Source organism: Paenibacillus cellulositrophicus, from assembly GCF_009363095.1.
Lineage (GTDB): Bacteria > Bacillota > Bacilli > Paenibacillales > Paenibacillaceae > Paenibacillus_AQ > Paenibacillus_AQ favisporus.
On sequence record NZ_CP045295.1, the window covers coordinates 2,591,626 to 2,822,311 of the forward strand.

General features: G+C 47.7%; 208 protein-coding genes, 2 pseudogenes and 1 riboswitch (1 of these 211 cut by a window edge). Of the genes and pseudogenes, 31 read left to right on the forward strand and 179 right to left on the reverse strand.

Annotation, left to right across the window (positions count from 1 at the left end; genetic code table 11):
• Nucleotides 1-76: 76 nt before the first annotated feature.
• The 4 genes from GCU45_RS11685 to GCU45_RS11700 form a co-directional block, all read right to left on the reverse strand.
• Entirely contained in the window at nucleotides 77-910 is an 834-nt protein-coding gene (locus GCU45_RS11685; RefSeq protein ID WP_152399058.1) for a carbohydrate ABC transporter permease, read from the reverse strand.
• 3 nt (nucleotides 911-913) lie between these two features.
• A complete protein-coding gene (locus tag GCU45_RS11690) occupies nucleotides 914-1,864 on the reverse strand; it encodes a carbohydrate ABC transporter permease (RefSeq protein ID WP_152399059.1) in 951 nt (316 codons plus the stop codon).
• 76 nt (nucleotides 1,865-1,940) lie between these two features.
• Nucleotides 1,941-3,254: an ABC transporter substrate-binding protein gene (locus GCU45_RS11695; protein ID WP_152399060.1), complete on the reverse strand. Its 1,314-nt coding sequence runs from the start codon at nucleotides 3,252-3,254 to the stop codon at nucleotides 1,941-1,943.
• Between the two features lie 134 nt (nucleotides 3,255-3,388).
• Nucleotides 3,389-4,315, reverse strand: a complete 927-nt coding sequence (locus GCU45_RS11700) for a helix-turn-helix transcriptional regulator (RefSeq protein WP_152399061.1) — start codon at nucleotides 4,313-4,315, stop codon at nucleotides 3,389-3,391.
• A gap of 96 nt (nucleotides 4,316-4,411) precedes the next feature.
• Here GCU45_RS11700 and GCU45_RS11705 point away from each other — a divergent pair, with 96 nt between their 5' ends.
• Nucleotides 4,412-5,608, forward strand: a complete 1,197-nt coding sequence (locus GCU45_RS11705; RefSeq protein ID WP_152399062.1) for an acyltransferase family protein — start codon at nucleotides 4,412-4,414, stop codon at nucleotides 5,606-5,608.
• A gap of 455 nt (nucleotides 5,609-6,063) precedes the next feature.
• Here the strand turns inward: GCU45_RS11705 and GCU45_RS11710 are convergent, their stop codons facing one another.
• From GCU45_RS11710 to GCU45_RS11730, 5 genes are all read right to left on the reverse strand, one after another.
• Complete coding sequence (locus GCU45_RS11710; protein ID WP_152399063.1) at nucleotides 6,064-6,909, reverse strand: Gfo/Idh/MocA family oxidoreductase; 846 nt, start codon at nucleotides 6,907-6,909, stop codon at nucleotides 6,064-6,066.
• Complete coding sequence (locus GCU45_RS11715) at nucleotides 6,906-7,988, reverse strand: Gfo/Idh/MocA family protein (protein ID WP_152399064.1); 1,083 nt, start codon at nucleotides 7,986-7,988, stop codon at nucleotides 6,906-6,908. The genes GCU45_RS11710 and GCU45_RS11715 overlap by 4 nt, the downstream gene beginning before the upstream one ends.
• Nucleotides 7,989-8,204: 216 nt before the next feature.
• Nucleotides 8,205-8,588, reverse strand: coding sequence for a DUF302 domain-containing protein (locus GCU45_RS11720; protein WP_152399065.1), 384 nt, complete (start codon nucleotides 8,586-8,588; stop codon nucleotides 8,205-8,207).
• Nucleotides 8,589-8,652: 64 nt separating this feature from the next.
• The gene (locus tag GCU45_RS11725) at nucleotides 8,653-9,051 is read right to left on the reverse strand and encodes a rhodanese-like domain-containing protein (protein WP_341874557.1); all 399 of its coding nucleotides are present in this window, start codon (nucleotides 9,049-9,051) and stop codon (nucleotides 8,653-8,655) included.
• Between the two features lie 109 nt (nucleotides 9,052-9,160).
• On the reverse strand, nucleotides 9,161-9,472 hold the full coding sequence (locus tag GCU45_RS11730; RefSeq protein ID WP_152399066.1) for a rhodanese-like domain-containing protein: 312 nt from the start codon (nucleotides 9,470-9,472) through the stop codon (nucleotides 9,161-9,163).
• A gap of 282 nt (nucleotides 9,473-9,754) precedes the next feature.
• Between GCU45_RS11730 and GCU45_RS11735 the strand changes: the two genes are divergently transcribed.
• Nucleotides 9,755-10,600 carry an alpha/beta fold hydrolase gene (locus GCU45_RS11735; protein WP_152399067.1) on the forward strand — a complete coding sequence of 282 codons (846 nt, stop codon included), beginning with the start codon at nucleotides 9,755-9,757 and terminating at the stop codon, nucleotides 10,598-10,600.
• A gap of 160 nt (nucleotides 10,601-10,760) precedes the next feature.
• Here the strand turns inward: GCU45_RS11735 and GCU45_RS11740 are convergent, their stop codons facing one another.
• Entirely contained in the window at nucleotides 10,761-11,306 is a 546-nt protein-coding gene (locus tag GCU45_RS11740; RefSeq protein WP_152399068.1) for an HAD-IIIA family hydrolase, read from the reverse strand.
• 55 nt (nucleotides 11,307-11,361) lie between these two features.
• Nucleotides 11,362-12,348: an AraC family transcriptional regulator gene (locus tag GCU45_RS11745; protein WP_244364613.1), complete on the reverse strand. Its 987-nt coding sequence runs from the start codon at nucleotides 12,346-12,348 to the stop codon at nucleotides 11,362-11,364.
• A 197-nt stretch (nucleotides 12,349-12,545) separates the two neighbouring features.
• Between GCU45_RS11745 and GCU45_RS11750 the strand changes: the two genes are divergently transcribed.
• Nucleotides 12,546-13,499 (forward strand): SDR family NAD(P)-dependent oxidoreductase, encoded by a 954-nt coding sequence (locus GCU45_RS11750; RefSeq protein ID WP_152399069.1) that lies wholly within the window; start codon nucleotides 12,546-12,548, stop codon nucleotides 13,497-13,499.
• Nucleotides 13,500-13,571: 72 nt separating this feature from the next.
• Here the strand turns inward: GCU45_RS11750 and GCU45_RS11755 are convergent, their stop codons facing one another.
• The 5 genes from GCU45_RS11755 to GCU45_RS11775 form a co-directional block, all read right to left on the reverse strand.
• The gene (locus GCU45_RS11755; protein WP_152399070.1) at nucleotides 13,572-14,474 is read right to left on the reverse strand and encodes an AraC family transcriptional regulator; all 903 of its coding nucleotides are present in this window, start codon (nucleotides 14,472-14,474) and stop codon (nucleotides 13,572-13,574) included.
• A gap of 218 nt (nucleotides 14,475-14,692) precedes the next feature.
• Nucleotides 14,693-15,913: a multidrug effflux MFS transporter gene (locus GCU45_RS11760; RefSeq protein ID WP_152399071.1), complete on the reverse strand. Its 1,221-nt coding sequence runs from the start codon at nucleotides 15,911-15,913 to the stop codon at nucleotides 14,693-14,695.
• A gap of 198 nt (nucleotides 15,914-16,111) precedes the next feature.
• Entirely contained in the window at nucleotides 16,112-16,486 is a 375-nt protein-coding gene (locus tag GCU45_RS11765) for a chromosome partitioning protein ParB (protein ID WP_152399072.1), read from the reverse strand.
• A gap of 73 nt (nucleotides 16,487-16,559) precedes the next feature.
• Complete coding sequence (locus tag GCU45_RS11770) at nucleotides 16,560-17,480, reverse strand: GNAT family N-acetyltransferase (protein ID WP_152399073.1); 921 nt, start codon at nucleotides 17,478-17,480, stop codon at nucleotides 16,560-16,562.
• Between the two features lie 86 nt (nucleotides 17,481-17,566).
• The gene (locus GCU45_RS11775; protein WP_105444161.1) at nucleotides 17,567-17,911 is read right to left on the reverse strand and encodes a winged helix-turn-helix transcriptional regulator; all 345 of its coding nucleotides are present in this window, start codon (nucleotides 17,909-17,911) and stop codon (nucleotides 17,567-17,569) included.
• Between the two features lie 105 nt (nucleotides 17,912-18,016).
• On the opposite strand from GCU45_RS11775, the gene GCU45_RS11780 reads away from it, so the two are divergent.
• Nucleotides 18,017-18,400, forward strand: coding sequence for a RidA family protein (locus tag GCU45_RS11780; RefSeq protein WP_152399074.1), 384 nt, complete (start codon nucleotides 18,017-18,019; stop codon nucleotides 18,398-18,400).
• A gap of 266 nt (nucleotides 18,401-18,666) precedes the next feature.
• On the opposite strand, the gene GCU45_RS11785 is transcribed toward GCU45_RS11780, so the two are convergent.
• The 17 genes from GCU45_RS11785 to GCU45_RS11865 all read right to left on the reverse strand — a co-directional run bounded on the left by GCU45_RS11785 (nucleotide 18,667) and on the right by GCU45_RS11865 (nucleotide 42,290).
• On the reverse strand, nucleotides 18,667-19,713 hold the full coding sequence (locus GCU45_RS11785) for an N-acetylglucosamine kinase (RefSeq protein ID WP_152399075.1): 1,047 nt from the start codon (nucleotides 19,711-19,713) through the stop codon (nucleotides 18,667-18,669).
• Nucleotides 19,710-21,221, reverse strand: coding sequence for an argininosuccinate lyase (argH, locus tag GCU45_RS11790; RefSeq protein WP_152399076.1), 1,512 nt, complete (start codon nucleotides 21,219-21,221; stop codon nucleotides 19,710-19,712). The genes GCU45_RS11785 and argH overlap by 4 nt, the downstream gene beginning before the upstream one ends.
• A gap of 159 nt (nucleotides 21,222-21,380) precedes the next feature.
• Entirely contained in the window at nucleotides 21,381-23,960 is a 2,580-nt protein-coding gene (locus tag GCU45_RS11795; RefSeq protein WP_425281291.1) for an NEW3 domain-containing protein, read from the reverse strand.
• Nucleotides 23,961-24,129: 169 nt separating this feature from the next.
• Nucleotides 24,130-25,872, reverse strand: a complete 1,743-nt coding sequence (locus tag GCU45_RS11800) for an ABC transporter permease (RefSeq protein ID WP_152399077.1) — start codon at nucleotides 25,870-25,872, stop codon at nucleotides 24,130-24,132.
• A gap of 16 nt (nucleotides 25,873-25,888) precedes the next feature.
• A complete protein-coding gene (locus GCU45_RS11805; protein WP_152402998.1) occupies nucleotides 25,889-26,971 on the reverse strand; it encodes an ABC transporter ATP-binding protein in 1,083 nt (360 codons plus the stop codon).
• Between the two features lie 420 nt (nucleotides 26,972-27,391).
• On the reverse strand, nucleotides 27,392-28,471 hold the full coding sequence (locus GCU45_RS11810; protein ID WP_152399078.1) for an extracellular solute-binding protein: 1,080 nt from the start codon (nucleotides 28,469-28,471) through the stop codon (nucleotides 27,392-27,394).
• 256 nt (nucleotides 28,472-28,727) lie between these two features.
• Nucleotides 28,728-29,897 carry an ROK family transcriptional regulator gene (locus GCU45_RS11815; protein WP_152399079.1) on the reverse strand — a complete coding sequence of 390 codons (1,170 nt, stop codon included), beginning with the start codon at nucleotides 29,895-29,897 and terminating at the stop codon, nucleotides 28,728-28,730.
• A gap of 528 nt (nucleotides 29,898-30,425) precedes the next feature.
• Nucleotides 30,426-33,197, reverse strand: coding sequence for an Ig-like domain-containing protein (locus GCU45_RS11820; RefSeq protein WP_152399080.1), 2,772 nt, complete (start codon nucleotides 33,195-33,197; stop codon nucleotides 30,426-30,428).
• A 334-nt stretch (nucleotides 33,198-33,531) separates the two neighbouring features.
• The gene (locus GCU45_RS11825; RefSeq protein ID WP_152399081.1) at nucleotides 33,532-33,963 is read right to left on the reverse strand and encodes a universal stress protein; all 432 of its coding nucleotides are present in this window, start codon (nucleotides 33,961-33,963) and stop codon (nucleotides 33,532-33,534) included.
• Between the two features lie 5 nt (nucleotides 33,964-33,968).
• On the reverse strand, nucleotides 33,969-35,198 hold the full coding sequence (locus GCU45_RS11830) for a CynX/NimT family MFS transporter (protein WP_152399082.1): 1,230 nt from the start codon (nucleotides 35,196-35,198) through the stop codon (nucleotides 33,969-33,971).
• A gap of 228 nt (nucleotides 35,199-35,426) precedes the next feature.
• Entirely contained in the window at nucleotides 35,427-35,987 is a 561-nt protein-coding gene (locus tag GCU45_RS11835) for a helix-turn-helix domain-containing protein (protein WP_152399083.1), read from the reverse strand.
• Nucleotides 35,988-36,202: 215 nt separating this feature from the next.
• The gene (locus GCU45_RS11840) at nucleotides 36,203-37,366 is read right to left on the reverse strand and encodes an epoxide hydrolase family protein (RefSeq protein WP_152399084.1); all 1,164 of its coding nucleotides are present in this window, start codon (nucleotides 37,364-37,366) and stop codon (nucleotides 36,203-36,205) included.
• Between the two features lie 177 nt (nucleotides 37,367-37,543).
• Nucleotides 37,544-39,475, reverse strand: a complete 1,932-nt coding sequence (locus tag GCU45_RS11845; protein ID WP_152399085.1) for a fructose-1,6-bisphosphatase — start codon at nucleotides 39,473-39,475, stop codon at nucleotides 37,544-37,546.
• A 288-nt stretch (nucleotides 39,476-39,763) separates the two neighbouring features.
• Nucleotides 39,764-40,654 (reverse strand): alpha/beta fold hydrolase, encoded by an 891-nt coding sequence (locus tag GCU45_RS11850; RefSeq protein WP_152399086.1) that lies wholly within the window; start codon nucleotides 40,652-40,654, stop codon nucleotides 39,764-39,766.
• A 32-nt stretch (nucleotides 40,655-40,686) separates the two neighbouring features.
• Entirely contained in the window at nucleotides 40,687-41,301 is a 615-nt protein-coding gene (locus tag GCU45_RS11855) for a DUF2239 family protein (RefSeq protein WP_152399087.1), read from the reverse strand.
• A 169-nt stretch (nucleotides 41,302-41,470) separates the two neighbouring features.
• The gene (locus GCU45_RS11860; RefSeq protein WP_152399088.1) at nucleotides 41,471-41,746 is read right to left on the reverse strand and encodes a hypothetical protein; all 276 of its coding nucleotides are present in this window, start codon (nucleotides 41,744-41,746) and stop codon (nucleotides 41,471-41,473) included.
• Between the two features lie 94 nt (nucleotides 41,747-41,840).
• Entirely contained in the window at nucleotides 41,841-42,290 is a 450-nt protein-coding gene (locus GCU45_RS11865; protein ID WP_076173961.1) for a MerR family transcriptional regulator, read from the reverse strand.
• Nucleotides 42,291-42,463: 173 nt separating this feature from the next.
• Between GCU45_RS11865 and GCU45_RS11870 the strand changes: the two genes are divergently transcribed.
• On the forward strand, nucleotides 42,464-43,315 hold the full coding sequence (locus tag GCU45_RS11870) for an aldo/keto reductase (protein WP_152399089.1): 852 nt from the start codon (nucleotides 42,464-42,466) through the stop codon (nucleotides 43,313-43,315).
• 172 nt (nucleotides 43,316-43,487) lie between these two features.
• Here GCU45_RS11870 and GCU45_RS11875 read toward each other — a convergent pair whose 3' ends face one another.
• Both GCU45_RS11875 and GCU45_RS11880 read right to left on the reverse strand, forming a co-directional pair.
• On the reverse strand, nucleotides 43,488-44,024 hold the full coding sequence (locus GCU45_RS11875; protein ID WP_152399090.1) for a dihydrofolate reductase family protein: 537 nt from the start codon (nucleotides 44,022-44,024) through the stop codon (nucleotides 43,488-43,490).
• Between the two features lie 452 nt (nucleotides 44,025-44,476).
• Entirely contained in the window at nucleotides 44,477-45,055 is a 579-nt protein-coding gene (locus tag GCU45_RS11880; RefSeq protein ID WP_152399091.1) for a TetR/AcrR family transcriptional regulator, read from the reverse strand.
• A 115-nt stretch (nucleotides 45,056-45,170) separates the two neighbouring features.
• On the opposite strand from GCU45_RS11880, the gene GCU45_RS11885 reads away from it, so the two are divergent.
• The 3 genes from GCU45_RS11885 to GCU45_RS11895 all read left to right on the forward strand — a co-directional run bounded on the left by GCU45_RS11885 (nucleotide 45,171) and on the right by GCU45_RS11895 (nucleotide 47,091).
• Nucleotides 45,171-46,184 (forward strand): NADP-dependent oxidoreductase, encoded by a 1,014-nt coding sequence (locus GCU45_RS11885; protein ID WP_208837116.1) that lies wholly within the window; start codon nucleotides 45,171-45,173, stop codon nucleotides 46,182-46,184.
• A gap of 14 nt (nucleotides 46,185-46,198) precedes the next feature.
• Complete coding sequence (locus tag GCU45_RS34545) at nucleotides 46,199-46,486, forward strand: putative quinol monooxygenase (protein ID WP_425281292.1); 288 nt, start codon at nucleotides 46,199-46,201, stop codon at nucleotides 46,484-46,486.
• A gap of 200 nt (nucleotides 46,487-46,686) precedes the next feature.
• Nucleotides 46,687-47,091, forward strand: a complete 405-nt coding sequence (locus tag GCU45_RS11895; RefSeq protein ID WP_152399093.1) for a VOC family protein — start codon at nucleotides 46,687-46,689, stop codon at nucleotides 47,089-47,091.
• Between the two features lie 75 nt (nucleotides 47,092-47,166).
• Here GCU45_RS11895 and GCU45_RS11900 read toward each other — a convergent pair whose 3' ends face one another.
• The 12 genes from GCU45_RS11900 to GCU45_RS11955 all read right to left on the reverse strand — a co-directional run bounded on the left by GCU45_RS11900 (nucleotide 47,167) and on the right by GCU45_RS11955 (nucleotide 59,788).
• A complete protein-coding gene (locus GCU45_RS11900) occupies nucleotides 47,167-49,407 on the reverse strand; it encodes a helix-turn-helix transcriptional regulator (RefSeq protein ID WP_152399094.1) in 2,241 nt (746 codons plus the stop codon).
• Nucleotides 49,408-49,510: 103 nt separating this feature from the next.
• Nucleotides 49,511-51,145: an extracellular solute-binding protein gene (locus tag GCU45_RS11905; RefSeq protein ID WP_152399095.1), complete on the reverse strand. Its 1,635-nt coding sequence runs from the start codon at nucleotides 51,143-51,145 to the stop codon at nucleotides 49,511-49,513.
• 29 nt (nucleotides 51,146-51,174) lie between these two features.
• A complete protein-coding gene (locus tag GCU45_RS11910) occupies nucleotides 51,175-52,086 on the reverse strand; it encodes a carbohydrate ABC transporter permease (RefSeq protein WP_152399096.1) in 912 nt (303 codons plus the stop codon).
• 11 nt (nucleotides 52,087-52,097) lie between these two features.
• Nucleotides 52,098-53,030, reverse strand: coding sequence for an ABC transporter permease (locus GCU45_RS11915; protein ID WP_076176627.1), 933 nt, complete (start codon nucleotides 53,028-53,030; stop codon nucleotides 52,098-52,100).
• A gap of 1,220 nt (nucleotides 53,031-54,250) precedes the next feature.
• The gene (locus tag GCU45_RS11920) at nucleotides 54,251-54,739 is read right to left on the reverse strand and encodes a stalk domain-containing protein (RefSeq protein ID WP_152399097.1); all 489 of its coding nucleotides are present in this window, start codon (nucleotides 54,737-54,739) and stop codon (nucleotides 54,251-54,253) included.
• A gap of 185 nt (nucleotides 54,740-54,924) precedes the next feature.
• Nucleotides 54,925-55,212 carry a hypothetical protein gene (locus GCU45_RS11925; RefSeq protein ID WP_152399098.1) on the reverse strand — a complete coding sequence of 96 codons (288 nt, stop codon included), beginning with the start codon at nucleotides 55,210-55,212 and terminating at the stop codon, nucleotides 54,925-54,927.
• A 297-nt stretch (nucleotides 55,213-55,509) separates the two neighbouring features.
• The gene (locus GCU45_RS11930; protein ID WP_152399099.1) at nucleotides 55,510-55,836 is read right to left on the reverse strand and encodes a hypothetical protein; all 327 of its coding nucleotides are present in this window, start codon (nucleotides 55,834-55,836) and stop codon (nucleotides 55,510-55,512) included.
• 347 nt (nucleotides 55,837-56,183) lie between these two features.
• Nucleotides 56,184-56,645: an MEKHLA domain-containing protein gene (locus tag GCU45_RS11935; protein WP_152399100.1), complete on the reverse strand. Its 462-nt coding sequence runs from the start codon at nucleotides 56,643-56,645 to the stop codon at nucleotides 56,184-56,186.
• 57 nt (nucleotides 56,646-56,702) lie between these two features.
• Nucleotides 56,703-57,485: an SDR family NAD(P)-dependent oxidoreductase gene (locus GCU45_RS11940; RefSeq protein ID WP_152399101.1), complete on the reverse strand. Its 783-nt coding sequence runs from the start codon at nucleotides 57,483-57,485 to the stop codon at nucleotides 56,703-56,705.
• 68 nt (nucleotides 57,486-57,553) lie between these two features.
• Complete coding sequence (locus tag GCU45_RS11945) at nucleotides 57,554-57,877, reverse strand: cupin domain-containing protein (RefSeq protein WP_152399102.1); 324 nt, start codon at nucleotides 57,875-57,877, stop codon at nucleotides 57,554-57,556.
• A complete protein-coding gene (dmpG, locus tag GCU45_RS11950; RefSeq protein ID WP_244364616.1) occupies nucleotides 57,871-58,887 on the reverse strand; it encodes a 4-hydroxy-2-oxovalerate aldolase in 1,017 nt (338 codons plus the stop codon). Before dmpG ends, GCU45_RS11945 begins: the two co-directional genes overlap by 7 nt.
• A 13-nt stretch (nucleotides 58,888-58,900) precedes the next feature.
• Entirely contained in the window at nucleotides 58,901-59,788 is an 888-nt protein-coding gene (locus tag GCU45_RS11955) for an acetaldehyde dehydrogenase (acetylating) (RefSeq protein WP_152399104.1), read from the reverse strand.
• A 414-nt stretch (nucleotides 59,789-60,202) separates the two neighbouring features.
• Nucleotides 60,203-60,302, reverse strand: a riboswitch (cyclic di-GMP riboswitch).
• Between the two features lie 292 nt (nucleotides 60,303-60,594).
• Between GCU45_RS11955 and GCU45_RS11960 the strand changes: the two genes are divergently transcribed.
• Nucleotides 60,595-60,813 (forward strand): helix-turn-helix domain-containing protein, encoded by a 219-nt coding sequence (locus GCU45_RS11960; protein WP_152399105.1) that lies wholly within the window; start codon nucleotides 60,595-60,597, stop codon nucleotides 60,811-60,813.
• A 24-nt stretch (nucleotides 60,814-60,837) separates the two neighbouring features.
• Here GCU45_RS11960 and GCU45_RS11965 read toward each other — a convergent pair whose 3' ends face one another.
• Together GCU45_RS11965 and GCU45_RS11970 are read right to left on the reverse strand one after the other, a co-directional pair.
• Nucleotides 60,838-61,521, reverse strand: coding sequence for a hypothetical protein (locus GCU45_RS11965; protein WP_152399106.1), 684 nt, complete (start codon nucleotides 61,519-61,521; stop codon nucleotides 60,838-60,840).
• A gap of 29 nt (nucleotides 61,522-61,550) precedes the next feature.
• Nucleotides 61,551-62,630: an endonuclease NucS domain-containing protein gene (locus tag GCU45_RS11970; protein WP_152399107.1), complete on the reverse strand. Its 1,080-nt coding sequence runs from the start codon at nucleotides 62,628-62,630 to the stop codon at nucleotides 61,551-61,553.
• 162 nt (nucleotides 62,631-62,792) lie between these two features.
• On the opposite strand from GCU45_RS11970, the gene GCU45_RS11975 reads away from it, so the two are divergent.
• The gene (locus GCU45_RS11975) at nucleotides 62,793-63,581 is read left to right on the forward strand and encodes a hypothetical protein (RefSeq protein WP_152399108.1); all 789 of its coding nucleotides are present in this window, start codon (nucleotides 62,793-62,795) and stop codon (nucleotides 63,579-63,581) included.
• A gap of 140 nt (nucleotides 63,582-63,721) precedes the next feature.
• Here the strand turns inward: GCU45_RS11975 and GCU45_RS11980 are convergent, their stop codons facing one another.
• From GCU45_RS11980 to GCU45_RS11995, 4 genes are all read right to left on the reverse strand, one after another.
• Nucleotides 63,722-66,601 (reverse strand): S-layer homology domain-containing protein, encoded by a 2,880-nt coding sequence (locus GCU45_RS11980; protein ID WP_152399109.1) that lies wholly within the window; start codon nucleotides 66,599-66,601, stop codon nucleotides 63,722-63,724.
• Between the two features lie 275 nt (nucleotides 66,602-66,876).
• Nucleotides 66,877-67,674: a hypothetical protein gene (locus GCU45_RS11985; protein ID WP_152399110.1), complete on the reverse strand. Its 798-nt coding sequence runs from the start codon at nucleotides 67,672-67,674 to the stop codon at nucleotides 66,877-66,879.
• 54 nt (nucleotides 67,675-67,728) lie between these two features.
• The gene (locus GCU45_RS34380; protein WP_152399111.1) at nucleotides 67,729-69,630 is read right to left on the reverse strand and encodes a flagellin N-terminal helical domain-containing protein; all 1,902 of its coding nucleotides are present in this window, start codon (nucleotides 69,628-69,630) and stop codon (nucleotides 67,729-67,731) included.
• A 299-nt stretch (nucleotides 69,631-69,929) separates the two neighbouring features.
• Complete coding sequence (locus tag GCU45_RS11995; protein ID WP_152399112.1) at nucleotides 69,930-70,421, reverse strand: hypothetical protein; 492 nt, start codon at nucleotides 70,419-70,421, stop codon at nucleotides 69,930-69,932.
• A 202-nt stretch (nucleotides 70,422-70,623) separates the two neighbouring features.
• On the opposite strand from GCU45_RS11995, the gene GCU45_RS12000 reads away from it, so the two are divergent.
• Nucleotides 70,624-70,965, forward strand: a complete 342-nt coding sequence (locus GCU45_RS12000) for a helix-turn-helix domain-containing protein (protein WP_152403002.1) — start codon at nucleotides 70,624-70,626, stop codon at nucleotides 70,963-70,965.
• Between the two features lie 76 nt (nucleotides 70,966-71,041).
• On the opposite strand, the gene GCU45_RS12005 is transcribed toward GCU45_RS12000, so the two are convergent.
• From GCU45_RS12005 to GCU45_RS12020, 4 genes and pseudogenes are all read right to left on the reverse strand, one after another.
• Entirely contained in the window at nucleotides 71,042-73,459 is a 2,418-nt protein-coding gene (locus tag GCU45_RS12005) for a restriction endonuclease-like protein (protein ID WP_152399113.1), read from the reverse strand.
• On the reverse strand, nucleotides 73,431-75,653 hold the full coding sequence (locus GCU45_RS12010; RefSeq protein ID WP_152399114.1) for an MrcB family domain-containing protein: 2,223 nt from the start codon (nucleotides 75,651-75,653) through the stop codon (nucleotides 73,431-73,433). Before GCU45_RS12010 ends, GCU45_RS12005 begins: the two co-directional genes overlap by 29 nt.
• Nucleotides 75,654-75,707: 54 nt before the next feature.
• On the reverse strand, nucleotides 75,708-75,941 hold the full coding sequence (locus tag GCU45_RS12015) for a hypothetical protein (RefSeq protein WP_152399115.1): 234 nt from the start codon (nucleotides 75,939-75,941) through the stop codon (nucleotides 75,708-75,710).
• A gap of 314 nt (nucleotides 75,942-76,255) precedes the next feature.
• Nucleotides 76,256-76,586, reverse strand: a pseudogene (locus GCU45_RS12020) (nucleotide pyrophosphohydrolase).
• Between the two features lie 831 nt (nucleotides 76,587-77,417).
• On the opposite strand from GCU45_RS12020, the pseudogene GCU45_RS34550 reads away from it, so the two are divergent.
• Nucleotides 77,418-78,589, forward strand: a pseudogene (locus GCU45_RS34550) (DUF2075 domain-containing protein).
• Between the two features lie 759 nt (nucleotides 78,590-79,348).
• On the opposite strand, the gene GCU45_RS12030 reads toward GCU45_RS34550, so the two are convergent.
• From GCU45_RS12030 to GCU45_RS12060, 7 genes are all read right to left on the reverse strand, one after another.
• Nucleotides 79,349-79,882: a hypothetical protein gene (locus GCU45_RS12030; protein WP_152399116.1), complete on the reverse strand. Its 534-nt coding sequence runs from the start codon at nucleotides 79,880-79,882 to the stop codon at nucleotides 79,349-79,351.
• A gap of 70 nt (nucleotides 79,883-79,952) precedes the next feature.
• On the reverse strand, nucleotides 79,953-80,705 hold the full coding sequence (locus GCU45_RS12035) for a hypothetical protein (protein WP_152399117.1): 753 nt from the start codon (nucleotides 80,703-80,705) through the stop codon (nucleotides 79,953-79,955).
• A gap of 437 nt (nucleotides 80,706-81,142) precedes the next feature.
• Nucleotides 81,143-82,039: a tyrosine-type recombinase/integrase gene (locus tag GCU45_RS12040; protein WP_152399118.1), complete on the reverse strand. Its 897-nt coding sequence runs from the start codon at nucleotides 82,037-82,039 to the stop codon at nucleotides 81,143-81,145.
• 615 nt (nucleotides 82,040-82,654) lie between these two features.
• The gene (locus GCU45_RS12045) at nucleotides 82,655-83,839 is read right to left on the reverse strand and encodes a GIY-YIG nuclease family protein (RefSeq protein WP_152399119.1); all 1,185 of its coding nucleotides are present in this window, start codon (nucleotides 83,837-83,839) and stop codon (nucleotides 82,655-82,657) included.
• Nucleotide 83,840: 1 nt separating this feature from the next.
• A complete protein-coding gene (locus GCU45_RS12050) occupies nucleotides 83,841-85,910 on the reverse strand; it encodes a DEAD/DEAH box helicase (RefSeq protein WP_152399120.1) in 2,070 nt (689 codons plus the stop codon).
• A complete protein-coding gene (locus tag GCU45_RS12055; RefSeq protein ID WP_152399121.1) occupies nucleotides 85,907-88,669 on the reverse strand; it encodes a class I SAM-dependent DNA methyltransferase in 2,763 nt (920 codons plus the stop codon). The genes GCU45_RS12050 and GCU45_RS12055 overlap by 4 nt, the downstream gene beginning before the upstream one ends.
• Nucleotides 88,670-88,903: 234 nt before the next feature.
• Nucleotides 88,904-89,524, reverse strand: coding sequence for a recombinase family protein (locus GCU45_RS12060; protein ID WP_152399122.1), 621 nt, complete (start codon nucleotides 89,522-89,524; stop codon nucleotides 88,904-88,906).
• A gap of 458 nt (nucleotides 89,525-89,982) precedes the next feature.
• On the opposite strand from GCU45_RS12060, the gene GCU45_RS12065 reads away from it, so the two are divergent.
• The gene (locus GCU45_RS12065; RefSeq protein ID WP_152399123.1) at nucleotides 89,983-90,423 is read left to right on the forward strand and encodes a hypothetical protein; all 441 of its coding nucleotides are present in this window, start codon (nucleotides 89,983-89,985) and stop codon (nucleotides 90,421-90,423) included.
• Nucleotides 90,424-90,476: 53 nt separating this feature from the next.
• Here the strand turns inward: GCU45_RS12065 and GCU45_RS12070 are convergent, their stop codons facing one another.
• Complete coding sequence (locus GCU45_RS12070) at nucleotides 90,477-91,580, reverse strand: WG repeat-containing protein (RefSeq protein WP_244364532.1); 1,104 nt, start codon at nucleotides 91,578-91,580, stop codon at nucleotides 90,477-90,479.
• A gap of 1,077 nt (nucleotides 91,581-92,657) precedes the next feature.
• Between GCU45_RS12070 and GCU45_RS34015 the strand changes: the two genes are divergently transcribed.
• Together GCU45_RS34015 and GCU45_RS12080 are read left to right on the forward strand one after the other, a co-directional pair.
• Nucleotides 92,658-93,470, forward strand: a complete 813-nt coding sequence (locus GCU45_RS34015; protein WP_208837118.1) for a hypothetical protein — start codon at nucleotides 92,658-92,660, stop codon at nucleotides 93,468-93,470.
• 74 nt (nucleotides 93,471-93,544) lie between these two features.
• The gene (locus GCU45_RS12080) at nucleotides 93,545-94,612 is read left to right on the forward strand and encodes a hypothetical protein (protein ID WP_152399124.1); all 1,068 of its coding nucleotides are present in this window, start codon (nucleotides 93,545-93,547) and stop codon (nucleotides 94,610-94,612) included.
• Between the two features lie 164 nt (nucleotides 94,613-94,776).
• On the opposite strand, the gene GCU45_RS12085 is transcribed toward GCU45_RS12080, so the two are convergent.
• Genes GCU45_RS12085 through GCU45_RS12095 form a run of 3 tightly spaced genes read right to left on the reverse strand, consistent with a single transcriptional unit; the run spans nucleotide 94,777 to nucleotide 95,808 of the window.
• A complete protein-coding gene (locus GCU45_RS12085; protein ID WP_167527124.1) occupies nucleotides 94,777-95,031 on the reverse strand; it encodes a helix-turn-helix domain-containing protein in 255 nt (84 codons plus the stop codon).
• Nucleotides 95,021-95,212 carry a YvrJ family protein gene (locus tag GCU45_RS12090; RefSeq protein WP_425281277.1) on the reverse strand — a complete coding sequence of 64 codons (192 nt, stop codon included), beginning with the start codon at nucleotides 95,210-95,212 and terminating at the stop codon, nucleotides 95,021-95,023. The genes GCU45_RS12085 and GCU45_RS12090 overlap by 11 nt, the downstream gene beginning before the upstream one ends.
• Nucleotides 95,209-95,808, reverse strand: a complete 600-nt coding sequence (locus tag GCU45_RS12095) for a sigma-70 RNA polymerase sigma factor region 4 domain-containing protein (RefSeq protein ID WP_152399127.1) — start codon at nucleotides 95,806-95,808, stop codon at nucleotides 95,209-95,211. Before GCU45_RS12095 ends, GCU45_RS12090 begins: the two co-directional genes overlap by 4 nt.
• Nucleotides 95,809-96,129: 321 nt before the next feature.
• Here GCU45_RS12095 and GCU45_RS12100 point away from each other — a divergent pair, with 321 nt between their 5' ends.
• The gene (locus GCU45_RS12100) at nucleotides 96,130-96,615 is read left to right on the forward strand and encodes a L,D-transpeptidase family protein (protein ID WP_152399128.1); all 486 of its coding nucleotides are present in this window, start codon (nucleotides 96,130-96,132) and stop codon (nucleotides 96,613-96,615) included.
• Nucleotides 96,616-96,672: 57 nt separating this feature from the next.
• Here the strand turns inward: GCU45_RS12100 and GCU45_RS12105 are convergent, their stop codons facing one another.
• A complete protein-coding gene (locus GCU45_RS12105) occupies nucleotides 96,673-97,572 on the reverse strand; it encodes a hypothetical protein (RefSeq protein WP_152399129.1) in 900 nt (299 codons plus the stop codon).
• 750 nt (nucleotides 97,573-98,322) lie between these two features.
• On the opposite strand from GCU45_RS12105, the gene GCU45_RS12115 reads away from it, so the two are divergent.
• Nucleotides 98,323-99,141, forward strand: a complete 819-nt coding sequence (locus GCU45_RS12115) for a PDDEXK family nuclease (RefSeq protein ID WP_208837119.1) — start codon at nucleotides 98,323-98,325, stop codon at nucleotides 99,139-99,141.
• 198 nt (nucleotides 99,142-99,339) lie between these two features.
• Here GCU45_RS12115 and GCU45_RS12120 read toward each other — a convergent pair whose 3' ends face one another.
• The 21 genes from GCU45_RS12120 to GCU45_RS12220 form a co-directional block, all read right to left on the reverse strand.
• The gene (locus GCU45_RS12120; protein ID WP_152399131.1) at nucleotides 99,340-100,668 is read right to left on the reverse strand and encodes a DUF4365 domain-containing protein; all 1,329 of its coding nucleotides are present in this window, start codon (nucleotides 100,666-100,668) and stop codon (nucleotides 99,340-99,342) included.
• Nucleotides 100,669-100,707: 39 nt separating this feature from the next.
• Entirely contained in the window at nucleotides 100,708-100,944 is a 237-nt protein-coding gene (locus tag GCU45_RS34555; protein WP_152399132.1) for an HNH endonuclease, read from the reverse strand.
• A complete protein-coding gene (locus GCU45_RS12130; RefSeq protein WP_152399133.1) occupies nucleotides 100,854-101,477 on the reverse strand; it encodes a hypothetical protein in 624 nt (207 codons plus the stop codon). Before GCU45_RS12130 ends, GCU45_RS34555 begins: the two co-directional genes overlap by 91 nt.
• A gap of 1,002 nt (nucleotides 101,478-102,479) precedes the next feature.
• Entirely contained in the window at nucleotides 102,480-104,135 is a 1,656-nt protein-coding gene (locus GCU45_RS12135; protein ID WP_152399134.1) for an ADP-ribosylglycohydrolase family protein, read from the reverse strand.
• A gap of 4 nt (nucleotides 104,136-104,139) precedes the next feature.
• The gene (locus tag GCU45_RS12140; protein ID WP_152399135.1) at nucleotides 104,140-104,826 is read right to left on the reverse strand and encodes a DarT ssDNA thymidine ADP-ribosyltransferase family protein; all 687 of its coding nucleotides are present in this window, start codon (nucleotides 104,824-104,826) and stop codon (nucleotides 104,140-104,142) included.
• Nucleotides 104,819-106,243: a 3'-5' exonuclease gene (locus GCU45_RS12145; protein WP_152399136.1), complete on the reverse strand. Its 1,425-nt coding sequence runs from the start codon at nucleotides 106,241-106,243 to the stop codon at nucleotides 104,819-104,821. The genes GCU45_RS12140 and GCU45_RS12145 overlap by 8 nt, the downstream gene beginning before the upstream one ends.
• A gap of 484 nt (nucleotides 106,244-106,727) precedes the next feature.
• Nucleotides 106,728-108,002 carry an alpha-L-fucosidase gene (locus tag GCU45_RS12150; protein WP_167527125.1) on the reverse strand — a complete coding sequence of 425 codons (1,275 nt, stop codon included), beginning with the start codon at nucleotides 108,000-108,002 and terminating at the stop codon, nucleotides 106,728-106,730.
• Nucleotides 108,003-108,047: 45 nt separating this feature from the next.
• On the reverse strand, nucleotides 108,048-109,145 hold the full coding sequence (locus tag GCU45_RS12155) for a mandelate racemase/muconate lactonizing enzyme family protein (RefSeq protein WP_152399138.1): 1,098 nt from the start codon (nucleotides 109,143-109,145) through the stop codon (nucleotides 108,048-108,050).
• Between the two features lie 31 nt (nucleotides 109,146-109,176).
• The gene (locus GCU45_RS12160) at nucleotides 109,177-109,938 is read right to left on the reverse strand and encodes an SDR family NAD(P)-dependent oxidoreductase (RefSeq protein ID WP_152399139.1); all 762 of its coding nucleotides are present in this window, start codon (nucleotides 109,936-109,938) and stop codon (nucleotides 109,177-109,179) included.
• A gap of 45 nt (nucleotides 109,939-109,983) precedes the next feature.
• Nucleotides 109,984-111,153 carry an ABC transporter substrate-binding protein gene (locus GCU45_RS12165; RefSeq protein WP_152399140.1) on the reverse strand — a complete coding sequence of 390 codons (1,170 nt, stop codon included), beginning with the start codon at nucleotides 111,151-111,153 and terminating at the stop codon, nucleotides 109,984-109,986.
• A 22-nt stretch (nucleotides 111,154-111,175) separates the two neighbouring features.
• Nucleotides 111,176-112,846 carry a type 2 periplasmic-binding domain-containing protein gene (locus GCU45_RS12170; protein WP_152399141.1) on the reverse strand — a complete coding sequence of 557 codons (1,671 nt, stop codon included), beginning with the start codon at nucleotides 112,844-112,846 and terminating at the stop codon, nucleotides 111,176-111,178.
• A 51-nt stretch (nucleotides 112,847-112,897) separates the two neighbouring features.
• Entirely contained in the window at nucleotides 112,898-113,800 is a 903-nt protein-coding gene (locus GCU45_RS12175; protein ID WP_152399142.1) for a carbohydrate ABC transporter permease, read from the reverse strand.
• A gap of 14 nt (nucleotides 113,801-113,814) precedes the next feature.
• A complete protein-coding gene (locus tag GCU45_RS12180) occupies nucleotides 113,815-114,738 on the reverse strand; it encodes an ABC transporter permease (protein ID WP_152399143.1) in 924 nt (307 codons plus the stop codon).
• A 107-nt stretch (nucleotides 114,739-114,845) separates the two neighbouring features.
• Complete coding sequence (locus GCU45_RS12185; protein WP_244364534.1) at nucleotides 114,846-115,499, reverse strand: GntR family transcriptional regulator; 654 nt, start codon at nucleotides 115,497-115,499, stop codon at nucleotides 114,846-114,848.
• An 82-nt stretch (nucleotides 115,500-115,581) separates the two neighbouring features.
• Entirely contained in the window at nucleotides 115,582-116,487 is a 906-nt protein-coding gene (locus GCU45_RS12190; protein WP_152399144.1) for a fumarylacetoacetate hydrolase family protein, read from the reverse strand.
• Between the two features lie 23 nt (nucleotides 116,488-116,510).
• A complete protein-coding gene (locus GCU45_RS12195) occupies nucleotides 116,511-117,284 on the reverse strand; it encodes an SDR family NAD(P)-dependent oxidoreductase (RefSeq protein ID WP_152399145.1) in 774 nt (257 codons plus the stop codon).
• Nucleotides 117,285-117,705: 421 nt separating this feature from the next.
• Entirely contained in the window at nucleotides 117,706-118,887 is a 1,182-nt protein-coding gene (locus tag GCU45_RS12200; protein ID WP_152399146.1) for a DUF4317 domain-containing protein, read from the reverse strand.
• Nucleotides 118,888-119,081: 194 nt separating this feature from the next.
• Complete coding sequence (locus tag GCU45_RS12205) at nucleotides 119,082-119,651, reverse strand: SF0329 family protein (protein WP_152399147.1); 570 nt, start codon at nucleotides 119,649-119,651, stop codon at nucleotides 119,082-119,084.
• A 364-nt stretch (nucleotides 119,652-120,015) separates the two neighbouring features.
• Nucleotides 120,016-122,052 carry a DUF5054 domain-containing protein gene (locus tag GCU45_RS12210; RefSeq protein ID WP_152399148.1) on the reverse strand — a complete coding sequence of 679 codons (2,037 nt, stop codon included), beginning with the start codon at nucleotides 122,050-122,052 and terminating at the stop codon, nucleotides 120,016-120,018.
• A gap of 434 nt (nucleotides 122,053-122,486) precedes the next feature.
• Nucleotides 122,487-123,173, reverse strand: a complete 687-nt coding sequence (locus GCU45_RS12215; protein WP_152399149.1) for a DUF6199 family natural product biosynthesis protein — start codon at nucleotides 123,171-123,173, stop codon at nucleotides 122,487-122,489.
• A gap of 440 nt (nucleotides 123,174-123,613) precedes the next feature.
• A complete protein-coding gene (locus tag GCU45_RS12220; protein ID WP_145019101.1) occupies nucleotides 123,614-124,600 on the reverse strand; it encodes a phosphotransferase in 987 nt (328 codons plus the stop codon).
• A gap of 462 nt (nucleotides 124,601-125,062) precedes the next feature.
• Between GCU45_RS12220 and GCU45_RS12225 the strand changes: the two genes are divergently transcribed.
• Nucleotides 125,063-125,806: a TrmH family RNA methyltransferase gene (locus tag GCU45_RS12225; protein ID WP_152399150.1), complete on the forward strand. Its 744-nt coding sequence runs from the start codon at nucleotides 125,063-125,065 to the stop codon at nucleotides 125,804-125,806.
• Between the two features lie 306 nt (nucleotides 125,807-126,112).
• On the opposite strand, the gene GCU45_RS12230 is transcribed toward GCU45_RS12225, so the two are convergent.
• The 16 genes from GCU45_RS12230 to GCU45_RS12305 all read right to left on the reverse strand — a co-directional run bounded on the left by GCU45_RS12230 (nucleotide 126,113) and on the right by GCU45_RS12305 (nucleotide 139,902).
• Complete coding sequence (locus GCU45_RS12230; protein WP_152399151.1) at nucleotides 126,113-126,976, reverse strand: GNAT family N-acetyltransferase; 864 nt, start codon at nucleotides 126,974-126,976, stop codon at nucleotides 126,113-126,115.
• Nucleotides 126,977-127,090: 114 nt separating this feature from the next.
• Nucleotides 127,091-127,600, reverse strand: coding sequence for a GNAT family N-acetyltransferase (locus GCU45_RS12235; protein WP_152399152.1), 510 nt, complete (start codon nucleotides 127,598-127,600; stop codon nucleotides 127,091-127,093).
• 319 nt (nucleotides 127,601-127,919) lie between these two features.
• Nucleotides 127,920-128,459 (reverse strand): GNAT family N-acetyltransferase, encoded by a 540-nt coding sequence (locus tag GCU45_RS12240; RefSeq protein ID WP_152399153.1) that lies wholly within the window; start codon nucleotides 128,457-128,459, stop codon nucleotides 127,920-127,922.
• Between the two features lie 384 nt (nucleotides 128,460-128,843).
• On the reverse strand, nucleotides 128,844-129,944 hold the full coding sequence (locus GCU45_RS12245) for a WG repeat-containing protein (RefSeq protein WP_167527126.1): 1,101 nt from the start codon (nucleotides 129,942-129,944) through the stop codon (nucleotides 128,844-128,846).
• A gap of 342 nt (nucleotides 129,945-130,286) precedes the next feature.
• A complete protein-coding gene (locus GCU45_RS12250; protein ID WP_152399155.1) occupies nucleotides 130,287-130,955 on the reverse strand; it encodes a Type 1 glutamine amidotransferase-like domain-containing protein in 669 nt (222 codons plus the stop codon).
• Nucleotides 130,956-130,979: 24 nt separating this feature from the next.
• Nucleotides 130,980-131,585 carry a dihydrofolate reductase family protein gene (locus GCU45_RS12255; protein ID WP_152399156.1) on the reverse strand — a complete coding sequence of 202 codons (606 nt, stop codon included), beginning with the start codon at nucleotides 131,583-131,585 and terminating at the stop codon, nucleotides 130,980-130,982.
• Nucleotides 131,586-132,002: 417 nt separating this feature from the next.
• A complete protein-coding gene (locus tag GCU45_RS12260; RefSeq protein WP_244364535.1) occupies nucleotides 132,003-132,368 on the reverse strand; it encodes a YdcF family protein in 366 nt (121 codons plus the stop codon).
• 133 nt (nucleotides 132,369-132,501) lie between these two features.
• On the reverse strand, nucleotides 132,502-132,930 hold the full coding sequence (locus tag GCU45_RS12265) for a hypothetical protein (protein ID WP_152399157.1): 429 nt from the start codon (nucleotides 132,928-132,930) through the stop codon (nucleotides 132,502-132,504).
• Between the two features lie 57 nt (nucleotides 132,931-132,987).
• Complete coding sequence (locus GCU45_RS12270) at nucleotides 132,988-133,176, reverse strand: hypothetical protein (RefSeq protein ID WP_152399158.1); 189 nt, start codon at nucleotides 133,174-133,176, stop codon at nucleotides 132,988-132,990.
• 141 nt (nucleotides 133,177-133,317) lie between these two features.
• Nucleotides 133,318-133,674: a hypothetical protein gene (locus GCU45_RS12275; RefSeq protein WP_152399159.1), complete on the reverse strand. Its 357-nt coding sequence runs from the start codon at nucleotides 133,672-133,674 to the stop codon at nucleotides 133,318-133,320.
• Nucleotides 133,675-133,851: 177 nt separating this feature from the next.
• Entirely contained in the window at nucleotides 133,852-135,408 is a 1,557-nt protein-coding gene (locus tag GCU45_RS12280) for a copper amine oxidase N-terminal domain-containing protein (protein ID WP_152399160.1), read from the reverse strand.
• A gap of 248 nt (nucleotides 135,409-135,656) precedes the next feature.
• Entirely contained in the window at nucleotides 135,657-136,121 is a 465-nt protein-coding gene (locus tag GCU45_RS12285) for a ParB N-terminal domain-containing protein (RefSeq protein WP_152399161.1), read from the reverse strand.
• Between the two features lie 106 nt (nucleotides 136,122-136,227).
• Nucleotides 136,228-136,725: an AAA family ATPase gene (locus tag GCU45_RS12290; protein ID WP_152399162.1), complete on the reverse strand. Its 498-nt coding sequence runs from the start codon at nucleotides 136,723-136,725 to the stop codon at nucleotides 136,228-136,230.
• Between the two features lie 393 nt (nucleotides 136,726-137,118).
• Entirely contained in the window at nucleotides 137,119-138,111 is a 993-nt protein-coding gene (locus GCU45_RS12295) for an NADP-dependent oxidoreductase (RefSeq protein WP_244364536.1), read from the reverse strand.
• 39 nt (nucleotides 138,112-138,150) lie between these two features.
• On the reverse strand, nucleotides 138,151-139,050 hold the full coding sequence (locus GCU45_RS12300) for an oxidoreductase (protein ID WP_152399163.1): 900 nt from the start codon (nucleotides 139,048-139,050) through the stop codon (nucleotides 138,151-138,153).
• Nucleotides 139,051-139,143: 93 nt separating this feature from the next.
• A complete protein-coding gene (locus tag GCU45_RS12305) occupies nucleotides 139,144-139,902 on the reverse strand; it encodes an SDR family oxidoreductase (protein ID WP_152399164.1) in 759 nt (252 codons plus the stop codon).
• A gap of 258 nt (nucleotides 139,903-140,160) precedes the next feature.
• Between GCU45_RS12305 and GCU45_RS12310 the strand changes: the two genes are divergently transcribed.
• On the forward strand, nucleotides 140,161-140,745 hold the full coding sequence (locus tag GCU45_RS12310; protein WP_076176557.1) for a TetR/AcrR family transcriptional regulator: 585 nt from the start codon (nucleotides 140,161-140,163) through the stop codon (nucleotides 140,743-140,745).
• 560 nt (nucleotides 140,746-141,305) lie between these two features.
• On the opposite strand, the gene GCU45_RS12320 is transcribed toward GCU45_RS12310, so the two are convergent.
• The 21 genes from GCU45_RS12320 to GCU45_RS12420 all read right to left on the reverse strand — a co-directional run bounded on the left by GCU45_RS12320 (nucleotide 141,306) and on the right by GCU45_RS12420 (nucleotide 162,610).
• Entirely contained in the window at nucleotides 141,306-141,860 is a 555-nt protein-coding gene (locus tag GCU45_RS12320) for a nucleoside/nucleotide kinase family protein (protein WP_152399165.1), read from the reverse strand.
• Between the two features lie 189 nt (nucleotides 141,861-142,049).
• Entirely contained in the window at nucleotides 142,050-142,850 is an 801-nt protein-coding gene (locus GCU45_RS12325) for an SDR family NAD(P)-dependent oxidoreductase (protein ID WP_152399166.1), read from the reverse strand.
• Nucleotides 142,851-142,944: 94 nt separating this feature from the next.
• Entirely contained in the window at nucleotides 142,945-143,277 is a 333-nt protein-coding gene (gene csaA / locus GCU45_RS12330; protein ID WP_076176553.1) for a chaperone CsaA, read from the reverse strand.
• Between the two features lie 45 nt (nucleotides 143,278-143,322).
• A complete protein-coding gene (locus tag GCU45_RS12335) occupies nucleotides 143,323-143,646 on the reverse strand; it encodes a putative quinol monooxygenase (protein WP_076176551.1) in 324 nt (107 codons plus the stop codon).
• Between the two features lie 117 nt (nucleotides 143,647-143,763).
• Nucleotides 143,764-144,858 carry an FAD-dependent monooxygenase gene (locus GCU45_RS12340; protein WP_152399167.1) on the reverse strand — a complete coding sequence of 365 codons (1,095 nt, stop codon included), beginning with the start codon at nucleotides 144,856-144,858 and terminating at the stop codon, nucleotides 143,764-143,766.
• Nucleotides 144,859-144,900: 42 nt separating this feature from the next.
• Nucleotides 144,901-145,752 carry an SDR family NAD(P)-dependent oxidoreductase gene (locus GCU45_RS12345; protein ID WP_152399168.1) on the reverse strand — a complete coding sequence of 284 codons (852 nt, stop codon included), beginning with the start codon at nucleotides 145,750-145,752 and terminating at the stop codon, nucleotides 144,901-144,903.
• A 267-nt stretch (nucleotides 145,753-146,019) separates the two neighbouring features.
• Nucleotides 146,020-146,595, reverse strand: coding sequence for a TetR/AcrR family transcriptional regulator (locus GCU45_RS12350; RefSeq protein ID WP_152399169.1), 576 nt, complete (start codon nucleotides 146,593-146,595; stop codon nucleotides 146,020-146,022).
• A gap of 191 nt (nucleotides 146,596-146,786) precedes the next feature.
• Nucleotides 146,787-147,356 carry a dihydrofolate reductase family protein gene (locus GCU45_RS12355; protein ID WP_076177072.1) on the reverse strand — a complete coding sequence of 190 codons (570 nt, stop codon included), beginning with the start codon at nucleotides 147,354-147,356 and terminating at the stop codon, nucleotides 146,787-146,789.
• A gap of 243 nt (nucleotides 147,357-147,599) precedes the next feature.
• On the reverse strand, nucleotides 147,600-148,301 hold the full coding sequence (locus GCU45_RS12360; protein WP_152399170.1) for an SDR family NAD(P)-dependent oxidoreductase: 702 nt from the start codon (nucleotides 148,299-148,301) through the stop codon (nucleotides 147,600-147,602).
• A gap of 329 nt (nucleotides 148,302-148,630) precedes the next feature.
• Complete coding sequence (locus GCU45_RS34560; RefSeq protein ID WP_167527127.1) at nucleotides 148,631-148,963, reverse strand: phosphotransferase; 333 nt, start codon at nucleotides 148,961-148,963, stop codon at nucleotides 148,631-148,633.
• Between the two features lie 69 nt (nucleotides 148,964-149,032).
• Nucleotides 149,033-149,410, reverse strand: a complete 378-nt coding sequence (locus GCU45_RS12370; protein ID WP_152399171.1) for an aminoglycoside phosphotransferase/kinase family protein — start codon at nucleotides 149,408-149,410, stop codon at nucleotides 149,033-149,035.
• Between the two features lie 161 nt (nucleotides 149,411-149,571).
• The gene (locus tag GCU45_RS12375; protein WP_152399172.1) at nucleotides 149,572-149,925 is read right to left on the reverse strand and encodes a hypothetical protein; all 354 of its coding nucleotides are present in this window, start codon (nucleotides 149,923-149,925) and stop codon (nucleotides 149,572-149,574) included.
• Between the two features lie 383 nt (nucleotides 149,926-150,308).
• Entirely contained in the window at nucleotides 150,309-150,671 is a 363-nt protein-coding gene (locus GCU45_RS12380) for a Rieske (2Fe-2S) protein (RefSeq protein WP_152399173.1), read from the reverse strand.
• Nucleotides 150,668-151,762: an amidohydrolase family protein gene (locus tag GCU45_RS12385; RefSeq protein WP_152399174.1), complete on the reverse strand. Its 1,095-nt coding sequence runs from the start codon at nucleotides 151,760-151,762 to the stop codon at nucleotides 150,668-150,670. Before GCU45_RS12385 ends, GCU45_RS12380 begins: the two co-directional genes overlap by 4 nt.
• Before the next feature lie 32 nt (nucleotides 151,763-151,794).
• The gene (locus GCU45_RS12390; protein ID WP_152399175.1) at nucleotides 151,795-153,357 is read right to left on the reverse strand and encodes an extracellular solute-binding protein; all 1,563 of its coding nucleotides are present in this window, start codon (nucleotides 153,355-153,357) and stop codon (nucleotides 151,795-151,797) included.
• Between the two features lie 63 nt (nucleotides 153,358-153,420).
• Nucleotides 153,421-154,281 (reverse strand): carbohydrate ABC transporter permease, encoded by an 861-nt coding sequence (locus tag GCU45_RS12395; protein WP_152399176.1) that lies wholly within the window; start codon nucleotides 154,279-154,281, stop codon nucleotides 153,421-153,423.
• A 13-nt stretch (nucleotides 154,282-154,294) separates the two neighbouring features.
• Entirely contained in the window at nucleotides 154,295-155,152 is an 858-nt protein-coding gene (locus GCU45_RS12400; protein WP_152403012.1) for an ABC transporter permease, read from the reverse strand.
• Between the two features lie 295 nt (nucleotides 155,153-155,447).
• Nucleotides 155,448-157,769 (reverse strand): helix-turn-helix domain-containing protein, encoded by a 2,322-nt coding sequence (locus tag GCU45_RS12405; RefSeq protein ID WP_244364538.1) that lies wholly within the window; start codon nucleotides 157,767-157,769, stop codon nucleotides 155,448-155,450.
• A 318-nt stretch (nucleotides 157,770-158,087) separates the two neighbouring features.
• Nucleotides 158,088-159,917 (reverse strand): ABC transporter ATP-binding protein, encoded by a 1,830-nt coding sequence (locus tag GCU45_RS12410; RefSeq protein ID WP_152399178.1) that lies wholly within the window; start codon nucleotides 159,915-159,917, stop codon nucleotides 158,088-158,090.
• Nucleotides 159,892-161,739 carry an ABC transporter ATP-binding protein gene (locus GCU45_RS12415; protein ID WP_152399179.1) on the reverse strand — a complete coding sequence of 616 codons (1,848 nt, stop codon included), beginning with the start codon at nucleotides 161,737-161,739 and terminating at the stop codon, nucleotides 159,892-159,894. Before GCU45_RS12415 ends, GCU45_RS12410 begins: the two co-directional genes overlap by 26 nt.
• A 367-nt stretch (nucleotides 161,740-162,106) precedes the next feature.
• On the reverse strand, nucleotides 162,107-162,610 hold the full coding sequence (locus GCU45_RS12420) for a GNAT family N-acetyltransferase (protein ID WP_152399180.1): 504 nt from the start codon (nucleotides 162,608-162,610) through the stop codon (nucleotides 162,107-162,109).
• A gap of 197 nt (nucleotides 162,611-162,807) precedes the next feature.
• Here GCU45_RS12420 and GCU45_RS12425 point away from each other — a divergent pair, with 197 nt between their 5' ends.
• Nucleotides 162,808-163,650 carry an oxidoreductase gene (locus GCU45_RS12425; protein ID WP_152399181.1) on the forward strand — a complete coding sequence of 281 codons (843 nt, stop codon included), beginning with the start codon at nucleotides 162,808-162,810 and terminating at the stop codon, nucleotides 163,648-163,650.
• A 252-nt stretch (nucleotides 163,651-163,902) separates the two neighbouring features.
• On the opposite strand, the gene GCU45_RS12430 is transcribed toward GCU45_RS12425, so the two are convergent.
• Nucleotides 163,903-164,754 carry a helix-turn-helix transcriptional regulator gene (locus tag GCU45_RS12430; protein ID WP_116233617.1) on the reverse strand — a complete coding sequence of 284 codons (852 nt, stop codon included), beginning with the start codon at nucleotides 164,752-164,754 and terminating at the stop codon, nucleotides 163,903-163,905.
• A 148-nt stretch (nucleotides 164,755-164,902) separates the two neighbouring features.
• Between GCU45_RS12430 and GCU45_RS12435 the strand changes: the two genes are divergently transcribed.
• Nucleotides 164,903-165,697, forward strand: a complete 795-nt coding sequence (locus tag GCU45_RS12435; RefSeq protein WP_152399182.1) for an SDR family NAD(P)-dependent oxidoreductase — start codon at nucleotides 164,903-164,905, stop codon at nucleotides 165,695-165,697.
• Between the two features lie 283 nt (nucleotides 165,698-165,980).
• On the opposite strand, the gene GCU45_RS12440 is transcribed toward GCU45_RS12435, so the two are convergent.
• The 4 genes from GCU45_RS12440 to GCU45_RS12455 all read right to left on the reverse strand — a co-directional run bounded on the left by GCU45_RS12440 (nucleotide 165,981) and on the right by GCU45_RS12455 (nucleotide 171,219).
• Nucleotides 165,981-167,771, reverse strand: a complete 1,791-nt coding sequence (locus tag GCU45_RS12440) for a response regulator (RefSeq protein ID WP_167527272.1) — start codon at nucleotides 167,769-167,771, stop codon at nucleotides 165,981-165,983.
• Nucleotides 167,772-167,891: 120 nt separating this feature from the next.
• Complete coding sequence (locus tag GCU45_RS12445; protein ID WP_152399183.1) at nucleotides 167,892-168,479, reverse strand: sensor domain-containing protein; 588 nt, start codon at nucleotides 168,477-168,479, stop codon at nucleotides 167,892-167,894.
• A 451-nt stretch (nucleotides 168,480-168,930) separates the two neighbouring features.
• Nucleotides 168,931-170,271, reverse strand: a complete 1,341-nt coding sequence (locus GCU45_RS12450; protein ID WP_152399184.1) for an erythromycin esterase family protein — start codon at nucleotides 170,269-170,271, stop codon at nucleotides 168,931-168,933.
• Between the two features lie 444 nt (nucleotides 170,272-170,715).
• Nucleotides 170,716-171,219, reverse strand: coding sequence for a hypothetical protein (locus GCU45_RS12455; RefSeq protein ID WP_152399185.1), 504 nt, complete (start codon nucleotides 171,217-171,219; stop codon nucleotides 170,716-170,718).
• 394 nt (nucleotides 171,220-171,613) lie between these two features.
• Here GCU45_RS12455 and GCU45_RS12460 point away from each other — a divergent pair, with 394 nt between their 5' ends.
• A complete protein-coding gene (locus GCU45_RS12460; protein WP_152399186.1) occupies nucleotides 171,614-172,816 on the forward strand; it encodes an IS110 family RNA-guided transposase in 1,203 nt (400 codons plus the stop codon).
• Between the two features lie 247 nt (nucleotides 172,817-173,063).
• Here GCU45_RS12460 and GCU45_RS12465 read toward each other — a convergent pair whose 3' ends face one another.
• From GCU45_RS12465 to GCU45_RS12475, 3 genes are all read right to left on the reverse strand, one after another.
• A complete protein-coding gene (locus GCU45_RS12465) occupies nucleotides 173,064-173,516 on the reverse strand; it encodes an NUDIX domain-containing protein (RefSeq protein WP_152399187.1) in 453 nt (150 codons plus the stop codon).
• 169 nt (nucleotides 173,517-173,685) lie between these two features.
• On the reverse strand, nucleotides 173,686-174,261 hold the full coding sequence (locus tag GCU45_RS12470; protein WP_152399188.1) for a GNAT family N-acetyltransferase: 576 nt from the start codon (nucleotides 174,259-174,261) through the stop codon (nucleotides 173,686-173,688).
• A gap of 271 nt (nucleotides 174,262-174,532) precedes the next feature.
• Entirely contained in the window at nucleotides 174,533-174,832 is a 300-nt protein-coding gene (locus GCU45_RS12475; protein WP_152399189.1) for a hypothetical protein, read from the reverse strand.
• Between the two features lie 526 nt (nucleotides 174,833-175,358).
• Between GCU45_RS12475 and GCU45_RS12480 the strand changes: the two genes are divergently transcribed.
• Nucleotides 175,359-176,306: a helix-turn-helix domain-containing protein gene (locus GCU45_RS12480; protein ID WP_244364539.1), complete on the forward strand. Its 948-nt coding sequence runs from the start codon at nucleotides 175,359-175,361 to the stop codon at nucleotides 176,304-176,306.
• A gap of 209 nt (nucleotides 176,307-176,515) precedes the next feature.
• Nucleotides 176,516-177,466 (forward strand): aldo/keto reductase, encoded by a 951-nt coding sequence (locus GCU45_RS12485; protein WP_152399190.1) that lies wholly within the window; start codon nucleotides 176,516-176,518, stop codon nucleotides 177,464-177,466.
• A gap of 58 nt (nucleotides 177,467-177,524) precedes the next feature.
• Here GCU45_RS12485 and GCU45_RS12490 read toward each other — a convergent pair whose 3' ends face one another.
• The 4 genes from GCU45_RS12490 to GCU45_RS12505 all read right to left on the reverse strand — a co-directional run bounded on the left by GCU45_RS12490 (nucleotide 177,525) and on the right by GCU45_RS12505 (nucleotide 181,226).
• Nucleotides 177,525-178,166, reverse strand: a complete 642-nt coding sequence (locus GCU45_RS12490; protein WP_152399191.1) for an HAD family hydrolase — start codon at nucleotides 178,164-178,166, stop codon at nucleotides 177,525-177,527.
• A 207-nt stretch (nucleotides 178,167-178,373) separates the two neighbouring features.
• Nucleotides 178,374-179,558 (reverse strand): serine hydrolase domain-containing protein, encoded by a 1,185-nt coding sequence (locus GCU45_RS12495; protein WP_208837121.1) that lies wholly within the window; start codon nucleotides 179,556-179,558, stop codon nucleotides 178,374-178,376.
• 210 nt (nucleotides 179,559-179,768) lie between these two features.
• On the reverse strand, nucleotides 179,769-180,446 hold the full coding sequence (locus GCU45_RS12500; protein WP_244364541.1) for a pentapeptide repeat-containing protein: 678 nt from the start codon (nucleotides 180,444-180,446) through the stop codon (nucleotides 179,769-179,771).
• A 114-nt stretch (nucleotides 180,447-180,560) separates the two neighbouring features.
• The gene (locus GCU45_RS12505; protein WP_094596983.1) at nucleotides 180,561-181,226 is read right to left on the reverse strand and encodes a TetR/AcrR family transcriptional regulator; all 666 of its coding nucleotides are present in this window, start codon (nucleotides 181,224-181,226) and stop codon (nucleotides 180,561-180,563) included.
• Nucleotides 181,227-181,579: 353 nt separating this feature from the next.
• On the opposite strand from GCU45_RS12505, the gene GCU45_RS12510 reads away from it, so the two are divergent.
• A complete protein-coding gene (locus GCU45_RS12510) occupies nucleotides 181,580-182,941 on the forward strand; it encodes a DJ-1/PfpI family protein (RefSeq protein ID WP_152399193.1) in 1,362 nt (453 codons plus the stop codon).
• Nucleotides 182,942-183,160: 219 nt separating this feature from the next.
• Here the strand turns inward: GCU45_RS12510 and GCU45_RS12515 are convergent, their stop codons facing one another.
• From GCU45_RS12515 to GCU45_RS12575, 13 genes are all read right to left on the reverse strand, one after another.
• Nucleotides 183,161-183,757, reverse strand: a complete 597-nt coding sequence (locus GCU45_RS12515) for a chloramphenicol phosphotransferase CPT family protein (protein ID WP_152399194.1) — start codon at nucleotides 183,755-183,757, stop codon at nucleotides 183,161-183,163.
• Between the two features lie 179 nt (nucleotides 183,758-183,936).
• Nucleotides 183,937-184,470: a GNAT family N-acetyltransferase gene (locus tag GCU45_RS12520; protein ID WP_152399195.1), complete on the reverse strand. Its 534-nt coding sequence runs from the start codon at nucleotides 184,468-184,470 to the stop codon at nucleotides 183,937-183,939.
• 123 nt (nucleotides 184,471-184,593) lie between these two features.
• The gene (locus tag GCU45_RS12525; RefSeq protein WP_152399196.1) at nucleotides 184,594-185,316 is read right to left on the reverse strand and encodes a nucleotidyltransferase domain-containing protein; all 723 of its coding nucleotides are present in this window, start codon (nucleotides 185,314-185,316) and stop codon (nucleotides 184,594-184,596) included.
• Nucleotides 185,317-185,385: 69 nt separating this feature from the next.
• Entirely contained in the window at nucleotides 185,386-185,661 is a 276-nt protein-coding gene (locus tag GCU45_RS12530) for a hypothetical protein (protein ID WP_094596977.1), read from the reverse strand.
• Nucleotides 185,662-185,815: 154 nt separating this feature from the next.
• On the reverse strand, nucleotides 185,816-186,745 hold the full coding sequence (locus tag GCU45_RS12535) for a tRNA dihydrouridine synthase (RefSeq protein ID WP_425281293.1): 930 nt from the start codon (nucleotides 186,743-186,745) through the stop codon (nucleotides 185,816-185,818).
• A gap of 685 nt (nucleotides 186,746-187,430) precedes the next feature.
• Nucleotides 187,431-188,072 carry a peroxiredoxin-like family protein gene (locus GCU45_RS12540; protein ID WP_152399198.1) on the reverse strand — a complete coding sequence of 214 codons (642 nt, stop codon included), beginning with the start codon at nucleotides 188,070-188,072 and terminating at the stop codon, nucleotides 187,431-187,433.
• 100 nt (nucleotides 188,073-188,172) lie between these two features.
• Nucleotides 188,173-188,688 carry a hypothetical protein gene (locus tag GCU45_RS12545; protein ID WP_152399199.1) on the reverse strand — a complete coding sequence of 172 codons (516 nt, stop codon included), beginning with the start codon at nucleotides 188,686-188,688 and terminating at the stop codon, nucleotides 188,173-188,175.
• Between the two features lie 517 nt (nucleotides 188,689-189,205).
• A complete protein-coding gene (locus GCU45_RS12550; protein WP_152399200.1) occupies nucleotides 189,206-189,784 on the reverse strand; it encodes a TetR/AcrR family transcriptional regulator in 579 nt (192 codons plus the stop codon).
• Between the two features lie 326 nt (nucleotides 189,785-190,110).
• Nucleotides 190,111-191,643, reverse strand: coding sequence for a 23S rRNA (uracil(1939)-C(5))-methyltransferase RlmD (rlmD, locus tag GCU45_RS12555; protein WP_152403018.1), 1,533 nt, complete (start codon nucleotides 191,641-191,643; stop codon nucleotides 190,111-190,113).
• Between the two features lie 466 nt (nucleotides 191,644-192,109).
• On the reverse strand, nucleotides 192,110-192,991 hold the full coding sequence (locus tag GCU45_RS12560; RefSeq protein WP_152399201.1) for a diacylglycerol kinase: 882 nt from the start codon (nucleotides 192,989-192,991) through the stop codon (nucleotides 192,110-192,112).
• 48 nt (nucleotides 192,992-193,039) lie between these two features.
• Complete coding sequence (locus tag GCU45_RS12565; RefSeq protein ID WP_152399202.1) at nucleotides 193,040-193,819, reverse strand: sirohydrochlorin chelatase; 780 nt, start codon at nucleotides 193,817-193,819, stop codon at nucleotides 193,040-193,042.
• Between the two features lies 1 nt (nucleotide 193,820).
• Nucleotides 193,821-194,111, reverse strand: a complete 291-nt coding sequence (locus tag GCU45_RS12570; RefSeq protein ID WP_076176780.1) for a YerC/YecD family TrpR-related protein — start codon at nucleotides 194,109-194,111, stop codon at nucleotides 193,821-193,823.
• Between the two features lie 648 nt (nucleotides 194,112-194,759).
• Nucleotides 194,760-194,996 carry a hypothetical protein gene (locus GCU45_RS12575; RefSeq protein ID WP_152399203.1) on the reverse strand — a complete coding sequence of 79 codons (237 nt, stop codon included), beginning with the start codon at nucleotides 194,994-194,996 and terminating at the stop codon, nucleotides 194,760-194,762.
• Nucleotides 194,997-195,233: 237 nt separating this feature from the next.
• On the opposite strand from GCU45_RS12575, the gene GCU45_RS12580 reads away from it, so the two are divergent.
• Nucleotides 195,234-195,827, forward strand: coding sequence for a hypothetical protein (locus GCU45_RS12580; protein WP_105442490.1), 594 nt, complete (start codon nucleotides 195,234-195,236; stop codon nucleotides 195,825-195,827).
• A gap of 383 nt (nucleotides 195,828-196,210) precedes the next feature.
• Here the strand turns inward: GCU45_RS12580 and corA are convergent, their stop codons facing one another.
• From corA to GCU45_RS12600, 4 genes are all read right to left on the reverse strand, one after another.
• A complete protein-coding gene (gene corA / locus GCU45_RS12585; protein WP_076176783.1) occupies nucleotides 196,211-197,170 on the reverse strand; it encodes a magnesium/cobalt transporter CorA in 960 nt (319 codons plus the stop codon).
• Between the two features lie 219 nt (nucleotides 197,171-197,389).
• The gene (locus tag GCU45_RS12590; RefSeq protein WP_076176784.1) at nucleotides 197,390-198,379 is read right to left on the reverse strand and encodes an inorganic phosphate transporter; all 990 of its coding nucleotides are present in this window, start codon (nucleotides 198,377-198,379) and stop codon (nucleotides 197,390-197,392) included.
• 16 nt (nucleotides 198,380-198,395) lie between these two features.
• A complete protein-coding gene (locus GCU45_RS12595; RefSeq protein WP_076176785.1) occupies nucleotides 198,396-199,010 on the reverse strand; it encodes a DUF47 domain-containing protein in 615 nt (204 codons plus the stop codon).
• 229 nt (nucleotides 199,011-199,239) lie between these two features.
• The gene (locus GCU45_RS12600; protein WP_152399204.1) at nucleotides 199,240-200,352 is read right to left on the reverse strand and encodes a DUF3048 domain-containing protein; all 1,113 of its coding nucleotides are present in this window, start codon (nucleotides 200,350-200,352) and stop codon (nucleotides 199,240-199,242) included.
• A gap of 482 nt (nucleotides 200,353-200,834) precedes the next feature.
• On the opposite strand from GCU45_RS12600, the gene GCU45_RS12605 reads away from it, so the two are divergent.
• Entirely contained in the window at nucleotides 200,835-201,380 is a 546-nt protein-coding gene (locus GCU45_RS12605) for a DoxX family protein (RefSeq protein WP_105442486.1), read from the forward strand.
• A 242-nt stretch (nucleotides 201,381-201,622) separates the two neighbouring features.
• Here GCU45_RS12605 and GCU45_RS12610 read toward each other — a convergent pair whose 3' ends face one another.
• From GCU45_RS12610 to GCU45_RS12620, 3 genes are all read right to left on the reverse strand, one after another.
• Nucleotides 201,623-202,405 (reverse strand): DODA-type extradiol aromatic ring-opening family dioxygenase, encoded by a 783-nt coding sequence (locus GCU45_RS12610; protein WP_076176788.1) that lies wholly within the window; start codon nucleotides 202,403-202,405, stop codon nucleotides 201,623-201,625.
• Nucleotides 202,406-202,585: 180 nt separating this feature from the next.
• Complete coding sequence (locus GCU45_RS12615; protein WP_076176789.1) at nucleotides 202,586-203,416, reverse strand: alpha/beta hydrolase; 831 nt, start codon at nucleotides 203,414-203,416, stop codon at nucleotides 202,586-202,588.
• 121 nt (nucleotides 203,417-203,537) lie between these two features.
• Nucleotides 203,538-204,014, reverse strand: coding sequence for a hypothetical protein (locus GCU45_RS12620; protein WP_152399205.1), 477 nt, complete (start codon nucleotides 204,012-204,014; stop codon nucleotides 203,538-203,540).
• Nucleotides 204,015-204,273: 259 nt separating this feature from the next.
• Here GCU45_RS12620 and GCU45_RS34385 point away from each other — a divergent pair, with 259 nt between their 5' ends.
• Nucleotides 204,274-204,396: a hypothetical protein gene (locus GCU45_RS34385; protein ID WP_256992987.1), complete on the forward strand. Its 123-nt coding sequence runs from the start codon at nucleotides 204,274-204,276 to the stop codon at nucleotides 204,394-204,396.
• A gap of 80 nt (nucleotides 204,397-204,476) precedes the next feature.
• Nucleotides 204,477-205,142: a DUF1129 family protein gene (locus tag GCU45_RS12625; RefSeq protein WP_152399206.1), complete on the forward strand. Its 666-nt coding sequence runs from the start codon at nucleotides 204,477-204,479 to the stop codon at nucleotides 205,140-205,142.
• A 168-nt stretch (nucleotides 205,143-205,310) separates the two neighbouring features.
• Here GCU45_RS12625 and GCU45_RS12630 read toward each other — a convergent pair whose 3' ends face one another.
• Nucleotides 205,311-206,522, reverse strand: a complete 1,212-nt coding sequence (locus GCU45_RS12630; RefSeq protein WP_152399207.1) for a chromate transporter — start codon at nucleotides 206,520-206,522, stop codon at nucleotides 205,311-205,313.
• Nucleotides 206,523-206,802: 280 nt separating this feature from the next.
• Here GCU45_RS12630 and GCU45_RS12635 point away from each other — a divergent pair, with 280 nt between their 5' ends.
• On the forward strand, nucleotides 206,803-207,744 hold the full coding sequence (locus GCU45_RS12635) for a hypothetical protein (protein WP_152399208.1): 942 nt from the start codon (nucleotides 206,803-206,805) through the stop codon (nucleotides 207,742-207,744).
• Nucleotides 207,745-207,992: 248 nt separating this feature from the next.
• Here the strand turns inward: GCU45_RS12635 and ilvA are convergent, their stop codons facing one another.
• From ilvA to GCU45_RS12675, 8 genes are all read right to left on the reverse strand, one after another.
• Entirely contained in the window at nucleotides 207,993-209,273 is a 1,281-nt protein-coding gene (gene ilvA / locus GCU45_RS12640) for a threonine ammonia-lyase IlvA (RefSeq protein ID WP_152403020.1), read from the reverse strand.
• 385 nt (nucleotides 209,274-209,658) lie between these two features.
• Nucleotides 209,659-211,146 carry a PH domain-containing protein gene (locus GCU45_RS12645; RefSeq protein ID WP_167527128.1) on the reverse strand — a complete coding sequence of 496 codons (1,488 nt, stop codon included), beginning with the start codon at nucleotides 211,144-211,146 and terminating at the stop codon, nucleotides 209,659-209,661.
• On the reverse strand, nucleotides 211,136-211,600 hold the full coding sequence (locus GCU45_RS12650) for a PH domain-containing protein (RefSeq protein ID WP_152399210.1): 465 nt from the start codon (nucleotides 211,598-211,600) through the stop codon (nucleotides 211,136-211,138). Before GCU45_RS12650 ends, GCU45_RS12645 begins: the two co-directional genes overlap by 11 nt.
• Nucleotides 211,597-212,229, reverse strand: coding sequence for a TetR/AcrR family transcriptional regulator (locus tag GCU45_RS12655; protein ID WP_152399211.1), 633 nt, complete (start codon nucleotides 212,227-212,229; stop codon nucleotides 211,597-211,599). Before GCU45_RS12655 ends, GCU45_RS12650 begins: the two co-directional genes overlap by 4 nt.
• 567 nt (nucleotides 212,230-212,796) lie before the next feature.
• Nucleotides 212,797-213,354 carry a flavodoxin family protein gene (locus tag GCU45_RS12660; RefSeq protein ID WP_152399212.1) on the reverse strand — a complete coding sequence of 186 codons (558 nt, stop codon included), beginning with the start codon at nucleotides 213,352-213,354 and terminating at the stop codon, nucleotides 212,797-212,799.
• A gap of 41 nt (nucleotides 213,355-213,395) precedes the next feature.
• Nucleotides 213,396-214,499 (reverse strand): GerAB/ArcD/ProY family transporter, encoded by a 1,104-nt coding sequence (locus GCU45_RS12665; RefSeq protein ID WP_152399213.1) that lies wholly within the window; start codon nucleotides 214,497-214,499, stop codon nucleotides 213,396-213,398.
• 18 nt (nucleotides 214,500-214,517) lie between these two features.
• The gene (locus GCU45_RS12670; protein WP_152399214.1) at nucleotides 214,518-215,672 is read right to left on the reverse strand and encodes a Ger(x)C family spore germination protein; all 1,155 of its coding nucleotides are present in this window, start codon (nucleotides 215,670-215,672) and stop codon (nucleotides 214,518-214,520) included.
• Between the two features lie 9 nt (nucleotides 215,673-215,681).
• Complete coding sequence (locus tag GCU45_RS12675) at nucleotides 215,682-217,112, reverse strand: spore germination protein (protein ID WP_152399215.1); 1,431 nt, start codon at nucleotides 217,110-217,112, stop codon at nucleotides 215,682-215,684.
• A gap of 167 nt (nucleotides 217,113-217,279) precedes the next feature.
• Here GCU45_RS12675 and GCU45_RS12680 point away from each other — a divergent pair, with 167 nt between their 5' ends.
• Nucleotides 217,280-217,705 carry a VOC family protein gene (locus GCU45_RS12680; RefSeq protein ID WP_105442477.1) on the forward strand — a complete coding sequence of 142 codons (426 nt, stop codon included), beginning with the start codon at nucleotides 217,280-217,282 and terminating at the stop codon, nucleotides 217,703-217,705.
• Between the two features lie 79 nt (nucleotides 217,706-217,784).
• Here GCU45_RS12680 and GCU45_RS12685 read toward each other — a convergent pair whose 3' ends face one another.
• The 11 genes from GCU45_RS12685 to GCU45_RS12735 form a co-directional block, all read right to left on the reverse strand.
• Nucleotides 217,785-218,408: an alpha/beta hydrolase gene (locus tag GCU45_RS12685; protein ID WP_152403022.1), complete on the reverse strand. Its 624-nt coding sequence runs from the start codon at nucleotides 218,406-218,408 to the stop codon at nucleotides 217,785-217,787.
• Nucleotides 218,408-219,352, reverse strand: coding sequence for a ring-cleaving dioxygenase (locus GCU45_RS12690; RefSeq protein WP_152399216.1), 945 nt, complete (start codon nucleotides 219,350-219,352; stop codon nucleotides 218,408-218,410). Before GCU45_RS12690 ends, GCU45_RS12685 begins: the two co-directional genes overlap by 1 nt.
• A gap of 284 nt (nucleotides 219,353-219,636) precedes the next feature.
• Nucleotides 219,637-220,920: a phosphoribosylamine--glycine ligase gene (gene purD, locus GCU45_RS12695; RefSeq protein ID WP_152399217.1), complete on the reverse strand. Its 1,284-nt coding sequence runs from the start codon at nucleotides 220,918-220,920 to the stop codon at nucleotides 219,637-219,639.
• A 319-nt stretch (nucleotides 220,921-221,239) separates the two neighbouring features.
• The gene (purH, locus tag GCU45_RS12700) at nucleotides 221,240-222,787 is read right to left on the reverse strand and encodes a bifunctional phosphoribosylaminoimidazolecarboxamide formyltransferase/IMP cyclohydrolase (protein ID WP_152399218.1); all 1,548 of its coding nucleotides are present in this window, start codon (nucleotides 222,785-222,787) and stop codon (nucleotides 221,240-221,242) included.
• 554 nt (nucleotides 222,788-223,341) lie between these two features.
• Nucleotides 223,342-223,959 (reverse strand): phosphoribosylglycinamide formyltransferase, encoded by a 618-nt coding sequence (purN, locus tag GCU45_RS12705; RefSeq protein WP_152399219.1) that lies wholly within the window; start codon nucleotides 223,957-223,959, stop codon nucleotides 223,342-223,344.
• Nucleotides 223,959-224,999, reverse strand: a complete 1,041-nt coding sequence (gene purM, locus GCU45_RS12710; protein ID WP_152399220.1) for a phosphoribosylformylglycinamidine cyclo-ligase — start codon at nucleotides 224,997-224,999, stop codon at nucleotides 223,959-223,961. Before purM ends, purN begins: the two co-directional genes overlap by 1 nt.
• A 143-nt stretch (nucleotides 225,000-225,142) precedes the next feature.
• The gene (purF, locus tag GCU45_RS12715; protein ID WP_105442469.1) at nucleotides 225,143-226,624 is read right to left on the reverse strand and encodes an amidophosphoribosyltransferase; all 1,482 of its coding nucleotides are present in this window, start codon (nucleotides 226,622-226,624) and stop codon (nucleotides 225,143-225,145) included.
• On the reverse strand, nucleotides 226,609-228,852 hold the full coding sequence (gene purL / locus GCU45_RS12720; protein WP_152399221.1) for a phosphoribosylformylglycinamidine synthase subunit PurL: 2,244 nt from the start codon (nucleotides 228,850-228,852) through the stop codon (nucleotides 226,609-226,611). Before purL ends, purF begins: the two co-directional genes overlap by 16 nt.
• Nucleotides 228,830-229,519, reverse strand: coding sequence for a phosphoribosylformylglycinamidine synthase subunit PurQ (purQ, locus tag GCU45_RS12725; RefSeq protein ID WP_076176811.1), 690 nt, complete (start codon nucleotides 229,517-229,519; stop codon nucleotides 228,830-228,832). The genes purL and purQ overlap by 23 nt, the downstream gene beginning before the upstream one ends.
• Before the next feature lie 5 nt (nucleotides 229,520-229,524).
• On the reverse strand, nucleotides 229,525-229,770 hold the full coding sequence (gene purS, locus GCU45_RS12730; RefSeq protein ID WP_076176812.1) for a phosphoribosylformylglycinamidine synthase subunit PurS: 246 nt from the start codon (nucleotides 229,768-229,770) through the stop codon (nucleotides 229,525-229,527).
• A gap of 115 nt (nucleotides 229,771-229,885) precedes the next feature.
• Nucleotides 229,886-230,686, reverse strand: partial view of a phosphoribosylaminoimidazolesuccinocarboxamide synthase gene (locus GCU45_RS12735; RefSeq protein ID WP_152399222.1) — the 3' portion only. The gene runs 87 nt beyond the window's last position; only the last 801 of its 888 coding nucleotides appear in the window; its start codon lies beyond the right edge, outside the window — the gene reads right to left on this strand; it ends in the stop codon at nucleotides 229,886-229,888.

Here is a 230,686-nt window from a genome sequence, read left to right on the forward strand (position 1 = left end):
ATTGGGGTTTCCAACCAGCCTTTGTATATGGGGTACAAACTTGCCTTCCTTTTGAGATAGCTGTGAGGTGCATGATTCATTTGAAACCCGTAAAAGCAGATCCGGATTGCATATAGTACTTTTGCCCGAAAAAATAAAGCAAAATCATCGGAATCGCCATGATCGTCGACGCGGCCATCAGCTTTTCCCATTGCGCCCCGTGATCCTGCTGGAATCCCTGCAGACCGAGCGTCAGCGTCCACTTGGCGGCATCGTTCAAGTAAATGAGCGGTCCCATAAAGTCCGTATAAGCACCCACGAAGGTAAACAACGCCACCGTCGCAAGCGCCGGCTTCAAGGTCGGCATAATAATTTGCGAGTAGATGCGGAATTCTGAGGCCCCATCCATTTTCGCGGCTTCGGATAGCTCCTTGGGGATGCCTAACAGAAATTGCCTCAATAAAAAAATGTAGAACGGTGCGCCGAAAAAGGCCCCGATCGTCAGCGGCAGGATGGTGTTGACCCAGCCCAGCTTGGCGAAAATGATGTACTGCGGAATCAGCTGCACCTGCGACGGCAGGATCATCGTTGCCAGGACGATCGCGAAGATAATCTTGCTCCCCACCCACGGAATCCGGGAGATCGAATAGGCCACCAGCGGGGAGGCAAACAATTGCCCGATAATGCAAACGACGCAGATAACCAGGGTGTTCAGCATATAGTGCCCGAAAGGCACCGTTTCGAACGCGGCCTTGTAATTCGACCATTGAAACGATTCCGGCAGGATGCGCGGCGGCAGTTCAAAAATTTCGTTCGACGACTTGAGCGAAGTGAACACGAGCCAAACGAACGGAAAGAGAAAAAAGAATGCGAACAAAATCAGCATCGTATGCGGAAAAATTTTCGTGCGAAGCAGCTTGCCAGCGCTCATCCGCTATTCACCTCCGTAGTAGACCCAGCGTTTGGACGTTTTCAGGACCAGCAGCGTAATCAGCATGACGATCACGAACAGGATCCAGGCCAGCGCCGAGGCGTATCCCATTTTCAGATTGATAAAGGCTTCCTGGTACAAATTGACGGCATAGAACAATAACGACTGCCCCGGCCCGCCGAGAGCGCCGCCGCTTGACTTGCCACCCGCCAGAATGTAGGATTCCGTGAAAATTTGAAAAGCCCCGATGAGTCCCATGATCAGCTGGAACAAAATGATCGGCGACAGCGCCGGTACCGTGATTCTCCAGAAACGGTGCCACCAGTTGGCGCCATCGACCTGGGCCGCTTCGTAGTAGGTTTGCGGAACCCCTTGCAGCGCCGCAAGAAAAATGAGCGCCCCCGCGCCGGAGCCCCACAGTCCCATCAGGATCAGGGAAGGCTTGGTGAACCGGGGATCAAGCAGCCAGGCCGGATCGGGAAGATGCACCCAGCGTAAAAAAATGTTGACCAGGCCGAAGTCCGGATTCAGCATCCAGGTCCAAAGCAGGGCGCTCGCCACGCCTGGAATAACGGCCGGAAGATAAAAGATCGTGCGGTAGTATCGGATGCCCTTCACCTTGAAGTTCAGCAGCAGCGCAATAAGCAGCGAGCTGAACAGCGTGACCGGGACGGATATGAACGCCATGAACAGCGTGTTGCTGATCGATTTATAGAAGCTCCGGTCTTTCATGATCGCCGCGTAATTATCCATACCCACCCATTTTGGCGGATTGAACAGATCGTATTCCGTCAGGCTGAAGTAGAGGGAGCTGAAGAAAGGATACACGGTAAAAATCAGAAACCCGGTGATCCATGGGGAAGCGAAAATCAGCCCCAGCCAAAAATAATGCCACTCCTTCCTCGTCCAGCCCCTTCTCCGCCTAGGTGCCGCTGAGGATATCGTCTCAATCATCTGCACGTCCTCCTCGTGATTGTTGGAATGCGGGCCCGGCCCAGGAGCGGACCGAGCCCGGATGTAAAGAACCGGATTATTTGACTAAGGGCTGGATCTTGTCCTTCACCCGTTTCAATCCTTCGTCCAAGCCGACTTCCCCGCGCAGGATCGCGTTATACTGGTTCGAGAATTCGGTCATGTACTCCGTCGAAAAGGACGTAGCCGGGAAGGAATGCAGGTTCGGGCTGGAGGAATACTGTAAAAACTCCTGGAAGCCCGGTACTTCCTTGTAAATTTCATGTGTCTGCAGTGAGGTTCGGGTCGGCAAATTGCCGATGGCCGCTGTGAACTCCGCCATCTGCTCCGGCTCGGTCATCCATTTCAGGAACTGCCACGATTCTTCCGGATGCTTCACGCCTTTCGGGATGTAAAATACGCTGGTCGAGACGTTGCCCGGGTCCTTCAGGCTCGGGTTGCTCTCATCGTACGGAATGGGCGCAATGCCGTATTTCAGGTTCGGGGCGTACTGCTTAATGAACGTCGGCAGCCATTCGCCGTCGATCGTCATCGCGTATTTGCCTGTAAAGAATGGATTCTGCGGCGACATGTACTGCCCCAAGCCGGACGCGAAGCGATCGAGCTCCTTCGATCCGAATTGGTCCCAGATTCCTTTTCCGAATTCTACGGCCTTCTTGACCCCCGCATCGTCGGGCGTGACCTGCTTCTTGTCCGCATCGTAATAGGATCCGCCGTAAGCGTAGCTGAACGTATAGGCATCGACGCCGGGCCATAGGCCCAGCTGCTGGAGCTTGCCTCCATCCTCCTTGACGCTCAGCTTCGCGATGTACTCCTTGAGCTGGCCCATCGTCTCCGGCGGCCCGCTAAAGCCCGCCTTTTCCAGCAGCTCCTTGTTATAGAAAAGCATCGAGACGTGCATCGCGATCGGTAAAGCGTACGTTTTTCCATTCGATTGGGAAGAGCTCAGTGCCGCAGGCACGAAGTCGCCAAGGTCGACGTTATCCTTCTTGATAAAATCGTCCAGCGGCATCATGGCCCCGCGTTCGCCCCACGGCACGACATCCTGACCGAAGTTGGACGCGACGTCGGGCGGATTGCCACCGGTAATCGCCGTCAGCTGCTTCTGGTAATCGCTCTGGGACAGCCCCTTTACCTGAATGTCCGGATTGGCGTCATTCCATTTCTTAATCAATTTCTCGAGGGCTTCCGCCTCCATGCCGGTCCAGCCGTACCAGAAGCTCAGCTGCACCTTTTCTTTCGGGGTATCGCCGCCCTTCGCCTCGCCGCCTTCCTGGCTACCCGTCGCCGCATCTTTGCCGCCGCAGCCCGACAGGACGGCGACCAGCAGGAAAACCATCATGAGCCCCCATGTACTCCCTTTTCGCATCATGTCTCTTCCCTCCTTAATCTTGGGGCGGCAGCGCCGCCAATGCGCGCTTGCCGCCGTCAACTACCCACATGTTATCATGTAAGCGTTTTAGTTAATTTCACTATTGTCTCTAGTAATTGGATTATCGTTAAAACTTAAAATGGCTTGCCCATCACTTGTTTTCGGAACTGGTTCGGGGAAATGCCCGTGTATTTTTTGAAAATCCGGCAAAAATACGCGAGCTCGTTGAACCCCGTGGCATAGCATACGTCCGTGATGGACATGGACGGCCGCTGCAGCAGGACGAGCGCGTTGGATATCCGTAAATCGACGAGATAGCGGTTAAAAGTCTTGCCTGTCCACTCCTTGAACAGCCGGCAAATCGTCGGCTTTGACATGCTGGATATGGCGCAGATATGCTCCAGCTTGATGTCCTCATGCGCATTCCGGTCGATGTATTCCACGACCTTGTTCATCGTGTCGCGATACCTTTCGATTTTTTGAAACCCGGCCTTCACCAGCTCCCCGTTCACCTGCCGGATGATGATCGACAGCAGCTGCAGGAGGCTGGCCTTCAGCACGATTTCAAAAAAGGGCGTCCGCTCCTCGTATTCCCCGAGCATATCCTGAAGCAGGCCGCGGATTCTGCCGTCCGTGACGCCGTCGAAGGCGATCTGCGAATGCGGTGTGCAGTCCGACAGTGAGAAATGCTTCAAATACTCAGCGTCGAAAAATCTCCGCTCTCCTGAAGGATCCGCGAATCGCTCGTTGATGAAGGACGGCATAAATTCGCAGCCGAGGATCTCCCCTTCTGTCTCGAAGGCCTGCACGCGGTGCAGCGTAAAGGGGGGAACAAGGAACAAATCGCCTTGCCGGATCCGGTACTGCCGATTGGAGATCGTGTGCACGAACTCGCCTTTCGATACGTACCAGATCTGATAATAGTCATGGAAATGGGTGGACAAGCTGACGAGGGTGTTCATCCGGTACATCTTGCAGTGCAGATTTTCCAGCATCTCGAGCTTCGAGTTGAAATAGATGACTCCGGCGCGGGTCAATCGATCGATATCGAGCTTTTTCATTCGGCACGGCTCCTCTCATTTGATACGGAAGTACAATCTTTCCCCTCGCGAATCGCCTAGAATGGGATTCAAAAATCGAGGGAGGCTTGCAATTGCATGAAGACTAAAATCGCTTATTTGGATGGTTTAAGAGGACTGGCGGCCTGCGTAGTCGTGGTGTCCCATTTTTTTCAGGTCTTCGCGCCGTCTGTCTTCGAAGGAAAACCGGAGATCGCCCACTTTCCCTTTGAAGGCTTGGCCGCGCAAACGCCGCTGAACCTGATGTTCAACGGCAACTTCTCGGTTTGTGTCTTTTTCGTGCTGAGCGGATACGTGCTGAGCTGGCGCTATTTTCTCACAAAGGACAAGATGCATATTTACGCGTCCGCGCTGCGCAGGTTTTTCCGGCTCGCCATTCCGGCTTCGCTGTCCGTTTGCCTCGCTTTCGCGGTTATGCGGCTGGGCTGGGGATTTTATGACGACATCCGCCAAACGACCCAATCGTCGATGCCCGATCCCTTCACGGCCAGCCCCCGTGTACTCGACATGATCCGGGAGGCGCTGTACCACACCTTCTTCACTTATGGATCCGCTTACAATCCCGTGCTATGGACCATGACCTACGAGCTGCTGGGTTCCTTCCTCATCTTCGGGTTTCTGTTGACCCTCGGCCGCTTCAGGCTGCGGATCATCGGTTACTCCGCCCTTGCGGTACTTCTCGCCGATTCCTATTACCTCGGGTTCGTGCTCGGCATGGCACTCAGCGACTTGACGTACAGCGGCCGCAACCGGCTGACCGCCGTTCTTCCGCCTTGGAGCGCTCCCCTGTTACTGGGGGCCGGACTGTATCTCGGCTCTTTCCCTTACGTGGGAACCCAGAACACCATCTACTCCATTCTGGTATGGAAAGGCTCGTCCACCTTTGCGTTCTTCGTGTTCTACCATACGCTGGGCGCTTGCCTAACCTTAACGGCCCTGCTCATCTCGCCCCGCCTCAAGTCGCTGTTCGGCCGGCAGCCCTTCCTCTACCTCGGCACGATATCCTTCTCTTTATACCTGGTTCACTTCACCATCATTTGCTCGCTGGGTTCCTATCTGTTCTATCAGTTCCACCTCCTGTTCTCTTACGGCCTTAGCACAGTCCTCACCGTTATCCTAACAACTCCTTTTATCTTTGCATTAGCCCATCTTTTCTGCCGGTTCGTCGATGCTCCCACGTTGGCAACGCTCGGTCCCTGGAGCAGGCGGGTCATGGATCGGCTGGTGCGCAAAAAGTCCGGCGGCATGCCGGTTGAAAAATCGAAGGGGATTTAGCATTAGCTTCTGGCGTTTACGCGACGGAAAAAGGGAACAAAATTCTTAACATTGTGCAAAGTGGCCGCTTCGGTTACGAATCGTTCTTCCGATCGCTGTTGTCTCCAAATTTCTTGATTTTATATCACCAAAAGGTAGAAATTCGCAGACAAAGGCGATGCTTTCGAAGCGAGCTTTCCTGCGGAAAGCTTGTAGGCGAACGCTACCGCTTCTACAGATCGATTCCGTCCCCTCCACTGCTTTTGCTTACCAAGACGGCCAAAGCCCGTGATCGTTCGCTGGCCAACCCGTTCCAATGCAAAAAAATCTCCGGAGACTCGTTGTCAACGCGCCGCTTTGTGCTAACAACGAGTCTCTATGGAGATTGCATACTGCGCCTATATGAATTCAGGCGCAACGCAAAGCAGCCCTTCCCGTTCTCCGCGAAAATGGCTGCTTTGTTCTGTTCCTGCCGCCTACAGGCTCTCCGGCAGATCGATCCATTGATACGGCTGTTTGGCGGCGATCCGGCCGTTCTCGATGATCGACATAATGGCGACCGTCTCGGCAGGCGGCACGTTCACTTGTCCGGTCTCGAAAAACGCCACCAAATCCTGAATGAAGCGCTGAAAATAATCCGAGGCCGGCTGCACGACGCGGCAGGTACCCGAATCGTAGTTGACGGCCATCATAAACGGGCAGCCCTGACCCGGCTGCTGAATCGTGGCCTGCCGGCCGCCCGCGAACTCGATCAGCAGTGCCGGCACAGCCTCTGTGCCGACGAACATGACGCGCTTCGCGTCTGTACCCATAAGCGCAACAATCGGCTCGATCTGGTGGATCGAGTAGTTCTCGAACGAGCCCGGACCAAGGCTCGAAATCACCCGAATCCCCGCGCGCTCGATCTCCCCGTATTCGTCGGCATAACGCAGCGCGGAAGAGGAATACAGCGGTGTGTGATGCTGCGCGGCCCGCTCGAACAGGCGCATGGCGGCTGTCCGGTCCGGGGCAAACGTCTTGTCCACGTACGTCGGTTTCCCCGAGGCGAGTGGCAGCTCCGCCAGCGCCTCATGCTGCTCCGGGTTGTCAGGCGACAGCACGATCAAGTAGTCGCTTTGGGCGATCACCTCTTCCATCGTGTCGCACCACATCACGCCATGCTTTGCACACCATTCCCGATTGGTGAGCCCATGCTCCACGTCCTTGACCGCATACGCAAAGGCGACCTCCATCTCCCCGCGCGAGGCGTCCTTGATCCATCCGGGATATTGGTTGGCATGCCATTCGTCCAGATAATAGTCGATAAAGCCGATTTTCTTCATGCCGGTGCCACTCCAGCTTCCGTTAAGGAAATCTCACGGCTTTCTTCGGAGGATTGGTAAATGGCCTCGATCATTTGCGCAGTCAAAATCACTGTGTCAATGTGCGACGGCAGCTTTTCACCGGAATGGATACCCGCGATAAAGCCGTCGATCTCCTCCTGGAACGCATTGGTCTTCGGATAGTTCGGCGTGCTTTCGATTAATGCGCCGTGCTTCGCCGAATACAGCTTAAACTCTTGACCGTACTGGAGGCGAATACCCGCCTTGTCGCCGAGGAAATCGATGTACGTTTCTTCCACGCCGATGTTTTGCGCCCAGGCGCCGTTGACCGAAATCGACGGGCCTTCGGTCCGAATCATGGCCGTCACGAAGTCGTCGACGTCATAGCTGCCCTCATAGTTTGGAGGACCCGCCCACATGTTCAGGTAAGCGTAATTTTGCATGTCTTTGCCCAGCTTGGAGTACGCCTGCCCCGTCACCGTCTTCGGCCGCGGATCGCCCGCGCAGTACATGACGATATCTAGGTAATGAACACCCCAGTCAATCAGAGCACCGCCACCGGCCACCGCCTTGGTCGTAAAATCACCGCCGAGCCCGGGAATAGAGCGATGGGCGCGGAAGCTGACCACGACGTGGTACAGCTCGCCGAGCTCACCGCTTTCAATCATCTGCTTGATAATGTTGACGCCTTTATTGAAGCGGTTGACGACGCCGATGTTCAGCGTCATACCGGTTTCGTGCTGTACCTTCTGCATCTCCAATGCCTCCCGGTACGTCCGCGCCGCCGGCTTTTCGCACAGCACATGCTTGCCTGCGCGCATGCAGTCGATCGCGATTTGAGCATGAACGTTGTTCGGCGTGCAGATCGATACCGCCACCACGTCCGGGTCCTCTAAAATGACCTGATAATCCTCCACCGCCGTGCCGCAACCGTACTGCTCGACGGCTTTCTCAGCCCGTTCCTTGCGAATGTCGCAAAAATACTTGATCTCGGCATCCTTGTTCGCCATGTACGCCGGGATGTGCGCATTGTTGGCAATGGTCCCGCAGCCGATCACGGCTACACTCGTTTTTGACATAATCTGTTCCCTCCGATGGTCCTGAACCCGGTTAGGCAGATCCGGATTGCAGAGAATAGTTTGACCGATATACGATTCATAAAAAAATGCCATCAGCCTTCTCAGCTGACAGCATTTCATTTGTCTATCGTTCACGGCCAACTTACCGACATGTTATCATGTAAGCGGTTTAGTTGATTTTACTATCGTATGGGAAAATAGGATTATCGTATCCGTTTATATACTCTTATCCACACATGCCGTCAGGCGCTTTTCGATATCGGATGCAATGCTCATCAAGGCATCGTTCTCTGCCAACCCGATCAATGCCGTTGGTTTCGGCATGCCAATCTTGGTTGTTCCGTTCTCTACGTATACGGCCAGCTTGCACGGCAGGAAATATCCGACCAACGCATCTTCAGACAATACCCGTTTAGCTTCAACCGGATTACAAACCTCCAGAATCTCATACGGCATATCGAACTCAACACCCTTTTCGTGAAGCTTCTCCTTCATGTCCAACCGCCAAAGGACGCCGAACTTTTCCGCCTTCAGGTTTTCCGTCAGTGCTTCGATCGCTTGTTCAATCGTTATGGTCGTTTCAACCGTGTAATGAAACATCGCATGTCAGCCTCCCGTTTTTATCTCACCATTAGGTTAACTTAACCAAACATCATCATGGATATTACTTACGCGTCAGTTTACCGTTCCAGGCGCTCAAACCACCCTTTAGATGTCCCAGCTCCTTGTGCCCATTTTTAAGCAGCATCTTCGCCGCGCTTTTGCTGCGCATACCGCTGCGGCAGTAAAGGAGCACCGGTTGATCCTTCGGGATTTCAGTGAGCAATCCGGGCAGTTGGGACAGTGGCATGTTTCGCGCCCCGGCAATAAATCCTCCCTTAAATTCACCCGGTTCACGGACATCCATCAGCAGGGGTTTAACCGGCTTTTTCATTTCGTTGCTAAACTCCTGCGCGTTTAAGTTCCGAAGTCCTTTAACCGGTTTTAACCTCGAAAATACAAACCAGCCAAACAGTACGATGATAACGAAATTGATGATTGTTCCCGTTTGCAAAGTTTCCACATCCTTTAGCTTTCACTTGTTTCAGAAAAGTATGAGCTTGTACCGTTAACAGTCTGCCGGAACCCACACTTATGCTGAACACGGGCTATTTATATGGTTTTGCCGGAGATCAGCGGACAACATCATTCCAGTTGTTCATGCCTCCCGTCATATTCACCACGTCGAATCCTTTTTCACTCAGCAATTCACAGGCAAGGCCGCTGCGATTGCCGCTGCGGCAAATCACGATAATCTCCTTCGACTTATCAAGCTCATGCAGACGCCCGGATAGCTGCCCGAGCGGAATATGCTTGGCGCCTTCTAGATGACCCGCAGCCCATTCCTCAGGCTCGCGAACATCCAGCATATACAACTTCTCACCACGATTGAGTCTTAATGCCACTTCCTGCGGTGTCGTTGCTTTGGGAAATTTGAATGCCATGCTGTTTCACTCCTTATAGATGTTATACATATACCCCTATAGGTATATTAATTGCGTTTTTCCCCTTTGTCAACTTTGGTAAGTGCCTATGAAGGAATTACCAGTGCTTAGAAAGCAAAATCAAGGCCAGCTCATCAACTGAGCTGGCCTTTTTAAGGGGAACCATACGTTTATCGGTAAGGTGTTATCAAGTCCTATACTTAGGACCAATTCATCCATTGGGTTGGATTCATATTCAGTTCATAAAGCTGCTTTATGATCTTCCTACAAGGAGGAGATGAAATGAGTAGGATAAAGACGGATATGTTATCTGTGCCTGGAGCAAACATCCACTATGAGGTGCGCGGGGAAGGGCCTATACTTCTGATGATTCACGGGGGATGCGGTGACGCCGATGTATTTCAGGAGGTCGCGGACCATCTCGCCGATCAGTACACCGTCGTCACTTACGACCGCCGGGGCCACTCCCGCAGCAAACTCACCAATCCGGCTGAAGATTACCGGATCGAGACGCACAGTGACGATGCTCACCGACTCTTGGCTGCTTTAACCGATGAGCCAGCATACGTTTTCGGAAGCAGTTCCGGGGCAGTCATTGGACTTGATCTGACGATGCGCTATCCCGGACAAGTGCGTGTGTTGATTCCGCATGAACCGCCTTTGCTGGATCTTTTACACGGCGATGAACGATTACAGGCCAAGATGATCATGGAAGACTTGATCGCAGATCACCGCAAGTTAGGCTTATTTCCCGCTTTTATCAAGTTCACTTCAGCCATTGGACTTCGAGATGATGACGGCCCCAGCCCTTCTTCGCCGCCGAGCGATGAGCAAAAGGAGCGCATGATTGCAAATATGGAATACTTCATGGCGAAGGAAGCTCCGGGCGTGCTCGGATATGCTTTCAAGCTGGAGCAGCTCCAAACTGCGCTATTTCTTTCTACGGCACAAGTCCGCCCCGCTGTAGGCAGAACCTCCAGACAGTACTTTCCCGCCCGCTCCGCTGAAGGATTGGCAGAACGTTTGGAGGTAGACATTGCCGAGTTCCCGGAGAATCACATTGGCTACCAAGTGCAGCCAAAACCGTTTGCCGAGCGGCTGAAAGACGTTTTGAGTTCACTAAGATAGTGTACACGCATTTATTTTTAAACCCTTTTCTCTGGCACTATACAGGAAAAGCCAAGAAGGCGATGTTCTCCCTCTTGGCTTTTTCCCTATCTCGTAATGACAGAGGAATGTCAGCGACAATAACGTTGGTAGCTGCGCCAACGTTGGACTAACTGAATAGCTATTTTAAGAGCCAGTTAACAGCCTCTAGTACATTTTCAGCTACAAAATCTGGAGCAGCTTCAAGCCATTCTCCAAAAAATTGATTATTGCGATATTTGGCCAAATCCTTCTCGCCAGAACCTGTTTTTACTAACACCTTGATACACCCTGCTCTTTGGGCAGCAATCATATCGGTCCACCTATCTCCAATAACAGCACAATGCTTCAACTCCAGATCGTTATCTACTGCTGCCTGAATGAGCAAAGCCGACGAGGGTTTGCGGCAGGTACAGCCCTCCTCATGTTGGTGCGGGCATATGTATACATGATCAAAACCAAAGGAAGTTAGTTCGTCCTGAAAGTCGCCAATCGTTGCATCTCCACGAGATATACCGGGTTGATTTGTAAAAGCGTAAATTGGTATCCCAGCACTCACAAGGACTTCAAACGATTGTTTGGCGAAAGGAAATAATTTAAAAGTACCGGGGTATATAACCTCTTCAGAACCACCAATAGTCCCATCCCTGTCAATAAATACAGCCTGAATTTTCCTCGAAGTTGACATGTGATCACCACCAAATTGTCCTTATTAGTTCTCTTCTCGGTTATTATTTTATAGCTCAGTTGTGAGTTTTTTGACTATGTTTTTCCTCTACTCCGGGGCTATTTCTGAAAGCTTTGATATCTTTAGATGGTGAAGATCCAAAAAGCCTGCGATATTCCCGGCTAAACTGCGATACATTTTCATAACCAACTTCCATAGCTGCTGCAGTCACATGAATTGCGCCACCCAGCATAAGACGCCTGGCTTCATAGAGCCGAAGCTGCTTTTGATATTGTATAGGTCCTAATGTTGTTACGGTCTTAAATTTATGATGCAGCCCGGATACGCTCATGTTCGATAATTTTGCTAGTTCCTTTATGGTAATCGATTGAGCATAATTCTCTTTGATCCATGCGATGGCTTTGCCGATCCCCTCGTCTTGCTGATCCATCATGACTTGTTGAAAAAAAATATGCCCTGAATCCCCAGAGAGCAGCCGAAAGATCATCTCGCGTTTCATCAGAGAATACAAATAACGATTCGCATCGGGTTTCTCGATTAGCTTGAGAAGACGGTAAAAAGTTTCCACCAAACCTTCGTCGGCTGTCCCGACGTATGCTCCGGTATTCAACTTTTTATTTCTTGGTTTAAAATCAAGGCCAGCCTCCATAACCACAGAAGCGATCTCTTCCATCGTAAATTCAACGCGCAGACCGAAATAGGGTGATTGCTTGGTAGCCCCAATAATTTCTGCGGATGCCGGAATATCAATAACAGATACCAAGTAATCCCCAGCATGATAATCGATGACCTCATGGCCAAGATGAAGTTTCTTGGCACCCTGTAGAATCAGACAAATCGAAGGAGTCAAAACACCAGAAATTTCCGAAGTCTGCCGACTATACCGCATCGTCGTTAGAAACGGAATTATCGTCTTGGTACGACCCTCGACAAGGGTAATCCGTTTTGTAATCTCCAGCATTTGATCCAAATACATTTTGGATTGGGGGCTTTCCGTATATAAATGGTAGTACTTGATTTGCCGCTCTCCCACAATATTCACCAACTTTACTTTGATAGATCCTCAGATGCTCGTTGAAACCTTTCTTGTAATCGTAACTTAATTTTGGATAAAGGCAAAGAACGGTTCCTGTCATTTGCAGTTTTGAGCAAGTTTTAAGCAGAAACTAACTATCTCCATATATCCATTCAAGTCATAATGACCTTGAGATTAGAAAATCAAGAAAGAAGGAAATCACAATGCCGGAGTCCTCATTGATTACAACCCCGTTTCATTCCGAATCGACAGCAAGCGATGTCGTTGCAGGGATCAATCTTGCGGGTCGCAGAGCTGTCGTGACGGGAGCCACATCCGGAATCGGCCTTGAAACAGCCCGAGCTTTGGCTGAAACGGGCGCCGAAGTGACACTAGCTGTTCGCAATCTCAATGCGGGAAAGCTCGCAGCCGAAGATATTGCTGTAACCACGAGTAATCCACTCGTTAAGGTAATGCCATTAAATCTTACCGATCGATCCTCGATAGCCTCATTCGTTGCTTCATGGAGTGGGCCGCTGCACATCTTGATCAACAACGCGGGTATCATGGCAACGCCCGAGACGCGAACTCCTGAAGGATGGGAGCTTCAATTCGCTACTAATCATTTGGGACATTTCGCTCTAGCCACCGGACTTCACGATGCTCTAGCTGCAGCAGACGGCGCTCGCGTGGTCTCAGTTAGTTCTGCAGGGCATCTCCGCTCGCCGGTTGTGTTCGATGATATTCACTTCCTGCGCCGTCCCTATGACCCGTTTCTTGCCTACGGACAATCCAAAACAGCTAACATACTATTCGCCGTGGAAGCTTCAAAACGTTGGATCAATGAGGGTATCACAGCAAATGCTTTGATGCCTGGCGGTGTGCGAACTCCGGGAGTTGACCGTATACAGATCACTCCCGAGCAGATCGAAAAGCTAAACAAGACTAGAACAGGCTATCCGGAAATCATCTGGAAGACCCCTCAACAGGGAGCCGCTACTTCCGCGCTATTGGCAACGTCTCCCTTGTTAAACGGTATCGGCGGCCGATATTTTGAAAACTGCAACGAGGTCGGACCACGTGTTGGAGAGACTCAGTCGGGGCTCGCCTCTTACGCAATGGATCCCGACGCGGCTGATGAATTGTGGAATGTGTCTATGGAATTAATGAACAGCTAATGAGTCACTAACCTATTTCATACAAAAAGACCCCTTTACGAGGGGTCTTACGTTACGTTATTACATAATCGGCTATACCTTTTTTACCGGCCGCAGCACAGCATAACCATATCCTTCAGGGAAATGCCGTTGGTAGTCTTGTTTGATCCCTTCATCCCATTCGTAGCCCATACCTGTGAGGTCGAAGTTCCACGCCACTTCTTCAACGGTTCTCATCACAGCGCCATTATCCTTCAAATAGTCGAAAGGCGGGTGAAAAAAGACCAAATACTCCGATTCCGGAATTTCCCTGCACTCCATCCCTTCCGGAATGGGCCCCTCGTACTCCAATGAAACAGGGATTCCATATAGGTACCCCTTTTGACCATTTTGGTAAAACCATCCCGCCGTCTGACCCAGTTGTCCAGGGAGGGTGTGATTGGACATACTCTCCAGCGTACCGCTGATCTCGTCACAAGAATGTCCCTTTTCCCAGAAGTCCCCATAGTTTGCTGCGGAAAGGTCCCAGATCCCGATAAATTTATGCGCCGGAATGAACTCGACTTTGATCTCCGCTGGTTGCAAATGCACCTTGCTCATCTTATCCCGCTCCTTGATCAAATAATGGTAAGGCGAGAATACCTCCTGACGAATAGCCAGCTTAATAGGGCGGGGAGCTTTTTGGTAGGCTGCGGGGGTGAGTTGAAAAGCTTTGTTGAACGCACGTGTGAACGCCTCTTGGGATGAGAACCCGTACTTTAAAGCAATATCCAGAACCCGCTGGTCCGTGTCACGGAGCTCCAGGGCGGCTCGACTGATTCTTCGAGTCCAGACGTAATCCCGTAATGTTGTCCCGGTCAATTGGTTGAACTGCCTGGAACAATAATAAGGGGAATAGCCTAACTGCTCCGACATCTTCAATAAAGACGAACTCTCCGTTATATTGGCTTCGATCCAATCCACCATAAGCTGGACCATCTCGTTCCATTCGTACATGGAAGTCCTCCCTCCTTTCCCTTCGATCATAGCACCGGCAATTTTCGCATATTTGATTCGAGTTGCACAATAAAAACCGGGTGTTACTTGTGATACGGTTCTCCACGTTGATCATAAAATACAGATACAGCAGCCGACTAATTGCCGGCTGCTGTTGGTTGTTTTTGAGCTATTGTTCTCGTTTAACTTAGCTTTACTTCCTCAATCTGATCTAAAAATCAGGCTCGAATTTGCGCCTGTTGTGATGCACTCGGAGCTTTTCTTACCAGTCCGAAATAAGCAAGCATGGCTGCGGTGCTCGTCGCTAAAATAATCAGGCCTAGCGGAACGGCTGTATTTTCACCGGCAATCCCAACCATAGGAGCAACCACCGCACCTAGCAGAAAAGGGATGACCCCCAGGAGTGCGGCAGCACTTCCCGCCATATTGGCCTGTCTCTCCATGGCAAGCGGAAACGCCGCAGTGGATGTAATGCCTATGGAGCAAACAAAGAAAAACAGCGGGATGACCAAGGCGAACAGCGGACCATGGAATACAGCGACCACTAGAACAACGATGCTTGCCGATAAGGCTACCCATAGGCCAAACAACAGGAAAGCCTGTTCAGATATGCGATGCGCCATCCGCCCGACCAATTGCGAGCCTATAATCAAGCTGATGCCATTTGATCCGAATAGCAAGGCGAAAACGGCCGGTGTGACGCCATAAATATTTTGATAAATAAAAGGTGTTCCTGAAACATAAGCAAACACACCCGCGATCATAATCCCCTGTGCAAGCATGTAGCCGACGAACTGACGGTCACGCAAGAGCATTCCGTAGCTGCGGAGCTGGTTCGCAAAGTTGGGTTTCTCGCGTCTTTCCGTTGGGAGCGTCTCTTTCAAGCGCCACTTGGTCATCGCCCACAAGTAAATCCCCAGCAGAGACAGCGCGATAAACACGCCAATCCACGTTGTGAACGAAAGAATACCGCTGCCTGCAATCGGTGCAGCAAGTGGACCCAAATTACCGACAAGCAGCAGCAAAGAGAAAAATTTAGTGAGTTCGTGGCCGCTGTACAGATCGCGGGCTATGGCTCGCGAGATGACGATTCCCGCGGAAGCGGAAAACCCTTGGGCGAATCGGAACAGGATCAGCAAGCCAATATTGGGTGCGAATGCGCAAGCCAACGAGGAGATGATATACACGGCCATGGAAATCAGCAGCGGATTCCGCCGGCCATACACATCACTTAGCGAGCCCATAACGAGCTGACCTATACCTAATCCAAGCAAACAAGCCGTCAGGCTAAACTGGACGAGTGATGCGCTCGTATTGAAATTATGTGCGATTTCAGGAAATGCCGGTAAATACATATCAATCGTAAACGGGCCTAACGTCGAAAATAAACCCAGCAACAAAGCCAGGCCGAAAACACTCCCTGCATTATTTTTGCTCATTATGAGTTGAATCTCCAATTCTAGTATGGTTTCTATTTTCTAAGATCATTTTCAGACATGCCGATGATGCAGCTCACATCTTTTTCTCCAGTCTCCTTTCCTAGTCTTCGTTAGATCTTCTGCGCTTCTTCCATGTTTAGTTGAAGTATAAGGCCTAGAGTTAACTGTAGGTCAAGGATTTTCGCTTATAGAATTTCTTCATTGAATCACGTCCGCCGCCGGCAATGTAATATACACGGCATCAATTTCACTTTTCTCATCCATTAATGCTTTTGCAATTCGATGTCCCCCATCAATTAATTGTCCGTCTGAACATAATAATATGGGGTACTCCATGTTGGCGTTGATAATCCGCTGACAATGAAGCGCAACATTGCGTATCGTTGGAATTGGGGTCCTCCTGCTATCTTTAAACCAACAATCCTGATCCAGTTCCTTTATTGAATCAATCTTGATTGTATGAACGGGTAAGTTCTTAGATAACTCCCATAGTTTCTCTACGTCCCAGAAATGATGCCTTCCGTCAATCACCCTTCCATGAATATGCTTCATTCGTGAAAGTAGCTCTTCCACAACAATCACCTCCGTTTTTCATATTAATCGATGGCATAGCGTCCTCCACTCCTTGACCGTGACGGGTAATCTGCTACGGTGAGAAGATCGCTTCATAATGAATTCTTTGATACTCCTCCTGAAAACCAAATTTTTTATAGAGCCCTTTAGCCGCATCATTTTTACTGTCTACGCTTAACCGAACATCAACTGCACCTGAATGCTGAAGCCTTTGCAGTATTTCGGATAGCAGCGCTTCCCCAATGCCCCGTCTGTGCCATTCACGCTTTACTGCAATAGTCGGTATTCTGGCATGAATTCCTCGAAATGTAGCACAAAGGAGGCCAACTGCTGTCCCCGTTTTATTTTCACATAGCATATACAGGTTTTGCGAAAAACCAGTTCCCTGAAATTCGTGAATGACACTCTCAACCGTTTTGTTACCACCGAATGCATTGTTATAAATCTCTGCCCAAATCGGAGCATCTTCTAGCGTAGGGGGACGGAATTCAAATTCTGATGGAGGGCTCGAAACGTTGATGTGGTTTAGGTCGTTTAAGCACAAAATATTCAGGCTGTTTTGCAACTGCATTCCAAAATTGGCACCAAGAGCGGTTTCTCCAGAAATACTCGTGAGCGCACGATGAATAAAGTGAATTTGTTTCGCCTCTTGTTGTGCGATTTCAGCCAGTCGTGTAAAAATAAACTTAAACATTGCCGTACCAATGCCTCGCCTGCGCCAATCCACGTCCACCGTCCCGTAACAATACACGGAAACGTGTGTAGTCCGTTCAACGAAACATAATGAAAAATAACCGACGGTTGTCTGTCCAAGCTCAACAACGAACGTGTTATCCCGAATTCGTTCGCCGGGTTCATCTAAATCCTGCTCAAACGCTTCGGCCGTTAGCCCGTTCAACATATGAAATGGGTCGCGATTGATCATGGATACAATATTTGCTGTATCTGACCGTTTATGCAGGCGAATTACCAAGTCATCATCCGAAAGCTTCATTCCGTATTTTTCCTCCAATACATATTTACCAATTTATAACAATACTGCCGGCTTTGAACTAACGTTTCCCGTTAATTGAAAGCCGCTCATGTTTTCGGTTGGTTTTTTACTCCCCACTCGCATAACCCTTCCAATACGGGTAAGAGTGTCTCCGCTTTCTCTGTAAGACTGTACTCGACTTTTGGAGGAACTTGAGGATACTCTTTCCGTTTCACCATCCCATCCGCTTCTAATTCTTTAAGTTGTGAACTCAATGTTTTAAAAGTAATAGCCCCGATCTGTCTCTTCAAATCATTAAAGCGAACCGTTTGATTTTCTGCCAGGAGGTAGATAATCACCATTTTCCATTTACCGCCAATAACGGATAATGTGTATCCAAAAGGTGTATCCTGAACATTTTTAACTTTGCCTTTATACTCAGCCATGCTCATATTTGCACTACCCTTTCTGATAGTACCTATCAATAAAGTGCGTACTATATTTTTATTTTTTCTCATCTTATACTTGCCTTACTTTGAAGTAAAGGAGAGAAAAAAATGACTACAGTGAAAACCTACAATCACGATCTTTGGGATCACGGCATCACCCAGGGCTATAGCGTCAACGGCACGATTTACATCTCGGGGCAATTTTCCCACGATACAGAGGGAGCGTTTGTTGGCGAGGGAGATATCGAGGCACAGACCCGGCAGACGCTGGAAAATCTGGATCGAGTACTGGCGGGATTTGGTGTCACCAAGTCGAACCTGGCTTATGTTGAGATCTATCTGACAAAAGCGCAAGAGCACTTCGAGCATTGCATTCGGCTGTTCAAGGAATACATCGGACAACACAGGCCAGCCGGCAGCTGCATCGGCGTAACATATCTGGCGTCTCCCGAGCAGCTGATCGAGATCAGTGCCGTCGCACACACGGACTAACCCGGCTAACGTGGTTGGCCGGACTGCAAGGGCGCAGCATTTACGAAAAAAGACTGAACGCTCTATTCTGGGCTTCAGTCTTTTATTGACGATCGACAAAGTATTGATTTCAGTAAGAGTTATTAGAGAGGCCAGCGGGGCGTCGGTGAACTAGAGAACGGGAAAAAAGCGCCTTCTATGCTAACAGTTACTGCATTAGCAAAGGCGCTTCAAGCTATGCCATTGGTTTTTATTAAAGGGTAGGGGACAGATCGTTCCCCGGCTGCCTAGAGCATCCGCATCCCCTGCGCAATCACCCCGTAAATCGGCTCCATCTTTGCCTCGTCAACGCTGGCCAGAGGCGAGATGGAACGGATTCGTTCCGCCAATCGGCTTCGCACAAGCGGAATATTCTGCAGCACGCCTCCCTGCAAAATCAGGGCAAATGGCTCTTCCGCTTCAGCCAATCCGATTCTTTCGATCACGGCCTGGGCCCCTAGAAACAACTCGTCGGCAGCAGCCTCGAGAATCATGCGTGCAGACGTGTCTCCCTCCTGCTCCGCTTCACTCACGAGCTTGCTGAGCCCGGCTGTTTTCTCCACGCTGTATGCCGCGGAGTAGGCCCAGTTGAACAGTTCCTCTTCCGTGCGCAGCTTCAGATGATGCAGCAGCTTACCCGTTAACGCCGTGGCACCGCTCCTTCCGTCATATCCACGCAGTGCGGCAATGATGGCCTGCTTACCGATCCAATAGCCGCTGCCTTCATCGCCGACACGGTGGCCCCAGCCGCCGGCACGAGCGCTTTCACCGCTCGCGTTGATCCCGTACACGATCGAGCCGGTACCGGCGATGACCAGAATGCCGGGGGCGCCGCCTGTGGCACCGAGTAGAGCGGCCACGCCGTCATTCTCCACGATGATGCGGTCGGCCTGCACTTGCGTGTTTCGAAGCGCTTCATGGACAAGCTCCTCAATCACCTGACGGTCGTAATCGGTATCCAGGCCGGCGAGGCCGAACACCGCACAGGTCACATGCAGCGGTGACTCTACTGTTACGGCAGGTGAAGGATCTTCGGCCTGAGAAGGGAGAGGAGCAGCATCTCCGTCAAACGCAGACCGCGTATTCCCTTGAACATCCAGATCCGCCAGCTGCCTCTTGGCTTCCTCGATCGCACGCGTAAGCTCAAGCGCCGCGGCTTCGCGCCCTACTCCCTGGTAGTTGCATGATCCCGCACGCCCGCTCGCCAGCACCCGGCCCTCGGCATCCGCAAACACGGCCAGACACTTCGTCCCCCCGCCGTCTACGGCCAGCAGAGGAATGGTTGCGATGTTCATCGGCTGCCGCTCCAGCCGGCCAAGATGTCATCCAGGTTCTTCAAGGCTCCCTCCGCCTGTTTGCGGGCTGCGTCCAGCCATTGCTCCTGAGTCTGCTGGGCCCCTTTCCGCTTCGCGATCACGCTTTGAATTTCCGAAGGAGCCGGCCCGCCGGGGAGCGTACGGATATTCACAAAATGAACCGGATCCAGCGCCATTCGCAGCTGCTCCTCCGTCAGCGAGAGCTTGCGGCCGATGACCTCCAGTGCGATCTCATTGACAAGCTCCAGCGTAATTTGGTTAGCGGCAAGTCCATCGGCGACGGCACGCTTCACGAGACGGCTTACGATATGATGGGAGCTGCGGAACGACAATCGGTCGGAGCGCACCAGCGTATCCGCAAGCTCGGTCACCGTGGCAAAGCTGCCCTCGGTCCGCTTCCGCAGCACCTCCTTATTAACGTCCACAGTTCCGATGACGCAGGAGAGCAGACGGTACATCCGTTCCAGCACCTTCAGCGCCTTCCAGGCGTAAGGCTGCATGTCGTCTTCAGTATCGACGATATCGCCGAATGGCGTGTTGTGCATCATGGTCAGCACGGTCTGGGTATTGCCGACGCAGCTGGAAAGAAGCGCACGCATATGCTCGAACGATACCGGATTTCTCTTCTGCGGCATGATCGAGCTGATCTGCACGTAAGGATCGGCCACGCGCAGCATGCCGAATTCCTGTGTGCACCACAGCAGGAAGTCCTGCGACGATCTGCCCAGGTTAATCGCGGCCAGCTGCACGGCCGTCATCATCTCGCCGACGTAATCGGCACCGCCAATCGCGTCGTAGGAGTTACAGATCAGCTCGTCGAAGCCCAGCAGATCCTTCACTCGCTCCCTGCTGATGCCGAAGCCGGATGTGGTCAGCGCCGCCGCCCCCATGCTGCTTCGGTTGCAGTTGGCATAAGCCGCCTGCAGCCGGCGGATGTCGCGATCCAGTGAATCGGCCATTGCCAGAATATAGTGGGCCAACGTCGTCGGCTGTGCCTGCTGTGTATGCGTGTATCCGATCATGATGGTGCCTTTATGCTCCTCTGCAAACGAAAGCAGCTGACTCTTGAGTGCAAGGGCTCCGCGAAGCGTTACGAGCAGCTTCTCCCGCAGCACGATCCGGTAAATCGCGATGCCCATATCATTGCGGCTGCGGGCCAGATGCAGATTGTCGGCAATGTCTCCGGCCGCTGCATGCAGCTCATGCTCAACCTGAAAGAACAGGTCTTCGAATTGTCCCGTATATTCCGCTTGGCGCAGCCCCTCCAGGTCAAGGCCGCGAATGGCGGACGCGATTTGAAGGGCTTCTTCCCCGCTTACAAGTCCCTGCTCCTTCAGCATGATCAAATGCGCTTTGTTGATCGCCATCATCGCCCCGAGCAAGCTGTTCTTCGCTTCATCGAAAGCAGGCTCGAGCACGGCTTCCGTATAAGTGCGCCCCGGAAAATGTCCGCCTTCCCGTTCCAAAATTTGTTCCCGATTCCTCATGTTGCCCCATTCCCCTCCATAGTTTGTTTTTATGTACGTAAGCCAAAGTCTTTATCCGTTTGAAAAATCCAGGGTCCGGCGCGAAGCCTATCGCTCCGCGCCATCCCCTTTCAAGCTAAATCCTCAACCATTCATCCTACATTCAAGCCCAATCCTCCATTACTTCTGGGGAGTGGTTCCGGTGGAAACCGTCCCTTCCTGCTTCAGGCTGATCATGTTCACGAACATGCGAATCGAGCCTGGAACAAGGCTTGGCATTTCGCGGTACCAGACAATGGAGCTGTACGTGTAATTCCCTTTGCCGTAAGGGGCTGTGAGGAACGTGCCCGTAAACTCTTTCTCGCCGGGATCTCCATTCGAGATCAGCTCCGTGTACTCCTTGCCCCATTCGGATGGGTTGTAAGCCGAACGGTCCTGAATCCAGTTCTCCCAGTCGGCCGATGTTATTTTATTCGGCGTGTTAAAGATCGGATGATCCGGCGCAAGCATCGTCACCTTGGAGTTTTCGTCCGTGACGCGCCATTCGATCAACGGCGCGCCGATTTTGATCGGATACGGAGCGAGGTCCGGCGACCATTTGTCTTCCGGTTTGTGATACTGGACCACCAGGTTGCCGCCATTTTTGGCGTAATCGAGCAGACGCTGATTGCTAGGAATCAGTTCCGGCCGGAACGCATAGGCCCGAATGCCGAGCACAATCGTATCGTACTGCGACAGATCGCCGAACTGAATCGTTTTGGCATCCAGATTCGTCACATTGATGCCCACCTGGCGCAGCACCTGATCGATGTTATCAAAGCCGCTGGACACATAGCCGACCTTCAATCCCTCCGGCACCTTCAGATCGAATGCTTGAATGGCCAGGTTGGCCGGCTTAACGTAATAGGTTTTGCCGATATGCGGATACTGAATGACCTGCACCGTTCTGCTGCTGTCCAGCGTTCCATCGCTCGATACAGCAGACAAGCTGTAGCTTCCCGCCTTCACGCCCTCCGGCGCCTTGACGGTAAACTCAGCCGTCTTGGTTTCGTATTTGGCCGCGAAGCTCAATTCCTGCACCGCGGGCTCCACTGTCCAGCCCTCCGGCGTTTTCAGCGAAACTTTCGTCTTCTCCGCGCCTGGCGCATAATTCGTCGCGGTCACCTTGACCGGTACAGTGTCTCCCGGTTTCAGCGTATTCAGAACCGCCGCTTCCGGACTTAGGGACAGCGCAACCGGCGGCAGCACGGCTACCGCATTATCCGGAACCGCATGCAGCGTTGCCGCCGTTCCGAACGCCTCATACCCGATATCCGCGGAAATCAACGGAAGCGCATAAGGATTGAAGTCCTCCACCTGTTTCGGCACGGTGACCTCAAATTCGGTTTGGACCGTCTTGTTTTTGTCCAGCTTGGCGAAGGTCGCCGCTCCTGACGCTTTCGCATTCCAGCCTTCGGGAACATTCAGCTTCAGGCTGACCTTGCCGACATTCACATCTCCGCCGTTAAAGGCTGTTACCGTCACCTTCGTCGTTTGCCCTGGAATAAGCTCTCCGGTCTCCGGCTTCACCTTGACGACGACGGAAGTCGCCTCCTGGCTGGCTTTATTGAGCTGTCTTTCCTTCACTTCCAAGCGGTGCAGCAGATCATTTTTCGCCGATGAATCTAAAGATGATGACTTCACAAGCTCCACGGCGGTTTGAACGTCCGCTTTCATTTCGTGAACTTCGCGGGCGACTTCCGCAAATGCGGGATAAGCCGCAATGACTTCGTTGGCGTCCTTTTGCAGCGTGTTCAGCTGCTTGGCGACTTTGTTGTCTTTTCCTTTGGCGTCTATTTCTTTGGCCAGATCGTCAAACGTAAAGGCGATCCCGCCGAACAACGACGTTCCCGGCTTATCGTCCGCCTTCTTGCCGTCCGCCGACGCCTGCAGTGTGTAATAGGCCGTTCCTTGGCCTTCGTCCACTTGCCGGCCCATGCCCTGGCTCTTATGCATATAGCGGGATTCTTCTCCGAGCTGGGCATAAGAAGCGCCGTACAGCTCATTATATTCGTTGACCGGCAAAGAGACATCGTATGCCTTCTCCGTTCCTGGTACATAGAGCTTCTTCGGCTGCCAAGGCTGCAGCCCTTCCTTCAGCTGCTCCGGGAAAATCTGCGGATTGCCCGCATCCTTGAAGGCACGTACGGTCAGCACGTTGATCGCGCGATGATGCCCGTGCGTCGAAGGTTCGTTCAGGAACGCCGGAATCAGCACATCCGGACATTTCTCCCGGATTTGGCGGATCAGCCGTTCATAAGCGACGTCCTCGCCCCATTTTTCCAACGTTTCGTCCGGACTTTTGGAGAATCCGAAGTCATAGATCGGATCGTCCAGCTTCTGGCTCAGGTTCGCCAGCGTCACATTCGTAATCTTCGATGCTTCCTGAAGCTCCCGTGTGCGGATGATTCCGAGGGCGTTGCCCAGCTCGCTGCCGATTTCGTTCTGCCCGCCTTCTCCGCGGTTGGCGATGACACTGTATGTATCCACGCCGAGTCCGAGCGAAAGATACGCGAGTGTCGCACTATGCTCATCATCCGGGTGAGCCCCCGTATTCATCGCGCTGGCAATGGTGGTGAGGGGCTTGATAGCTTTCCATAAATCGACCACCCCCCTGTCAGCAGATGCCTTTCCAGGACCGGCTTGAAAAGCCAGCGTTCCTGCCATCACCAGGCTCATCGATGCCGCCATCCATTGTTTCGCCCTGCGTTTCTTACTCAGTTCACGTTGACTCAAGTTACTTCTCCTCCTTCAAGCGTGAGTGTTGGCTTGCATCGGCAAATGCCGCTGCCTGCCTGTATCATTATCGCAATCGGCTTGTATTGGACAGGTCGCCGCGTAATGAAAAAAGGGTGTTCTTTTACCGCTTCAGGTTCAGGAAAATGGATCGTCAAATCGCGGAGCCGGCATTGCCGCCGGTCAGCCTCCGGGAAACGTAAAGCACGAGAATAATCATCACAATCTGCAGCACGCCGTACGCGCAGGCGGTTCCGAATTCAAAGGCGTACATCCGCTGAAAAATCTCGACCGAGATCGGTGTCGTCTTGTTGGTATACAGCAGAATCGAGGCGACGAACTCGCCGATGCCTTCCACAAGCGCAAGCAGCGTGCCAGCCAGGATGCCGCTCAGCGCCATCGGAAACACGACGCGGCGGAAGGTGTACCACCAGGACGCTCCCAAATTTCGCGCCGCTTCCTCCACCGAACGGTCGGTTTGCATCAGCGTGGACGAGGTCGAGCGGAAAATCAGCGGCAGATGCCGGACGAAATAAGCCAGCGGCAAAATCCAGAAGCTCCCGATCAATACCTGTCCGAAGGAAAACGCATTGGGCTCGCTGAACGCCGTAATGAGGTTCACGGCCACGACCGTGCCCGGAAGCGCCCAGGGCAGCATGATCAGAATGTCGAGCAGCGTTTTCCCTTTAAAGTTCATGCGCACGATGGCATAGGCAGCTGCGACGCCAAACAGCAAGTTGCCGATCGTCGCCGCGATGCTGATTTTGAAGCTGTTGGCGATGGGACGCCATGTTTTGCTGTCGGTGAAGAGATCCTTAAAATGGTCCAGCGTATAAGACGGCGGCAGCACTTGGGTCGTCCACTTTCCGTCTTCGGAGAAAGCAAGCAGCACGATCACGAGAATCGGCAGCATCAGCACGAGCACCCCCAGAAAAGAGAGCACCATCGCGGTGTTTCTGCCTGCTTTGCTTTTCACCTCGGTCCGGTGAACGCTGACGCCTTTGCTCATGTTCTGGTAGTTCCGCGCGCCTTGGTACCAACGCATCAGAATGAGAAACAGAATGGACACGACGGACAGCAGCGTCGATTGCGTCGCCGCCATATCCAAGTCGCCGTTGGTACGCGACAGATAAATCTGCATCGTCATCGTCCGTTCAATGCCGAAAATCAGCGGCGCGGTATACGACGCCATCGAGATCATAAAAACGAGCAGCGATGCCGCAACGATGGCCGGCGTCAGCATGGGCAGAATCACCCGCCGCCAGATGGTGAACCGGTTCGCCCCCAGATTTGCTGCGGCTTCCTCAAGTGACGGATCAAGCCCCTTGATTGCCGAAGACGCCGTCATATAAAAATAGGTGTACATCGTAAACGTATGGACCACCAGTACGCCCCAAATCCCTTTTAGGGTAAAAGGCGGCTTGTCCAGATGAAGCAGATGCTGCAGCCCCCGCGGAATAATCCCGCTGGAACCGTACAAAAATTCAAAAGATAACACCCCGATCAGTGGCGGCAGCGCCATCGGCACGAGGACAAGCACCGACAAGAGCTTGCGCCCAGGAAACTCGTACCTTTCGAGCAAGAATGCCATGGCCACCCCCACGATGCCGCAGGTGATCACGCTGAGTACCGAAATGTATACGCTCGTCCACAGGGCCTCCAGATTCGCCGTATGTTCCAGACTGAAGAAACGGGAGTAGTTTTGGAGCGAAAAGCCGCCGTCTAACTGCAGGCTCTGCCGGAACGTCTGGAAGAATGGATAGATGACATATGCCACAAGAATAAGAAATAACGGCGCAATCAGCACATATACAAAATGCGGCGATCTCGTCAGCGAATTCCAGCGGCTGCTTGGGCGAATAGACGGCGGTGCCAATTGAGGCTGAGGTTTGTTCATCGCTTCGGGTCACCCCCTATTCCAAAAAATAAATGCTGTCCGGCGCCACGTTAAACAACACTTCCTCGTCCCGCTCCCTCATCCGGTGCCCCTGCCCGACAAACATCGCCTTCACGGACAGCGGGCCGGCCTGAGCAATATAATTTACACTGATCCCGGTGAATTCCGATAGCAGCACCTTCACGGCCATCGTATTGGCCTCACCCCGTTCGGACGCGGCGGCCTCCCGGACCGCCTCCGGGCGTACCGACAATGTAACCTTCTGTCCCACCGCCAGCTTGCATTCGGGCGAGGCGTTTTTGGCGAGGCCGGTCAGCCGCAAATCCGGTGCAAGCCGAACGTCTACCATCCCGCCTTCCAGCCGCTCCACCGTGCCTTCCCACAGATTGGACTCCCCGATAAACGAAGCGACGAAACGGTTGACCGGGCGGTTGTAAATTTCATGCGGCGTACCGATCTGCTGCACGACGCCATCTTTCATGACCATGATCCGGTCCGACATGGACATCGCTTCCGATTGATCATGCGTAACGTAAATCGTAGTAATGCCCAGCTCCAGCTGAAGCCGTTTGATTTCCTGCCTTGTCTCTTCCCGCAGCTTGGCATCGAGGTTGGACAAGGGCTCATCGAGCAGGAGAATATTCGGCTCGATCACCAATGCACGAGCGAGCGCAACCCGCTGCTGCTGCCCGCCGGACAATTGATCGATGCGGCGCTGGCCATAGCCATCGAGATGCACCAGCTTTTGAGCGCGCGTGACCTTCTCGTTAATTTCAGCCTTTCCTTGTTTCCGGACTTGAAGACCGAAAGCAATATTCTCGAACACGGTCATGTGCGGAAATAAAGCGTAATTTTGAAATACCATGCCCGTGTTGCGCTTATTGGGCGGCATGTGGGTGACATTATGCTCACCGAACAAGATTCGTCCGTCGCTGGGGTAATAGAAACCGGCGATCATGCGCAAAGTGGTCGTTTTGCCGCAGCCGCTCGGACCCAGAAAGGTAAAAAACTCGCCTGGATTGATATGTACGTCAACTTCCTCCACACCCTTGGCCCCACCGAATGTTTTGCTGACGCGGTCCAGCGTGACTCCGATCATCATTCGTCCTCCTTCAAGTCATTCACGTTCAGATGTAAGTCTTGCTAGTAGCTAATAAGTTGAACTGCTGAAATGGATGATGAGGGCAAGTACGTAAACTGTTCCTATGATCGCTCTTGTTTTCGGATTTCTTGGTTGTATTGGGACCCTTAAGGTGGAAATCCGAAAGCCAAATGCGACCGCTCCGCTTCTTCGGAATCATTTTACTCCCTTGCCTGCATCGTATTTTTAAATTCAACTTATTTCGATACAGAAGTTTGCTCATCAAGCCGCACGTAGTCGGCATGAAGCACAGTATGACGACCTCAAGCGTCGATTGTTTCAGATTCTCGTTCTCCACCAATCCGAATACTGCGGGCAGGCCCGGGCGGGTGGTCTCCCATCCCAGCCCCCTTGTTCACCCTGAAAACTGCATTTCCGTTATTTGCCGCCCTTGCCTTTGATATTCTCATCCCAATACTGCATCCATTCCTTCTCTTTATCCGCAAGGACTGTCCAATCCAGGTCCAGCGGCTTGGTATCGAGGTTTTTGTACCAGTCCGGGAACTGGCTTTTATCGATATCGGTCCGGGTTGGAATCTGGAACAGCTTGTCCGCCTTTTCCTTAAGCTGGCCTTCATCAAAAATAAAATCAAAGAACTTCTTCGCCGCGTCCAGGTTTTTGGCACCCTTGATAATGCCGACACCATCCACCAAAATCGGTGCACCGCTGGTAGGATAGATGTAGTCAAAAGGCTGCTTCTGCAGCTCCTTCTGGATCAGAATGTCCTGCAGGTTCCACAGCGACAGCTTTCCTTCCTGACGGGCCAGCTTCAAATACAATTGGGTCGGGTCCTGCGTATACTCTTTCGTGTTGGCATCGAGCTTTTTCAGCCACTCGTAGCCTTTTTCCGGATTCGCGGGATCTTGGCGGTATATCATGGCATCATAGATCGTTCTCATCGTGCCTGACGCCATGACGCCGCGGATTAGAATTTGATCCTTCCATTTCGGATCGAGCAAATCATCCCAATCCTTCGGGGCATCCTCTTTCTTCACCGCCTCGGAGTTGTACATGATGACCTCGGGCAGCAGCATCTCCCCGTACCAGCGGTCCTGCTCGTCTTTGTATTCAGCCGGAATGCTGTCCGCATAGCTCGGCTTATACGATTCCAGCAGCCCTTCATTCGCCGCCGTGATAAAAGAGGACTGCGTGCCGCCCCACCAGAAGTCAGCCTGCGGGTTGGCCTTCTCGCCCCGCACCCGCTCCATAATCTGCTGGGCGCCCATCGTCATCACTTCGACGTCGATATCCGGGTTCAGCTCCTCAAACTTCGGCAGAATCTGCTCGACGACGTTTTTGTCGCGGGCGGTGTAGATGACGAGCTTCTGTGATCCCTTGTCCCCGCCCGCTTCACCGGAGGCAGCCTGTTGCTTGTCTCCGCCGCCGCAAGCGGTCAGACCGACCGTCATTGTCAGAGCGATGGACATCATGCTGAGCTTGAACCATTTCTTTGCCATTGTTAATCCCCCTAATTTTAGGCTCAACATTGAAATTAGTTCTTAGTATCGTGCAGGGTGGCCGCTGCGGTTCCGGATCGTTCTTCCGATCGCTGTTGTTCCCAAATTTCTTGATTCACCTTCCCAGCAAGGTAGAAATTCGGTCACAAAGGCGACCGCTGCCGCTTCTCCAGATCGATTCCGGCCCCTCCGCTACTCTGCTCATGATTAAGTACTAAATTAGGATGTTGAGCTAATTTATAATTCGAAATGTTAACTACCTGGATGCGTACGAATGCGCTTCAAGCACGCTGTGCACCGCACCCATGAGCCCCGCGCGCTCTCGCAGCGCCGCCAAACGGATTTCCGGCATCACCGGTACCCAATCCAGCAGCAGCTCGCGGATCCGGTTCAGTCCGTCCTCGTTCAAATGGACCATCTCGCCGCTCAAGACCAACATCTCGGGATCGAGCACGCTGACCGTATTGGCGATTCCCGAAGCCCATCCGTGATACACGTCATTCAGCAGTCCCTCCGCCTGTGAGCTGCCTTCCTCGCTCAGCTGGATTAACTGCCGGAGAATGCTCGTCTCCGCGTCGACCTCAAGCCCAAGTGCCTTCGCTTTACCGTGTATGCCGTTCACCGAGAAATTTTTCTCGAACACGCCGAATTCGCCTTTGCGTCTTCCCGGCGAGTCACCGATCCGCATATACCCGATTTCTCCGGAGGCCTCCTTGCTTCCGCGGTACAGTTGCTTGTCAAGGATAATGCCGGCGCCGATCCCGGTTCCGACGTACATATACACCAGGCTGGATACACCTGACCCGGCCCCGCCAAAAAATTCTCCCTGCGTCATCATGTTGACGTCATTATCGAGCACCACCGGCAGCTGAAGGCGCTCTTCAATCTCTCTGCCTACAGGGAGGTCCATCCAGCCCGTGCTTGGAGCATGGCTGACGGTGCCGCTTCGGCGCTGCGTAATGCCCGGAAGCCCAACGCCGATTCCGATCACCCGGCCCCGGTCCGTCCCGCTCATATCCAGCAGACGCGCCAGCGTCTCCTCGAGCGCCTGGAGCGCGGATTCCCCATCCACCGGCTGCTTCAAACGCGTATGCATTTGGGCGATCAGCTCGCCCTTCATATCGGCTACCGCCATTTCAAGCTCGCTGCCTTCAAACACGGCGCCTACGACCGCATACGCCTGCACATTGTATTCCAACAGGATCGGCCTGCGCCCCCCTCTGGATTCTCCTGTACCCACCTCACGAATGAGCCCTTCATGAATCATCTCTTCCACCAATGCCGAGACACAAGGACGGCTAAGCTTCGTTTTTACTGCCAGTTCGGCTCGTGACAAGCGGGGCTCCTGCCGGAGCTGATGCAATATACCTTCCCGGTTCATCTGCTTGACGAATTTGGCGTTCCCGGTTTTCCCCCTACCGATCACGATGTCATCCACCACCTTACTTTGTTAAAATAACTAACAAATCCAAATTTAGGCTCAAGTATATGAATGCGCTTTTAATCAGTCAATGCGGTTTCCCGAAAATGAGGAATCATGCCTAGTCGTCGAAAAAACTCGAAACTCATGCTCACCTACTCCTCTTTCCAAACGTACAAATTCTCGCCTGCCCCGAAATGATACGCTTTTTCCAGTCTCCACCATCTGTGGAATATCCCTTTTCTTAGGATCGAATCAGAGTTAAACCGTTTTTGTGGTATACGACTTTCTTCCCGCACCCTTTTTTCCTATGTTGAAATTAATTTCCCACTAAATAACGAGAAAAAGCCGGACGACAATCAGGCGTAAATACCTGGGTATCGACCGGCTCCTCTTCGGGTAACTTTTACAAACTTTTAGCATGATACCTTCTGATAGAAAGTCATTTTTCAAATCGTCACAAGAAAAGGCCCCCAGCGTTTATGCCGGAAGCCTTCTTCATGACATCAATCGTTCATAGGATTAAAATTTCATCTACCCTCGAAGTACGAACATATTCAGCAGGACCGTCACAGCCTCAGCTCTTGTAGCAGCTTCTTGGGGAGCGAACCGGTTGCGGTCTTTCCCAAGCATAATCCCGTTTTGTTTCAGAAACGCAGCGCTGCCCTTGGCCCAATCCGGAATTTCGCTGTCATCCGCGAAGCCTGCTTCCGGAGTGCCCTTGCTAATCTGACCCACAGCATTGGTAATGGTGACGGCTATCTCAGCGCGTGTGATTTCTTCGTTGGGACGGAAAGTACCGTTTTCGTATCCTTTCATCATACCTAGCTGCACCACTTGTGCGACCGCATTTTGTGCCCAAGCACCGATACTGGCTGAATCGATAAAGGTCAGCCCAGCTCCTGTCTTTTTGAGGCCCAGCGTTTTTACGAGCATTACCGCGAACTCTGCGCGGGTGACCGTCTTGCCCGGTTTAAACGTGCCGTCCGGATAACCGGTGACGATTCCGGTGCTTGCCGCCTGCTTGATGCTGGCTTCCGCCCAGTGTCCGGAGATATCGCCAAATTCCGCCGGGTTGCTGATGACGGTTAACCTAGTTACCTGATCTATGGCAAGTACTGCAAACTTTGTGAGGTGATCGACAGTGACAGCAATGCGGTTTTCCTGTACCCTGCCGGCCGGAACCATGATCCAAATTTTCTTCGCTTCATCATAATAAAAAACAGCCGCCGTTTGATTGCTTTTCAAGCTTGCCGGGTCAAATGCAAAAGTTAGTGTTACCGGTTTATCGAAGTATGCTGGTACATTTTTTGAAAGCTCAAATACCGGGCTAAGGAAAACTTCATGATGAGTTATAAATTGATGAGTGTCCGTTACTTTTTGGACCGCTAATTTCAGCTCTTGCTTTGTCGCACATGCTGGAACAGAAATCGTGATGGCATCTCCTAATCGAACCTCTCCGGCTTTACCTGGAGGAAGGGTTAATTGACCATCCGTAGAGATTATTTTGTTATCGCTCGGGATTACCGGTGTGGTTGAACAGCCGCTGCTTACACTTCCACCACTACTGACGCTGCTACTGCCACCATTGTCGCGGCTCCCGCCCTCATTTGTCTCGCGATTAGCACGTGTAACGGAGATCGTGTAGGTCTTAGTCGAATGATCCTCAGCTATTACAACCACCGTAATGGAGTTTACACCTACGTTTAATGAAATATCCTGACTTGGTTGCCCGCTGGCTACCGGACTTCCGTTCACGGTCATCGTGGCGCTGTTATCCTTCATTGTCGCGTTTACCTTTATGCTGGATACAGCATAAGGAACATTGGCGGTATAGCTTGTCGTTTCGGGTACAAAAGCAGGGCTTAATGTGCCGCTCGATATGGTTAAATGGCTCAATGCCGCAGATGGCAGCACCGTATCGACAGTATAGGGGTTTGATTTTGTCACTCCCTCCCCTACTGAATTTCCGGCCGCATTATGCACCCTGCTGTTGTCGAGCGTTATGAAATTGTCAGCCGTATTGACGTTGGCTTTAGGCGTCAGCGTAACGTTCCAAGTCGTTCCCCCGTCGATCGAAGTGAGATTACTTAGTGTCCCGTTACTCGCCGTAAGGCTGGATAAGTTAAAGTCTGACACCGCCTCCGAGAAAGTGATGGTCACAAGTGAAGTTTCGCCTGTCTTTAGCTCATTGTCGGCAACCACAATGGTGGCTGTTGGGCGTACAGTATCAATCTCGTAGTTGGCGGAATTGATCGTTCCTTCACCTACATTGCCGGCGAGATCCGCCACTCCTGTATAATCAAGCGTGATAATATTGGTGTTATCCTGTATACCCGAGGCCGGCGTCAGTGTCGCCGCCCACGTCTCGCCCCCGTTACTCAAACTGAGGTTACTTAATGTGCCGTTAGCCACCGTCAGGTCATATAGGTCGAAACCCGCTACCGCTTCCGAGAACGTAAACGTCACGGTTGTAGTCTGGCCGGCCATCAGTTTGGAATTGGCAATCGCAATCGTGGCTGTTGGCCGCTCTGAATCCAACTCATAGGGGTTGGAGGCGATTGTTCCCGTTCCAAGGTTGCCTGCGACATCTATTACACCCTCTAAGGCGAGCGTTATGACATTGCTTTTGACGTTGAGACCCGCTGTAGGCGTCAGGGTCGCCGTGTACGTGATGTTGTCTGAAGTGCTTAGGTCACTTAAAGTGCCGTTTTGCGGAGTCATGTCGGCTAGATCGAAACCGGTCACCGCTTCCGAGAATTTGATCGTTACCGTTGATGTCTGACCGATGCCCAGCTTATCCTTGTCCGTCATAACCACAGCCGTTGGGCGCTCTGGATCCAACTCATAGGGGTTGGAGGCGATTGTTCCCGTTCCCGGATTGCCTGCAGCATCTTTTACACCCGTTAAGTCGAGCGTTATGACATTATCCTTGGCTTGGCTGTTCGGAATCGGAACCAGCGTCGCCACCCAGGTGATGCCGTCATCTGAAGAGGTTAAGGGACCTAATGTGCCGTTACCCACCTTTAGATCAGCAATCGTGAATCCGGTCACCGCTCTCGAGAATTTGATCGTTACCGTTGTAGACTGTCCAATACCCAGCTTATCATCGTCCACCACAACGGTTGCCGTTAGCGGTGCCGTGTCAGATTCGATCGTTCCCTGAGAGGGGGATTCGGCCAAACTAACCGCTTCGTCGCTGGCTGGCGTGTTCACGCTCCCCGCCGACTGGACAGCGGCTGCTTCATCACTGGCGGACGCTTCATTGATTGTTGTTAAAGGAAGCGCCCCCGCTATAATGATCAAACACAGAAATAACCTCCATATTTTTTTCACATGGTACACATAGACCTCTCCTTGTTTTTCTATTCATCTATCCATCTGTTATTTTATTCCTTCTATGTCACTCTCCATTATAGGTTTAGGCAACGAATCTAACAATCTACTTGCCTGGAATCCAACCATAATATTTTTGATAGAATCGCCCGATCAGCCTCATGACGACACCAAAAAAGCCAAGAAGGTAATCTTCACCCTCTTGGCTTTTTCCCATATCCCCTGCTGACAGATGACATTAACCGTTGTTCCATATCCAATGGCTTCATAAAAGCTACGTTTCTTCCCTGCATCTTCAATTGAGCTAATGCATAATGAGAACTGGACAATTGGATAGCTGTGAAACCTTGTGGCTGACACTTCCAAGCATCATTTCTTTGATGCCCCTTAGACCACGGCTTCCGATAATAATAAGCTGCTGCTCGGTATCCCTTGCATAATTTAATATCTCATGTGCAGGATCACCTTTAAGATGAACGGTCTCCGCGTTAATCCCCGCAGATTTCAATTTAGATTTGGCTTGCTGCAGCTGTTCCAAACCCGCTTTCTCCATTTCGTTCAATATGTCTTCCAAGAAATTCTCTGGTACATAGGTCATGCCATTCGACACATATTCCTGGCTGACATGAACCAAGGTAACTTGCGTTTTTTTGTTTCGGGCTATTTCAACGGCTGCATCAAGGAGCTTGTTCGTTATTTCAGCTTGATCAATCGCCACCATAATTTTATCAAACATTCCAATCATCCTTTCCGTGGCAGCTCGTAACGATTTCGGCTACCGACATAACGGTTTTTGGCTGCGCCTAAACCGACTAGAAAGAGTAAGACCGAAGCGCCAAGCAGAATGAAAAGCGGCAGGTTCCAACTATTTGTCGCATCATGCAGGTATCCGATAAGGGCAGGACCGATTGCGGCAAGCAGATATCCGATCGATTGTGCCATGCCGGACAGTTCCGCTGCCTGATGCGCATTTTCAGTACGTAACCCGAAAAACATCATGGACAAACTAAAGGCGAAGCCTCCACCGATTCCGAGTAAGATGATCCACAACAGAATGATATCGGAGCTACCGTAAAGGATCCCAAGCGTTCCCGTCAAAAGCAAAATGGTTGTGATGACTACTAACAAACGTTGGCTAGACATGCGCCCAGCAATAACGGGGACAATAAAGGTAAATGGAAGCATAGCCAACTGCATGATCGAGAGGTACCATCCGGATTGGCTGGAGTCAATGCCTTGCTGCTTTAAAATTTCAGGCAACCATGCGATCAACACATAGAAAACCATGGACTGTATCCCCATAAACAAGGTTACTTGCCAGGCAAGCGGGGATCTCCAAACATTCACCTCGTTGCCGGCCAACTGTTGACTCGTCGTGGCCGTTTGCTTCGTTTGATTTCTTAATTGGGGTAACCAACAGAGGACCGAAACAAAGCTTAGCATCCCCCATATTCCCAAGGCTCCCTGCCATTTTAGACCTGCGTTCACGGCTACCGGTACACTGATTCCCGATGCGATTGCTCCACATAAACTCATTGAAATGGAGTAAACACCTGTCATGGAGCCAATTTTATTCGGGAAATCCCTTTTGATGATACTTGGCAATAATACATTACATACGGCAATGGCGAATCCAAGAATGGCTGTTCCAATAAACAGATCAACTGCGCCAGACAAAGAACGTATGACAATACCAACTGTCAGGAAGATGAGGGCCATCAAAATGATCCGTTCAACCCCATATTTTCGTCCTAATTTCGGTACTAGAGGAGATAATAAAGCAAACGCAAGCAAGGGTACCGTTGTGATCAGGCCCGCTAATGTATTTGAAATATGAACGTCATCCCTTATGAGACTCACTAAAGGACCGACAGAGGTTAAGGGAGTACGTAAATTAGCTGCAATAACAATAATGCCGAGAATGATCAGCCCTATAGAGGATGGTACGGCTTTTATATTTTGTTTCGGCATTCTTCAATTCTCCTTCCTGAATTCATGCCTATGATTTGTTTCCTATCAATTGAAAAAAATGAAAAAACGATGCAATAATATTCGCGCGAACAACAAAAGTATATTATAGTATACTATTTTTAACAAGAAGTATTTTATAGTAAACCATATCTCGTCTAAAAACAAAAATACAACTCTGAATCCCATCATGGAATTCGGAGTTGTATTTAATAAGTGGAATTTCGACTTTTAAAGACCATACTTTAAGGATATATGGAGTACGGTTTCACTATCCGTAGGATTCGTATAAGAATGAGCATAATCTGCACGAAAACTCATCGTATCGTATTGATTCAATGTGTAAATCTCTCCGTTGACTTGTATTTCAATGGAACCCGTCATGACTGTCGCAATTTCCGTTGTATTCACATGATGACCTTCAGGGTAATACGAGCTATTTGGCTGTAAGTATGCCCGACACATTTCAATATCGTTGCTTTTAAAGACAGGTTCAATGATCCAATTTTTTTGACCATTAGAAAATCGCAGTCCTTCCCCAGCTCGATACAAACTAACAGGTTCTTCTGATTTGAACAAAGCCAATAGCGGTAAAGATATGCCTTTTGAAATTTTCCATATCATCCCCAAAGTTGGATTTGTCTCGCCACGTTCGATATTCCCCAGAGTAAGTTTGCTGACGCCCGTTAACTCCGCTAAGTCGTCCAAGCTCATGTTTTTTTCTTTTCTGTACTTTTTCAAGGCACCGCCGATTTGTAATACAATTTGTTTGGAGTCATCGATTTCTTCCATTTGATATTCACCTCAATAAAAAACAGTTATAGGGATATAGATCTATGACATTCATTTCTTTAGTTCATCCTATACAGTATATTGTTTATCTGGATTCTTTTCCATACGGCTACCCGGAGCAGCCCAAAGCTGTTTGCCGAGCAGCTGAATGGCGTTTGATGAAAAAGCCAAGAAGGTGAATATCACCCTCTTGGCTTTTTCCCATATCCCTGATATCAGCGGTATCTGCTGAAGAATGACCGGATGTCAGGAATCAGAAGATCCGGCGCATCCATAGCGGCAAAGTGGGTGCCGCGCTCAAACTCCGACCACTGCACAATATTGGTATTGTCACGTTCGGCAAACCGTCTTATCGATTGGAAATCATCTCCGAACACCGCCACTCCTGTCGGAGTCGAATTCGGTCCTTGCGGCTCCTGCTGCTGATGCGCGTTCTCGTAATATAACCGGGCGGATGATTCCGCCGTATTGGTCAGCCAGTACAGCGTGACATTCGTCAGGAGTGCATCCCTGTCAATAAAATCCACATGATCGCCGAATCCGTTAAATAACTCGGCTATCCACGAGAGCTGACCTGCCGGCGAATCCGCAAGCCCATAGGATAGAGTCTGCGGCCGGGTGGATTGGATCGAATTGAAGCCCGCCCGTTCATGAAAATTCGCCAGAAATTGAAGCCGCTTCTGATCATCTTCCGATAAACCCTCCATCTCGGCAGGATCTCCAGAAGGGAAGGAAAATAACTGCAGCACATGGATGCCGCGCAGGCCTTCCGGCTTTTGTATACCAAGCTCTCTGGACACAAGTGCACCGCAGTCGCTGCCGTGTGATCCGTACTCTGTGTATCCCAAACGCTTCATTAACGTATCCCACGCCTTTGCAATGCGGGCAATATTCCAGCCGGAGCCGAGCGCCGGACCCGAGAAACCGAATCCTGGAACGGAAGGGATGACGAGATGGAATGCGTTCGCCGGATCGCCGCCGTGGCTGCGCGGATCGCTAAGCGGACCGATCAATTCCAGAAATTCGACAATCGAGCTGGGCCAGGCGTGAGTAAGCAGCAATGGGAATGCATCTGGTTCCGGCGAGCGAACATGCATGAAATGGATCTGGGCTCCGTCGATTGTCGTTGTAAATTGCGGATACTCGTTCAATTGCGCCTCGTATTTCCGCCAATCATACTCATTCTGCCAGTAGGACGCCAACTCTTTGATGTAGTCAAGTGAAATGCCGTATTTCCAGCCGGCCCCGTTCATCGCTTCAGGCCACCGCGTCCGGGACAGACGATACCGAAGATCATCAAGATCATCCTGTGGCACGGCGATATGGAAAGGATGGATCGCTTCACTTACCTCGGAACAATTCGGGTTAACTGTAGTCATTTCATTTTCCTCCTCAAATGGGTTGGCGTTTGTCTTGCTTACATTACTAATATTAGACCACCCACCTTGACAGCATTATGTCAGGGTACAGCAGGAGGCAAAACATTTTTAAAAATAAAAAAGCCGCCCTCGGGCGGCTCCTTTTACCTATAGCCATGGTTCCATTTCGCAGTTGCTTCATTTCATATAACGATATTCCAGGAGATTCTTCAAATTGGATATTTTCTGCTGCAGCTTCTCCCCGACATTGGTTTCCCTCACCAGCTTCCGCTCCAGTTCTTTGTCCACCAGTCTTTTTACAGACAATACGTCCGTCCCGTTACATAACACATCTTCTCTGGAATTGAATTTCTGATGGGCGACAAGCTGCATGCCAAAAGAATTATACAGCAAGGTATATCCCGCAATGCCGGTTGTAGACTGATAAGCTTTGGAAAAACCGCCGTCGATGACGACCATTTTCCCTCCCGCTTTAACCGGGTTCTCCCCACGAATTTCTCTAACCGGCGTGTGCCCGTTAATGATATGTCCATGATCCGGATTCAGTCCGAAATCCAGCAGGATTTTCCGGCAGATCTCCTCCTGTTCACGCAAATGGTAATAAGGGTTCTTTCTCTCCTTATGGGTTTCTTTATCTTGGATAAAGTAGCGTTCAAAGGTGGTCATTTCTCTTTTTCCAAAGAGCGAGGAACATTCCCCTGTCCAGATGTACCATACCATATCCGTAGCCAGATCGTCCGTCTCTTCCGGATGCGCAAAGGCGTGACGTAAATAATATTCAAAAACGTCGAGCAGCTGACGCCCCGAATACAGTTGGTCTTCAATCTGCATTTCTTCCATATTTCCTTCTTCGTCCAAAGGAATGCAGCCGTGGATTAACAAATTCCCGTTGTATTTTAAATAAAGGCTGCCCTTTTTCATCAGAAAATTCATATGTCTGGCCAGCTTTTCGGAATGCTGAACGGAGAACAGCAGCTTCTCCAGCACCTGCTGCTCTTCCTCTAACAATTGTTCAGGCTGCTCCGGGTTTACGGTTGCGAAACAGGTGTTTTCCAGCGGGTAAGTTTTTCCGCCAATGTTGATTTCATTGTTGTCGTAATCGATCTTCTCCAGCAAAAGCCTTTCAGACATATTAAAGTAAGGGCGTCTCTTGATAATCGGGATTTCAAGCTTAAACTGGATCATGGCAATGGCTTGATGAATTTTGGTAATCTGCACGATTTCCGGCTCCGATACGTTGTGGTCCGCTTGCAGCTTCGGTCTGAAGGCCGGATTGTCATCATAGTACTTCTCCGCCAAGTTCAGCAGTGGGCGAAGGTTGATTCCGTATACGTCTTCGATGATGTCCAGATTGTCGTATCTGGCGCAGATCCGGATAATATTCGCAAGGCAGACCAAGGAACCCGAATAGGCGCCGATCCACAGGGCATCATGGTTCCCCCACTGGATGTCTACGGAATGGTAGTTGATCAGGGTGTCCATAATTTTATCCGGTTCCGGCCCGCGGTCATAAATATCTCCGACCACATGAAGATGGTCAACCACCAGGCGCTGGGTCGTATAAGCAAGGCCGATAATGAGCTTGTCCGCCTGCCCCAAGGAGATAATTTGCCGGTATATTTCCTCATAATAAGGATCCTTATTGTGGGTCAAATCCGTTTTGTATAGAAGCTCTTCGACAATATATACAAACCGCTCCGGCAGAGCTTTACGCAATTTCGAACGCGTGTATTTGGAAGAAGCATAAGAAATGAGCTTAAGCATGTGTTCAATCGTTTGTCGATACCACCGGTTCAAGGCTTGTTTATTGCACAGGTCTCCTTTAACCAGCTGTATTTTTTCTTCCGGATAATAGACCAATGCCGCAAAATCACTGATTTCTTGATCCGTCCATTCCTCACGGAACAAATCTTTGATCTTCTCTTTGACGGTACCCGAACCGTTTCTGAGCACATGCTGAAAAGCCTGGAACTCTCCATGCAAATCACTGACAAAATGCTCGGTTCCCTTGGGGAGGTTGGAGATCGCTTCAAGGTTGATGATCTCGGTGATCACTTTTTCTTCGGTATCATATTGCTGTGCCAATAAATCTAGAAACTGCGCATCCAAAACAGAGGTCCCCCTTCAAGGAAAGATGGTGATGTATAGGATTTTTTAAGCTGGCGGCGTACCGTTATGCTTAGTGTAGACAATAAAAGGAAAAACATGACGTTTCCCTGTTCCCTTGATATTATGCTAACAGCTTTGCCTTTGGTGGATCAAATTTGCATGAAAAAGAAATAGACCGCCCTTTACAAAGGTTTACGGTCTATCTCTTGTGATCAGCATTGCGCCCCTGAGCCTGCTCAGCCCTCTGGGCATCGCGGACTCCGGTTGATTGCTCTTCAGAAACGCGTGTCAATTGCGGCGAGCCGTCCGCTCTATGCCATCAGCGATTGCTTCGTACTGTTGATGCGGCAAGTCGTGTCCCATGCCGTCAACCAACATGAGCTCGGCGCCCGGGATGGCAGAAGCTGTGTCCTCGCCACACGCTGGCACGAACATGGGATCGTCCGCCCCATGAATGACAAGTGCGGGTACTTTGATCGTTGCCAGCCGTGGACGACGGTCACCAGAGACAGCGATCGCAGCAATTTGTCGTCCGATACTGCCTGGATCGTAGGCTCGCTGGACTTCCTCCAGAATAAGCGCCCGATAAGCGTCCTCTTCAAACGGATAGCCAGTACCGGCAATGCGTTTGGCAAAAGAGAGGCTGTGCGCCAAAAATCCTGGTTCATCCTCGAAGGGGTTCGGCGCCGGCCTAGTCATCATCGCCATGACATCCGGGGAAGTTGGCGGAAGGGCAGGATTACCGGAACTGGACATGATGGAAGTGAGGGATAAAACCCGGTCAGGGTACTCACTGGCTGCAATCTGGGCAATCATTCCGCCCATCGACCTGCCAACGAAATGTGCCCGGTCAATGGAAAGGGCGTCGAGCAGTCCGATAGCATCGTTGGCCATGTCGTCGAGAGTGTAAGGGATGTCCGGCCGCTGTCCCGACATGAGAGCAGCCGCCAGCGCGTCAAAATCCAGCGTCTGGTAATGGCTAAAGTGTGTCGAGCAACCAACGTCGCGATTGTCAAAGCGGATCACGCGAAAGCCCCGCGCCGCTAATATCCGGCAAAACGGAACCGTCCATCGGATCATCTGGGTTCCAAGCCCGGCGATTAGGATGATCGCCTCGTCATTTTCGTTGCCAAAACTGTCATAGGCCAAATCAATGCCATTGACTTTCAAAGTGTTCATGATCATGTTCTCCTCCATCCGCATGCTTTCATTCAGAAGCTCTCTTCAGGGAATGCATTAGCGGATAATTTTTTGATATGGTCTCTGATATCAGGTGCCCAGTCATCGATAAAGTGGTAAAAACGATCCACATCACCAGCATACAGTGCCCGCAGCGCTTCCTCGTAATGATGAAAGTTACCGGCCATGGCTGTCATAAAGTGATAAGTCGCTTCTTGGGACTCTCGTCTTTTACTCTGTTCTCCTCCAGCATGGCGAGCTTCATCAATGAGTTTTCGTAATGTTACCGAAGCCCCTCCAGGTTGACTCTTGAGCCATTCCCAATGCCGTGGCAATAACGTAACCTCACCGGATACAACCCCCAGCTTGGGTCGGCCGACCCGCCGTGCAGGCTGATGATCCACTTCCGTATCGAGAGGCAAGTCACCGAACTGTTCTCCTAATCGATGGAGCACGTCGTCTGTCTTCCGGCGAAAATCAACATCGATTTGCTTCCCCGAGATATCGTCAAATATAAGCAGCTGTGTGAGGTCCCTGTCATCCAGAGTATCCTTTACCGTAGAAACAACGTGCTGCAGCAAACCACTGGCGACGACTCTCACACCCAAAAATGCCGTGCAGTAAAATCGCGTTAGGTCATTTCCCATGCCTGTATCTCCTTCTCTGATTTCTTCACTAATTATACCCGGGTAAAAATAGATAAGTCAATATTACCCGGGTATAATAAATTTTGTCGCTCGTCTTGGTCGTTTATCCAAACACGAAGAAGCCAAGAAAGGTCAAACTCCCTTCTTGGCTTTATCCATTTTTTAAGCATTATCTGGTTTCAGATTTCAACTTATCAATATATTCTTTTCCTTCTAGCAGGGAAAGGCCTAAAGTTTCTCTTGCTTTTTTAATGGCTTTTACGTCTTCACCCTCTTTTATCAACTGGCGAAGTTCATCATTTATTGGATGTTCAGGCAGTCCCGATTGATGGGTTAACTGATTTATCGTATATTGCATTCCTTTTATGCGACCTTCTAATTTACTCACCTTAGCCCATAAATTTATGATGATCAGGAGAGATATGATGATTAGAATGTATTCCATTTCCGAATTAAACCTCCAAACTTTATGGTTGATCTGTAGAACTACCCATTTTCTGCCCCTCGACTAACGCCTTTGACCAGCTCAAGAATATCTCTTACGCCTTCCGAACCGAAGGCGAGTAGAATACGTCGCCATGCATATGCTGAATGTTGTCCCAGTTGCCCGGATTGGTCGTGTCTGGAGAGCGGTGCTCCAGAATGGCCTGATAGAGTTCCGTTTTTTGTTCTAAATGGGCAATGTGCCGCTGGGCTTCTTCGAGCTTAACACGCGCGGCTTCTTTATGCTCCATGATGAGTTTGTACCGCTGCGGAATAGACGAGTCTCCTTCGAGACAGAGATCGATGTACGTTTTGATGACTTCAATCGGCATCCCGGATTGCTTAAGGCATTTGACGCCAAGCAGCCAGTTGATCGATTCTTCGTCGAACATCCGAATGTTGTTTTTATCGCGCTGTACGCTCGGCACCAGGCCTTTATCCGTATAAAAGCGCACGGCGTGCTCGGTAAGTCCCGTGATCAAGGCGGCTTCTTTGACCGTATGCATCGTAATCCCCCTCGGAAAATAAATTTTTGATAGAGGCTTGCCTTCGTGTTACACGAAGGTAGTAGGCTTATTGTAAAGCAAACCGGCCGTAAGCGGAAGCCCCGCTGAGGTGCCCGATTCCAGGGATTCGCGGCCGTTTGCCGTTTTATACTTAAACCATGGGAGGAATTACAATGCAAACTGTGACTTTAAATAACGGAGTACAAATGCCGATCATCGGCTTCGGTGTCTACCAAATTCCCGATGCAGAAGAATGCGAGAATGTGGTATATGAAGCGCTGATGGCCGGTTACCGCCTGATCGACACTGCCTCCGGTTATCTGAATGAGGAAGCCGTCGGACGCGCGATTAAGCGCAGCGGCATACCGCGTGAGGAGCTGTTCATCACGACCAAGCTTTGGGTTCAGGATGCCGGCTACGAGAGCGCCAAACTGTCTTTTGCCAAGTCCCTGAAGAAGCTCCAGCTTGACTATCTCGATCTGTACCTGATTCACCAGCCGTTTGGCGATTACTACGGCGCTTGGCGCGCGATGGAGGACCTGTACCGCGAAGGCAAAATCAAGGCGATTGGGGTCAGCAACTTCCTGCCCGACCGTCTGATGGACCTTATCGTGCATAACGAAATCGTGCCCGCCGTCAACCAGATTGAAACGCACCCGTTCTACCACCAGATCGAGAGCGCCGCTTTTATGAAAGAACAGGGAGTACAGCACCAGTCATGGTCACCGTTCGCTGAAGGACGCAACAATCTGTTTAGCAACGAAGTGCTGACCTCGATCGCGGAAAAATACAACAAGTCCGTCGCCCAGGTCGTGCTGCGCTGGCTTGTTCAGCGTGAAGTTGTTGTCATTCCCAAATCGGTGAAAAAAGAACGTATCGTCGAAAACTTCAACATTTTCGATTTTGAGTTAAGCGCGGACGATATCGAACAAATTTCCACCCTCGATACGAGAGAAAGTCTTTTCTTATCCTACCGCGATCCGGAAGTCGCCAAAATGATGGGCAACTGGAAAATCGATCTGTAACCCTTAGTTTAGAGTCCCCTCTACCGCCACTACACCACAAAAGCCAAGAAGGTGATGTCCACCCTCTTGGCTTTCTCCATTCCTCGAAATAAGGGATCCTCTGACTGCCGCTACAGCCGGAGAATCCCTATGAAAGTAACGTGCCCTTTAGGCCGCTGAGTCAACCACACAACTAAGCTGGAACGTAGGTCAACCTGATCACCTTCTCGCCAATTCGATCGCTCGCCACGAGGCGCAGCGGCGGCCGCGGACCAGCGAAGAACGACTTGCCGTGACCCAGCACGACTGGATGGAGATAGAGTCGATACTCATCAACGAGACCGAGCTCCGTTAGACTGTGGGCCAACTCCGGCCCGGCAACTTCAATCTCCCCTTCATGCTGAGCCTTCAGCCCACGTATGGCCGCTGCGAGGTCGCCCTCGATCAGAGAAGCGTTCGGACCGACGGACTTTAACGTCTTCGACACCACCCATTTCGGTTTGCTTTGCCACGCCGCTGCGTATTCCCGTTCCGGCGCATCCCATTCCAAATAGTCTTCGTCCCAATACCGCATGGTCTCGTACATGCGGCGCCCGTACAGGATGCCCGCCAGGCCGCGCACGTCGTCGATGAAATGACGGAATAGCACGGGGTCGGGCTGAAATGCCGGGTGGTCGTGGTCGACGAATCCGTCCAGAGACTGGTTCAATGCGAAAACGATCTTTGCCATGCGACTGACTCTCCTCCCTGGTTTTCTCGCACATTCATCATCAAGATTAAACGTTCCATATGCAGCCTCCTTTATGTCTGCATTTTATCATCCAACAGCATGTCCGGTTTCTCATGGATTGCTAATGTACACAGTCTTGGCCTGACCGAATACATATTTAATTTAACGAAGGATGGTAAATTAAACCATCCTGCCCGTTATCTTAATGGCAAGCTAATAGATCAAAACGGCAGGCCACCGCTCCGGCTTTCTTTTCCGGACTTCGGCGGCCTGCCGTCTTGCAGTTTAGTCTTTGGCAATATTGCGGTATTGGATCGCGTAGGTTAACGCAACGACGGCAGCCGATTGACCGGCTGCCGTCGTGTCATGATGGAGCTATTGTTTCCCGTGAGCTCCATCTTTTTTAAGCAAAGCACAAGAACATTGAGCTACAGTCCCCTATTAGGGTAGCACTAATTTAGCTGCGCCCGGAAGTTGCTGCTCGATCGATCCGTCAAGATCGCGCTCGCGATAATACGGAAGAGATGCTCAGCCCGTGGCGCTGACGAGGGCTGGTTGCTAAGCCACGCAAGCGCAGCAGCTAGCGAGAACAGGTCATCCCCATCCATGTCGGTACGCGCCAGACCCTCGGCCTGAGCACGAGCGAGAAGTCGCGTGCCTGCCGTGCGCATTGTGACACACGAAGCGTGGAGTGCGGACTCCGGGTCCTCCTTGGCTGCCATCATCACGTCCACAACACCTTGATAGTTGCCTGTAAATGTAACGACGTCGCGCAGCCACGATACGAGTGCCTCATCGGGTGAACTCGCAGTTTCGAGCTCACGTGCCTTTGTCGTAAACTCGTCGAAGCTTGAGCGGAGCAAAGCTTCGAGCAGCGCCTCTCTCGTCGGGAAATGACGATACAGTGTGCCTAGCCCAACACCAGCTCTGCGAGCGATGTCGCGCAGCGATGCATCGACACCGTGCTCGGTTACAACGACGTTCGCGACTTCGAGTATATGCTCATAGTTTTTCATTGCATCGGCTCGCATAGAATTCCTCCTTGACAATCGGAGCAGTGCTCCTTATAATCTAAACGGAACAGTGATCCGATTATACGGAGCACTGCTCTGGTAAGTATAACTCATCTACATGAAAGGAGAAAGCATGATGTCTATAGATACAATGAAGGCGATTCGTTTGCATGAATTCGGCGGCCCTGAGGTGCTGCGTTACGAGGAGGCGCCGCTTCCCGAGCTGAAGCCAGGTGAGGTGCTTGTGCGCGTTCACGCGGTTGGCATAAATCCCCCCGACTGGTACCTGCGTGACGGGTATAAGTCGCTTCCTCCTGAGTGGCGGCCGTCTGTGCCCTTTCCCATCATTCTGGGGTCGGACGTGTCGGGCGTTGTCGAGGCGGTAGCCACGGATGTGAAGGATTTCTCCGTCGGTGATGAAGTTTTCGGCATGGTTCGTTTTCCTAGCTTTGGGGAGAGCGCCGCTTATGCTGAGTACGTCGCCGCGCCAGCGTCGGACCTTGCACTCAAGCCGGCTGGCATCGATCACGTGCACGCTGCTGGGGCGCCGATGGCTGGCCTCACCGCGTGGCAGTTTCTGATCGATCTGGGGCACAATGAACCGAACCCGCTTCAACCGGAGATGCATCGCCCGGTGCCGCTGGGAGGCAAGACGGTGCTCGTCAATGGTGCTGCAGGCGGCGTGGGGCACTTCGCGGTACAACTGGCCAAATGGAAGGGTGCGCACGTCATCGCGGTGGCATCGGGGTCGCATGAGTCGTTCCTGCGTGAGCTCGGTGCCGACGAATTCATCGACTACACCAAGAGCCTTCCCGAGGACGTCGTGCATGACATGGATCTCGTCCTTGATACCCTCGGCGGTCCAACCACCGGTCGTTTCTTGCGTACGCTCAAGCGTGGCGGCGCTTTGTTCCCAGTGTTCCTAGGCTTCTCCGATGCCGAGGAGGCCGCGAAGCTGGGTGTAACGGTATCGATGACCCAAGTGCGCTCAAACGGCCCGCAGCTGGCGGAATTAGGGCGCTTGCTTGATGCCGGGACGGTTCGCGTCGCTATCGACAGCACGTTTCCACTTGCCGATTCTCGCAAGGCGCATGAACGTGCAGCCGGTGGGCACATTCAAGGCAAGATTGTGCTCACGGTCGTGTAACCATGATTATACTCATGGGTTACGTTCACCTAAATCCGTCTGATGTGAATGAGTTTACTGCAGACGTTCAGTCCGTCGTTTCCAGCACGAGAGCTGAAAAGGGATGTCTCTTTTATGCCTTTACTACGGAAGATGCGCGCGCCGGACGCATGCTGACGGTCCAGCGGTGGCAAGATCAAGAATCGCTGTCGGCCCATGTTGAAAGACATGAGTCAAAACCGTTTTTAAATAAATGGGGAAACAGAATGAAAATGGACATTCTAAAATACGATATCACGAACGAGCGCTCGTTCATGGAATAAAAGCCCCATCGGCTCAATGAACATAACTGCCCGTTAGTTCATAATCGAATGTTAAAACGCTACTGACATACTGTTGTCAGTAGCGTTTTTTTATACTCGGAGTATGTAACCGTAAGGAATGGGAGATCAATACGAAGTATTATGACCCAAAATGATATTATACGGTACTGTATCATTGATTATAGGAAGGATGGTTTTTCATGAATTTTGCTTCTGTACGCATCATTACCGACGACTTGGATCGTCTTGTCGAGTTTTATGAGAAAGTTATGGGTGTATCGGCGGAACGCCCCGCGCCCGTCTTCGCCGAAATCGTTGGGTCATCGTGCACCCTGGCGATCGGCCACTCCCAGACGGTGCAGCTGTTCGGTGCTGGTTCCGCAGTGGCTGCCGACAATCACACAGTCATCCTCGAGTTCCGTGTCGACGATGTCGACGCCGAATACGAGCGCTTGAAGCCGTTTGTCAGCGAGTGGGTCAAGGAACCAACCACAATGCCGTGGGGGAACCGTGCTGTGCTGTTTCGGGATCCCGACGGCAACCTGATTAACCTCTTCACGCCGGTGACGGAGGAAGCGATCAAACGGTTCAGCGGCAGGTCGTAAACGGACCGTTGAAGTGAGTGGAACGATAAAGAGACCAGAGACCATAATAATGAGCTATGGTCTCTTTATTTTAACTCACCGGCATTCCGCCGACTCCACATACTCGTCAGGCTTGATGCCTTCATACCGCGCAAAGGCGCGTTTGAAGGAATACACATTCTCGTAGCCCACCGTGCGCGCGACGTGATCGATGCCGCAGCTTCGCTCCCGCAGCAGCTCCTTCGCCTTCTCCATGCGCAGACGGCATACATAATCATAGAAGTTGATGCCGGTCACCTCTTTGAATATTTTAGACACCTTCGATAGGGACATATGGTACATCTCCGCCAACTGCTTTAACGAGATATCTGCGCTCGAATAGTTGTCGTTCACATATTGCAGCAGCTCGCTGCCGGCTGACACCGCCGAAGACGTGTTGGCATACCGTTTTCGCTCGCAAATGAGCGTACCGACTTCAAACATATAGCTCCACATTTCTTCGATGTTCGCCGCTTTGGCCCGGCTGCAAAACTGCTTCGTGTAGATATCCGTATCGAGGTTCAGCTCATGCAGCACCCGCAGCATCGTCTCCATCAGCAGGGAGAGCAGCCGGCTCACACTGGCCTCGGCCAGCTCACGCTTGTCGTTCTCGGCATGGATCTCATGCAGAATTTGCAGGGACGTATCCAGGTTCCCGATCTTGAGGTTATTGATCAACTGTACTTCCCAATCCGTCGGATAATAATAATCGACACCGGCCTGCATCGTCTCCTCCTGCAGCACCTGAAAATGCTCACGCGAGAATATGGTGTAGCGCAGTCTTTCATTGGCCGTGTAATACGATTTGCTGATGCCGACCAGCCCTTGCTCAACCCCTCCGTATAAAATATCCGGATGAAATCCGCTCAGCCGCTCGATTTCCCCGGCTATCTCAGCAGCAATCCGTTCCAGCATATCATCGTCTCCAAACGGCTGCCCGGAGGACACGATCATTGCCTTATCCGCATTCGTGACCTCGAACAGCGCATAGTCCAGCCCGTAACGGCTCATCGCTTTTTCCACGATCACCATCATCAGCATTTCGATCTTCCGGATTTTCTCAAAGTCGGAAAAATCGCGAATAGCGTGGAAGCTGACAAGCATCGTGCAGTAATACATGTCCTCGGTATAAGCGATCCCCAGTTTCCCCAGCTCGTTCTTCTGCTGATCGTCCATAAAATATCCCTTGAGCAGACGAAGATACAAATTCGACTTGGCGGCGTTTTCGTAATCCTGCATCGACTGCTGAAGCTTGCGGTTTTCATGCAGCAGACGGTCGAACGATTTTTCGATAAAATTGTATTCAGAACCCGTCACTTTGCCGTTTCGGACATCCTCGACCCGCGCCGCGGCGCTCAGCTTACTCAGTAGAGCTCCGAGAGGACGGTAACTGATTTTGGCCAGCAGATAAGCCATACACGCGCCAATAACGATGGAAATCAGGATGGCTGCCAGCGAGCTGAACAAATTGCCGATACCGATGACGCTGCTGTCCGTGTAGGAGATCGCATACTGCACATCACTGGCCTCTGAAGACAAATGAATGGGGTAGGAAGCCGCTCCGCTGCGGGCTGCCGGATCATTTCGGACTTGGCTGTAAATCAGCGCATCCCGGGACGTCATGACGATCTCCTGCGATTCAATCCCTCCAAACCGGTGCATATACTCTGAAAAGTAAGCGCTATCAACAAACAATACCAAAACCGCTCGCGGATGATTCACCACCTCCAGGCTTTGCAGCACGGGGATCACGCGCTTATCGCTGCCCCACAGCTTCATGCTGGCCGGCGGCAAGATGGTAAAATACTGCTGCTGCGCAAAGGAGCTCTGCAGCTGCTGCTCGGCAGCTTCGTCGAATGCGACAATCGACTGGAAAAATTCCTTCAGCGGGAACATCCCCCACGAAGTCATCGCCTTCTGCTGCTCCGGAAACACCACCATGCCAAAAGAGAGAATCCCCTGCGAACTCACGCTATTGCCGAGACTGGTGCGAATATCCAGCATCTTGGTGATATCGAATTCCTGATCGTAAACGTTCGTATCCTGCATCAGCTTCTTCACCCAGGATTCGTTGCTCAACGTTTTGCCCAAGGTTTTGAGCTCATTCAGTTTATTGTCGACCAGATCGGCGATCCGCTTGGCGTCCAAAGCATGTGCCTCATGCTGCCGGCGTTTCTCCTCGACGATGTTCCGTTGCACGTTTAATGCGCTGAACACGATAATCGGGATGATCAAAATCGCGGTATAAGACAACAAAATTTTACGAAACGTGCCGCTTCCGAAGCTGCCATTGCGCACAAATACCCCTCCCCCACTAGATAAGCAAAAACAGGAAAACAGCAGAGCCTCCAAAGCGAATTAGAGCCTGCCATTTTCCAAAGTCATACGGTTACAGTCAACGTTACTGGATGCTGTTGTATCTGTCGAGCAATTGCTGGTCGATTTCCAGCAGCTGGTCCAGCCCCAGCTTTTTCAGATCGGCCATATATTGATCCCAGTTGTCGAGCGATTTCTGCCCCAAAGCCAGCTTGGTCGCAAGCTCCGTGGAGTACGTGTTCAGATTGGTCAAAATCTTCGTTTTCGCTTCCAGCTGCTGATCGTCGGGAATCGCCAAATAGTTGTCATTCATATTGACGAAATACGGCTTGTATTTCAGAATATTGAGCTCGTTCTCGGCTTTGTATTTAGGTACGCCGGACAGCTCAAATTCGAGGTTGGCGAACTGAACCCGCGGGAACACCGTATCGCCGAACAGCCGGAGTCCGGGAACCTGGCCCGTTTTGGCCAGTTCTTCGTCCGAGGCGTTGTTGATGAATACATTCGCGCCGCTCTCATCCTTTTTATAGGTTTGTCCTTCGATGCCCCAATACAGAAGTTCGGCGTACTTATCCGAATAGATCGTGTCAAAATACTTGATCGCCGCTTCTACGTTTTTGCTGTCTTTCGTAATCGCGTATTTCTGCCACACCAGAAACGGCGGCTCAATTTGGGCTGCTGGGGCAATGCCGTCTACCGCTTGAAGCGGCATAAGTGGTAGATATTCCCCGCCCCCCTTGATCGTCGGCTCCAGATACGTCTCCAGGTTGTAATCCCCTGTGGAAGCAACCTGGTTTTCCGTCATCTTCTGCTGCTTCTGCTCCCCTGTCGCCCCGATCAGGCTTGTGTCGAGCACGCCTTCCTTCACCAGCTGCTGCAGGTAGCGGAAGTAATCCTTGATGCCGTCCTGGTACCACGGGGAGACGACCTTTTTGTTCTCCACATCCACGGAAGAAATGCTGGTCCCCAGCCCGAACCACTGCGCAATCGGTCCTGAGAAGGCACCCGGATCGTAGACGAGCACCTCATCCTTTTGCCCGTTGCCGTTGGCGTCCTTGTCGCGCATCGTTTTCAGCGTTTGCAAATATTCCTCCGCACTCGTTGGAACCGGAAGGCTCAGCTTATCAAGCCAGTCCTTGCGGAGCAGCATCGTTAAGGAGACCGGAGCCGGATCGGTGCCTTGATACGTTTTTTTGTGCAGATCGCTGAACCAGTACATTTTCCCGTCCGACGTCGTCGTCGTCTTTTTCGCATAGGGGAACTCCTGCTCATACATCTTCTTGATGTTGCCGTTGCTGTACTTCTCGATCAGCGGATTCAGGTCCAGCAGCACGCCCTGCTTCGCCAGATTGAGCACCGTCGTATTGTCCAGCGCCGAAATGTTGACGATATCCGGAAGATTGGAGCCGGACGCCATACGCGTTTTGATGACGACGTTGTACTGCTCGTTCGGAACGAGCTCGTAATCGAGCTGCAGGTTCGCATCCGTCAGCAGCTTGTCGACTTCCTTCCAGACCGGGTACTTCTCCCTGTCCTCGAATTTGATGAACTTGTTCGAACCGGTCGGCCCGAGAAGCCGCAGCTTGGCGGACTGCTGCCCGGCTGGGGCATTGCTATCGGCTTCCTCTGGTTTGCTGTCTCCCCCGCTGCAAGCGGTTACAGAAGCAATTAAAACAACGGCGATGATGGCAGACATAAGCGGTTTTTTCCTTTTTTTCATACAACTCTTCCCCCTTCGGATGGCCCAGCCTATTCCTTTAATGAACCCAGCAGCGCTCCCTTGATGAAATACTTCTGAAAGAACGGATATGTAAAAATGACGGGTAACGTCGTAAAGACGATAATGGCATATTTCAGCTGGATGTTTGAGAGCATGTTGGCGACCGCATTTTTCGCATCCTCCATCGACAGCATCTTTAAATCGACCGACTGCTGGACCACGACCCGGTACAGGTACATTTGCAGCGGGTGCAGCTTCTCATTCGGCAAATACACGAGCGCGTCGAACCAGCTGTTCCAGATGCCGACGACCGAATAAATGGCGATGACCGCCAGGATCGGCTTGGATATCGGGATAATGACCCGGAACAGCAGCTGCAAATGGGAAGCGCCGTCGATAAAAGCCGACTCCTTCAGCCCATCCGGAATGTTGGCAAAAAACGTTCGCACCAGGATAATATTCCAAATGCTGACCATCCCCGGAATGATGACCGCAAACATCGTGTTATACAATCCAAGCTTGTTCACCAGCAGGTAGGACGGAATGAGACCGCCTCCAAAATACATCGGGATCAGCAGGTACGACACGACCCACTTCCTGCCCATCAGATTGCGAACGGTGAGCGGATAGGCACCGAGCACGGCTGTCAGACAGTTTAAAATCGTACCCGCACTCACATAGATCAACGTGTTGGAATAAGCCCACCACATTTTCGTATCGCTGACGATCAGCTTGTACGAATCGAGGAACAATCCTTTCGGATACCAGAACACATTCATGGCCGCGACTTCCGTCGGATTGCTGATGGACATAATGATCACGAAATAAAAAGGATACAGCGTGATTAAGCAAAGGGCGAGCGCCAGCGCATACAACACGACGTCGACGACAACCGAGCCTTGCTTGATGGTGTTCGGATTTCTTTTGACCCTGGCGGCCATGGGACTCCCCCTTACCATAAGGCGTAATCGGAATATTTACGGCTGAGTGTATTGGCTGTGTACAGCAGCGTGAAATTGATGATCGAGATAAACAATCCTACGGCCGTTCCTGCGCTGAAATTGCCGCCCAGCAAACCGTCGCGGTATAAATACGTGCCGATGACGTCGGCCGTCTCGTACACCATTGGGTTATAAATGAGCAAGATAAACTCGCTATTGGCCGACAGTAAATTGCCGATCGCAAAAATCAACAGGATAAAAATCGTCGGCCGGATGGCCGGCAGCGTAATATGGAGCATTTGCTTGAAGCGGTTGGCCCCGTCCATCTTCGCCGCTTCGTACTGATGCGGGTCCACGGAGGACATAGCGGCCAAATATAAAATGCTGCTCCACCCAAACGACTTCCAGATGCTCGTAATCGTATAAATCGCCGGAAAATACCCCGGCTCCGTATTCAGCGCCACCGGCGTGCCGCCGAACAGCTTGACGATGGCGTTCACGATGCCGTCCGTATTGATAAAAGACAACACCATCCCCGCCACGACCACATTCGAAATAAAATGGGGCAAATAGCTTGCCGTCTGCACGTATTTTTTAAATACGCCGCTTTTGAGTTCATTCAGCAGCAGGGCAAACAGGATCGGCACCCAGAAGCCAAACACCAGAAAATAAAAGCTGAGCAAAAACGTGTTCCGCATCAATCTCCCGAAATACGGGCCGTTAAAAAAGTCGATGAAATGCTGAAAGCCGACCCAATCCGTTCCGTGCAGGGATAGAAAGGGTTTGCCCGGGTAGTAATTCTGAAACGCGATCAGAATCCCGTACATCGGAATGTAGCTGAAAATAAAAATGTGAACCAGAACGGGAAGCATTATTAAGTACAGCTGGAGGTTGTCACGCACTCGAAAAGATTTTCGCTGATTCGGCTGACGAATGGCTCTCATGATCTTCCCCTTCCCTGATGATCTCGACGGAACTTGCAGGCCCGCTTCCGCATGGACTCATGATATGCCGAGCCCCGGATTTCAGGCAAGCAACATTTTTTGATGGGGTGCGCAATATTTTCGGGGGTGGGGAAGATGAGTGGGGGAAGAGCGGGAAAGGGGGTTCAAGGAATGTAAAATAGGGTTGAGGCAAGCGTACAATATCGGATTACAGGCAAGTCTCATTTTTTGATTGGTTGCGCAATGTTTTCGGAGGGAATTGGGGGAGGGTCTAGGTTAAATCATGAATAGGTATTACTTCACTTGCAAATTCGAAGATGGTTTAGGGGGAATAGGAAGTAATTTCTCATACATACGATCTAATAATTGTTGGGGATGATGTCATTATAAAGAAGCAAAGGGGTACTGATATCTATTGAACAGCGTAAGTAGGCAGTATCTGAGGAGTTGTTCCAAAAGAACGTGATGCGAGGATCTATGATCTATACATAAAAAACCTAAAAAAGATCCTGCCAGCTCATAGCCAGCAGGATCTTTTAATCTGCAAATTAGAGATCGCTACTAATTGTAGCAGACATTCCCCAAGCTTCATCCCATGATGTGCAATTCCTCAAATGTAGCAGGTACGTGGATTTACTCACCAACGATTAAAACAGCCGGTAAATATTATGCTGAGAGTCTAGGCTCGTTTAAAACACCCACGAAGTATGAAAATTACGGTGGCTATAAGTCTGAGGTACAAACATTCCCTGTAAGCACGCTATCTAAAAGCTCAATTGAAACTTCAGAAGAAATAAAATATTTGATGAGCTTGACTACGTACCCTGTAATAGAAACGGTGAAACCTTCGGATCACGTTCATCCATAGAAGCCGTAGGTTACGAGCCCGATTTAGTATCAGCTATTGGAACCAACGGTGTTGAAGGTTATGTAAAGGCAGATGATCTAAAATGGTGATATTCGTACAACCAAATTGGATCTTATGTTGCTAACGAAGCAGAGATACAGACATATGTACAAAATCCTGATTTTGTATAAATATCAGTCGGACCAGGATTTTATTTATACGTATACGTTCCGGGGAAACTATCAATTATAGTGTCCCACTCTTAATAAATTCATCTTCATACAAGATACAAGATGATCACTTTATGAGTTAGAGTAAACAAGAATTATTCATTGAAAAGAGGCCTCCAACTATCCGTAGCCTCTTTCGTTTATTAAAACATTGATGTAATTGAACCGCTAAATTTATCAACATAATACCATCCCCAAGTTGCCGTATGTCCTCCGCTTCCATCCTCCTCCATTACCACCTCATATACATGAACAACATAAGAATTTCCTTCATAGTGGTCGACATCAACGTAAACCTTCGGATTATTAGGTACTTTGTATTTATCTCTAACGAGCTTGATTGCTTGGGTCTCTGTAACCTTAATCTGAGGCTGTTTTCCGATAAAAAGTCCATCGTTTACCAATCCAATATCTTTACCAATTGCTTTGCTTACCGAACGAGCCGGTACGTATGTAGTCCCCTTATATATAATTGCATCTGCTGAAGTCTTTTTAGTGCCATCAACATAAATACCTAGTGTTTGAATAGCAACTTTAATATTTGTGGTTCCACTTGCTGCAAAAGCTGTTGCTCCCGTCAACATTGACCCAATTACAATACCAATGACTAACCCCTTTAATTTGTCCTTCATCTCTCCAATACTCCTTTTTTGTGTGATAAATATCAATTCGACAATTTGATACAAATTCCCTCCTCAGCAGTAATTAAATACCTCTTGCATAGGGAACGTATGTTGATCTCACAAATTAAGACGGGTCATAAAATAAAAGGGCAACTGTTTCGAAATTTTCGAAACAACTGCCCTATATTTGTTCTCTAGAAAGAGGGGATACCGAAATAATTATTGAAGGCTCCGATAGCCCTTACCTTTTCTTCCTGTCCTAAATCTGTCCTGCACGTACTTAAAAATACGTAATTTTTACACGTTGATGTACTACCAAAAATCGAAGATCCAAGGAGATCAACACCCAGATTAACCAATTGATCATTATTCTGGTTTTTAACTTCTTCCTTTATCCACTCTGTGTACTGTTTCTTATCAGGTACAGTAATAGCCGCAATTACGAGAATGAAAAGAACGATAATTAATATGTATTTTTTCATATACCCACCTTCCCTTATTTCACTCTTAGATTATAAACAAATAACAAGGTTAGATGAAGAATAACTTTTGCAACTCCTTCTCTATTTTGAAGATGAATCACAAGTCCCCGTTTCACCAACCGTTCGCGTGCACCCTCGAGAAGTGGAATAATCCTTTATAAATACGTCATAACAGAATTTTACGTAATTAAAATTTCAGCGATCAGATATAAATAGCCTGCCTGGCATCATTTCGCAAAGTTATCGTTCCCTCTCAATTCGTTGCAAGCAGAATCTTCTTGTCGTTGTATTTATATGTTAATCTTTTCTGCATAATCCAATTAAACAAGTAATGGTACCTATCAAAATGACTATGAAGCTTAAGCTTGGAAATCTAAATTTAAAATCTACAATTAAATTAAAGACTAATCCAAGTAATATAAGTTCTCCACCTATTAGCATGATCTTTTTTCCATCTAGATTATGACGGAAAAATAAAACTGCAATAATAAATCCAACTATAATGGTCACAATCAATAAAATACTTATGAATTCAAATCCAGTTTCTGTTAATTGGAAAATACGATAAAAGGAATCCGTTTCCCACCCTGCTACTGACGATATTATCGTGGTTGCAGCGTTCATCGTTGCTTCGTTGACGTATATCGACAGAAAAAAGAAGTAACCCGCCACAGGTTGACGGCCTGACGGGTTACTTCTTGTTCAGTTACACCTGAGGAGATGATTCCACCACAAATGCTGTATTGGGGAGCAGTTGGCCGCTGCTCCTTATTTATTGTTATCTTAGCTTATGGAGAAATATACCTCAAGTTACTTCTGCAGCTTAGCCTCAAGATCAGCCTTTTGCTTGGCTTCTCCTAAAATCATGTGAAGCGTTTACGTATAATTACCCGTTTTTCCCAACTATGATTTCGAGAGGGGCGCTAGTTTAAAAGCATGTCTGTCTCGTATCCTTGGATCAAAACGCATCCTCAAACGTAACGAAACTCTCGGAATGCAGCGGCCTGCCCGTGAATCTTTCCGGTTTCGTCCGTCAAATTCCATACGGTTGCCTCCAAGATGTGAAACCTCCGGCCTGTGCTGGATATGCGGATTCCCGTGTAGTTATCGATATAACCTTGTTCGCCTACCGTTCTTAGAAAAACCGATCGCGCCTCCCGTTCCATCGGTTCCGCGGTGAGTCTTGACGGCGTGCTCGTGAACTTGTCCCAATCCATTGCCCATAGCTCCAGCGCCGCCCGATTGCCGAAGTTCAGGACCGGGTCGGTCTCTGTTCCGTGGGAAAGCACCACACAGGGTGCGTTAAATAATTGTTCGAACGGGTTGCTGTCTGAGGCTGGCTCACCCAGAAGCGATTTTCCGGTCAATCTTTGATAGCTCTCCATGATCAATCTTGCATGCTCGTTAGTGGCTCCTATCCCACTGTAACGCATAACTGCAAATCCCCCTTCTGGCCGTCTCATGATCATATTATCGGTATTTATTTCTCTTTACAAAGAAGGGGCCGAACCGCCATCGATATTAATCGATGTTCCGGTTACATAGGACGCCGCTTCGGATGCGAGGAATACGATGACTTTCGCCGCCTCGTCCGTGTTTCCGATCCGGCCGAGCGGGATGTCATGTTCCGGCTCCCGCGCGTACTCTTCCCACGTCAGATCCGGTTTGTCCCGTTTCCACCGGTCCTCCAGCTGCCCGCTTCGGATCAAACCGATGCATACGGTGTTTACCCGGATTTGATCGGGGGCCAGGTCGCGGCTCATTGCCTTGGTCAAAGCCTGTCCGGCGGCACGGCTTACGGAACTCGGCATGGACGAGGCGGGCGGCGTCTTGGCCCAGGAAGTGGTGACGTTAATGATCGAGCCGCCGCCCGCTTGACGCAGATGCGGAACGGCAGCCCGCGACACACGGATCGCAGCAAACAGCTTTAAATCCAAATCGGACGCCCACTGCCGGTCGTCGATCTGTTCGAATGGCTTAGCAGCGGCAGTTCCTGCGTTATTCACCAGAATGTCCAGCCGCCCGTAGTGCCGCACCACATCGGCAACTACTTTTTCGCAGTCCTCAGGTTTCGTCACGTCCACTTGGAACGTACACACTTCTGCGCCGCCATAACTCTTAATTCGAGCAGCCGCAGCCTCTAATTGTTTCTCGTTTCGTGCGCAAATCGCGACCTTGGCGCCTTCCGCCGCAAACGTAACTGCCGATTCAAGGCCGATCCCTTGACTCCCTCCGGTGACCAGCACAACTTTTCCTTTGAGTCCCAAATCCATCGTCTGATTGCTCCCTTGATTAATTTACAGGTCCTATTTTGGTTGAAGGCTCATTTCATTCGTTGTACTCAAGACATATATTCCTCACGGGCTGGAGTGAAGATGTCCAAAGAAACGGTATCTTCAAGCGCATAAACACTGTGCTCCAGCCCCCCCGCGATCACAAAACTACCGCCGGCCTTCACCTCATATTCCATACCGTCGCAAATAACCTTTACTTTCCCTTCCAAAATGTAAAAGATTTGTTCATGATCATGGCTGTGCAGTGGAAATGTGGATCCTTCCGATAACAGATGTTCTACAAGCATGAGCTTGTCATTATAAGCCAGCACTCTTCTTTCCACGCCTTCGAATGGATAGGTAACCACAATGTTCTCGCGTTCTGTCAACATATCTTATCAACCCTTTCTGCTTCGGATTCGGCGATTTCATGGACCACCTCAATGATGATATCTTCCTGCCCTGCAATCACTTTTCTTCTTCCTAACTCCATAAATACTTTATGGGGGTCTACATTATATTTTTTGGATAACTGCTCCACAGGCTTGGCAAAGCCGGAAAACACGCCGGCCAATCCGCTGACAACGCTTGTGGAATTGATCGTGGGCACTTTACCGATAATGGATTGCTCCGCAAGATTGGCTCCTTCCAAAAGCTTGGGCAAGTCGATATGGGTGGTATAGCCCATTTTGTTTAACACGGCGACCAATACTTCCAATTGGGTATTGCCGGCCCCGGCTCCGAATCCGCGAATCGTCGCATCCAATATGGTGGCCCCTGCCCGCAAAGCGGCAACCGAATTGGCTATCGCAAGGCCCAAGTTGTTGTGCGCATGGAACCCTACCGGAATATTTAATGCAGCGGTCAGGGCTTCAATCCGTTCCGTAACGTCGTTCGGCAAATAGACGCCGGCCGAATCCATAATGACAACTCCTTGTGCACCGTAGGATTGCATTTTTAATGCTTCCTGTGTCAGCAGTTCTACGGAAGCCATGTGGCTCATCATCAAGACGCCGTATGCTTCCCTTTGCCTGTCCAAAGCGTAGGCTATATGCCTCTCTGTGATATCCGCCTCGGTACAATGCGATGCAACCCTGACAACGTGCACACCCAAATCCAAAGCCGCTTTAAGGTCATTGATCGTGGCTACGCCCGGTATGACATGGATTCCTACCTTGGTATGGTGCAAGGTTTCCGACGCCAGCTTAAAAATTTCTTCATCCGGCACAAGGGATTCGCCCAGCTGCAGCGAAGACGCCCCGAGTCCGTTGCCGTGCCCGACTTCAATAATGGGAATGCCCGCTGCTTCGGCGATGAGCATATAGCTGTGCATTTGTTCTTTGGTTAACCGATGACGTACGGCGTGAGAACCGTCTCTTAACGTGGGATCGCTGATAAGCACCGTCGACAATGGTTTACGCCCCTTTCTCAATGCCTGCCGTCTTGTATGCGTACTCCTCTGCAGCAGCAATGGCTGCGCAGTTAATGATATCCAAATTTCCGGCATATTTAGGCAAGTAATCTCCAAGCCCTTGCACTTTAACCATGACTACGATTCTTCCATCTTCGATCGTGGGGGGAAGAACCAATTGATAGCCCGGAACGTAAGATTGCATGTTGGTAATCGTTCTGTTCAACGTTTTTGTAAGTGCCTCCAGATCGGGCTCTTGAACCTTGGCATAGATGGTGGTCTGCATGTCGATGCAGGGCTCAGCGGGGTTTAAATTGATAATAGCTTTGGCACGGAGACACCGGGAGAACTTACGGATCGCTTCTTCCGTCGTTTCAATATATTCGTCAAGATTGGATCTCGTGGCCGGGCCTGCGCTCTTGGAAGCAATGCTCGAGACGACCTCAATATATTCTACGCGCTGATGGGTTTGTCCAATCGCGTACGCAACCGGTAAGGAAGCTTGTCCACCGCAAGTAACCATATTGACGTTATCAAGCACCAGGCATTCGCTTAAGTTTACGGCAGGCACGCACATTTCCCCTATTTTGGACGGCGTCATATCGATGACAAACTTCCCCAGCCTTTTAAAAATTTCCGCATGCCTTGCATGGTCAGAGGCCGAGGTTGCATCGAAAACAATATCGTACATGTGAGCATTGTCGATCATGGCATCAATTTTCTTGTCCGAAACGTGAACTCCCAATTCTCTTGCTATCTTCATTCCGGGTGATTCCAGGTTTCTGCCGACAAACAGCGTACACTCCAGAATAGGCGATCTTACGGTTTTTTTTAGTAAATCGGTCCCTATATTGCCGCTGCCGATAATGGCAACCTTGATCTTACCGTTCATTTAGAGCCCTCCTCAGCAAGTAAAACCGAATATATAGAATGAACTAAAGAAATGAATGTTATATAGGCCATATTGGGCCGTTATAACATGAGATTCAATGCAAAACTTTAGTTCAATCTGTCTATACAGAATGAACTAAAGAAATGAATGTTATATAGGCCATATTGGGCCGTTATAACAGGAGGTTCAATGCAAAACTTTAGTTCAATCTGTCTAGAAGACTGAATATTTCGACATTTTATTGAAGAGTGATGCTAATATACTCCTGTCATTCTGACTTATTCGTCTGGTAACAGGCCCTTCGTTATAAAGAACGACCGGGCTCAACTTATTCAAGGCGGCTTTTTGGGCAGCACAAAGAACCTCCCATCTGAACATTATTAAATAATGAATAGACGGAGGCTCCCCGTCGTATTCGGCAACTGGCTGGCATAGCGGTTGATTGGTACTGCAATCCGCGTTAGCCCCTGTAGCTTTGCGTCGCCGCCTTTCGGCGGGTTTGCTATTATCGTACGAAAATATTCAATTTCCATATAATGCAAATCTACACGAACTTTGTCGATTGTGGAATAGGACCTTTTTACTAATTAAAGCGGTGTTGGGGTGGTCTTCTGAAGTGGTTCGGTCAGCGGCTATTGCTTAAACAAAAAAGAAGCCACCCTAATTGGTGACTTTGTGAGGAGATCCTATCGTTATTTCCGCTGCTTTCCATAGAAATAAACCATCATTGAAACCAGCGTGATGGTTACTAATACCTTGACTACATTAAAAATAGTGCTCACGCTCGAAAAATCAAAGACCGTTAATTGCTTGCCCTCGGCAGAGCTCTGCGTAAAATCCGCAAAGAAAAAAAGCTCACTCAAGATGAGTTGAGCGTCTATTCCCGCGTCGACCGGTCTTATATTAGTGAGTTGGAGAACGGAGAAAAAGCGCCCTCTTTGCTGACGATTACAGCATTAGCAAGGGCGCTTCAGGTTAAGGCTTCGGTATTGGTTGAGAGCTACGAGAGAGAATTGGAGAAATAGTCAAGCTGCTCTGTCTCTTCCGATTCAGAGAATCTTCTGAATTTCTTTCATCAGGTAGGTATAAGACATCGCTCTCGGAAAATAGGCGTTAGGGTGATGATAACGAATCAGGAAGGTCTGTGCGTCTTCCCACCAAATATAGTCCAGTCCGCCGGAAGTTTGCTTATGTTCGTATGTCCAAGAATTCGTATCTTTTAATACCTTTTGGACGCCATAGAAAATCACATCTCCACAGCATAGAACAATATGTGGATTCAAAATCCGGATTTGTTGAAGGAGGAGCGGCCCGGTCAACTGGATATGACGTTCAATATCCGTATGTACCGCCTGCGAACCACCCGCAATCTTCTTAACGTTGGCAAAATAGACCTGACGTAAGAACTGATCCGCCTCTCCCTTGATATCCGCATAACGATTTTCAACTTCGAAGAATTCAGGATACCCATGCAGAATCCCATACGTCCACCGAATGAGCGTTGGCCAGGTGCTGCTTTCCTTGAGATACCCCTCTTCTCTAACAAACTGCTGCAGATTCCAACCGGCATCTGAAGAGTTTACTTCTTTCAGCAATACCATCAGTTTGAGTTGAGAACCTGACCACGCTTCCTCGTCCACATGACCGTCTGGGATAAAAATTCCCTTTGCACACGCTTCGTGCATCTCCCACTGTTGAAATAGTTCGTCGAGCTGGCTGTTGATGTCCATCATTCATACTTCCCTCTATGTTTTCAAATCTATCATTCTTCTTCGAGTTGAAAATGTTCTGTGAGACGTTCAATCGTAAACTGGTTTCTCAACTTGCATGCAGAATTCTGGTTCGCAAACATGCCTTTCTCCCAAACTGCCTCCTGCTTAGAAACTGTCTTGATCCATTCCACGCGTACAACGTATTCGCACAAATCGGGATCATCGACATCCTTATCCATTTTGACATGTAAGTCCGTTTCCAGCAGCGGCACGCTTTCGCCATCGATCTCGACCTGAAAATCCTTGATCGGCACGACTTCATCTGTAACGATACCAACACCCACGTATCCCACTTTAGGAATACACACAAAAACTCTGGCACCTGGCTTCAGGAGGCTCAGCGTATTGCTGTACCACTTCCCTTGCCCTGCCGATATAAAGCCATATCTTCTACAATCCTCCCAGTTCCGGTGAATGCCATCTCCTAAGGAAACATAATAATCTTTGCCGTTCCATGGTGCCTTCCCCGTTTTCCGGCTGTTCACACTCGATGACTTAGCCTCCAATTTATGGGGATCAATGAGCCAATTTCTGGCCAGATATTCGTTATCTCCATCTTTAAAATAATGAAAAAAGACTGCATTTACCGGTACTGCAAAGCCCGTGAGATAGTCGATAATTCTTTCCGTTGCCGGATCGAGCTCAGCAGAAACGATGATCAATTGATGAGATTCATTTAAAGCTTCTGGAAAGTCGGTCTGAAAATGACTCACAAAATCCTGCTCCAGCTGCCTGCCCGGATTTTTTTCGCTATAGATTTCGATGATTTCCGTGTAAGTTAACTGTTGAATCCACGAAGCATAATCCAGCGTTTGGGCCACAACTTCCCGTGGGGTTTTGTTACGCTTGAGCTCGATCACGACCAAATTTCCTTCGGAGTTCATGGCTAGGATATCAATGAATTTGCCAAACGCCGTCGTGATCTGTCTCCCTATCAGCATTAATGACGGATCGATAATACTAATATCATGAGTAATTACATCTTCAAGCTTACGCTCGGTCTCTATACTGGAAAAATGAATTCTTTCAACCGTTCCGTTAATTTTCCAAACTCCTAGTTCGATGGGCATGGGAATGCTCCTTTCGTTTTGAATATTAGATAAAATTAGCTAGCATATTTTTCGTCTAACACTACACTAAGTATGAGTTTTTACATATAATAGGAGTTGCTGACTCAATAAACTTTTGGGCAATTATACCTATTATAATACCAGAGAGGAACAATCTAAAGAATGAAAAAGGTGGCCTTGTTAATTGCATTGATTAGCACCGTACTATTATCATCAGCTTGTAATACCTCACCAGTCCAATCAAATACATCCCAACCACTACATACTACAGATAAACAAGAAGGAGGGAAGGTAAGTAACGATGATGCGGCCAATTCACCTGATAAAGAGACCGATATGGCTGCATCACGAAACGATCAGCAAGAGATTGAGACGTCGGATAGTGAATCACAACCAGAGAATACCTCCATGGATATTTCCGCCACTGACTCATTAATCCGATCTCCTGAAGGGAAAAATTTATCTCAAGTAGAGTGGACTCCCGGTGCGCCCGATGTATCTTTGCCAATGAAATTTGGTAAAACGAAAGCGGAATTAGTGATTGGTTTGGATCACCCCAATGGAACTAAAGCCATTGTTTACTTCCCTTCATCTTCGGTAGGTTGGTCCCTTGATATGTCTGGTGCTGATAACTCTGAGGCATTCGAAGATTACGGTGATTTGCAGGAGGGTTACAAAATGCAGGCTACTCTCCATGACTTTGACCAAGATGGTATTAATGAGTTAATTGTTGCTGTCGGTAACTCCCTGATTGATGAATGTATTTGGGTGTATTCCTTTACTACCGTTGGAGATTTAAGGAAGATTAATCCTATAAACCAAGAGCTTTCAATTGCTGGGCAGGCTTATATAGTACTAAATGGTAAGGAACTCATGGCACCATATGGATCACAAGGGCTATTCGACTCTTATAAGTATGTGGATAAGCAGTTTATGCAGCCAGTATATTAATACCTTTTGTTCGAGGGAGTGCATATAGTTAAATGTATTAAGTCTTTATAGCGTGATAAATTTAATAGTTTTAATCTAACAAACAAAAAAGCTGCGTAAAAACGCAGCTTTTAATATTTATAAAAGCCTACCTGCCAAAATCACTGCAACATCTGTGTAAGTTTGTAGATGGCTGTTGCCGCTTCAGCTCTTGTAATTTCTCCCTTAGGCCCAAAGGACCCATCATCGTATCCTCTCATTACCCCGATTCCACTTATATTATCAACATCTTTCCGGGCCCAACTGCTAATTAAATCATTATCGGCATACAATGTAACCGAAGGTTTAAACGAAATTAACTTTTCTTTAGCAGTATTAGAAAAAACAACAGCAGCCTGTTCCCGGGTAATAAATTCATCGGGTTTGAAGCTATTTTTATTGTATCCTTGGATTATACCTTTGTTAAAAGCAGCATTCAGATCAGATGCATACCAGGCATTTGCTTCCACATCCAAAAAATTAAGATTATATTTTTCATTTGGATTATAATTCATTGCCCGGGTTAGCATAACAGTAAACTCAGCCCTAGTAACTTTTTTGTTGATACCGAAGGAATTGTCTGAATAGCCTTTAACAACTCCTTTTTTTGCAAGGGCCATTATTGCTTCATATCCAAAATGTGTTGTTGGTACATCAGTAAACTGAACAGTAGTTATCGATGGAACTTTATCGTCTTCTTCAGTCGAATTTTTATTAGAACCAGTTTCACCTGAATCAGTAAGAGCCTTTTCGGATAAATCCCCATCATATCCTCCGTGCCCATTTTGTGGAGAAGTAGAAGGTTCTGGATTTGTATCCTTACTTTCGTTTCCGGGATCCGTAGTTACTGGACCAGGATTTGGTGTGGTATTGACATTTATAGTAGCTCCACTTCCATCGGCCGGTGCTAAAATACTTACACTGTTTCGAGCAATAACTTCAGGCATTCCGTAGGCATTTATACTCAAAGCAGAAACAGTATAGTTATAGGTTTTACCAGGGGCGATCCCAAATTCTTTATAAGATAAATATCCGTTCTTATCAGGAACAATACTATCAATAGGTTGGTTTCTATCAGTTTCTGTATCATATCTTAAAACAAGAAACCTATTGGTACCGTCATTAATAGGTACAAAAGTCGTTTTGAATGGGCTATCTACCACATAATTTGCACTTGAATCGACTAATCTAAATTTAAATGTAACCGTGGCTGGCTCTAAATCAGCTGGAGAGACATTAATAGATAGCGGCAATCCAGAAGTGTGTACAAGTAATGGACCACTTGAGGTCTCACCTTCGCTGTTTATTCCAATTATTTCATATTGGTACATTCTGTTTGGAACAACTGTGTGATCTATAGCCTCAGTTATTTGTCCTTGATAAACTAATGTTTTACCGTCCCTAATTACTTTATATGAGGTTGCTGTTGATAATCTATCCCACTTAATTTCAACTGTGTCATTGGATACACTAGTTACTGAAATATTTGTTGGAGTGCTTGGGGCTTCGCCAGGATTAGCGTGTAACGGAACTGAAACTGATTTAATCGCCTTCTTACTTTTAATACCACTTTTGTTGGCGATCACACCATATACATACGTTAAACCTTCGCTAACACTATTATCTTTATACGTTGTTGATGTCACAGTAGTGACTTCTTCACCGTTACGGAGAATAGTATAATTTTCTACGTCACTAACTTCATCCCAAGCCATCGTTACGGTATTATAAGTTATATCAATAGGCTTTAGTCCCACGGGCGCAGAAACAACTTCTGTGTATGTTAGCTCATTCAACCTTCTCTCAATACTTTTGACTCCATTCTTTATTGCCACTACCGAATACTGATACATTCGTCCCGGAACAAGCCCTGTGTCGTTATACTCCATGTCTGTTCCCGTGTATACAATTTTATCCCCGTTTTTCAATTCATAACTAGTTGCCCCACGTACAGCTGTCCACCCCAACTTGAGGGATGTAGGTGTTCGTCCTAATAATTTTAATTCACTTGGTGCAGAAATGGTTTCGGGAAGTGGATCCGTCGAACTACTTGGAATATTTACATATACCTCAACAGGATCACTATAAATCGTTCCGTTTAAAGCACGGACTTTATAACTGACGGTAGAACCTTTTGCCACATTACTATCGTAATAAGGGCTGGATTTTGTCTCGACTACGAGGCCACCAGTCCTTTCTACCTGGATACCAATAGATGTATCGGGTTGTATCCAACTTATCACGACTTTACTCCCATCCCATTCTGCTTTAACATTCGTTGGAATCTCAGTTGGGAATGGTAAATTGTCAGGTGAAATCGTGAATACTTTAACAAGTTTTTCTTCGCTAGTTCGCTTAGCATCTTTTGCTATCAGTGTGTATGTGTATTCCTTTTCTGGGCTAAGACCTATATCCTCAAAAGAATTTTGAGGCCCAGTATAAATAACAGCCCCGTCACGTTTAAGTTCGTAATAAGTAGCATCATTTACGGGATCCCAATGCATCATAATTTCACTCGGAGATTGAGGGTAAACTCGAAAATCGGTTGGGGACAATAAAGGCTCCTCAACTAATGTTGTAACGGCAGTTCCATTGGTATCACTAGAAATATTACCGTTCAATGCCGATATTTCATATGTATAACGCGTATTGGGAATAAGTCCGATATCTTTAAAGCTTAGATCTGTTCCTTGATAAATTATAATTCCATCACGGGTTAGTACGTAAGAAGTTGCATTTATGACTGGTTTCCAAGAAAGTTCCACACTAGTGGTATGGGCTTGTATCTCACCAAACGGAACATAATTCGGTTTGTCTGGTATTTGAGTTAAAGAGTTCGCATTTGTAAGACTAGAATCCTCGTTTAATGAAATAGCTTGACTAGATGGCTCATTTTCAAACGTTACATCAGCACTAACTTTTGGGTTTCCAATCCCTAAAAAGGAACTTCCTAATACTATTAAAGATACTGATGTTGCAATAATTTTTTTTTGTCCTCTCAATGTTCTCCCTCATATTCCTAGAATTTATTTTTACTAACATCAAACTAGTTATATATACCCTCCTATTCAATAAAATACCAATAGGGAGTATAGCTCACTAGATCTTCACTGTAAATAATAACTTTCTAACTACATCGTTATTATTTCATCCCCCGAATCCCCAACACTCGCTTCGCCAAATCCACCTGCTTACGAACCAGCTCCACTTGCACCGAACCTGCACGTCTCTTCTCACGTCTATGCACTTCGATGTATACAACGCCATAATTGATGGATTAATCAAAGGTTAATATTCCCTTTTTCTTGCGATTCTTTAATCTTATGATGAGAAATAAGCTTGTTATTTGAATGAAGACCGGGCAAAGCGAAAGACCTATATAAAATACTGTAATTATAGGTGCTAGAATCAACACCCCGATTAAGATCCATCTATGTATTCCTTGCTTGGATAACCGGTTATTTAATTTCAAAGAAAAAATAGCGGACAATGAAACTATGCTGAGAAACCAAGAACATGCGGAAGCGATAACGTTCATTCTATTGAACCAATCTTGCTGTTCCGTAAAGTTTTCGTACGAGAATAAGAAAAATATGATTAGTAACCAAATTAATAGTATAGGTTTGAGTGGATCATATAATCTTAAAACGATATCCTCAACTTCCGTATTATCCTCGTATTTGGATACCCTCCTCTTTTCTTGTTCGAACTTACTGAAATCTACCTCCATCATTGCTAACATTGAATTCAAATATAACGAATCTCCGCATTTATAATAATCTTTAACGATACAACGAAGATCTTCATTTAGAAATGGACTATACTCACCCAATTTATTGATTAAACCTTGTTTTAAGGTACTATTATTCGGTTCATTAAGAACTACTGCAATACTCGCTTGCAGTTGACTATATATTTTGATTTTTTCATTAACTCTGCTAATTCTAGCTGAATTATTTCGGTTTATCATTTCTTTGAATTCTTTGTACATCCAAATGGATGACGTACCAATAATAGTAATGACTAAAGTCACGATAGGATTAGCTCCGATTAATTTTGATACTTCTGACCACATTTCAAACGCTCCTAGAGAAATATTAAAAATATATTTATTAGAAAATCCTATTAATTATTGTAACAACTTTAAAACACCTTCAGGTTGCAGATTGGTTTGAGCTAACATAGCTTGGGATGCTTGAAAAAGGATATTACTCTTTGTAAACTCCATCATCTCTTTTGCCATATCAATGTCTCTAATTCGGGATTCTGCTGCAGTTAAATTAACTTTGTAATTCGAAACATTGTTATATACGTGTTCTAAAGCATTTTGATAAACACCGAATTTTGCGCGCTTTGATGATACAATTGCCAATGCTTTATCGATAATGGAGATTGCTGATTCAGCACCTTGTCTAGTAGAAAGATTAATTTCCTGAATACCAAGTGCTGAAGTCGTAACATTAGTTAGTTGAATGGCAAAGGTCTCTCTTGAATTCGCACCTACTTGCAAATCCAATACATCATTTCTCTTTTCATTTGTTTTTTCATCAATGATTTTAAAGTTAGATATGGTATAACTACTACCATTCATTTCTCTTTCAAACTTTAGCTTTCCATTTTCATTTACAGCGATTATACCTGCACTAATTTTTTCGAAATCCTTATTTAATGAATCGATTAAGTCGTTAGACGAATATGTACCCGAATCTAGAGTAATCGTCTTTTTAATAAACTCATCAATAGTAAATTCCCACTCATTTTGACCATTTTCTATTGTCAATCCATTGGTAATATCAATATTAGTTTTAAGATAACTCGTTGTGGTCGGAGTCCATACATCACCGGGTTTAGCAGAACGCATGAACAGTGGATTAAGCGCATTTCCTGACACTAATTGAATTGCATTGTCTGAACCACTAAAGTTATGTTTTAGTGTTAGCATATAATGTTCATTGCCGGGACCAGAACTCACATTTACCCCAATTGGACCAGTAAACGATGCTGTAATGTTGGCACTCACCTTTGTAAATTGATTATTTAATTCTGCAACAAGCTCATCCCTACTATACGCACCCTCTGTTAGTACAATTGTTTTATAAACCCCATTCTCTTTAAAGTTAAGAGTATCATTTATACCTTTTTTCACTTCGTAACCTACAGAAAAATCAGCTTCCCTTCCCCAGACCTCATAAGTTCCAGAATAAGTGCCTTCCTGTGCAAATATTTCATTAAATGCCGTTCCTCCAACTTCTATTGTATGGTCTCCTGCAATTTGACTAGTGAGTAATGTTCTCATATGAGTATCGTCCCATTCACTATAAACATCAGATAATTTCACAGGGGCACCTTGAGCTGTGAGTTTCAAATTTATATCATCGTATAGAGCTGTAGAAGAGCCATAATAAAATCCCGCTGTAATATTAATGGAATAAGAAGTTCCATCGAACTTTATAGTCAACTCATCGTTGACACCAGAAATAATTTCTATGCCTTGAGCGTCATGAATATTGTGACTATTTCCAATTAAAGTTGAGCTAGAAAGGGAATTTTTATTTTCTCCTGTATATTTGGAAAAGCTTATTGAACCAGAGTTTGTATCCGGCGAGTCATCATGAACATTTAATAAATGAATTCCATTAAAATGAGTATTATTGGCAATATCATTTATCCCTTCCTGGATCTCTTCAACTTCCCTTTGAATCATGCTTCTATCTGCATCAGTTAGTGTACCGTTGGAAGCCTGCACAGCTAGTTCTCTTAACCTTTGAAGGTTATGATCTTGTATCGTGCCTAATGCACCTTCTGCTGTTTGAATTAATGAAATACCATCTTGTATATTTCGCTCCGCTTGTCCTAGTCCACGAATCTGTGCCCTCATTTTTTCTGAAATAGCTAAGCCAGCTGCATCATCTGCTGCCTTATTAATTCTTAAGCCAGTAGAAAGCTTTTCCAAGGAACTCGCCGAAGACTTATTATTTTTATTTAGCTTGTTTATTGTATTCACTGACGAAATATTGTGAGCTATTCTCATCTTGTCTTCACCCGTAATATACATCGGTATATTCCCATAATTTCATAAATTACAATTTATATCTAAATTTTTAGAAACTAAGTTCTTAGTTCACCACATACGTCTAAATAAAATCGATACTATATACCCAAATTCTACCACACCCCATCAAATAGGCCTATAGAATTATGAATATATCTTTTGATCTATAAGGAAAGCGGGCTTGCAAGAGAACAGTCCCGGAATGAGGTTCCTGCCAAATATGAAATGAACCTCGTGATGATCGCTTTATCAAGCAAATTGGGATACTAAAGGATGAATTAGGGGATGTGATGGTGCTCTTCCAAGCTATGGCTTGGAATTCTTCTAGATAAACGAGCTAATACAGCGTCCACTCTACTTAGCACTCTCTTAAGATGAGTCATTTGGATTTGTTGAAGGAGAACAGTATCTTTGAAACTTGCCAGAAAATGAATAGACTGAATAAACATCACAGTATCCAAATCAGGGCCAGTCTTTTCGTCTGTAAGCCGAGCTAAGTCCTCAAGGGATAGTGAATGAGGAAGAGAAGTCAAATTGTTTTCTTTTATATACAGCGCCATTAACATGGACTCCAATGCTCGATAACCTAACACAATGCAAATATGAGTTGAGGATTGGTGTATCAAACGAAATGCCGAATCCATATAAATCTGTGAGCGATCAACTAATTTATTTATAATTCTCGCCTGAACAGCCACGTTTTTCTGTAAGCTTGACGTCTTATTAATCGTATCCGTGCCATTATCCATGGAGGTTGAATGCTTATCCACATATTTCAGCTCCCACTTCGGTTATTGAACGACTCATATTGAAAACATTGCCTCGGATGTTATGAATTCGTGGATCGTGGAGATACTTATATTTACCATTATACACCAAATTAATATCTATAAGTATTATTTCCAATATTCAAACACTGGTGTATAGGTGTTGTAATTTTATCTACACTTTTTAGTAGTGAGGTGTGGAATGATGACGGATAAAGAGATCCTTCTTAGATTAGGTGCTCGTCTACGTGATTTGAGAAAAGAAAAGGGATTAACGCAAGAAGCTCTCGGGGAAAAAGGTGGGTTTCATTTCTCATATATCGGGCAAATCGAGCGCGGAGAAAAAAACGTGGCTCTGTTAAATCTTGCAAAGATTGCTGAGGCATTAGAGGTAGATATATCTCAACTCTTCACCTATACCAGTGTAGAGAGTAACGAAGAGTCGCAAGTTGATCTTCAAGAAATATTGCATATGCTCGAACAACAAAGTCCTCAGCAGATCGCTATGGCAAAGAATGTGCTAAAAGCGATCTTTAATCATAAGTAAACATCTTACATAGCAAAAAGGCTGATTGGAATTCCAATCAGCTCCTTGTGTAGAGATCAACTATTAGATCATGAAATTATTCCATCCCCTGAATCCTCACCACCCGCTTCGCCAAATCCACCTGCTCATGATCCAGCTCCACTTTCACCGAACCCACACGTCTCTGCTCACGCCACTGGATGATATCCTCTTCCGTCTCTAATTTCAGCTCTGCAATTTCCGCAGCTCGGTCAAAGATATACTTCGAAGTATACAACGCCGTATAGATCCCTCGTCCACCAGGAACGATCGGTTGATCCCGCTTAATCCATTGGTCGATCGTAAATTTGACATACAACTTCTCCTCCGCCCCTTTCCTCGCAGGACGCTCAGTGATTTCTTTGCGTCGTAGAACCTTCCAATCCACAATGCGCCCATACCAATGGATACCGGTCTCCCCAGTAGAAGCAAACTTCCCTTTCGATTGATAGAGCGCAATATATTCGATCTGCGTTAGGATCTTGTGATCCGTGATGTTTTCAAGCGGCATATGGTAGAACTTAAGCTCCAACGCCTGTTCCAACTGCGAAGGCTCTCGCAGTGAGCCTACTAACACATTTTTGCCGGACATTTTATTTTGGTAGTAACTCTTCGTGCCGCGTGGTCTTGTAGAGCGTTCGTAGGCTTTTTCCGGACTGTCCATAATGATCTCATCCAGGAAGGCTTCCATCAGACTCGTCGAGTTCGGTAGAAACGGAAAGGCCCCTACATTTACGAGCTCGATACTTTTATAAAAACGGTGCTCCCGAAATTGCTCCTCATCATGGTATGGAAAGAGCACATACGCTCCAAACATGCTCCGTTCATACTCTCGGTCTTGTCCTTCCCCATCCGCATACACAATCGCGTCCCGGTACCGATGCATGGTGTTGATATCGTCTTCCTCCGGACCGGGCTGACTGTATTTATCATAATAGGAAGTCCCCTTATATGCCGGGTTCAAACGATATTTCGCGTCAAAAATATACTTGTACTCCACCGCAGCTTCATTTTTATTTAACGTCAGCACATTATCCGGCCTCTGGCCGAGCGTCTCACTTTTATCGCCTTTCGGAAGGGCATTGTAATAAAGGGTGAATAGCTCTCCGTTCTTCGGGTTGCGGTACACCATCTTAGCTTTCGCAGACTTGTCCAATGTCACAAAAATCCCGTTCCGCTGGACCTTAATAATATCTTGCTTAAGAAGCTCGTACTTCTGGCTGAGAAGATCGTGAATTTTCAGGAAGCACCAATACTCATACAGCTGCGCCAAGTCTTTCATCGAGAGCCGAAACAGGTCGCTTTGGATCGATAGGCCCTTCATCAGCATTAAATAATTGCGATATACCTCCCGATACCCCGGAGCCATCTGCAACACTAAGGACACCGAGAGTTGCTTCATTCCGCCTACGTTGAGAAAATCGAGCCTCAGAAGCCGCTGCAATTGATTCTGCATCGAGTCGATTCGCTTCATCAGAAGAGGATCCTGCATCCGCGTTTTTCCCGAAAGTCTAGATTTCAGTTCCTTCAATTTGCTCGATATGCGTTCGAGAACCCACCGCACAAAACGATTCTCCATAGTATCATATTGAATCCGCCTTTTCGTCTCCAACGCATGGCTGGGATATAACGTTTGCCCGTTGATGGGAATAAATCCGATCTTGTCATTGGGTCTAAGAAACTGAGGATGCTTCGTCAGATAAGCGATGTTCTCCTTCCCGGTCTTCTTTACTCTAGCTGCCTCGACCCTTCTCATTTCTTTCTCTAACCTATAGTTAGGCGAAGTCTCTATTCGAGCCACGGCCTGGACAAGCTGGTCAAATACATGCTGCAAAATCGTAAAAAACTCCGTCAAACTCTGATGCTTCGTTTCTTTTAACCCGGTTAAATGGTACGTCTTCCGTAGAAAATCAAAGGACAAGTTATAGATCTGCCGATTCACATCGTTCAGAATCATTTGGTAATCTTGTTTGTAATCCATTTTGGAAGGGAAGATCTCGAGTTGTAGTTGAAAAATCGCCTCCCCACTCAGCCGAAGCTCCAGATCGGTTAGCCCTACCTCATTCTGAAAATTCAGGATCCCCGATAGGATCGTCTGACCCAGCGGCTTAATCGCCTGTCTGACGCTAGCATTATCGTGATGAAAGGTCATCGCCAACGTCTGCTTCTTCTCCACTACCAATTCATACGACTGCGTTTCGAAAAATAGCGGCCAACTTCGCTCTCCCACCTGCCATGGGATAAGCTCCCCTTGTTCCGGTGAGAATAGCGAAATTTGCCCGATCTGAAGTTTACTTGAGAAAGAGCTGACCAAAAGACTGGTATCGATCCACTCTCCATCCTGGCGGCGATGTAACTGCAAACACTCCACCGTGGGATGATAAGGCTTGCCTTGAATATACAGATTGAAGAGGTTGGTTTCGATGCGCAGCAATTCAACGCTCTGATTAAGAGAGCCAGTAAGATGTGAATCCATCTTCTTCTAACCTCCGCAACATAAAGGCGATTTTCCGGGCGCTAAGTGGATGTTTAGCCTTCTTCTCTTCTTGGTCGTCATTCCATTCTTGGTCGATGTTAGACGCATCTTCCATGAGGTCGGAGAACGAAGAGAGCTTTCTTCCTAGTGCCCCCTCTAGAAGCTTTAATAGGACCCGTTTCACGGATAAACTGCTCCCTTGTACGCGTGGTAGGATTTTCTGCTGCAGTTGCAGATCAAAAGCTTCGTCGGGAGTAAGTAATTCATAGCGTTGATTGTAAACCATATAAAAACAGATCGAATCCCGAATCCGGAATCCCACATGGGAATGGATCTCTTCTAAAATATGATTGATCTTGACTAACTTCTCTGTCGTAGTGTGGACTAAGTCCGTATAATCGGCGTATACATCAACCAGTTGCAAATACTCGCTTCGCAGAAATGAGTTATGCACGGGAAGCAGTGTCTCCTCCTCTTGCAATGCAAGGCTCGGATACTGCTGGAGATCAATATAGTTAAACTCGATCGTGTTCGCACGATCCAGTACTTTTTTGCTAAAAGGATGCGTCGTCTCGTCCATATTCACTGTACCAATCAAATACACGTTATCCGGTATGGACAAGTCCCCATACACCGATTGGTCCTCCGGTAGCAAGGACTCACGGTTGATAAGCTTGGACGTGACAATCCGATCTCGCTTCCACTCCTGCGTCTCAATCACGCTGAGTACATCGCTGAAGTAGTACTCCACCCGAGCCAAATTCATCTCGTCCAGACAGATAAAATATGGTTTATGCTGATTCGCCGGCTGAGAAGCTTCAACGAGTACCTCAGCTAAACGTCCGGGCCGAAATGCACCCGATAAGTCTTTGTATCCTAATAAATCCGAAGGATCGCTCCAATCCGGACGAATCGGGATCAATGTAAACTGGCGCTTATCCCCTGTGGCGCCTAGAGCTTCGGCAAATAGCTTCACGAGTTTGGTTTTGCCGGTACCCGACACCCCTGCTAAGATGACGAAAGGCTTGGTTTTCAGAGAGAGGTATAGGTTCTCGATAAGGCCGTGTGGGTAGTGGAAACCCTGGTTGGAGATGTAGGATTGGATTTGCTCAATTTGCTCCGGCACATTTAATGAACTCAAGGACGGACTCTCCTTCTCTTCTTTTGGTGGCATCTCTTCTTCTTCGCCTTTATTCTTCAAAACGTGGTCCACATACATTTTATAGTTAGTGACCACATTCTCTAGATCGGCCAGTAATTGATCGTCGTCCGGAAGAGCGTCTCGATCATAGCGGATATACGCCACGGTAGAGACTTGGTAGTCGCGACCGAGTCCGCTTCTCGAAGTGAGGTTAATGCCATCATCCTTCTGCATTCCTTCCAGTGGAAGGAGTTCACGGAGTTCATTGGCCTTCTGCTCAAGGTAGTGGTACCCTTCTTTCTTTCCGAGTTCATCTTTGGGTACAGTAACCCCTTGAGCTAATGTTAAGTAGACGGACTCCATATCCTCGGAAAACAAATAAACGATATATTCACCGTGCTGCGTCGTATCCGTAATCCGCTTGTCCATGACTGCAATCCAAGGAATGTTTGCCCAGTTGCCCATACCAACAGATCCCTGGATTTTGTAGTTGGGATCCACAAAAGAAAGTGATCGCAACTGATCAGGGATCGTCTGTCTGAACAATGTACCTAGTGGGTGTCCTGCAAAGGTTTGGTTTCTTGCTGTTATGTAACTGTTCATGATTTCGGACAGAGCGCTATGAAGGGAAATCGTAGGCTTCCCTAATTTTTCGTTATAGTTCTCCAACTCGTTCAAAGCATACTCCTTTAATTCCTGGATGACGTCATCATCCAATTTATTAGCTATATCGGGGCGAAAGGAAACAACCCTTTGATCATAGTCCACTTCAAGTATGGCTGATAGAGCATCTAAGGGTGTTTTAAGTAAGGTTAGAGTTTGGGATAAAGTAAACTCACTCCAGTGTGTTGCCATCCCTGATGGCGGAGAGTCTACTTTAATTCCTTGTCTGCTATTCTCCTGAAAGTACGCCAAAAACCGCTCAGCTATTGCGCTGAGCGGAAAAGAAAGAGAATGAGTTTGTTCGTATTGATTAATGAGACATTGGATTAAGACCATTTTGTAGGATTTTTGTTTCACACGAAAGATTGATGAAAGTTGTTCTGGCAACATAATATATTCCTCTCTTATTGAACATTAACTACATAGACTCAAATCAAGCTCTTCTTAGGTCACCCTCATCCGAACTGCATTCTCTTTGATCAAGTTCACCATATCCATAAGCTTTTTCTGCCTGGCTCCATTAAAAGGCTTTATGAAGCTTTGCTGCTTATCGAACGGCAGCTTCAGCAGTTCGCTGACATGGTTGATATATCCGGTCCCTAGATCTGTTTCTATACATGATGCAAATTTAATATCAGATCCATCTTCTTCAAGGCCTATACCCTCAAGCTTTTTCATACTTCTCGCACAATCTTATCAATCGCTCTTTCATCATTTCCCGAGAAGCCGGTGCCAGAATCTCAGGACCATATTAGCTTACCCAAGATAAATTCCGGATCATGGTTTACAGTTACCTCAAACAGTACTTCCGTCAGGAAGGTCAGTCAATCTAGGCCGCACAACAAACTATCTATAGTTCTCATTTATATAGTAGATCATAAAAAGACATTCATTTAAAATGATGTGTCAGCTAATAAATTCTTTCCAGTCTTTACATCCATAAAACTACTCAAGAATAAGAAGGATATTATTCCTATATCAAATGGACTTACTTACAACTCTGTATATTTTTTATTATTACCGTATGCTTTTTCAATCGGGTATTTCTTTTCATTCTTAATAAGTTTTGACTCAAGGGCCTCTTCTATATTGATCCCAAGATCGTGACTCATTAATAAAACAAAGTATAAAACATCGGCGAGTTCATCCTTTATATCATCAATATTATCCTTAATAACTTCATTTACTTTGCTTCCATTGAAAAATCTCGAATAATTCACTAGCTTCAAGTGATAACGAAATAGCTAGATCTTTAGCATCGTGGAATTGCTTCCAATTTCTTTGGTCCCTAAAACGAAGAACTTTTGAAGATAGTTCCTGCATTAATACTCCCTCCAAATATTGATGATATGAAACAACAAATTAAATATAAACTAAACATATAATAAAGGATAATTGCCAACTTTTGTCGAAGCAAGAACTAGTTCTAATATACTATTACCAATAAGCACTATGATTAAAATTCGAGCTGGCTCTAAAATGAAACTTTATTCTGGAACTTCTTACCAGTTTATCGATGACACGATTCAAAATCAAATAGCTGAAAAACTGAAGGCCAGCTTTTTTCTTCATTTCAGATATAATCCTTCTGATTCTGAAGTTAATTCCTGGAGAAATTCACTAAGGGCAATTTCACAGATCTTCCAATATTCTAACTTAGATCACGATAATGGAATTTTCCTTGAATACCAGCTACCAATTAATTCCCAACGGTTAGATTGTATGATTACGGGAAAAAATGCAACCGGACAAGAAAATGCGGTAATTATTGAGCTAAAACAATGGGACCGATGCGAAGAATCCAATGGACTGAATGAAGTTGTGACTTGGGTCGCTGGCTCAAAAAAGGATTTACTTCATCCGTCAATTCAAGTAGGCCAGTATCGATTGTACTTACAAGATTTACTTAAAGCTTTTTATGAGGATAATCCTATTGAACTCTCTGCCTGTGCGTATTTACACAATTACAATTACTATACTGATGATGTTATATTTGCTGATAAATTTAGCGAGTCACTAAGAAAGTATCCTTTGTTTACCGGTGACGATGTTCTTAAGCTAAAGGATTTCCTACAATCTAAGGTTGGTCTTGGTGATGGAATGGAAAATCTTAATAGAATAGAGCATAGTAAATATAGACCTAGCAAAAAATTAATGGATCATGTAGGTAACACAATTAAAGGAAAATCCGAATATATCTTTTTGGACAAACAACAGATTATTTACGATAAAATTTTCGCCTTTGCTAGAGATGGATTTCATGACAAACAAAAGCAAGTGGTAATTATTAAGGGAGGACCTGGTACCGGTAAGTCAGTTATTGCTCTTAACTTAATGGCAGATCTATTATTAAATGGTTACAATGCTCATTACGCTACAGGTTCAAAGGCTTTTACGGAAACATTACGTGAGATTATTGGGCGGCGAGGTGGAATTCAATTTAAATATTTCAATAGTTACACCAACGCTAAAGCCAATGAAATTGATGTACTAATTTGTGATGAGGCACACCGTATCAGAAAAAATAGTAATAGTAGATTTACAAAGAAAGAGTACCGATCTAATTTGCCTCAAATTGCAGAGATCATCAATGCCTCAAAAGTATCTGTTTTTTTCATAGATGATAATCAAGTCGTGCGGCCAGATGAAATTGGTTCTGTTTCCTACATAGCTAAATTTGCATTGGAAAACAATTGCAAAATATACTTTGAAGAACTCGATGCACAGTTCCGTTGTAATGGTTCCGATGGTTTTATCAATTGGATTAATAATACATTGTCCATTAAGAAAACTGCAAACATTCTTTGGGATTCAGACGATGATTTTGAATTTAAGATATTTAATTCACCTGTTGACTTAGATAACGCTATAAAGGAAAAAGTTGGAGAAGGACATAGTGCTAGATTAACAGCAGGTTTCTGTTGGAAATGGTCGGACCAACAGCAAGATGGTTCATTAGTAGAAGATGTAGTTGTTGGTGATTTTAAACGGCCGTGGAATGCTAAGCCTGGTGCAAGGCTATTAGATAGGAATATTCCGGCCTCATCCTTATGGGCTTATGATCCCCTAGGAATTAATCAAGTTGGATGTGTTTACACTGCTCAAGGGTTTGAATTCATTATGTAGGCATAATCTTCGGAAAAGATCTTACTTATAATCTTGATACACAGTCCTGGGAAGGTCATGTTGTAAAACGTTCGAAAGAGCATTTTGTTGATTTAGTAAAAAATACTTATCGGGTGCTCTTAACGCGTGGTATGAAGGGTTGCTATGTTTACTTTATGGATAAGGATACTGAGAGATTTTTTAAATCAAGAATTGAATAAAATAAAGTTAAAATGATTTACTTTGAATCTCCACTCAATCTTCGATGAATTGCGGTTACAACTTATTAATGAACTTCCAGAGCATCGTAGATTGTATGAATTGAAAAAAATTAATGAACCACCAGTAAGAGAGACAATCGAAGAAAGGCAAAAAAAATACAGCCTAAATTCAAGCAGATATTATTTCAGCTTTAAATTATTTAGAAGTATATAGATGTTAACGAACGAGAATTATTTGGGAGGTCCCCAAAAGCCTCCTGCGGCACCCTGATTCAGCATCGCGAGTAAATACGCATCCTCTCCGCATAAGTAGCACCCGATTAACTTTTTTGGACAAATGGGCATACGAAGACATATGTAAAAAATCCTGATTTTGTGTAATTGTATGCGAGTCATGGAGCTGCATTTCCTAGGAAAACTTTTAGGGAGATACTGATGATCAGAGAAATGTTAACCTAAAAATAACCCTTACATGAGTTATAGATAAACCCTTGTAAATAAACATGTCTCTTAGTAAGTATTAATTACCCAGTCATTCGATGACTGGGTACTAAAATTCTGAAGACTCATATAGAATCCTTCCAATTTGGAGCCTCAAATCAAAAACCCCAAACCATTAAAAGGCCAGGGGTTTTCAATGTATCAAAGATGATGTGGCTTAGTCAACTATTTGTATCAGTATTAAACTGAAAGATAAATGTTATTGGTTTATGTATTGATTAGTTTCTTTCAGTTACAAGAGTTTATTATTAAATTGTCTTAAAAAACAATTGAAAAACTCTTAATGGTAAATGGGTCTGATGAATTACTGTAAATTGATGCACGATAATAGTCACCGACGGGTGCTGTATATTTTCTTGAAAACCCAATTCCACCAAACTGATTTAAATCCAATTGTCCACTGCTCCAACCTGCAAACTCAAATTGATGCTGCGCACTACGATCTAAGGTATAACTAACGGTCATACTTGTACCTTTAAGGGCCCATAACCCTCTAGAATCAGTAGAAGGAACAAACAAAGCATGTTCACCGTTTTTTAAAGTTACCCCGCTCCAAGTATATCTTGGCTGAATTTTACCTGAATCATTTGGCACTTCACCTTGATTAATAACATTTCCATCCTTATCATAAACCGTATAATTCCAAGTGATAGACTCATTTCCTTGATTTGAAGTGATAGTCTGATTGTCGACTTCGTTTGTATTAACTGTTTTAACCTCTTCAGCATTAGCAGAAACAGCAATTGTTAGGGAAGCTATTAGGCCAACGAAAACACTGGATATTTTTTTCATTTAAAATTCTCCTCCAATTATTATCATCCCTGATATAATTTTTGCTACATCGGTTAAAGTTTATGTTTAGTCAGTGGTTGGAAATTAGTACGTGTCCATTTTTAAGTGTGATACTTTCAGAACTAGCATTTACAAAATAAATATAGTAGATGCCAGGCTCAGATACAGTAAATTCGTATTTACCTTCGATTTTGTCAAAAATATCACCGTTGTTTAATGTACCATTTTTTATCAAGCCTACTATCAGTTTTTGGCTATCTACCACCTTTGATTTATATTTTTCAAAACTGAAGCTTACTTTTTCATTTGGTTTTAGGTCCCACCCCTCTCCATTAATCTTCGTTAAAACACTTAGTGATCCATTTATCGTAATTATCTCAGGAGAATTAAATACACCATTACTTTCTTTTGTCTCAAATTCAACTATAGAAGATGGTACGAAATTCTCCATTTTTATTTGTTTTACTATTGGATTATTAGGAATAGTTTTCTGAATTTTATTACTCAATTCAGCCTCCGAATATTTGTTTCCATCAGAATCAACATATTTACCGTCTTGGTACTTTAAAATATAATTATCCTGGGTTTCTTCTCCTATCATGTCTCTATTTTGCTCATTTACTATTACTGGCTGATTCAGTTTATTTTGTTTATTCACTTTATCTGGTTGATTCAGTTTATTTTGTTCATTTACTATCCCTTGTCGATTCAATTTATTTTGTACTTCAGCCGTGACAGGAACTGAAATAATTAACAATATGCCTATAGTTAGAACAGTACCCGTGATAATTTTCCCCTTTTTACTATTCATAAATTTTTTCATCTTGGCCCTCCAGCTTAATTTTGCCTTGTCTTATCACCTTAATTAGATATAATTTTTCGAATAATTGAATTTCTTACTTATTATAACAAATTATTCTTAGAAAGGTTTTAAAAAAAAAAAAAAAATTGAAACTGACAACCTTTTATTGTAGTTAAATTTAGATGTGTGGAAAAAAGCCATCGGTATGTTCCTGATGGCTTTTCAATTAGACAGTGTTTACATATAACTATCCAGAACACCTTGGTACCCAGCGAAAATTATGCCACGTTTAGCAATCCAAATATTATTCTGAGTCAGCTATTCAGTTCTGAACCACGGTGCATGCTCATTTTCTGGCATTTGAATACACACTCCCTTATTCTTTTTGTGTCTATTGCGAATATGTTAGTAATGTACTTGTCCTTGAATAAGTACAAATATAGACTCTCCATTCATTTTCAAGTCCAGCTGATCGATTCCACCGCAGCCTCCAGATCATCGGAACCAGGAGTCGTATAGATCATCGTCATTTCAATATTCGGGGTTCCATCCTCTTTGTAGTGCCCCATCAGCATGGCCACCTTCTGCAGGTCGTTACCGGCAGCCAATAAATCATGCCCAAACGTATGTCTGAGGCAGTGGCAAGATAAATGTTTGATTTTTGTTCGATCCCGGTATTTTTCTATAATGTGCTGTATCCCTCGTTCAGAACATTTAGAAGATCGCTTTGAAACGAACACGAACGGACTGGTTGAATTCCTTTCGTTCAGATACCCTTGCAAGGCGGCGCGCAGCTCTGCGTTAACCGGCAGCTCTCGATCCTTATCCCCTTTTCCCCGGATATATGCTGTTCCCTTTCTTTCGCTCAACGTCAGATCTGTGAGCTGCAGATCGCAAAGCTCATGAACTCGCAACCCCAAGCGAAGAAATGTCAGAACGATCGCGTGATCCCTTTTACTCGCCTGGTTCCGAACCTCACGAAGCAAAGCATTCTGTTCATTCCGAGAGAGCCACTTTGGGAGACGACGAGCTCTAGGAGGCTTTTTAATTCGCCCTACGGGGTTATCTGGTAGGTATCCCAACTCTGCAAAAAATCTAAAAGTCGCGTTTAGGTGGACAAACGTTAACTGGTTGGTTGCTGGCGAAGCCGGTTTTTCATTCCTGCCGCCGGCGACAAGTAAGTATCTCTTGAAATCAGCAATATCCTTTTGGGTCGCGTATTCTGCGTGTACCTGTTCGCCTGGATGGATCGATTGAAGCCAGGCAACAAACCTCCTCCAACTCCCCTGATAACTAATGATGGTTTTTGGAGAGACGCCTCGATTCTCTAGATGCCGTATAAACTCTTCAAACATGGTTGACTCCTTTTAACCGAAATGTATAACACGACGAAATTTTCTGCTCTTACGAAACGGTGGAATGCACCTTCCATATTTTGATTATATCATTTTTCGTCGTGTTATGTATAGAGAAGACGACGAATCAAATCACATTTTAAAATGTCTCCATCGAAGTGGATACGTCCATCGTATTAGGAAGGTATATCTTTCGTTACACAATAAATTTCTGATCTGTGTGATTTGCTTCATTTGGAAGGAATCCATAGAAACACCAAGAGAATATCGGCTTAGCCAGCCCCGCGTGTGAAAGGCTGGTTTTGGCTTCAAAACAAAACGAGAATCCGTTTTTGGGATTCTCGTTTTCGTTTCCGTATGGGTTAAGCTTTGAGGCATGATGAAGAAATGGAGCGATAGCGGAATGGATTCATCATGCCTATCTTTGGCATCGCAGGCCATGATTGAAGCGCAGCCGCCAGGCATAGTGAAATGATGGCCGAAGCCTCCGCCCTCAAAAGCCTTTGCTTCCCCGCGAGTCCCGTGAAGATGTCCAATGAAACGGCCGGTGTTTTTCCGGACGGGAGTCGTTTGGTCTTTAGGGACGGTGAACCCGGGAATTCAAACGAGCTTTTATTACTCAGCAGGACTAACCAAGCTGGCTCTCTTCGGATCATAGACCACACGGGTAATTGATCCGTCCCGAATCAGTTGCATCGCTTCGTCAATAACGTGCAATGGCACAAGGAACCACTCCTTCGGCCTAACGGGGTGGCCAAAACGGTCATGGATGGTGAGATCGAGCTGAGCCGGTGCAAAGATACGATGAAAAATCGCTTCCAGCTTCGTTCGGTTAATGCCGGCCAGTTTGTAGGTTGCAACGATTTCAACATCCGCCAGCAGGTAGGTCGCATCGTGCGTAGCGTTTGCGATACGGGTTTCGACTTTGCCGCCCGTAACGCCAATCTTGTGAATCAGTTCGCGATGCTCCGCAACGAAGGGGTGATCGGACAAGCTACGCAGAACATAGATCGTGCCGCTTTCGACATCTCCCTCATCCCATGTTTCGCTGAACAATGGCTCGGTAAGCGGCACCGTCAAACGACGACCAGCTTCGTCTTTGTAAAGCGCACGCTGCAATGACCGGAGCAAGAGATTGCTTTCCGTACCATTGGAATAAATGACCCTCAGTCTTGCATCCGGATGGCCATTCGGTGCTTGAAACTCATCCCCCTTCTCGGCCACGTAGACAAGTTGACCTCCCAAAACAAAAAAGTCCCCCGGATCGACACTCGGGTTTCTGCCAAACCGCCGAGCTTGCCGAATGCCCGATTTGAGTTCGCCTTCGACCTCTTCAAATAGTGGCCGAAATCGTTCGAAATCCTCACACTTCTCGCGACTGGCGATTTCCTCGGCCGCTCGTATTTCGGCCTGGGAACGGACGTAACGCAGTTCTGTAATGCTAGATGGAGCATCTGCCTCTTCAAGTGCGGCAAACAGCTCATCGTCATCCATCGATCCCACAGATTCAGCCGGCGAATGCATAGTTCCGCCCAGCAACCCCTGGTAATCAAGGGACGCAAGAAGAATCCGGGCCTCCTCCTGTTCACGCAGGCGATCGAGTCGAACGGCGTATAATCTCTCGAAGATGTCATGATTTTCATCATGCGCTGGAACACGGCCATTTTGCTCGACAAATCGCTGGATTTCCTCAAACCCCGCGATGATGCGTTCCTCACGCGCCGAATACGCGCTTGTCTTCGCTGGTTCTTCTTCGATACCTAGCGCCTCGAGTAATTCGTCATCTGAAAGTTTTGCCATGTTATTTCCCCTCCGCAGCCTTCTGCTGGGCACGATAGCGCCTAAAAGCGGCGATCCCTTCCGCCATACGCTTCTCCCAGGGATCTTGCGCATTGATATCCGGTAATCGGCCGCGTTGTTCCTTGAATTTCAATGCCCGTTCAGCAAGTGCCTTGGCCTCCTCGTAGGGAATGCTCACACGCTTAGACGCAATAACAGCAGCGACTTGTTTCAGGCTGTCCTCGCTTACTGATTTGGCGAAGATCGCGTATGCCTCACTGAATGGATTGATGCGGTCGATAAGATCAATGTCTAGTTCACGAACGTCGGCGAATTTGCGCACCCCATCGATGAGAGCCGTGTTTGCGGCTGGTTCACTCCCCTTCTCCGTGACGTCGGTCACCGTTTGCTTGGCCTGTTGCGTCAGATTAAGGGCAGCGATGGCGTGCTGGCGAACCGCTTCCTGATCCTCCTCATCAAGATCTGGGTACTTTTCCTTGATGATTTTGCCCATCCGAACTTGGGTCAGCTCCTCCGGCACCATTTCATCGTCAAACAGGCCGCGTTCAATGGCGATCTTGTCCTGAACGAAGGTCGCGATCACTTCGTTCAGATCCTCTCGACATATGCGTGCAGCTTCCTCGCTCCGAGGCTCGGAGAGGCCTTTGATTTCGATCTGCAGCTGCCCTGTTTCATGATTAAATCCCACATTGCACTTTTCCGGGTCGTAACCGCCCTCGCCATAGTCGAACCCTTGTACCGGACCGCTTGCCGGAATCTTCGACTTGAATTCAAAGCGCGGTGCAAGAACCTGCTCCATCAGCAAACTGGCAGCAATAGCCTTCAACGTGTCGTTCACGGCCTCGGTAACGGCCTGCTCGGAGGCGTCAAGCTCGGCAATCAGGTTGGAGAATCGAGCGCGGGTTTTTCCTGGCGCGTCGCGGGTCGCACGACCGATAATTTGCACAATCTCCGTAAGACTCGCCCGGTAGCCAACTGTCAGCGCATGCTCGCACCAGATCCAGTCAAAGCCTTCCTTCGCCATACCGAGGGCAATGATGATATCGACATGATCGCGGTTATTTTTCTGCGCAGGATCTTTCAGCGCGGCGGACACCTTGTCCCGTTTCATTGGATCATCGTCCACTAGGTCGGCGATCCGGAGGACGCGGCCACCTGACGTCTTGACGAGTTGGAAGCCGGTCACCGGATCGATCCCTTGCCACTCACCCAGCTCTTCAATAATGTGTTCGACCTCCCTGATCTTGTCCTTCGTACTCTCGCGCGAATTGACGTTCGGGATATGGATGATCGTTTTTTCATCCGGGTCGAGCACCTTCAAAATATCATCAGTATATGGGCTTTTGTAGAAGAAGTAGCCAATGTCGAGCTGCTTCAAGTACTCGTAACCATTGAGCTGCTCATAATACGTGTAGGTGACCGTATCGAATTTCGACTCGTCTTGCGGAGCCAGCACGGGCTCTGCATCGCCGCGGAAGTAGGAACCGGTCATCGCCACGATATGCACGCGATCACGGGCGATGAATTGCCCCAGATGCAGGCCAAGTTTGTTATCCGGATTGGCCGAAACGTGATGGAACTCGTCCACCGCGATTAGTCTGTTGTCGAACGCCTCCACCCCGAACTGATCGATGGCGAACCGGAAGGTCGCATGCGTGCAGATCAATATTTCATCCGTGCTTTTCAGAAAGGCGCCAACCGATTTCACCTTGCCGCCATTGTCCGATCCGGGCGCGTTACATAGGTTCCATTTTGGCTCCACCTTCCAGTCCGCCCAGAAACCAAACTGACTCAGTGGTTCGTCATTGAAGCTTGACCCGATGGACTTCTCCGGCACCACAATGATCGCCTGATTGAGCCCTTGATTGTGCAGCTTGTCCAGAGCAATAAACATCAGCGCCCGGCTCTTGCCAGAGGCCGGAGGTGATTTGATAAGCAGGTACTGCTCGCCGCGGCGCTCATAGGCGCGTTCCTGCATCGGTCGCATGCCCAGCGCATTGGCTTTGGTCGAACTTCCATTCCGGGCATAAGACACCGAGACGGAGGGGATGGATTTACTTTCGGTGGTCATGCATGTGCCCCCTTCTTACTCTTCTTGGTCAATTTCGTTGATGCTGTCATCTTGGTGTAGAGATCAAACAGCTTTTCAAGCCGCTCGGTGTCATTACGAAAACGACGTCCGATATAGATGCGCTCCAGTACTTCATCATTGCGTTCATGCGCCTCACGTAAATTGGATGGCATGTTTTCAGGATCGTACAGATCTGCAATTGTCGCGGGGAAGTGTGCCTCACGCGCCAGTAAAATATCCTCGGCACAACGGGTCAGATCAGCCTTGTTCTTCTCAGTCAACGTTGGAACAGGGAACGTGTTCCAACCAAGTGTGTTTGAATAGCGAAAGTCGGTTTTTAGCTTTCCACAGACAGTTGCCACCCACACCAAATGAAGGCGAGAGGCGATCAAGGCCATGTTCCAGAGTGGAGCATCGTATAAGGCAAATGCGAGATTACTAACGATTGTCCTCGCCGATACGATTCCCACCGGAAGATACTCGCGCCTCTCCGAAGAAACGCTTGGGACAATAATAGAATAATCAGCGGCCCGTCCTTGGATTTGTCTGAATCTATGAGGTCTGTCTGCGTATGCTCGTGTGGACGCTGCGGCACTAGCGACTCTCATCGCGCGGACAGCAGCCAAACGTTCGGCGACGAATATTGATTTAAACGCCTCATCGACGTCAGTATCCTCGATCCAAATACATTTTCTGATTGTTCCCTTCACGAATTCCTGAGAGCCAACAAAATCAAATATGAATTTAGACAGAAACGGCTCACGGTTTAACGCCTCGTTAGCCTCAGACATGGATAGGATCAGGTTACCCCCGTCTGAAGGCTTGTTTCCCCACAACATCGCATCTCTCGCTGGGGGCTTGCTTGAAGCTGCCTCTACTATTACATTCCTGCCTGACACCAAATAGGCGTTGATGTATTCGGTTTCCTTAACAATCGCACCTCCGTCGTCTCCGACAGTGAACAACCGTCGAACCCTTCCCGGATGCTTGGAGATACCGACAATCACCACGGTCACACCAGCATTATGACTCGCGAGATTCGTCCATTTGAAAGAGGTATGTGCGAATGCGATCTCATTCCCTGTTTCGAAGATCAATGGCCATAAAATTGGCACCTGTTCGCCTTGGCAGATTGAATTAGTAGAAACGAATGCAAAAGCAGAATTGGTTTGATTTCCATAGTCGACAGCCTTTATGAACCAACCAGCAATGTAGTCGAGGGACTTCCAGCTTTTTGTCCGCCCCTCGAAAAGGGCTTGTAAGTCGGATTTCTGCTCTGAAGACTGCCAAGTAAATCCGAGGTATGGCGGATTGCTACAGATGTAGGTCTCCCCACCTTCATTTTTGAAGTCACTCTCCACCTGGTCAATCGGCGTGTGAATCGTACTTATTCCGGTCGGAGGACAGACACTAAGCCAATCTAACTGTAGAGCATTTCCGCAGGTAATCCAGTTGTCACCAGATAGCGGCAAAAAATCGGCAAGAGCAAGTGTTGACCCACGATAAAGCACATCGCATTGGTATTCAGCAATAATGAGAGCGAGACGTGCAATCTCAGCTGAAAAGTCCCGTATCTCAATACCAAGGAAGTTGGTCAAGGGGATATCACTCTCACGTCCGACTTCTCCCCGACGCTCGTTGATGGCATTTTCAATCTCCCGCATCTGCTTATAAGCAATGACCAAAAAGTTACCTGAGCCGCAGGCCGGGTCGAAAACTCGTATTTTTGATATTCGTTTGCGTAGGTTAAGCAGCATACGATGGTTATCACCCGCTGCTTCAAGCTGTGCTCGCAAATCATCAAGAAACAGTGGGTTGAGCACTTTTAGAATATTGGGCACGCTCGTGTAGTGCATACCGAGTGCGCCACGTTCCTCATCGTCCGTAACAGCCTGAATCATCGAACCAAAGATATCCGGGTTGATTTTCGTCCAGTCCAGTCTTCCAATATGCAGCAAATAGGAACGCGAGATTTTGCTGAACTTTGGCACCTCTACACTGCCTGAGAAGAGACCACCGTTCACGTAAGGAAACACGTCAGCCCAGCGCGGTAATTTTACATTTTCTCGGTCAATAATTTTTGTGTTCATGGCGCGAAAAATTTCACGAATCACTTCATGCGTATTCGAGGCATCAGGCGTGCTCATCCGCTCGATCGTATCGGTGAACAGACGTTCTCCGCTGAAGATGCCCGTATCTTCGGCAAAGAAGCAAAAGATGAGCCGCGCCATGAAATGGTTCATCTCAGAGCGGCGTTCGGCAGTTCCCCATTGTGGATTATTTTTCAACAGTTCGACATAAAGCCGGTTCAATCGCCCCGTTGCCTTAATGTCGAATGAACTGTCGCGTATTTGTTTGACAGTCGTAATTCCGGCAAGCGGCAAGAAAAAGCCAAAGTGATCTGGGAAATCCTTAAAATCACAGATAACTGGCGGATCATCAGACTCCAGATCCTCGGCTTCAAATTGCAATCCGTCCGTAGCAAGAATATAGCGCGCCTTGTATCTGGCTGTTGCCCGGCTTGTTTTCAATGCCGCGAAAGTCCTGTTAACCTCGCCGGATGGAGCGACGGCAATATGAATGTTGTTCGTCTGCAGGACGCCCCCAAGATCGGATTTATTCGATTCACCCGACCGAAGGCGCTTAATTGTTGTCTCTTTGTTCCCGAACGCCCGCAGGAAGGCAAATGGGAATTCATCCTTATCAAAAGGTTGAATTGCCAAATCGGATACTGCTGCTTCTATTTCTACTGGATTCATAGGTGGTATATATCCTCCCGGTTTACTGCATTTTATTGAGTTTTTACACCATTCGAAAGCCACTCCATAAAACTATAACACAGCGCGGGTTCTTTCCCGCTCTCTTTTTCATCAGGCAGAACGTCATCAAAAATTGATAGTCTGCAATCCTAAGAATGCCCCAATTTTAGTGTAACTGTCACCTGCCGAAAAACGCAACTGCGCTTCTGCCGATAGGCCTCGTAGATCCGTTGTTTAATACGAGACCTGGCTGCCCTTTTTCTCCAATTCCTTCACACGCCGGTAAAATGTCGGCTTCGTCATGCCAATCCGCCGCATCGCCTCGGTGGCGGTCACCTGGCCCGCTTTCCACTCCTGGTATACTTCCATGAATTTATTGTCAATCTCCTGCCTGGGCCGGCCGAAGGTCACACCGTCCGCACGAGCCACCTGGATCCCCTCCGCCTGGCGCACCCGGTTCTTCTTCCGTTCCTGCTCAGCCACATAGGCCAGCATGCTTAAAAACTGGTCTTCCAGCAACTTGCCCAAGTCGCCCATCGTCTTGAATTTCCGAGAATCGAACAGCGTCTCGTTTTCCAGACAGATAACGTCTGCTCCGACCTCCCGCGTGAAATACTTCCACTCAGCAATAATGCCGTCATAATCACGGCCCAGCCGGTCCAGCGCATCCAGATAAATCAAGTCGCCCTCTCGGATCATGAGTCGCATTGCCTGGTAGCGCGGCCGTTCGAAATCCTTACCGCTCTGCTTATCGACAAAGATGAACCGTTCCTCGATGCCCAGCTCGCGGAACTTTACAAGCTGTCGTTCCGGATTTTGATCTTTGGCCGAAACACGGCCGTATGCAAATTTCACTCAACCATCACTCCGTATCAAAATACCCATTGATTTAGTGGAACGTCTCTAAACTTATTTTATGGCATTTTGATACGCAATAATAGCCCCTGTTTCTACCGCCTCAAAAAGCATGCTTTTTGACACTACATTAAGTATGCTAGATTTCTGTCGAGGTGTCGGGTAATTGTTGGGTTTACCGAAATTCCCTAATCACTATTAATTGGTATTACGGTAGAAATTCAAGAAATTCAATGGCCAAGATTTTTTTAGCACAGGGATTAATATGTTGATGATCCATCAAATTGGGTAACGGATAAAATTTTTAGAGTGAGTCGTTTAAATTAGGTTGTTTTTTCTCTTAGGAGATTCACTTTACTAATCAAGAGTCAATCGATGCAGCCATCACGAATGTAGGGCCATTCAAATGGTATGCGCCTCTATCGACTGCTCAATTAGTTACTTAGGGGGAAATAAAAATGGCAAGAAGTGCAAGCGCTTATTCAACTACTATCGATGGCTTTAAAGTTGAAACCAACAGTAAATACCAACCAACTGGTTCTACTACGTACTGCAATATCTTTGCACAGGACGTAATGAAGGCCATGTCCGCCGCTTTGCCAAGTGGTACGGCAAATCAAATGGCAGATGCATTGCTCAATAATGGAACACCTGGTTGGTATTCGGTTACATTTAGTGACGCCCAAAGCAGGGCAAATCAAGGGTATCCGACTATCGGTATCCGAAAGGCGGATGGCCATGGTCATTGTGTAGTCGTAAGACCAAAAGGTTCTTCTATTACGCAGTTGCGTGATGTTCAAATTGCGCAAGCTGGATCTACTAATTATAACAATACTACAATTAACTGGTCTTGGACTGCTGCAGACCTGCCAACAGTAAAGTTTTACACGCATGATTAAAAGAAACAAGGTGTGGGATCAACCCCACACCCTGTTCTTTTTTATTGTCTAAATTATTGGCTTGGTTTAGTTAATATAAATGCTGTCCCTGGTGCTTTATAAGCAACTGCTAAACCATTCGAACTAAATGAAGATGACTCAGATCTATATTCAAGCTTAGTTACCAGTGTACCATTTTGATTTATGAAACCAAATTTCCCTGTAGCATTATCTCCTATGCCAACCAATGCATAACCTTGTTTGAAGATCGACCCTCTATTATATTGCTGATATTTAATTATCAGTTTTCCTTGTTTATTTATATAACCCACTTTCCCTTTGCTGTTATAGACGGCAGCCAATCCTTCACTAAAATGTCCTGCAGAGGAAAAGCGAAAGGGTATAACTACTTTTCCAGTTTTGTCAACATACCCCCATTCGCCGTTTTTGTTCTGAACTGGGGCTAGCCCTTCATTAAAATCACCACCAGATTTAAACTGAAAAGGTATCACAACTTTACCAGAAGTATTAATGTAGCCTGATTTCCCATTTTCATTTTGAACTAATGCTAGTTCTTCTGAAAAGTCACGACCTTCATTGTATTTAAATGGTATAACCAACTTATTTATTTTATTAATATAACCTACTTTCCCGGTTTTTGATTGATACGCTAAAGATAAACCATTATTAAAAGAATAGCTGGAGTCATATTTCGTGGGGAGTTCCATAATAATCTTACCAAATCGATCTATTAGATAATCTGAGTCATTCAGTTTTACATGAGCAACTCCTTCAGTAAAATATCCTGCCTCTTGATATTGAAGTGGTGTTACCAAAACGCCTTTTGTATTAATGTACCCGAAGAGATTTGTTTTATTGTTTTTTACTATTGCTCTTTGCTCAGAAAAATCACTGACAGGTACTACTCCTGAAGCTAAATTAAAGGCAATATCTCCTTTTGAATTATAAAAGATAACTTTCCCATCGGATTTTTCTGATAACAGTAATCCATCATGGAATCCGCCGTCACTTAAAGGTTTCACGATATTAAAATCGATTGGTTTTTTGGATACATTAATTGTCAAGGCTTTTGATGCGAATGAACTATTGGATGAAATGAAAAAGGACGTACAAACAACGATCAACAAAAAAACTAACTGTTTTTTAATAAGACTCACTCCTCTTTAATTTTAATCGGACTTTTTTCATACCTTTCCTTATGATTTAAATTATAGGTATGCAACGTGATTTCATGCACAAATGGCCATTGTTTCAGGACCCTTAAAGAGCCGATGAAACAGCAGCCTTCAACTCAAAACGCCAAAGAGAAATCACATAATAAATAACGCTTTAAAAGCTAAATTGTTTGTAGTTCATTTTTTTCTTTTGGCATCCATATTTTAAACTGTCGTTTGAGACATGGTTGACATTTCCTTCCTTGGTGTCTTTTCCTTTGCTTATGGTTTGATAACTCACACACTGTTTATCCTCCCCGTACTCGTTGCTCGGTTATTATGGAATTGAAAGGTCATCCAGGAATCATCGGGTGTAAGCTCGCGAACTTCCGGCTATGTTACTCCGCGATTCCGTATACATAATAAAAGGACTTTCTTCTTGTCCATTTTTGTCTAGTCTATTATCGACCAACTAGTTCTACTTAATCCACCCTACGGAGTCAAGACAAATAATTTTATTTTGAAAATTGCTGTTACCTTTATATGGAAGAATGCGTCTAATAGTTAACTAATAAATGCTTGAATCAATTTCCGTAAAAATATACGCGACACGAGGAGAATATACTTGGCTTCAGGAACACACCGGTTTTGCTACCAAATATTTATGTAGGGATTCCCAAAAACTGGAGGTGTCTTCATCATTATAAAACCAACCATCATGACAGGGGTATATTTAAATTTTGGCCTTGGGCGGAGGTTGCTTTATTTCTCGACCTCATAATTTAACATTAATGCCAGAGAGCACCCATGTTAATCCGATGCCCTCTCGAAAATTTAGAACACGTGAAATTTTCAACGTTTGGACAACCACTACCCGGTTCCATTAGGATATCAGATGTTCCAAAAGGGGGGGTCTTTCTGTCCAAAAATCAGCAATTAAGCGATTACTGCCTGATTCTAATAGCATATGTATCCCCCTATCAAACACTTGGCACCGATACATTTCAAAGTTCTTTACAAAATATGGATTTGAGGTATATACTTTATTTGTAATACATACAAAATTTTAGGAGGTAGTTTATGAGTAAGAGAATTATTAATTGCTTAGGTAGAGTGGCTACTGTTGTATTAGTTGGTTCACAAATTTTTGCAAGCCCCATCAGTACATTTGCTGAGCAAAACAGTTCTATCCCAGATCGAATGCTTGCAGGCACTGTTATTCAGTATGATGAAAACAATAATCCAGTATATTTAGAAGAAGGATCCCCATTACCCACCGAAAAGCCTAAAAATACCGTTTCCCGCAGAATTCTAACTCCTGAGGAGCAAGCAGCTCTTGATAAAGAAAATAAAATGGTGGAGGAAATTCTGGAGGAGGCAAAGTCTCTGCCTGTCATCCATATTGATAATCCGAAACCACAGCCCGGAATGAAAGTAATTTACGATGGAGAAGGATATCTTAAAGACATCATTTATCCGGAAGATCAAACAACTGTTGGAGTTCAGAGTGCACTTCCACAAGGCACCAGAAAGGCTCCAGGGACATATACATATGGTGCTCATAATAACTCGATTGTCATTACTGGAACAAGTACAGGTAAAGTGCAAGGAACAGGCCGCGGCACTAACTTTACCGACACATACGGAGATCATGGTAACTACGTCCTGAAAAAGGGTGATTGTGCAACAAAAGGTGAAATTGATAACCCGCGGTATGATACATTAATTTCTGTACGAAACTTGGATAATGATTACGTTTACAGTTTTCAAAAGGAAGATAACGGTAGTCTGCCAGATGCCGTAGTCGATATATGGAAAGATGGCCTTTCATATTTAGGGCTGACCTATAGCCCGTCTGTTTCCTTCTCAGGAAGATACTTTTACCAGTTTTAAAATCTGATAATAAAATAAAAATGGATAGGATGTTAACGTCCTATCCATTTTTATAGTAGAGGAAGCGATTTGTTTTGAGAAAAAAACACGCAGAAGTTAGAATCATAACTTCCTTTTTATTTCTATTATTGTGTACAATGATCTTCACTTCTTGCTCAAGCCCTCCAGATACAGGGCGTAGTACAGCTGCAAAGCCTGTTCAAGAAAATAACGCGGAGCAGATGGATTCTCCTTACTTATCAATTACCTATACACAATATGTAAACGGTAAGGATACAAATGATGGGATGGTCATGCGATCTATGATTTACGACACTCATACGAAAGAAATCAAGAAATTAGGAGACATACCTTATACATCCCAATCTCCCCTATCCGTAGTTTCAAGAAGTGAAAACAAATTATACTACTCAGCAGATGTGGGTGGGAATGGTGACCAGTTATTCTCTTATGATTTAAACACTAAGAAAGAAAGCCAATTAACTAAAAATCTGTTTGCTATTAATTATATTGTCCCCATTAATCCCAAGGGTTCACTTGTATTGGCGGCTGCAATAAAACCGGGAGGGAATTTAAAGACTATCTTTCTTGATAAAAATAAGGGCTCCATGGAAGTGTTGCATGATAAGGATACGGATACTAATACATGGTGTGTAGCCTATAACCACAAAAAAAAATCAATCTACACGGCAGAATACTCAAAGGAGGCCCAGTTCCAAGCACGCGAGCTTGCTTGGAAACAAAAAAAGGTATTGGTTCCCCCAGATTATACTATTAAAGAAATCAATACAAACACCCTACAAGAAAGAATAGTTATTCGATTAAAACATGAACAAGTGATTTCCCTTTCGAGCAGTGATGATCAATTGTTTATCGTTACGTCTCCCTATTATAATAATGGGCACATTGAGTACAGTCTGGTGGATATTCAATCCGGAAAACGAACTAAATTGAAGCTACCCATCCTTACAGGTAGTTCTGCTGCTATTACCCAAGACCAGCAAGGCTTATTTTATCTTGGTGGTCCAACAGATAAAGATCAAAGAGGTATTTACTTGTTCGACTTTAAAACCCAAAAATCCGTACCTGTATTCAATCAGGCCGATGGATTTATTAATGAATTCTCCTTAATTGGTAACTAAAGGACACTTTAATGAGAAAAGACCTTACAAGCTTACGAGACCAGTCGTCGGAATTCAAACGGCGATTGGTTATTTTTATTTTGCTACTACACTTACACCTATGAGTCATAAAGGAAAAGGATGGCCTTCTTTTGAAAAATAAAAAACAGCCTCCTCAGGCTGTTTTAATTTTCACTTTCATAAATGTCATTTAATTGTTGGCAAAAACCTGTGAAGTCCAGTGTATTTACTAAGTCAAAAGACATAATTTTCTTGATGATGATTTCAATTATGTTTTGTTCTAAGTCCTCCTGGCGATCATCTTTTATCTTTCGTCGAGCACTGCGAATGGCCGGCAGAAAAGATCTAATTATCTCATACAGGGCCTCTTTGTCGCCCTGTTGCGCGCATAACACTAAGTCAAATAGTTCACTTTTCATGGCTTCCCTCATTTGATCTATTATTAATAACTTCTGTAAGCTTTGTGATTGTTTCCGTTAAAATTTCTAGTTTTCTTTCAAAGCGAGTTAGTAAGTATCCGGTAAGAACTATAGGAAACCCTACCTGACTGATTGCTGTAAGCAAATATGTAAGAGGTGAAGAATTATCCACTCGATTCACCGCCCTTCCCGTAAAGCAACTCGTAGTCTTTTTAATGCGAGGTTCCTGGTCTTGCAAACTGCTTGTGGTGAAACCCCCATCACCTTAGCTATTTCATGGTCTTTATAGCAAAGAGAATATCCCAGAGTTGTTATTATCTTCTGTTTATGAGATAAATCCGAAAATGCATTTACTAAATCTTCGTTGGTGAAAGTTGATTGGAAGTAACCAGGGTCCGAGGTGATTGGTTCTGGATGAGTAGAAGTATGGTTAAATAAAAGAAGCTCCCCTAATGTACTGTTCCCTTCGTCAGATGTAGGCCGATCAAAGATGAGTTGATAACGATAGTCATATTTCCTATAAATTCTCATTTGATCAATAGTATAAAAATTTATTGTCTGCACTAAAAATTTTACAAACCGAATCCTAAAAAAATACTTTCGGAACTTCTCCTCAAGTTCATTGAGACTATCCATATTTCCATCCACTGCTTCGAGTAACAATAGCACGTTTTCCTCTTCCTGAAAAAATCCCTTTACAACTCGATTTGAAAAGATATTTTGCTTGGAATGACAATAATCCAAAAACCGCTTCTGCTGATCAACAGATAACCTCATCGAAATCCCCCTCTTCTATTTACCAAAACTCTTATAAATAAAGTGTTATGTGTATTAAAAAAAACAACCAAAACGAACAAATGTTCCGGTTTTTTTCAAAAAAAATAATTTCTCCACAAAAAGGGATTATTTCACATACATAAAATGTTTCGATTTCAACTGTGTATAGCTATCAAAAGTTTTTTCGAAAGGTTGATATTTTTTGTTGATCTTTCACTTTACTAATATGATTCAGAAAAAACGGCAGCGGTTGAGATGAGGGCTCACCCGTTACCCTTCCCTCTGATCTGATTCATAATAAATTGTTTGGAGGCGTTAAACATGAGTTACAATTACCATATCGTTGCGAACTTTCCATCTAATCGGAATTACAAGGGTACTCTGAAAATGTATAATGCATCAGGTTCTTTGGTTTTTGGGCCTGTTGATGCTCTCGGTCGGGGTTCGAATAGAGACGAGAATAACGGCGACCACACACAGTGGAAACTTAAATATGCCGATATTCCAACCGGTGAATATGAGACCACAGTGGTAGGGCCAAACACACCTGAATCGACTTACGGACCATATAAACGAGTGTGGTTAAATCATGCACTTAATGGCAACGCTAAAATTGCCGAGGCTAATGGTCGGAACGAAATTATGATCCACGGTGGCGATCCAGACGATAATCCGAGTAATACTTGGTATCCTCTCCATCCAACATTGGGATGCATCCGTCTTTCCAATAGCAATCAATATACATTGATTAATGCTATTGCTGCCGCAGGTAGCGGTACAGGTTTGATTACAATAAATAATATTTAATTAAAAGAGAGGCATTAAAACCCCCATCAGGGTCTTAATGCCTCTCTTTTAAGATAATTATTTTTCAATAATGGTTGGGCCGTAATCCTTTAGGCTTGAAAGTTCATTTCGGGAAATGGGCACGATTTCTTTAACTGTTTGATTTTGAATATCTAATCTGTATAGTTTATAAACATCAGATGGCTGTTCGCTAATAATATCAAGAGAGTCGCCATTCTTATTCCACAGAAGGAAAGCGGTTGAAATATATTTTGTATCTGTTATCGTAAAGGAAAATTGCTTATTGGCAGTGCTGTATAGAGCGATGTTACTACTTGGATTTTCATACGCTAAAGCAATTGTTTCACTATTTGGTGACCAACTGTATGGATGAATATACTGTATACGTTTTTTTCCGGATAATTCTAACTCACTATTTAAATTGACACTCTCTCCATTATTTAAATTTATCAACACAACAGTAGATCCGGAGTCAAAGCTGACAGCTAAATAATTTTGATTTGGGGACAGTGATATTGAATCTATTTGTGAAGGATTTTGACTAAGTTTTAAATCATAGGACTTATCAGCCTTTTTTATCTTTATCGAGCTTAAATTATGAGCTTCAGGCCCCGCCTGCTTGGCCTTTGTCTTTTTAGCCGTTAAACTCACATCTTGGTTTTTCCATTCAAATTGATCTTTATTATTATCAACGGATGATGAAGAATTGAACTGGTTTTTAAAATAGTTTGACAATTTAAATTGATCCTTCGTATTGGATTTATCTCCTTTTTCACCTTCGATTGGATTCTGCTGCGTACCGGAGTCGTCTGGTTTAGTGTCATCCTGATCCTTATTTTGACCAACATTCGTGTTGATTTCCGTGTTTTTTGAACTTTCAACGGGTTCCGTATTATTTTTGGAGCATCCGGAAAGAACCATGGTTAATAAAATAATTATTATTGAGAACTGCTTCATGTATTTCACTCCTTATCAATTAATTTCAGAAGAGCAAGATTAGTTACGAAAACTCCAGTCTAAAATCCTTTGCATGGATATAGCCAAGGTTGATTTCCTTAACGCGTCAGGACCGCCTTGATTCCTCACCCAGGTTGTTTATTTCTAAACTAAACAACGCCAAAAGCATCCAATAAGTTACACTATTTTCTGAAATTGTTTTACATTGGATTTATTTCTGGTTCATTGCCCTTACATAGCCCCTTCTTATAAAACATTCTTAGGACGAAATAATTACTTAGATGTAACTACGTTAAGAGGCAGATCCAAGATCAATGTAGAGTTCGCACATCATGTCCACCAGCTGTAAGATCTGGCCAGTTTCCTGGGCCAAATCCCATTCGGTAAAGAAGTATCCTGTCAAAAAAGAGGAGGTCAAACTCAAGCAAGATCCATTTTTATCGGGCTGCCGCACTGTGATCATTGGAGGAAAAGTGTGGACATAATTAAATATATCCAGCCCTCCCAAAGTAAAACGAATGCGATCATCACAAAAATAGGGATAAGCCATCCTCCCAGTTTTTCACCATTACTCAATATGTAAAACTGTTAAAAAAGAGAAGGCATTCTGCTTACCTCTATCTGGATATCGTGCTATATCAATTTGTCCTAATAATTACCTCTCACACACTGGTAGAATATTCATACACCAGTATAATGGAGCTAGAAGGTAGAATGGTAATTTCCCTCTCAAGTTAAGGAAGTGAACTTATGAGTAATACTATATTCCATTATCCGCCTGAGCTACTCAATTTGCTTGTAGATACAATTCCACTTTTGAATCGATCAAAGAAAGGCGTTATTTTGTTTTTTAAAGGTGCTGGGGTAAAAGACGATTTAATGATTGATTTGGCAAAAAAAGTTAAGTTCAGCCCATTGGAAATTAACAAATACGAAATAGCTCAAACAATATTGACTAGACTGAATGAACAAGGTGAAAAGTTATTAAGAGAACGACGCGAAGTTTTAAAAAGGGTCGTTGAGTTCGAGAGCTTTGAAGCTTGTTGGGATTCCGATCGCTTAAAAGCCAAAGCACTTGTTTATGAAATAAGGCAAGTTGTTAATGTGAAGGATACTTTCACACGAATGAAAAATGAAAAGGAAAAGGTTGAACAGAAAAGCCGAGAAGAGTATTTAAAAAAGGTTGAAGCTGCAAATAAACTTGCACAGGCAAAGACAGAATTTTATGAAGAAATAAGCAAAATGTACTTCATGAAAGATCGTCAAAAGAGAGGCAAATTATTTGAAGATGTACTAAATAGACTATTTAAGGCATTTGGCATATTAGTTAAAGATGCCTTTACACTTTCTGGTGATGACAATGAGGGAATAATTGAACAGATTGACGGAGTAATTGAACTTGATGCTCAATTGTACCTTGTTGAAATGAAATGGTGGGGGGAAGCGGTTGGAAGAGATGAAATTGCTAATCATTTATCCAGAATTTTCATACGCGGCGAAGCAAGGGGATTTTCATTTCCGTCAATGGCTACACTTCCCCTGCAATCAAATTGTCTCAGGACGCTTTGAATAAAGCTTTTATCATCCTTTGCGATCTTAACGAAATTTTAAATATGCTTTCATCCGGTGGGGACTTAAAACATCTATCTAAGCAGAAAATTAAGAAAGCCATTATTGAAAAAAATCCTTTCTCGCCTTATAACCCCGATAGTGAATAACGTAAGTCCCGCTTGCTAAAGCGGGACTTTTAAGTAGCCTGTCAGTAATTTACTCGGCATCGTCTTTTGTCAAGGCATTAGTCTCGATCCTTCCAAAAACTTCCGAATATTCTCCCTCGTAAAATTGTTCGAATATAATAACGAATATTCCTTCAGGATCTCGCTTGAGATATGTCTCATTGGCTTCTTCCCTAATAATAACAAACGGTTTTGAACTAGCTAATATTTTTTTCCCAAGGTTGATTCCCCAATGGATTTCCGCATCTATTACTGGCACGTTTATCCTTAGGGCGTCATTCACATCGATCTCGTGAGATGGGTAGGGGAGCCTTAATCCATCCATAGCCGCTAACACATAGCCTGATTGTGTAATCGTAACAAGCTGTTCGACATATTTTAACTCACTTGCAGTCAACTCTGTCACCGACAAAGGTAGTTTTTCATTGATTCGCCGTTCGAGGTCTACAACCGTTTTTGTAAACTTAATGCTTTGCTCTATATTTTCAAGTTTCTCATCAAGTTGAACTGCACCTGAAGCCCAAAAATCAGAATGATTATCGGCTAGATAGAACACGCCCCCTTTTTTTAATTGGGCCAAACATTTGAAGTATATCATGTTTTGAAATGCATTTTCTCTGCTCATCGGCGACATTTTGATCTGAACAGTTGGAGTTAAGTCAGGTGAAAGAAGAACATCCACTTGGACTGAAACCGTCTCTTCAAATTCGTGTATGTTTGCCATGACGAATATGAAGGATCCGTCTTCTTTTTTTGTTCTCGTGATCACGCTCATCTTAATGTTGGACAAGATAGGAGAATAGGAGGCATCCAATAAATTCATGCGTAAGAATGTATTGCCTCGCTGCGCGTCGAGCAATTGCTGGAGCATATTTTTGTGTTTACGATTTTCCTTCGCGATTACTTCCCAATGTTTTAGATAGTCTTTGTTGGTTCGGTCGAAGCAGCGTTCATCACTTAAATGAATGCGCACGCTCGTTTTATTTGATGCGTAACTGGATTCCCTAATCCATTCCTTCGTAACGTGGAACCAGTAGATATTTTCATTTACTGTGTCCACCAAAAGGGCAAGGGTAGGTTCCGATGCTACCTGATCACAATAGGCCAAATACTCGACATCAAGGTCAAATACCTTATTATGATCATCAGGCAATTTTTTTATCTGAATATCAAATTTCCCTATTAGTTCACCATTCACACTTAGTAAATCAATTGTTCCATCCGTATTGGGCCACTTATCAACGGTTGCAATTTGTGCAATTGCTCTTCTGTGTTTACCAAGTAGATAAAGCGCAAATCCTACTGACTCAATATCTCTAAAATTATTTAGTGGATGGGCAGCCGGTAAGTGATGGTACAAAGAATTCCCCTCCTATGTCTTGATCCATTATTAATAGCATTATGAATGCTTGGTTCTATTTCTTTCCACCAACTCGGTTAGCTTCTCGATCGTAAGGGGATCACTCCTCTTATGATGAACCATTCGGTGACAATTGGCGCATAAAACTGCAATATCCTCTTTCGGATCAACGTAGTGCTCTTCCATTACACTAAACAATGGTCTGAGGTGGTGTATTTCGATAAACCCCTTACCATGAGCCCCATAATACTTTTCGAAATTAAACTTGCATCCCATGCATGTGTACCATGGAGAAGAATCGCTGCTTTTTTTATTTTTGGATCACGTTCGTACTTATTAACAACAATTGACTTACCTAAACCTTCTTTATACAAAACTTCCTCATCACTAACCATAACTTCGTAAGCCGGGTCATTATCGATGAAACGCTTAACAATCTCACTGTTTGGCTTATAAAGCCATCCCAAACCAGTCTCCGAGGTTTTCCTTGAAATTTTGTACCCAAATGATTCAGCGAAAATCAATAATTTATTGAGAAGCTCAATGTATTCATTATTAAAAACAGGATCGAAATATGCTCTTAGAATTCTTTGGGTTTGTCCTCCGTCACCCCATCCACTATAGTTCTCGTGAGTAGTATCCTGATAGCCAATGAACTTACTAGGGGCGAAAATCTCTAATCGAGGATGATAATACCAGTGAGAAAACATAGCAAATCGTTTTGTCGCCATACTATGGGTCTGTAGTCCTCTATAGAACTCAATCATATTATGCTCTATGTACTCCCATTTCCACTCTTGAATAGACACACTACACCTCCTCAGCTTGCTGTTTTTTCCATCTTTGAACTTCGAGGCTTCCTCATATTTGCTCGTCAGATCATCACATCAAGTACCTTTCGACAGAGGCTATAACATTTATCCGCTCAACTTCTTGCTCTCCCTTTCTTCACCAGTAAACCTAGATCATAGCTTGGGTTTTCTATAGCAATTCCCCAATCTTCAAAATTAGGGGTCTATTTGTGTGCAACAGCTGTTGCTCGAGCGAGCTCTTATTCAACTCTAGGAGTATAAAATTGTGTCCAGCGCCTGTTTTAAGAAATTTTTAGATATTGTAGACACTTTATCCCCTTTCATTTTTCCGCATTATTATATGGTTCCTATATAAGGAAAATACATAGAGGATTAATTTTAGGTTGATTTTCAAAATATTGGATGGTATAATAATGTTGTCCGAAAGCATCGGCAGAAAAGACCTTAAAGAGGAAGCACCTTCTTTGAGGTCTTTTCTATTTGCACAGTGGACTACACATTCCAGCATTGTAGCAGAGCTTTTCTTGGTTGGTTATCAAGAAGAGATTATTCTATCGTAAGCAAACAATTGAAGTATTTAAGTTATTCAAATATAGCTCAAGGCCTGCAGGAGGTCAAAACTAAAAAAAAGTGACTTTATATTGCAATCCCATACTAGAGGGAGACTATCACCATCTATTAAATAAGTTGCAATTACACGTCTTATCTTAAGATTATTTAATGATATGATCGTTAACGTATAAAGTAATGGGAAGAGAAGCTTATGAACGGAAGCAGAAAAATTTGCTAAGCGCATAATCTCAGTCTCTACACAATTGATATTAGAATGTTTCGAACTTTCAATGAACTATCCAATATCAGCTCAGAAATAATGAATGATACCATTCTAGTATCTACAAATAAGCTGGAAATGTAAATGACACCTGGAACAACCTTCTATATAATATTAATACCAAAATAAACACCGCCTTCATAGAACCGAGGACGGTGTTTCCGCCATTATTTTAATTGTCTAGAAAATACAAAGTCTATTAATTGTTTTATTTGCTCTTCACTGATACCCTTCTGGCTGTAATTCTTACAAATATTAGTTAAATCCCCTTGGATATCTGTGCTGCTATGTTTCTGGTTAATGTATTCTAGTAACTCTACTAATAGGCTAAGTAGTTTCCTGCCATACATCTTTGAAGGAACTATTTTAGCCAAATCATTCAATTCCTCAACTGATAATTCAACTTTTCTTTCATTTAAAGACTTGGAGGACTCAGTGTATAGAGGAGTATCTTTGCTTTTCACTTCACCTGGATTAGTCTCTTTTTTACCATTTTTAGATATCAACTTAATGTATAATGTTTGTCCCTCATCTGTAATAAGCTTATAAGTCGTCGCCTTAATATTCTTCACATTTACTTTATGTCTTATTACCTCAGATAACTTTACTAAAGAGAATGGCCCAATCTGCATAGATTCACCTATTTTTAACCTCGTGAGATGCTCCTTAGCACGTTTATTATCTGAATAAGCCCACAATTTTTGCTTGGATTCAATAAAGTTATCCAATCTAAAAGAACTAACCAAATTACGAACGTAATCATAATCCTGAACAAGCAACCATTCAGGGACTATCCATTCTGTACCATGTAGTGTACCAAATAAACTACCCACCATCGAAGCATTCGTATCTGAATCAGAATCACGCAGAAACGCGGTTTCAAGGATACCAGACACTGGGTCAGATGCATATTTTGAAGCCATATATATAGCTACAAGTGTTGCTACTGTACCAGCCCCTCTTGTATCTCTATCAAAACAATTAAGCTTAGTAAGTGTTTCTGTACCAGTGTCCAGTATTCCTCGTTTTAAAGCAGAGTTTATAATAAAGAGGCCATTTAGTAACTCATCAAGCGTTTCACTCCACATTTGGCCGTAGTTATTCTCTGTTGAAATTTTTGCAGATTCTATCCAATCATCCATATTATTGAGGATAGGTTGTATCCCCCATTTATTTCTGTTTTCAATTAGATAAGTAATCAACTCACCATAACCAAGAGTCCCTTCTTTATGCATAAGATAATTAGCCGCATAGGCAAACATAATGGCACTCAATAATGCTCGTGGATGCCCATGAGTCGATATCCCGTTCAAAAACACTTGATTAACAATCTCATCCATACTGCCCTGAGAGAAAATTACGTGTGGAAGAATTCGCATTGCAACCCCATTACCACCTGCCTGAAAGTATTTCTTGACATTAAGTAAACCTTGCTTTTCGATATTCCAAGGCATACTCCCGTTACTCCAAGCTTCGGCTGCTCGTTTTGTTGCTCCTCCTCCACCTCTTTGATAAAGGGGCCAGGATGGCAACTCTATTTTTACAAAATGTGAATACCAGTTTTTGTACTTAAGACTTCGAGCAGTGGCAAAAGTTAATTGAGTATCATCACTATAAGAACCTGCACTTACCTCTTCTTCATGGGAGTAGTATCTCCCGCCAGCCTTTCTAACCCATTTTTGAAAATGGATTTGCGCTTTACTTAGTGAACCAAGTTTAGAACTTCTATCTTCTTGTGGCCATCCTAAAGAATCTCCAATAACGGCACCAAGCAAGGAGCCGAATTGTTTATCAACCATGTGAACCATTTGCTGTTCAGGCATTTAATCACTCCTCAGTATATGGAGTTTCCATTGGCCGTCTTCCTAATCGGATAATGTTATTCCATTTTACATCGAATAATTCAGGCGCAATAATCCAATTAATATCTTGTCGAGCATCTTGAAGTAAGCTAATCATAGCTTTCATCTTAAATACATGTTCTTTGGTCGGCGTAGCTATCCCAATAATATCTGAGCGGGGAATATTCTTATGTATTAAAACCTCAGCCTGTCCGTCAGTAGGACAGCATGCTAACATTTTATCTGAACGATAAATGGTAGTTTTACCAAAAACAGGGTTATTAAACATTCCCATAAAGCCGGATTCTCCACTTTTAATATGAGCTCCATAATCCGCAGCCGCATTTCTGTGGCAAAATAGAGTGGTATCATCTAAAATTAGACGTGGATTAATTAGCAGCACAACCCACTCATTGAAAATCGGGTCGTTATCCTTTATTCTCCTCAGATACCAAGTATTGGGATATTCCACAGAGCAACAGACGTAATCCTCTCTTCCATCATATCTATTTTTATCGTTTTTTTCTAGCAAATCGATTTGAACATCTAAATAGGAATTAGCTATAATCCCTGATTCATTTCTAAGAATATGAAGTAGTTTACTCGTCTTAGTAAAATGACACAAGCGAGTAATGCCACGTCTGTCAATTTCTCTTTCGATATTTTTATTCATAGGATACCTCTTGATACAGGGATTCATCGCTCGGTAATAGCTTCGTACGTTCTCCTGAATATGAAATAATCAGGCCACGTCTTGCTCTTGTCACTCCAACATAAAGTAACTTAATTTCTTCACTGCATGCTTCATCATCTGAATCCAGTGATAAAATTCGTTCCTCGGCAGGTAGTCTATCACTAGTGCACAGGGGCATTATAACTGTATCAAATTCAAGTCCTTTTGCTGAGTGATAGGTCCCTACCCATACGCCAGGACGAGAATTCCATGAGTTCATTTCTCCGCTGAGCTCATGAGAGCGTATCTTTTTCTCAGCAAGTTTGTTACGAAAAAGATTAAGTGTCTCTCGATCACGAACGATGACAGCAACGGTCTGATTTGTTATCAGATTTTTTATTTCATCAAGATAATAGTTTAATTCCATTTCCTCATTCCCAAACTTTATTAAAGCAGGTAAGGGGCCAGAAGCACGCGGAAATTGTGGTTCTATTAAGTCAGCATCGTCTTTAAAATACGGCATTTTTGATATCGCCAATCCCAGAGCTGCGATCTCCTTTGTATTTCGATAATTCTGACTGAATTTCCATATAACAGGCCTATGAAAACCTGCAGAACGCCATGAAATTCTACTCCCATAAATCTGTTGAGCAACATCACCAAAAAAAGTCAAACTACCATTATATGGTATCGCAAGAGATAATGATTGGAGCATTGTTGGAGAAAAATCTTGGCCTTCATCTATTACAATATGCTTATACATTCTCTTTGTAGAATCATTCCTCAGTTCCTCCTGTACGAAATAAGCTAAGTCTTCCATATCATACAAATAGCCCTTGTTAGTTCTAACTTCCAAGTAATTTTCGTAAACCATATAAAAATATTTTCTAGTGTTTCTGTTTATTCTTGTTCCAGACCGTCCTGTTCTTTCTACTTCTTGGTATTCCTCAAGGGTAGTGATCCCGTGTTTTTGAATCCAGTTTATTTCTTCAATAAAAACTTCTACAGGGCGTTCAAGTGTCGCAATACCTTTATTTTCACTTTTAACTGCATCATATGCACATGTGATTAACTCTGATTTAGTGAAATATCTCTGTGAGTATGGCGGAACGATATCAAGATGTCCCATCTTCTTACGATAAGCAAGATAACCTCTTGCAAATTTATGATAATTTAAAACATCTACATTTGTTAATAAATCTCCCGAAATTGATTTTAAGAATGTTACGAGTGCTTTATTAAACGTTACCAACAATGTTTTTTCATTTGCATTGCAATGAGCTTTGGCTAAATAAGCAGCTCGATATATTGCAAGTGTAGTCTTTCCACTACCTGCTGTACCTAAAACTATAAAATGACCTTGCTCCGGTAACGCTAAAACTTCAGCCTGCTTGCCTATAGGACTTGGAAGTGTCATAATTTATCTCCTCGCCAATTACTTTATGGAATTATTTTCAATTATAGTACAAATTACACTCACCTCATAGATTATATTGATACTAAAATATCACATAAGGACTATATACCTAAATTACATATAATATAATTTTCACAACAATGAAATTGTTCTAATATTTATATATATTTCAGGATTTAAAATTCAAAATTTATAATCTTTCCCGATAAAATAAAATCAAAATTACTTCAATTAATTGTTACATGAACTCGATTGATGAACACGTCCATTTGTTTATACTTTGTGTGGTCGTGGTGTATGTAAATTACATACTTTACTAATGATAATTTAGTAGTTTAACAAAAAACCTTCCAGAGTTTGGGAAGGTTTTTGTCACTAATGCATCATTATCTTTCCTTATAAGAGTGAACAATACTCCTATGTATTAACTGTCAATACAAACAAGATTGTTGAGTAATGATCGTCACATTTGGAGTTTTTCACCCTATTTGCGCACAGGCCAAATGGGTTCTTGATCAAATTCTACAGCAATGACCGTGTTCCATTCGTCGCAGAATTCGGCGGGGACATCGATCCAGATCCGATTTACGCTGTACCTTCCTTCTGTCCCGCTCAAGTGCCCGAATATTTCTTCTACTTTGTAAGCGAGTTCTTCTCCCGTCTTCAGCAGCTTCACAGACTTCACTTGGCCTCCCAGTTCACGCACTTCCACGGGGAATCTCGGAATCTCTCTTACATGCAAATAGATCGTATTTCCCTTTCGAGTCATAGGTCCATAGAAACAAGGAGGATAATGTTCTACAACGCGTTGGGTTCCATAAATACTATCACCCGAGTGGCCAAGCCACGCTCCGATTCGCTGTAATCGTTCGATCGCTTCTTCGGGCCAGGTGCCATCGGGCCCGGGACCTACATTTAACAGCAGGTTCCCCCCTTTGCTTGACACTTCGAGCAATGTATCTAGTAGTCGTACTTCGCTTTTATAAGTCGAAGCATCGGAATGATAAGCCCATTGATGATTCATGGTCATGCAGGTCTCCCACCATCCATCCGGCGGATGTGTCGGTACGAATTGTTCTGGCGTCTCATAGTCACCCACGTCCGGCAACCGATCGTTAATGACGAGATGCGGCTGTAAGTTCAACATCATTTGCTTCACTTCACTGCTGCGCCAGCGATCCGCGCCGAATCCCGGAACATCGAACCATATCAGATCAATTCGGCCGTAATTGGTTAGTAATTCACGCAGTTGTTCCATAAAGCGCTTATGGAAATCCCACCATCTTGCAGGATCATATGTATTCGGCTGGGGCGATTGAATCCCCTTGCTAATGGGGATGGTAGCGAAGTCAGGATCATGCCAGTCAATGGTCGTAAAATACAACCCCACTTTTAACCCTGCTTCTCTCACAGCCTCGACGTAAGGCGCGATCAAATCTTGTTGCGGTCCTCTCTTCGTCGCACAATAGTCGGTGGTTGCCGTGTCGAAGAGGCAGAATCCATCATGATGCTTCGCGGTGAGCACCACGTATTTCGCACCTGCTTCCTTCGCATGCTGAGCCCATTCTCTAGGATTATAGTTCGTAGGATGGAACTCATCCGCCAGACTTTCATAGGTTTCAACATCCAGATGCTGACTGCTATGGGGCATTAAAGGCCAAGAAGCCTCAATTTCGCGTAAAGCATACGGACCCCAATGAATAAAAACGCCGAATCGAGCTTCATCGAACCATTGGGCCTCGGGATGAACTGCTTTCATGTACATTCAACTCCTCTTGATTTATTCGTGAAAATAGCATGCATGCTACTGAACTCGGTATTCATCAAAATAACGCGGAATGATTTCGGTCGATGCTCCCGGCATCTGCGGCATCACATAGAACCCGTCCTTTACCGTTGCCGGCTCTACGAAAATATGGCGAATCCAAGGAATATACTCTAACAGAACCGCATTCGGTGTGGATGCAACCAGATGCTGATGAATTTGCCCCATATCGCCGACATGCGGACATATCGGTAAATCGTATGCGGCGGCTAATCCGGCAATTTGCAGCCATTCGGTAATGCCCGCAACACGCGTGACATCCACCTGCACATATTCGACTGCACCCTGATGGATGTAATCACGAAACGCATATTTGGAATACACATGCTCGCCAAGTGCAATCGGTACGTTCAGCTCATCTGCTAATTTCCGGTGATTCATGATGTCATCTGGATTCAGCGGTTCCTCGAGCCAGAGAAGGTCGAACTGTTCCAATTTCTTGCCCCACGTCATCGCTGTCGTGATGTTCCATTGCTGGTTCACGTCAATCATCAATCCGGCTTGATCCCCGATCGCGCGACGTACCGCCTGTACCCGCGTAAAGTCCTCACGTGGATCCGGCTTGCCGACTTTCATCTTGACTGCGGTAAATCCCTCTTCAAGAATGTTGGTCATATCGGCAATGAGCCGCTCCTGACTCCAATTCAACCAACCGCCATTCGTATTATAAGCTTTAATCTTCTGTGATTTATGTCCTCCGAGGAGCTGCCACAACGGTTTGTTCAAAGACTTCGCCATGATATCCCATAAGGCAATGTCTACTGCGGCCAAGGCCATATGCGTGACCCCCGCGCGACCAATCCAATGCATCTCCCCATATCGCAGCTCATCCCAAATTTGCTTCACCATGAACGGGTCCTTGCCGATCAGCTTCTTAGCATAATAGCGATCAATGGTCGCTGCGATCATCTCGTCTCCTTGTGCGCATGTTCCCGTATAGCCGTAGCCCGTGATTCCCTCATCGGTATAGATGCGAACGCCTGTCACGCCCCAATGCGTAGCGACATTAATCGCATCTGTAATCGGCGGCGTAATGGGAACGTGCAAAATAAAGCTCTCTGCCTTTATGATCTTCATGATTCAATCTCCCCTGTTCCCTCGATGTCTTCTAATAGCCTAACGATGCGCCCCCATCTACCGGCAAGGCAATGCCTGTGATGAACTGCGATGATTCCGAAGCCAGAAATACGACGGCATCGGCAATTTCCTCTGCACGTGCCGGTCTGCCAAGTGCATGCATCTCATTTAGTGAGGTTCGTACCTGCTCTGGATCAGCTTGCTCCATCGTCCATTTCTCTAGAAGCGGCGTCATCACGCCCGCTGGGCAGATACAGTTCACCCGTACCCTGTCAGGGGCATAATCGATGGCAAGAGCTTTCGTCATGGCAATAATGGCACCTTTGGTCGCGACGTAGACAGCGTTCTGCTTCTGTCCAACCAAACCATTCAACGAGGCCATATTGACGATACTCCCACACGTGTTCCTTAAATAAGGTATCGTATATTTAATCATCAGATAGACGCTCTTCAGGTTAATGTCGATTACCCTTGTCCATTCGTGTTCCAATACCTCTTCCAATGGTTTAGGCAATATGGTTGCAGCATTATTGAATAAGACATCGATCCGACCGAATTGCCTGACAACATCCGTAACAAGCGCTTGAACCGCCATGCCGTCGGATACGTCCGTCTGTATAGCCACTGCTGATCCGTTATAGCGAATGATCTCATGTACGACCCTTCGCGCCTCTTCTTCATTAACATCTGCAATGACCACGACTGCGCCTTCGGAGGCGAATCTTCTGGCTGTCACTTCACCGATACCGGATCCGCCACCCGTTACAATGCATACTTTCCCTTCAAAAGACAACGTACTTCCTCCTCTCAACCCTTATCATTGATGTTTGCTTCTTGCCTATGAACGGACAAGCTGTTGAATTTGCTCCGATGCGAGGGCTAACGCTTGATGTTCCGACAGTTCACCTATGATGCATCTGCGAAGCGCTTGCCATAGAATGTCCTCAGCCGTAGGGTACGTTGGGAACTTGGGTGGTATAATGACGCTCGTAGCGATAGTCTCCTCAAGTAGAGACCAGCGTCTAGCGGCAATGGAATTCGGTAGAGCCTCCCGTTTCAGGCGTTGCATGATCGATTGTCTTACAGGAACATGACCTTGATCCGCATCCATGGCTTGCGCTTCCGGCGAAGTTATAAATTTCAGCAATAAAAGTGCTTCTTCCACATGTTCGCTGGACGCTGGAATCGCGAACGAATGACTTCCGCAATAGACCGCACGACGGCCGCTTGCCGATTTCGGGGTTAACGCCAGATCGAATACGTTAGCGACGGGTGATTCGGAGAGTAAGCCGAAATAACCTGGCCAATCGGTAACCATCGTACTCTCCCCCTGCCGAAAGGATGCCGACACTTCATCATAATGCATATCCGGCAGCCCTTTCGGTGTCCACCCCCATTGATACCATTGTCTGAGCTTCTGAAGGGCCTCGACTCCCGCTTCACTGGCAAACATAGGCTGTAATTGCTCATCGAATAGCTGTCCGCCGCCACTGATCAATAATTCGAAGAAGGTCCCGAATAACCCGGATTCCATCCCAGGGAATACGAATCCCGTGTAGCCAGCTTCAGTTACACAGGACGCAACATGAGCCAGCTCCTCCCAGGTCTCCGGAACGGATAACCCCAGCTCCTCCAATCGATCGCGCCGATAGAACAGCAGCCTAGCATCAAAATTACGCGGAATACTCATCAATTTACCTTGCACGCGGGCAAGATCCAGAAGAGCGGGAGAGAAATCCTCCAGCTCTTCTGCGGTGAATTCTTGATCTAATTCATATAAATAACGGGCTTGCGAGGGAGCATATTTCGTATGCGTCGATATCAGATCATAGGATGGTAAGCCGTTCTCCATACATTCTTGTACATGGCGATTCAGCTCAGGATGTGTTCCCTTGAACCCAATATCCACTTGAATCCCGAACTGCTGACTGAATTGCGACAAACATGCGTATAGCGGAGCATAGGCAGGACCGTCAATGAGCGCAACCCGAAGCGTCTTGGAATTCATGTCGTACGTACACCTCCGTGGTTTATTTCAGGGATGATAAGAACTCAACCGTCTTCGGATCGGACTGGAATGCGGATGTATCGAACGGCTCGGTCATCGCTTTCTGTGCCATCTCCAGATACTGCGGCAAGCCTAGTTTCTGCAATCCCTCTACATATGTCTGCCAATCGTTCTCGATGGATTTCGATCCATTAATAAATTGGGCCATGGATTGTTTGACATACTGTTCAATATTCGTCTTCAGCAAGGCGAAGTTCTGGTACTCCTGTGGTTGAATCCAAATCACCCCTGGATACACTTGCTTTGGCTGATGACCGGCATAATTCTTCATCGTCTCCAGCATCAAGAGGGATTCCAATCCATCTGCCGAAAATGGCGCCTTCGCTTCTACAAATCCGTTTCTCCACGTCGTATTCTGGAAAATGGGCCCCATTTGGTTCCAGCCTTCATTCTGCTTCGCGCCAGCAGAGTAGAATTTGTCAGACTGCGTAATGAACAGCGCTTGTTCTCCGCTCAGCCCCTTAACCCCGTCTCCTGCTTTGGTCCAATACTTCCCTTCCTGCCCGAAATTCATCATTTGGGTGCCTTCAGGCGTATAGATGAAATCGACGAGTTTGATCATTCGCACAATTTGTTCTTCCGTAGCGTTTTTCGTAACGACGAACGTCAGGGATTTAGGCGTATTTCCGCTGAATGCTGCATATTGGGTACCATCCGGCCCTTTCAAAGGGGGGACAGTACTCCAGTTCGGATAATTCGGGTTAGCGGTATCAATGAATCCCGCGCTGTACAAATACGGTACGACGCCTACTTTGTTCTGCGCAGCCAGCTGCTTGATGACCTCGCCCTTTTGGCTGAAAGCTTGCTTATCAAGGAGTCCTTTCGCGTACAAATCACGGATATAGGTTAGGCCCTTCTTCCACCCTTCCTGCACAGGAGCATAGCTCACTTTCCCATCCTCTACGTTGAAGAAATCGGAGCCATTGTCATAGATGAAGGCATTCATGAGGAAGATTGTCGGATCAAACCCGTCGGAGGTGCCGGACAACGGTATGAGCCCGTTATCTTTAAAGGTCTGCAGGACATTCGTCAGCTCATCCGTCGTCGTCGGCATGGACAAGCCGAATTTGTTCAGATCATCGGTATTAATCCAGAATTTCTGTCCCCAATAGCAATGAATGCATGAATTATAGCTCGGCACGCCATAAATATTCCCGTCCGGTGCGGTCATCGCTTGCTTCAGACCTGGCGCGGTCTCCATTGCTTTCGTCAAATTAGGAGCATACTTCTCGATATAAGCGTTGAGCGGGACGATGATTCCTTGCTTTGAATATTTCAGAATATCTGACGGTGAAAAGCTGCCCGACCAGAAGGCATCCGGATAGTTGCCGCTGGACAGCAGAAGGGATTGCTTTGCTAAATAATCACTGGATGGCGCGATATTCCATTGAATGTTCAGTTTAAAGGTATCTTTCACATAACCGGTGAACCAGTTCGTTTTGAGGTCTATGACATCGGAAGAAGGAACCGCGAAGAAAGAAACATCGACCACTTTGTTCTCGTCAACCGCTCCATTGCTATTCGTCGATGCATTATTGTTCGCAGGTTCTGTCGAATTGCCTGAGCAAGCGGATAATATGATCATGATGGATGCCATCATGACCGCCAATACCGTTCGATTGATACGAATCATGCATACCCCTCCAAAATTCGAAATGAAAATCACCCGAATGCCCCTCCATGCTCATTCTTTGATGGAACCCACCATCACCCCTTTGACGAAATATTTTTGAATGAAAGGATACAAGATCAACACCGGAATGCTGGCAATCACAATCACGGAATATTTCAGAAGTGTCTTCATATCTTCGAACTGCTTGAGTTGTTCCGGAGATAACGTAATCGAGTTCGTCGAGACATTGTTTAAGACCAGAATTTCGCGCAAGATGAGCTGCAGCGGGTAGAGATGCTCACTGTTCAGGAAGATCAGCGCGTTAAAATAGGAGTTCCAATTGCCCACGGCAGCCCAGAGCAGCAATACCGCAATAACAGGCTTGGATAGCGGGAGAACGATTCGTGTTAAGAACTTCGTATCATTGCATCCATCGAGCTGAGCAGCTTCATACAAATCATTTGGGATCGAGCTTTGGAAGAATGTTTTGGCGACAATAATCGAGAAAATATTGAGCGCACCTGGAAGGATCATCGCCCAACGTGTATCGAGCAGATGAAGAGATTTGATCACGAGATAGTAAGGAATTAATCCCCCGCTGAACAGCATCGCGAACAACAGCGCCCACATGAGGACTTTCCTGCCCATAAACGTCTTACGTGATAAGGGATAGGCCATCATAATGGTTAGAGCAACGCTAATGATAGACCCCGATACGGTATAGATGACGGAATTGAGGTAACCCGTCCAGATCTGCTGATATTGGAACACGGCTTGATACCCGTACCACGTAGGTTCTACCGGGAACAACCATACTTTACCGGACATGACGGCAGCCGATGAACTGAACGATGAGCTAACAATATAGATGAGGGGGTACGCGACGCATAATAGAATGATACTTAGAAAGATATAAATAACGACGATGCTCACTCGGTCGCTCCAAGGCTCGCGAATGTGTTTGGCTTTCTCCATGGCTATCCCCCTCATCAGAACAGACTCGAATCCGAAAATTTTCTGGCGAGCACATTCGTGGTGAAGATCAGAATGAACCCAACAACGGAGTTGAACAAGCCGACGGCGACCCCGAAGCTGTAGTTGGTGTTCACTAACCCAATTTTGTACACATACGTGGATATGACTTCGGACGTGCTCAGGTTCAACATGTTCTGAAGCAGAAAGACTTTCTCGAATCCTACGCTCATCAGCCCGCCAACGGCTAAAATGAATAGCACGATGATCGTTGGGCGAATCGCAGGCAAATCGATATGAATGATTTTCTGAATGCGGGATGCACCGTCAATTTTAGAGGCTTCATAGAGCTCTGGGTTCACGTTGGCTAATGCTGCAAGATAAATGACGGCGCCATAACCCGTCTCCTGCCAAACGCCTGACCAGACATACAGAGATGAGAACGCTTTCGATTCGCCTAGAATATCATAGACATTTGTTACGCCGAAGAGATGGGATAATTGACCGTAAAGTCCTGTTGTGGGGGATAAAATAATGTTAATCATGCCGACTAACACCACGGTGGAAATAAAGTATGGGGCATACGTAAACATTTGCACGATTTTCTTAAAACGTTGATTCTTCACTTCATTGAGCGCGAGTGCAAGTAGGATGGCGGCAGGTGTTCCGATACATAATGCGTAGATACTAAGAAGGAGGGTGTTTTTGATAATTGGCCAGAAGTAAGGTGAACCGAAGAACATCTCGAACTGCTCTCCCCCGACCCATGGACTGTGCCATATGCCTTGTGTGGGGTTGAACTCTTTAAATGCAATCTGGATGCCGATCATCGGGACGTAATTAAACGTGATGAGGAATAGAACGGGTAATGCCACGATACAATAAAGCTGCCAATGCCGATAAATGTTTTTCCTCCACAAACTCACTGTGCGAATAAACATGATCGTCCCCTCCGCTATTATGTAATCGCATTCAAAATAATAAATCGTGTATGATTTATTTTGAATAATATCATACACGATTTATAGTGTAAAGAGGAATATGGAAGTTACTTAAAGTTGTCTCGCAACCGTTGATATGCCTGGTGTAGATGGATTCCGGAAGCTTCTACGGCTTTTTCTGTATCGTTCTCGAGCAAAGCTAACACGATTCTTCGATGTTCTGCGATCTCCGCGCTCATGTCGATCTTGTAATGGGCCAAGTTCAAGTAGCGGTGAACCCGTTCGATTAGAGCCGTGACCATCTGTTTCAGGTTCTCATTGCCTGCATAAGCCAATATCGTTCCATGCAGATCATGGTTCATCTTGGAGATGATATTCTCTTCGTGGCTCGCTTCCCACATGTGTTCAACAGCATCGAGCTCTTGCAGAATTTGTTCGAGTCGGAACTTAGGGATATGCGGAGCAGCCTTTCGAACCGAAAGTTCTTCTAACGCATAACGAATTTCGAAGATTTCGTCGATATCCGTCATGTTCATTTCTGCGACATACATCCCTTTAAACGGTACGACTTTGACAAATCCATCGGAAGCCAAGCGGAACAATGCCTCTCGAATCGGGATATTGCTGACGCCCAAATCTCTCGCTAATTGATCGATATTGATTTTGTCTCCTGCGGATATGTCATGGGACAGGATTTTTTGCTTCAACAAACCATAGAGTTCATCCGTTAATACATGGCGGCTCAATCGTTTATCTGCCAAAGGGCTCATCTCCATTTTTTACGAGTTGCCCCAAGTATATCATGTATCATATATGAAATGTACGATTGCCCTTTACAGATATTTACGACTCGGCTACCATCGTATTGGTGATGGATCCCAGCTTTTCGATTTGTATGGTGACTTGATCGCCGTCTTTCAGATACACCTGCTGCTCTGGCGGATAACCGAGCACAACCCCTTCTGGCGTTCCAGTCAAGATAATATCGCCGGGAACAAGAGTCATATGCTGGGAAATATAGCTGACGATCTCATCGCAGTAAAAGATCATATCCGACGTATTGGAATGCTGACGCACTTCTCCATTGACGAGGCACTGAATATCCAGATCATTCGGATTGCCGACTTCATCCGCCGTGACCAAATACGGCCCCAAAGGCGAAAATTTATCGCAGGATTTGCCGAGCAGCCACTGATGGGTGCGAAGCTGTAAATCACGGGCGGATAAATCGTTCACATTGCAATACCCGAATACATGGGAAAGTGCGTTTTCTTTGGAAACATACTTGGCCGTTTTGCCCATGACGATAACCAGTTCTGCCTCATAATCTACTTTCTGTGAAACTTTCGGAAGCGGAATCGGTTCGCCGGCTCCTGCCAGGGTGTTGTTAAATTTATTAAAAAGAATCGGGTATTCCGGAATCGGTGCATTCGTTTCTTCCGCATGCTTCCGGTAATTCAAGCCTACACAGATGATTTTATTCGGATGGGTGACACAGGGCCCAAGCGTTAGTGACGACTCCTGCAGCATAGAAGTGCGGATTACATCATCGGATTGCAGCACATGATCCACATATTCGCCAAGGGCAGCCAGTGCTATATCTCCGCCATCCAGCACCTCATGGATCGTTGTTGGAATCGCCTTATCAGGTGGGATCAAGGATAGCGCCCCTAGGACATCCAGGACTCCATCATCCGTTTTCACTCCAAGCCGATATTGGTCATTATGAATAAACGTTAGTAATTTCAAGAGATCACCCTCCTATTCAAATGTTAAGCATTCTTGCCGAATACGACGCCGCCATCGATATACAGCGGAGAGCCCATCATAAACTTCGATTCATCCGAGGCAAGGAACAAAGCCGCTTTAGCGACATCTTCCGGTCTGCCCAGTTCGCCGCTAAGCTGGCGTTTTTTAAGGGACTCTATCGCAGCTTCGGGATTCTCGTAGCTGTTATTCAAATAATTCTCCACAAAGGGTGTCAGAATGGTTCCGGGGAGCAGCGCATTGACACGAATATTATAAGGCGCATAGTCTACCTGCATCGATTTCGTCAGTGCCAGAACAGCACCTTTCGTTGCCGAATAGGAAGCGCGCTTCGCCAAACCGATTTCCGCGATGCACGATGACATATTAATGATAGAACCCGATTTGCGCTGCATCATATGTGGCAGAGCATATTTGCTTGGCAAATAAACGCCGCGAATATTCACGCTCATCACCCGGTCCCATGCATCCGGTTCAACCTCATGCAAAGCGCCGACCCCGCTAATTCCGGCATTATTGAACAGAACATCGATATGGCCGAAAGCAGCAATAGTCTGCTCCACCATCGCTTGGACTGAGACCGGATCCGTCACATCCGCTTGTATGAATATCCCTTTACTACCCATTTCAACGATTTCCTGTACGGTTTCTTCTCCCTTCTGCGCATCCAGGTCGTTGACAATCACCGTTGCCCCTTCTTGGGCAAAGAGCAGTGCGGCAGCTTTTCCGATTCCGGATCCGGAACCCGTAATAAGCGCTATTTTTCCTGCCAGTCTCATTTTGACTCCTCCTATTCAGTTTTCTTCGCCTAAAACAATCGCTGACCCGGGAATAAGCTGGATGGATGATTATGATGAAGGGTGCTCCGAAAAAAAGTTATTCCTTTCTTATCATCAGAATCTAATATCACGTTCTCTATTTCAGTACTCCAATCCTTCTCCCCATAGAAAAAAATTACACTGTTCCATGCGAATTGACCTGGAGCGATTGCTTCGGTTTTACAATGCTGATGAACATCTACACCTTCGCCGGATCTGAGTATCCCCATGACCAACAAATGAACAGACTCAATAAACCAAACATAAAAAAGCCCCCCTCACGGTAGACAGGTGAATCATAAAACCTGTCTTCGTAAGAGGAGCATCTCCCTAAACTACTGGTGCGCCGTATGCAAACTCCAATTCAAACGCCGTTTTATCTTCAATCCGCCTTTTCCAACAAAGTCTCTGTCGTGAGCGTAAAGCCCTCAATAACAGCATCTTCATCAACCTCAATCATAATGCAGCGTTTGCCCTGAAAGCTCACCTGTTTAATGTACCTTAAATCCTGTGGACTGATCGTAATCGTGGCTACCTTGGTATCGATCTTGATCGATTTGGACGAGAATTTCGGGATTACGCTGTTCGCCTTCAGTTCATAGTTCTTATCGTCAACGATCGTCTCAAAGGCCCGTTCCACGGCTTCCTTCGTCACGTTATCTACGCCGCTTGCGGTCAGCACGCGTTCCACATCGGTATAATCCAGCTTCGCCGGTTCTTCCTCATCCTGGTGGGATTCAATCACTTGGTGGATCTCCTCGTACACATGTGCGATCGTGGCGGAGTCCAGCTGTTCACCCGCCACTTCCTTCACGATGTCTTCAAAGATCTCTCGCTCCTCCATGGCCGTCACAGACCGTTCCGCATTCAACACATCCGAGATAAAACGCTCATTCGGATCATTCGATTTCCCCGTAGCATAGAGAACCCGGTTTACGTCGGAATAATTGTCCGTCACGCTGGGATAGAAGAACCCTTGCTCCGGTGTGCTGAGCTTGATGATCGGATCGACAATGACATTGTACTTAAACTCTCTCTCCACATAGTCGAACAAGAGCGCCTTCCGCTGCTTTTCCGTCGAGTTCACGCTGCATAGAATGAACGGATGTCCGAACACTTCGTCGTTCACGGTCTCCTCTGCTGCATCATTCCTCGCCTTGGTCGGCCGGTAGTATTGTCCGCGTACGAACGTAATGACCGTATCCCGTTCATACGTCGTGTCCGCCAACATTTTGTTCACGAGCAGCATCATCAGATCCTGCCACTCCTCCGGATCTCCCGTCTGGATCGCTTGGTGAAGCAGCACCTTCGACGGATCCTCCGCTTCCTCCTGAAACTTGAGCTCGAACAGCTTATGATCCAATTCACCGGTCAGCAGCTTTTTGAAATTGCCCATGTACAGCTCCTGCTTCTCCCGGTCCACTAACTCAAAGGGATTCCGCTCCCAGTGATAAACCTCGTTCGTTTCTTTCATAATGTACACGTTCAGAATATCGAAAATCTTCATCAATTCATTATCCATCTTAAACTGCTTGCGGATGTGCGCGATTTCTTTCTTGTTCATAGTTCGTCAGACAACTCCTAGAAAGTAAAATTGGCTATATCAGTATAAACGAAACAAAAACCCTTCGCTATACAGAATGAACTAAAGCCATGTTATAGGCCGCGATCGGACGCTACAACAAGGAAGATCCGATGCACAACTCTAGTTCAATCGATATAGACGGGGTTTTCGTCAACAACGAAAGGTATAGATTCTCAACATGTGCTGCGCCGCAGCTCATAAAAATACTGCACAACAGGATGCTTTAACTTCATTTTCTCGGACATGTTCAAAATCCGCTTTTTCCCAACGCGTCTGTCTACCAAGGCTAGAATATTCAATAAAATATCTTTGCTCTCGATGTTTTCTTCTATAGAAGTAGATAAAAATTGATTAGCTAGCGCGACAAAATTGGATTTACTTAATGAAGCCTGAGCTGTCATAAGCTCCTTGGCATACCCTGTTATTTTTCGGTTTCTAGCAATGACTTTTAGACGATCCTCCGGAACGTTTCCCTGGGTATCCTTTCTGACCGCTTCCATTTCTTCAGCGCTGATCGGAATTTGGATATCGTGATCATTCTTAATTTCCAGCTCCGTCTGATACCATCTTATTGGACTCGCTTTATCGTTCATTCGGAGGACGTCCTTTTTATCTACCGAAATATAACAAAGCCCTGCTTTATCAGGTAGATAACGATAACCCGTCGCACGGTATTCAACCCTTCCAACCAACGCAGGACTGAGAAAACTCTCCAGCTGCTGCTTCAATTTACTCCAGGACATGGTTCCTCCTCTATTTTCAAACCAAGCTATCTTTTATTTAAAAATAACTCTCGTTTCATTGTGCCTCTGTTCAGTATGAATAACCCCCTGCTAAAAAACAACCCACAAAGTCTGCACTTTCATTCTCCTTCGTTTCGGTGTCACACTTTTTCCGTACGAACCGTAACAAATCATCAAGGTCCCTTGTTTCAAAATCAACCAAAGCCGCTCCAAGTGGCCCAAGTCCTCGTGGATAACTTCGGGATCGGCGGCATTACCAATGTGGAAGATGACATGAACATGTTCCTGGGTGCCTGATTTCTGCATCTAAACCAAAAAGAAGACACACAGGAGGATCCTGTTGTCTTCTTTTCTTTTAGACTTTTTATCCCAGCGCTAACTCAAAACGAGCGAAAATATCTTCTTCATACCACATCGTGAAATTCGTTCCCCATGTTGTGTTCAAAAGTGTAAACGTAAATTTATGGTTGTCTGGATGGTATTTGTTGTTATAACTTAGATTGTTATTGGTTCCGATTCCCAACAGAGGGGCATCAATCGGTTTAATATTGATTTTTTTATCGCTGCCATCGTAAATTAACTCTTCAATCATGTGCTGCAGCTTATTTCCGTGACCTACCACTTCAAAAGGTGAAATCACGGTATCGATTTTACGAATCTTCGTTAAGTACGGCGAATTCAAACGTGGTGTCATGTCAAAAGAATAAATTTCCGGATAACGAATGGCATCTTTATCCTGTAATAAAAGTGCAATTTCAACTTTATCTCCAAATTGATATTTAACCTTTACCACTCTTGGAGCACCATATTCCTCCACAGCTCTTTGGCTATATTTTAAAGTGGCAATGATCGAATCATTGTCCTTAACTAATTTAATAACATGTGGTGTGAAATGTTCATGCAATTGAATGCGTTTTTGGATTTCCATTCCTGGCTTTAAGAAGTCAATCGCCCACCAATTATGTTGCAATTCACGCAAATAGTTATAACGCAGGTTATCATAGTCATTTTGCCCGGCAATGGTATAGCTCAGAACCCCGAGTTTGTTGTCCTGATCAAAGTAAAGGATTCCATCCTTCTCTAAGTGGTTGATAGAACCATCGCTAGCAAACATCACTTGATACCCATTTATCGAAATCAATTCTTCCAAACCACATTCAGTCCCTTGGTTATCAAAGATATGATAGGGAACTTCGATCAGTTTTTTAATGTTATGTTGATCTTCAGGCTCCAAACAAGCGATTGCACGATCAACGTTCTTGCGCTGCTCTTTCCATGAAGACTCATAAAATTTGTACGAACGATCCGTCCACTCATTATAAGTGAATTTCATTTCGCCAACCGTTGCATCTTTAACAATTCCGTACGCGTAAGTTAAATCAGCATCGGTAATTTGGTCTAAACTGCGCGCTCGCTGGAAGTCTTTCTTTTCATAATTCGTATAGTCACTGAAATAGCGTTTGATATCCATTCCCCAAGTATGCTCTGGAACTAACATCGCATAGAAATTAGCATCATCATTTTCTATTTGGTGATCAGACATGTATTTTGTTAAAATCCGGTAATCACGAATGATTTTCGGATCAGACATCGTTCCGTGAATCCATGTGTCCCCAATCTCCTCTGTGATCACTGGCAGTTGGTCACGTACTTCCCAAAGTTCATTGGCAAACTGATCCATGGAGGTCATTTCAAGCTCATAGTCTGGATACTCATTCGCCATTTTTGACAAATACGCGTTAATTTTCTCTTTTGTTCCTGGACCACTATTATCATGAGTATGCATAAATGCCAGCTTGTTATCCATGCAATCCACTCCGATGACGCCGCCATAGTCGTCTGAATAAGACACAATGATCTCACTTTCGCCATGCTTCCATAGAAATGTATCTGGAACTTCTGGAATGGAGCTCGAGCCATTTACACCAATGTGTAGAAATTTTACTCCTTGACGATATAACTCATCAACAATCCCGATCGTATGTCCTGGGACGTCCGTCATCTTTGCACTTGTTGTTGTGTATCCATAACGAGCATCTAACTTTTTGGAGATGGAAATGATGTAATGTAACGTTTGCGGTGTCATCGCTTCCGATTCAAACGTACACGGGATGGCGTGCCAGCGTATGTAACCTTTCTTTATGGCGTCGTCCAGCTTTTTACAAGCTTCTTCATCCATGTTTTTGAAGTAATATTCAATAATAAAGCTGCCTGTTGTCCAAACAAAGTCTTTGCCCTCTTTTCTTAAGTCTTCAGCTAAAGTGATTGCGTTTTGAATGTAATCATGGCAATACTTGTGCAGGACATTTTCTGCCAAATCGGTAAAACCAATGTCCAAATGGGTTTTGTTTACCACATAGATTTTTTTCATTGCTATCATCACGCCTTTCTTAGTCATCATACGTCGTGAATATCTACTAACGAGAAAATGAATGTTGATCGTGTTATCTGATATGATAAACGCCGAAACGATATCATTCTTTGAACGAACGAGACAACATTTTGTATGGTGTGGACATGATGATAATGATCATCGTGCCGGCGATGTGCTCCGCATATTCTATGCTGCCCGTTTACTTTAATTAAAAAAAGGAGCAGCTGCCGGCACACGGCATTCTGCTCCTTTATTTTGAACTATCGGTTCCTGTTAGCGCAATGAACTAGCTATTTATCTTGTCCTCCGTAGAAAAAGTGTTTCCTCAACTCTTCCATTCGGTTTATATCCAGGAGCCAATGTCCTCCGATGATCTTTACCACTCGCCGCCTGGTTCGTCAATAGCCGCCCATACACCGCTCGGTGGATGGGCGGCTGTCGGCGCAACGGTCCACATGCGCCTAATAAGCTTTGAAAGCGACGAAAATCGAACCGATCATCACGACAATGCCGCCGACCTTGCTAATGAAATAATAGAAGTCACTCGGTTCGGGGTTCTCGTACATGAGCCGCTGTGGAGATAGACGGAACATTAAATTCTGGAAGGCTTGGTACCGGAAGCTGCACCAACCAAAGATCAACAAGCCGAGGGCAAGAACCAGAAACCCTGGCATGCCTCGTTTGACATGATAATTGGAGTAAGCCGCGCTTACGAGCGTCGACGGCGGAAAATCTTCTTCCCCTTCCTCCTTGATCCGCTCGCCGTTGACGTACGTCTGAATAACCATGACGATATTGCCTTTGTCATCGTAGCTCAAGAGCATGCCGTTATTATCCTCGACGCTGTAGACATGGCCGTTCGGATAGGTCACGCGGAACTTGGTCGAGTAAGGGACGCTTTTATCCGCAATCGCATAGGACTGCTCGCCGATGATCAAAGTGCGGTGCAACTCGTCGTCGGTGCGTACTTGGATGGGACCGGCTGTACTGCTATGATAGGTGACTAGACTGTCTTGCTCCCTTGAGAATTTGTATGTATCCTCATTCAGGTAGAAAACGCGGTCCGTGAAATAGGGTCTAGAAAAGAAGCCCGTCAAGACGGACACGAGGAGCACGGAGACGAAGAAAATAGAACTAGGTGTTATCATTTTTCGGAATAAAACCGCACGGGTAGAAATATGCGCTCATCCTTTCTGCTTTATCCCTTTTACGTCCTAATATGAGAGGCGGTTGCAAGCATTTATGCAAGGATATATCGTGCTTACGTTTTACAATCAAAGCTTATCGCAGCTGACCGTCATGCCAGCTGCCATCTTAAACAAATGTCTCCTGATAGCGTAACATAAAGGGTTATGGCAACTGACAACTAATTGTTCTGCTTCCCTTTGTATAACTTATCAATGAGGATCATCACAATGACAAATTTTACCATTAACCTCAGCTTCTGTATTCGGCATAACTGCCCGTTAGCTTAATAAAGCTGCGCCGGCAGCTTCTTCAAATGTTGTTTATTCAACTATCGTTTCCTGTTAGCTTAACAGAAAATGATTAATCATTTACATTATTTCATATCATTGTTTGGCATTATCTAAATATTTCCTAACAAATCGGACATATTTTTTTGATTTTCAGCAAGCCAAATCATTTCCTTTGCGAAGCGAGCGGGAGGTATACTATGTTCATCCATGTTAGCATTTATCCACCAGGTGCTTTCCATATACCACAACAACTTTAATGAGTTTGTTAAGTAACCCTTTACTACGGTATGTTCTTCGCTGTACCCTTCCATAAATGCTGAGGCAAGGGAGACATCTAAATTATCATCTAACGCACATGATATAACAGCACGAGCAACATCTAGCTGCGGATAGTCATATTTTAGCCGATCAAAATCAAGGATTGCAGTTAATCGACTATCATTAAATAAAAGATTATCGACCCAAAGGTCACGATGAGCCCACCCTGATTGAAGTAATTCGAGTATTTCTATATCTATATCTTCAGTTGCCCTTCGTTGAGTTTCTATATCAGAAAGCAACTCAGTTTTACCAGCTTCCTTTGTCTGTTCCCAAACTGAGTTCCAATGTGCTAAGCGTTCCTCACGCCTTGGAGGGATAAATTGTGGATTATTTTTAATACTAAGTGTCCCATCGTTTAATAATCGATGCATTTTTCCTGTTTCTCGACCTAAATCGTATATTTGATGTACATTAGCTTTACCTGGTGGAATTAGTTTACCCTGGCAATATTCCATCACCGTGAAGAGTTCTCCGTTATCAGATTCAAGTAATATACTTTTATTGTGTGATAACAAATTGGGACACGCAAGACCTTTGTCAAATAATCTAACCTGTTGAGAGAATGCAAGCAATAGCTCCTCTGGATTATACAACTTATATCTTTTTTTGTTGTATTGTTTAAGTAGAAATTGACCTGAATCAGTTGTAACTTTCCATTTTAAGTTTAGCCAACCTCGTCTTATTACAGTAGATTCCAGCACATTCAAATCGAAAAGGCGCTGAAAAGTTTTTATTAAGTCATCTCGGATCATTTCTTCGGATAACATCGTCTCCATTTGACCAACTCCAACATTTACGGTGTATACGTTTATATTCCTCGTGATGTCCTATATAACCTGCTAAATCTATATTTTGCGTTATCCTGCACGTTAGTTCAACTAGTATCACAAAATTGGAACTACACTGCCCGTTAGCTTAACCAGCGGCTGCCAGAAACAGACAGCCACCTCTTCGTACGAATCTAATTTTCGATAACCCTTACTTTATCGCAGCACCCTGCCTCTAATTAGGTGCTTATGTTGCGATAGTGATATATAATATCAGGAAAACTAAGAAAGAAGGTGAATCCTTTGGCTATTCATTTTGGTGTAACACTCGATCCGCTCCACGCAAAGTCTTAAGGGCAAACAGACCCTGACCTTGTGTGGAGCTAATAGATTGGCGTCCTAAGTTAAGTCTGTTGGTCCAGAGAGACTTTGCATCCTATATGAAATTAATTCATAAAGGAGCGGGTTTCGATGACAAGCATGACAAATTTTTCATTAAAGCAATATCGTAAAGAGCAGGACTATAGCTATACCCTTGGCGCATACGCAACTATTGAAATGATTCAGGCGCGGCCGGAGATCGTAGAGGTCGTTTATATCCATTCTGCTTATCGGGATCGGAGTGTACTTGAAATTCTCTGCAAGCAGCAGAATATTCCAGTTGTCCAGCAGGATAAGGCTTTTGCCAAGGTCGATCGGAAAGAAAATTGCTTCGTGTTTGGGGTGTTTTCCAAATATTCAGATAGGCTTGCTTCCGATAAACCTCATATTCTCCTCGTCCATCCTGGGGATATGGGCAATCTCGGCACCATTATCCGGATAACCGCAGGTTTGGGATTTGGCAATCTCGGGATCGTTACTCCCGGAGCAGATCATTTTCATCCCAAAACCATCCGTGCCTCTATGGGGGCATTATTCCGGATTCAATGTTGTTCCTTTCCCAGCTTCGAGTCATATCGGAGCCAGTTCGGTCGGCACGACCTGTTTTCTTTCATGCTTCGTGCTGCAACCACACTGACACCGGAGACCTGTCCTGTAACGGAGCTGTTTACCCTTGTTTTCGGAAATGAAGCTACTGGTCTTGACGAAGAAATATTTAGCCATGTGGGAACCGGATTGAAAATAGCACAAACCCCAGACGTGGATTCCCTGAATCTATCCGTTGCCACGGGTATTAGCGCCTATTTATTCGCGTCAAAAAACAAGCTCATCTGACTAACTTCTCTCGTATATAAGAATTTGAAGCTTCATCGGAGGGCGGAGGCCCTCTTCTTTACTTTTCAAATCTCCTTCATAAAACCGGGCCGATCCCAATCCCATTACACATCGGAGTTGCACTTCAAAGGGTTTCACATCTCCCATGGTCTCAGCACTCATAAACTCAAGGCTCAACTCCCTCGTACTGGTTACTATCCTGCCCGTTAGCTTAATAAAGCTGCCGATCAGTACCGGCAGCTTCTTCCTTGTCGTAATTCGACTAAACGTTCTCCGTTAACTTTTGATATAACCCCGGGTCACGAACTATACTAATCTTTTGCTCATATTTGCAAATCTAGGTCCTGGGTAAAAACCATTTTTTCTATAGAGGTTCTCCGCATAATTGCCAACTGTAACACAAAGTTTAACAACTTGTGCATATTTGTGAGCGTTTGCCCTTACGTGCTTAAGCATAGTTTCAGCGAGCCCCTTATTCCTGTATTTAGGCAAGACACATATTTCACCTATTTCGGCAAATCCTAAAGGCATGTTTTCACTAATACCAGCAATACAAAGTCCTGCAATTTCTTGTTCCTTTTCATCAAACACACAAATGGAAAGATTCCTGTGGGCATAAATCTGCATTAGACGCATCGCATCTTTTATTACCTCCGCCTCGTTCGTAGCACCGAATATCTCGTTGTCAATCCCTCTGCTGTATCCTTCCATAATAACTTTGCCAACGGTTTCACTATCAATAGAATCATTCAAAATATGCATAGAGTAACCTTTTGGCAGTATCGTAGTTATGCCAGTATCAGTTGGACAGCACATAACCTGCCGGATTACATCTAATCGATACGCGAAAGTAAGCAAAATATCGATATCTTTTTGCAAGACACCTTTAATGTGTACAATATCATTGCAACAACTAAACAATGCTTTCCAAAAAACGCTTCTGTCTACATGAGGTGATATCAAAAAGGGATACATAACCGTTCCATTGTTGATAATTGCACCCCCAATCCTTTCATCATCCCGCATGATCCAAAAACATTGATCAGTAAATTTTGTATCATCGAGCCGGGAATTCCAGTCGTACCACATTTCAATATCGGCATCGGAATATATAACCTGATACACTGCAAATAGTTCTTGTTCCGCTTGTTTCAATCTGTATTTTGACATAAAAGTGCTCCTGTTTTGAAAGAAGTTATATTTTTGAATCACTTAATAAGTCCGTTAATACATAGTCGAGGTAATGCCGAAGCAACTGCTGTCCCACTATCGTGTCCCGTTAACTTAATATGTATCATCAGAGTTTGTTTTGAAATATTGATATATAACCTTTATTCCATCCTCAATTTCGGGTTTTTCGTAAACATTTAAACTATTCGCTTCATAGACGCTTTTCCAAAAATGGATAGCCGGAATATTACTTAGTGCCTGACTTATCGCATAACGACCTGGATACAACTCAAAAAACTTACGACATGCTAATTTCCCGATTCCCTTCCTCCTGTACTTCTTTAGGATAAAGAAGGAGTTCAGCACATAATCAGCATACTCTTGATTTGAATATGGACCACTTTGCAATAAAATAAAACCTATGGGTTTTTCGTCTAGATTAATGAAAAAAGGGTTTAATCCTTCTTTCTCAAAAAACCAATCAAATACATCAAATTCAAACAATCCGTTTTCAGTATTCAGGTCAATATTTTCAATAAATTCAGATAAATCATGAAGGTATAAGGTCATTAAATTTTTTAATACTTCTTTCCGATCGGCATTCACTTTTTCAATGTGTAACATAAAAAAACCTCCAGGAGCTTAGTTTTATCAATTATGCTACAAATTGTTTTGAAGTGAAATGTACAGATCACTTATAAATAAACTATCCTGCCCGTTAGCGTAATGAAGCTGCCGATCAGCACCGGCAGCTTCTTCAAATGTTTGTTTATTCAACTATCGTTTCCCGTTAGCTTAATGTCTACAAATCGCCTCTGGCGACTAGGCTCGTCCAAAAGCCTGGAGCAATTTTAATTCGATCCGTAAAACGAGCATTTATGGCTGCAGATCACCTGAGACAATATCCAATTGCAAATGGTCCACGGAGACCGTGGACCATTGCTTATTTTCTGTAGGTTCTGTAATAAAAGTAACTATCATTTTCCATATGAAATTGGTTATCCCCTATAGGCGTTCGTCTTTCAAGCAATTTAAATCCACATTTTTCAGCCAATTTGTTCGAGGGAACATTGGCACAATTAATTGTCAGGATTAAATACTTAACATCAGATACCTCAAAGCACCATTCTGCCAAGGCACTTATCGCTTCTCTGGTATATCCGTTCCTTTGATGTTTTTCCGACATGAAATATCCCAGTTCGATTTCATTTAGCTTCTCTTTAAGCCCCACTCCTATGCTACCAATCATCTCATCGGTGTTTGGCAAGGCAATCGCGTAGGAACGGCCAATGGAAATATCCGTATTATCCGATTGTTTTTGATACTGATCAATCAATCCATAATAATCCTTCGGATGTGCGCGTCCATCAGCCCAATCTGGCATATAACGGTATACAGCCGATTCCCTGGCAATTGAATAAAATCTTTTAGCATCTTTTTTTTCCAATGTTCTTATAACAACATTTTGAGTTTCTATGCGCATGGCAGATACTCCTCCTAATACAAATTTTGTTCGCTGCTCATTTGTTTACCTATTAACATACACACAATTGACAGGGGGACACTTTACATTCACTAACGGCTTTCGTCTTCAAGTCCCTTCGCCAATTCTTGTTTCAATTCTGCTGGACTCATGTGAAGTAAAGAAAAGAGCTTTTCATCGTTTAAAAAGTCATCCACAGTATAGTCAGGCTTGTGATTCAAACAGTTTATCACACACTTTTTTGGAAAGTACGTTTATAACTAAACTATACTGTCCGTTAACTTAACGAAAAATGAAGCAGTCGCCAACGGCAAGTTAGTTTCGATAAGTTAGCTGTAATGCGCTCTTTTTCCGATACATTCCGTGAAGCTCGGTTGTTCTGCCTTACTGTAGTTTTGTCACTCCGTTCGGAAGTTCGGAAGCCGGCGGCCAGACGATCGCTCCGCTGCGGTTCACATACCCTCTGATTTCCTCGGACGAATTCGGAACGAGCAAACTGATCACAGCCAATTCGCCGTTAAAATCATCAGCCCAATAGAATTCCGATTTGATCACAAAACGGCCGGATGTATTGATATAGCCGTACCTCTGCCCCTGGCTGGCCGGAGCCAGGCCGCCCTTGAACAAACCTCCGGCTTTAAAGCCCTGGATGACTTTGTTACCCTTCTTGTTGATATAGAAGGTGACTCCATTACGCTCGACAAAAGCCAGTCCTTCTGAGAACGGCTGCGCCATGCTGAACTGCGGTGTTAGCAGGTAATTGCCGTTTTTGTCGATGTACCCGTATTTTCCGTTCACGTAAACTACTGCCGCCCCATTTGAAAACGGCATGGCGTGATCATACCGGGGTGTAATGCGGAGCTTGCCGGTGGTGTCGATATAGCCGTATTTGCCGCCGTACGCAAGCATTACGGCCGCCATACCTTCGGAGAAATCGGACGTCGAGCTATACCGGTATGGAATGACCAGCTCGCCCTCCGTGTTGATGTACCCCGCTGCTTTGCCCACATTGACCCGAGCCAGACCTTCGGAGAAATTATACGCCTTGGCGTAGATGGGCTGTATGCTCACCTTGCCATGGCTGTCTATATATCCGTACCGTGTCGACGTACCTCCGTCAGCATTCTGAACCTGCGTCGTATACAGCGCACGGTCATTAAAAAGAACGCTGGCACTTCTCAGCTTGTATTCGAACAGCTCGCTGCCCGCCGAACTGAAGTAATATTGCTTTTTAGCCGCATGGTCCTCGACATACACCTTCCCTCCGGATACTCCTGAATATCCGTATCCGTCGTACACCGCCTCGATAATCTCCTTGCCTTTGCCGTTGATGAAACCGTATTTTCCGTTAACTTCAATCGGATACAGTTGATCGCCTGTCTGCTCCTGCATAGCGGTCGCACTGGCAGCTTGAGATTGCTCCGCCACGTTTGTACTGAATACCATCGTCGTAAATATAAGAGTAACAGCCATCTTTTTAATCAACTGTTGTCCACGCTCCTCAGAGACTATTTTCCATTCTTTAGTATTGACGACGCTTGTACCGGTTTTGTTGTGAGTGATTGGAAATAAATCACAAAAACATTCGCTTAATCCCACATTTCGTCCGCCCACATACTGCTGACCAGAAAATGCTGTTTCGTTCCGCATCAAAAACATGTAAGGAGCACTTCACTGTAGCGAAATGCTCCTTACAGATTGAGCTATCGTGTTCCGTTAGTTGAATAAAGTAATCAACAACATTCCCTTTCGACTAATGCACCTCTAAACCTACCGTAATAATTACCACTACGGCTCCACCAATTATATGTAAACCGCGGAGTCATATCAGGGTGAAAATAGCTTCCAATGCCCTTCGGAGACAACTTCGACTGCTCCGTCAATCACTTTGATGGCGGTCTGGTCATCCATCGCATACGATGGCCCTTGCATCCCGGCGGCCCATTTCTCTGCAGCAGCCATCGTGTTTCCCGGCAGCAGCTCGTGATCCAGGTGCGGAAACATGGAAAAATCAACCAGTTCCAGCGTTTCATCGCCACCGTTGGGTGGAGTCCAGCCAACGAAGTCTTCCCCAATATTAGGGGCCATCACCATGCTCCCCGCACTCATTCCCACATAGACTGCGTGCAGCGACGGCAAGAGGTCTGCCAGCCCGGATTGCCGCATCCAGTGACACAGGTAGAGGGCGTCGCCGCCAGCCACCAGCAGTACGTCCGTCTCCCGGACCAGCGGCACCCAGCGGTCTTCGGCGATGCTTGGCAGCGCTGTGAGCTCCAGCACGCCGACGGACTTCCAGCCTAGTTCGACCATGGAATTCTCGGAATTCCCGCTGATGAACTGCCAGGCTTTGACGCCGGGGCCGACCCAGGGGTGTCCGTACATCGCGGTGGGGATGCACAGGGCGCTAGACTCGGCAATGGGTTTGCCCAACATGTCAACCAGCGCGTCCTGTATGCTGTTATTATTGATGCCTGCAGATGTGAGCAGAAATTTCATAACCCCACTCCTTTGTGTATCATCTCACGCCATGGTGCCAAAAGACGGTTTTCCCGTAAGCGCGTAGCGCAATAGAACCGTGCCTTTGGAGAACGCTCTGGATTCAAGTAATTCCAGATTCGTCGGTATCGTTCCATCGCCGAAGAATCGTTTTCCCTCTCCGAGTATTACTGGAAACTGCCAGATGTTCATTCGGTCAATCAGCTCGTGACGCAATAATGTCTGGACCAGGTCGCTGCTGCCGACGACATGCACCTCCTCGTAACGTTCCTTCAACAAAGGCACACTTGTAGTCACATCCGCGTCGAGCAGTTTTGTATTATTCCAATCGACGCTGGTCAATGTCCGGGATGCGACATACTTCGGTTTCTCGTTCATCAGCTTGGTGAACGGGTTGGTGTCAGGCGCTTGCGGCCAGTACGACGCAAAGATTTCATACGTTTTACGTCCGATTAGCATAGCGTCGAGGCTCGCATAATCATCCGCGATCCGTTGTCCTGTCACCGGATCCCGAAACGGTTCCTGCCATCCGCCGTAGCCGAAACCGCCTTCACGATCTTCATTAGGCGACCCGGGAGATTGGACTACGCCATCCAAAGTCATGAACATGTGCACAACAAGATTTCCCATTTTGCTTTTCATTCCTTTCATATTAAATCTGTTCACAGGTGGGTTGTCTTCATAAACTAAGTTTAGGACATTTCAGTTCGGATTGTTTCTTACAGATTGCTAATTAATCTTCCGTTAGCTTAATAAATAAAAGAAGCAGCTACCGGCGGCAAACTGCTTCTTTATTTAGTTATTACATTAACATTTACGTTAGTGAAATTCTCGCTCGTTTAAGTGACTTCAAAATAATCAACGATCTAACTCCACTTCGTCGTCCACGAAATATTTCCCTTTCACACCGTTGATGATTTTATGCAGTTCAGCTCTGACTCTGATAACTTCCTGCTCATCCTGCCACCAGTTGTTAGCCTGCCCTATAACTCGATCATCAGGGCATGTGCCCAGGCGAACTAACTAACAACAACCGATTGATGTTTTCTAGGCCGATTGCTCGATCAAGAACAGTGAGTGAACACAGTATATTTTCTTTCGTATGATTAGACTGGTCTCTATTAAAATTGATTCATTAGGCACGCCCAGTCTTCTTGCCTCGTCCTGCAGGACAATTGCCTCTGGCGGATTTATTTGTCCAAATTTATCCCCACCAGTAAACAAAATATATGGGGCTCGACCATTCTTAAACAATTCAACCGCCTTTACCGCTCTTGATAAATACGGCCCACCAAAAACAAATATGCAATCTCCATTCGCAGTTCCGTCATCGGTGTACTTACCATCACCAAACACCACTTTGGTAATTTGATCTATAGTTAATTCTGCTGGGTTCATCTTGGAAATAAGCATGGAACTCCCCTCCAATGTAGCTGTGCCATTTCACATTTCATTGCCCCTTTTGAAATGACTATGATTATTTTAGCAGCCGATCAAAGGCCTGTTGCCTTCGAATGTCTTCATTAATTTATCGTTTCCCGTTAGCTTAATGCACCTTTAGAAGTAGTATTGCTTCATGTTCATAATTCTCGAGATCATTTTCTTCATTCATCCAAGCAACTTCATCCGGTCTTAGCCGATAAAAACGAGCATCAGCTTCTGTTCCATCAAGTTCACAACTAACTACAATATTAAATTCTCTCCCTGAGAAGTTACGGCGGAGTGTCTTTTCCCATACGTCAATTATACCTAATGCTATAGAGAGGTTCTCCAAGTGCAAATGATTTATCGACGTTTCGCAATCAGTACGATCAGAGTAAGTTGTTTTATCGAAACTACTCGGTAAATCTCTTGCAAAACTGCTGATCAAAATACAGCCATCCCATTCAACAAAGTGGGTGTATTCATCGTTATTACTACCCCCTGAAGGTTTGGTTTTAAGCAATAATGTGGTCATCGCTTCATTAGTTTTCATGGTAACCTCCAGGTAGTTTGAAGGTGTGAATGTATTAAACAAACGTTTCCCGTTAGCTTAATCATCGCCTTTACGTTTCTTTCTCAATAAGTAATATTCAACTAAAGCCACGCCAGTTGAGGCACCAAATGAGACTAAAAATGCAGTACCGACATCCACATCCGGTTTAAATATCACGTTTAGAATAAGGTTTCCGACAAAGAAGACCGAAAACAAGGCTAAGAATCTAAGTCCTATTCGTTTCAAGGGGTTAACCTCCATTGGATATTATCTCACGGTTGCGTTTTTTTGCTTCCCATTCTCCCCGTTAATCGTTATATCTATCCTGCCCGTTAGCTTAATAAAGCTGCCGATCGGCGCCGGCAGCTTCTTCAAATGTTTGTTTATTCAACTATCGTTTCCCATTAGTGAAAGCTGTAGCTCTTCTTTAATACCTTTCCACTCGACAGTAACATTGATTGTTTCGTCTTTCTGCGGAACAGCACCATTACTAATAGATTTATGAGTGATTTCTTTATGCCCTGATAATTCTGTTTCTCCACTTCCTCCCCCTGATGATACAGAAAATTTATATTTGACTTTACCTACTTCAGAAGGGTTATCTCCTTTGTAAGTTAATGTCAATGTGTAATCGTGGTTCTCACCATTGAGGTTAGTAACGACATAGTTTGCTGACCAGTTCTTACTTTCACCAGTAAATAAAATAGAAGAGCTATTTAAACATCCAGATAAAAACATAACCATGAATAAACAGATGAGGATTCCTTTTATTTGTAATCCCTCCCTTGAGTATTAATGAAGTTCACATATTATAAAACGGAAAGGAGAACTAATTTGTTACGTAAACCTGCCCGTTAGCTTAACAAAAACAGCAGCCAATTACTTGCCGGCTGCTGTTTGTTGTTTTGAACTATTGTTTCCTCAGTCGACGTCCGAGATTTTCCACTCGCCATTTTCCTGCATGAACACGATTCCTGGAGTGCCCGACTTATTGCCGTGCTGATCGAACAGGTAACTGAACGTCACATACGCCAGCAGTGCGCCGCCGGGACGGTCTTCGAACGTCACGGAGCGGACGCCCGTAATGAGTCGCTGGCCGATAATCTCGAACGACTGCGCCGGTGTGCCGTTCTTCACGAACAGCCGGCCGAGCGCAGCGGCGTCGCGACCATTCATGGCGTTGACATAGCCGTTGAGCAGCTTCGCGGCGGCCAACTTCTTCGCTTCTCCCGCATACGCGCCTTCATCGAGTAACTGCGGCCTAAATACGAGCAGCGCGCCGCGAACGCTTGGCGTCCACGTCAGCTTGAAACCGAACGCTTCCGCCGTCGCGCGCAGCGGCAAATAAACACGTCCCTTCACAATCACCGGTTTGGCGTTCGCACCGGTAAGCTTCTTGCCGTTCACCCATAGCGACAACGCTGCGCCTTTTCTTGGGTTGTTTCCCTGCGTATCAGGCTGTGTTGAAACGAAGGCGGCTTTATACGCGGCGTCCCATCTTACATACCAGCCGAACGATTCCGCAAGCGCGCGCATCGGCAGCAGCATGACGCCGTTCGAGACGATCGGCGCAAGCGTCGGATCGTTCACCGTGACACCGTTAATGGCCAGCGTAGGAGCAGCTGGGGGAGCGACCATAACGCTGCGTATGGTTCTTCTCGAGCCGGTGTCGATGTACAGGTCATAAGTGCCAGGTGCGATCGGCTTGAAGGTACCGTCAATCGCCTCGCCGTAGGCCGGCATCGTGAATTGAAAATCGTACCGTGCTTCTGAGTAAGGCGCGGTATGGACGAGCAGTGCTCTTTTTGATGGATAATCCACGCCCTTTCCTGTCATATAGCCACCGGATGAGCCGGATGTCTCAATGAAGATCCGAACCGTTCCTTCATAGTTACTCGCGTCATTGCCCTTAATACGAACCGTCTGTCCAATGGTCGGCTTGAGCGTGCTTACATCGGTCTGCGGGGATACCGCCAGCAATTCGTAAAACTCTTTGAGGGCTGTGGCATCCTGGGCGATATATTTATCTTCGCCGATATGGATGAGAACGTGCTTCGAATCCTTGAATTGCAAGTAGATATCGGTCCCGTCGGTTAGCATGACATCTATACTAGTGGCGAAAAAGGCGTCCTCTCCGACCAACTGCTCCGTCGACGGCTTTGCGTTCTTAAGCAGCCGGTTAACGAAGTTAGCCGTCTTCGCAATAGCGCTTTGATCTGCTGCGCGCAAGGCGAACAGCGGCACCCACGCCAGATCGGCGTGACTCATTTGGATCCGCTGGACAGCATCCGCTTGAATGGCCGCCGGCTGCGCCGATGATGCCTGCACGGTCGCAATATCGTTTTCGGCGGCAGGTGACACATTGGCGGCTGTTGACGCTGCCGCCTCAGCCTCCCACGAGGTTCCGCCCGACCAGCCGGGAACTCCGACGGTGAGCAGCACCGCCAGAGTGAACATATAGAACTGTTTCATTTTCATCTCATCGTCCCTTCCTTCAGGAAGATCTATAGGCCAAGAAGCCTGTTATTCTTATAGACGGCTGGGGGAGCGAGAATGTTTTATCCGCGGTTACACCGCAAAGTATACTGGAGTATATTATGACTGAGCAAGGTTCTAAGTACTTGATAATTCGCGATATGATTACGCTGTCCTGCCCGTTAGCTAAGAAAACAGCAGCCTCTTCACCGGCTGCCGTCTCTTCTTTCTTATAGAGCTATCGTTCTCCGTTAGCGAGTCACTCCAAGGTTCATTCCCATAGATGAGGTATGCTCGATCATATAACGAAAATCTTCCTCAGTATCGGTCCAAAAAATAACCGGTACTTGTTTTATGTTCATTTGTCGAAACGCTTCATTGCGGTGACGCCCATCAGCGACTTCATATTTGCCAGCGGAATAAAAGACGATTAGCGGCGGAAAGTCCCAATCACCATAGGCGATTTTCATTTTATCGACGACATGGAAAAACCATGCTATATCATTCTCCTTAGTCAGATACGATGGAGCTCCCTCTTCAATTCCAAACTCCGATATATCCGTTACGACAGGACCGATATAGTATCTCTTCTTCTCCAATAACCCGTCTGCCAATGCAACATTGTCTCCGTCATTTCTAAGAAATAACTGAATCCACTCATCAATGGCACCACGTTGGGCATATTCAAATGCACATTTTGTACTGCCGTATATCATTAGGTTCACACTCTCCTCAATTGGGCTAGTACAACCTATTGTATACCAGTTCCAGATGGGACAAAATGGTACTTAACAGATATAATTAAACTGTCCGTTTCGTACTTCAAGCGTATTGGAGAACCCACTCTTTTATCCGAGAAGCAACTTCGGTTACATCCATATCCGTTGTATTAATAGTAGGCATTGGCGGGTCATAGACCTCATCAGCAATTTCAAGCAATCGTTTAGCAAAGTTTTTGTGGTTTTGGATCTCTTCCTCTGACCAATTCCTTTCACGTAGACGTTTCTCGCGAGTTTCTTCATCACAATGTAGGTTCAGATAATATACATGCTTAAAAAAAGGATAGTCCGCACATTTTTCAATATCCCAAGGCATCATGGTTCCGCATAGGATAGTCATGCGTCCACTTTGAGCGATATTTCGTGCAACCCGAAGCCAAATATTTCGAATTTTCTCCCAATCATGCCCAAGAAATTCAACAAGATCATCCGGGTTAAAAATATCAAAGTCAGGCATCATTCCCCGTAGCTCCTTAATGACATATGTTTTCCCTGACCCACTTGCACCTGTTACGATAAACAAAGGAATTTTATGATCCATTAGTTGTCCCCCACCCATGTTTATTTTCTCAATGATAGCAACAATCCTGAATAAGGCTGCGGTACTCCCCACATACTTATTTTGCCGCAAAAAAACCGGAAAGCCCCAATAAGGCCGTCCGGTTCTTTATTCACCATATCATTCGCCTAATCCTCTGTGCCAGTAAGCTTCTCGCCCCTCTACCACACGCCCGGCCAATTCCTACATGCCCGCGACCCCCGAGAAGGTCATCTTCTGACGGTCTCGGGCGACCGGTACATAGACTAGGTCCTGCAGATACCAGGTTACAAACGAGACCTCCTCGTACATCATCAGACATTTGTGCACCGACTATATCCATCAATCATGAATTCGATAAACCGATCCAGAGGTGTGGTCCCGATCTTCTCTACATCAGTCGCCGGCAGGCAGGAGGATCAGTTTGCCACGGGCATGTCCGCTCTGGCTGATGTCGAGTGCTCTACGCCAGTCCTCAAGGGCGAAAGTCTGGGCGACCGGAACGGTGAACTTGCCTTCTGCAGCATACTGGGCGAACTCGCCGAGAACATCATAGCGTAAGGTCTGGTCTTCTCCGCTGCTGGCGCGGACGCCGAGTTTGGCCGCTGCGCCGAAGTCGCTGATGGTTAGAACACGGCGGGGATCACCACCAGCGATCCGGATAAGGTCGGGCAATATGCCGCTGACCGGAGCAGTGTCCAGAACCAGGTCCACCGGCTGTCCGGCCAGCTCGGTCACCCGACCGACCATTCCGTCACCGTACGAGGTCACCGCCGCTCCCATCGAACGGAGCCGGTCGGCGTAAGTGTCACCGGCGGTAGCGATCACGTTGGCACCGTCCATGAGGGCAATCTGGACGGCAGCGAAGCCCATCATTGTGCCTGCTCCGTGCACCAGCAGGGTGTGGCCCGACTTAACACCAAGTGCTTTAAGGTGGTTGTATGCAATGGTGACCGCCATTGGAAGCGCCGCTGCTTGCACGAACTCGAGTCCTGCAGGGATGCGGATCCAATAGTCCATGATCGCCCGATCCGCTGCGCCGGCGCTCGGGGCGCCGACAAAGTCGGCGGAGCCCAGGACGGCGTCACCGATAACGACATCGGTAACCCCCTCACCGACCGCATCCACAATCCCGGACACTTCCAGCCCGATACCGCGGGGCAGCTTACCAGGATATAACCCTTTGCACAAGACCCAGTCAACCGGATTCAGTCCGCAAGCTCGCACCGTTACACGAATGCGTCCCGGACCTGGGGAAGGGATCTCGACCTGTTCCATGCGCAGGACATCAGCCGGTTCGCCGTAGTCGTGGAGGCGGATCGCCCGCATAGTAGCAGGGCTGGCCGTCTGATTGTTGACAGCTTTGCTTGACGTATCTAAATTCTCCAATTGGATATCCCCTCCCGTTTGTTTTAGCAAATCGTGTTTTTACATAAGTGTATACTTCACTTGTGTCAGCTCCTCGGAAACCGTCCACAACCGCCGCGCAACGGCTTCGTCATGCGAGCTCGCGCTCGAAACGACCTTCTTGGGGTAGCCGCGCAATTCGAGACTCGTTGGCCCGTAGTAATCTCCACCTCGGACGCCTGGCGCAGTGGCTGCATACAGGGTCGGCAAAACACCCATTTTCGGGGACTGCGCGAAAAGCGGATTCAGGCTCCGCATCATGCTGGAATGCCGCAGCGCATTGGTCGCTGACCAGCCCGGATGCGAAGCTACTGCCAGCGTTGATTGGCCTGCTGCAACAAGCCTGCGCTGCAACTCATAGGTGAACAGCAGATTCGCCAGCTTGCTCTGAGCGTAGGCGCGCGCTGGATGGTAATTCCGCTCCCAGTTCAGATCATCAAAGCGAATCACTCCCGAGCGATGCGACAAACTGCTTACGGTCACAATGCGTGCGCCCGGCGTCGCGTCGAGCATATCCAGCATCAAACCGGTCAGCGCAAAGTGCCCAAGGTGATTGATCCCAAACTGCAGCTCGAAGCCCTGCGCAGTCTTCCCGTAAGGCGGCTTCGCCACGCCGGCGTTGTTGATCAGCAGATCCAGCCGATCATAGTGCTGGCGAAAGGCTGCCGCAAAAGCGTGGACGGACTCCAGATCACCCAAATCGAGCTTCATGACTACGACCTTGCCCGACGGCTTAAGTGTTTTAATCTGGTCAGCCGCCATGTTGGCGTTAGCGATACTGCGGCAGGCCATAATGACCGTCGCCCCATTGGTGGCTAGCACCCGCGCCGCTTCCCAACCAATCCCGCTGTTTGATCCGGTTACAATGGCCACTCGACCGGTCTGATCTGGCATGTGGTCTTCTGTCCATGGTGTTGTCATGTGGTTTCTTCCTTCCTCTGTTCAATCCAAAAACTAGTGGCATGCTCTGATCAGGTACAACATGTTTATCCAGCTGCGAGCTTGGACACGAACTTAGATCTGAGAGCCGCCTCCGTCCACGGGAATTTCCGCTCCGGTTGTGTAAGTCGCGTCGAACGCAAGGAATGCGGCTGCTTTGGCAACCTCGATGGAGTCACCAAAACGCAGCATGGGGATCTGCTGACTCATCTGTGCCTTGGTCTGTTCTGCAGCTTCCTTCGGCATCGACTTCTCCATGATGCCGGTGTCGATAGGGCCTGGGCTGACCGCGTTGACGCGAATCTGCTTCGGCAACAGCTCACGGGCCAGACTGCGCGTCATGGAGCGAAGCGCTGCTTTACTGGCCCCATAAGCATTAAGCATCGGGATACCCACTGCGTTCGCGATCGAGGTGGTGAACACCACGCTGCTTCCTGCGTTTAGCAACGGGGTCAGTCTCTGCACGGTGAAGTATGGGCCTTTGGTGTTGATTGTAAATAACTCGTCGTACACTTCCTCGGTCACCGACTCGAAGGGGATAAAGTGCGTGATGCCGGCGTTTATGAACAAGGCATCGATCGTTCCAAACTCAGCCTTTACCCGTTCAGCCAATTTATCGATATCCGTTAAAGACGCGGCGTCGCTCAGCACTGCGACCGCGTTGCTGCCAATTTTTTCACGAGCTGTATCAAGCTTAGACTGGTTACGACCAGTGATCAGAACACGCGCTCCTTCATCCGCCAGCAGCTGTGCTGTTACGAGGCCGATCCCGCTGCTGCCTCCTGTGATCACTACATTCTTGCCTGCGTATTTACTTCCAGTATTGTTTGCCATCTCCATCGTCCTCCCTTGGTTTATGTGCTAAACTAACAGTCAAATGTTGGATAAGAAGCCTTTACTTTGAACCGACAAATTGACCCAACAGTGTAGTAAAAGCAACACTGTCTGTGCTAATCTTATCTAAGCGGTTTGGCTTATACAACCAGTAAAAAACCGTTTTTGTGGGTTATCCAACACACAGACTTATTTGTCCTTTAGCTTTTCTAAACGCATGATAACCAATATATCCTGAGAGAGAGGGTGGATCATGACATGCTGACTAACACAAACGATCCCCGTGTGAAACGGACGCGTCAACTATTGATGCAAGCTTTTATGGAATTGCTTGAGCAGAAGAGGAATGTCACTTCTATTACCGTACAAGATATTACGTCTTACGCGACCGTAAATCGCTCTACGTTCTATGCGCATTTTGAAGACAAATTCGCATTTCTTGAGAGCTGGATGCGGGAAAAATTTCTAGAGAAGCTGAAGGATGAGCTGCCTAATGCTGCTTTATCCGATATAGGGAGCCTGCGAACGCTTATTTTAATCGTTTTTGATTTTCTTTTCTGTACTCGTCCGTATATGACTTTAGCTGATCGTCAGTATGAACCTTTGTTTGAAGTCGCGATGCAAAAGGAACTGTATGACCTTTTATTCACCTGGTTAAGTGAACAATCGGAACCATCCGTTTCACGAGAGACGGTGGAGACCGCCGCCCGGATTGCAAGCTGGGGCATATTTGGATCAGCCCTGGAGTGGAGCAGACATCCGGAATATCGATCGGCGGAAGACATGGCGCGAGAAGTTCTGGTGGTCGTTGCTGCTGGCATAGCACCCGTAATAGGGGAATAATTAGTGCCGCTTACAGGCAGCGCGGTCAAATAGAGTGCCTGAAGCAAATATTCGTCAAGATGCAGGGCGCCTTGAGAGTCGGTCTGTAACCTTTGATTGAACCGTAGATTTATCACGCATATATCTCATATCAATTAAGAAAGGACAGGCGGGCCTGTCCTTTTTGTGTTGATCCACAAAGGTAAATTTTGTTCTTTCCTAATTGTCTATATGGCTTGAATACATAGTACCTGTTTTTCGCTACGGTCACACTTTAACCAAGCGTCCATGTCGCGTGGTACCCAGCTGCCGAGCTCCACGTTCCACAGGCATTAAGTGAGTCCGCGCCTCCCTCACAGCCCGCACTGCTTTCACTTTTAAAGTGAGTACGGGACACAGTGGCCAATGCTCTCTCAGGTTACTTTCAGGATCATGTCCTTTAGTTCAATCAAAGTCTCGATTCGATAACTGGCCTGTGAGAAGTCGGTAGCCCCGAAGCGCTTTAGGCCGTTAGCTTAACACGGCTGCCAATCCATGCCGGCAGCCGTGTTTTAGTTTATTTATTGAGCTGTCTTTCTACGTTAGCTTAGCAACCTGTTAGTATTTATTTTCTCGATGATAACGCTTATAATCTCGGCTGGAGTTAATGTCCCATCTACAATAATATCACTATTTGGTTTTATCGAATTCAGCATCTCAATGTAACCACGTCTTCCATGAAGAATATAATTTCTCATTTCCGCAATTATATCTTCCATGGTAGAACCCTGATAATCTCTAATTACTCGACGAGCCATTGCAACATCCAGAGGAGTATCAATAAAAACAGCCAGGTCAATTAAGTTTTTAGTATCATTGTGTTTATATGCAAAAGGAAAGTCTATTACAATATAATCTAATGACTCGGTAAACAAGGAATGCAAATCTCTAATTAAAGGAATTAAGTTCCACTCATCATAATTTGCACCATTATCAACCCAGTTGATAATATCTTCAGGTCCCTCGAAATCATATTCATCAAAGTACAGACATTTTGAATTATGTAGTGTGTCATTAAGTTGGGTAGTAATTGTTGTCTTCCCCCCACCAGACACAGCTGCAATAGCAATGACAAATGGTCGCTTTCCGTTTTCCATAAAACTCCCTTCACTGACTCAGATCTTTTTAGCTTATATTCGCGGAGATTATTATGTTATCCTACCCGTTAGCTTAATGCCTGAAGCCATTTTAGCATTGTAACTCCGTTTATGCTGGCATCAGAAGGTATCAGTAAATAAAGAGCCCAGTTTAGAAGTTCAAATTTAATTTTATCGAACCATTTCGGTTTAAATCGTTTTAATCATATTTCCATCAATAACATAATCCGCTCCGGTAATCATTGAAGCTCGCTCCGAAGCAAGGAAAACTGCAAGGTTCGCAATATCTTCGGCTTCTGCAAATTTCCCCAATGTTATACCAGCCATTTTAGGTAGCTCTTCAAAAACTTTTTCGGAATCCATTGCTGCAACTGAACCGATTGTTTTGGCCATTCCGTTTTCAGGGTCTTGCCACAAAGGGGTTACTACCGGTCCAGGTGAGATCGAGTTAACTCTAATATGACGAGGTCCAAACTCACCAGCCAGCATTTTCGTCAAATTATTAAGTGCCGCTTTGGTGGTGCCATAAATAGGCAATAACAATTCGGGCATCCGTGCATTGACTGAAGAGATATTTACAATTGCACCCTCATTGTTCTTTAGGATATGCGGTAATGCTGCTTGAGTAAAACGAACAACGCTAAACAGGTTTAAATCATAAAGTTGTTCCCATTCCTCATTTGGCGTAGCCAAAAAACCTTCTCCTCTTCTCTTGTCAACCGCCCCGATACTATTGATTAAAATGTCGACTCTGCCGAACACTCCACCGAGTTTTTTAGAAAGTTCAACGGTATTGCGTTCCATATTGACATCAATAGGTAGATGTTTGACTGATTTTTTTTCAACAAGATCAGCCAATTCCTCCGTTAAAGTCCGACTTACCGCGACGACACTTGCCCCTTCCTCGATAAATTTTCGAACGATAGCGAGTCCAATTCCTTTACTTGCCCCGGTAACGACAGCTACTTTGTTGGCTAATTTAAGATCCATGTATACCTCCTAAAGCTAACGCTTTTAAAATTTAAATTCCTTTATTTCCAAGCATTATTCCTTTGATGAAAACAATTTAGGTAGATCCTTATTTTTACGCAATAGGCGTACCATTAGGCATTTCAGTATCCGGCTTTAATAGAATAACATCTCCTTTTTCCGGAACTCCTCCCAACACTAATACTTCCGATTTGAATCCCGCAATGCGCCGAGGAGGAAAATTGACGATCCCTATAATTTGCTTCCCTACAATTTCCTCAACCTTGTATCGCTTAGTTATTTGTGCACTTGAGGATTTCATCCCGATCTCCGGTCCAAAATCAATCTTAAGCTTTATCGCAGGGACCTTTGCTTCTTCAAAAAACTCCGCTTCCTTAATCGTTCCGACACGAATATCTAGTGCTGTAAAATCATCGATTGTTGCCAATGTTTTGCCTCCTCCACTAGAGTCCTTAACCCCTCGGTGTTGCTCTTACTGCGCTGGGCGGAACGGCTGCAGGAGTCGGATCCCTTCCTCAATAGATCCCTCCATCAGTTCTAAGAGCTGGGGCACCAGTTCCTGCATCCGGGGGGCGTTCAGGTGCCGATCGAGAGCATCCCGGTTTTCCCAGCGCTCGTAGATGATGAATGTGCCGGGCTGGCCTTCTACCTCGTGAGCCTCGTAGTCAATGTTGCCCAGGTCGTTGCGCGACGGGGTGACAGCAGCAGTCATGAATGCCTTCATCTCGGCTTCTCTCCCTGCTTTAGCTCTCGCCTCCCAGAGTACAGTAACGTAACGGTTCTTTGTATCATTCATGCTAATTCCTCCTATTTTATAAATACTTCGTATTTTTTGCTTTATCGTTTTCTCAAATGGGCAAATTCCCCGTTTATGTTTGAAATTCCAGTGTATCAATGGCTTATTTTCATGTTGTTATAAGCGTCCAAAAGAACGATTAAAGCCTTGGCCAGCTAGAACATCTTGACGAACCACATCTAAACGGCGTGTTTGGTATTCACTCAAAGCTTTTGTTATCGAATTCGGATACTGTTTAATAGAGTCCATAATGGCAACCGTATCATCAAGTGAGTCATTAAAGCCTGCACCCGTCATTGGTGACATGGTATGAGCTGCGTCGCCGATCATGGCTATTCTTCCTTTTGACAATATATTAGGGATGTATTCATTAACAGGTGCCCCAATTAAGCTGCGGTCCTTAATCGCGATTTGCAAAATCGTATCATCTTCTTTGCTCCAATGGGCTTGGCTGGTTTGTGATAGTTCTTCCAGCAGCGAATCCGGAATAGCTTCACCGTATAAGGAATGCTGGGCAATCCCGTCCTTTAACACGCCTAATTCAGACAGCAATGGATTATGCGAATGATCAAACCAGCAAAAACCTATCCATCGCTGGCCAGGATGGGTTCCCCCCTCTTTCCCTGGCATCACCGCAGTTGTTAATTTACCGGCAGCACTATCGTTGAAATAAGCGCTCGAAAGCTGCCGTTTTTTCCAGTCTTTCTTGGGTAGCAAATTTTCATCCACTTTCCCTACCCAAGCCAGATAGCCAGCATAATCTGCAAATGGTTTGTCAGGGCTTAAATAACGGCGGACAATACTGCGATATCCATCTGCGCCAATTAAAAAGTCTCCTTTAAACGTCTGCTCCTCTTCACTGGTAGCCCAAGCAGATGATTCATTTTGCCCAACACTAACAATTCGTGTATGGTGCTGGAGGGTAATGCCAGGTTCTTTAGCGACCGCATTGCGCAAACGTTCTTGAATGGCTGACCAAGCTTCAACATGGTTGCTACCATTGGATGCCAAGTGTCTTAATTCACGTTCAATTTCACTGTTACGATAGGGCTTTGTGTGTAAGCGAATAAAAGCACCATTTCTTAATGATGAATCTGCACGTTCAAGAATGGTCACTGTATAGCCAGAACGGGATAACGCAAGCCCCATCATTAGACCACCTAAAGATCCACCTACAATAATGGCATGTTCAAACTGTTTTTGTGACATCATTCATTCTCCTGTTTTGTAATGGGGCATTCGTAAAAATATCCCTTACTGCAGCTTCATCTGGCTGCGGAGCATCCGATCGAGGAGTTTGTCTGGGAGAATACGGACCAGTCGGGTCAGCAGCGCGGAATCGCGACCGACCGTATAGCGGGTGCGCGGCTTACTTACGTGGATGGCTCGTGAAACCACTGCTGCCACTTTCTCGGGGCGGATACCGTCCGTTGCCCATGTTTCAGCCTGAGCCTTCACGGCATCAAAAAGACGATCATGGCGCCTGTGCTGGTCCGGTGTCATTAACTTGGCCAGCCGCTCCGCTGTCGTAATCCCTTGTTCCGACAGGCCCGTGCTGACGCCACCCGGCGTGATCATGATGACCTTGAGGCCAAACGAGGACATCTCCCTGCGGAGACTGTCATTGATCGCTTCCATAGCATACTTTGCAGCCGAATAAATTCCGAACCCGGGCATGGAGACCTTGCCCCCAAGCGAACCGATATTGACCACGCGCCCTCCGCTGTTCAGCAAGGCCGGGGTAAGCGACTGAATAACCGCGACCTGTCCGATCACGCTGACTTCGATCTGGCGCCGAAATTCATCCAGCGGAACCATCTCGAGAGGGGCATTAACGGCGATGCCGGCATTGTTGACCACGGCCCGCAAAGGGCGACCAAGCGGATCTTGCTCCACCCGTTCGGCCAGCGCCTTTAGTGTGTTGATATTGGTAACATCGACGATCACCGGTTCGATATTTTTGCGTTTGATTTTGTCGGCGTCTTCCTGACGACGAACCCCCGCCAAAACATGAAATCCTTCAGCGGCGAGCTGCTCCGCAGTAGCCCTGCCGATGCCGCTGGACGTACCTGTGACGACGACCAGCTCTTGAGTTTTAGATGGCATAGTAACCCTCCTAGGTTTGATAAGATGTGGATCACGGTATAGCACTGTTATACGGGTATTATAGCACCGCTATACAAAGCTGTCTATAGCGGTGCTATATATTTTCTAGAAGTGTTGTCCTGCGGTTCGAACATCGTTTGACTCGCATCCTCCAGACATAAAAAAGATCGCCGTCCTCCTGGTGGTCCAGGTTGGATAGGCGATCTTTCTTATGCGTCTCTAAATTAGGGCTTTGCCTGGGGTCGCCAGGCTCTGTCATCGAATTCCTCATTTTGAATCGTCTTCCGGCTTTTGGATCAAAATGATCTGCATTACGCTTTCCCGAATGAGATCAACGACGTCGGGCTGGGGGGGGGGTGTCTTACGAACCTGGGCCGTCACATACAGCCAAGAGGCCGTATTCGCAGAAGCCCAGACCAGATCTGCCGCAGCCTGGACTGACACTGCCAGTTTACCTTCGTCGGCGACTCTCTGAACATTTTGCACCAGTGCTTGGTGCGACTGATCTGCCGCCTCGATATGAGCTCCCTCGAGCAACCGCCCCATCATCGCCGCATAAATCCGAGGACGGGCTGCCGCGAAGCGGACATAGTCATCCCATCCTTGACGAAGAGCCATCTCTGGAATAGCGGATTCCACAGCGGCAATCTTGCTTTTAAATAACTGTTTGAACGCTTCTACTATAGCTGCACTCAGGAGTCCATCGGCACTGCCGAAATGATGGTAGAGCGTAGGAGCCGTAACCTGTGCGATCGCAGTTACGGCTCGCGTCGAAAATTGGGCTCCGCCCTCCTCTTCGAGTACCTTAAGAGCAGCTGCCAATATTTTGTCATATGTGTTCATACGCCCATTATAGCAGCGCTATACACGAATGTCCATAAGGAAGGTTGTACGCTTAGGGTTTTTATTGTTTTAACGATATATGTAAACTGCTCTATAGCTAAATAAAGACGGCAGCCATGCTTCTTGGCCGGCTGCCGACTTGTATTTTAAGCAATCGTCCCCGTTAGAGCGGAACACCTTGTACGGCACGACTATTTCTCCAACTCATAGCGGGTCGCGATAATGCCCGACTTGAACGTTCGGCTGGACAGCAGCTTGAGCCTGATTTTCTCGACGCCTCCGTCGAAAACCGAATTTCCACCGCCCAGGACAACCGGACAAATCGTCAGTAGAAATTCGTCGATCAGGCCGAGCTCAAGCAGCGTCTTCGCAGCCCCCGGGCTGCCGAAGATAACGAGATTTTTGCCAGGCTCCTCCTTGAGTGCCTTGATTTCCTCTGCGATATTGTCCTTGATCAGGATCGTATTGTTCCATTCAGCCTTGTCCATCGTGCCGGAGATGACGATCTTCTTAACATCCTGCACCCATTTGGCATGCTCCATATCGTGCCTCGACGCATTCGGATTATCCAGAACCGTGGGCCAGTAGCTCTCCATCATCCGATACGTCGTGCGTCCGTATACGGGAGAGCCAACTTCGGCTACGACCTCCTCGGCGTACTTCTCAAATTCCTCGTTATACGGAATCCAATCTAGCCCTCCGTTCGAATCCGACGCATACCCGTCTAGCGACACATGCATGAACAATACGAGTTTCCTCATGTCTGTTTCTCCTCCGTTTTCGAATTTATCTTGTTCTATTTTTGGCACTTGTCCTGTGTTTGATCTGCTGTTAGGTTCACTATAAATCATTACGTAACGTAAGGTTCAAGGGGGAATCAGAATTTTTTTGCAGACAGCCATGTTGCGCAAAACTGCCCGTTAGCTTAAATGCTTACTTCTTTAGCCATTTTAATCCCCCATTGCTGCTAACTGTCCTTAGCTTATGTATCATCAATATTTGTTTTAAGATTGTGAAGCTAAAACCCTTCTAATAATTTTTTTCGCAGCATCTTCCGCAGATTTCAAAGCACCTGTTTCTTTGGCTTCCTTAAAAAAATTCGCAACTGCTAGTCCTTTTTGGTTCCGTGCCACCTCCTGCATAGAAGTATCAACCATACCCGGATCTACCTTGTATATGGTTAACGATTTATGATCCTCCAATTGTATGCAGGACGTGAACATATTCAAAGCAGCCTTTGAAGCACAGTACACGCTCATGCCAGCCACCGCATCTTTAGCGGAACCAGAGGATACGTTTACAATGATTCGATGAACATTCTTCTCATCCGTTTGGTTTATTAAAGACTGGGTTAACAAGATCGGAGCTAACAAGTTTGTTTGTATACTTTTTACTGCGTCTTCAGGTCTACAATCGTCTATATTCCCTAAAGGTGTTACCTGAGCTGCGTTATTAATCAATGTAATCGACTCTATTTCGTCATGAACACGTTCCATTATTCCTCTAATTAATTCTGAAATGCCATCTATGTTTTGTAGATCATATTTTACAAAATGTAATTTACAACGGTGTTGAGCTGCAAATTCGATCAGAGAGTCATTATGGTTTCTTGCAACTGCAAAGATAAGATGATTACGGTTAATAAGCTGTTTACAGATCTCATAACCCAAACCACGAGATGTACCTGTAATAATAAATGCTCTCATATATTCTCCCTCTTTCCATTTGTTTGGCGATTATCTATTGCTTCGATTCGTTCTTATGTATTCCTGCCCGTTAGCTTAATATATAAAAGGAGCAGCTAGTTGCCACCGGCAAAAACTGCTCCTTCATTTTTGTAGCACTAATATCGATCTATAAAGTTACCTAGAAATAATTATTCTTTTGAACCCACATTTTTATAAATTTAATATTATTGTCCCAAAAGTCATCATCACATTCGCCTACATTGTATATTTCTCTATATGTGAAGTTATGTCCTATCATCCATAGACTTCTTACTGTTGCGAGTAAGGGAATGGCCTGCAATTCAATTTTATAATTCCCTCACTTCTGTGTACCCTTTTAAAAATGCTTTCCACAATCCATCTTCAAATGCAAAATCCCATCGTACACTACCTAAGTCATAGGCAAGAAATCCATTAGCACAACAATCAAAGTCAGATATAGTAAATTTATTATTGTCTATGTAAACATTCATTAAATGAAGGTCTCCGTGGCAAGTTCCCTTATGTAAATGATGTACAGGCAACTTAGTTATTTTATCTCTCATGACTAGGGCTAAATGTTCTAGATATTTTAAATCATCAGATCTATAAGATAAAAATGAACGGATAATCTCTAATGGGCGATCGATAATATGAAACAAATCTAAATCGAATGTTCGTTGATGCTTTGCTTCAAACCCACTTGCTGCCTTTTGGAAAGTTGCAATAAATTAACCATATAAATAACTAACTTCTTTTGTTGGATCAGGAAAATTACCTAGAGCAAATGAGAAGACTACAAATTCTGCTATTCCTGAAGGACAAGTTATTTCTGTAATATACAAACCATCATTTCGAGGGATTGGAAAGGAAACATTCAATCCTCTTTTTTTCAAAAAATTAATGAACTCTAACTCAAATAGTATTTCATTTTGATTCCTAATACCATTTCTATAAACTCTTATAAAGTATGTCTTTCCTTCATTGGTTTGAATAACATAATTATCATGAAAGTTATGACCAGAAAAAGTACATTGAGTTACCAAGATGTCATAATCATCCATTAAGATCGAAACTAGTACGTCGTTGTTTATTGGTTCAGAGCTCATTTCAATACCCCCAAATACTAAATGATTGAGACTACCGTTGCTCGATAGCTTACTGCCTTCAGTACTCTCAGATAAATTGACGAGGGATTCTTATTACAGCAGCCGGTCAAAGACCCGGATGCCTTTAATGTCTTCATTGAGTTATCGTTTCCCTTTAGCACTCAGTATCTTGGAAAATAACCCACAATGGAATTATCTTCTGGATTAATTACTACAACAATTGGACCCAGTAAACCATCTTGGTCAGTTGAAAAACTGACCATTACCAACTCCTGATTCTTTAGACGGCTCCTATCCTTCTGTGGTGCAATCCATTGATCTTTGTATTTAAACGTTGAAACATCCGCCTCTGTCCAGTTCTTTACAACATGCTTTCTTTGTTCGGTATCAACAGCATTCCAAGCAATTTCTCTATATTTTGATTGTTCTTCATCTGTTAATACAAGTTGTTCCTGACAAGCAGATAGTACAAATACACTCACAGTAAATAAGAGCATTAACAACTTCGTAAGCATTGCAATCCCCCTTGTATACCTTCAACTGCCGCCGGCAAAACTGCTCCATGGTGTGTTGAGTTATAATACCCTGTTAGCGTAATTCCAACATCCGTCGGTCAGACGGAGGAACTTAGTCTGGTCAAAACAGTTAATTATTTCTCTGTCTCATTAAAGTTTCCTTTTTTAACCGTCCTGCCCGTTAGCTTAATGAAAAAAGCAGCCAGCTTTTGTCGGCTGCCTTCAAATGTTGTTCTTGTTTGTTCTGCTTGTTTTTATGTCTTCTAGTTCTGACAAGTACTTATATTGTTAAAAGAAAAAACAGCCGCAGTGACGCGCTGTTAAGCATGTTTGTTCTTGAAAAAAACGGCTAAGGAATCATATCCTTAGCCGCAAACCAAGCTTCAATTCCGTTCACGCAACACAATAAATACCCCGGTATCGTCGGTTTCCACCGGATAACCACGCAGCTTCGCGTCGCTGCCTGAAGCCAGGTGATGACCGCTCTTCAGGTCAAATTCCCAGCCGTGCCATGGGCATCGCAGCACTCGATCTTCCAATCCGTAACAATAATCGTAAACATCGGAAGGAAGCCGGGTCCCTCGAATCGCCCCTGCGCATACCGGCGCCGCCGCATGCGGGCAAACGTTACGCCACGCATAGTATTGACCTTCGATCCGAAACAGGCCGATTTCCATCTCTTTCACTTTTACGATAAGTTTGCCGCCGTCGCTGATCGCATCTGGCTCCGCCACTTTCACTCTCATGCGGGACCCGCCTCCTTAGACCCCTCCGGGATCGGGAAGCCGTACAACTCTGCCGCGTTATCCCCTAGAATACGCTCTTTCAACTTCTGAGGGAGGTTTCTCAGCACGACTTTTGGATTGTCAAAGTCCCAATGCGGGTAGTCGGATGAGAACATGGCGATCTGTTCAGCATGCATCATCTGAAAGATTTGCAGCAGATGTTCCGGCTGCTTCGGTTCTTCGATCGGTTGCGTTGTTACCCGCACATGCTCCACAATATACTCCGATGGTAGACGCTTGAGCCATGGCGTGGTATCGCGCAGCGCTTTATAGTTTTTGTCCATGCGCCACATCAAATGGGGCAGCCAGGCTATACCGCCTTCGATCGCTACAAATTTAAGCTTCGGATATTTTTCGAACACCCCTTCGCATACCAGGCTATTGATATGAGTCATAAAATTCGCAGGTAGAATATTGTGCCATTCCATATACCGGGTCGGGTACCCGGCCGGTGTCGGGGCGCCGGATATCCCCTTCCCTTCCGTGCCCGGATGAATGGCGACCGGCAGTCCATTCCGTTCTGCTGCTTCATAGATCGGATGGTAAAAGCGGTTGCCGTACGGCATACGCGCTCCGCTTCCCATAACGACCTGCACCATGCCCGGATGCGACCCCATCCTGTCGATCTCTTTGACGGCTTCGGCCGGATCGGAATGGTTAATCTGAATGGAGCCTTTGAATTTCGGGCTGACGCTAAGCCAATGATCCGCCAGCCAATCGTTGAAGGCGGCAGCTACGGCATTCGCATAGTCCGGATCGGCGTGAAGAGAAAGGCCCTGTTCTCCCCCACCTGTTAGTATGCCATAATCGATTCCGAACGGTTCCATATAATGCTGCAGAACAAACTGCGGATTGCTTCCGGGTGTGGCGCCATTGTCGGGCTTTGCATCCTGACGCAATACACCTACGGGCGAATAATACTGCCCGTGCACACCGATACCGCTTTCGAGCCATTGTTGGTGCCATACTTTCGGTAAATAAGGCAGCAAGTCCTGCAGTTTGTCGATCGCATTGTGGATGTCAGCATCAACGATAAACGATGCGGATTGCATTTCATGCCCTCCTTTGACTTGAATCTTACTGCTTACTTGGAACCATACGTGCGCTGATATGCCGTATTGTACATATCCAGCAGTTCATCGGAGCCGAGCTTCTTCAATTGATCCAAGAACTGCTGGTAGTTCGCGTCGGTAATCGGTGTCTTGCCTGTGACGAATTCGGTGATTTTCTGCTCCAGAAACTTGGTGAGCGGGGTCAGCTTTGATTTTTCCAGATCGAGCTCTTCCGTAGTCTTCACGAGTGCCTTAGGGGCGGGAATGATGAACTTTTCATAGCTGCTGTTGATCGCTTTGCTTTTGTCGTCGAGACCTCTTTCCCACGTTTGACGTGCCAATGCGTTGTTCAGCGAAATGTTGTCGTACCATACGCCGAAATCGCGGCGCAGCGGCACATAGGGGCTAGCTCCGAACTCTTTCATGTAGACCGGCTTCCCGTCCTCAAGGGTATACGATTTGCCTTCAATACCGAGCGACAAATAATTGGTGCCCTCTTCACTCACTAGATAATCAAGAAATTTGACGGCCCTTTCCTTATCTTTGACTTTCGCCGAAATGGCCCGCCCCACCGATCCTACGACCGGACGGGAAAACTGGTAGGTCTTTACGCCGTCTGCGGCAAACTCGGGAAGCGCATCCAGATCGTAATCCGGCGTGCCGGCTTGCTTCGCTTTGTCGATCGTCGGGTTCACTTCCGCCTTCCAGTAGTAGGTTACGGACGACTTCCCTTTTAAGAACCGTTCTTCCCACTGATCCGGAGTCAACAAATAAAATTCGGGGTCGAGCAGCTGCTCTGTATACAGCTTATTCATAAATACAAGTGCATCTTTATATCCGCTATTGTACGGCGCGAACTCATACTTATCTTCTGTCGGACTTTGATTGAAAAAGCCTGTAATACCTGTGAAAATCTTTCCGAATACGGTATACATTCCGGTATCCGCCGTGACCGGAGTATTAAAGCTGAGCGGGTAGCTGTCCGGCTCTTTAGCCTTCAAGTCTTTCAGGAATTGATAAAATTCATTAATATTTGTCGGAGCTTTCAAGTTGTATTTATCCATCAAATCTTTGCGGGCCATCCAAATATAATTGAAGCCTTTCCCAGCAGGGTCACCTTCGAGTACAGGAACGTCGTAGATACCGCCATCCGCTCCAGTTGCCACAGCTTTCGCTTCGGGATAAGTTTCATAAAACTTTTTGAGATTGGGAGCGATATCCAAATAATCGTTCAAATTCAGGAACACGTTCTCCGGCCCGTTCTCCCTAGCCTCTTGATTTGTCGGCTGACTAAAATCAGTGACCGTGTTGGTAGCGATCATAATCTGCCGCTTCTCCGTCAGGCCTTCTTGGCTGACGACCTGCCAATCCACTTTGACGCCCGTTTTCGCTTCGATTTCCTTGAAAATCTCCCAATCATTCTTCACCTTTCCTTCCGGGCGATCGTAAACCAGCCAAGAGAACGAAATTGGCTTTTGTGAGTCTGTCCCTCCTCCATTTGCCCCTTCTTGCTTCCCGCCTTTTCCACTGCAGCCTGCGGTCAGAACGCCCAGCATAACGGCAGAAAGGATGATGGCCATCATTCTTTTACTCACTTGTTTATACCCTCCTTATATTGACATCGGATATATAGGAATAAGTTCCGATGGAATCTACATCTATCCTTTGATTCCGCCGATCATGGTGCCTTGTACGAAATATTTTTGAATGAACGGATACACGCATAGTATCGGTACTGTGGCAATCGTAATCATGGCGTATTTCAGCGTCTCTATATAGTCCGTGTTGCCTTCGCCCTGCACATTCGAGCCGGCGATAATAATGTTGCGCAGCATGATTTGCAAGGGGTACATGCTCCGATCGTTCAAATAGATCAGCGCATCGAAGAACGAGTTCCATTGATTAACGGCGGTGAACAGACCAATGGAGACGAGTACCGGAAGCGAAAGCGGAAGTACAATTCGCAGGAACACCTGCATCGTGCCACAGCCATCAATGGTGGCGGCATCTTCAAGCTCTTCCGGCAATCCTTCGAAAAAGGTGCGCATGATGAACAGATACCAAGTGCTGACTAGCGACGGCAGCACGATCGCCCACATCGTATCAAGCAGTCCCAGTTTCTGTACAACAAGGAAGGTCGGGATCATCCCTCCTCCGAACATCAGCGTGAAGGCCGCCAGGAACAGGATCAGCGGACGGCCAGGGAGCCCTTTTTTGGCAAGCGGATAAGCCATGGCAGATGTAACAGCGAGCGATAAGAAGGTTTGAACGGCGGTATAGCGAATCGTGTTCCAATAGCTGATCCATAGATCCGGATTGCTAAGGAGCCGTTCATAAGCAATCAAGTTGATCGCTTTGGGCCAGAGAACGACCTGCCCGCTCATGACCATGGCGTTATCACTGATGGAAGCGGAAAACACATATACGAGTGGATAGACCATGACGATAATGAGGATGGACATGAGGAAGATATTTACAGCGTCAAATAACTTCGAGCCGAAGCTTTCCTTGATTTTCATTTCTCGGCCTCCTTCACCAGAGACTAGTGTCCGAAAATTTCTTGACGACACGGTTCGCTGAAACGACTAGCACGAATCCGATAACCGACTGGAACAAACCGACAGCCGTAGCGAAGCTGAAATCGGCGGATAGGATGCCGCGGCGATAAATGTATGTGTTGAGGACATCCGCGGTTTCATAGGTCATCGGATTGTACAGCAAAATAATTTTTTGGAAGCCGGTTTCCATAAAGTGGCTAAGCGTCAGGACAAACAGGACGATCATTACCGGAATCATGCCGATAAAGGTCACATGACGCATTTGTTGAAACCGATTGGCGCCATCGATTTTTGCAGCCTCATACAACGTCGGATCGACGCCGGCAATAGCCGCCAAGTACAAGATTGTGCCCCAGCCGATCGTCTGCCAAATTTCCGAGCCTACGTAGATCGTACGGAACCAACCTGGCTCGCCGAGAAACATAATTCGCCCGAAGCCGAGCCAGTCGAGTATATGATTGACGATTCCGGTCTGCTGCGACAAAAAGGTAACCATAATGCCGGCGATCACGACGGTAGATAAAAAGTGAGGCATGTAGCTGACGCTCTGCACGAACCATTTGAACTTCCGGCTTCGGATTTCATGGAACAGCAAGGCAAGGATGATTGGTGCCGGAAAACGAAATATCAGGTCGTATACATTGAGCATGATCGTATTCCGGACCAGCTTCCAGGCATCCGGCGTGTTGAGGAAAAAATCAATGAAATGCTGCAGGCCGACAAACTTGCTGCCCATGATACCACGGCCGATCGAGAAATTCTGAAACGCGATGATCACCCCGTACATCGGTGCGTACTTGAAGAGGATGTAATACAGGATGCCGGGCAGCATCAGCAAATATAACGTTTTGTATTTCTTCAGCTTGAATCGGAGAGAAGTGCCCTTTCCACTTTGATCTCGGGCTGGTATTTGTGCGTTCGCGGCGTCGCTTCGATCCAATGACAACGGTTTCACCTCCTTTGGCAGGCGTTTGAACGCCAACCGAATCTTTGCTCTGACTATATGTGGTGGCACTCCGCGGGTAAAGCACCATGTTTTCGGGATGTCTCCATTTTTACAAACCGCATGACAATGCCACTCGCATGATAAGCAGGTGAAAAAAATGAGACTTCGAAAAAAAGAAGACTCATGATTGATGGATCGTGCGATATTTAGCTGGGGTAATTCCTTCGTAACGACGAAAATTACGGATGAATGAATTCCTTCCCCAATAGCCAACTTGTCCGGCAATATCGTCGATCTTCATATCCGTTTCGAGCAAAAATTGCTTCGCTTTGGAAATCCTGTACTTGGCGATGTATTCCACATATTTCTCACCTACCTCTTCCTTGAACATGCGGCTGAAATGCCCGGCGGACATGTTCATTTGCTCCGCGAAATGCTCAATGGAGAGCTCTTCGTTATAATGGGCCCGAATATAGTCCAAAATTTCGGCAAACTGTTGTTTACGATCCGGCACTTCGATTTTCCGGAACAATACGCCGTGTATTTCCCGAAATGTTTGCCTCATTTCTTCCCAGGTTACACAGCGGTTGATGGAGGCAAACAACTCGGAATAGACCGAGATGTCAAAATCGTTTTGCTCACTTTCGATGGCCCTGGCCCAAGTATTCAGCACATCGGTGCCCAAGTTCTTCATCTGATCTGCGTTCGCATTGCTTCGCATTCCTGCGTCCAGCAAGTCGAACACGGACTGAAGCAAGTTTTTGTAATCTCCAGCTTTGTACCTATTGAAGATCCGGTTCACTTCTTGGGAAGACAAGAAACTGTCTCCTGACGATCGCTCCTTCCATACCCTTTGTTCGCTGCAAATCTCGGCACCAGGGTGCAAACTCTTATAATGGAGCATCGAAAGCGCATGGTTGTAAGACTGATGGAGGGCGGCGACGGAATGGACCGTTTCCCCGATTCCAATGGAAGCCTTGTAATAAGGATGCTCCAGGAGCAGCTTTATAACATTCGCTGTTTCCTTGGGGGCACAAAGACCATTCTCTTCGTGATGCAATACGCAGGACAATTGTTCGGAACGTGTTTGACATACCCAAATCATCGCCGGGGACAGCTTGCGAATCTTCTCCTTCAGCTCGGCCAGCATAAATGATTTGGACGTTTCAGACAGCTGTTCCGCGAATGGCGAATAGTATTGGATATCAATGCAGAGGACGGTTGCGGCTGATACCGGCTTGTACGGGAAGTCAATTTCTTTTGCGTAATATTCGATCGATAGGCTGTCGCGGTATTCACCAAACAACACTCGAACAATAAATTGCTCCTGGACGATCGGGAACATGCCGTTTACGGTCTGTGTCAGCTCTTTGTTCTTAGAGATTAGCAAATGCGAAAACCGTTTTATCGTATCGAACTCGTTGCCGCTGTGGGAGCCGGGTGCGTCGTCCAGATGCGGATGCTGCGATTCCAGCCCCGTTTTAATTTCGCGAATCGGATTGTACAACCTCCGGCTCAAATCATAAGAAACCAAGCCGCCTACGATGATAAACATGCCAAGCAGTACGAACGTCATCGTGCGGATCGTGCTTGCCGGCTTCATTAGGGTGGGCAGATCGATCATGCTTACGTAATACCAAGTATCGTTGAACCGGGATTGGGTAAATGACAGCGCTTTCTTATTTTGATTTAAAAATAAAGTCTGCTCCGGATTCATACGAATCATCGCTGCAAATGAATCAGGCTGTAGCTCGGACGATCCGTTCGAGATCAGGACGGAGCCGGACGAGTTGACCAGCATCGTATCCGTTACCCACTTCTCCTGAATGCCCAATCGCTCGCGAAGCTTATCTAGATCAAGATTCACGACCAAATAGACTTCTGGATTGCTATTGTTGAAAGGATAGCTCATCAGCATGGCGGTATTCGAGTGGGTTGAGACAATGTCCCGAGTGAACGGCGGCCTTTCAAATACGGTATGCGGTTTTGTAAAAACCATCGATTTCTTGCCAGTAAAATTGGCAAAGTAGGATGGCATATCCGTATCTTTAATCAGATACTGTTCCCGGAAATACTCGTCTTTGTTGTTGTATGTATTGCCGTCGATGACAAGATCTTCGCTCGCAAAGTACAGGAACGATTTGTACACCAGATCTTCCGAATCCAGTTTATTCATTTGTTGCATGAGCGAGTGAATCCATTCATAGTGCTGCGTGAGGTCGGCCGGATCGCCGGAAGTTCCGGGAAAGTTCTTGAGGCTTGCAGTTGACAGCATGTTCACCATATCGCGTTCGAGAGAGGCGAAGGTGTCATCGGTTTGCTCCGAGAAATGCTGCATGATGGTATTGTTCAATCTTTCCGCATCATGCTCAATCAACCGGACAACAAAAAAATTGGTCAGTACGGCGGCTACGATGACTGGGGTAAGAATCAGTGCGAAGTAGTTAGCGAATAACCGACAAAACAGCACTGTGCGATACGTTTGCCAGAAACGGTTCACCATGACAACCCTCCAATAAAATTTCATAAAAATAAATTAAATACAAAATATTATTTCACCCCTATCTTAAACTATTTTCACTAAATTTGTACTTGTTTACTTTGCAAAATATCACCGCTTCTGCATGAAAGGCAGCCGGACCTCGCTTTTGGGTTACATGGCCATGAGTGCAACAAAAAAAGACTGGAACACTTGCCCCAGTCTACGATGGAATCAAGAAGTATGAAAGCTCCGGTAAATTCGATCCCGGAAACGTAAAATAAAAAGCCGCAGTTTATGCGACTTTCTTTTGTATTGATGTACCTGTCGTCCGACACTTACTTATGCCCCAACGTAATACTGAGCCTGCGCATTCCAAAGCTCAGCGTATTTCCCGTCCCGGTCGGCTACTAGCTCGTCATGGGAGCCACGTTGAATAAGCCGACCCTCGTGAAACACGGCGATGTCATGACAGAATCGGCAGGACGAGAGCCGGTGTGAGACGAAGATTGCCGTTTTACCGCCGATTAATTCATTAAACCGGGAATAAATCTCGAACTCTGCGATCGGGTCCAGCGCGGCCGTAGGTTCGTCTAATATCACGAAAGGCGAGTTCTTGTACAGCGCCCTTGCGAGAGCTACCTTCTGCGCTTCGCCTCCTGAAATCTCCACGCCGTCGTCAGAGAAATCCTTATGCAGGTAAGTCTGAAGCCCTTCCGGCATGTTCTTGACCTTTTCGCCAAGCCCCGCCAGGATAAGTGACTCCTCCGCCAATGCTGCGTCATAACTTTCGGATGCGGCAACGTTATGGCCAAGTGAGAACGAATACAGTTTAAAATCTTGAAACACAACGCTGAATACGCCCATATATGCCGAATAGTTGTACTCCCTAATATCGATGCCGTTTAACGTGACAACGCCCTCTGTAGGTTCATAAAGCCGGCATAGCAGCTTAATCATCGTCGTCTTGCCGCTGCCATTCAACCCCACGACGGCAAGCCGTTCGCCGATATTAAATTTCATGCTAAGGTTCTTGATGGCGTAATTGTCAGACCCAGGATACTTAAACGAGACGTCACGAAACTCAAATTCTAGTCCTTCTTGCGGAATTTGTCTGCTGCTAGCGCTATTTTGCATGTCGTCCGGCAGGTCGAGATACTCGAACACGAGGCTGAGATAAGGGTTGTTTGTTATAAAATTGCCCAAAACAGAGACCAGCTTGGCCAACGCACCTACAACGCCCGTAACCGCGCCGATATACTGCACCACGCTGCCTAAGGGATACATGCCATATAGCGCCCGCAGACCGATAAAGAGGTATACGCAGCCGCCTAGTACGGCATTCATAGCCGCCGCCAAAGCGTTGTTCTTTCCGATCAAGTTAAAAATGCGGTACCAGTACTCCGCTCCAACCGATTTATTGTAGTGATCCTCGATCGCGGGAGCCTGTTTATAGAGTCGAATGTCCTTGGCTGCATTTTTTGCCTGCATATATTCGTTAAAAAAATGCACATAGGTGTTTGACTTCGGGTTATCCTCAAACACTTTCTTCTGAATTCTCTCCTCCCTCTTCTTGAGTAAATAAGTAAAGGGAATCATAGACAGAATGAGAAGAATCAGCAGACCGGTAGCATACGGTGATGTTATAAACGTCTGCTCATAGGAAGATGCGGACGTAAACATCCCGATAACTAGTATGATAGATAATACCAGTTCAAAAAGGGGCTGTAATAGTTCCGGCAGACTGTAATGCAGGCGCAGAATGCCAAGTCCGTTTCCGTTCGTCTTCGCTTCAATATCCGCTAACCTTTCATTATTCATCGTATCTTCCACTTGATCGTAGTTCAGCTGCATATATCGATTGCCCAGGAAAAAGTAGAAACGCGCCCACAACGTACTGTTTAAGGTCGTTATCCGGCGGTTAACTGTGGCATTAATCGCGGAACCGGCAAACGCAAGCCCTACTGTAAGTGCGGCATACAGCGTAATGCGCCCGATGTCGCGCTCGCCGGCCAGCTCGTTTATGATCTGGGCAGATAGGAAGAGCACCATTAAGGGCTGAACTGCTTTAATAAAGGATGAGACGATGGTAAGCGGAATGTAGGTTGGCGTCAAGCGATTTACGATGCCGTATCCGCGGCGCAGGTTACGCCAAATGGAACGCTCCTTCATGATCGGTCACCTCCCCATCCTTATAGTAGTGAGACTGCACGTTAAACATCTCGGCATATTTCCCGCCATATCTCATGAGCTCGTCGTGCGTGCCGCACTCGGCGATGCCGCCGCCGTCGATTAATAGAATCCTGTCACAGAAACGCGTGCTTGCCAGCCTATGGGAGATGTAGATCGATGTTCGCCCCTCAGTCAGTTCTGCGTATTGCTGGTAAATCTCGCTTTCAGCGATCGGGTCAAGCGCAGCCGTAGGTTCATCCAAGATGATAACCGGCGCGTCTTTGTACAGCGCGCGCGCCAGCGCCAGCTTCTGCTTCTCGCCGCCCGAGAGTTCGATAGCGTCGGTGTGCACCCGACGTACAAGAAGCGTTGATTCCCCTTTCTCAAGCCCTCTTACCTTATCCATAAGTCCGGACATGACGAGGCATTTCTCTACCTTCTCGTAGTCTGTCTGATCCGGGGACTGCTGCGAGATATTGCCGGCAATATCACAACAGAAGAGATGAATATCCTGAAATACCGTTGAAAAAAGTGAAAAATATTCGTCTCTGTTATATCGTGTGATGTCGACGCCGCTAAGCGTAATCTCTCCGCATGTTGGCTTATAAAGTCCGCATAAAAGCTTAATAAGCGTCGTTTTGCCCGCTCCGTTCGCCCCGACAATGGCGATGCGCTCTCCCGGCTTGATCTCAAAATCGATACTGCAAAGGGTCGGTTCCTTTGCCTCCGGATAGGTATATCCAACGTTTCTTAATGTAATCGTGGGAGGAAGAAGATCGCCGGAGGGCAGCGCATGGCCGGCGCCAGTATTTGAAAGATCGGGGACATCCAGATATTCTCGTATATCTGACAGCTCACTTAAGGCACGGATCAGTTCGCTTGAGCTGGTCAGTATACCCGACAACCAGCCCGCAAACGCGCCGATGGCGGCAAATACGAGTACGAAGCTGCCCAATGTCATCTCGCCGTTTAGCAGCAAGTAAATTAGAAACGCGTACGAGGCACCATCACGAATCAGACTGAGCACTGCATCCGATAACTGAGCCCTCATATCGCCAGTCGCTACCTTTTTCTCTTTTTCGGTTGAGGAACCGAGTACATTTTGAAATATACCGCGGATTAAGCTGCTGAGGTCATATAGACGTACGTCTTTGCCGCCGGACGGTTCTTTCGATACCTTCTGGAGATACCAGAGTTTGCCTTGAAGCTTTGACCGCTCTTCTCGCGTGTCCCTCTCAACTTTTCGGGCGCGAGAGAGCGCAAGCCAATTGATCCCGGCCGAAATGGCTAGAAAGAGAATAATAAGGGGATGTACCGATACGATAACTGTTCCATATACAAGAAAACCCAAGACGTTCATGAGAAACTGTGATAGGTTTCTCGGTATGTTGGAGGCGGGAGAGTGATTGCTTTGCATGGCACGCCACGCCTTTTCGCCCAGTTTTGCGTATCCGGGGCTTTCTAGCACCTCGTAGTCCATATTTAGATGCTTATGCATGATGGTTTGAAGGTGCTTCAATATGCTGATGGTACCTACAGATTCATTGGTGATAAGATCGGCGTAGCTTTTAGCGCTGTTTAGCACGGCCAGGAGAAGCGCCATGATGCCCACCGACAGTATAAACTCGCTTGGTGTGACTCCTGCAGTAATGTTGTCGATGACAATTTTCGGCATATAGATGCTTACAAAAGGCACACCGACGCCAACAAGCACCGAGACGGCACAGCAAATCAACGTAAGCGGCCTCGCCCGCCAATGCAACTGCATGGAGTACATGATGTTTGACCACGCGGAGTATGCAGCTTTTTTCTCTGTTGACACTCTAAAACCTCCTTATCAAATATGGATGAAGCGTACTGACGAAATGAGCATAGCATACCCGTGGATTTCAACCTATCAAGCAGTAGTTGAGTTTGGAGATTCAACTGTCGATAGAATGGACTATATGGTGCATAACTCAAATTACACCCCAAAGTGACCAATTCTGAATAATTCGTGATGGAGTAAATTTCTCCTGCCGTTACTTCTACATGTTGAAGGCCAGGCGGCTGCTCGTCGGCAATTGGACCATGTTGTTATCATCCCGCCAATTACCGTATTAAGCAAATCTGCCCGTTAATGGAGAAAAGACAGCTGATCCCAAGTAACCGGCTGCCTTCCAAATTCTTTATTGAGTTATCGTTTCCGGTTAGTTCAACCGTAAGACCATTAGATTTTCATCCAAATATTGATATCCATTCTTTAGGGCATTCTGCTCTGTTCCGTAAGTTACAAAACCGATAGTCTCATAAAGCAGCTTTGCCGCGTAATTATTTGAGATGACAGTGAGGTTAATTCGTTCAAGTCCCTCACAATGTTTCGCCTTATTAATCAATTCTTGAACCAAGGATTTACCGATTCCTTTTTCTCGAAATTCAGGCGTTACATACATAGCATAGATATTGCCCTTATGTACGATTTTGGGGTTACTTTCCCTTACAAAGGTTACGATACCAATGAGCCCACCATTGATAAAGGCTCCTAAAGTAAATCGATGATCAGAAGCAATGAGATTACGTCGTAGCTGCTCAATGGGTTTATCTTTTTCAATTTCATACGTAGTCAAAAATGCCTCAGGATTTTCCTTCAGAGACTTTAATCTCAACTCACGATATATATCAGCATCCTGTGAGTCCAATATACGAATCTCCATTTTTTCACCTCTATATTCTCACATTTGAAACCATATCCAACACCATTTCTGTGTTCCGCAATATTTTATCTACCTTTGGAGGATTAGGCAATAACGAACGAGTATTAGGCTACCCGATCAAGCTGCTGATCCAATAAAATGAGAAATGTAATCGCGACTCTCGAAAAGATCAAATCGGATAAGAAAGTAGGAGTGAAATGACCGAAAATCAATCGCAACAAAAGACCTGGTTCATTCCAGGCTGTTCCACCGGATTTGGCCGAGAAATCGCCAAAAAGGCCATTTCTACAGGATATAACGTCGTTGCCACCGCTAGAAACCCGGCTCAAATAGAGGATTTGGCTGCAGAGCATCAGGAGCATGTATTGATACTTCAACTGGACGTGACGGATAAAGCTCAAGTCCGGGCTACCGTGCAGAAGGCTTTGGAGAAATTCGGCACAATAGATGTCCTTGTCAATAATGCCGGCATCGGCTATTTCAGCACCGTTGAAGAAAGCGTTGAAGAAGAAGCGCGGAGAATGTTCGAGATCAACTTCTGGGGATTGATGGCGGTAACTCAAGAGGTCTTGCCTCATTTCAGAAGTCAAAACTCCGGCCACATCATTAATTTTTCATCCGTCGGAGGCCTGGCCGCATTCCCGTCCGTTGGCTATTATAATGCAACGAAATTCGCGGTCGAAGGCATTTCCGAAAGCCTTTCAAAGGAAGTAGCGCCGCTTGGAATCCATGTTACGCTTATTGAACCTGGGGCTTTCCGAACCGATTGGGCCGGACGATCTGCCAACCGCACGCAAACCGCGATAACGGCGTATATGGAAACGGTCGGACCAAGGATCAACAGGTCAAGCGGGCAGGAGATGGGAAATCCGGCCAAGCTGGCGGAAGTGGTCATTCAAGTTGCCGAGCTCCCTAATCCGCCATTGCGTTTATTGCTGGGCAAAGACGCATATGCGGTAGCGACCGCAAAATTGGGTGACATACTTAACGATATTGAGAATTGGAAAGAAACAACGATGGGTACCGATTTCGAGGAATAAGAGGGGAGATTATGGCCGCAGGCACTGATTTGTAGTAACGTTTTCAGCGCCAACCTCGTAATTGATAATTCATCGGTTAACCATTCTTGTCTAGGCTTACGATGCAAGTTCATGTCCCTAGCTGAGGGCAAGAACTTGTATCGTTAAAACAAAAAAAGCCGCGGATCCGCGACTTCTTATGCGTGTACGTTCTTGTCCTCCGACATTATAAAACTCCCACATCGAAAGTCCCCCGCGTTTAGGATAATGATGTTATCCCTTACTTTCTTTTGCAGGTGATCCCTTTGCCAAATATTTTTCCAGCTTTGATCTTGTTGCTGGTAGAGGCATGTAAATCATCACTCTCATATCGGGATCATTGGGGATTTGCAGGGTAATATGATCAAACTCAAGGTGCCCCATGTAGGGATGCTCCACTTCTTTAAATCCTTCAAGAGAGCCGGGCGTTTCATGCTGCAGCCATAGCCGGCCAAATTCAGGACTTATTCGTTTAAGATCTTCTATTAATTCGGCAAACGACGAATCTTCAACGTAGCGGGCTGATGCCGTGTGGAATTCCGCAATCATTCCCGTAGCCTTTTGATCGAAATTTTTGAAGCGCCCCTTCCATACCGGGTCGGTGAAAAACCGCCAGATTAAATTGAATTCATGAGGCGGTGCTGCCGAGGAAATAGAGAAAACCTCATTTGCAGCATCATTCCAGGCCACAAAATCCCAGCGTCTTCCCAGAATATATACAGGATTCGGAGTAAGGTCATCCAGCATCCTTTGAAATGCTGACCCGATACTTTCTTTATGAGGAGACAAGTAAGGAGGAAGTGATTCTCCTGCAAGAAAAAAAAGATGGCGTCGTTCATTGGGATTAAGCTTTAGTGCCGCAGCTAGGCTTTCCAACACTTGTACTGACGGACGGACATCACGTCCCTGCTCCAGCCACATATACCAGGATGTGCCGATATTCGACAGCTGTGCGACCTCTTCCCTGCGCAATCCGGCTGTCCGGCGGCGCGACCCAGTCGGCAAACCCACATCCTCTGGAGAAAGGCTTGACCTCTGTTTACGCAAAAAATCACCAAGAGCCGAACGGCGCTCGCGATCGTTCATCTCAATCCCTCCTAACCTATTACTCGGAAACCTATGATTAAGCAACCTCTCGTTAAAAGTGTATTAGAAAATTATACTCAATCATAGAAATCGCTTCAACTCCGTTTGAAACGTTTCAAACCATTACCGACTTTAAAGGAGACAGGCCATGCAATCAATAACACAGCACAAAAATTACAATTCTCAGGGAATGCTTATTAATAAAGTAGCTCTGGTTACAGGGTCCAGCCGCGGCATCGGAGCAGCGGCAGCCAAACTCTTCGCCGAAGAAGGAGCGGCGGTTACTCTCGTCGCAAGAACAGAAGCCGCTCTACGCTCTGGCGTTGAGGAAATTATCGCGAAAGGCGGTAAAGCCGATTACATTGTAGCCGATCTGGCCGATTCCGCCAGCATCGAACGGGCGGTTCAAACGACCGTTGAGCGTCACGGTCGCCTGGATATAGCATTCAATAATGCTGGAATTGGGGCTCCCCTTTCGCCCTTAACAGAGGTCACAGAAGAAGATTTCGACCTTCTTCAAGCTGTAAATTACAAAGGAATCTGGGTGGCAATGAAAGCGGAAATCAAGGCAATGCTCGATACTGGAGGTACCGGTGCCATTGTCAATAACAGCAGCGTGGGCAGCTTCAGAGGTAATCCCGGGTTGTCTGTCTACGGTGCCGCCAAACGGGCTGTTAATAGTCTGACCGAGACGGCTGCCATTGAATACGGGCCTTCGGGTATCCGCGTAAACGCTATTGCACCTGGCACCACCATGACCGAGATGATCGAGGGGTTAGTTGCACAAGTTCCAGATATAATTGAAAAAAGCAACTCTGTAACGCCTCTTAGGCGTCCTGCCGATCCTCATGAGATCGCGCAAGCGGCTGCCTGGTTATTGAGCGATCGCGCTTCTTACGTGACAGGCGTCGTTCTGCCGGTGGACGGCGGAGCAAGAGCGTAGTCCCTAACGGAGGGATTATCCCATAGGGTCCATTACCCCGGGATACTCCTTCCGCATGTTATGAAACGCTCCGAGAAATTGCTGTCGCCCCAATGGAATTTCAGACATCCCACGGCTGAGTACATTATAACTAACCTGGTCGTTAGTTTGAACGAATGTTGAAGCAGTGGCCCATCAGCTAACTGCTCCAAGATCATTAAAATATCGCACCTTAGTGAAATGATGGGTGCCGATCATGCACTCCTTATGATCGGCACCCGTCACCAGGTTACATAACTTGTGGTTATTCCAGAAGCCCAGCCTCCCTGGCTTTTTGTACCGCTTCCTCCCGATTGCGGACCCCCAGCTTCATATAAGCCGATGAGGCATAGTTTCGAACCGTACCATCGGATAAATACAAATTGGAAGCAATGCTTTTATATCGCAGCCCTTTGGACACGAACTGTAAAATTTCAAGCTCCCGCGACGTTAAATCATAGGCCGAGGACGCTTTGATTGACGAAGGATCATCCCCGCTATTGTCCGCTTCCAGTTGGGCAAATAATTTGTGCGACATGCCCTGTTCTATCAGCGTGCCCCCGCGGTGGACGGTGCGAATCGTTTCAGCCAGCTCTAGCGGCTGCATGGACTTCAACAGGTATCCATCCACCCCGCTTCGCATTGCTTCCAGAGCCTGTTTGGTATCCTCAAACGTAGTGAGAATCAGAATCCGGATGTGGGGCCACGATTCTTTTATCGTCCGGGATGCGGAGATACCATCCACATTCGGCATTTCAACATCCATAAGCACCAGTTGCGGCCTAACCTGCCTGCACAGCTCGATCGCTTGCTCGCCATCCTCTGCCGTCCCGACAACCTGAAAATCCTGCTGCTCCTCCAGCAAAGTCCGCAAGCTTTCACGGATAACGGGATGGTCATCGACGACCAACAGGCGGATGACTTCATCCTTAAGCTCCGTTTGTCTGGGTAGCGTGCATGTAACGAGAGTGCCTTTTCCTTGCTCCGTATAGACGGCCACATGGCCTTGCAAAATCATCGCCCGCTCCTTCATGGCGCTGAGGCCAAAGCCCTCCCTTCCATGCTCCATCCCGCGGCCGTTATCTTGAATTTCCAGTCTCGTCTGTCGGGGCTCGAATTGCACAGAAACCTTAATCTCTGTCGAGTGTCCATGGCGCACGGCATTCGTCAACGACTCTTGCAGGCAGCGGTAGAGTGCTGTCTTCGCTTGTTTCATTACAGGGTATTCCTCCCCATAGGCACGAAAAGTAACCAGCACCTTGGCATGTTCCTGAAATTCCTCCGCCAGCTTCCTCAGAGATTGAAGCAGCGGGAGCCCCTCATGCGGCGATTCGATTTGATGCACGTAACCTCTGACCTCCTCCATATTTTGGCGGGCCAGATTCAATATGGAATCGAGACTTTCGGTTCCTGTATCCGTTGCCATCTGAGGACGCAACGTTTCCAACCCCATAATGAGCGAAGTATAGGCATGACCGACGGTATCATGAAGCTCTTTGGACAGCCGGCTCCGTTCTTCGGCAAGCGTAATACGCTCGATTTGGGACAGGTACTGCTCCAACACCGCATTTTGCTCGCGAATCGTTTCGCCTTGACGATGATTGAGCACGAGTAAATGGAAGGAGAATCCGAAGATATACGCCATCCCGATATGAACGGCCATGACCCAGTATTCACTTTGCTCTGCAAGCTGCTTGATTATGGCGGGCAGGAGCAAGATGGATACTGGCCCTGACCAGAGATAGGTTCTATGAGAGCTGTGGGCAGCAATGAAAAAAGCATACAGCAGGAATGCTATGTAGGCTTGCGGAAAAAATGAAGCCAGATACAAACACAACCCGCCCGAGATTACGATTTCGGTAAACAAGTAGTATTTATAATCGAGCTGCAAGCAAAGCCATGGAACGGAAAAAGCAATCAGCTGCCATAGGACAACGACCACAATCGGCAGCGTGAAATATTGTTGCAGTCCTATGGTCGTAAACGCGAGAGAAATGCTGGATATCAGGCGGATTATGAACATGAGCCAGTCGTACCAGTACCATTGCTTGACCATATCGAACAAAACCATCATCCCCTAAAGACTTTCAGTATGACATTACGTAACTAGTATAAAGTAAACCGCTATAGAGTGAACAATCCCCCGACGACCTACGAGGCGAAACCGGGCATTCGTCTACCGGTTCACATGCTTGATCATCAGACGCGTGTAGCCGCCTATCCAGCGAGCTAACCGGTCCGCAAGCCTGCAGCTCACCATCATTAGTACGACCCCTGTGGCCGATACCATCACGGCTTTGGCAACCGTGTCTACCTTTGCACCCATAAAGGAAAGGCTGATAAACGGATAGAGGAACGGGGCCACAATCAATACAAGCGGCGCCACGTAGAGAAAAGTCGCACTGATCAGACTTATAATCCCTACCGGAAACTTCAACATCAGCCAGCCAATAGCGTTCCAGTTGCGTCGGTTCATCAGCTCCTTTTTCGCTTGAAGCCAGTTGGACACATTCGGGTTGGCGGCTTTAACACATGGCTCGGTGGTGATATCCATATAGATCTTGGTTTGTACTCTTTCGAATTGCAGGAAGGCAGTCGTTGTTCGCAAAACGTTAGCCAGGAGAGGAACGCCCGCGACAGTAAACGAAAGACTCAAACCCAGAATAATGGCAACCAGATAAAAGCAGAAGTAAAACAATCCGGTGACGAAAGTAAACAGCAGGAAATAGCCGTTTTGAACAAAACAGGCGACAGTTCTTGCCATCAAAGAGCTCACATCCTTTGCAAGTAGTAAACGTATCCTACTGCTCGTGATGTCAAATCTGCCAGTGTCATAATGTCATATGACACAAAATGAATGGAGCGTGAGCTACGGTCATGCCCAACTGCACAATAGAATTGTTCAAACTCAGGATGATCCCTGTGTTATACGATGCTATTACGCCGCTACTCTTACTAGCACCATACGTTCCAGATACAGCTACATTAACAAAAGTCTCCCTCCATCTATTAGGTGTAGAAATTACTTAGACGTTATACGTTCAATATTGGAATTATTTTTTCAGGATATCAATTAACAAGAATAAATCCGTATATATGTACAGTCCCAAGTATTCTCTTACTATCTTACAAGGAAAAAAGTAAATAAGCTCTATGCTTAAAACAAAAAAGCCGCAACTAAGCGACTTTTAAGCTTGCATAATTTATTTAAGATTTTATTGATTCAGTTGAGATGGCTTCACTTTCTGAATATGAACGATGATGTCGAATGATTGACCTAATGATAGATCAACAGTTGTTGGGATATCTGGACCTACCGTTGTTACTCCAGCAAAAATGGGATGTTGCTCGTTTAGCCAAGTTTTAGTCACTCCGCTTGCCTTACGTAAATCAACAAAAAACTGGTCGTATTTGACTTGTCCCAACGTATAATTAAAATTGTTCGGGTCATTTAATTTTAAGATTCCATAAGGCCCGAATTGTTGGCTGGTGTTATAAACATTGTAACGTCCCTCGAAAACAGATGTTCCAATGGTTACATACCGTTTGCCATAATGTTCTGCTAAGTGCTGCCCAGCCATTTTAGGGTATACGAAAGGAAGCATATTTGTTTTCGAAACGTGCCCATTATGGCCCCACACGATTGTTTTTCCTACATGTTCTTCTGTCCATTTCGCATTCTCATACATGGCAATATCGTGTTTCAAATAAAAGTCTTCCAAGTTATCAGGATATGCAACTGTCATTGTCGTAAATTGCTCAATAATACGGGCATTTTGTTTGATCCATGCGAACTCTGGGGATTTTCCATTCAGTTTATTTTTATTTTGCTCTAATAAAGCGCTGATTTGTTTCGCATCTGAAACATACCGTGCTTTCGTTTCTTTCTTAAGACCGCCAAAGGTATCTAAATCCTTGGTTACAGGAATAAGGCCTTTCATCTTTTGATCGAAACGAGTGACAAGTTTTGGATCGTATTTCTTTACATACGTTAGGATATTGTTATAAACACTCTCGTTTACGGTTTGTATATCCATCCCGATGATCCGTATTTTGGATTTATGCTTTGGATCAGCATTATATTGGCGTATCCATTGAAGCAGATCTATGATTTCTTTCGTGTTAAATACAGGACTTAGATATTGGCTTGGGTCCCCTTTACCCGTAAGAACATAGCGATCGAGTCCCAATGCTCTGTCCCATCCCTCTTCTAACACTAAGGCCTTAAAGCCCATTTCAGCTGTCAAATAATTAACAATGCGATGCTTCATGGTAAAAACTTCGTGAGCTCCATGCGTCGCTTCGCCTAAACCAACAATTGTAGCTGATCCGATCATATCCTTAAGCGGTCTTAAATCCTGAAGCGATGCTGTTGGATCCGTTGACTTTAATGGCATGGCATGCTTTTCTAACCATTTTATCTGCTCGGCTTTTTGATTTGAGTTGTAGGGAGCTATAAGAGAAGCACCTACTTTCGAAGCTGCATGAATATTTCCTGTAAAACCAGCCAGTGTGATCATCGAAGCAGCAATTGCGATCCCCATTTTCTTTTTCATAAAATCCTCTCCTTAAATATTTTGTGATTTGGTCTGATGAGATATATTCTAGTTCCCAGAACTCTCATCTGTATCCTACTGCACTCGTTGTTATGTACAACAGTGTCAAAATGTCATATGACACGCCTTTCCCCCTAAACTTAATAAATAGACGTCTGCTGGCTCGATGAAATTAAATCGGGAATGTAACAAAGTTCTTGTCACTGGATTTTGACAAGAACTTGATAACCTAAATAAAAAAGCCGAATAATCAGCGGCTTCTAATGTTACTATGTTTCTGTCACCCGACAATTTTTACTAAACCACTGCCTTTGAAGTCGTTGTGCTATATTATCCGTTAGCTAAAAAAGGCAGCTGATCGTTCTGACCAGCTGCCTTCTCTCCTTTATTCCACTATCGTTTCCCGTTAGCGTAATGCGCTGTTGACGATCTGTTCACTAACTCTTATTTATTAACTAGAAATGAAGAGGTTTTCATATTTACTTTTTTATTTTCAGACTCAATCTTAAAATACAATTCTTTTTTAGCTGCTGTTAAAATTCGAATTGGGTTACGCATTGACATGAATAACTCACCTTCAGAATTCGGCTTAAACATTACCTCATCTTCCAGAGATCCCACCCTTAATTTAACATTCTCAATGGGACCAAACATCACTCCAGGGGAGGCTCCATTATCTCCTATTAAAGAAATTCTATATTTTACATTGGAATCTAACCCCTTCGCATAAATAAGAATGTCAGCAGCATCGTCTTCGAAAATAATAATTGCTCGACTTATCCCATCTGCAAAGGTAAGTTCTTGTAACTGCTGTGACTTTGTTATTTTTAAGACTTCATCTTTCGCTGTGTTCTCTTGCATAGATGACTTTTCTGAACACCCTGCGAAGAAGATAAATAATGCTACTATAATGAATAGCTGATTTAACTTTTTAAAGCGAATCGACATATATTCCACCCCTACACGAATTTGTAAGTATAGAAATATTGAATCAAAGCTTAGTTGCGCCATACTGCCCGTTAGGCTTAATAAAGCTGCCGATCTGCGCTTGCAGCTTCTTCAAATGTTCGTTTATTCAACTATCGTTCCCCGTCGTATTATGAGGTCAGCCAGTTTTTACTGGTTGACCACTTTTGTTATGGTGGTGTATTTCTCAGTAGTCGGGCAGATCGGACGTTCCCCTGGGTCTGTAACCCGTCGCTAAAACTGATCGCCCCCTACTTGTAGAAACCATGTTTAAGCTGGTTGAGACGACCTAGATCTCGCATAACAAGCGATGTTGTGGAACTATGAGGTGTTTTAGGGGTACCGACATTTTCACTTTTAAGGGAGGGAGTATTTCATGAATCCAGTCATTGGTCTGGATATTTCAAAAGGTAAAAGATATGGACAAGTTTTCTTAGACAAAGGCAAGCCCATGGGACACCCTTTTTGTTTTCAGCATAACCAAGTAGGTCTTAGCCAACTGCTAGATGTCGTTTCAACTGTACAGGATACAGCAGGCAAATCCCCAGTTGTGATTCTGGAATCGACAGGACATTACCATCAGGCTGTAATTCAGTTTCTAGAAGAACACGGTATCCTATTTTTAGTTGTGAATCCTCTCATTTCACATCAAGCCAAAAAGTCAAGTCTACGGAAAGTGAAAACAGATGCAGTCGATGCCTATCGGCTCTGCGAGCTGTACTACAAAGAGGAATTTGAAGACCATATGCAACGAGGGGTTCAACTACTAAATCTTAGGCATCTAACGCGTCAGTTTGACTCGCTCACACAAATGTATGTACAGGTGAAGCTTCAGTTTCAGGCCGTTCTAGATCAAGTCTTTCCGGATTATAGAGGTATTTTCGGTGACCTTTATTCAAAAGTTTCGTTGCTGCTTCTAAAACAGTTCATGACTCCTGGGGCATTTCAAACAGCTGGCGTATCAACCGTAACACACACAATTACCTGCCTCTGCCCTAGGCGATCTGATCATTGGGCTAGTGACAAAGCAAGCTGTATCATGGTTGCTGCAGCAAATAATCCATTTCCAAAAGTGAGTTATAGTAGCCATCTAATAAGCTTAGCACTATTCATTGACTTACTTCTTCAATATCAAGAGCATCTTTCCCACCTGCAAAGTCAGATCGATGCCCTTGCTGAAGAAGTTGAATCTTATCAGATTATCCAATCGATTCCCGGAATAGGTAGCAAAATCGCTGCAACGATTTTGTCCGAGATCGGGGAAATCCATCGGTTTAATCACGCCAAAAAGCTGGTAGCTTTCGCAGGAATTGACCCTAGCGTCTACTCTTCTGGTAAGTTCACAGCGACAACCAATCGCATTACCAAACGCGGGTCTAAGAAGCTGCGTCATGCCCTATATCTCGCTGTACTATGCGGTCTAAAAAAGACCGGAAGCAAGAGGTTACGTGAATATTACGATAAGAAACGCGAAGCCGGAAAGCCTTACCGGGTTGCCCTCATTGCCTGCGTCAACAAGCTCCTTCACTGGATTTATGCCCTTCTAGTGAAGCAAGAAAGGTTTGTCGATTTAGATTAGTTAACACATTTTTCATCCGCAAGAACAGCCTTCCAGCATGTACAGAGAAGGTTATTTAGTGCGCCTATTTTTCAGTATACCGTCATCCCGTACTTTATTTAAGAGAAAAATGTTGACAAGATATTAGCTGGTTTTAGCTTAGTGAAGTCTCTGTGGCCACATGTGTTTGTGAGTAGTTAAATTAGATATTTCGTTTTAGCGACGCAGCGTAGATATGATGTTATGTGATAAGCATGCTTCTTTCTTGTTAGCTGAACAGCTCTTCTAAGTAGCTCTTTATAATATCTCTTCTAAATTCTTCATCTACTATATGAATTTCATCTTTAGTAATCCACTGGTATTTAAATTGGCTCCCTTGATCCCCTCCATCTCCTGTGCCAATATATTCCCACTTTTCTGGAAGTTTTCTATCTGGTACAACAAGAAAATCATGTCGTTCCACATTTGAATCTATAAATACTTTGTAATAATATTGAACTCCGAGTTTCTTCCTCATCAGTAAATAAGTCAACCCAGACTCTTCCAACATCTCTCTATATAAAGCCTCTTCAGCCGTTTCTCCAGGCTCAATATTTCCACCAGGTAACCTAAACTGTACACCGGGCTCATTCGAGTAAACTAATAATTTTTTTCTTCCCATCTGATCAGTTTGTACGATAAAACCGAAGGATTTTCTCTTTAGGGGTTTATTAGCCTTCATAAATTTTCTTCCTCATAATTAGATTTTATCGTTGCATGCTTTTCACATAACGACTTATTCACAGGCTGCCTTCAAATGATTTCATTGAGCCGTCTTATGTAGTGGAATGATCCGTTCTCAAGGCAAGTTTATAAAAAATCCATCCCTTACAGGATGGACATTACTCCAATCATATTTCTGCCTGTTTGCGAAATCGTTCCTTTGTGAGAACATGCAATAACTCACCGTTACATTCCTCGTAATCACCTGTCAAACCCATAAGTTCGCGTTCAAATACAAAGCCTAGTTTCCTAAAGACTCCTATTGACGCAGTGTTCTGGGAATTGGCCTTAGCGAACAATTTGTCTAACCCAATAACATCAAAGGCATAGGCTGTCAACGCGGAGGCTGCTTCAGTTGCATAACCATTCCCCCAATAGTCTCGGCCAATCAAATAATACAGTTCTTTATCAGGAGCACTTAAATCAAGTACGCCCACACCACACCAGCCGATGAAAGCGTCTGTTGCTTTGGTTCGAATCGCAAAGGAGTATTTAAATGGCATGTTAAAGGGCGTATTGTAACTGTCGATCAGCCACTTGAATAGGCCTTTATATTCTTCGAACGATAAAACTCCCATACGCATATAAGTGAACAACTCTGGGTTTTGCATCAGCTCAAACGATTCCATCAAATCACTTTCGATGTAAGGGCGAATGATTAGATGCTCTGTTTCTAATCGCATCATAGATAATTCGGATTGCATGTTGATTCTCCTCTTGTCTGTATTTGTTATACATCATGTATCAGACTAGAGTGAGAAATATGGCATACCCACCCCTCACTTTCCACACATTTTTATCTATTAGCATAATCTGTTACCCAGGAAAGATACAATGGATAATTTGATTTTAATCGAAGTTACCCTCTGGCTAATACCACACTTTACTGCTCGTTTAGAAAAGGCAGCCGATTCCAAGTAATCGGCTCTTTATTGAGCTATTGTACCCAGTTAGCTCAATCGATTATAAAGCGTCTTAGCAGATAGAGACTACGCTGTTTCTCATAGTCCCATCTTTATCATTTACATAATCTGTCCCGTTTTCACAATTACTTTTCCTTTCCCACTTCACTTCGTATTCATTATTAACATGTTTTATAGAAGTAATTTTGATTGCACCAAAAATGCTATAATTGTCATTCTTCTCATGATATTGCTCTACTATCAGTTTGGCTTTTTCTTCTGATATTTTAACAAGTTCAGCTTTAGGTGGGCGTTGACATCCACTTAGAAGTGCAATCAATACGAGCAATAACAAAGCAAATTTTTTGTTCATAATATGTCCACCCTTCCATTTGTCTTGGAGGCTGATCAGACATGTGTAAGGAGTTTCTTGACTATATGCCTTCCAAATTATGACGTAATTGGCTTGTTATATGTTGCGTTATCCTGCCCGTTAGCTTAATGCCTGAAGCCAGTTTAGCTTTGTACCTCCGTAAAGTCTAACCTTTGCCCTTTAACGGTCATAACAGCGAAAATTACGAAATGAGCTGGCGCCGCCTTAACAGGCACGATTCAATCTTCCGTAGTAACCCTCGGTCATCTTCATAGTCGAAAACAGTATCCAGGAAAACTTGCTCGTTTGGAGCTAAATGAACAAGTCGTTTGAGCTTTTCAGCAAAGTTTTCTCGCCAGGTTCCAGTTATACTAAACGTATAAGTGTTGAAAAGTTTGTTAAGAAACATAGAGGATGGTTCCTTTGAACATCGGCCAAAGCACATCGTTATCAGGTACAGTCCAAACGGCTTCTAATTATTCCACAGGTAAGCGCAGACGGGCATATCCGAAAGGATGATTATGAAATGGAAACTAGAGCAATCGCAGGAACAAGTAAGGCGGGGACGTCCACGACTATGAGATCAAGCAAAATGGTCAGGGTGCCTCATGAATTGGTAAAGTCTCCGAATAAAAAAGGAAGCTTGAAGCTGGATGGGATGTCCGTTATCGAATTCTGTTTTTACACGCAAGGCATTAAAGGAAGCTTTTTCTTGCAGGATCATCTTCTGCTAATCGTCAAGTCGGGTGTCTATACCATTCGCTTCGGTGATCGAGAATACACGATACGGAGCAACGAAATGATGTTTATTCATAAATCAACGGGAGTCGAGTACGAGAAAGCAGGTGAACCCGATTCCGATTATATCCTCGACTATACGATGTTTTTCCTAAACGAGAAGATCGTAGATGAATTCCTCAAATTCGCCGGTTTAAAACCCATTTATCTCGTGAATGATGTTGTTCCGATAACCGTCTTTCCGATCAATGACCGCATTGGAAGCTATATTGAGTCGTTAAAACCCTATTTCGAGAACCCTGACGAGGTCAAAGAAGGACTGGTTCGTGTAAAGCTGATGGAATTGCTGTTTCATATCGCAGATTCGAATGATCGTTTGTTTCATCAAATGATGCAGCCCATAAGCAAGGAAAGAGGCAGCATTGCAAAAATCATGGAGGAGAACTTCATGAATCCCGTTTCCCTTAACGACCTGGCCTATTTGTCCGGCAGAAGCCTGGCGGCGTTCAAAAGGGATTTTCAAGCAATATACAACACCTCCCCGCTCAAATGGGTTCGCAATCGAAGGCTGGATAAAGCCAAGGAGCTGCTAGCGGAAACCGTGTTATCTGTTACGGATGTCTGTTTTTCGACCGGATTTGAAAATATCGCTCACTTTTCCAAAGTATTCAAGGAAAGATTCGGACTCCCACCCTCAGAGTTTAGACGGCAGCTGAGGTTGAAGGAGGAAACCTAAAGGGGCTAAAAAATGGCTGCATAGGCACCTGATTTGAAGATACCGTTTCGCGGAATTTACAGCGGAACGGTATTTTGTTATGTACAGAAACAAAATGAGCTAAATAAACAAATAGAAATGAGCTTGTAGGCAAAGAAATTCATTCGTCTCCTTGATATTCTTATCTCATGCGTTAAACGTTTCATTGATTTAGAAAGGTGTTGAAACCAATGAAAAAAGTAAAATTGCAAAATGAAATGATTCCTCCCATCGCTCTTGGTACCTGGTCATGGGGGACTGGTCAAGGCGGCGGGGATGCTATTTTCGGGAATCATCTTACCGCGGAAGACTTAAAACCGGTTTTTGATGCGGCGATGAAAGCCGGACTCCATTTATGGGACACTGCGACGGTGTACGGAATGGGAGCCTCCGAAAGCATTCTGGGCGAGTTTACCAAAGGCCGCGACGATGTGCTGCTCTCAACGAAATTCACTCCGCAGCTTGGCGGCCCTGTTGAAGACCGCTTGAACAGCAGCCTGGATCGGCTCGGCGCGGACCAGACGGATATCTATTGGATCCACAATCCTCTTGATGTAAAAAGATGGACTCGAGAGCTGATTCCGCTCATGAAAAGTGGAAAAGTAAAATATGCAGGCGTCTCCAACCACACTCTGGAGGAAATCCAACTAGCACAAAGTATTTTGGCTGAAGAAGGGCTGAAAATCTCTGCTGTACAAAATCATTACAGCTTACTGTACCGTTCGTCCGAAGAAGCCGGAATCATTGATTACTGCAACGAAAACAACATTGTGTTCTTCTCCTATATGGTATTGGAACAAGGCGCATTAACTGACAAATACAATGCGAAAAATCCTCTCCCCAGCGGCACCAGAAGAGGAGAGGCGTTTGATGAAGACGTGCTTGCGAAACTGGAAGGCTTGATCCATGTTATGAAGGAAATCGGCAATCATCACAATGCGAATTCTGCACAAGTTGCCATCGCTTGGGCCATTGCGAAAGGAGCCGTTCCGATCATCGGCGTTACGAGGACTTCCCAAATTGCTGATGCTGTAAAAGCCGCTGAAATCACGCTGACAGCACAGGAAATCCATGATCTTGAAGCAGCGGCGAAGGAGACCGGAATAGTCATCAAAGGTGAATGGGAAAAGCCGATGCATTAATCACTATAATCCGTCTTTTGCCGGCCTTACCAGGTCCAAACGAAGGTTCTAGGGTCTCTCAGCTTACTTTCAGGATGATGTCCTTTAGTTCAATCAGCGTCTTGATTCGATAGTTGGCCTGTGAGAAGTCATGTGTTTTGGTGAAGTCGTTATGGACAATAGCACAGTCAATACCAGCTGCCACGGCTGAGCTCAGCCCTCTGTTTGAGTCCTCTACAACCAGGGTCTCTTCTTTGGTAGCTCCGAAGCGCTTTAGGCCGGTCAAGTATGGTTCCGGGTGCGGCTTGGTGTGCTCGTAGTCTTCACGAACAAGGACGAATTCCATGAATTGTATGATCTGGCGCTTTTCATGTATAAGCTGAAAATCCGCACGTTTTGCAGTCGTCACGATAGCCATGCGGACGTACTTTGACAGTTCGGCTAGAGTTTCAACTACACCTTCAATCTCTATGGCTTCTGTTCTTAGATACTCCTGATAATAGACGTTGCGGACCTCACGCTGCTTGCTGATGGTCTGTTCATCAATACCCGCCGCCCTAGCTTGAGACCAAGTGCCCAATGACTGGGTCATGTCGCGGAGGTACTGATCTTTATCCAAGGTAAATCCAATGTCAGCCAGAGCGCGTTCTCCCGCTTTGTAATACCAGAATTCAGTATCCACCAGAACACCATCATGATCGAAAAGTATGTACTTTTTCATTGTTTGGTTCTCCTTTGTCAGCTGTTGCAACCATTCGTGCCATCACGCGCCGCTGATCACCCTAAATAGACGGGGCCTGATGTGTTACTGAAGAAATAAGTTATTAAATAATTTCGGTTCTACAATTACTCTATCCTGCCCGTTAGTAGAATAAAGCCAGCCGATCAAAGAATCGGCTGGCTTCTTGTTCGTACGGGGCCACGGTGCTCAGTCTTGTTTACTTGCTGGCTCGGCCGCGTCAGCCGACCCGGCCTGCCCGCCGCCGAACACCTCCTCGACGAGCCTCGGAATCGCCTTCTGGAACGCCGCTGCCAGGGACATGGCGGCGTCGTCCACATAATTCACGGAGGCGGTCAGGGTCTTGCTGCCGTCTGGCGTGCTGTACATCAATGCCGCGTAGCCCGAAATGCCACCGTTGTGGGTGATGATGGTAACGTCGCCGTTCGGACCGGCGTTCTGCACGAACACCCCCAAACCATAGCCGATTTTGGGATACGGCTTGCACATCTCGGCCAGCAGCGGGGCCGGGAGGAGCTTGCCGCCCATCAGCGCGGAGATGAACGTGTGGAGATCCTGGGTGGTCGAGATCATATCACCACCGGTGGAGATCCAGGAGGGGTTCTGGCGGGTGATGTCGACCGTCTTCTGCTCGCCGGCGTCCTCGTACCGGTAGTAGGCGTGGGCATGCGGTTCGGGAATCTCCGGCTGGGTGTCTGGTACCACGGTACCCGACAGCCCAAGCGGCCCCAGTATTAGCCGCTGCATCTCCTCGGCGAGCGAGCTGCCGGTGACCTTCTCGATCAGCAGCCTGGCCAGCACGTAGTTGGTGTTGGAATAGCTCCAGTCCGTTCCCGGCTCGAATCGCGCCGGCTTGGATAATGCCAGCTGTACCAGTTCCTCCGGCCGGTAGGTCTTGAACCGGTTGTCTACCCACTCCTGGCCCTGCCAGGGGATCCCCGGCACGACCGTCCCGTCTTCGTAGTACTCGCCGGTGAAGTTGAACACCCCGCTGGTGTGTTGCAGCAGCATCCGCACCGTGATCCGCGGGTCCAGCCCGAACTCAGTCAGGTAGTCTACCACCGGGTCGTCCAGCCCGATCTTGCCCTCGGCAACCAATTGCAGCACCACGGTCGCGGTGAAGGTCTTGGTGTTGCTGCCTATCCGGAAGTGCCCGTTTGTAGGCGGCTTCGCCTCCTCGCCCAATCTGCTCACCCCGGCGCTGCCGACCCACTCGCCCTGCTCATCGTGCACGCGCAGCTGCACTCCGAGGAAACCGGAATCGACGATCTCCTGGATGGCCTTCTGCAGCTCCGGGCGATCCTGCCCGGCAGCGAATCCTTTTTCCTTCATATTTTCTGACGAACTAAAATTTTCCGTTGTTTTCTTTTCCATTTCGTTTCCCTCACTTTACTTTTTTATCAGTCCAATTGGTTTAAACTACAAACTCTCTCCCGGCTTGGCGTTCTCCTTTATCAAAGAATCCGCTTGTGTTCTTTCACTATAGAAGGCTCCGAAACGTCACCTTTCAGCACTTGGAGCTGCTTGTTGGATTTTTGCAGTCCTTTCACTTGAATGGTCTTGGTTTGCATCGGATCCCCTCCCTTAAATGACGGTGACTTTTGACAAATTGGCATCCATGCCTTTGAGAGCAGCAAATGTCAGTTTATCCATCGTCGCGCCGTCAAAGCAGATCGTTTTGATCATGCGATAGTACTTCTTAGTAAAGGTAAACCCCGGTTGGAAAGAAACATTATTTAATGTAGCGCCCTTGAACGAAGCGTTGCTTAAATCCGCTCTGTCAAACTTCACACCGATAAACGTCTGTCCGTCGAAACGCTGCCCGCTCAGATCGGAGTACTTGAAGTCAACCCCGTCAAACCAACAGTCCTCAAATATCGTTGTTTTCAGATCCGTTGTCGTTAACGTGACGTCGGTCATCCTTACACCCGTGAATTTGGCTCCGTTAAGATTCGCGCTGCTGAAGTTGGTTCGTACAAGAATCGACTTATTGAAGCTTGCATTTGTCAGGTCAAGCGCAGACAGGCTGCAGTCCGTCAGATTCGTGCCGTCAAAGTTGGCTTCGCGTACGTCGCTTCTATTAAACGTACTGCCGGTCAAATCCGAGCCCGAAAAGTCGGAACCGGCGAGCGCGCTGCCCTTAAACTGTCCTTTATGGGCCGTAACGCCCGCTAAGTCACTCTTCGCCAGGTTGCTTCCGCTAAAGTTGGTCACGACTTGCTGTTCCAGCGAGCGGGTGCTCATTGTCAATTTCTGATTCATTACATTCACGTCTCCTTATAATTAAGTTTTCTAACAAGCACTTTGAATCCGGATCACCTATTCATACCAACCGTTGGTATGAATAGGCTTAAAAATAAGCTGCCTCTCGGCAGTTTAGTTTTCTTTGCTGACTTCTCTAGCTGACATACGCAACAGTTCCTCGTACCGTTGAATCATTTGCTCATCGAACAGGTCAAGCCCCAGGCCTTTCAATATTTCATCGAAAAGCTTTACCTTGCGTAACACTACCTCGGGCGAAGCTGGAATGATCGCCGGGTTTAGCCAAATGTTGGTGAGTACCATCAGCACTTCGCTAAGCTCCCTAGGATAGTCGGTTCGGATCGATCCGTCTCGCATACCCTGTTCGATGATGGGCTGGATATAGATGGGTACGGCTTTATCGATGATGTTCTCGATCAGTGCCGCCAGCATCTTCGGATTGCGCAAGAGGTTCGGTGCCACCGATGCCAATTCGTCTTGGGCGGGATTGTCGAGAGAGACGAGGGAAATCTTGCGAAGCTTTTCCCGTCCGTTCAGCTCCTTGTCGTCCCGGACACTGGACAGCATATCATCAACACCTTGGAACAAATGATCGGTGACAGCCTGCAGGATCTCCTCCTTCGACTTGAAATGATGGTAAATTGCCCCTTTTGTCAGCCCGCCCAGCTCGTTGATGATATCCTGAACGGAAGTCTGCTCGTATCCCTTTTGAATGAACAGGTTAAGGGCCACGGTTAAGATCTGGTTGATTGTTTCTTCAGGATATTTATTCCTTGCCATACGTCTCCTCTTTTCATACATTCGGTTGGTATGTAACAAATATATCCGATCATCCTTTTAATGTCAACACCAAAAAAAAACATTTGACTACTTAATTTACAACTTTATTTTTTCGGTCTAACATCATGCTTCGGCAGCGTTGTCGAATAGCCCTTTTGAGTCATATTCAGAAAAGGTCGGGTCAGCTATTATGATAATGTAACGACATGCGTTATCCGGATATAAACTCTGCCTGGACCTAAGTCGGGGAAAATAACCGTCTTCGGATGGTTTTTCAATTTTTCTTTTCTTAGTATCCTTTAATTGGGAAAGTTAATAACAAATTTTTACTTACTGATTAAAGGAGAGAGAAAATGAAGAAAGTATGGCGTTTCGTTGTATATGCATGCGTTACGATTCTCGTAGTAGGAGGAACCGGAGCGGTCGGTTACATGCGTACGATGCAGGAGTCTATGTCGGTTTACGATAAGCCGGTTCCTATTTCTTTACAAAGCGTCCAAGCTCCTGCCTATGATTCGAAAAAGCCGACAGTAGCCGTGATGTTGGCAAATGAAGTGACCGAGGTGTTCGATTTCCTTGTACCTTACGAAATGTTCTCCATGACAGGCTCATATAATGTGTTTGCGGCTGCGCCCGACAAAAACGTCAAATCGTTGACAGGCGGTCTTGATATCGTGCCCCATTATACTTTTGATGAATTAGATCAATTGACGGGTAAAGGTCCGGATATTATCGTCATCCCTTTCATGCCGATTTTGGATGAAGCGAAATACAAGCCTGTCCGCGATTGGATAAGGAAGCACTCGGGCAAAGAAACGACATTACTGTCCATCTGCAATGGTGCCGAGAATTTGGCCGATACCGGCCTGCTGGATGGAAAATCTGCAGCAACGCACTGGGGGGATATCGGCAGGTTAGAAAAGAAATATAGCGAGGTTACTTGGAAGAGAGACCAGCGTTATGTGGCTGACAGCAATTTGGTCTCGTCTGCCGGGTTGACATCGGGGATCGATGCAACCCTGTACGTTATCTCCCAGCAAATGGGTGAGCCGACTGCTGAGAAAGTGGCGAAGGATATGAATTACCCTTCCTACCATTTTGTTCAACATCCGCAAATGAAGCCTTTCACGGCCGGATTGAGCGATGTCGTATATATTCTGAACAACGCCTTTCAATGGAGCAAGAAAAAAGACGGGATCCTACTGTATGACGGTGCCGACGAACTCATGTTATCCTCTGCTTTTGACACTTATGGAGCTTCCGGAACGACGACAACAATAACGGTATCAAGTAAACGCGAACCGGTCGTGACCCGGTATGGTCTCAATCTCATCGCCCGATATCAAATTGCAGATGCTCCGAAACTCGACAGAATGATTTTCGTAGGCCCGAACGTAAAGACGGTCGCTGCGGGCGATATACGAAACTGGAACGAAAACGGTGGAAAGGCTGAACAGCTTTACCTGCACACCGATTCGCCCGAGCGGTTCGCGATGGAACCAGCGTTTGAAGATCTGGCAAGGCAGGAAGATGTCCGGACGGCCAAATTCGCCGCTAAGCGGCTCGAGTACCGTGCCACGAGCCACTTAAAACTTGAAGGAGCTCCTTTTTCATATGAAGCGTTCGGCATTCCGATCGGTGTCGGCATGGTGTCTCTGTTCGTTCTTTATTTAGCAGACAGACGTTTCATAAGAAGAAAGAAACTTTCCGCATAAATTGGGATGCAAAAGAAGCATTTAAGACGTCAGGTCTGGATGCTTCTTTTGCGTTAGAGCGATTTGTTTTAATTAAACTATCTGCCGTTAACTTAACGACGACAGCCTATTATTTTGTCCGGCTGACGTCATGATTGAGCCATTGTTTATTCCAAATCCCCGCCAGACAGGGCCAATAGCCCCCATCTTGAATGTGTTGTTACCTGATGGATTCGCCTTCTATGAAACACTGACCTCTCTTTTACTTAATTTCTTAAATGCAGCATAATCCTGATCGGACTTAATCAAACTTAAAATTTTATCGGCACATTCTGTCGGACTCAACTCTTCAGTATTTACTTCAAGGTCATATTCATTAAAGGAATATACTTTGTCGAATTGGGAAGCTGCTAGTCCAATCCTTCGATCTCCCCTGATTTGCTCTCTTCTTGCGAGTTCTTCTTTCGAGCATATGACACCTACAAATAATGTAGGATAATCCAAAAGTACATCAAGATAATCATTAAACCACTTGTCATTTTCGATTACGGTATCGACGATGACATTCAGTCCCATTTCGGAAAACAATTTAATTGTCGCGTAGTACATGGAGATTATGGGATCAAATATGATTTGTCCGATAACTTCATCATCCAATTTTCTTACAGGTTTAGAATCTGGAAATTTATTATTAATAAAATCATTGTAATTATGATAAAAATCATCAATGGATAAATGATGAAAAAGAATCTCTTTCTGGTTGGTCAGTTCCATGGAAATACTCGTCTTTCCTGCACTTGAAGTTCCGTTCAACAACACAATAAGTCCTTTCTCCAAACGAACCACCCTTACCTATAAGATTTGCGTATCTTTCAGATAAACGTTATCTTCACAAAGTTCAATAAATTATCCAGCTGATAAAATATTCGAGAAACAATTGAATGATCCTGGCCTCTAGGCTAATGAAAATAACGTTTCCCGTTACCTTACTAATGAAATAAATTGGATTCCATCAATTATTTTATCGACCAAGGAATAGGTGTAACCTGATTGTTCTCCCAGTCTTCCCTAATCACCGCGTAACCGATGGAGTCAAACAATAGCCCGGCTTGTCTCCAAGATTTACGATGATACGCTTCCAACACGAACAACGATTTAGCAAACAGAGCTTGCATAGCCGTGTTATCCACTCGGGTATGTCCTTCAATGCGGATCGCTTCCGGGTATTCAGAGAACACGTGCGAGACGATCCAACTCAAAGCTGACTTTCCGATACCTTTGCCCCGATACTCGCTTCGGATTCTCAGATCGAACATAACAATCGGATCTGAGACGTCAAACAATCGGATCAGCCCGATTTTCTGATGGCCGCCTTGATCAATGATCCAGAACGTTCGAGTATTCTCATTGTGATAGGCGCCATTTTCATAAGCCTTTCTGATATCGGATTCAGCAGGGTTCTCAACTCCATGATAAGGCCAGCGATCTGATGTGAGGAACTGTACGAGCTCCTCAACTTCCTGTTTAACCGATTCAAAAGTGATACTCACGGTAATAACCCCTTTCTGTGGCTATGTGAATATTCCACAATTTCAAAAAATTCCTCTTATGCCGTCCGCAGCAAAGAGGCTCATTTCATATCACCAATAATTTACTTCCTAACGGACTGATCTTCAGCTTTCCCAGTAATTCACTTCATTTTCCAGCTGGTCTCCCCATGCCTCATACACTTGATTAAAACCAAAAGATCTTAGCAATTTTTCGGTAGCTCTAAACAATATGATTTGATCCTTGGGGTTAGCGGATTTGGATATCGCTGCAAATCGTTCACTTAAAGCTGTCTTCTGCATTGGAAGATGCTCCAAACGATCGAGTAAGATATCGACTCTATCCAAATAAGGGGGAATAAGCTTATTCATACTAAACAAGCAATTGATTAAGCACATGATAGACGAAGAAGCCTGCAGTAAAGCCCCAAGTTCATTAGTTCTTCTTACTGCCTTCATAGATCGGTAAAAAGCATTCAGATAGGCATCCAACCATTTCGTGACTTGTCTTTCAGATTCTTGATCAGATAGTGTACAGATTTCATGAATAACCGATGGCAGCCATGTGGTATGGTCAACGATGATTTGAGCAGTTAAAAAGGCGTTCGCTCGCCAATCCGATAATTTTCGAAGCCCTTTAATCTCCTTTTCGCTTATGTAGGATACATCCCATTTCCAAGCGGCGTTGGGAAGATGCAACACGGGCTCGGACTGTTGATAGACGACAAGTAAATCGACATCCGAGTGCTGGTCATGAGCGTCAGCTGAAACTGAACCCATTAAAAGTACACCTAATACATTGGGCTGACTACAATTTTCATATACTAACTGTTTGATTTGATCAATCATACGAACACCCCCACGATTGTATACTTTTTGTTGTCACTATGAATACAAGTTCTTTTACACTCCTTGCGCCTACATTTCCCGAAGCAGTGAAGTATTCAGCTCCGCTCTTCCCAGGTAACCGCTGCAGATGACAGGGCGGTTAATGATTTCATATAATTTTTTAAGATCCGTAATGTACTCTTGGCTCCAGGTTTCAAACGATTCGAATTCTTCCTTGGAAATTTGGTGGTACTCCGGGGTGTCGGCGATCCCCGTTAAGACCTCATACGCATAGATATCGTCGCCAAACTTTCCTACAGATTGGTATCTGCCTGTTTTCAGACGGATGTAATCGGTGTATCTCAAGGTCATCACTCCATAGGGATCATCATTATCGTACAATTATCATAATCTGCCTTTCAGTACAACACAATCGCAACCGAATAAGACTATATTCATCCATCGTAGAACGCAAAAAAACTCCATCCCCTCAGGGACGGAGTTACTCCGCATACCTTATTTAACTGTCCCCGCCCTCATCCATACGCTGTGCAAATTCGTCCAAAAGCGCACGCACTTCATCGGTAGACTCCGTGCTCATCAATTGATTTCTGAGTTCACTTGCGCCTCTAAACCCTTTGACATAAATCTTGAAAAAACGATGTAGGGCTTTGAATGGACGGGTCTCTAATTGTTGGGAATACTGATCATGGAGATCCAGCTGCAATCTTAAAAGATCAAGATATTCGGCGCTGCTATGCTCCCTCGGTTCTTTTTCAAAGGCAAACGGATTTTTAAAAATACCACGCCCGATCATGATGCCATCCACACCATATTGCTCAGCCAGCTTCAGGCCCGTTTGACGGTCAGGAATATCGCCATTAATTGTGAGCAGCGTATGTGGCGCCACACGATCCCGAAGTGCCTTTACTTCAGGAATCAGCTCCCAATGCGCATCAACTTGGCTCATTTCCTCTCGTGTACGCAGATGGATCGACAGATTAGCGATGTCCTGCTTCAAAATATGGGTCAGCCAGTCCTGCCATTCATCCACCCTGGTAAAACCAAGTCTGGTCTTTACACTTACAGGCAAACCTCCTGCTTTGGCGGCTTGGATAATTTCAGCTGCAACCTCTGGACGGAGAATCAATCCGCTTCCCTTCCCGTTGGATGCCACATTAGGAACAGGACAACCCATATTGATATCGATCCCTTTAAATCCTGCCTTCGCCATCCCGATACTCATCTTTTCAAAATACTCCGGCTTATCGCCCCATATATGTGCAACCATCGGTTGTTCATCCTCGGTAAATAGCAAACGGCCGCGCACACTATGATTGCCTTCTGGATGACAGTAGCTCTCCGTATTCGCAAACTCGGTAAAAAACACATCCGGTCTTCCTGCTTTACTCACGACATGACGAAAAACAACATGCGTTACATCTTCCATTGGTGCAAGTATAAAGAAAGGCCGGGGTAAATCAAGCCAAAAATTATCGTTCACTTCAAACTCAATCCTCTCGTAATAATAAAGCTTCAGCCGTTATCCAAAAATATAACGCCTCATATTCGACTTCTTATCCATTTATATCATGCTTCATAACATAATGATTAAATCAAAGTACACTCGGATTTCCAACCCTTCTGACCATATTATATATCAAATTACTCTGAAATTTTTATATTGTCAGATATAAGAAAAACTCTATCGACGTACCTTCCAAGAAGACAGACCGCGTTTAAAGGAAGTTTTTCTTGCAATATCAGGAAGCCATGGCTCTAGAGTTTATACTTTCTGATATTATAAGAAAAACTCTATCGACGTACCTTCCAAGAAGACAGACCGCGTTTAAAGGAAGTTTTTCTTGCAATATCAGGAAGCCATGGCTCTGGAGTTTATACTTTCTGATTTTATAAGAAAAACTCTATCGACGTACCTTCCAAGAAGACAGACCGCGTTTAAAGGAAGTTTTTCTTGCAATATCAGGAAGCCATGGCTCTGGAGTTTATACTTTCTGATTTTATAAGAAAAAGAACGATCTCCCCAATCAGAGAAATTCGTTCTTTATTCCAATCATTTAATCATGCCATTCCTATGAAACATAGAAAGTATAGCGCAATTATTATCGTAGGGTTTACAGCTTTCTCAATTCCTGCAAAATATTGTCCGGATCCAACCGCTGCATAAAGTCCGGATTCACGTAGGCAGAACGGATGATGCCGGATTCGTCGATCATAAAGGTGGAAGGAATCGGCAGGATCCAACGGTTCGTCGCATTGTATTCCGCCAGGTCCATGCCCATTTGTTTCATCATGTTCTGGATATAATCCGGAACGTCGTAAAGGATGTTATAGAAAGCAGCCACGAGACCGTTGGTGTCGCTCAGGACTTGGAAGGTCAGCTCTTCTTTCTCCTGCTGGGAAAGCGTGTTGTCGGGGCTTTGCGGGCTGACCGCGATCAACTGGCCCCCAAGGGCTTCGATGTCCGGCAGTAGCTTCTGATAAGCCTTCAGTTGACTGTTGCAGAACGGGCACCATCCGCCCCGATAGAAAGTGAGGACAACAGGTCCTCTGGACAGTTCATCATAAAGATTAACCGTTTCACCCAAAGCATTCTTGAGTGTAAAATCTTTGGCCTTCTCCCCCTCCTGCCGGCCGTAAGGAATACCGGATTCCTGCTGCTCTCGGATCTGACGGAACATCTCTGTTTGAATCTCTATAGGGGTATGCGCGATAAATTGCTGTTTGGTTTCCGCTAAAGCTTGAGTTAATGACATGTTTTGCTCTCCCTTTTAATTAAAACTTTCTTATAGAAGCGGCTTTAAATTAGATAGACTTGCTGGTTATTTATCAGGCTAAATCTCAATTCATGAAGCTTCATTCGGCAGAAATCTCGGCTGGTGAGGCGAATGCCGCGCGCTTGCCTTGCCTGCGCAAATGGATGATTTGGGCTGTCAAGCCAACAATGAGAATGACGAAGAGACTGCCTTGAGCGCCGCGGAGAATGGGCGAACTCAGATCGGTGACGAAGGGATGGCCGTTAGGAACACGGGTCAGGGTTTCGGTAATGGTCGGCAACATCAGCAGAAACGCTGTCAGGCTCAGGAAGATGGTTTCGAGGTATTTCCCCGCACGCCCTAAGCTCGAAATACGCCCGACGCCGTATCCGGCGAGCAGCAGCAGGATCGTTGCGGTACCAATGGCATAGCTAGCCGACTGATGTGCGATGGGGAATACGGTGATCGCGCCAATCAGCATCGAAATGAAGTAGACGACACCGGGCTTTGACCGGGGCACAATCCGTCCGTAGCGAGCAAACATATAGATAGCCAGCGGAATGGCGGGCAAGCTGCTGAGTGTATGCACCCAGCCGAGTGATGAAATTCCAAACATAATTGTCTCCTTCCAGTCCATAAGGACAAGGTTGATTTGTTTTGTCTTGGCGCGAGCCGATACTAGCGGCTGACAGCATTTCTGATCAAAAATTCATTTGATTGTTATTCGCTACCTACTAATAGGTAGGTTAAAAAGACAAGACTCCGCCATCTGCTTTAAACGTCCCCCCGTGCCCATCGTGAAAAGACATTACGCTCGGACCACTCGACGGGACCGGCCACAACCGATATCCCATACTCAGCAGATCTGGATGTATGTCGGGTCCATCGACGGGCAGCAGGAGTCGTTTAAGCAATCATTCAGCGACAAATCGAATACGCCGTTCTCACTATAGACTGACGATATGTAGACGGCATGCCTCGTATCTGCACTTGGCGGATGAGATGCGATTCGTTCGTAAAAAAGCGACCTGATCCTCATTAGAACATAGTCTGCTCTCAAGATGGGTAAAGCTAAAGGGTTCACCTCTTTTCTTCTAGATCATGGCTACAAACCATCGCCATCGCGGCCTTCATCACGAAGAGAATCGCTCCAAGAGTGAGCTTGTGACGACGCCGAATATCTTCGGATCTCCATAGGCCCGCGCTGAGAGCATCGCGCCGTGAACTGTCGCCATGAACGCTTCGGCCTCATCATGAGGGGTACCCATCAGTTGAAACTCCCCTTGCCGTGCGCCGCGCTCCAGCACAGCTGTCAACCATGCCGACAGGGAGCGGAAATGCGCCCGGACCTCTAGGCCAACTTCCTCGGGCAGGACGGGGAGCTGGCTTGCCAACAGCGCGCAGACACAAAACGGAGCGCTGTCGTCCATGATGCAGGCTTCCCAATAACCAGTATAGAACCGAAGCAGTTCGAGCGGATCGGATACCTGATGCTCGAGATTCGCCATCCCCTCTTCGGCTTCCTTCCGATACCGGGCAACCAGCGTTCGGACCAGATCGACCTTGCTTGGGAAATGGTGATGGATGCTCGCCTTACGAATCCCAACCACATCAGCGATGTCGGCATAACTGAAGCCGTTGTAGCCGCCAGCGATGATCAGAGAACGCGCACAAGCCAGGATTTCGTCATAGGTGTTAGATAAATTGTTCATATCGTCATTCTACCTTCTGGTAGGTAGTTTGTCAAATGGCGGCATAGGGGCAAAGCTGGACGGAATCATCAGTAAGGTAAAATGCAGGCGGGGCAAGGGTTTTAGCGGGTTCTGGGTTCAGGGTCGAGGGGAAACGGTATGCACGTATCCTGTCCCGCTCCCTAAAAATAATATTCCCTGCCCCTGGGTTCCCCCGGCGGATATCGATTGGGTTTAAAAAAGCCAAGGAAAAACAGGAGTGAGTACCTGAATTTCGTTCGGCTCTTAGGCAGACTATTTATGCTTTATGCAGACTAATTAGGCTTTGGGTTAACTTTGATTGCTGTTTACAGACTATCCTTCACCAACCAAGCCACCGATTCTACATGCATCGTATGCGGGAACATATCCACCGGCGTCACTTCCACCGTCCGGTACCCGCCATCCTCCAATATCCGCAGATCCCGCGCCAGTGTAGATGGATTACAGCTCACATACACCACCCGCTCCGGCTTCATCTCCAGAATCGTCTCCAGCAGCTTTGGATCGCAGCCCTTGCGCGGCGGGTCGACGACGATGACGTCCGCTTCGATGCCCTGCTCCTTCCAGGCAGGAATGACATCTTCGGACGCTCCGACCTCAAACGTGACGTTGCTCATCCCGTTCAGTTCTGCGTTGCGGCGCGCATCCTCGATCGCTTCCGGCACGATCTCGACGCCGTACACCTTGCCCGCATGCTGCGCCAGGAATAGAGAAATCGTCCCGATACCGCAGTACGCGTCGATGACCGTTTCCTTCCCGGTCAGCTGTGCATACTCAACCGTCTTCCCGTACAGCACCTCGGTCTGTGCCGGGTTCACCTGATAGAACGACCGCGCCGAGATGGCGAACTTCACGTCGCCGATATAATCATAAATGACCTCACTGCCCCACAGGACACGAGTCACGTCACCGAAAATCACATTCGTCTGCTTCGTGTTGACGTTCTGGCAGATGCTGACGACCGACGGCAGCTGTTCGCGGATCTCCGAGATCCACTCGTCCGCATGCGGTATCTTGTCTCCGTTCGTGACCAGAACGATCATCATCTCGCCGGTGCGGAAGGCAACTTTCACCACGACATGACGAAGCAGGCCTTGGCCGGTTTCTTCGTCGTACGCGGTGATGCCGAGCTTGCGACCAATGGCCTTCACGCTGGCAACGACCTCATCGTTGTGCTCGTGCTGGATGAGGCAGGCCTCCATGTCGATGATGCGGTGGCTGCCGCGGGCGTAGAAGCCGCCCACGAGGCCGCCTTCGGTGACGCCGATCGGCACCTGGGCCTTGTTGCGGTAGCGCCACGGCTCGTTCATGCCCAGCGTGGCATGAACCTGGATGCCCTGCGCGGCACCGCCGGCTGCGGCAGCGGACGCCGGCGCAGCAGCATCCGCGCCTGCCGCCCCCTGGGCGGCCTGCTGCCCGCGCAGCTCGGGCTCGCCGAGTACCTGCAGCTTGCCGATGCGCGTCAGGTTGTCCACGACCAGCTGGCGCTTCCACGCGAGCTGGGCGGCGTAGTCCATGTGCTGCAGCTGGCAGCCGCCGCACTGGTCGTAGATCGGGCAGGGCGCCGCGATCCGGTTGGGGCTCGCCTGCACGATGTCAAGCAGCTTGGCGTAGCCGTACTGCTTCTTGGTCTTGAGCACCTTCACGCGGACCTTCTCGCCGGGAAGGGTGCCCGCGACGAACAGGGTGTAGCCTTCTGCTCGGCCAACCCCCTCTCCGTCGTGGTTCATGCCGATGATGTCGATGACGGCCTCATCGTTTTTCGCTACCGGCAGGCCGGCAATCGCTGCAGGCGTGCTGCGGCGGCCGGAATTCCGGCGGCTGTGTCGCTTGTTCATGCTGCTTGAGTCACTTCTTTCGAGTATATTTTGAAAGGGAAAGCCCGATGCACGGCGGCCTGTCCACCTGTATTCGTTAAAGTTATATGAGGAATGATATTCCGTTACTTGCTCTGCAAACTGATCCATGACTATCCTTGTACCGCATATACTCCTCTATGATTCATCCATGTTCCGCATACTAATCCTTGCTCATTCCTTGCTCCACACACTAATCCATCTTTATCTCGCGAGTCATAAGCCCCACAACTCCCTGGCTTCATTTCTTCCCCGCATCCTTCCCATTATAACAGAAAAGCGCACAAAAAAAGTCAAGATGCCCTGCCCCCATCCATGGCGGATGAGCCGCATGCCGACACCTTAACTCCCCTGCGATGATCCACCGCCTGCCCAGCTTCCCTGCGGCCGGACGAACCATTCTGTTCCTATCCATGTTGTCTATATCGAGGTATGTCAAAAACAAGCCTTACGCAAAAATCCGCAAATGCTGCGGCAGCACCGAAAACTGCCCTGGCAGCGTTCCGCCGAGCTCTCCGTCCAGGTTCAGCAGCACCTTGCCAGGGGACGTCACTTCCATCGATTTCGTGCGGAAGTAGACGACCTTCTTGTCGTTGAAATGCTCGCCACGCAGCGCGAGGCTGACCAGCCGCACGAATTCGGCCAGGTTGCATTTCTTGAGGGCGATCACGTCGAGCAGGCCGTCGTCGATCCGCGCGCCCGGCGCGAGCTTCTCGAAGCCGCCAACGGAATTCGTGTTCGTGATCAGGAAGATCATGAACTCGTCATGGATCGTCTCCTGGCCCTCGGCATTGATGATCAGCTCCTGCGGAGACAGGCTGACCATCTTCTCCACGCCTTTAATATAATAAGCGAGCTGGCCGATCATCGTCTTCAGCCGGCTGGGCACGTCGTACGTCAGCTCAGTAAGCGTGCCTCCCCCGGCGATGTTGATGAAATACCGGTCATTCGCCTTGCCCACGTCGATCGGGCGGGTCTGCTGGCGGATGACCAGATCGCAGTAGTCCTCCCAGTTCCTTGGAATGCCCAGCCCCCGCGCAAAATCGTTTGTCGTTCCGACCGGAAACACGCCGAGCGGCGGCAGGTTATCCCGCTCCGCCATGCCGTTGACGACCTCGTACAGCGTGCCGTCCCCGCCGGCGGCAATGATCATGTCGTACCCCCGCTCCACGGCGTCGATGGCCGCCTTCGTGGCGTCCCCTTCGCCCATTGTGGCATGGCAGGAAGCCTCGATGCCGCCCTGATCGAGCCGGTGCAGAATGTCCGGCAGTCGCCGGCGCATCTCCTCCCGGCCTGAGGTGGGATTATAAATCAAACGTGCTCTTTTCATACATACGCCACCTAATAAGTTGATAATTTCCGAATAAGCGCCTGTTCCTTACAATGACGCATCAGCACCACGCGCAAGCCAGCTCCGGATCTGCCTCTCCATCCAATGGGTCAGCAACGGGTGCGGCAGCAGCGCTTCACCTGAATACCGGTAATTTAACCCGTCCAGCCGCTGCGGAATCACCGTCCGGGTGAAATAGCCGTCACTCAAAAACAGCGGAGCTGCGATCACCTGCATTCCGCGTTCTTTCTGCCAGTATTCCACCTTCGCCCGTACGCTGTCGGGCCGAAGCAGGGCATAATCCGCCGCGGCCAGGCCGCCGATCGCCCGGGCGCTCTCCGCCAGGTGTGAGAGGCCTTCCTCCCAGCGCTCGCGGAAACCGTCATGGCTGCTGCCGTGACCAACAAGAATAAGAACCTCCTCGTCGGGGTTCTTCGATTCCGTCTTCACTTTATCCCACACCATGCGGGCCACGTCCGGATCGTTGTCGATCGGCTCTCCGTACAGAATATTCGCCCGGATGCGAAATGGCTCCAGGTCCGTGTCGATGGCCGGGGCGTCAATGACGCCGAGCGCATATGCGATTTCATTCACATGGGTGCTGCCCGAAGAGACAAACAGCGGAATCACCAGTATATCCGTAGCGCCCTGACGCTCCAGATGATCGATCCCGTCCTGAATCAAGCGGCCTTCCACGATCTCCAAGAACGAAGCCGCCACAGGGAGTTCTCCCCGCAGCGGCAGTTGCCCAACGGCATCGTCGACCAGCTGGACCCAGGAGGATTCCCTGGAGCCGTGACTGATAACAAGTACCCCCGGTTTGCGCATATTAACGCCCGAGACGCTCTAACGTCATTTTATACCCTTCGTTGCCATAATTCAAACAGCGCTTCACCCGCGAAATGGTGGCCGTGCTGGCTCCCGTCTCCGCCTCGATCTGATTGTACGTGCTGCCCTTGCCGAGCATGCGCGCCACTTCCAGACGCTGGGAGAGGGATTGGATCTCGTTGACAGTACACAGATCGTCGAAAAATACGTAGCATTCCTCTACATCTTTAAGAGTTAAAATGGCTTCAAATAGTTGGTCGATGCTTTTATCATTAAGTTTCTTCAGCTGCACTGAAATATCATCCCCTATTGTAACTATTGCCTATTCAGGATTTTGCTCCCGTCACAGGGTCTTTCCACATTTAATATCGGTCAATCCGTGTTCAAATGATAGTCCTCTATGTACTCCCATTGTACCGAGCCGGTATGAACTTTTCAAGCGTTAACGGATTCACGCACTGAAGAGTTGCATGGCAGCAGGCCAAATAAAGCGACATGGATCCGCCGCCCGGTCCCCGATGCCCTTCCACGGTTAAAATGCATAGAACACCACCTTCCAATTGAAAGCGCTTAAATTATACATCATCCAGACGGGCTTGTACATGTTTTGGTGGATCATTTCCAATTCCCGGCATTGGACTCCGGGTTGTGATCAGAAATTGGCGATATTCCTTCTCCCGGATCTTCCGCACACGCACCAACCGGGCCGCTGCTGAATCTTGTAGGATAAGGGCTCTGGGATCCTTCAATGCCGATTTTTGTGCAAAAGAAAAACCGCCCGATATGGCGGCATGGCGCGTCGCTCTGATGTTGGTGTCCACTCATTCCTGACTCGATGGTCCTTCTCTATGTCGGCCCATTCATCCCGGACCCGAAGCTCCTTCTCTATGTCGTGCCCATTCATTCCAGATCCGAAGCTCCTTCTCTATGTCGTGCCCATTCATTCCAGACCCGAAGCTCCTTCATTGGCTTGTGCGTTCTTCTCCTTATGATAATCCTCCCAAAGCGGGGCGATGTATTGTTCCAACGTGTTTACGATCTCATTTCTCCGGCCTTCTTCGATATTGACCGTGTCATTTAAAATATCGTTCCGAATCCGGATGAGCACAAATAGCGGAGGTAATGCCACCTCACGCAGCGCCTGAATCATGTGTTCTTCTTGAGACGAAATATCCATCACGGCATCTTCCTTTTCTGTTTGGGATGAGCTCATTATAAACCGTGACATTAGTGTCAGGGTCAAGCAAAAATTAGCCGCATTCCAACGTTGCCGACCGTTTCATCCGCTGCTTCCGCGCCGCCTGGGCATCCGCCCGTTTCCGCTCCTATCCCTGTCTACCGGGCTAACGTCCATACATTATGTTTGCCCAGCACATACAGTATAGTAAATCATTCCAAAAAGGAAAGTGATACCATGCCTGAGCATTACTACCATAAGTCAAAGGCAAAGCCCAAAGCTGACCACCGCTCGCTGAACGAATTTGCCTCCCCATATCCACAGTCCCCGTATCCCGGCATTCAAGGCTATCCGGACTTTGGAGCACCCGGCGGGTTACCCGGCGGCGCTCCCGGGTTTGCGCCTTATTACGGACCTGAAGGGTTGGCAGGTACGGCCGAGATCATCCCGCCAGTATCCGCAGCCGCCTCTGCTGCTCCCGCGGCCGCCGCAGCCGCAGCCGCCGCACCGGTCGCTGCAGCAGCCGAAACCGCCAAAACCGGCTTCTCCCTCGCCCAGCTCGGCGACCTCAAGGGACTGATCGACCGGGTCGGCGGCATCGACGGCATTGTGAACTCCGTCGGCAAATTCCAGAAGGTGATGACCGGTATGCAGCAGATCGCCCCGATGTTTAAGCTGTTCGCGGGTCTCGGTAAAGGGAAAACCAACAGCAGCAATGATGGTGAGTACAGACCGCGTCGGAGAAAGAAGTCCAAGAAATCGTCTTCCAAGAAAAAATCATCATCGAAGAAGAGCTCGTCGAAAAAAACATCCAAGAAGAAGCGTAGCTGATGCCAAAAAATCCACTTCCATTGCCGTTTAAGCGTCGAACGAAGCCTTCATTGGTGCGATGAGCCGGTGTCATGAACCGGTGCCATATCGTACCTCATGCCCTATCGTACTCACCATTCACAGTATCGATACCCTCATGTCGCCCATTTTACCGAAAGAATAACGATGATTCCCTCTTCGCCACCATATTATGCCCAAAGAACATACAAGCGCCAGGTCCCTGCTCAGAAGTCTCTCCACTTCCGTGCTTGGCCTGGCGCATTCCGTTCTACCATACGTTCTCTTGTCCTGTCGCCCGTTCTACTTTATCCTGCTCTTGGCCGATTGCCCCGTTCTACCCTGCCACACTCTTGGCCTGACGCAATCCCAGATAGTCCTTCCCCCTATTTGAACCATCCGCGCTTCGTGAACCACAGCACCATGCCCGCCCCCAGCAAGAACATGAGCAGCATGACAGCGGGGTAGCCATACTTCCAGTTAAGCTCGGGCATATTGACGAAGTTCATGCCATAGATGCCGGCGATGAGCGTCAACGGCATGAAGATGACGGTAATGACCGTCAGCGTCTTCATGATCGCGTTCGCCCGGTTGGAGTTGAGCGAGATGTAGCTGTCGCGCAGGTCGGCGGTCATTTCGCGGTCCGCCTCGATCATGTCGGTCAGCTTGAGCAGATGGTCGTAAATATCGGCAAAATACACTTTGTGCTCGCTGTTGTTCTGGACATGCTGGGAGTTGACGACCCGGTACAGCAGATCGCGCATCGGCACGATCGTCCGCCGCAGCTTCAGCAGCCGGCCGCGCAGGTCGAACACCTGGTTCATCAGCTCCTCGACCGACTCTTTGCCGCCGCGGTTCTCCAGGTCGGCCAGCTCATCCTCGATTTTGTACAAACTCGGAAAATAGCGGTCCACCAGGTGGTCCATTATCGTATAGGCGCAGGATACCGGGCCGCGCGCCCAGATTTTGCGGTCATGCGCATGCTGGAGGATCTGCTCCCAGGCGTCGTCGACGACCGGCAGCTCTTTGAGATGAAAGGACACGAGCAGATCGTGCCCGAGGAAGAGGTCCACCTCATCCACCCCGAGGGTATCGGGATCGAGCGCATGCAGAACGAAGAACTGCAGATCCTCGTACATATCCAGCTTCGGGCGCTGCAGCACATGCATGCAGTCCTCGACCGCCAGCGGGTGAAAATGAAAATACGTATGTAAAAGGGCGGATTCCTCTTCGGTTGGACCGTTGAAATCCACCCACATCCAGGCATAGTCCTCCATCCGGGCTTCTTCCAGCGAAATTCCCGTCAGCACCTCATGGGTATGGGTAATGGCAAGCGTGCGTATCATCGGCGTTCAGCGAAGCTCCCCTCTAGCGGCTTATGTTGCGGCTCCGGCAGAAGCGGAGCACTTTATATGTATGTTCTGATCTATCTTAGTATTGTACAGCATCCGTTCGAATGAAGTCACGCCGGCGATGTTTTTGCGCAACAAAAAAGCCAACCCTTTGACGATTGGCCCCCACTCTACTCCAAATGTGTACATCTATATATATGAGATTAACCAAGATTAGAAAAAGATTTTAAAGATAATGCCCGCCAGCACCGCTGAAATCGGAATGGTAATGAACCAGGTGATGACGATTCTTCCGGCCAGCGACCATTTCACCTCGGAAAAGCGCTTCGCGCTGCCCACGCCTAAGATCGCAGACGTAATTGCGTGCGTCGTACTGACTGGCAGGTGCAGGAGCGTTGCCGTGAAGATGACGGAAGCGGACGAGAAGTCTGCCGCAAAGCCGTTGATCGGCTCGATTTTGAAAATTTTCGTACCCATCGTCTTGATGATTTTCCAGCCGCCGATGGACGTGCCGAGCGCCATGGAGGTCGCCGCAGCGATTTTAACCCAGAGCGGAACTTCGAGCGTCTCCAACCGGCCCGATGTCACCAGCGCCAGGGTGATGATCCCCATCGCCTTCTGTGCATCGTTGGTGCCGTGTGTGAACGACTGCAGCGCCGCCGTAATGATCTGCATGAATCGGAAGCCTTTATTGACCGTATGCGGGCTGCGTTTGGCAAAGATCCACTTCAGAATCGTCATGACGATATAGCCGATCACAAATGCGATCAGAGGGGATAACAGTAAGCCTTCCACAATTTCCGTAAAGCCGCTCCACTTGATATGGCTTGAGCCTGCTCCGACGTAAACCGCTCCGGCCAGCGCACCGATGAGTGCGTGTGACGAGGAGGACGGAATGCCGAGCCACCAGGTGACCAGGTTCCAAATGATCGCCGCCAGCAGCGTGGCTATGACGACTTCAAGCCCGTTATTCAGCGTCGAGGGGTCGGTGACACTGCCGCCGATTTTCTTCGCGACGCCCGTAAACATAATCGCGCCGACAAAGTTCATGACCGCCGCCAGAAGGATCGCCGTCCGTGGCTTCAGCGCCCGTGTCGATACGGACGTGGCAATTGCGTTCGCGGTATCGTGGAAACCGTTGATAAAGTCAAACGCCAGCGCCAGAATGATGACTATGGTAAGTACAAATAATGATGTCTCCATGTGTCTCCAAAACCCCTTACGAGTTGCTCATAATGATCGATTCCAGCATGTTGGCCACGTCTTCGCAAGCGTCGGTGGTCGTCTCAAGGCGTTCGTAAATTTCCTTGCGCTTGATCAGCTCGATCGGATCGGTCACTTTCGCAAACAGCTCTTTAATACAAATACGAAGCAGCTCGTCGCCCTGGTTCTCCAGGTCGTTCAGGCGGATCGTATATTCACGCATGGCCAGCAGCTTCTTCTGGGACAGCAGGTGGATCGCTTTCTGAATTTCATAAGCCGACTGACGGAGAATTTCCGCGAATTGCACGATATACTCATCCGGATCCGGGAGATGGTACATGTCGAAACGGGAAGCACAGGCCTCCAGCCCGTCCATCACATCATCCATGGTGGTTGTCAGGTCCATGATGTCGTCACGTTCGATGGGCGTAATGAATGTCTTGTTGAGTTCTGTAATAATCGTGTGCGTGTAATCGTCACATTGCGACTCGAATCTCTTCATTTCGTTGGCAAAAACAAGCACATCTTGCAGATTGTCCACATGCTGGGCGAAATAATCGGCAGCCTGCACAATCGTATCGGCCATATTCTCCAGGGTTTGGAAAAATATGTCCTTTTTCTTCAATCTCATACGATAACCCCTTTACATAAGTTTGCATAAACACCGCAAAAACATGAGAATGACAACCCTTGTTATCTTATCAATCCGTCCTACGGTTTGTAAAGATAAGCGGCTTTCAATTTTAATGCAATGTAAACTCGCTGCCGAATTTATATATTAAACTTACCCATTCCCTTCCAAAATATCCGGTGGAGTGACAATTCCCGCAAGGATTCGCCATCCTTCCCCTATTTTTCCGTCATTTGAGAAGCTGAAGATGGTTGTCGAAAGATGGCGCATTCGGCACGATGTTAAAATACGTGGTTCCCGGGTAGAGCGGCACCTCTTGGCCGTCTTTTACAAAGCGGATGACATCCCCTTTGGCGCTCACCCACTTGCCCTCCAGCACCTTGCCCCGCTGCAGCAGCACAGCCTTCCCGCCGGAAGATACATCGATGTCCAACCGGCCCACATCGTCCAGCACCTTCTGGTCGGCACCCAGCACGATGACGTTCGCCGCGGTCAGCTGCTCGTTGTTGTTCAGGTCGATATGCGGCTTGCCGTTAATGAAGCGCTGATAGAGCTTGGTGGCGGTATCATATTTATAGGAAACTTTATAGCTCTGGAGCAAAAAGGTGACGTCGACGCCCGCAGCGTCCTCGCCCTCGGGAACGCTGTCGTCCGCCGGTTCGTGAAAAGGATACGACTTCAGCTCCACATGCTCCGCGTATCCGCGCTTGTCCGCTCCCTCGCGCAGCTTATCCTCGCTCGAATACAGATTGTGCGGTGCTTTACGGCTCTTGTCGCGCCAAAAGTACGGCCCGGCGTTGCTGATCTCGTCCAGGTCCTCCTTGTGCTGGCGCTGGATGATCGCGTAGGCGTCGTTGCTGCCCCCGGCATGCACCAGCACGCCGCCGTAGCTCTCGCCCAGATCGATCAGATACGGGCGGATGCTGCGGATCGGCCCGATCGTCTCCTCGGCGCCCCGGCTCTGGAAGATGCCGATCAACCGCGTGATGCCGCCCTCAGCCAGCACTTCATAGACGATGTCGGCCTGGCTCAGGCCCGACTGCGGCCGTGCCGCCGGCGCGTTGTTGATCATCACCGCCAGCGGCCTCTTGTCTGCCGGCTGCTCCACCGGCAGCCCGGTCAGCGGCGCCGTATAGGCCGCCGGCTCCTGCTCCGCCGCTTCCGGCGGTGCGGTCTCCTCGGGCGTCGGCTCGTCCTGCGCCGGCTGCTGCTCCCCGGCGGCGGGCGGCTGCGGCGCCTCCGCCGCTTTCTCGGTGCAGGCGGCCAAGAGCGCGCCGCTCAGCGTCAGGCATAGCAGCGTGCCTGCCAGCCTCCTCCAGCCTGGACTCCACGTATCGTTCATTCGCTTGGATTCATCCCTTCATCGTAAACTCCCGGTCATCCCCTGCTGTCTTCGTGCGGCTCGTCCACACATGCTTTCCTTCCATTTAATCACAAAAGGGCGGCATCTGTCTGTGTTTTCAGCCAGATTGGCGGTCCGATGGACTCGCATTAGCGGGCGTTTGATCCTGATCCCAAGCAGATTGACGGAACACACTGCGGTGGACTTCAGGCATAACCTGAGAGACACGCAAGGGATTGTAATCCGGGTACGGCTACACTGAAGGTTATTTATTTTTTCGACTGCCAAAACATCCCGTTTTTCGGATAAATCCAGCTTAGCGTCCAAAGCTTAAACATAACTGAAATCTTTTTTCGTATTTTGTTGGATCTGTGATGTATATCACAGTTGTTGTGAAATTTTTCACTTATAATAAAGACATCAAAGATGATCATCTTCCACAAGCAACACATCCCAAAGAAAATAAAGGAGTGGAACAAATCATGTTCAACCATTGGCTTAGAAATCACAAAGTAGCAAGCTGGCTGCTGACCATCGTCCGGATCTACCTGGGGTACAGCTGGATCAAAGGCGGTATCGAGAAACTGACCGGAGGCTTCGATGCCGGCGGATTCCTGCAGGGAGCGATTGCCAAAAGTACCGGTGATCACCCGGCCGTTCAAGGCTGGTGGGCAGCCTTCCTGGAACACGCGGCCCTGCCGGGCGTCAAATTCTTCAACGTCCTGATCCCGCTCGGCGAAACGCTGGTCGGCCTGGGGCTGATCCTCGGCACCTTCACCACCTTCGCCGCCCTGATGGGTATGGTGATGAACGCGGCGTTCCTCTTCTCGGGCACCGTAAGCACCAACGCGCAAATGCTGCTGCTTGAAATGTTCATCGTCGTCGCTGCCGCTAACGCCGGCCGCATCGGTCTGGACCGCTGGGTACTGCCTTACCTCCGCGGCTTGTTCCACCGGCATCATGACGGCATGGATCCCACGCCGGCACCCGCACCAGGCATGAATGGCAAGAGCAAGGGCGCCGCTTAACTTCAGGAGCAAGCGGACGGCTCGCAACCAGCACCGTCCACTCGGCTGAAGCGCGAATCCCGCGGACGGCTGGATGGACGGATGCGGACCGCCGCTTTCCCCATATACTGCTTTTGAACGTTCCCCCGTTCAAACAAGAAACGAGCCGGCAAGGATGCCGGCTCGTTTATATTTTACAGGACTTTCGGCGCTTCGCCGGTCCCCCTTCAAAATGCATTCTTGCTGCAAGCCTTCCGATCGGGTCAAGACCCGCCGAACATCCAGCAGTTCAGGCTGAGGCTTCCATATTGGTACGTCTGGATCAGCCGTTTGGCCTTCGCCTCGTCGCTCGCTGCGCCCATCGCGTAGAACAGCGGGGCAAAATGCTCGGTCCCGTAGGACGGAACGGCTTCGCGCGCATGCGGTGCTTTTTTGTCGTAGTTAAACAGCTCTTTCAGGTTCCAGGTCTCCAGATTCCGGGCAATCCATTCGTCGAATTCGACCGCCCAGGCTTCCGGTTCATCAGTCTGACTGATCAGCCGCAAGTTATGAACGAGGCCGCCGCTTCCGATGATCAGCACGTTGTCCTGCCGCAGCTCCTTCAGCATCGCGCCAATGGCGTACTGCTCCTCAGGTGACCGCCGTGAATCCACGGACAGCTCAATGACCGGAATGTCCGCGTTCGGGTACATTTTGCTCAGGATGACCCAGGCGCCATGGTCCAGACCGCGTCCCAGAACGGGCTCGTAATGCAGGTTGCCTGCTTCGAACAAGCTGGCGATTCTTTGGGTGACGGCTGCCGACCCTTTAGCCGGGTAGCGGAGCTCGTACATCGCTTCAGGAAATCCGTAAAAGTCGTGCATCGTATCGTGAGATTCGTCCACTGTCATCGATTGCTCAGGACTGTCCCAATGTGCCGAGAAGACGACGATGGCTTCCGGGGCAGGCAGCTCCCGTCCCAGTGACTCCAAAAACCGCGAGTACTCGTGATCCTCCAAAGCGAGCATGGGTGAACCGTGGGCTACAAATAGTGCTGGTAATGTCATCGATGTCAACCTCCACACGCCAGTATACGTTGCTGTTTCTATTGTACCGTGTATGCAGAGAGATTTCCAATTTCCGCCCGAACATACGGTCCGCCCGCCTGCCTTGGATCGCCGCCCCGCCTCGTTATCCACGCCCACCATGCCTGCTGTCTGCCTGGGATAACCGAACCTCGTAACGTTCTAGATCATCCAGTGCTGCCATTCCTGTTGAACGGCTTCCTGGTCGTTCAGCCACTCCTTCGTGCAGTGGATCACCTGTCTGCGGTGAGGTCCGGAGGAATACGTATGGTCCGCCTGGAAAATGATCTCCTTATCGCAGCGCCCCTCGTTGCGCATCCAGAACACCTTTTGATACAGGAACGCATAGTCCACCGGGATGGTGTCGTCCGACGTTCCATGGATGATGAGCACGTCGCCGCCGAACTTCACCGCTTCCTGCAGCGGCTGGTACTGGCCGAGCGAGTCGAAGAATCCCGGGGTGAAGTCATAGCCCAGGTAATCCGAGTACCCGGATTTCACCGCGGTATCGTACACGTCTCTGCCGGTGATTTTCAAAATATCGCTGAGCGGATATCCGACCGACGACCACAGCACCAGGCTCTTGACGCGGCGGTCGCGGACAGCCGTCAGGATGGCCACCACGCCTCCCAGGCTGTGCCCGATCAAGGTGACGCGCGTCGGATCGACATCCACGCAGCTCATGCCGTAATCGAGCACCGTCCGGGTCTGGGCGATCATCGACTCCAGCCCTTCCATCCCGTAGCTCCCGCTGCTCTCGCCGCATCCGGCATAGTCAAAGCGCAGCACCATGTATCCTTCCCGCGCCAGCTCCCGCGCTGTCTTCACGAACAGCCGGTCCACACCGATCCGGCTCCCGACGAACCCGTGGCAGATGATCACCAGCGGGACGCGGTCCTTGGACCGGCCTTCCTTGCCTTCCTGTTTCACCGGATAATGCAGGCTCGCCGCCAGCTCCTCCTGTTCGTGCCGGATCGTAATATTCCGCTCCATCATAACTCCTCCGTCCCCGTAAAATTTATATATTGATAATTCCGATAAGTTTAATGTGATATCGGAATTTATCTTATCACCACGGGGTGGAGAGTGTCAATTGAAAAAGCGGCTTATGCCTCTATTCGTAACTGCGGCGGAACATCGAATGGGTCTCCTCCCGGCCTTCCCAATCGGTCAGCAGGCTGTTCTCCGGACTTACTTCCAGCACATTCTGCGGATGCCAGCTGCCGCGTTCCTCCTTGGACTCGGGCTCATTAAGCCAGCCGTAAGCTTCGATCGGCTCCTCGGCCATTTCGCTCGTGAATGCGCCCGCTGCCCGAGGTCCAATCCCGTTATCTTCGGCTGCCGGACCTACGCCCCGCATGCCGTTGCCGACATCAACCGGGCCAACGCCCCGAAGCTCGTGATCGCTGATGCGATTCGCTTGCCCTGCCTGCTGCCCGGATACAGACAGCTGACCGCCTTCTTCTCCCTTTGTCCGTGCCTGTTCGGCCGCTGCTTCGGACCCGTTCAGTGACCCCAGCGCGGCCATTTCCACGATCCATCCTCTGCTCTTGCTGTCCCACACATACTTCTGCTTAAAGTTGTCGCTCACGACAAGGTCACCCCCTGGTCAGATTAAATAATTGGTGCATATTGACCTATTGTCACGCGCAGCCGGGCGGATTATTCGGTGGTCGTTAAATGTTCACAAAATGGAGGGAGACGGGAGACAACTGCTGGGCTGTGGAGCGTCGCTGTGAAGCGTTGCTATGGACCATCGCTGCGCCTCATATCCCCCTTGCCTGCATGGAAAACAGACGTTCGGCAGAAACTAGGTCTACTTATCATTTTTGCGAGGGGATGGATCATCCATGTGGGACCATGTCATGACGTTTGCCCAGGAAAAACCGCTGTCGATCGTCCTGATTGTCTGCGTCATTATCGCCATCATCTATGTGGCGGTGCACTATGAAATGCTCTTTTTCAAGGAATAGAGGGGCAGTATCCCTTGAAGGCTGCCTTGCAAACGGCCGGGGCTGTTCCTATACTTGTGGTATATGGAGGAGCGTACAGAATGACGATCAAGCAAATGATTCAAGAAAATAACAGGCTGCGCGAAAGCATGACCCCGGCGAACCGGGATTATGTGGAGGACGTCATCATTGCGGTGCGCAGCACCCGGGCCGACCGGCAGCACGCCGAGAAGAAGCTGCTCGAAGTGGCTTCGGACGTGCTGAAGGCCCAGGAAGCCGGCCGCACGGCATCCCAGCTGTATGGCGAAGATCCGGCGGCCTGTGCCCGCAGCATCGCGGATGCGCTGCCGAAGCGTAAAGCCATCGAGGGAGCCGCCTACTACATCATGATTCCTTGGGCGGCGTTCACATTTCTGTTTTTGGTCGAAGCGGTGTTCGGATTGGTCGCCGAATGGAGCGGCTATGCAGGGGAACCGATCAATCGGATCAGCCTGCTGGCGCTGATCGTGTTGGCCGCAGGCTCGATTCTGCTGACCGAGCTCGTCACCAAGACCCTGAATAAACCAGGCAGCGATGAGGGCTCAGGCAAGCCCAAGATTGATTTAAAGGCGATCGGGGTGTACTTGATCATCCTGATCATCGTCATGATCATCGGGTTCTCGATGCGGACCATGCTGCCGGTCTTCACTGTCAACCCATGGGTAAGCCTGGTGATCGGATTGGTTGGGCTGGCCGGGCTGCGTTTTATCTTTCTAAGAAGAGGCTGATTCGGCAAACGAGGTTGGCTGCACAAAGCGCCTTGGCCCAATATTTGCGGATAGCCCGAACATAGCGAAAATCCCCTTTAAGCAGGCAGGTGCTAAATGGCAGCGCTGCGCTTGCTCGAAGGGGATTTTTCGTTTTTGGCTATATATACGACAGCCTCTAAGATCCACTCATATCCATCCGATAATCATTCCGGCTAACGCACCTGCAAGAACGACAACCCAAGGCGGTAGCTTCCAGAAGACAAGCAGGATAAATAACAATAGAGCCAAGGCAAAATCAACCGGTGCCGTAACAGCCGTCGTCCAGATCGGAACATAGAATGCCGCTAACAAGATGCCGACCACAGCTGCGTTAATGCCAATTAGCGCACCTTGCACCCTTGGGCTGTTTCGAAGGCCGTTCCAGAATGGCAGCGCTCCGGCAACCAGCAGAAAAGCAGGCAGGAAGATCGCCACTGTCGCGATAATTGCACCAGTTATGCCGCCGGACATCGCTCCGAGGTACCCTGCAAAAGTAAACAGCGGCCCGGGAACGGCCTGCGCCGCCCCATAACCGGCAAGGAAGTCTTCCGGCCTTACCCAGCCCGTCGGCACAACCTCGCGCTCCAGCAGAGGCAGTACCACATGTCCGCCACCGAATACTAATGACCCCGAGCGGTAGAAGCTGTCGAACAGGGCCAGCCATTGGATGTCAAATATTTGTCTTAGGAGCGGCAGCGCAGCGAGCAGGCCGAAAAACAAAACAAGGCAGCCGATCGCGAAAGGTTTGCTCACCGGCATCCGCAGGCTCTGAATGCCAGGATTCGGACCCTTTTTGTACAGCCACAGTCCTAGTATTCCAGCTGCGGCAATGATGAGCACTTGAGTATAGGCTGTCGGCCATAGTAACACAAGTGCAGCGGCGCCAACGGCGATCGTGATCCGTGCCCGGTCGGGGGTCAGCTTTTGGCCCATGCCCAGCACAGCTTGGGCTACAATCGCGACAGCCACGATTTTAAGCCCATGTATCCAGCCTGCATTGGCGATATCGAAACCTTGAAGCAATAAGGCGAACAGAACCAACACGATCACGGAAGGCAGTGTAAAGCCCAGCCAGGCCATCACACCGCCCCACAGGCCCGCCCGGAGGATGCCAATCCCGATTCCGACCTGGCTGCTTGCTGGACCGGGCAAGAACTGGCAGAGGGCCACAAGATCCGCATAGGCTTTTTCGTCCATCCACTTCCTGCGCCGAACGTATTCGTCATGGAAGTAACCCAGGTGGGCAATCGGACCGCCAAAGGAGGTCAGGCCTAATTTGGTGGAGACGCGAAGTACCTCCCAGAGTGAGGCTGATTTTGCATTGGTAACCTCTAAAGGTTGTTGTGGTTCAGGGTTCAAGCCAATCGCTCCCTAACGTTATTTTTGGGGTGCTTGCTGCCGGCAAATCAAATCCATCATAAACGTTATATGTTGTATGTAGATTAATGGAGTATCAAAAAATTCAAAACAAGTGAATAAAAATACGAATCCCTGATATTTAGTTCTATGGAGTACTGTGAAATTCCCCTGTCACCAAAATCAATCGCTAAAAGTTTACAAGTCGGAAACAAGTTGAGATCAAAGCGAAACAACCTTCGGGTAATATGTTCATATACCAAACAGGAGGTTGAACACACCTATGAAAAAAACAGTTACCGCGGCCACAGCCGCTGCCCTTATGATTGCCCTTACCTTGCAAACCGGAGCCGGAGCGGTTCATGCAGCCACCGCGCAGCCTGCCGCTACCAAATCGGCAGTTTCTGCCGCCGTCTCGGCCAAAACGAAGCACGCCGACGCCATTTACAACCACATGATGGAGCTGCTGAAGAAACCGGCGAAGCAGGCGGAAGCACTGGCCTACATGGAGAAAAACATGTATCAAGTAACACCATATCAAGCGATGCTGATGGCCCTCAAGATGGAGAATGCCGAAAACGCCAATCTGGAAGCGTGGAACCAGAAATTTTACAAAGACAATGTACAGCGCAGCCTCATGAAGCTGATGAAGCAGGGCGACGACCTGACTTCCCTGATCAATAAGACGAGCGACAATAACCTGAAAGCCCTCTTCAAAGGCGCCCGCGACAGCGGCTATCGTCTCGAAACGGCTGAAGGTATGTTCTACCTGGTGCTGGACTACCCGCGCTTCCAGAAGGTTCGCCCTTATGTGACCAACGATATCAAGAGCTATATCGATATCATGACGGCGGAGACGAAAAACCGCTTTGCCAACGACGCGGCGCTGTCGATCAGCTGGCAGGAAGTCATCAAGCGTGCCCAGACCCAGGAAGCATTCGTGAAGTCGTATCCGAAATCCAACCGTGTGACCCAGGTCAAAGCGCTGTACCAGCTGTACCTGTCCATCAGCATGAACGGCCTCAACAACACGCCGATGTTCGACTATAACAGCAAGAAAATCGATCCGAAGGCCAAAGCAGCGCTGGAAGCTGCTGTCAGCAAAGGAAACCCGACCACGAGCGGCTACCTGAAACGCATCAAGGGATTTCTTGACGTCGTGAACAAAAACAAAGACACCCTGACCCCGGAAGTCCGGAACTACATCAACTCCGCGCTGAAATAATGCCGTTCGTTCATCTGACGAAACTTTTATCGGCTGAATCATCAACCGGATAAAAAATCGTCTATCGACGTACATTCTCCAAAGCTGATACTTTGTCATATTTAAAAATAGAAAAGGGAGACCGCTGCGATGGTTGCAGGGTCTCCCTTTTTGTAGTTTTGGCGGGCGGAAGCGGATTGCTCCCACGTTGGCACGGTGCACGAAGGGGCGAGAATATCAGCATCCGCCGCCGGCGATCGGCCGCTCTATTAAATCAGCATGTTATACAGGCTGGAATCCTTGTTCAGCTCAGTATATTTGAGACCTTTCCGGTTCATGCGCTCGATGAGCGGCTCATAATCCTCGCGGCTGTTCAGCTCGATGCCGACGAGCGCCGGTCCGTTCTCTTTGTTGTGCTTTTTCGTATACTCGAAGTTGGTGATGTCGTCTCCCGGCCCGAGCACGTCTTCCAGAAATTCGCGGAGCGCGCCGGAGCGCTGCGGGAAATTGATCATAAAATAGTGCTTGATGCCTTCGTACATGAGCGAGCGCTCCTTGATCTCCTGCATCCGGTCGATGTCGTTGTTGCCGCCGCTGATGATGCAGACGACCGTCTTGCCGCGGATTTCATCCCGGTACAGGTCCAGCGCCGCAACCGGCAGTGAGCCTGCGGGCTCAACGACGATTGCATTTTCGTTGTACAGCTCCAGGATGGCCGTGCAGGCTTTGCCTTCCGGCACTTTGACGACGTCGTCCAGCAGGCGCGAGCAGATGTCGTACGGGGTGTCGCCCACCCTTTTCACGGCTGCTCCGTCGACGAACTTGTCGATCTCGTCCAAGGTGACAACGCCCTGCTGAGCCAGCGCCTCGCTCATCGATGCCGCGCCTTCCGGCTCGACGCCGATCACTTTGGTCGCGGGACTGACCGTCTTGATGTACGTCGCCACGCCTGCCGCCAGTCCGCCGCCGCCGATGGTGACAAACACATGGTCTGCAGCCGAATCCAGGCTTTCCATCACTTCCATCGCAATCGTGCCGTTCCCTGCGATGATCTTAGGCTCGTCAAACGGATGGATAAACGTCATGCCCTCGCGGTCGCAGGCCTTGATCGCCTCTGCGTAGGCGTCGTCGAACGTGTCTCCGGTCAGAATGACTTCCACGTTGCTGCCGCCAAAGCGCTTGACCTGCTTCACCTTCTGGTTCGGGGTCGTGCTCGGCATGTAGATTTTCCCGTGAATATTCAGCGCATGGCAGGAAAAGGCCACACCCTGCGCATGGTTGCCTGCACTTGCGCACACGATCCCCTTCGCCACCTCCTCCGGCGACAGGCTGCGGATCATATTGTAGGCCCCGCGGATCTTGAAGGAACGCACGACCTGCAGATCCTCCCTTTTCAAAAACACGTTGCATTCGTATCTCGCCGACAGGACCGGGTCCCGCTGCAGCGGCGTCCGCACGATAACCTCCCGCAGCACGTGATGCGCCCGGACAATATCCTCCATGCTGACGGTGCGGGGCTTGTCTGCCGCGCTTTCTCTTTCAGCGTTCATGACGGTGACTCCTTCGGCCCCAGCTGAAGGCTGGGCCTGCGTTTCCTTACCGGTATCTTTCATCTCTTGTTCTCTCCTCACTCCGCTAACCCTCTTTTTAAACGGACGTTTTTATATTACTCAGTAACTTAACGCTTTTACGGCTTTTTTTCAAGAGGCTCTCTCCCGGCGGGCGCCTATTTTTGAAGATTATACAATTTATAAAATTCAGCGAAGCTGAACCATTCTATAATCGCAAGAAAAACTTCAGCTAACCGCGGTCTGTCTTCTTTGAAAGTACGTCGATAGACGTTTTTCTTATGGCGTTTTTCCCTATTTGCGCCAACCGTCGGTTTGATAGCAAATAAAAGCCCTCCCACTCGCTTCGCGGTGGAAAGGCCATCAGCTACTGTTTTCCGGAAAGCCAATCGGTGAGCATGTCGACATCGGAGGCCGAGGCATGCCGCAGCGAAACTTTGTCTCCGGATTTACCGGACGCTACCGCCACTTTCAGCGTGGCCAGCTCTTTTCCCGCCTGGAATGGAGTCTGCGAGGTTTTGTGCCACTGTACCTTGGAGATCGGGATCAGCACGGTTTTCTCGGAAAAGCTCCCATAGCGGATGTGAAGCTGGTTCTCTTCCCGGCTCCAGGCCGCCCTCCGGTATTCCAATGATGACGCTGCCCAGGCAAAGAGGGGAAGAACCCATGCAAGCCACCGCCAAAAGCCGGGCGCGAGCAACCAGGCGGCTGCCGCCAGGATGATACAGATGAGAACAGGCAGCACGGTGTAAGAACGGTAAGATTTACGGCTGACCGGGTTCCAGGTCTGCGGCAGGCGGAATCCGGGCAGAAACGCTGCCATCCGCAGAGAAAGCTCGTCATAACGGACAAGCGGAAACAAATCGACGGCCTTTTTCTCCTCATCCGAGCTGCCTGCGATGACCATTCGAACCGAAGCCCGGCGAAGCAGCTTGTGCAGCGGGTTCTGGGTGATGCGGATCGCCTGAATCCGGTGCGGCTTGATAACGGTTCTTTTCTTTTCCAATAAGCCCCGCTCGATGGTTAACGTACGGCCCTCGGCTTCAACCCGAAAGCCGTACTCCAGTAAGAAGGCGCCTGCAAAAGCGAGCAGCCAGGAAAGGATCGCAAGGAAGACGATGAGTCCCGGGATTCCGAGGACCATCAGCCGCGGGGACAGCTGATCCCATATCGGCGTATCCCTCACCCATTCATCCCACAGCTTCAAGCCTCCCCCTACGATCACCATCCAGAGGATCGAGAATTTGCCGCTTGTTGTGCTTAGAATCAGCGTTTGGCCCAGTGACAGCCGCATGCTGTTCAGGGGAGTAGCGTTCGGCTGTTCATCGTGAACGTGGGAATCGCCCGACGTGTCAGACACCGCCTTCTCCGGGTCTGCCATGCCGATCTCTCGCTGAATCCGGGCGGCTTCCGCGGCAGAAATCGAACTGAGCACGGCCTCCGGCTCTTCTTCACCCCCGGACGTCTCCATTTCCAGGCGAACGAGCCCGAACATTCGATCATACAGGCTGACTGTGATGTTCAGAGACTGAATGCGTTCCTTGGTGATCCATAGTTTTCGGCGGACCCACAGCCCGTGTTCCATATAAAGGACGCCATCCTCCACCCGGTACACAAAACGGCGCCAGCGCAGCCAAGCGAACACGATCAGTATGACCGCAGCCGCCGCAATAACACAAACGGTCAGCACGATGCGGTCGATCTCTTTTCCAAATACGCGATGGATCAGAAAAATACAGAATGGAATCAAAGGCAGCAAGCCCGCCAATTCCTTCCCGGAATGAATCAGAAAGTACAGAATGGATACGGGATGCAGCCGCCGGTTGGCCGGCAAGGGTCCTGGATTAGAGTTCACCGTCCGCCCCTCCTGCCCAATCCGAAATCTGCTTGCGAATATTCTCAGCTTCTTGCTCTGACAATGCAGGAATGCGATGGCTGCCGGCTGCGGTGGAGAACGTGACGGTGGACAGTCCATAGATTTTCTGGATCGGCCCTTGCTTGGAATCCACATGCTGAATACGCACCATCGGGATCAACGTTTTCCTGCGCACCCAGACGCCGTGATTCAGCTCTACGCTCTTTTCCGTAATCTCATATCGCCAGAACCGGTACAGCAAACCGGGCAGCACCGCCAGCTCAAGCACGATAAACAGCACGACAGCGGCCGCACTCCATCCCGCAATCCAGGCGGGCCAGCTGTAAGCCATTGTCAGCCATAGAAGCGCGATAATCAGCACGACACTGATCGCGCTGGCGATCCACCCTTCCATTCTTCGCGCTTTCACCGCCCTCGGATCGATCCGTTTCATGACTGCTCTCCTCCTTCCGCAGACGAATCCGCTGGATGAGAGGGACGGTGGACGGCCGATAGAAACAGGTCGGCAAGTTCCGCCGCGTATCCCGAAAGGTCCAGGCCGGGATTGATGAGCAGCTGGCTTGCGACGCCGTCAATGGCGCTGCGGATGGCCGCTGCAGTCACACGAGCGGAGCGTTCGGTAAACGGCTTGAACTCTCCGGCCTCCTGTCCCCATCGCAATATTTCGATAAGAGGCTCCAGGATCAAGTCATCGGCGGCTCCTCCGAATCGAAGCTTTCCGTCCGCCGTGCGCGCATTCGTAACAACTTCCGTTAAAGCTACGATATAGTCACGGTGCCCGCCCATAAATTCCAGGTTCGACTCGATATAGGCCTTCAGCATCCCGCCTGGTGTCGTTTGTCCCTCGACTCGTGGAGACATGAAGCGTGCTCCGGCATCAAAGACCTCATGGACGATTTGCTCCATTAACTCATCCTTGCTGGCGAAGTGGTAGGTGAACACGCCTTTGCTTACACTGGCACGCTTGACGATTTGTCCCACCGAGGCCTGGGCGTAACCAAGCTCGGCAATCGTATGGATCGCGATCTCCACGATTTGCTGCCTTCTCTTCGATTGTTCCATAGACTCCCCCGCCCCCTATTGGAGTTCACCTGCTTCGTCAATTCTAACAAATCGTACGACTGTACTAATTAGTTTAGTACGGGTGTACTAAGCTGTCAATATCAAAACGGTTGATGCAGCATGGAACCGCAAGAAGATTGGTGACTGGGGCAACTAAGGGCCTATACAGCTTGAAGACCTCACTATCATGATGCATGAAGTGTATGGATCTGTTTTGATGGGTAAGCATAAAAAAAGCCCACCTTAAATGGGCCTTTTCTAAGTCTTTTATTCTCAGGTTAAACGTTACGTTTGCTCAGGTGATGCGAATGAACATTTCGTTTGGTGAAATACTAACCTTCGGGATTTTCCTGGTAGCGTTACTCACTTACATCGATAAACGAAAATAACCCACTCTTAAGGTCGGCACCTAAGTGGGTTATTTTCAAGGTCAAGCTTGATCCTGGAGGGATATCCCACTCAAGATGTTTGTGCTAGGGAGTAGCCTGGGCCGGCTGCTCCTTATTTATTGTTATCTTAGCAAACGGCAAAGATATACCACAAGCTATGCAAATTGAAAAATATGGCTTATTCTTGCACCTGCCTGATCAGACGGTCCCGGAGCTCATCCGCCAGCTTGATCGACGCGGTATCATCGATAACCGCCCCCGGCCGATTCCCCTCGCCCAGGATATAGCCCCCAAACTTCGTTCCGAAGAAGTCAAAGATATACTGAAACTGCTGAATCAGCGGCAGTCCTTTCAGCTGTGGATCGTCGCCGCCGACCGCAATCACATAAGCGGTTTTGGACTTCATCGATTCCCGGAAATGCGGGCGCTGATCGTCCCTGAGCGTTTGGGACCAGCGATCGATAAAGTTTTTCATATGGCCCGACATGCCGTACCAATACACCGGCGTGGCAAAAATCACAGTATCCGCGGCCAGCACGCGGTCAATCAGCGCGTTGTAATCGTCGCCCACGTCCTGAAAACCCTGCTCGGTATGTCGAAGATCCTCAATCGGTTGAACGGTATATTCTTTCAGCACAATCCGGTCCACGCCGGCAAATCCCCGGACGACCCGCTCGGTCAGAAGCTCCGTATTCCCGTCTGGACGCGTACCCCCATAAATGACAGTGATGCTCATCGTATTTCACTCCTTGACGTTTAAAATGGAGCCGTTCACATTCAGGTCTGCTCACTCCACCATTTTTTTGACCGTATTCGTAACATGGCCACAATCCCATAATACAGTGGAATCAGCTCGATAAAAATCCACACCAGCACCGTAATAATGGAAAAATAGTGTTTCTGGTAGGCAGACAAGTGGTAGGCGTAATAAAACGCAATCCCCGCCGAAACGAGCGTCAGCGAAGGAACAATGATTCCCTCTCCTTTTCCTTTCGTAAAATAGGACATGCACTTGGTTCCGGCATATATCAAAAAGGAGCAATGGATCAGCATCGAAGCCGTCCATACCCCGATCAAAAATGGGGCGGAGTTTTCCAACAGGCCATCGTCTATTTTACCTCGGATAATTTCGAGGAATGGATATTGGATCTGCTTGGCATAATGCGGGCTGAAATTAAGCAGCGTAAACATCCAGCCTGACAACAAGACTAAGAAATTTCCAACCGATGCAACCGCCAGCTTGGCGAACGTCCCTTTGCCGAATGTAAATTCCGGAGCAAGGAACAGGAAGACCACCCACTCGCTCACGACCGAAAACGTAGCCATTGTGTTGCTGAAAAAAGTAGGCAGGTCAAAGTAACGAAAAAAAGCCGGAAGCATATGCACATTGGCGTTTTCAGCATAAAAATAGGTGATCAGCAGCGTTGTTGCAAAGATCAGCAAAAAAAGGCCCTCCGACATGTATACAAGCGTCCTTGCCCCCAACCGGACGACGTAGAGGATCACGAGGCTGATGATGAGCTGGATGAACCAGGGCGGGGTTCCTTTCAAGTAATTGGTCCCGAAAAACAAGACGAAGCTTTGGATATCGTAGGAGGCGTAGTACACCGTCCATGCAAGCAGCATAACAACGAAGGCTCCATGTATCCCTTTACCCATGATTCGGTTTCCGAAGGTGACCCAGGAGGAAGCGGGCTGAAGCTTGCCGACATAGACCACATAGAACAAAATGATGAAGCCCAGGAGGGACCCGAACACGATGCCCGCAATTCCTTGATAGCTTGACGTGGATACCAGCTCTGGAATAAGGAAGATGGACGCCTGGGAGTTAAAATAGACAAAGGCAAATCGGGCCAACCTCCAGTTGTTGTTTGAAGTCATTTCGCCTCGCTCCCCTTCTCAATATTCTTTCCCGTAATCGTCCAGGCTCAACTTGGTAACTACGCGTACCTCGGCATCCTTCTTATAGTGTTCCGGCCATTTGCCTTTCACCTGCTGCCAGTACTGCGGGGCGTTCCACTCCAGGAGAAACCCGAGCTGAAGCACATCGGCTCCGATTTGTTGAGAGTAGGCAATGCTCTTCCGGAAGTCTTCGGAGACGGTTTCTCTCATTTGGCTCATGATAGTCCCGCTGACGTCCTTCACGAAGCGGTGAGAAGCGTCCTTTTTGGCTATGATGCTGGCCCTGCCTTTGAGATGAACCGTGAAAACCGGGCCGTTTGGGGTCATTTTGACCGAAGTTTTGCCGTTCGTATAAGTGAATTTAAGATCTGCTTTGCTCTTGCCGTGATCCCATTGAACGGAATAAATCGGAAATTTGAGATGCCCATGGGCCCATGCGATGGTTTTGGCTTCTTCATAGGGGAGTGTGCCTTTCAATCGGCCTTGCTGAAACAAAGCTGCCCCCTTAATTCCCGTCCACGTTTCGCTTTTATGAGCATCGGCGGCGGAATGGATCTTGTCGTTCTGCAATAAGGTGGCGGCGTATCCCAATCCTGCCGCGTCCGCGACGAGACAGTCCTTGATGGTCGTATTCAGCATATATCCTTGGGTGGCGAAGCTTAGCAGTACCGTGGTGGGCAGCTGTTCAAAAATCGGCGTCAGGTGTGCGGCATCATCCAGCTTACCGGAAGCGACTAACAAGTATGCCCCGATCGGGACATCGGGTTCCCTCTTGATCCATTCCAGAAGATCCCCGATGCCCTGCTCGCCGTATTGCTCGCTGATCATCACAACTTTGATTTCGGACAGGCTGAGCTGGCGCGACAAATCTTTGTGGATATATTCCAGCGCCTTGCCGATGCTCGTGGATTGCTTCGTGATCAAGGAGTAGGGCTTATCCTTGCCGCCTCCCCCGCCGCTTAACTGGTCCGAATCCAGGCGGTTGGTCAGAGGGGTGCTGATCGAGACCTTCACCGTTCCGGGTTCCTCACCGACATCGATAAACACCCCGTTTACGAAAATACGCTGATCCAGCTCGACTTTGGACCAGCATCCAGTGATGCTGCACAATATGATGACCATCAGCCCAACTTTCAGAAGTGTCGTTTTCATAGGAATGGATTATCTCCTCCGATGCCGGATTCTCGAAAAGGCGCTGCTGCGTTTGTTCATCAAAGCTGATGACAGCCGCAACAGCGTGTCTTTCCAATCGGACAGGACGAGCGGTGCGACCGGCTGCAAATACGGGGCCCCGAAGGACCTCAAGTGCACCAGATGCGCGTACAGAACGAAAGTACCTGCGAATATTCCGATCAGCCCCATCGAACCGCCCAAAATGAGAAACGGGAAACGGAGCATCCGAAAAATAAGCCCCAGCTCCAGATGGGGAATGATATAAGAGGCCACCCCTGTGATCGAAACGACAATGACCATGGGAGCGGAGACAATGCCTGCCTGAACGGCCGCTTGGCCGATGACGATCCCCCCGATGATCGAGACCGTCTGGCCGACAGGCTTCGGAATTCTCATGCCCGCCTCCCGCAGCGCTTCAAAGGTCAGCTCCATCAGCAGCGCTTCCGTTAATGCCGAGAACGGGATGCGTTCGCGGGCGGATGCGATCGTAATCAGCAGATGAGCCGGCAGGACTTGAGGGTGGAACGTCGTAATCGCTACGTATAATGAAGGCAATAAGATCGACAATAGCGAAAAAGCGAACCGGATCGTGCGAATCCAGCTGGCTGCAAAGGGACTCTGAAAGTAATCCTCCGAGGCCTGCAATAACGAAAACAAGGTGACCGGAGCGATCACAGCATTGGGTGCCCCATCCATCAAAATGCAGACGCGCCCCTCGAGCAAAGAGGCTGCAACGGCATCAGGCCGCTCCGTATATTGAAATATCGGAAACGGCGTGGAGCTTTCCTTGAAATGTTCCACTACATAACCAATGCCGAAAATCCCATCGATGGATAGGCTTTGCAGCTTGCTGTCGATTTCGGCTAACACTTCGTTTTTGGGCATTCCCTCGATATAAACCACATAAACCAACGTGTTGGTATAGTCGCCGATTGTATATTCCTTCATCTTCAACTTCGGATGCCGGATCTTATGGCGCAGCAGGGACAGGTTGCTCTGAATATCCTCGATAAAAGCCTCTTGCGGACCCGTAACGACCAATTCGTTTTGCGATTCCGCAATCGATCTTTTCTGGTACTGTACGGTGTCAAAATAGTAAAAATCGTCCGTTTGATCCACATGCAGGACGGCCTTCCCTTGTACGACCAGGACGGATGCCTCTTCTGGGCCGGAAATGGAATGATAGACGACCGGAAACGCGTTTCCTTGCTGCAGGTTACGGCGAAAAGCATCCCAACTCCCCGTTCGGCTTTCGGCCAGCAAAAAACGGGCGATGTTCTTTTGAAGCATCGCTTGGTCTACAATGGAAGGTATATAAAATAACGTACAAGTTCTACCGTCAATGAGAAATGGCTGGCAAACCAGATCCGGGGAATCCTTCAGCTGCTGTTTGAGGATATCCAGTGCGGTTCCCTTCATAGTTCTCACCTCTTGTGTACGATGATCGGTTCTCATATCATGCCAGAAATGAAGTCAAATTATTCCTTAATGATGACAATCAAGCTGTCACCAATACATTGCTATAATCAAAAGTACCAGCCGAAGACATTGCACACACTTTAATCCAAGAAGGAGGATGTAACACGATGAAGCCAAGTATATCCGTTTTGACCCTGGGGGTAGACGACTTGGAAAGGGCGCTGGCCTTTTACCGGGATGGCCTGGGGCTGCCTACGGAAGGCATTATTGGAACAGAGTTCGAGCACGGTGCGGTCGCGTTCTTTGACCTTCAGGCAGGGGTGAAGCTGGCTGTCTGGAAAAGAGACGACCTCGTCCACGATGCCAACATCGAGCGCACGGCCCCCAGCAGTGCGGAGTTTACGATCGGCCACAACGTGACCAGCAAGGAAGAGGTCGATCAAGTGATGGAACAGGCGCGTCAGGCGGGAGCTACCATCACCTCACCCGCGCACGACACGTTCTGGGGAGGGTACTCCGGTTATTTTCAGGACCCCGACGGGCACCTGTGGGAAATCGTCTGGAATCCCGCTTGGGAGTTTCCGGAGGAGTAAAGAACTGAATTCCAACGCACCAAAAAAAGGCTGCCGGGATGAGTCCCAAGCAGCCTTTTCCTTATGTTCGATCAAACCATTATACTTTACTGTTAAAATGACGCTCAAACCAGGCGGTCGCCGCATCAATCTCCAGCTTGCTCAGCTGGTGTCCGTAATTTGCCCAATGCAGCTCGGAATCCGCACCGGCGTCAGACAGCAGCGAATGGAGCTCTTCGGTCTCACTGATAGAGCAGATTGGGTCATTCGTCCCTGCCCCGATAAATACCGGAACACCGGTTAGATCAGGCAGTTCCTTCCCGCGCAGCGGAACCATCGGATGCAGCAGAACTGCGCCCTGCAGGGCGTCGCTGTAATGGAACAGCAGGCTCGCGGCAATGTTGGCGCCGTTGGAGAAGCCGACAGCCACCATCCGGTTCCGGTCGATGGAATACTGCGCTGCCGCCTCATCCAAAAAGGCCTTCAGCTCATGCGTCCGCGCAATCAAATCTTCCTCGTCGAATACCCCTTCGGCCAGTCTCCGGAAGAAACGCGGCATGCCGTGCTCCAGAACGTTTCCCCGCACGCCAAGCACGGATGCCCCTGGTGCTATCATGTCTGCGATCGGGAGCAAATCCCGCTCATTCCCACCCGTTCCGTGAAGAATAACCAATACGGGTGCCTCCGGCCGACTTCCTTGAACAAAAATATGCTTCATACTCATCATTGTACGCCTCCCAATGCACGGACTTGAATGTCCGGCAAAAGTTGTTCTATCACTTCACGCTGCGGCTCATACCACTCGGGCAGCATGAGATGTGTCCCCATTTCCTCTTTCGGCTCATCGCGTGCAAACCCTGGAGGATCTGTGGCGATCTCAAACAAAATCCCGCCCGGCTCGCGGAAATACACCGCATTAAAATACTGACGGTCGACAATCTGCGTTGGACGAAGACCGGCTTCCTCCACCAGACTTCTCCATGCCTCATGCTCAGCAAAATCCTTGGCACGCCAGGCGATATGATGCACCGTACCGGCACCGGCGGTCCCCTGCTCTTCCAGACCGATATTCACGTCGATGATGTTGCCGATATCGCCGGTGCTGCGGTAACGGACCTGGCCTTGGTCTTCGCCGATTTTGGCCAGTCCGAGGATTTCTTCCAGTACCAGCATCGTCTGCTTAGGGTTATTGCTTCCCAAAACAGCTCCGCCAAATCCCTTAATGGCATGGTCCACTGGAACTCCGCTGAAGGACCAGCGGCTTGGCGCCCCCTCGGCCCGCTCCACCAATTCAATCTGCAGACCGGAAGGATCTTTGAATTGAATGTACGTTTCTCCGAATCTTTCCGTCGTGCCGTACGCCAAACCCAGAGAGCTCAGACGCTGCATCCAGAAATCCAGGCTTCCCGGAGGAACGGCATACACCGTCGTTTTCACCTGTCCGCCGCCAACGGTACCTGTTCGGCTATTGTCCCTCGGAAAAAACGTAATAATCGTCCCCGGACTGCCGTGCTCGTTGCCAAAGTACAGATGGTACACGTTCGGTGCATCGAAGTTGATCGTCTTTTTCACCAGTCGAAGCCCGAGCACCCCTGCGTAAAAATCAACGTTTTCCTGGGCGTTGTTCACGAATGCGGTAATGTGGTGGATCCCTGTCGTCTGCAGCATGGTTTGAAACCTCCTCTGTGCTCTCTGAATTTTAAACCTCTCATTGCGTTTGCGTCTTGCCAAACCTGATCTGAATTTATTTTAATATTAAGATTTATAAATATATAATATATGATTTCGAGACTTTTGGCAAGGGGGTATACGAAGAGTGATATGCTGAACAACAAAAGGCGCCCCTTCGGTCGTGTGCCGACCTCGGAACGCCTTCTATCTCAGACCCGGCAAAATGTACCGGGCAACATCCCTAGGGACATCCATAGGGATGCATCTCTAGCGAAACATTTTTATTTCCCGCTCTTTACCAACGCCTTGGCGGCGATGTCCGTGCGGTTCTGCTTGCCCTCGAAGCTAATCTTCTTGGCCTGCGCGTATGCCTTTGCGCGGGCTTCAGCGATATCGGCACCCAGGCCGACGACGCCCAGCACACGGCCGCCGCTGGTGACGAACTCGCCCTGCTCGTTTGTGGCGGTTCCCGCATGGAACACGAGTGCCTCTGTCGCGTCGACCTGATCCAGCCCCTGGATCGGCAGTCCCTTCGGATACGAAGCGGGATAGCCGCCCGAAGCGAGCACGACGCACACGGCGGCCTCATCGCTCCACTCGATGTCGATATCGGCCAGCGTGCCGTTCACAACCGCGAGGAAAATGTCGAGCAGATCCGTCTTCAGCCGCGGCAGCACGACCTGGGTCTCCGGGTCGCCGAAGCGGGCATTGAACTCGATCGTGGTCGGCGTACCGTCCGGCTGGATCATCAGTCCGGCGAAGAGCACGCCGCGGAACGGCCGGCCTTCGGCCACCATCGCTTTGGCGGTCGGCTTGATGATGTTTTCGACAGCGGCTTCAACAATCGCCGGATCCACATGCGGCAGCGGCGAATAGGTGCCCATGCCGCCCGTGTTCGGACCCTTGTCCCCGTCAAACACCGGCTTATGGTCCTGCGCAGCCGCCATCGGCCGCACCGTCTCGCCGTCGACAAAGGACAAAATCGACATTTCCTGTCCCTGCAGGAACTGCTCGATGACGACCTGAGTGCCGGATTCGCCGAATACTTTGGCGACCATGATGTCGTGGAGCGCTTTTTCTGCTTCCTCCATCGTAAACGCCACGGTGACGCCTTTTCCTGCGGCAAGTCCGTCCGCCTTAATGACGATCGGTGCCTGTTGCGACTGCAAATAAGCGGATGCTTCTTCGTAATTGTCGAATTTGCGGTAAGCCGCCGTAGGAATGTTGTATTTATGCAGCAGGTCCTTCATGAACGTTTTGCTGCCCTCGATTTCAGCCGCCTTGCGGTTAGGCCCGAATACCGGAATATTTTTCGCCTCAAAGGCATCCACGATGCCGTCCGCCAGCGGATCGTCCGGTCCGACAACAACCAATCCCACTTCTTTCGTCAAAGCAAAGTCCGTCAGCTTGTCGAATTCATTGACCTGAATCGGCACGCATTCGGCGATCTGCCCGATCCCCGCATTACCCGGGGCACAGTAGATCCGTCCCGCCTTCGGGCTCTTATGCAGTGCCCATACGATGGCATGCTCGCGGCCCCCGCCGCCAATCACCAAAATATCCATGTCCGCCTCCCGTTACTTCGATTTATACGCGTTTATTTTTCATCAAAAACCTATAATATTCATGTCATATACCGCCAAGAAGACGATGTCGACATCCTTTATAACAGACAGCCGCGTTCAGCGGAGATTTTGATGACGGGAAGCGGCTGCTGAGGGTGACTTTTCCGACAACAGCCCGGCTGCAGTCACCCTTCCTTATCTCTCTCCCAAACCTCTTAAACGCGGCTATCTCAGCCTTTTTCACTTTTCAGTGCATAGTGGCAATGACTTTACATATGACGGTATTGACTTTCCACTAGCAAGAACGGCGAGTTCCGTCTTAGTGTTTAAAATGTCTCACGCCCGTAAACACCATCGCAATGCCGTATTCGTTGGCGACTTTAATGGACTCCTCGTCCTTAATGGAGCCGCCAGGCTGAATGACCGCGGTAATTCCCGCTTTGGCCGCTAACTCCAGCGTATCGCCCATCGGGAAAAACGCATCGGATGCGAGTACCGATCCCTTGGCTTTGTCGCCCGCCTGCTCGATGGCAATTTTGGCGGAGCCGACGCGGTTCATCTGACCCGCACCTACGCCAACGGTCATGTTGTCTGCGGCCAGTACGATCGCGTTCGACTTCACGTGCTTCACGACCTTCCAGCCGAACAGCAGCTGCTTCAGCTCCTCTTCGCTAGGCGCACGATCGGTTACGACTTTCAGATCGGCTTCGTCCAGCGAAAGCACGTCGCTTTCCTGTACGATCATACCGCCGTCGATGGACGTAACGACAAATTGGCTGTTCCGTTCCTTGGCGGAGCCGAATTCGCCCATTTTTAGCAGACGGATGTTCTTCTTCTTCGTCAAAATTTCGAGTGCCTCATCGGTGAAGCCCGGTGCCAGCACGATTTCCAGGAAAATTTCGCTGAGCAGCGCAGCTGTGTCGCTGTCGATAATGCGGTTAGCCGCGACGATGCCGCCGAAAATGGAGGTCGGATCCGCGCTGTAGGCTTTTTTATATGCCTCCAAAATGCTTTCGCCTGTGCCTACGCCGCAAGGGTTCATATGCTTGACCGCGACGACAGCCGGTTCGTCGAATTCTTTGACGATCTGCAGCGCCGCGTTGGCGTCGTTGATGTTGTTGTAAGACAATTCCTTGCCGTGCAGCTGCTCGGCGGTTGTGATGGTGCCGGATGGAGCGAGCGGTTTGCGGTAGAACGCCGCTTTCTGGTGCGGATTCTCGCCGTAACGAAGGTCTTGGATCTTCTCGTAAGTAACCGTCATACGCTCAGGAAGAGGATCGCCTGTGACGTTCGACAAATAATCGGAAATGAGGGCATCGTATGCGCCGGTGTGGCGGAAAACTTTGGCTGCAAGCCGTTTGCGCGTCTCCAGCGTCGTATCTCCGTTCTCGCGGATTTCCGCAAGTACGGTACCGTAGTCGGCCGAATCGACAACTACGCTGACAAACGCATGATTTTTGGCTGCCGAACGAAGCATGGTCGGACCGCCGATGTCGATATTTTCGATCGCATCTTCATACGTAACGTCCGGTTTAGCAATCGTCTCCTGGAACGGATACAGGTTTACGACCACCAGATCGATGTAGTCCAGGCCTAGCTCTTTCATCTGCTGCTGATGCTCTTCGCTGTCACGGACAGCCAGAAGGCCGCTGTGTACCGCAGGATGCAGCGTCTTGACGCGTCCATCCAAAATTTCCGGAAACCCGGTTACTTCGGAAATGCCGATGACCGGCACGCCTTCCTGTGCCAGCAGGCTTTTGGTGCCCCCTGTCGAAATGATTTCCACGCCCAATGCAGACAGCTCGCGGCAAAAATCCACGATGCCCTTCTTATCCGATACGCTGACCAGCGCTCTTTTAATACTCACGATATGCTCCTCCTTTATGTGTAAAAACGATAACTTTCGCTCGAAGCTCATTTATTTCCCGAGAAATATCGAAAAGATTCCCCGGCATCCGCTGGAAGCGGGCCGAGCCGACAAAACCGTCAAATCCCTCCACAAAGCGCACTTTTTGCTCGATAACGGCCGAAGTCTTTGCGGAAACACCGAAATTTATCATTTCTTATATAAGTTGAACGATTGAAATGGATGATAATAGGGGCAAGTACGTAAAACGTTCCTACGATCGCTCTTGTTTTCGTATTTCTTTATTGATGGATCCAACCTAATGGAGAAATCCGAAAGCCAAAGCATATGCTTCCGATGCTAGCTTTCCTTTGGAAAGCTTTCACGAACGCTTCGCTTCTTCGGAATCGTTTTACTCCCTTGCCCTGCATCCTATTCTTTTAATTCAACTTATATTATACGAAAAAGCCGCTGACAGCCGCCGCCATTCGTGTCGGAACCGCGGCAGCTGTCCTTTATCCCCTTACCCTATCTCTATATCTTTGTGTTGTTACCACTCCAACCACGTAAAAGCATCATCCCTTAAGCAGCGTAACTTTCCGGCCCTCCAGCTTCATTCTACCCTGGGCAAAAAGAGCAACGACCTGCGGGTACAGCTCCTGTTCTACAGCATGCACCGCCTGCGCAAAAGACTCCTCCGTCTCATGCTCGGCCACCTCGATCGCCCGCTGGGCGATAATCGGTCCGGTATCCATGCCGCCGTCCACAAAATGCACGGTTACGCCGCTCAGCTTGACGCCATAGTCCAGCGCTTGTCTGATCGCGTTTGTCCCGGGAAATGCCGGGAGCAGCGACGGGTGAATGTTGATCAGGCGCCCTGCATATTTGTCGACGATCACGGAGGTCAGCAGACGCATATACCCTGCCAGCACGACCAGATCGATCTCCAGCTCTTCGAGCTTGGCGACGATTTCCGCTTCATATTCCTCGCGTGATCCGTACTGTTTGGGAACGAACAGATGCTTAGGAATGCCGAGGCGCTCCGCCCGGCCGACGACAGGGGCCGCCGGTTTGTCGCAGACGAGCAGCTCCACCGTCGCACCGCCGAGCCTTCCCTCAGCGGCCGCTTCGGCCAATGCCTGAAAGTTGCTTCCCGTTCCGGAAGCAAACACAGCAATCCGGTAGCCGCTCATTAGACATCGGCTCCCGTAAAGGTCACAACCGACTCACCCGGCGTTACCGACCCGATGATGTACGCTTCCTCGCCGCTCGCCTTGAGCAGCTCCAGCGCCTGCTGCGCATCGCCTTCGCTGACGACAAGGACAAGCCCGATGCCCATGTTGAATGTGGTGAACATGTCACGATTGGCAATACTGCCCTTGCTCTGCATCAGCTCAAAGATCGGCAGGATCGGCCAGGAACCGTAACGGATGTCCACGTTGACGTTGGCAGGCAGCATGCGCGGAATGTTCTCGATGAAGCCGCCGCCGGTGATGTGCGCCATGCCTTTCACGTTGACCTTCTCCAGCAGAGCCAGCAGAGGCTTCACATAGATTTTGGTCGGTGTCAGCAGGACGTCGCCCAGCTTGCCGCCCAGTTCAGGAATTTCATCGTGCAGGCTGTAGCCGGACTGCTCAAGCAGGAGCTTGCGCACCAGGGAGAAGCCGTTGCTGTGCACGCCGCTCGATGCGATGCCGATGACCGTATCTCCAGGGGCGATGGACGAGCCGTTGATGATTTTGCTTTTATCGACTACGCCGACCGTAAAGCCCGCGATATCGTATTCGCCTTCGGCGTACATGCCAGGCATCTCAGCGGTTTCACCGCCGATCAGCGCGCAGCCGGACTGATGGCAGCCCTCGGCGATGCCAGCCACGATCGCTTCGATCTTCTCCGGCACGACCTTGTCGCATGCCAAGTAGTCAAGGAAAAACAGCGGCTCTGCCCCCTGCACCACGATGTCGTTGACGCACATGGCCACCGCGTCGATCCCGATCGTGTCATGGCGGTCCATGGCGAAGGCGATTTTCAGCTTGGTGCCGACCCCGTCCGTTCCGGAAACGAGCACAGGCTCCTCATATTTGTCCTTGTTCAGGCCGAACAGCGCCCCAAAGCCGCCAAGATCTGTCATCACTTCCGGACGGAACGTCCGTTTCACGTGCTTCTTCATCCGTTCTACCGCTTCATTTCCGGCCGCGATATCCACACCGGCATTTTTATAAGCCTCAGACACTCCCACGACACTCCTTTGTCAGATGCTCCGCCTCTATTTTAAGCGGGTAAAGTATTCATATCCTGAATCGATCCACAGGCACAGCCCAAACCTTCAGCCCGGCAATGCCATGCGATCAGTAATCGCCCTGCATTCCAAACCCATCAGCAGCTGCAGCCAAACTTCTCTTCACCGTTAAAATCCAGATGCGTCGGATAATCGTTGTCGAAACAAGCCAGGCACAGCCCGCCCTTGTAATCATCCGCATTGTTGCCTGCAATGGCAGTGATCAGACCCTCCGGGCTAAGGAACGCCAGCGAATCGGCGTTAATTTCCCGGCAGATTTCTTCCACCGACTTGCTTGAGGCAATCAGCTCGCGCCGGTCCGGCGTGTCGATGCCGTAAAAGCACGGATTTTTAAAAGGCGGTGACGTAATCCGCACATGCACTTCCACCGCCCCGGCGTCGCGAAGCAGGTTCACAATCCGGCGGGAGGTCGTGCCGCGGACGATCGAATCGTCGATCATGACGACCCGCTGGCCTTCAACCACACGCCGCACAGCGCTGAGCTTCATCTTGACGCCCTGCTCGCGCAGCTCCTGGCTTGGCTGGATAAAGGTGCGGCCCGTGTATTTGTTTTTGATGAGCCCCATCTCGTACGGGATCCCCGTCTGCTCCGCGTAACCAATCGCCGCGGAAATACTGGAATCCGGCACCCCGGTCACGATGTCGGCGTCGACAAACGATTCGATCGCCATCCGGCTGCCCATCCGCTTGCGGGCGGCGTGCTGATTCGAGCCGTTCATGTCGCTGTCCGGGCGGGCAAAATAGATGTATTCCATCGCACACAGCGATTTACGGTGCTTTTTCTCCTCGAACCGGTCTTCATGCAGGCCGTCTTTGTCGAGAATAAGCAGCTCGCCCGGCTCGATGTCGCGGATCAGCTCCGCGCCGATCGTCTCGAGCGCGCAGGTCTCCGAGGCGAAAATATACGCCTCACCGAGCTTGCCCATCGTCAGTGGCCGCAGCCCGTGCGGATCCGATGCGACCAGCAGCCGGTCGTTCGTCATGATCAGGAACGCGTAGCCGCCGACGATGCGGTTGAACGCGTCTTTGGCCGCGGAGACGAGATCCTTCGACGAACGCGCGATTAGATGTGCGATGACCTCCGTGTCGCTCGTCGTCTGGAATATCGACCCGCCTTCCTCCAGCTCGCGCCGGATTTGCGGGGCGTTCACGATATTGCCGTTGGTCGCCACGGCCAGGTCGCCGTCACGGTACTTGAACACCAGCGGCTGCGCGTTCGTCAGCTTGCTGTCGCCGCTCGTCGAATAGCGCACGTGCCCGATGGAGATGTCCCCGGTCAGGGAAGCCATCATGTCTTTGTCGAATACCTCTTTGACGAGACCCATGCCGCGGTGGTAGTGAAACTCCTCGCGGTCGCTGACACACATCCCCGCGCTTTCTTCCCCGCGGTGCTGCAGGGCATGCAGCCCGTAGTAGGACAAAGAAGCGGCGTCCGGGTGTCCATAGACCCCGAACACGCCGCATTCTTCTTTTAATTTGTCGAACAGCCCGTCTTTGCCCGAGCCTTCGTTATAGTAGTCTCCCGTCCACAGCGTTTGCGGTGTTACTTCATGAGACATGGAATCGCATCCTCCCAGACCTGCTTCAAGCCTCCTACACTTTCGTTCACGGCCGAAGCACCGTTGATGTCAACCACCAGACTGTCGCCTTCCACGATGCCGATTTCGGCAACCGGCACGCCTTGACCTTCAATATAAGCTTTCAGCTGCTCTGCCTTGTCCCGGGATGCCGAGAGCAGGATGCGGGATTGGGATTCGCTGAACAGGGCTACGTCCGGACGCAGGCCGGTTTCGACATGCACCTGGGCACCCAGCGAACCGCTGATGCAGGACTCGGCCAGAGCCACTGCAAGACCGCCCTCGGACAAGTCGTGCGCCGACTGTACGAGTCCTTGCTGGATCGCACCAAGCACGGAGGACAGCAGTTTTTTCTCCGTATCCAGGTCGAGCGCCGGAGGACGTCCTTCCGTTGCCCCATGCACGACGTATTGGAACTCGCTGCCGCCCAGCTCCGCTTTCGTGTCGCCGAGCAGGAAGATGACGTCGCCTTCTTGTTTGAAGCCTTGTGTCGTAATATGATCCGTATCATGCACCAGACCGACCATGCCGACGACCGGCGTCGGGTAGATCGCTCCGCTGGCGTTCTCATTGTACAGGCTGACGTTACCGCCGATGACCGGCGTATCCAGCACGCGGCAGGCTTCGGCCATGCCGTCTACCGCACGCTCCATCTGCCAGAAAATATCCGACTTCTCCGGACTGCCAAAGTTCAGGTTGTCCGTGATCGCCAGCGGCTCGGCGCCGGAGCAGACGATGTTGCGCGCGGCTTCGCTGACCGCGATGCGGCCGCCGACTTCCGGATCGAGATACACGTACCGCCCGTTGCAGTCGGTCGTCATCGCGAGGCCTTTGCGCGTGCCTTGGATCGTAACCACTGCCGCGTCGGAACCCGGACGGACCGCCGTGCTCGTGCGGACCATGTAATCGTACTGATTGTATACCCAGGCTTTGCTGGCAACCGTCGGGGAAGCCAAAACCTGCTTCAGGGCGCCCCCCAGGTCTTTCACTTCTTCGTAGCGCAGCGTATCGACGTCGGCGTTTGCTTCATAATAAGCAGGCACGCTCGACGGCTTGTTGTACACCGGGCACTCGTCAACGAGTGCCTTGACCGGCATGTCGCCAACGACTTCGCCATGGTGGAACAGCTTCAGGCGTCCATCGTCGGTCACTTTGCCGACCTTGGCGCAGATGACACCCCAGCGCTCGAAAATTTCCATCGCCTGCGCTTCGTCCTTCGGCTCGACGACGAACAGCATGCGCTCCTGGGATTCGGAGAGCATCATTTCGTACGGCGTCATGCCTTCTTCACGCTGCGGCACCTGGTCGAGATACAGCTCCAGGCCGTTGCCGGCCTTGCTCGCCATCTCCGCGCTGGAGCAGGTCAAGCCGGCTGCGCCCATGTCCTGAATGCCGAGCACGATCCCCGAATCGATCAGCTCCAGGGTCGACTCCATCACCAGCTTCTCCATGAACGGGTCACCGACTTGAACGGCCGTCTTCTTCGCTTCCGACTCTTCGCTGAGCTCAACCGAAGCAAACGTCGCCCCATGAATGCCGTCGCGGCCGGTAGGAGGACCTACGTAAAAGACCGGGTTGCCCACGCCTTTAGCCACGCCGCGCTGAATTTTGTCGTGGTCGATCAGACCGACGCACATCGCGTTGACCAGCGGATTGCCGTCGTAGCTGTTGTCAAACATCACTTCACCGGCCACCGTCGGAATACCGATGCAGTTGCCGTATCCGGCGATGCCGGCCACAACATGCTCGAACAGATACTTCACGCGGTCGCTTTCAAGTTTGCCGAAACGCAGCGAGTTGAGCAGCGCCACCGGTCTTGCGCCCATCGAGAAAATGTCGCGGATGATGCCGCCCACACCGGTCGCGGCGCCTTGGTAAGGCTCTACTGCGGAAGGGTGGTTATGGCTTTCGATTTTGAACACGACCGCCTGGTTGTCGCCAATGTCGACGATCCCCGCACCTTCGCCCGGTCCCATCAGGACCCGCGGGCCGCTGGTTGGGAAGCGGCGCAGCAGCGGCTTCGAATTTTTGTAGGCACAGTGCTCAGACCACATGACGCTGAACACGCCGATTTCGGTATAGTTCGGCTGACGTCCCATAAAGGAGCAGATCAGCTCGTATTCACTGTCCGATACCCCAAACTGCTGATAGATTTTCTGTTCCGCAATCTGTGCTGCGGTCGGTTCCTTAGCGGACACTTGCTGCGCCATGGGTATCCCTCCAAGCCTTCAAAATGGATGTAAACATACGCTTGCCGTCCTCGGAGCCGAGCAGGGAGTTCACTGCGCGTTCCGGGTGCGGCATCATGCCGACGACGTTGCCGCGCTCATTGCAGATGCCGGCGATATCCAGGACAGAGCCGTTCGGATTGCTGCTGTAGGTGAAGACGATTTGGTTATTTTCCTGAAGACGCGCGAGCGTCTCCTCATCACAATAGTAATTCCCTTCGCCGTGGGCGATCGGAATGACGATTTCTTCATTTTCGCTAAAGTCGGTCGTGAACGGCGTGCGGTTGTTCGCCACTTTCAGCACCGTGTCATGGCAGCGGAACTTCATGGACGTGTTGCGCAGCAGCGCGCCCGGCAGCAGCCCCGCTTCCGTCAGGATTTGGAATCCGTTGCAAATGCCCAGAATGTATTTGCCTTGCTCTGCAGCCTTGGCCACTTCACTCATGACTGGAGCAAACCGCGAGATTGCCCCGCAGCGAAGGTAGTCGCCGTAAGAGAAACCGCCAGGAACCAGAATGCAGTCGTAAGCGGACAGGTCTGTTGCGGTATGCCAGACGTAATCGACAGGCTCCCCGAGTGTTTCCTCTACCGCTTTGTAGCAGTCGATATCACAGTTGGAGCCGGGAAAGACGAGAACTGCAAATTTCATGGATGTTAGCCCTCCAATTCGTATCGGTAATCCTCGACCACCGTATTCGCCAGAAGCTTCTCACACATGGCTTTGACGCGTTGTTCTGCCTCAGCACGGTCATTCGTGTCCAGCTGAAGCTCCATGTATTTCCCGATGCGGAGGCTCGACACTTCCTCGAATCCCATCGAATGAAGCGCTCCCTGCACCGCAACCCCCTGCGGATCGAGTACGCCCTGCTTAATAGTGACATAGACCGTAGCTTTCATCATGTTCTTCTAGTTCCTCCTCTAGGAATGAGTGAATGAGTGAATGAATCCTTTTCAGGCCTGCATTAGCTAAAAAAATCGTCTGAACCCTAAGTTCGTTACTATGGCGGTTTCTATCTTAAACGCGCTTCGTCAGGCGTTCGTAAATATCCACGTATCTGCGGGTCGTTTCGTCTACCACCGGCTGCGGCAGCGGGTCCGGCTGGCTGTTCTTGTCCCATGGTGTTGAGGCAAGGTAGGATCGCACCGGCTCCTTATCCATGCTGTCGATCTCGATGTCCAGCGTGTAGTTTTCCTTCGCCCAGAACCGCGAGGAGTCTGGCGTAAAAATCTCGTCGATCAGGATGACCTTGCCGTCCAGTACGCCGAATTCGAACTTGCAGTCCGCCAAAATGATGCCGCGCTCATCGCAGTACCGCCGGGCGAAGTCGTACAGCTTCAGGCTTTTCTCCTGGAGCTCCAGCGCCAGCTCTTCGCCGATCAGTTCCTGCATGCGCTCCATGGAGATGTCCTCGTCATGGCCGACATCGTTTTTGGCCGCCGGCGTGAAGATCGGCTCCGGAAACGCCTCGTTCTTGCGGATGCCCTCCGGCAGCTTGATGCCGTTCACTTCACCGCCCGCCTGGTACTGCCTCCAGCCGCCTCCGGTAATATAACCGCGCACGACGCATTCCATGTCGATCCGCTCGGCTTTGCGGACCACCATGATCCGGTCCTTCAAGAGCTCTTTGTTCTTCGCCACGGCGCCCAGGCGCTCGACGTCCGTATGGACAACATGGTTATCCATGAAGTCCTTCGTCATTTCGAACCAGAACGCGCTCAGCTTGTTCAGCACGTTGCCCTTCTCGGGCACCGGCGGCTCCAGCACATAGTCAAAAGCGGATATGCGGTCGGTGACCACGATCAGTACACGCTCTCC

Bases quoted from the DNA above. Each gene is read 5' to 3' on its own strand.
- GCU45_RS11685 (WP_152399058.1), bottom strand. From the start codon at position 910: ATGAGCGCTGGCAAGCTGCTTCGCACGAAAATTTTTCCGCATACGATG.
- GCU45_RS11690 (WP_152399059.1), bottom strand. From the start codon at position 1,864: ATGATTGAGACGATATCCTCAGCGGCACCTAGGCGGAGAAGGGGCTGG.
- GCU45_RS11695 (WP_152399060.1), bottom strand. From the start codon at position 3,254: ATGATGCGAAAAGGGAGTACATGGGGGCTCATGATGGTTTTCCTGCTG.
- GCU45_RS11700 (WP_152399061.1), bottom strand. From the start codon at position 4,315: ATGAAAAAGCTCGATATCGATCGATTGACCCGCGCCGGAGTCATCTAT.
- GCU45_RS11705 (WP_152399062.1), top strand. From the start codon at position 4,412: ATGAAGACTAAAATCGCTTATTTGGATGGTTTAAGAGGACTGGCGGCC.
- GCU45_RS11710 (WP_152399063.1), bottom strand. From the start codon at position 6,909: ATGAAGAAAATCGGCTTTATCGACTATTATCTGGACGAATGGCATGCC.
- GCU45_RS11715 (WP_152399064.1), bottom strand. From the start codon at position 7,988: ATGTCAAAAACGAGTGTAGCCGTGATCGGCTGCGGGACCATTGCCAAC.
- GCU45_RS11720 (WP_152399065.1), bottom strand. From the start codon at position 8,588: ATGTTTCATTACACGGTTGAAACGACCATAACGATTGAACAAGCGATC.
- GCU45_RS11730 (WP_152399066.1), bottom strand. From the start codon at position 9,472: ATGGCATTCAAATTTCCCAAAGCAACGACACCGCAGGAAGTGGCATTA.
- GCU45_RS11735 (WP_152399067.1), top strand. From the start codon at position 9,755: ATGAGTAGGATAAAGACGGATATGTTATCTGTGCCTGGAGCAAACATC.
- GCU45_RS11740 (WP_152399068.1), bottom strand. From the start codon at position 11,306: ATGTCAACTTCGAGGAAAATTCAGGCTGTATTTATTGACAGGGATGGG.
- GCU45_RS11750 (WP_152399069.1), top strand. From the start codon at position 12,546: ATGCCGGAGTCCTCATTGATTACAACCCCGTTTCATTCCGAATCGACA.
- GCU45_RS11755 (WP_152399070.1), bottom strand. From the start codon at position 14,474: ATGTACGAATGGAACGAGATGGTCCAGCTTATGGTGGATTGGATCGAA.
- GCU45_RS11760 (WP_152399071.1), bottom strand. From the start codon at position 15,913: ATGAGCAAAAATAATGCAGGGAGTGTTTTCGGCCTGGCTTTGTTGCTG.
- GCU45_RS11770 (WP_152399073.1), bottom strand. From the start codon at position 17,480: ATGAAGCTTTCGGATGATGACTTGGTAATTCGCCTGCATAAACGGTCA.
- GCU45_RS11775 (WP_105444161.1), bottom strand. From the start codon at position 17,911: ATGAGCATGGCTGAGTATAAAGGCAAAGTTAAAAATGTTCAGGATACA.
- GCU45_RS11780 (WP_152399074.1), top strand. From the start codon at position 18,017: ATGACTACAGTGAAAACCTACAATCACGATCTTTGGGATCACGGCATC.
- GCU45_RS11785 (WP_152399075.1), bottom strand. From the start codon at position 19,713: ATGAACATCGCAACCATTCCTCTGCTGGCCGTAGACGGCGGGGGGACG.
- argH (WP_152399076.1), bottom strand. From the start codon at position 21,221: ATGAGGAATCGGGAACAAATTTTGGAACGGGAAGGCGGACATTTTCCG.
- GCU45_RS11800 (WP_152399077.1), bottom strand. From the start codon at position 25,872: ATGAACAAACCTCAGCCTCAATTGGCACCGCCGTCTATTCGCCCAAGC.
- GCU45_RS11805 (WP_152402998.1), bottom strand. From the start codon at position 26,971: ATGATCGGAGTCACGCTGGACCGCGTCAGCAAAACATTCGGTGGGGCC.
- GCU45_RS11810 (WP_152399078.1), bottom strand. From the start codon at position 28,471: ATGGCAAAGAAATGGTTCAAGCTCAGCATGATGTCCATCGCTCTGACA.
- GCU45_RS11825 (WP_152399081.1), bottom strand. From the start codon at position 33,963: ATGTTTGATAAAATTATGGTGGCGATTGATCAAGCTGAAATAACGAAC.
- GCU45_RS11830 (WP_152399082.1), bottom strand. From the start codon at position 35,198: ATGCCGAAACAAAATATAAAAGCCGTACCATCCTCTATAGGGCTGATC.
- GCU45_RS11835 (WP_152399083.1), bottom strand. From the start codon at position 35,987: ATGGAAGAAATCGATGACTCCAAACAAATTGTATTACAAATCGGCGGT.
- GCU45_RS11840 (WP_152399084.1), bottom strand. From the start codon at position 37,366: ATGACTACAGTTAACCCGAATTGTTCCGAGGTAAGTGAAGCGATCCAT.
- GCU45_RS11850 (WP_152399086.1), bottom strand. From the start codon at position 40,654: ATGAACACTTTGAAAGTCAATGGCATTGATTTGGCCTATGACAGTTTT.
- GCU45_RS11855 (WP_152399087.1), bottom strand. From the start codon at position 41,301: ATGGGAAATGACCTAACGCGATTTTACTGCACGGCATTTTTGGGTGTG.
- GCU45_RS11860 (WP_152399088.1), bottom strand. From the start codon at position 41,746: ATGGAATACATTCTAATCATCATATCTCTCCTGATCATCATAAATTTA.
- GCU45_RS11865 (WP_076173961.1), bottom strand. From the start codon at position 42,290: ATGCATACGGTCAAAGAAGCCGCCTTGATCACGGGACTTACCGAGCAC.
- GCU45_RS11870 (WP_152399089.1), top strand. From the start codon at position 42,464: ATGCAAACTGTGACTTTAAATAACGGAGTACAAATGCCGATCATCGGC.
- GCU45_RS11875 (WP_152399090.1), bottom strand. From the start codon at position 44,024: ATGGCAAAGATCGTTTTCGCATTGAACCAGTCTCTGGACGGATTCGTC.
- GCU45_RS11880 (WP_152399091.1), bottom strand. From the start codon at position 45,055: ATGCGAGCCGATGCAATGAAAAACTATGAGCATATACTCGAAGTCGCG.
- GCU45_RS11885 (WP_208837116.1), top strand. From the start codon at position 45,171: ATGATGTCTATAGATACAATGAAGGCGATTCGTTTGCATGAATTCGGC.
- GCU45_RS34545 (WP_425281292.1), top strand. From the start codon at position 46,199: ATGGGTTACGTTCACCTAAATCCGTCTGATGTGAATGAGTTTACTGCA.
- GCU45_RS11895 (WP_152399093.1), top strand. From the start codon at position 46,687: ATGAATTTTGCTTCTGTACGCATCATTACCGACGACTTGGATCGTCTT.
- GCU45_RS11905 (WP_152399095.1), bottom strand. From the start codon at position 51,145: ATGAAAAAAAGGAAAAAACCGCTTATGTCTGCCATCATCGCCGTTGTT.
- GCU45_RS11910 (WP_152399096.1), bottom strand. From the start codon at position 52,086: ATGGCCGCCAGGGTCAAAAGAAATCCGAACACCATCAAGCAAGGCTCG.
- GCU45_RS11915 (WP_076176627.1), bottom strand. From the start codon at position 53,030: ATGAGAGCCATTCGTCAGCCGAATCAGCGAAAATCTTTTCGAGTGCGT.
- GCU45_RS11920 (WP_152399097.1), bottom strand. From the start codon at position 54,739: ATGAAGGACAAATTAAAGGGGTTAGTCATTGGTATTGTAATTGGGTCA.
- GCU45_RS11925 (WP_152399098.1), bottom strand. From the start codon at position 55,212: ATGAAAAAATACATATTAATTATCGTTCTTTTCATTCTCGTAATTGCG.
- GCU45_RS11930 (WP_152399099.1), bottom strand. From the start codon at position 55,836: ATGAACGCTGCAACCACGATAATATCGTCAGTAGCAGGGTGGGAAACG.
- GCU45_RS11935 (WP_152399100.1), bottom strand. From the start codon at position 56,645: ATGCGTTACAGTGGGATAGGAGCCACTAACGAGCATGCAAGATTGATC.
- GCU45_RS11940 (WP_152399101.1), bottom strand. From the start codon at position 57,485: ATGGATTTGGGACTCAAAGGAAAAGTTGTGCTGGTCACCGGAGGGAGT.
- GCU45_RS11945 (WP_152399102.1), bottom strand. From the start codon at position 57,877: ATGTTGACAGAACGCGAGAACATTGTGGTTACCTATCCATTCGAAGGC.
- GCU45_RS11955 (WP_152399104.1), bottom strand. From the start codon at position 59,788: ATGAACGGTAAGATCAAGGTTGCCATTATCGGCAGCGGCAATATAGGG.
- GCU45_RS11965 (WP_152399106.1), bottom strand. From the start codon at position 61,521: ATGATGGACATCAACAGCCAGCTCGACGAACTATTTCAACAGTGGGAG.
- GCU45_RS11970 (WP_152399107.1), bottom strand. From the start codon at position 62,630: ATGCCCATCGAACTAGGAGTTTGGAAAATTAACGGAACGGTTGAAAGA.
- GCU45_RS11975 (WP_152399108.1), top strand. From the start codon at position 62,793: ATGAAAAAGGTGGCCTTGTTAATTGCATTGATTAGCACCGTACTATTA.
- GCU45_RS11985 (WP_152399110.1), bottom strand. From the start codon at position 67,674: ATGTGGTCAGAAGTATCAAAATTAATCGGAGCTAATCCTATCGTGACT.
- GCU45_RS34380 (WP_152399111.1), bottom strand. From the start codon at position 69,630: ATGAGAATAGCTCACAATATTTCGTCAGTGAATACAATAAACAAGCTA.
- GCU45_RS12000 (WP_152403002.1), top strand. From the start codon at position 70,624: ATGACGGATAAAGAGATCCTTCTTAGATTAGGTGCTCGTCTACGTGAT.
- GCU45_RS12005 (WP_152399113.1), bottom strand. From the start codon at position 73,459: ATGGATTCACATCTTACTGGCTCTCTTAATCAGAGCGTTGAATTGCTG.
- GCU45_RS12010 (WP_152399114.1), bottom strand. From the start codon at position 75,653: ATGTTGCCAGAACAACTTTCATCAATCTTTCGTGTGAAACAAAAATCC.
- GCU45_RS12015 (WP_152399115.1), bottom strand. From the start codon at position 75,941: ATGAAAAAGCTTGAGGGTATAGGCCTTGAAGAAGATGGATCTGATATT.
- GCU45_RS12030 (WP_152399116.1), bottom strand. From the start codon at position 79,882: ATGAAAAAAATATCCAGTGTTTTCGTTGGCCTAATAGCTTCCCTAACA.
- GCU45_RS12035 (WP_152399117.1), bottom strand. From the start codon at position 80,705: ATGAAAAAATTTATGAATAGTAAAAAGGGGAAAATTATCACGGGTACT.
- GCU45_RS12040 (WP_152399118.1), bottom strand. From the start codon at position 82,039: ATGTTTGAAGAGTTTATACGGCATCTAGAGAATCGAGGCGTCTCTCCA.
- GCU45_RS12045 (WP_152399119.1), bottom strand. From the start codon at position 83,839: ATGGCAAAACTTTCAGATGACGAATTACTCGAGGCGCTAGGTATCGAA.
- GCU45_RS12050 (WP_152399120.1), bottom strand. From the start codon at position 85,910: ATGACCACCGAAAGTAAATCCATCCCCTCCGTCTCGGTGTCTTATGCC.
- GCU45_RS12055 (WP_152399121.1), bottom strand. From the start codon at position 88,669: ATGAATCCAGTAGAAATAGAAGCAGCAGTATCCGATTTGGCAATTCAA.
- GCU45_RS12065 (WP_152399123.1), top strand. From the start codon at position 89,983: ATGGCAAGAAGTGCAAGCGCTTATTCAACTACTATCGATGGCTTTAAA.
- GCU45_RS34015 (WP_208837118.1), top strand. From the start codon at position 92,658: ATGAGTAAGAGAATTATTAATTGCTTAGGTAGAGTGGCTACTGTTGTA.
- GCU45_RS12085 (WP_167527124.1), bottom strand. From the start codon at position 95,031: ATGAAAAGTGAACTATTTGACTTAGTGTTATGCGCGCAACAGGGCGAC.
- GCU45_RS12095 (WP_152399127.1), bottom strand. From the start codon at position 95,808: ATGAGGTTATCTGTTGATCAGCAGAAGCGGTTTTTGGATTATTGTCAT.
- GCU45_RS12100 (WP_152399128.1), top strand. From the start codon at position 96,130: ATGAGTTACAATTACCATATCGTTGCGAACTTTCCATCTAATCGGAAT.
- GCU45_RS12105 (WP_152399129.1), bottom strand. From the start codon at position 97,572: ATGAAGCAGTTCTCAATAATAATTATTTTATTAACCATGGTTCTTTCC.
- GCU45_RS12115 (WP_208837119.1), top strand. From the start codon at position 98,323: ATGAGTAATACTATATTCCATTATCCGCCTGAGCTACTCAATTTGCTT.
- GCU45_RS34555 (WP_152399132.1), bottom strand. From the start codon at position 100,944: ATGGGATGCAAGTTTAATTTCGAAAAGTATTATGGGGCTCATGGTAAG.
- GCU45_RS12135 (WP_152399134.1), bottom strand. From the start codon at position 104,135: ATGCCTGAACAGCAAATGGTTCACATGGTTGATAAACAATTCGGCTCC.
- GCU45_RS12140 (WP_152399135.1), bottom strand. From the start codon at position 104,826: ATGAATAAAAATATCGAAAGAGAAATTGACAGACGTGGCATTACTCGC.
- GCU45_RS12145 (WP_152399136.1), bottom strand. From the start codon at position 106,243: ATGACACTTCCAAGTCCTATAGGCAAGCAGGCTGAAGTTTTAGCGTTA.
- GCU45_RS12150 (WP_167527125.1), bottom strand. From the start codon at position 108,002: ATGAAAGCAGTTCATCCCGAGGCCCAATGGTTCGATGAAGCTCGATTC.
- GCU45_RS12155 (WP_152399138.1), bottom strand. From the start codon at position 109,145: ATGAAGATCATAAAGGCAGAGAGCTTTATTTTGCACGTTCCCATTACG.
- GCU45_RS12165 (WP_152399140.1), bottom strand. From the start codon at position 111,153: ATGAATTCCAAGACGCTTCGGGTTGCGCTCATTGACGGTCCTGCCTAT.
- GCU45_RS12170 (WP_152399141.1), bottom strand. From the start codon at position 112,846: ATGATTCGTATCAATCGAACGGTATTGGCGGTCATGATGGCATCCATC.
- GCU45_RS12175 (WP_152399142.1), bottom strand. From the start codon at position 113,800: ATGGAGAAAGCCAAACACATTCGCGAGCCTTGGAGCGACCGAGTGAGC.
- GCU45_RS12180 (WP_152399143.1), bottom strand. From the start codon at position 114,738: ATGTTTATTCGCACAGTGAGTTTGTGGAGGAAAAACATTTATCGGCAT.
- GCU45_RS12195 (WP_152399145.1), bottom strand. From the start codon at position 117,284: ATGAGACTGGCAGGAAAAATAGCGCTTATTACGGGTTCCGGATCCGGA.
- GCU45_RS12200 (WP_152399146.1), bottom strand. From the start codon at position 118,887: ATGAACAAGAAAGAAATCGCGCACATCCGCAAGCAGTTTAAGATGGAT.
- GCU45_RS12205 (WP_152399147.1), bottom strand. From the start codon at position 119,651: ATGTCCTGGAGTAAATTGAAGCAGCAGCTGGAGAGTTTTCTCAGTCCT.
- GCU45_RS12210 (WP_152399148.1), bottom strand. From the start codon at position 122,052: ATGATGACTAAGAAAGGCGTGATGATAGCAATGAAAAAAATCTATGTG.
- GCU45_RS12215 (WP_152399149.1), bottom strand. From the start codon at position 123,173: ATGATAACACCTAGTTCTATTTTCTTCGTCTCCGTGCTCCTCGTGTCC.
- GCU45_RS12220 (WP_145019101.1), bottom strand. From the start codon at position 124,600: ATGGAGACGATGTTATCCGAAGAAATGATCCGAGATGACTTAATAAAA.
- GCU45_RS12225 (WP_152399150.1), top strand. From the start codon at position 125,063: ATGACAAGCATGACAAATTTTTCATTAAAGCAATATCGTAAAGAGCAG.
- GCU45_RS12230 (WP_152399151.1), bottom strand. From the start codon at position 126,976: ATGTCAAAATACAGATTGAAACAAGCGGAACAAGAACTATTTGCAGTG.
- GCU45_RS12235 (WP_152399152.1), bottom strand. From the start codon at position 127,600: ATGTTACACATTGAAAAAGTGAATGCCGATCGGAAAGAAGTATTAAAA.
- GCU45_RS12240 (WP_152399153.1), bottom strand. From the start codon at position 128,459: ATGCGCATAGAAACTCAAAATGTTGTTATAAGAACATTGGAAAAAAAA.
- GCU45_RS12250 (WP_152399155.1), bottom strand. From the start codon at position 130,955: ATGAAATTTCTGCTCACATCTGCAGGCATCAATAATAACAGCATACAG.
- GCU45_RS12255 (WP_152399156.1), bottom strand. From the start codon at position 131,585: ATGGGAAATCTTGTTGTGCACATGTTCATGACTTTGGATGGCGTAGTC.
- GCU45_RS12260 (WP_244364535.1), bottom strand. From the start codon at position 132,368: ATGCTTATTTCCAAGATGAACCCAGCAGAATTAACTATAGATCAAATT.
- GCU45_RS12265 (WP_152399157.1), bottom strand. From the start codon at position 132,930: ATGAAAACTAATGAAGCGATGACCACATTATTGCTTAAAACCAAACCT.
- GCU45_RS12275 (WP_152399159.1), bottom strand. From the start codon at position 133,674: ATGGTTATGTTTTTATCTGGATGTTTAAATAGCTCTTCTATTTTATTT.
- GCU45_RS12280 (WP_152399160.1), bottom strand. From the start codon at position 135,408: ATGAAAATGAAACAGTTCTATATGTTCACTCTGGCGGTGCTGCTCACC.
- GCU45_RS12285 (WP_152399161.1), bottom strand. From the start codon at position 136,121: ATGATATACGGCAGTACAAAATGTGCATTTGAATATGCCCAACGTGGT.
- GCU45_RS12290 (WP_152399162.1), bottom strand. From the start codon at position 136,725: ATGGATCATAAAATTCCTTTGTTTATCGTAACAGGTGCAAGTGGGTCA.
- GCU45_RS12300 (WP_152399163.1), bottom strand. From the start codon at position 139,050: ATGACAACACCATGGACAGAAGACCACATGCCAGATCAGACCGGTCGA.
- GCU45_RS12305 (WP_152399164.1), bottom strand. From the start codon at position 139,902: ATGGCAAACAATACTGGAAGTAAATACGCAGGCAAGAATGTAGTGATC.
- GCU45_RS12310 (WP_076176557.1), top strand. From the start codon at position 140,161: ATGCTGACTAACACAAACGATCCCCGTGTGAAACGGACGCGTCAACTA.
- GCU45_RS12320 (WP_152399165.1), bottom strand. From the start codon at position 141,860: ATGGAAAACGGAAAGCGACCATTTGTCATTGCTATTGCAGCTGTGTCT.
- GCU45_RS12325 (WP_152399166.1), bottom strand. From the start codon at position 142,850: ATGGATCTTAAATTAGCCAACAAAGTAGCTGTCGTTACCGGGGCAAGT.
- GCU45_RS12335 (WP_076176551.1), bottom strand. From the start codon at position 143,646: ATGAATGATACAAAGAACCGTTACGTTACTGTACTCTGGGAGGCGAGA.
- GCU45_RS12340 (WP_152399167.1), bottom strand. From the start codon at position 144,858: ATGATGTCACAAAAACAGTTTGAACATGCCATTATTGTAGGTGGATCT.
- GCU45_RS12345 (WP_152399168.1), bottom strand. From the start codon at position 145,752: ATGCCATCTAAAACTCAAGAGCTGGTCGTCGTCACAGGTACGTCCAGC.
- GCU45_RS12350 (WP_152399169.1), bottom strand. From the start codon at position 146,595: ATGAACACATATGACAAAATATTGGCAGCTGCTCTTAAGGTACTCGAA.
- GCU45_RS12355 (WP_076177072.1), bottom strand. From the start codon at position 147,356: ATGAGGAAACTCGTATTGTTCATGCATGTGTCGCTAGACGGGTATGCG.
- GCU45_RS12360 (WP_152399170.1), bottom strand. From the start codon at position 148,301: ATGAGAGCATTTATTATTACAGGTACATCTCGTGGTTTGGGTTATGAG.
- GCU45_RS12370 (WP_152399171.1), bottom strand. From the start codon at position 149,410: ATGAGCTCTGAACCAATAAACAACGACGTACTAGTTTCGATCTTAATG.
- GCU45_RS12375 (WP_152399172.1), bottom strand. From the start codon at position 149,925: ATGCTTACGAAGTTGTTAATGCTCTTATTTACTGTGAGTGTATTTGTA.
- GCU45_RS12380 (WP_152399173.1), bottom strand. From the start codon at position 150,671: ATGAGAGTGAAAGTGGCGGAGCCAGATGCGATCAGCGACGGCGGCAAA.
- GCU45_RS12385 (WP_152399174.1), bottom strand. From the start codon at position 151,762: ATGCAATCCGCATCGTTTATCGTTGATGCTGACATCCACAATGCGATC.
- GCU45_RS12395 (WP_152399176.1), bottom strand. From the start codon at position 154,281: ATGAAAATCAAGGAAAGCTTCGGCTCGAAGTTATTTGACGCTGTAAAT.
- GCU45_RS12400 (WP_152403012.1), bottom strand. From the start codon at position 155,152: ATGCTGCCCGGCATCCTGTATTACATCCTCTTCAAGTACGCACCGATG.
- GCU45_RS12405 (WP_244364538.1), bottom strand. From the start codon at position 157,769: ATGGTGAACCGTTTCTGGCAAACGTATCGCACAGTGCTGTTTTGTCGG.
- GCU45_RS12410 (WP_152399178.1), bottom strand. From the start codon at position 159,917: ATGAAGGAGCGTTCCATTTGGCGTAACCTGCGCCGCGGATACGGCATC.
- GCU45_RS12420 (WP_152399180.1), bottom strand. From the start codon at position 162,610: ATGGAGATTCGTATATTGGACTCACAGGATGCTGATATATATCGTGAG.
- GCU45_RS12425 (WP_152399181.1), top strand. From the start codon at position 162,808: ATGACCGAAAATCAATCGCAACAAAAGACCTGGTTCATTCCAGGCTGT.
- GCU45_RS12430 (WP_116233617.1), bottom strand. From the start codon at position 164,754: ATGAACGATCGCGAGCGCCGTTCGGCTCTTGGTGATTTTTTGCGTAAA.
- GCU45_RS12435 (WP_152399182.1), top strand. From the start codon at position 164,903: ATGCAATCAATAACACAGCACAAAAATTACAATTCTCAGGGAATGCTT.
- GCU45_RS12440 (WP_167527272.1), bottom strand. From the start codon at position 167,771: ATGGTCAAGCAATGGTACTGGTACGACTGGCTCATGTTCATAATCCGC.
- GCU45_RS12445 (WP_152399183.1), bottom strand. From the start codon at position 168,479: ATGGCAAGAACTGTCGCCTGTTTTGTTCAAAACGGCTATTTCCTGCTG.
- GCU45_RS12450 (WP_152399184.1), bottom strand. From the start codon at position 170,271: ATGAAAAAGAAAATGGGGATCGCAATTGCTGCTTCGATGATCACACTG.
- GCU45_RS12455 (WP_152399185.1), bottom strand. From the start codon at position 171,219: ATGTCGATTCGCTTTAAAAAGTTAAATCAGCTATTCATTATAGTAGCA.
- GCU45_RS12460 (WP_152399186.1), top strand. From the start codon at position 171,614: ATGAATCCAGTCATTGGTCTGGATATTTCAAAAGGTAAAAGATATGGA.
- GCU45_RS12465 (WP_152399187.1), bottom strand. From the start codon at position 173,516: ATGAAGGCTAATAAACCCCTAAAGAGAAAATCCTTCGGTTTTATCGTA.
- GCU45_RS12470 (WP_152399188.1), bottom strand. From the start codon at position 174,261: ATGCAATCCGAATTATCTATGATGCGATTAGAAACAGAGCATCTAATC.
- GCU45_RS12475 (WP_152399189.1), bottom strand. From the start codon at position 174,832: ATGAACAAAAAATTTGCTTTGTTATTGCTCGTATTGATTGCACTTCTA.
- GCU45_RS12480 (WP_244364539.1), top strand. From the start codon at position 175,359: ATGGAAACTAGAGCAATCGCAGGAACAAGTAAGGCGGGGACGTCCACG.
- GCU45_RS12485 (WP_152399190.1), top strand. From the start codon at position 176,516: ATGAAAAAAGTAAAATTGCAAAATGAAATGATTCCTCCCATCGCTCTT.
- GCU45_RS12490 (WP_152399191.1), bottom strand. From the start codon at position 178,166: ATGAAAAAGTACATACTTTTCGATCATGATGGTGTTCTGGTGGATACT.
- GCU45_RS12495 (WP_208837121.1), bottom strand. From the start codon at position 179,558: ATGGAAAAGAAAACAACGGAAAATTTTAGTTCGTCAGAAAATATGAAG.
- GCU45_RS12500 (WP_244364541.1), bottom strand. From the start codon at position 180,446: ATGAATCAGAAATTGACAATGAGCACCCGCTCGCTGGAACAGCAAGTC.
- GCU45_RS12505 (WP_094596983.1), bottom strand. From the start codon at position 181,226: ATGGCAAGGAATAAATATCCTGAAGAAACAATCAACCAGATCTTAACC.
- GCU45_RS12510 (WP_152399193.1), top strand. From the start codon at position 181,580: ATGAAGAAAGTATGGCGTTTCGTTGTATATGCATGCGTTACGATTCTC.
- GCU45_RS12525 (WP_152399196.1), bottom strand. From the start codon at position 185,316: ATGATTGATCAAATCAAACAGTTAGTATATGAAAATTGTAGTCAGCCC.
- GCU45_RS12535 (WP_425281293.1), bottom strand. From the start codon at position 186,745: ATGGAAGATGTAACGCATGTTGTTTTTCGTCATGTCGTGAGTAAAGCA.
- GCU45_RS12540 (WP_152399198.1), bottom strand. From the start codon at position 188,072: ATGTCATTAACTCAAGCTTTAGCGGAAACCAAACAGCAATTTATCGCG.
- GCU45_RS12545 (WP_152399199.1), bottom strand. From the start codon at position 188,688: ATGTTTGGAATTTCATCACTCGGCTGGGTGCATACACTCAGCAGCTTG.
- GCU45_RS12550 (WP_152399200.1), bottom strand. From the start codon at position 189,784: ATGAACAATTTATCTAACACCTATGACGAAATCCTGGCTTGTGCGCGT.
- rlmD (WP_152403018.1), bottom strand. From the start codon at position 191,643: ATGAACAAGCGACACAGCCGCCGGAATTCCGGCCGCCGCAGCACGCCT.
- GCU45_RS12560 (WP_152399201.1), bottom strand. From the start codon at position 192,991: ATGAAAAGAGCACGTTTGATTTATAATCCCACCTCAGGCCGGGAGGAG.
- GCU45_RS12565 (WP_152399202.1), bottom strand. From the start codon at position 193,819: ATGCGCAAACCGGGGGTACTTGTTATCAGTCACGGCTCCAGGGAATCC.
- GCU45_RS12575 (WP_152399203.1), bottom strand. From the start codon at position 194,996: ATGGATATTTCGTCTCAAGAAGAACACATGATTCAGGCGCTGCGTGAG.
- GCU45_RS12580 (WP_105442490.1), top strand. From the start codon at position 195,234: ATGCCTGAGCATTACTACCATAAGTCAAAGGCAAAGCCCAAAGCTGAC.
- corA (WP_076176783.1), bottom strand. From the start codon at position 197,170: ATGATACGCACGCTTGCCATTACCCATACCCATGAGGTGCTGACGGGA.
- GCU45_RS12590 (WP_076176784.1), bottom strand. From the start codon at position 198,379: ATGGAGACATCATTATTTGTACTTACCATAGTCATCATTCTGGCGCTG.
- GCU45_RS12595 (WP_076176785.1), bottom strand. From the start codon at position 199,010: ATGAGATTGAAGAAAAAGGACATATTTTTCCAAACCCTGGAGAATATG.
- GCU45_RS12600 (WP_152399204.1), bottom strand. From the start codon at position 200,352: ATGAACGATACGTGGAGTCCAGGCTGGAGGAGGCTGGCAGGCACGCTG.
- GCU45_RS12605 (WP_105442486.1), top strand. From the start codon at position 200,835: ATGTTCAACCATTGGCTTAGAAATCACAAAGTAGCAAGCTGGCTGCTG.
- GCU45_RS12610 (WP_076176788.1), bottom strand. From the start codon at position 202,405: ATGACATTACCAGCACTATTTGTAGCCCACGGTTCACCCATGCTCGCT.
- GCU45_RS12615 (WP_076176789.1), bottom strand. From the start codon at position 203,416: ATGGAGCGGAATATTACGATCCGGCACGAACAGGAGGAGCTGGCGGCG.
- GCU45_RS34385 (WP_256992987.1), top strand. From the start codon at position 204,274: ATGTGGGACCATGTCATGACGTTTGCCCAGGAAAAACCGCTGTCGATC.
- GCU45_RS12625 (WP_152399206.1), top strand. From the start codon at position 204,477: ATGACGATCAAGCAAATGATTCAAGAAAATAACAGGCTGCGCGAAAGC.
- GCU45_RS12635 (WP_152399208.1), top strand. From the start codon at position 206,803: ATGAAAAAAACAGTTACCGCGGCCACAGCCGCTGCCCTTATGATTGCC.
- ilvA (WP_152403020.1), bottom strand. From the start codon at position 209,273: ATGAACGCTGAAAGAGAAAGCGCGGCAGACAAGCCCCGCACCGTCAGC.
- GCU45_RS12650 (WP_152399210.1), bottom strand. From the start codon at position 211,600: ATGAAACGGATCGATCCGAGGGCGGTGAAAGCGCGAAGAATGGAAGGG.
- GCU45_RS12655 (WP_152399211.1), bottom strand. From the start codon at position 212,229: ATGGAACAATCGAAGAGAAGGCAGCAAATCGTGGAGATCGCGATCCAT.
- GCU45_RS12660 (WP_152399212.1), bottom strand. From the start codon at position 213,354: ATGAGCATCACTGTCATTTATGGGGGTACGCGTCCAGACGGGAATACG.
- GCU45_RS12665 (WP_152399213.1), bottom strand. From the start codon at position 214,499: ATGACTTCAAACAACAACTGGAGGTTGGCCCGATTTGCCTTTGTCTAT.
- GCU45_RS12670 (WP_152399214.1), bottom strand. From the start codon at position 215,672: ATGAAAACGACACTTCTGAAAGTTGGGCTGATGGTCATCATATTGTGC.
- GCU45_RS12675 (WP_152399215.1), bottom strand. From the start codon at position 217,112: ATGAAGGGAACCGCACTGGATATCCTCAAACAGCAGCTGAAGGATTCC.
- GCU45_RS12680 (WP_105442477.1), top strand. From the start codon at position 217,280: ATGAAGCCAAGTATATCCGTTTTGACCCTGGGGGTAGACGACTTGGAA.
- GCU45_RS12685 (WP_152403022.1), bottom strand. From the start codon at position 218,408: ATGAGTATGAAGCATATTTTTGTTCAAGGAAGTCGGCCGGAGGCACCC.
- GCU45_RS12690 (WP_152399216.1), bottom strand. From the start codon at position 219,352: ATGCTGCAGACGACAGGGATCCACCACATTACCGCATTCGTGAACAAC.
- purD (WP_152399217.1), bottom strand. From the start codon at position 220,920: ATGGATATTTTGGTGATTGGCGGCGGGGGCCGCGAGCATGCCATCGTA.
- purN (WP_152399219.1), bottom strand. From the start codon at position 223,959: ATGAGCGGCTACCGGATTGCTGTGTTTGCTTCCGGAACGGGAAGCAAC.
- purF (WP_105442469.1), bottom strand. From the start codon at position 226,624: ATGTCTCATGAAGTAACACCGCAAACGCTGTGGACGGGAGACTACTAT.
- purL (WP_152399221.1), bottom strand. From the start codon at position 228,852: ATGGCGCAGCAAGTGTCCGCTAAGGAACCGACCGCAGCACAGATTGCG.
- purQ (WP_076176811.1), bottom strand. From the start codon at position 229,519: ATGAAATTTGCAGTTCTCGTCTTTCCCGGCTCCAACTGTGATATCGAC.
- purS (WP_076176812.1), bottom strand. From the start codon at position 229,770: ATGATGAAAGCTACGGTCTATGTCACTATTAAGCAGGGCGTACTCGAT.